Origin of the sequence: Kribbella sp. NPDC051770 (assembly GCF_040681455.1) — a bacterium.
Classification (GTDB): Bacteria; Actinomycetota; Actinomycetes; order Propionibacteriales; family Kribbellaceae; genus Kribbella.
Genome location: NZ_JBFAYT010000010.1, coordinates 1 through 199,774, shown reverse-complemented (window position 1 = coordinate 199,774; position 199,774 = coordinate 1). Strand labels below are relative to the sequence as shown.

The window sequence follows — 199,774 nt, the reverse complement described above, 5'->3', positions numbered from 1 at the left end:
GGAGCTGCCCGCGCTCAGCCGACACCGGGTTGCCTCCAGCGAGGCCATCGCCGCAGTACCCCGCTCAGGTGCCAGCCGGAGACAACCGCCTCGCGCGGGCGAGGCATCGCAGGCCCGGCCTGCACCCCGACAACAAACTCCTCTCACACTTGCTGCGGGGGTGTGCTGGAGCTGCCCGCGCTCAGCCGACACCGGGTTGCCTCCAGCGAGGCCATCGCCGCAGTACCCCGCTCAGGTGCCAGCCGGAGACAACCGCCTCGCGCGGACGAGGCATCGCAGGCCCCGCCTGCACCCCGACTACCAACTCCGCACGCACTTGCCCCGTCGCGTGCCGAAGCCGCCCGCGAATGATCCCGGCTGCACACCCGCCTGCGTTCGCCGACGGCACCGGCAGGCGCCGGGCCGCCTGCGCGGCCAATCCACCGCGGTGAGCTGAGCCGACAGCGTCGGCGCGCCTCGGCGCCGAGCGGCGAACGACTCCGGTCGACGAGACCCCGCCTAGCTCGCCGTCGGCGTACGGCAGCCGCCGCGTCAGGTCCGCGACGTGCAGATCGGCATTCGGCGCCTCACCACGCCACGTGAACGACCTCGACGCCAGGGAGTTGTTGCGCGGCTGATCAGCCGCGCACGGTGTGGCACCGCGCGGGCGCGCCTACCGTTCGAACGTTGGCCGGCAGGGCGGGTTCGCCGTACCGGGCGCCGCCGCGCAATCACGTCCCCTGCCACCGGCAGCCGGCTCGGCGGAGCGATGCGGCTCTCTTGGGGCGCCAGTACGGCGGGGAGCGCTCGCCTCCTCGCGCGAGCCGCCCAGCGCGGGCCGTCTGGAGTGAGCCGCTCAGCGCGGACCGTCTGGAGCGGGCCGCTCAGCGCGGGCTGCCTGGGGCGAGCCGCTCCCGCTGGTCCCGGGGTAGCCGCGCGGTTAAGCACACCTGTTGAGCCAGACGGAAAGGTCGACGTGCACCACCGACCAAACAGCGGAATCCGCCGCGACACGCCGCGACACGCCGTTGAAAGCGACGGTTTGCGGAGGTTGGTCAGTGGTGGGCGTCGGCCTCGTCGAGAGCCGAGCGCGGATGGCACTGCCGCTCGAGCGAGGTGACCGCCGGCCGGGCGGGTGGAGGCCGCTGCTTGAACGCGGGCTGGTGGGTGGGGAGACCGCTGCGTGCTGCGTGCTGCGTGCTGGCGGGTGTGCAGGAGCGATGCCGCTCCCGCTTCGGGCCTGCATCGGGGGCTCTCGCCTGCTTGCGCGAAGCAGTTCGGCGTACGCCTGTCGGAGCCAGCCGCTAAGCGCGAGCTGCCTGGAGCGAGCCGCTCAGCGCTGGCTGGCTGGAGCGGGCCGCTCCTGCTGGTCCCTGGGGTAGCCGCGGGGTTGGGCATACCTGGCGAGCTGGGATGGAAAGGTCGACGTGCACCACCGACCAAGCAGCGGGATTCGCCGCGACACGCCGCGACAACGCCGTTGGAAGCGACGGTTTGCGGAGGTTGGTCAGTGGTGGGCGTCGGCCTCGTCGGGAGCCAAGCGCGGACGGCGCTGCCGGTCGAGCGAGGTGACCGCGCCGGACCGGGCGGGTGGAGGCCGCTGGTTGAACGCTGGCTGGAGACTGCCGCCTGCCGCCTGCCGCCTGCCGCCTGCCGCGTGCTCACCGAGAGCAGGCGCGGCACGCTCGCCGTCCGTTCTGGCGGTTCCGTCGGTGGGCGGCGCCAGCTCCAGCTGGCTGTATACGTGCAGCGCGGCCGCGAAGCCGATCCGCAGCCGGTCAGGCCGCTGGAGACGCAGTCGGTCAGGCCGGTGGAGGGAATCTCCGGACCGACGGAGAGCGCGACCGGGTGCCGTGGGGCTTGTTCCTGCTGGCGAACGGCGAGCTGCAGCTAGCGGATGATCAGCGATGTCGCGTCGGGCCAGGTCATTCTCAGGCACTTGGGGGAGTCGGTGAGGCGGGTGGGGTCGCCGCCTGGGGGTGGGACGGGGGCTGTGCCGGAGGGGGTGGCGCCGCGGGCTTTGTAGAAGTGTTGGGCTGGGGTGTTTTGTTCGAGGACCCAGAGGTAGAGGGCGGGGCTCGCCGCCTGGTGCAGGACTGATTGGGCGGCGTGGGAGAGGAGCTGGGTGCCGATGCCGGAGCGGTGTTGGGTGGTGCGGACGTGGAGGTTGTCGACGAGGCTGCCCCAGTGGGGGTCGGTGTTGAACTGGACGTGGACGAAGCCGAGCAGGTGGTCGTCCTGTACGGCGAGAGTAGTGGCGCTGACCGGCCACGCGGCTTCGGCAGTCAGGCGGGTGGTCCAGACTGCTTCGCGCTCGGGGAGGATGTTGCCGTCGAGGTAGGTGTCGGCGTAGGCGCCTCGGTAGTGGGTGCGCCAGCTGTCGGCGTGGAGCTGGGCGACCTGGAGAGCGTCGCCGGGGTGGGCAGGGCGGAAGTGCAGCGGGCTCATCAGGTCGCCTTGGGGTGGACGGTGTGGTGCGGGGACTCGTCGACGTGCAGGGTGAAGATGTCGGGGCGCGCGTAGTGGCCGGCGGCGTCGAAGTCGAAGTGGGCGCGGTCGAGGTCGGACAGGTCGAGCTCGGCGAGGAGGACGCCTTCGGTGCCGCGCAGGGGGCCGGCGAGAACGTCGCCGAGAGGGGAGACGATCACGCTGCCGCCGTCGATCAGGACGGTCGAAGGGCTGTCGCCCTGGACGGGGTGCACGTCCTCGGGGAGATCCGCGCGGGTCAGGTACTGGTTGGCGCTGATCACGAAGCAGCGGCCTTCGAGGGCGACGTGGCGCATCGTCGCCTGCCACTGGTCGCGGTCGTCGACGGTGGGCGCGCACCAGATCTCGACGCCCTTGGAGTACATGGTCTGCCGGAGCAGCGGCATGTAGTTCTCCCAGCAGATCGCCGCACCGAGTACGCCGTACGGCGTACTGACGGCAGGCAGCGTCGAGCCGTCGCCCTGGCCCCACAGGAAGCGTTCGGCCGCGGTCGGCATCAGCTTGCGGTGCTTCGCGACCAGTCCGGCGAGCGGGTCGAAGAACAGCGCCGTGCAGTACAGCGTCCCGCCGTCGCGCTCGATGACGCCGGCGACCATGTGGATGCCGAGCTCGGCCGACAGGTCAGCGAGCCGCGCGGTCTCCGGTCCAGGGACGTCGACGGCCGCCTCGCGGTAGCGGCGAAACACGTCCCGGCCGGCGGGTGAACGCGATCCGACGGTGACCCCGAAGTCGAGCCCCTTCGGGTAACCACCGAGGAACGCCTCCGGCAGTACGACGAGCCGCGCGCCCGCCGACGCCGCCTCGCGCACGTACCGCTCCGCCTTGACCAGAGTCGCGGGTGTGTCGAACAGCGTGGAGCCGGCCTGAACCGCGGCGACCACAACGGATGTCATGCCCGAAAGCCTAGGTGAGCCCACCCGCGCCGCGGCCGGGTTTACGCTGCGGTGAGACCACCGACAGCAGGGGAGCGCGCGATGGCGAGACTCGGCCCGGACGAGGTGCTCGAGCACTGCCTGGGCAAGCCCGGCGCCTGGCAGGACGAGCCGTGGGAGGGCGACGTGGTCGCCAAGGTGAGCGAGAAGATCTTCGCGTTCCTCGGCGCGGACACGGTCGGGATGAAGTGCGGTGCGAACCGCGACGAGGCCGACGAGCTGATCGGGACCTACCCCGACGACGTCACCGTGATGCCCTACATCGGGCGCTCGGGCTGGAACACGGTCCGCCTCGGCGGCGCCGTACCGGACGACGAGATCCTCGAGCTGGTCGACACGTCGTACGCGATCGTGGTCAGCAAGCTGCCGAAGAGCAGACGTCCACCCGCACAAACCTGATCACGCAGGGAAGTTGTTCCCCCGGCACAGCGTGATCATCTCGACATCCGGGTACCGGGACGCCGATTTGGAAACTCGGACATCGACCCGCCAGAATGGGGGCAGTTGAAGGGGAGTATTCCTTCGCGGCGGTATCGTCATCACGGTCAGGGAGTTCGTCTCCACGCCCGGTACCGCCGGCCAGGCCCGAGGATTCGAGCCAGGCGGAAGAGACCTTCGGAGTCCACTTTCGCTTGCGCTCCGGAGGTTGCCTGTGCACGTCCACGATTACGTCTGGTACATCACGGTCGGGGTCCTGCTCGCCCTGCTGGCGTTCGACGTCTTCATCATCGGCCGGCGGCCGCACGAACCCACGACCAAGGAGTCCGCGACCGCGATCGCGTTCTACGTGGGTCTGGCGATCGTGTTCGGGCTCGGGGTCTGGGCCTTCTCCGGCGGTCAGTACGCCGGGGAGTTCTTCGCCGGGTGGCTGACGGAGTACAGCCTCAGCGTCGACAACCTCTTCATCTTCCTGATCATCATGTCCAGGTTCCAGGTGCCCAGGAAGTACCAGCAGACCGCGCTGCTGATCGGCATCATCCTGGCGCTGTTCTTCCGCGGCATCTTCATCGCCGTCGGCGCGGCCGCGATCAACCAGTTCTCCTGGGTCTTCTACCTGTTCGGCGCGTTCCTGGTCTACACCGCGGTGCACCTGGCGATGCAGGGCGAGAACGATGACGACGACTACAAGGAGAACGCGGTCATCCGGTTCGCCCGCAAGCGGCTGAACGCGACCGACGAGTACAACGGCGTCAAGCTGACCGTGGTCAAGAACGGCAAGCGGCTGGTCACCCCGATGGCGATCGTCATCGTCGCCCTCGGTACGACGGACCTGCTGTTCGCGCTGGACTCGATCCCCGCGATCTACGGCCTGACCCAGGAGCCGTTCCTGGTCTTCACCGCGAACGTGTTCGCGCTGATGGGCCTGCGGCAGCTGTACTTCCTGCTCGGTGACCTGCTCAAGCGCCTGATCTACCTGTCGATCGGCCTGTCGGTGGTGCTCGCGTTCATCGGTGTGAAGCTGGTCTTCCACGCGATGCACGAGAACGAGCTGCCGTTCATCAACGGTGGCGAGCACATCAAGTGGGCGCCGGAGATCCCGATCTCGGTGTCGCTGGGCTTCATCATCGTGACGCTGGGCATCACCACGGTCCTGAGCCTGTGGAAGTCGCGCAAGATCGCGGCCGCGGAGGCTGTGAACGGCGAGGCTGCGCCTGCCGGTGAGACCGCTGGTGGCGAGCTGGACGAGTCGACCGCGCGGCCGCAGGACGAGGTCGACCCGCAGACCAAGGCGGAGATCGACGGGCTGGCGGAGCCGGAGCCGCACGAGACGGACTCGAAGAAGCCGTGAGCTGACAAGAGGCCCTCACCATTTGGTGAGGGCCTCTTTTGCGTTCTAGAGCCGGGCGGCGGAGACGAGAGTTGCTCGGCGTTCGGGCAGGAGGGGTTCGTTCTCCAGGCGCTTGCCGGTCTCGGAGGCGTGCAGCATGCCTTCGGGGGAGACGAAGCCGACGTGGTGGACCTGCTTGCCAGGGCGGGCGAAGAAGTACAGGTCGCCGGGCTGGGCCTCGTCGATCGGGACCGACTCGAGGGCGTCGGCCTGGTCGTGGGCGTCGCGGGGGATGCGCTGGCCGAGGACGCGGCTGACGGCGTGGATGAGGCCGGAGCAGTCCAGCCCGTACGCCGAGGTGCCGCCCCAGAGGTACTCGAGCCCGAGGAAGAGCGCGCCGAGGCGGAGGCGGTCCTCGGGGGTGGCGGGGGTGTCGACCGCGCGGAGGGCGTCGTCGGCGAGCCACCCGGAGGAGCCGTCGGCGAGTGCTACGCGGGTGAAACCGTCGGTGTGGTCGATGGAGGAGAGGACGGTACCGAAGGAGAGCTCCGCCAGGGGGCCGCTGCCGGCCGAGCCAGCGCCGGCCGAGCCGGGCTCGGCGGTCAGCAGCGTGACCGGGACGGTCACCGCGACCGGTGCCGTGGCCGATTCGGGGAGTTCGCCCAAGTGCGCCGACGGCACCCAACCCGGGTAGCCCAGATCGTCCTGCGACGAAGGCTGCCACGGCGCCACGATTTCCGACCAGCCGTCGCGTTCCGAGCGGACGATCACCGGTTCGCCGTACAGCAGCTGGGTGAGCGTGCGCCCGTGCAGACCCAGGCGGGTCTCGGTGTCCATCGACTTCGCCCACGCGGCGACGTCCGGCGCGGCGGCGATCGCCGGAGCGTCGATCGCACGCGGTGCTTCGGGGGAGGTCCAGACGGTGCTGACCGGGACCTTGGCGGCTACTACCTTCATACGATCAAGCCTGTCACGCCGAGCCCAGGATTCGAGGGCAGGTGGATGGTGGACCCTTCGTAGCTGATCCCGCCGCCGACCGGTGACTGCTCGAGCCACCAGGCCGCGTCGAGGTCGTTGACGGCCGTCGTCGGGTACGCCGCGACGAGCGCCGCGGCCGCGCCGACGCCGACGTGGCTCTCCATCATCGAGCCGACGATCGCGCCGAGCCCGTGCTCACGGGCCAGTTCGAGCAGCGTGCGGGCCGGCCCGAGACCGCCGCACTTCGCCAGCTTCACGTTGACCAGGTCGGCGGCGCCGTGCCGGATCACGTTCACCAGGTCCCGTACGCCGTACACGCTCTCGTCGGCCAGGATCGGGGTGCTGACCCGGTCGGTGATCCAGGCCATCCCCTCCAGGTCGGCCGCGGCGACCGGCTGCTCGACCAGCTCGATCGCGCAGCCCGCGTCCTCCAGCGCGCGGATCGCGGTGACGGCGTCGCGGCGGTTCCAGCCCTGGTTCGCGTCGAGCCGGATCTGCGGCCCGTCGCCGACAGTCTCGCGGACCCGGCGGACCCGCTCGAAGTCGGCGGCCGCGTCACCGGTCCCGACCTTCACCTTCAGTACGTCGAACCCGTCGCGCACGCGGTCGGTCGCGGCCCGCACGAGCGCCTCGGGATCGCCCGCGGAGAGCGTCACGTCGGTCCGTACGGTCGTCGCCGTCGAGCCGAGGAAGCCCTGCAGCGTCCGGCCGACCCGCCGCGCCGCGAGGTCGTGCAGCGCGATGTCGACCGCGGCCTTCGCGCCGAAGTTCGCCTGGGCGGCGCCCTGAAGGCGGCGCAGCGCCTCGGTGAGGTCGTCGGGGCCGAGGCCGTCGAGCGCGGTGCTGATCGGGCCCTCGACGCAGGCCTGCGCGCCGGCCAGCGACTCGCCGGTCACCTTCCAGACCTGCGGGGCCTCGCCCCAGCCGGTGTGCTCGCCGTCGCTGATCGAGACGAGCAGGGACTCGGCGTGGGTCGCGGTCCGGAGCGCGGTGACGAACGGCGTGTGGAGCTTCGCCGAGACGAGGTGGGTGGAGATCTTCATCAGCCGACCTCCTCCAGGTTGTGCCGGTGTTCCCAGGCGACCGCCGCGATCGACGCGATCAGCTGCTGCGCGTCGCGGTCGGGGAGTTCGGACGTCGTACAGACGACGAGGACGAAGGGGGCCGCGTCGGATGGCCGGACGATGCCGCCGTCGTGGCGGATGCGCTGGTCCCAGCCGTTCTTGTGCTCGACGCGAGTGCCGGCGGGGACGCCTGCGGGGATCTCGCCGTTCCACTCGTTGGCTGCCAGGAGGTCGCGCAGGTACTGCCCGGAGACACTCGAATCATTGCCAGCAGCAACCAGTACGCCGGCCAGCCCGGCAGGGCTCATCAAGTTGCTGATTCCTGCGGCCTGCGCTCCGGAGTCGTCGATCCCACGCTTGATGACACTGTCACCGGCGCCGTACTCAGCCAGTACAGCCTGCGCTGCATCAACACCCACCAGCTCCAGCACCAAGTCCGTCGCCAGGTTGCTGGACCGCGTGATCATCTCCCGCGCCAACCACCCCAGCGACACCTCCGACCCGAGCTTCTCCCACGTCGCCGGCGCCTCGTCCTCCGCGCGGTTCACCCCGAACCGCCCCCCGGCCGCCGACGCGAAGTCGTTGTGCACGAGTACCGGCTGATCCAGCGACAGCTCTCCGGCGTCGACCCGGCGCAGCATCGCCATCGCGACCGGCAGCTTCATCGTGCTCGCGGAGTAGTGCGTCCGCTCCGCCGCGTGCGCGAGCACGGGCGTGCCGTCCGTCCGGCCGAGCCAGACACCGAACGCGCCGTCGCCCTCCACCCCGCGCAGCAGGTCAGCAATTCCCATGGTGGTTACTTTTCCACATCTCGAACAGATCTGATGTAGCGGGCTTGCGACGGCGGGCCGCCTGGCAGACTGCATTCCGTGTCCAGAGCACTCGGCCTGATCCTCGGCTTCGCCGCCGACCGCTTCCTCGGCGACCCGCGCCGCTTCCACCCGGTCGCCGGCTTCGGCCGAGCAGCCTCCCGGCTCGAGGGCGCGACGTACGCCGATTCCCGAGCAGCCGGTACGGCGTACGCGACGCTGCTGGTCGGCTCGGTGACCGCCGCGGGCGTGGCCGCCGAGCGGCTGACGAAGAACCGGCCGGTCGCGCGGACGCTGGTGACCGCGGCCGCGACCTGGGCGGTGCTCGGCGGGCGCAGCTTGGAGCGCGAGGCGTCGGTGATGTCGGGGCTGTTGGAGGCGAAGAACCTGCAGGCGGCGCGCGATCGGCTGAGCCATCTGTGCAGTCGCGACGCGACCGACCTGGACGCCGACGAGCTGGCGCGCGCGACCGTCGAGTCGATCGCCGAGAACACGAGTGACGCGACGGTTGCGCCGCTGGTGTGGGGCGGGCTGCTCGGGGTGCCCGGTCTGGTCGGCTATCGCGCGGCGAACACGCTCGACGCGATGGTCGGTTACCGGTCGGCTCGCTACCGGAACTTCGGTTGGGCCTCGGCGCGCTTCGACGATCTGGTCAACCTGCTGCCCGCGCGGGTCTGCGCGGCCTTGACCGCGCTGGCCTCCGGCCGGCCGCGCGAGGTGTGGCGGATCTGGCGGCGCGATGCGGGGAAGCATCCGAGCCCGAACGCCGGCCCGGTGGAGGCGTCGTTCGCCGGCGCGCTCGACCTGCGGCTCGGCGGGAGCAACACGTACGGGAATGAGGTCGAGGACCGCGGCACACTAGGCGACGGGCTGCGCCCGGGCGTCGACGACGTACGCCGGACGGCCGTGCTCGCACGCCGGGTCTCGTACGGCGCGACCGCGGTCGCCGCGCTCGTGGCGGTCGCCGCGCACCAGATCGAGCGCAGCCGAGGAGCCGACCAGGGCGGGCCCAGGCGGCGAGCCAAGCAGGTCGAGCCCAGTCGCGCCGGCGGCCGGCGTACGGGACGGAGCGCATGATGCACCTCAGCCAGCGTCCCCTGCGGATCGCGCTGATCCGGCACGGCGAGTCCGTCGCGAACCTGGACAAGTCGATCTACGAGACCCTCCCCGACCACTCCGTCCCGCTCACGCCGCACGGGCACGAGCAGGCGGCCGAGGCGGGCAAGCAGTTGCGCACGCTGTTCGAGGGCGAGCCGGTCCGCGTCTACGTCTCGCCGTACCTGCGGGCCCTGCAGACCCTCGACTCGCTCGGTCTGGACGACCTGATCGGGATCGCCCGCGAGGAGCCGCGGCTGCGCGAGCAGGACTGGGCGAACTTCCAGGACACCGAGGACATCGAGCGGCAGGAGAAGCTGCGCGACTCCTACGGGCACTTCTTCTACCGGTTCACCCACGGTGAATCGGGCTCGGACGTGTACGACCGGGTGTCGAGCTTCCTGGAGACCATGCACCGCGACTTCGAGCAGCCGGACGCGCCGCGCAACGTGCTGCTGGTGTCGCACGGGCTGACGATGCGGCTGTTCTGCATGCGCTGGTTCCACTGGTCGGTGAAGTTCTTCGAGACGCTGCGCAACCCGGGCAACGCCGAGACGCGCGTCCTGCTGCGGCAGCCGAACTTCCGGTACAAGCTGGATCGGCCGTTCGAGCAGTGGACGCACTACGAACCTAAGGATGGGGAGCGTTCCGCATGGTTGTAGAGCAGACCCGCAAGACCGCTGTCGAGCTGCTGGCGCTGCTGACGCCCGAGCAGCGGACCAAGGCGACGGCGCCGTTCGACACACCTGACCATCGCGACTGGACGTACCTGCCGGGGGATCGGCCTGGTCTGCAGCTGACCGAGCTCACGGCCGCGCAGGAGGAGTACGTACACCAGCTGCTCGCTCTTGCGTGCAGTGAGCGCGGTGTGGGTGACGCACTGGCGACCATGGCCGCGGAGATCATCCTGCGCGAGCTCCCGGACGTCGGAGCGACAGGTGGATGGCAGGGCACGGTAGTGGGGGAGCGCTACTTCCTCCGCATCCTCGGCGACCCGTCCGGCACGGAGCCGTGGGGCTGGCGCCTCAATGGCCACCACCTCGCGCTGCACGTGACACTGGTCGGCGACCAGGTCTCCTTCGTCCCCAACTTCATCGGCTCCAACCCGGCCGAGGTCCGCCAAGGCCCGTACGCCGGCCGCCGCTTCCTGGCCGCCGAGCACGACCTGGGCTTCCAGCTCCTCCACGCGCTCGACGCTGGCCAGCAGGGGGTAGCAGTCGTCTCCACCGAGGCCCCGGACGACATCCTCACCCGGCACGACCCAGTAGCCGACCCGTCCCTCCTGCATCGAGGCCTGGCGTACGGCGACCTCAGCGACTCCCAGCAGGAGCTTTTCAACCGCCTGCTCGACCAGTACGTCGGCCGAGCCGCTCAGCCCGTCGCCGAGCAGGCCTGGGCCAACCTCCGCTCCCAGGGCCTCGACCACCTCACCTTCGCCTGGGCCGGCGCGCTCCAACCGGGCAGCGGTCACTACTACTCCATCGCAGGCCCCACCTTCCTCGCGGAGTACGACAACACCCAGTCGGACGCCAACCACATCCACTCGGTCTGGCGAGACACCAACAACGACTGGGGCCAGGACCTCCTGGCTGCGCACTACCAGGAGCACTGACTGGCAGGTACAGGTCGCCGAAGGTAGCCGGAGCGGCAAGTCGGGAACGCTTCCTCCATGGGGAACCGGCCGCTCGTCATCGCAGTAGCCGCCATTGCCGTCGTGCTACTTGTGTGGCTCGTCGTGCGAGCAGCGCGCAGGCGGGAGGACTTCCTGAACTCCGGCGCACCGGAGCTGGTCAGGGGAGCCGAGCGCTGGGCGCGGCTGCGCGGCTATCGGATCACCTACCGGTCCGCAGGTCGCAGTGCGACCTGGGGAACGTTCTGACTCCGGCCGGGTCGGCTAGAGTCTCGGTGTCATCGACGGTCGTCAGCAGGAACCCGGTGCGAGTCCGGGGCGGTCCCGCCACTGTGACCACGTTCGCGTGGGAGTCAGGAACTGCAGCCGTCGAACTGCCCACCCGGGGCGTGGACACCCCGAGGAAGGACCGGACGCGCATGCCCGCGAACCTGTTGCTGCTCTCCACCGCCGACACCGACCTGCTGGCCGCATCGCAGGCCCAGGCGGGCTGGAAGGTGGCGAACCCGGCGCGTGTCGAGGTCGCCGAACTGTCCACCCTGCTCGACGGCGTCGAGGTCGTCGTGGTCCGCCTGCTCGGCGGTCGCCGCGCCTGGGAGGAGGGTCTCGACGCCGTCATCGCCTCCGGGCTGCCGGTGGTGGTGCTCAGTGGTGAGGCAGCGCCCGACGCCGAGCTGATGTCGCTGTCGACGGTCCCGGCCGGCGCGGTCACCGAGGCGCTGGCCTACCTGCGCGAGGGCGGCTCGGAGAACCTGCTCAACCTGGCAGGCTTCCTCCGCGACACCATCCTGCTCACCGGCGACGCGTTCGACCCGCCGAAGAGCCTCCCGGCGTACGGCGTACGAGCTGGTCGTTCCACTGAGCTGGACGGGCGCCCGGTGGTCGGCATCGTCTACTACCGCGCCCACGAGATCTCCGGCAACACCGCCTTCGTCGACGCGCTCGCTGACGCCGTCGACGCGGCCGGTGCGCAGCCGCTGCCGGTCTACTGCGGCACGCTGCGCGGCCTGGACCCGGTCAGCACCGACAACGCGGAGCTGTTCGACCTGCTTCGCAGCTGCGACGTCCTGGTCACCACACTGCTTGCTGCCGGTGGCACCGTCGCGGCGAACGCCAGCGCCGGCGGCTCCGACGACGCGTGGGACGCGGGCGCGCTGGCGTCGCTGGACATCCCGCTGATCCAGGGCCTCGCGCTGACCTCGACCCGCGAGCAGTGGCTGGAGTCCGACGCCGCGATCAGCCCGCTGGACGCCGCGACGCAGGTCGCGATCCCGGAGTTCGACGGGCGCATCATCACGATCCCCTTCTCGTTCAAGGCGTACGACGCCGAGGGCATCGCCAGCTACCGGCCCGACCCGGAGCGCTGCGAGCGGCTGGCCGGCATCGCCGTCGCGCACGCCCGGCTGCGGCACGTCCCGCCGGCGGAGAAGAAGCTCGCGCTGGTGCTGTCGTCGTACCCGACCAAGCACGCCCGGATCGGCAACGCGGTCGGCCTGGACACGCCTGCGTCCGCTGTGGTTCTGCTCGGCCAGCTGAAGGAGGCGGGCTACGACCTGGGTCCGGACCTCGACCTGGACGAGCTGCAGGGTGCGGAGGGCGCTGACGGGCTGATCCACCGGCTGATCGCCGCCGGTGGGCACGACGTGGACTGGCTGACCGACGAGCAGCTCTCCGGTGCTGTCGCCAAGATCCCGCTGACGACGTACCAGCAGTGGTTCGGCCGGGTGCCGGAGACCCTGCGGGGCGCGATGACCGAGGCCTGGGGCGAGGCGCCCGGCTCCCTGTACGTCGACACGACCGGCGACGAGCCGGCGATCGCGCTGGCCGCGCTGCGCTTCGGCAACGTCGTACTGATGATCCAGCCGCCCCGTGGCTTCGGTGAGAACCCGGTGGCGATCTACCACGACCCGGACATGGCTCCGTCGCACCACTACCTGGCGGCGTACCGCTGGCTGGAGGCGCCGGTCGCCGAGGGTGGCTTCGGCGCGCACGCGGTCGTCCACCTGGGCAAGCACGGCACGCTGGAGTGGCTGCCGGGCAAGGGGATCGGCATGGCGGCCGACTGCGCTCCGGACGCCGTACTGGGCAACCTGCCGCTGGTCTACCCGTTCATCGTCAACGACCCGGGTGAGGGCACGCAGGCCAAGCGCCGCGGGCACGCGGTCGTCGTGGACCACCTGGTGCCGCCGATGGCCCGTGCTGAGACCTACGGCGACATGGCCAAGCTGGAGTACCTGCTGGACGAGTACGCCACCGTGCAGGCACTCGACCCGGAGAAGGTGCCGACGCTGCGCGCTCAGATCTGGACGCTGATCCAGGCGGCGCAGCTGCACCACGACCTGCACACCAGCGAGAAGCCGGAGGACGAGGAGTTCGACGAGTTCGTCCTGCACCTCGACGGCTACCTGTGCGAGATCAAGGACGTCCAGATCCGCGACGGGCTGCACGTGCTCGGTGGTGGGCCGGTCGGCGAGGCTCGGGTCAACCTGGTGCTGGCTGTACTGCGGGCCTCGCAGATGTGGGGCGGTGCTGCCGGCGCCGTACCGGGGCTGCGTGCTGCGCTCGGTACGACGTACGGCGTGGATGAGGCGGCTCTGCTCGCCGACCCGGGCCGGGCGGTGCCTGCTGAGCTTGCAGCGCTGTCGGAGCTTGCTGACCTGCCGGCGGTGAGTGCTGCCGACGGTGTGGACCTGCTGGAGGCTGTGGCGCGCAAGCTGGTGCTGGGGCTGGAGACGCTCAGCTGGGACGCCGGCAAGGTGCCGGTGGTCGTCGGAGAGGTGCTCGGCCGGCAGTCGGCTGCAGTAGAGGCTTCGCTGACGTTTGCGTGCCAGGAGGTCGTGCCGCGGCTGGCACGGACCGGCGACGAGCTGACGAACGTACTGCGCGCGCTGGACGGCCGCTTCGTCGAGGCCGGGCCGTCGGGCTCGCCGACGCGCGGTCTGGTCAACGTGCTGCCGACCGGCCGCAACTTCTACGCCGTCGACCCGAAGGCGATCCCGAGCCGCAACGCGTGGGACGTCGGCGTCGCGCTGGCCGACTCGCTGCTGGCCCGGCACAAGGCCGAGACGGGGGAGTGGCCGCGCTCGGTCGGTCTGACCGTGTGGGGTACGTCGGCGATGCGCACCCAGGGCGACGACCTGGCCGAGGTGCTCTGGCTGCTCGGCTGCCGGCCGGTCTGGGACGAGGCGTCGCGACGGGTCTCGGGCTTCGAGGTCGTCCCGATCGCCGAGCTCGGGCGGCCGCGGGTCGACGTGACGATCCGGATCTCCGGGTTCTTCCGGGACGCGTTCCCGCACGTCGTCGCCTGGCTGGACGAGGCGGTCCGGACCGTCGCGGCGCTGGACGAGGATGCCGCCGACAACTACCTGCGCGCGCACGTGCTGGATGATGTTGCTGCGGGCAACGACATGCGGTCGTCGACCGCGCGCGTCTTCGGCTCCAAGCCCGGCTCGTACGGCGCCGGCCTGCTGCCGCTGGTCGACGCGCGCAACTGGCGCACCGACGCGGAGCTGGCCGAGGTGTACGCGGTCTGGGGCGGATACGCCTACGGCAAGGACCTCGACGGCGCCGAGGCGCGCCCGTCGATGGAGCGCGCGTACGCGCGGATCCAGGTCGCGGCCAAGAACGCCGACACCCGCGAGCACGACATCATGGACTCCGACGACTACTTCCAGTACCACGGCGGCATGGTCGCGATGGTGCGCCACCTGACCGGCGCCAACCCGAAGGCCTACATCGGCGACTCCGCCGTACCGGCCCAGGTGAAGACCCGGACGCTGGAGGAGGAGACCAAGCGCGTCTTCCGCGCCCGCGTCGTCAACCCGCGCTGGATGGCCGCGATGCAGCGGCACGGCTACAAGGGCGCCTTCGAGATGGCCGCGACGGTCGACTACCTCTTCGGGTACGACGCCACCGCCGGCGTCGTCGACGACTGGATGTACGAGACGCTGACCACCGAGTACGTCGCCAACCCCGAGGTCGCGGAGTTCTTCCGCAAGTCCAACCCGTGGGCGCGGCACGGCATCGCGGAGCGGTTGCTGGAGGCTGCGCAGCGCGGGCTGTGGGCCGAGCCGTCGGCGGAGGCGCTGGAGACGCTGCGCACCGCCGTACTGGAGACCGAGGGAGACATCGAGGACCGCGACTGACGGCCGGGTGTGATTGGGTGGAGGCATGTCCTTGCGAGTCCTGATCACCAATGACGACGGTTACCAGGCTCGGGGGATCCGCGCCCTGGGCTCGGCGCTGGCGAGCGCCGGGTACGACGTACTGGCTGTTGCTCCGCTGGACGACCAGAGCGGCGTCGGCTCGGCGCGGGCGGGGATGGTCGACCGGTCGGTCCGGACGGCGTCGGAGTCCTTCGACGGTGTCACGTACATCGGTGTGGACGGGACGCCTGCGCTCGCGGTGACGCTTGCGATGGTCGGGGCGTTCGGGGCGGCGCCGGACGTCGTGGTGTCGGGCATCAACCACGGGCACAACATCGGCGTACCGATCCTGCACTCGGGCACCGTCGCGGCGGCGCTGACGGCGGCCGGCCAAGGCCGATCCGCGATCGCGATCAGCATCGACTCCGAGGATCCGAAGCACCTCGACGTGGCCGGCACGGTCGCCGTACGGGCTCTCGGCTGGCTGGCCTCGGAGCCGGTGGGCAGCGTGATCACCGTCAACGTGCCCGACCGTCCGCTGGACGAGCTCGAGGGGGTACGCCGGGCGCGCCTGGCGCCGATTGAGCGGTCTCGGATCGTTGGTGGGACGGCCGCGACGGGGGAGCCGATGATCACGCTGGCCGCGCCTGCGGCTGGTGCTGCTCCCGACACCGACGAAGCCCTCCTTGCCGCGGGCTTCGTCACTGTCACCCCGATCGTCGGCATCCGCGAGGTCGACTCCTCGGCTGCGGCGGACTACCTGTCGGAGCGTCTCGCCTGATCGCCTGACTGCTGATCAGGCGATCAGCAGCAGCGCTCCGATCACCACCATCACGGCGGCGGTCGCCGCGTGTACGCCGTACGCCGTGGCCCGCGGTCCCTTGCTGCGCAGCACGACCACCGCGTCCCCGACCGGGATCAGCGCCGCGACGAGCATCGCGCCACCGAGCAGCTGAGCTGTCCCGCTGATCAGCACCACGATCAGCAGCGCGCCGAGCGCCATGTCGCGCACGGACTTCACCGACAACCAGGCGCGGAACGCCGGATCCGCCGTCGGTGTCCGCGGAATCCCGAACCCGGTCGCGCGCTGAGGCGCTGCCAGCCCGCTCGCTCCCATCAGGACGACGGCCACTCCGACGAGTCCGGCAAGCACGGTGGCGGTGGTGCTGAGCATGGTTCTTCTCCTTGACTAGCGGTGCTAGATGTTGTGTCAACGATAGATGGGTCATCGACAGAATGTCTAGCGCTGCTAGAATTCCTGCCATGTCTGCTTTGAAGGACCGCCGCGACCGGGAGCGCGCCGAGCGCCACCAGCTCATCGTCACCACCGCCCGCGACCTCGCCGAGGCGGAGGGTTGGAGCGCGGTGACCACGCGCCGGCTGGCCGAGAAGGTCGAGTACAGCCAGCCCGTTCTCTACAGCCACTTCGCCGGCAAGGAGGCCATCCAGCAGGCCGTCGCACTGGAGGGCTTCACCGAGCTCGCCGACCAACTCTCCGCGGCGGCGCGCGATGCTGCAGCTCCCAAGCGCCGAGACGCCACCAGTCCGGCCGCCGCTTCACGCTCGGCACTCCGCGCGATCTGCGAGACGTATCTCGACTTCGCCGCGCAACACCCCGCGCTGTACCAGGCGATGTTCATCCTCCCGACCCAACTGACGTTCGCAAGCCCAGCCACACCGCCCGCGCTGCGCGCGGGTTTCGACGCCTTCGTCAACGCTCTCCCCGGGGGGACGGAGCAGCCGGAGGTCGTGGCGGAGATCCTGTGGAGCGCTCTCCACGGGATCGTCGCGCTGTCCGCGGGGGGACGGCTGCGGGTGGAGGACCAGCGGGTGCGACTCGATGTACTTCTCGCGTACTTCGCACCAGAGAAGTAGTCGCTGGAGGTGAGCGCGGTGTCGGCGTACGCGCGCACCTGCACCCGCGGGCACCGCGCACCGCGCACCCGCGTGGCGAGCACCCGCCCACCCGCGCATCGCGCACCTCGCGCCTCCGCGCACCGCGCCGCGCGCACCTCAAGCCTCCGCGCACCCGCACCCGCGTGCCGTGCACCCGCATCGCCCACCCGAGCACCGCGCGCAGCGTGCCCCGCGCACTCACACCGCATCGCCCACCCGCGCACCTCCCGCGAGGTGGTGATCGCCTCCGCCTCAGGTGAGGTTTCTCTCCGGCCTGCAGGACCTCGGCAGGGATGTGGAATGATCGCCAGGACGGCAGGGGAGGAACACCGGTGCCGGCCAGCTGGCCGAAGTCCGGGGCGGTCCCGCCACTGTGACCGGATGCGATCCGGAAGCCAGGACATCTCCCGCCGTCCGCCAGGGAGCGCTCTCCGCGTTTCCGGGCGACCGTTGCCAGCGCGGGCGTGGACACCCGCAGGACGAAGGGATCACCGCCGATGCGGCCTGCTCCGACCCCGACCGGCTTTCCGTTCACCGCGGTGGTCGGGATGGACGACCTCCAGCTCGCCCTGATCCTGGCCGCGGTCTCCCCGGCCATCGGCGGCGTCCTGATCCGCGGCGAGAAAGGCACCGCCAAGTCGACCGCGGTCCGAGCGCTGACCGAGATCCTCCCCGCCGTCGACGTCGTCCCCGGCTGCCGCTTCTCCTGCGACCCGGCCACCCCGGACCCGACCTGCCCGGACGGCCCGCACCCGCCCGCCTTCGACGGCACCAGCAAGCCTGCCGGTACGGAGCCTCGCAGCCTGTCCGCCCGTGCGGACGCCAGCACCCTCCCCACCGATGCGGACGCCCGCAGTCTCCCCGCCGACGCGGACGCGCGAAGCATCTCCGCCGATTCAGGCCGGCGAAGCCTGTCCGCCCGCGCGGACCTGCGAGCCGAGTCCGCGGGGGGCTCCCCGCTCGGCCACCTCCCCGGATCCTCAGGCGTCCCCGCCCCGACCACCTCATCCTCCCGCCCCGCCCGCCTCGTCGAGCTCCCCGTCGGCGCGACCGAGGACCGCGTGCTCGGCTCGCTCCACCTCGAGAAGGCGCTCGCCGAAGGCGTCACGGCGTACGAGCCGGGTCTGCTCGCGGCCGCGCACCGCGGACTCCTGTACGTCGACGAGGTCAACCTCCTGCACGACCACCTCGTCGACGTCCTTCTCGACGCCGCCGCGATGGGTCGCGCAACCGTCGAGCGCGACGGCGTCTCGATCACCCACCCCGCGCGCTTCGTCCTCGTCGGCACCATGAACCCGGAGGAAGGCGAGCTCCGACCGCAGCTCCTCGACCGCTTCGGCCTGACCGTCGATGTCGTCGCCAGCCGCGACCCCGCGGTGCGGGTCGAGGTGATGCGCGCGCGCCTCTCGTACGAGGCCGACCCGATCGCCTTCGTCACCCGGTACGACGGCCCGCAGCGCGAGCTCGCCGAGCGGATCGTGAAGGCGCAGAGCCTGCTCCCGGACGTGATCCTGACCGACTCGGCGCTGCGCCAGATCGCGGAGATCTGCGCCGCGTTCGACGTCGACGGGATGCGCGCCGACCTGGTCACTGCCCGGACGGCGGTCGCGCACGCGGCCTGGTCGGGCCGGAGTGTCGTCGAGGTCGAGGACGTCCGCGCCGCGGCGAAGCTCGCTCTCCCGCACCGGACGCGGCGCAACCCGTTCGACGCGCCCGGGCTGGACGAGGACCGCCTCGACCAGGTGATCAACGACAGCACCCCGCCGGAGGACCCGGACGACGACCCGAACGGCGGGCCGGACAGCCCCGACGACGGCCCCGACCGCGGCCCAGACGACTCCGACAACGCTCCGGATCCCACCCCGTCCACCGCCGACGACTCCTCCGGCCCCCACGACCCGTCGGCCCAGGCCGACCCGTCGCAGCGCCCGGAAGACGCCGACCGCCCCGGCCCGGACAACCAGGACGCCGCGGCCACCCCGGGAAACGCAGAGAGCGCGATCTCGAATGATCCCGGCGGCCACGTCGAGGCCAGTTCCACGCCGTACAAGGCCCGGCTTCTCACCGTCCAGTCCGCCGGCGCGGGCGTGGCCGGCCGTCGCTCCCGCGCGATCACCGAGGTCGGCCGCGTCGTCGGCGATCGCGCCCGCCTCGGACGCGAGTCCGGCCGCCCTCACCTCCTCGCGACGATCCGCTCCGCGGCCCCGCACCAGCATGCCCGCGGTCGCTCCGGCCCCGGTCTCGCCGTCCGAGCCTCCGACGTACGCCTCGGCGTCCGTGAAGGGCGCGAGGGCAACCTGGTGATGTTCTGCGTCGACGCCTCCGGCTCGATGGGCACCAAGCGCCGCATGGGCGAGGTCAAGACCGCGATCGTCTCGCTCCTGCTCGATGCCTACCAGCGCCGCGACAAGGTCGGCCTGGTCACGTTCGCCCGCGCGACGGCGACCGTCGCGCTCCCACCGACCGGCAGCGTCGAGACCGCCGTACGCCGCCTGGAGTCGCTGCCCACCGGCGGTCGTACGCCGCTGGCCGAGGGGCTGCTGCAGACCGCCGAGGTGCTGCGGATCGCCGCGATCCGTGACCCGCGGCGGCGTCCGCTGCTGGTGCTCGTCACCGACGGGCGGGCGACGTACGGAGAGAGCGCTTTCTCGCGCGCTCAGCAGGCCGCCGAGTGGATCGGTGCCCAGGGCATCTCCACCGTCGTGGTCGACTGCGAGCCGCGCCGCGGCGTTCGGCTCGGGCTCGCCGCGGAGCTGGCGACCAGTCTGCGGGCGGAGTACCTGGATCTGGGAGAGGTTGCCGCAGGCAACTTGGTAAGTGCGGTGAACGAGCGGAGCGCGGCGTGAGCGGCCGCGGCAAGCGCCGCCCGGAGAGCGCTCCCCGGCGTACGGGCGCTGAGATGAGCCGGCGTACGGGTGCCGAGTCGAAGGGGACGAACTGATGCCGCAGGGACAGCCGACCGTCGTACCGAAGGACGGCCTGACCACCCGGCAGCGCCGCAACCGGCCGCTGCTGATGGTGCACACCGGCGAGATGAAGGGGAAGTCGACGGCGGCGTTCGGGATGGCGCTGCGCGGCTGGAACCAGGGCTGGAACATCGGCGTCTTCCAGTTCGTCAAGAGCGCGAAGTGGAGGGTCGGCGAGGAGAGCGCGTTCCGTGCTCTCGGGAAGTTGCACGAGGCAACGGGTGAGGGTGGCCCGGTCGAGTGGCACAAGATGGGTGAGGGCTGGAGCTGGTCGCGCAAGGCCGGCACCGAGGAGGACCACGCCGCGGACGCGCTCGAGGGCTGGCGCGAGATCCAGCGCCGGATCGCCGCCGAGACCCACGATCTCTACGTGCTCGACGAGTTCACCTACCCGATGAAGTGGGGCTGGATCGACGTCGGCGAGGTGGTCGACACACTGACCAACCGGCCCGGCAACCAGTACGTCGTCATCACCGGCCGGAACGCCGACCAGCGGCTGCTCGACGCCGCCGACCTGGTCACCGAGATGACGAAGGTGAAGCACCCGATGGACGCCGGCCAGAAGGGCCAGAAGGGGATCGAGTGGTGATCCCGCGGATCGTCGTCGCCGCGCCCGCGTCGGGCGCCGGCAAGACGACGGTCGCCGTCGGCCTGATGGCGGCGCTGCGCCGGGCCGGGCACACGGTCGCCGGCTTCAAGGTCGGCCCGGACTACATCGACCCCGGCTTCCACGCGGTCGCGACCGGCCGCCCGGGGCGCAACCTGGACGCGATGCTGTCCGGCGAGGAACGGGTCGCACCGCTCTTCGCGCACGGCGCGGCCGGTGCCGACATCGCCGTCGTCGAGGGCGTGATGGGCCTGTACGACGGCGCGCTCGGCACCGAGGGCTTCTCGTCGACGGCGCACGTCGCGAAGTTGCTGCAGGCACCGGTCGTGCTGGTGGTCGACGCGTCCGCCGCCGGCCGCAGCGTCGGCGCGGTGGTGCAGGGGTTCGTTGCCTACGACACCGGGGTGCGGATCGTCGGGGTGATCCTGAACAAGGTCGGTACGGATCGGCACGAGGCCGAGGCGCGAGCGGGGGTTGCTCCGACCGGCGTACCGGTGCTGGGGGTGCTGCGGCGCGATACCCGGCTGACGGTGCCGAGTCGGCACCTGGGGCTGGTGCCTGCTGACGAGCAGCGCGAGCAGGCGGTGGCGGCTGTCGATGCGGCGGCTGAGCTGGTGCGGGCTGGTGTCGACCTGGAGGCGTTCGTCGCGGCGGCTCGTGCTGCTGCTCCGCTGGAGACTGCGGTGTGGGACCCGGCTGCCGAGGTGACTCCTGCTGCTGAGGGCCGACCCGTGGTGGCTGTCGCCGGGGGACCGGTGTTCTCCTTCCGCTACACGGAGACCGCTGAGCTGCTCACTGCGGCCGGTGCTGACGTGGCGACCTTCGACCCGCTGCATGACTCGTTGCCGGACGGTACTGCGGCGCTCTACCTGGGCGGTGGCTTCCCGGAGATGCATGCCGAGGCGCTGTCCAGCAACGAGTTGCTGCGAACGCAGGTGGCGTCAGCTGTCGCTGCTGGGCTGCCGGTGATCGCTGAGTGCGCCGGGCTGCTCTACCTGTGCCGTGAGCTGGATGGCCACGCCATGACCGGCGTACTGCCTGCTGCTGCGCACATGACTGGCAAGCTGACGCTGGGCTATCGCACGGCGATCGCTGCCAGTACGACGGCGTTCTTCGACGAGGGGCGACGCGTCCGGGGGCACGAGTTCCACCGGACTGCGGTGACTTTGGATGCTGATGGGGACCCGGCCTGGTACCTGCCCGATGGGGTGGAGGGGGTCACACGGCCGTCGGTGCATGCGTCCTACCTGCACCTGCACTGGACGGCGACTCCAGACGTCCCTGCTCGGCTCGTAGCGGCTGCACGGGTGCATGTGGGGATGGAGAAGTGAGCCTCGTCCTGGGCATCGGGCTGCGCACCGGTACGTCGTACAGAGAGCTGCGGGACCTGGTATATCGTGCGCTGACCGGTGTGGTGGGTGCGGTCGAGTCGGTGGTGACTGTCGAAGGCCGTGAGGACGAGCCGGGGCTGCAGCGGCTCGTGGCCTCGCTGGGGGCGCAGCTGTTCACCGCCTCCTCGGTAGACCTTGCCGCGCAGGTAGTGCCAACGCCGAGCGAGCAGGTGGGGGAGCTGGCCGGTACGGCGAGTGTGGCTGAGGCAGCTGTCGTGCTGAGCGGTGCGGCGCTCGTCGTACCGAAGCAGAAGTCTGCTGGCGCGACTGTGGCTGTCGGAGTGGTGGAGGCTGCTGCACCGGGGTACTCGCACGCTGATCGCGAGGTGGTGCACCGGGTGATCGCGGAGCGGCGCGACGTACGGCGTGGGTTTCTGGACAAGCCGGTCGATGACGAGCTGCTGACCAGGGTGCTGGAGGCCGCGCACCGAGCCCCAAGTGTGGGACTCAGTCAACCTTGGGACTTCCTGCTCATCCGTGATGTCGCTACTCGGCAGCGGGTGCACGACCTGGCTGTTGCGCAGCGCGACGCCTTCGCGGCGTCGCTGCCGGCGGACCGGCGGGCGGCGTTCGACGGGTTGAAGATCGAGGCGATCCTCGACACTCCGCTGAACATCGCGGTCACCTGTGACCCGGCACGGGGTGGGCGACACGTGCTGGGGCGGCATGCTGATCCGCGCACGGTGTGGTTCTCGGCGGCGATCGCTGTGCAGAACCTGTGGCTGGCTGCGCGTGCTGAAGGGCTGGGCGTCGGCTGGGTGTCGTTCTTCGACCCTGCTGAGGTGGGGGAGGTGCTGGGGCTGCCTGCTCATGTGGAGCTGCTCGGGTACCTGTGCGTGGGGCATGTGGAGGAGTTCGCGGCTGCGCCGGAGCTGGTGCGGTCCGGTTGGGCTTCTCGGCGTCCGCTGGCTTGGGCTGTGCATCAGGAGCAGTGGGGGTTGCGGGGGTTGCCGGGCGAGGTGGCCAGCGCTACTGCCGCCGTACGGGATGCTGTTGCTTCTGGGGGCTTCGAGCAGGTTGGGTCGCAGGTTGTGCGGGTGCTGGTGGTGGACGGGGGATCGGCAGCGTCCTATCTGAGCGCTGCGGACGTGCTCGTCGTACAGGTGGGAGCTGAGAAGCCTGCTGCCGACTTCGGCGTGCTCTGGCGTCCGGCACGGACTGCTGACGAGGCGGTCGAGCTCGGTGTCGAGGTGGCGCGCGACCTGGTGCTGCAGGGTGCTGGGGAGCTCCTGGTGTCCTGCGTCGGGCAGTCGGAAGTAGCCGAAAGTCTTACCCAGGGGCTCCGATGGGGTGGACTTGCCTGCGGAGCGGTCGTCAGACGTGCCGATGAGCCCACGGCGGTGACAGACTCCACCGCATGACGGTCCCACCCCACGGCTCAGCGCCGATGCACGTGCCCGCCTTCTCGATGAAGCAGCGGATCACGATGATGGCGAACAAGTACGAACTGATCGCGACCAACCCCGACGGCACCGACGGACCGTTGCTCGCCTTCGCGCAGCAGAAGCGGATGGCGTTCAAGGAGGAGGTCACCTTCTACACCGACGACTCCAAGTCGCAGGCGGTGTTCTCGTTCAAGGCCCGCAAGCGGCTCGACCTCGGGTCGGGGTACGACGTGTTCGACCCGAACGGCCAGCCGATCGGCTGGTTCAAGAAGGAGTTCGGCAAGAGCCTGCTGCGCTCCAGCTGGCAGCTCACCGGGCCCGGCTTCGAGTCCGACGGCACCGAGCGCAACCCGACCATCGCGATCGTTCGGCGGGTCTGGGAGTTCGTTCCGTTCGTCGGCGAGATCCCGCTGCCGTTCATCTTCCACTTCGATTTCACCGATCGCGCGAGCGGGCAGCCGATTCTGTCGGTCGAGCGGAAGATCTCGATCCGCGACCGCTACCGGGTGACCGTGCACGACTCGCGGGTGGACTTCCGCGTGGCCGCGGCGATGACGGTCGCGCTGGACGCGCTGCAGAGCCGCTGAGGTACGCCGGGTCGGCCGGGATATGTCCCGGCCGGCCCTCAGCCTCATCTTGTCTCCACGTTTCCAGTTCCTCACTCTTTTGGGTGAACTGACCCTGAGACCCCTTGGTTCCGGCCGGTGCCGGTGCGAGTCTTGACGACATGGCAGCAACGAGGCGCGGTCGACGGTGGTTGGTTCCGGTCACGGCAGTCGCAGTGGTGGCGGGCGTGGGTGCGCTCGGACCAGTGGTCGCTGACGCCTCTCCAGACCTCCCCGGCATCACGGCCCAGGACCTGCTCGCCAAGGTGCAGACCGCCAAGGTCGACGGCCTCAGCGGCACCGTCCGCTCGGCGACCGACCTCGGCCTCCCCGCACTCCCCGGCGTCGACGGCCAGAGCCAGCTCCCCGACCTGCTCACCGGGGAACACACCGCCCGAGTAGCTTTCGCCGGCCCCGACAAGGCCCGCGTCTCCGTCCTCGACGACATGGCCGAACGCGTCTGGACCACCGACGGCAAATCGGCCTGGGCCTACGACTCCGCGAAGCGCGAAGCGGTGAAGCTCACCCTCCCGGCCCGCCCGGCGAAGCCGGAAGTCGCCCCCGAGAAGCAGGCGTACGACCCGCAGGCGATGGCCAAGAAGTTCCTCACCGCCATCGACCCCAGCACCGCCGTCGACGTCACCGGCACCGAGTCGGTCGCCGGCCGCGACGCCTACAAGCTCCGCCTCACCCCGAAGACCGACAAGACCACCGTCGGCTCGGTCACCCTGGCGATCGACGCGAAGACCTGGGTCCCGCTCGAGGTCACCGTCCTGCCCCGCACCGGCAAGGACCCGGCGATCCAGCTCGGCTTCTCCGCGGTCTCGTTCGACGTCCCCGCGGCCGGCACCTTCGCCTTCACCCCGCCGGCAGGCGTCAAGGTCACCGAGAAGACCCTCCCGGCGCTCGACAGGCCCAAGGCACCCAAGCCCCTCCCCAAGGCCACCCCGAACAAGCCCGCCGAACACCCGACAGTGATCGGCACCGGCTGGGAGTCCATCGCCGTCATCCGAGGCGCCAAACTCCCCACCAACAACCAAGCCCTGACCCAGCTCCTGGCCAACGCCCGCACGGTCCAGGGCTCCTGGGGCTCCGGCAAGATCCTCACCAGCAAGATGGTCAGCGCCCTGATCACCGACGACGGCCGAGTCCTCGTAGGCCTGGTCACCGCCGACACCCTCGCTGCCGCCGCCCCCACAGCCCCCCGCTGACCGTGCCCACCACCCCCGAGTCCCTCGACGGCTGCCCCTCCGCCGACGCCGACCCAGCCACGTACGCCGAGGCGTCGGCCGCCGAACCTGCCGCAGCCGACACCCCAGAAGCCGACGCCACCACCGACGACCCCGCAAGACCCACCGGCGACCTCGCAAGACCCACCGACCCCACGCTGACCGCCACCTCCGCACCGTCCGGCGTACCTGCACCCACCTCGCCAACGTTCGCCGCGGCTGTGCCCGCTTCGGCGACAGCCGCCGCGGATGCGGCTGCAGTTGCCTCACCGACGTCGGTTGCGGGCGCAGTCGCTGAGGCCGGTCGCCCGGAAACTGACGCCGTCGCTGACCCAGCGGCGTACCCGCACGAGCACACCGATGACCTGAGGCCACCGATCGTCACCCGGGGGCTGACCAAGCGGTTTCGGAGTGGGCAGGTCGCCGTGGCGGGGATTGATCTGGAGGTGCCTGCCGGGAGCATCTTCGGGTTTCTCGGGCCGAACGGGTCGGGGAAGACCACCACGATTCGGATGTTGCTCGGGTTGATCGCGCCGACGTCAGGGAGCGTGGAGCTGCTCGGGCAGGAGATGCCCAAGGCGCAGCTGTCGGTGTTGCCGCGGGTGGGGGCGCTGGTTGAAGGGCCGGCGTTCTACCCGTTCTGGACCGGACAGGCGAATCTACTGCGGTTTGATGCGGCTGACCGGACTGCCGATCCCCGGACCCGGAAGCTGCGGGCGGGTGAGGCGCTGGAGCGCGTCGGGCTCTCCAACGCGGCGAAGAAGAAGGTCCGCGCGTACTCACTGGGCATGCGGCAGCGGCTGGCGATCGCGGTCGCGTTGATGCAGCGCCGCGAGCTCCTGGTGCTCGACGAGCCGACCAACGGCCTCGACCCGCAAGGCACGCGGGAGGTGCGTTCACTGATCCGCGAACTGGCAGCCGACGGTACGACGATCTTCACCTCCACTCACCTGCTGGCCGAGGTGGAGCAGCTCTGCACGCACGCCGCGGTGATGAGCCGCGGCCGGCTCCTGCGCCAGTCGACGATGGCCGAACTCCGGTCCGAGCTCCGCCCGCGCCTCGTGGTGCGAACACCGGACGTCGACCGAGCCGAGCAGACCCTTGCCGCCCTCGGAGTACGCGATCTCCGTCGGCCGAGCGGACACCCGGCCGACGACCGGGACGGCGTACCAGCCGTCGAAGGCGATCCAGGAGACCTCCCGATCGACAAACTCGCCGCGGCGCTCGTGACGGCCGACGTACGCCTGCACGGCTTCGGCCTGGAACGCCCAAGCCTCGAGGAGTCCTTCGTGGCCCTGACCGGGGAGGGCTTCGATGTCGCTGGGTGAACCGCAGACCGTCGGCCACGCAACCGCCCACGGCGCCACAGCGAGCCAGATGCTCGAATCCTCTCAACGTCCAGGGGCCGGCCGGCACACGCTCGCACTGTTCCGCACCGAACTGCACCTGGTCTTCGGCCGCGCCCGCACCTGGGTCCTGCTGGCAGTACTGGGCTTGGTCCCCGTCCTGGTCGGAGTGGCGATTCGGTTGTCGGGATCCTCGGGGGACGCTGAAGGGTTCATCGGGCAGGTCGCCGGCAACGGGTTCTTCCTGATCGTCGCGAGCCTCGCCCTCTCGCTGCCGTTCTTCCTTCCGACCGCGGTCACGGTGATCTCGGGGGAGTCGCTGGCAGGTGAGTCGAGCCTCGGGACCTTGCGGAACCTGCTGACTGCGCCGGCCGGTCGGTCTCGGCTGCTCGCGGCGAAGATGGTTGCTCTTGCGGTGTTCTGCCTCGCGGCGACGTTGACCGTGTGGTTGGGCGGTTTGATCGCGGGCTTCGTCTTGTTTCCGGTGGGCGATGTCGTGCTGCTGTCGGGATCCACCGTTTCGCTGGCCGACGGGCTGGTTCGGGCGCTGGGGATCGCGGTGCTGATCGCTGCCTCGTTGCTCGGGCTGGCCGGGATCGGGCTGTTCGTGAGTTCGCTGACCTCGACTCCGCTGGCGGCGATGGCGGCTACGTTCGGGGCGTTCATCGTGTTCGGGATCCTGGGGGCGATTCCGCAGATCGACGAGATCCATCCGTGGTTACTGATGTACGGGTGGACGTCGTTCGCCGATCTGCTGCGGGATCCGCCGTACTGGGATGCGATCGTGCGGAACCTGCTGATGCAGGGCGCGTATCTCGCGGTGTTCTACGCGGCGGCCTGGGCTCGCTTGACCAGCCGGGACGTCAACGGCTGAGGGCGCGGCGGGTCCTCGCGGGAACGCGGGGGAGAATGGCGCGGTGCATGCTGATCTGGTGGCGGTGTTGCGGTGCCCGGTGTGTGGTGACGGGCTGGAGCTGAGAGACCGTACGGCGCGGTGCGGGGCGGGGCATGCTTTCGATCTGGCGAAGCAGGGGTACCTGAATCTGTTGCCGTCGGCATCGAGTGGGATCGACGGGGACAGTGCGGAGATGGTGGACGCCCGGGCCGAGTTCCTGGGCCGGGGGTGGTACGCGCCGATCCGTGAGGCGCTGGTGGAGAGCCTGCCCCGGTACGGCGAGCCTCTGGGCGGCGGCACCGGGCAGCGGGTCGGTGAGCTCGGCGGGGGTCGCTCGGAGCAGGGCGGCGGGTTGCTGTGGGGCGGCGCGGTTGGCGACGGGGATTCGCGGCTCGACGGCGTGGATGAGGACTCCGCCTCGTGGCAGGGTGAAGCGTTGGTTGTTGAGGTGGGGGCTGGTACGGCGTACTACCTGGCGGGGGTGCTCGAGGCCGGGGGGCGGGGGATTGCGGTGGATGTTTCGCGGTATGCGGCTCGGCGGGCGGCGAAGGTGGATCCGGGGATCGGGTCTGTGGTCGCGGATGCCTGGCGGGAGTTGCCGGTGCGGGACGGGGTGGCTGATGTGGTGCTGGATGTGTTCGCGCCGCGGAATGCTGCGGAGATGGCTCGGGTGTTGAAGCCGGGTGGGACGTTGCTGGTGGTGACGCCCAATCAGGGGCATCTGGGGGAACTGATCGACGTGCTCGGGATGGTGAGCGTCGACGGGGAGAAGGAGCGGCGGCTGGTGGAGTCGCTGCAGGGGTTCGAGCGGGTGGGGCAGCGGGTGGTCGAGAGCACCATGCTGCTTGATCATGCGGCGATCGGGCAGTTGGTGGGGATGACGCCCAGTGCGCGGCACTCGGATGCTGCGGTGCGGGCGGAGCGGATCGCGGGGTTGGCGGATCCGATGGGGGTGACCTTGTCGGTCACGGTGTCGTCCTGGCGGGTGGTCGCGGGCTGACCGCCCCGGGTGCCGGCTCGAGCTCGGCACTCGGGGAGAAGAGTCAGACGGAGCAGGCAACCCGCCGGAGGGCAGGCGGACCTGACAAGTGTCGGTCGGCTGAAGGTCAGGCGGCGTTGGTGGTGAGGGCGCGCGCCGCCTCAGTCGCGTGTTCGCCGGCGGTGGTGTGGGCGTCCTGTTCCGAGGTCTTGGAGAGGTCGATCAGTTCTTCCATGCCGGGGGTGACCGGAGCCAGCGTCAGCTCCGCGGCCGCCGTACGGATGTGCATGTTGAAGACCTCGCCGAAGATGCGGTTCAGGTACGGCGTCGCGTGGTCCCAGCCTTCCTTCGGGGTGCCGGGGCCGTAGCCGCCGCCGCGGGCCAGGGTGAAGATGATCGGGCGGCCGGCGACCGCCGTACCGGAGATCAGTTCCTGGTCGGTGAGCAGCACGTCCATGTACGTCTTCACGTGCTGGGCGATGCCGTAGTTGTACAGCGGTACGGCGAGCAGCACCGCGTCGGCCGCCTTGAACTCGGCGATCAGGTCGGCGGCGAGGGTCTGGGCCTCGGCCGGGTCGACGAAGTCGGCGCCGGACGGGATCTCCCAGCCGAACCGGTCGGCGATCAGCGCCGGCCAGACGCCGGCCGGGATCGGGTGCAGTCCGAGGTCGCGCCGGACCACGACGCCGTTCGGGTGCTCGGACTTCCAGGCCGCCTCGGCGCTGTCGGCGAGCGCGCGGCTGACGGAGCCGTCGAGCCGGAGGCTGGCGTCGATGCGAAGCAGGGTGGTCATGTCGTTCCTTCCAGAGGGGCAGGCTCGGTTGAGCTGTTCCGAAGATAGTCTGTCTAGCAGAACATATTCAAGTCAGATCGTATTCCGAGTGGCGTACACCCCGTACGATGGATCTCGTGACCAGTTCATCGCCCGAGACGAGCACGACCCAGGGGGTCCGCGGCACGTCCGTCGAGGCCGATCTCGGGTGGGCGCTCGGCGTGGTGTTCCGGCGGTACGCGAAGCAGAGCGCGCTCGCGCTCGAGGGTGTCCCGGGTGGTCCGCGCGGCTACCAGGTGCTCGCGACGGCGTACGCCGAAGGTCCCAAGCGCCAGCTCGACCTGGCCGCGCAGCTGGAGATCGACCGGACCGTGATGACGTACCTGCTCGACGACCTGGAGAAGGCCGGCCTGGTGCAGCGGCAGCCGGATCCGGCGGATCGCCGCGCGCGGCTGATCGTCGCGACGCCGAAGGGTGTCGAGCAGCTCTGTGATCTCGAACGGCGCCTGCGGGCGGCTGAGGACGAGGTGATGGGCGGGCTGGACGACGGCGAGCGGATGGTGTTCCGGCTGCTGCTGCAGCGGGTGGCGCGGCAGGCCGACGCGGTCGACCCGGTGGCGAACGCCTGCACGCTGGCCGAGCATGGCGAGCTCGACGGCTGACAGCGGTCTGAAAGCGGTTCCTCCCAGGATGAGTGCGAACTCGACCTGAGGAGGAACTTGATGCGTCGGACGATTGCTCTCGCGGTGCTGGGTGTCGGCGGGATTCCGCTGGGGCTGACCGCGGTTGATTCGGGCGGTACGCCGGTGGCTGCTGCGGAGGTCAGGCCTGTGGTGCAGGCGTGCAACCCGCATTTCAGTTGGTGCCCGAGCGCGGGGTACGAGACGCCGCACGCGTGTGTGGTCGCGAAGAACCAGATGGAGAAGCTGTACTGGGTGCAGCCGGACTGGGACGGGTGCCTGCAGGCGCAGGACGACTTCTACTTCCGGTACTCCGGGCCGCGCTGAGCCGAGCGCCGGCGGAGTCCGGAGCGCGACGAGTCAGGTCCGCGGCGGTGTGGCGTGGGCGATCGGAGCCTGCGCGTCCGTCGCGGGTCAGCGGAGCGGGACGAAGCCTGACTCGTAGGCCAGGATGACGGCCTGGGTGCGGTCGCGGGCGCCGAGCTTGTTGAGCAGGTTGGCGACGTGGGTCTTGATGGTCTGCACGCCGAGGACGAGCTCGCCGGCGATCTCGGCGTTCGACAGGCCCTTCGCCATCAGGCGGAGGACCTCCTGCTCGCGGTCGGTGAGGTCGTACTGATCGAGGCCGAGGCGTGGGTGGTCGTCGGCGTGAGCGAGAGCGAGGGTGCGGATCGCCTCCGGGAAGAGGAGCGACTCGCTGCCGGCGACCGTGCGGATCGCGGCGATGATGTCGTCGGGGGGAGTGCGCTTGAGGAGGAAGCCGGAGGCGCCGGCGCGGAGGGCGTCGTACACGTAGTCGTCGTTCTCGAAGGTGGTGACGACGAGGACGCGCGGGGCCGGGTCGAGGGCGTCGAGGAGCAGGCGGGTGGCCTGGATGCCGTCGAGGGCGGGCATCCGGACGTCCATCAGGACCACGTCGGCGCCGGTACGGCGGACCAGCGGGAGGACTTCGGCACCGTCGCCGGCCTCGCCGACGACGGTGAGGTCGGGTTCGGCGTCGATGATCGCGCGCAGGCCGCTGCGGATCAGGGGTTCGTCGTCGACCACGGCCACGGAGATGTTCACGCTCGTCCTTTCGTCGTCACCGCGACCGGGAGGGTCACGGCCAGGCGCCAGTGGTCGCCGAGCAGACCGGCCTCGACCGTGCCGCGGAGTACGGCGACCCTTTCACGGATACCGGCCAGACCGCGGCCGCCGCCGAGGGTGGGTTCGGGGGGAGAGAAGGTGCCGGGGGCAAGCGATGCGCCGGGGGTAGGCGAGGCGCCTGGGGCAAGCGGCGTGCTGGGAGTGCCCGGGGTGGGCGACGTGCCTGCGGTGACCGGCGTGCCTGGGGCAAGCCGTGTGCCCGGCGCTCCGGGCTGGGCGGAGGTGGGGTCGGCGGGCTGGGGGCGCGGTTGGCCGACTGGGTTGGTCAGCTCGAGCAGCAGGCCCGATGGGCCCAGCGCGATCGACAGGCTCACCTCGACCTCGTCCGCTGGGCGCCCCGCGTGCCGGATGGCGTTGGTCAGGCCTTCCTGAATGATGCGATACGCCTCGCGGGAGACCGCGGCGGGAAGTGTCGAGAGGTCGCCGGAGCTGTGGATCTCCACGGTGATGCCGCCGGCTCGGGTCGCCTCGACCAGGCGGGTGATGTCGGCGAGGGTTGCCTGGGGGGTGGTGGGGGAGCGGCGGTCGTCGCGGAGCAGGCCCAGGACGTGGTCCAGATCGGCCAGGGCGGCGCGGGCCGAGGTCTCCATCGCGGCGAGGGCGGTCTCGGCGAAGGCCGGGTCGGTGGCGAGGACTCGCCGGGCGGCGGCGGCCTGGATGGTGACGAGGCTGAGGGCGTGGCCGACGGAGTCGTGCAGTTCGCGGGCGAGGCGGTTGCGTTCGGCAAGGGTCGCCGTACGGCGTTCGAGGAGCTCGATGCGCTCGGCGGGGGTCGGGCCGAGGACGCGCGGCGCGGAGTAGGCCAGGAGGGCGCCGATGAGGGCTGAGAGCAACATCAGGGCGACCAGGCCGGCGAGAGCCGCCAGGGGCATCCAGAGGTCGGTCCAGCGGCCGGCGACGTGGTAGTCGATGCCGGGGGCCAGCTCGTGGTCGCCGGGGCTGCGGAAAGGGGCTGCGAGCAACACGGCGCCGAAGCCCACGACGGCGGTGCTGAGGATACCGATGAAGCCGCCGGTGACCAGGTGCAGGCAGAACCAGAGCGTCGTACGGCGTCGCTGGCCCCAGTTGCGCGAGGGGCCGAGCGGGCGCTCGTCGAAGCGGACGCCGAGCAGGGACTCCACCGCGATGCCCTCGACCTCGCGCACGGCAGGGAGGACGCCGAGCAGGACGGGTGGGCCGACGACCAGGATCGCGTCGATGATCACCGTCGGGACGCGGGGCAGGCCGAGGCTGTCCACGAGGGAGACGAGCGCGGTGTCGACCAGGATGAACGCCAGCACCAGGGCAGCACCCAGCAGCAGGTAGACCCAGCGCAGGTACGTCGACCCGCGGAACAGCACGTTCGCCACCCACTCATCCTGTCAAGAAGAGGGTGCGCAGCCCTCCCTCCGGAGAGGGAACGACCTCCCCCGAGGGGGTGAACCCACCGGGCAACGCACCCCGCCGAGACCGGCCGAAAAGGTCTTGGGGCCTCCCGGTCTGGACTGAGGAGAGAGGGAGCGAAGCGACCGAACGACGAGGGAAGACCGGGAGATCAAGCCCCAAGACCCGCGGCGCCGGAGGCGACGCCAAGAGCACAGGAGAGCGTTTGCATGACTTGGGTCACAGTACGTAGCGGGTTTACGTAAATTTGTCGCGGAAGGCACACATTCGTCCCGATCGGACGTCGCGATCTGGTGCTCGGGCGGGTACGGTCTGTGGTCGGGGCGGGATGCCCGTCCGGACCGGACAGGCATGGGGAAACGGCTCCAGGACGGGCGGCACAAGGGTTCTGTGGGGACCCGCACGGTGGACGTAAAGACACTGTGAAGTCCCCGGGGGCCGATTGACCGCTCTTCCATATTTGATGTTTGATCAAATATCGGAGAGGAGAAATCCAGTATGAGGTTCAGACGTTCGGCCGTCGCTGGGGTGGCGGTCCTAGCACTCGCCCTCGTGAGCGGGTGCAACGACACCAAGACAGGCCAGGACGGGGACACATCCCTGGAGAAGGTCAATTACCTGACCTCTTTCAACACCTTCGGTCGCGAGGCCTACGCCTACGTCGCCCTGGAGAAGGGCTACTTCAAGGACGCCGGCTTCGACGTCACGATCACTCCGGGCAGCGGCACGGTCGACGTGCTCAAGCTGGTCGCCGGCGGTCAGGCGGACTACGGTATCGGTGACTTCACCGCCACCGTGATCACGCTGGGGAACCAGAAGCTGCCCGTCACCACGGTGGGGATGATCCACCAGAAGTCGCTGGCCGCGATCGTGTCGCTCGAGGGCGGCAAGATCAACCGGCCGGAGGACCTGCCGGGCAAGCGGATCGGCGACCAGCCGGGCTCCACCAACCAGGTGATGTTCCCGGTCTACGCCAAGGCGGCCAAGATCAACCCGGCCGACACCAAGTTCGTGGCCAACCCGCCGCCCGCGCTGCCGCAGCTGCTGGCCGCCGGCAAGGTCGACGGCATCGGCCAGTTCGTGGTCGGCGTGCCGCTGGTCGAGAAGGCCGACCCGGACAAGCGCAAGGCCGTCGTACTGCCGTACGGCAACCTGCTGCCGGACCTGTACGGCAACGCGATCATCACCCGCGACGACCTGGCCAAGGACCACCCGGACCAGGTCAAGAAGTTCACCACCGCGCTGCTCAAGGGTCTGCAGGACACCATCGACGACCCGGCCGGCGCGGCCAAGACGCTGAAGAAGTACGTGCCGAACACCGACCTCGACGTGGCCACCGCCGAGCTCGAGCTGATGAAGCCGTACGTGAAGCCGGACAACTTCAGCGGTGCGCTGGGTGAGGTCGACCCGAACCGGGTGCAGAAGATCATCACCCTGCTCGAGGAGGCCGACGCGGTGAAGCCGGCCGGGTCGATGAAGCCGGCCGACGTGGTCAACGACGCGCTGGCACCGAAGGGCTGAGCATGATCGAGCTGGACGGAGTGGGTCAGGTCTTCGAGGGGCGCGGGGGCCAGGTCCAGGCGCTCGACGCGATCGACCTGCACGTCCGGCAGAACGAGTTCGTCACGCTGATCGGCCGGTCGGGGTGTGGCAAGTCCACCCTCCTCCGGCTGATCGCGGGGCTGCTCCCGCCGACGTACGGCGCGGTGTCGGTGGCGGGTGAGCCCGTCGCCGGGCCGCGGCGGGACGTGTCGTTCATGTTCCAGCGGCCGGCGCTGCTGCCGTGGCGCTCGGTGCTGTCGAACGTGATGCTCCCGGTGGAGATCTCCGGGGACGACACCGGCCGCAAGGAGTACAAGGACCGGGCCCACGAGCTGCTCGAGCTGGTCGGCCTGTCCGGGTTCGAGAAGCGGCTGCCGCACGAGCTGTCCGGCGGCATGCAGCAGCGGGTCTCGCTGTGCCGGTCGCTGATCCGCCGGCCGCAGGTGATGCTGATGGACGAGCCGTTCTCGGCGCTCGACGCGCTGACCCGGACCGAGCTGTCGGACGAGCTGCAGCGGATCCAGATGGAGCTGGCCACCACGATCGTGTTCGTCACGCACTCGATCGAGGAGGCCGTGCTGCTGGCCGACCGGGTCGTCGTCCTGACGCCCCGCCCGGGCCGGCTGCGTGAGGTGGTCGAGATCGACATCCCGCGGCCGCGCAGCCTGGGCACCAACGCGCACCTGACCGAGGTGGCCGAGATCAGCGGGCGCCTGCACGGCCTGCTGGCCGAGAAGACGCACCCGGTCGACGCGACGGCCCCCGAGGCGACCCGATGAACGGTCGCCGCTCGTGGCTCACCACGTCCCGGACCAGCGCGATCCTGCTGCCGGTTGTCGGTGTGGTGATCACGATCGCGCTCTGGTGGCTGGTGATCCTTGCCTTCGACATCAAGCAGTTCCTGCTGCCGACGCCGTACGACGTACTGCAGAAGTTCCTCGAGCAGCCCGGCTACCTGCTCCAGCAGACCTGGGTCTCGCTGGTCGAGTCGCTGACCGGCTTCGGGCTGGCCATCGTGGTCGGCATCCCGATCGCGCTGCTGATCGTCCGCTCGGCGATCCTGGAGCGCCTGGTCTACCCGCTGCTGCTGGCGGTGAACGCGATCCCGAAGATCGCGATCGCGCCGCTGCTGGTGGTGTGGATGGGCTTCGGGCAGCTGCCGAAGACCGCGATGGCGCTGCTGGTCTGCTTCTTCCCGATCGTGATCTCGACCGCGCAGGGGATGAAGTCGACGCCGGCCGAGCTGGTCGAGCTGCTCCGGTCGCTGAACGCGAGCCGGACCCAGGAGTTCTTCAAGCTGCGCCTGACCTACGCGTTGCCGCAGATCTTCACCGGCCTCAAGGTCGCGATCTCGCTGGCCGTGATCGGCGCGGTGATCGGTGAGTTCGCCGGGTCCACCGAGGGCCTGGGCTACGTGATCTGGAACTCCGGTGCCTCCGCCGACACCCCGCTGGCGTTCGCCGCGATCGGGCTGCTGTCGATCATGAGCATCGTCTTGTTCTACCTGCTGGTCCTGCTGGAGCACCTGCTGCTGCCGTGGGCCGAGGAGACCCGGTGACGACCCAGGCGTCGGATGCCGACCGCCGCGTGCTGGTCCGTCCGGCCTGGCTGGAGGCGACCGTCTCCGCGGTCTTCACCGCGCTCGGGTTCGAGCCGGCCGACGCGGCCCAGATCGCGCACTCGCTGGTCGAGGCCGATCTGCGCGGGGTCAGCTCGCACGGGATCATGCTGGTCCCGATGTACGTCGAACGCCTGAACGCCGGGGGAGTGACCCGGGAACGCGAGCTCGACGTCCTGCACGATGCGGGGGCCGCGATCGTGGCCGACGCGCGCGGCGGGATGGGTCAGCTGTCCAGCCCGCAGGCGATGGGGCTGGCGATCGACCGGGCCGGCCGGTACGGGATCGGCCTGGTCTCGGTCCGCAACGCGCACCACTTCGGCGCGGCCAGCCGCTGGGCGGTCCAGGCCGCCGAGGCGGGCTGCCTGGGGATCGCGATGTCGAACACGACGCCGCTGATGCCCGCGCCCGGTGGCGCGGAGCGGATCGTCGGCAACAACCCGCTGGCGATCGCCGTACCGACGCAGGCCGGGGCCGAGATCGTGCTCGACATGGCGCTGTCGGCCGTTGCCCTGGGCAAGATCCGGCTGGCCGCCTCGGCCGGGCGGTCGATCCCGGACAGCTGGGCGACCGATCCGAACGGCGTACCGACCACCGATCCCGAGGCGGCCGTGCTCGGGATGCTGCTGCCGGCCGCCGGCCACAAGGGCTTCGGGCTGGCGCTGATGATCGACGTGCTGACCGGCGTACTGAGTGGTGGGGGGTGGGGGGACCAGGTCCGCCCGCTGTACCGCGAGCCGGACCGGCCGAACGACTGCGCGCACCTGTTCCTCGCGATCGACCCGCAGTTGCTGGGCGGGACCGAGGGGTTCCGGGAGCGGTCGTCGGCGCTGGCCGAGCGGGTCCGCGGCAGTGCGACCGCGCCCGGCGTCGAGAGGTTGTACCTGCCCGGTGAGATCGAGGCCGATCGCGCCCGGCAGCAGCGGCGGGCCGGGGTCCTGATCGAGCGGTCGGGGCTGGACGGTCTGCTGGCGGCGGCCCGCGCGGTGGGCGCCGTGGTTCCGACCGGAGGGGTGCAGAACTGATGCCGAAGACCCAACTGACCAGCGCCGAGCTGCGCAGCCCGAACGGGGTGTTCTCGCAGGCGACCACGATCGAGGCGACCGGGCGGCTGGTGTTCGTCTCCGGGATGACCGCCCGCCGGCCCGACGGCAGCATCGCCGGCGTCGGTGACGTCAGCGAGCAGACCCGGCAGGTGTGCGAGAACGTCGCCGCCGCGGTCCGCGAGGCCGGCGGCACGCTGGACGACGTCTGCCGGGTGGACGTGTACGTGCGCAACATGGAGGACTTCGCCAAGATCCACGAGGTCCGGGCACGCTACTTCCACGAGCCGCTGCCGGCTTCGACGATGGTCGAGGTGAGCAAGCTGGCGCACCCGGACTACCTGATCGAGATCTCGGCGATCGCCGTGATCGCTTGACCGGACCGGAGGAGGTGATTCGGATGCGTGGAGTGGAGTGGGTGTGAGATGCGGTTCGTGACAGTGGTGCACGCCGGTGCCGAGCGGCCCGGCGTGATGGACGGGGACGACGTCGTCCTGCTCCCGTACGACGACCTGGTGGCCGTGATCGAGGCCGGTACCGGCGCGGTGCTGACCGGTGAGCGGATCCCCTTCCGGGAGCAGGACCTGCGGGCGCCGCTGCGGCGCTTCCGCCGCGACATCCTCTGCACCGGCTGGAACTACTGGGACCACTTCGAGGAGAGCCGCGGCAAGCGCGAGGGCCAGGACGTCGACCGGCCCGAGCACCCGACCTTCTTCACCAAGGGCCCGGACGTGGTGGTCGGCCCGTACGACGCGATCGCCTACGACCCGGCGCTGTCGGCCAAGTGGGACTACGAGGCCGAGCTGGCGCTGGTGATCGGCAAGACCGGCCGCAGCATCGCGGTCGAGGACGCGCTGGACCACGTGTGGGGCTACACGCTGGCCAACGACGTGTCCCAGCGGGACCTGCAGCGGGCCCATGGCGGCCAGTGGCTCAAGGGCAAGAGCATCGACGCGACCATGCCGCTCGGACCGTGGATCGTCACGCCGGACGAGCTCGGCGACCCGCAGGACGTGCAGCTGACCTGTCTGCTCAACGGTGAGGTCATGCAGGACGCCTCCACCAAGCAGATGGCCTACGACATCGCCACGCTGATCAGCGAGCTCTCCTACGGGATGACCCTGCGGCCTGGCGACCTCCTGCTCACCGGTACGCCGTCCGGCATCGGCAACGCCCGGGAGCCGCAGGTGTTCCTCAAGGAGGGCGACGAGGTCGTCACCCGGGCCGACAAGATCGGCGAGCTGCGCAACACGCTGGTCTACCAGGAGCTGACGTGACCAGCCGGCTGGAGCTGCTGCCCGGTGGCGGTCGCGGCGGCCGTCGTACGCTCGCTGAGACCGCGGCTGCCGAGCTGCACCAGCTCATCCTGTCCGGTGAGCTTCCCAGCGGTACGCCGTTGCGGCTGGTCGAGCTGGCCAACCGGCTGGAGATGAGCCAGATGCCGGTCCGCGAGGGGCTGCGCCGGTTGGAGGCGCTCGGCCTGGTCGACATCATCCCGCACCGGGGTGCCTGGGTCCGGGAGCTGTCGCTGGCCGACCTGCAGGACACGCACGAGACCAGACTGGCGCTGGAGAGTCTCGCCGTACGGGCTGCTGCCGAGCACTTCGCGCCGGCCGACGAGCAGCAGGCCATCGCGGCGCTGGAGGAGCATCTGCGGATGTCCCGGGCCGACGACTCGATCGGCGCCCGGCAGGCGCACGCGGACTTCCACTTCGCCCTCTACCGGGCCGGTGGCTCGCAGTGGCTGGCCCGGGCGATCGAGCCGGTCTGGCAGAACAGCGAGCGCTATCGGTTCGGCAGCCGGCAGACGGCGTTCCAGATCGAGCAGAACCGGCAGGAGCACCAGGCGATCCTCGACGCGTGCGTCGCACGGGACCCGGACGCGGCCGAGCAGGCGCTGCGCAACCACCTGGCTGGCGCCGTGCAGCGGATCACCGAGACGATGACCTCGAAGCAGAAGGGGGCGTCGACATGAAGGTGAGCTTCGATGCGACCGGCGAGGTCGTTGTCGTCACAGGTGGTGCGAGCGGCATCGGAGCCGCGCTGGCCTCGGCTGTCGTGGCCAGGGGCGGTACGGCGGTGGTGCTGGACATCAGCGCGCCCGCTGACCAGCGGGTCGAGTACGTCGAGGTCGACGTGTCGGACCGGTCCGCGGTGTTCGAGGCGGTCGCCGGTGTGGTCGAGCGGCACGGCCGGATCGACGGGCTCGTCGCCGGTGCCGCTGTGCAGCCGCGCTGCGCCGTACTGGAGACGGACCCGGCCGAGTGGACCAGGACCCTGCAGGTGAACCTGGACGGCGTGGTGTGGGTCTGCCAGGCCGTCGTACCGCACATGGTGAAGCGGACCGCCGGCTCGGTCGTCGTGTTCACCTCCGGGCTGGCCGCCACCGGCTTCCCGCACGCGGCGGCGTACGCCGCGAGCAAGGCGGCGCTGACTGCCTTCGCCCGGACGCTGGCCGCGGAGGTGGCCGAGCACCGGGTGCGGGTGAACATCGTCGCGCCCGGCGTGATCGACACCGACCAGTTCCGGGCTGCCAACGCCGGAGCCGACCTGGACCACTGGCGGGAGGCCACCGGGATCGGTGAGCCTGCCGACGTGGTCGGCCCGTTGCTGTTCCTGCTGTCCGACGCGGCCGCGATGACCGGGTCGCAGCTGACCCGGGAGCGCGCCTTCGCCCGGTTGACCGACCTCACGGAGTGACGAGTGCCAGAGACTGACCAGCAACTGCCCGTCGCCGTGGTCGGCGCCGGACCGATCGGCCTGACCACAGCACTCGGTCTGGCGCACTACGGCGTGCCGTACGTGCTGCTGGAGGAGGACCCGACGCTGTCGTCGGACACCAAGGCCGGTACGACGCTGAGCCGCACCCTGGAGATCTGGAACCGGTACGGCGCGGTGGAGGGCATCCTGGCCGCCGCGGTCCGGATCGACGAGATCGGTGACATCGACCGGGCCACCAACACGCCCCGCGCCTCGGTGCAGCTGGCCGAGCTGGTCAACGACACCCAGTTCCCGTTCGTGATCAACCTGCCGCAGCAGAAGATGGAGCCGATCCTGGCCGAGTCGCTGCCGGAGCCGGTGCTCACCCGGCACAAGCTGACCTCGTTCGAGGTCCGCGACGACCGGGTCGTGCTGCAGCTGGAGACCCCGAACGGGCCGCAGGAGCTGGAGGCGGCGTACCTGCTGGCCTGCGACGGTGGCCGGAGCAAGATCCGCGACGCGCTCGGGGTGAAGGTGGTCGGCGAGACGCTGGCCGAGCGCTACATGCTGATCGACGTGGTGGTCGACCTGGACGTCGACAACGCCCGCGACTACCCCTACCTGGCCTACTTCGCCGACAAGTCCGAGTGGATGGTGCTGATCCGGCAGCCGGACAACTGGCGCTTCCTGTTCCCGCTGGGGCCGGGTGCCGAGCCGCCGGGCACCGAGGACATGCTGGTGAAGGTGAAGCAGTTCATCGGCGAGGTGGACCGGATCGAGCTGCGCGGCTCGGTCGTCTACAACGTGCACCACCGGGTCGCCGAGCAGTGGACCAAGGACCGCAAGGTGTTCCTGATGGGCGACGCGGCCCACCTGATCACCCCGATGTGGGCGCTGGGTCTGAACACCGGTGCCCTGGATGCGTCCAACCTGCCGTGGCGGCTGGCTTGGGTGCTGCGGGGCTGGGCCGAGCCATCGTTGCTGGACGGGTATGAGCAGGAGCAGCGGCCGGTCGCCATCGAAGGCTCTGGGGAGATGGCCGAGGCGGCGCGCAAGTACATGGCGCAGCAGCGCGGTGCGGTCACCGAGGACACCGGCGCGTGGGCGACGGCGTACAACCGGACGCTGCTGAGCGTGCGGCTGGATGTGGAGGGTGTCGGCGACTGGTCGATGGTGGCGACCAGTGCGGCGCCCCCGGCGGTGCGTGCGGGCGACCGGGCGCCGGACCTGGCGCTGCAGAGCATCAGCGGCCGCGTCACGATCCACGAGCTGTGCCGCGACTCGTTCGTCGCGCTCTACTTCACCGACGTACGCCGCCGGCCGGAGATCCCGCTCAACGACTCGCCGGCCCTGCGGCACTACGCGGTGTCGCGCTGGGACGCGCCGCACGACTCCGGGCTGCGGGACCGCTCGCTGTTCGACCCGGGCAGCATCGCGACCAACCGGTACGGCGTACCGGCGGACAGCGTCGTACTGATCCGGCCCGACGGCCACATCGCGGCAGTTGGCCCGGCGGCGCCGGGTGCTGCCGAGGAGCTCTACACGCGAGTGACCGGTCGGCCTGTTCCCCGGGAGGCGTCATGACGTTCGACGAACCGCTGCGCGAGATCCTGCTGCAGACCGACGACCTGGAGTGGGTGGACAAGTCGCTGGCCGGGCTGTCGCACAAGATGCTCTGGCGGGACCCGGAGACCGAGGCGTCGATCGCGCTGGTGAAGTTCGAGCAGGGCTCGGGCATCCCCTCGGCGCACAAGCACGCGTCGAACCAGTTCATGTTCTGCCTGTCCGGCCGGTACGTGTACCTGCCGACCGGCACCACGCTGACCAAGGGCAGCTTCTACTGGAACCCGAAGGGTGTCGTCCACGGCCCGACCCGGGCAGAGGAGACCTCTGTGCTGCTGGAGGTGTACGACGGCCCGCACTACCCGGAGCGGCCGTCCTTCTACGACAACGACGAGGACGCACGCTGATATGGCCGGCTGGGACGTCCACACGCATCTGATACCGCCAACAGTGCTGGCTGCTGCCCGCAGCGGCTCGTACGGGTTGGCCATCGAGGGCAACTCGCTGGTGGTCGACGGCGAGCACCGGCTGCCGCTCGGCAAGCTCGCTGACCCGGATGCGCTGCTGCAGTGGGTCAGCGATCAGGACCTGGACGGCGCTGTCGTCTCGGTGCCGCCTGCGCTGTTCCGCTACGACCAGGGCGTGGAGTGGACAGCCCTGCTCAACCAGGGGCTGCGCGAGCTGGCCGGGCCGCAGCTGCGGGTGCTGGCCCACATCCCGCTCCTGCACGCGACCGCACCGGCTGTCGCGGCGGCGCTGGGGGAGGAGGGTGTGTTCGGCGGCTTCGCTCTCGGTACGCCGGGGTTCGCCGGGCTGGACGCGGTCTGGAAGGTGCTGGACGACCTCAACGCGTTCACGCTGATCCACCCGGGCCACAGCACGGACCGGCGGCTGGACGCGTTCTACCTGTCGAACCTGCTCGGAAACCCTTACGAGACAGGGCTTGCGGCCGCGGAGCTGGTCTTCACCGACGTACCGGCGCGGTTCCCGGGGATCAGGTTCTGCCTGTGCCACGGCGGCGGCGTGACGGCCGCGCTGGCCGGGCGCTGGCAGCGCGGGATCGACACCGACCGGCCGGGGATCGAGGCGCCGTCGCTGGCGGTCGCCGAGGCGCTGCAGCGGTTCGTGGCCGACGACCTGGTGCACGACTCCGCCGTACTGCCGCTGCTGGAGTCGACGTTCGGGGACGTGCTGGCCGGGAGCGACTGGCCGTTCCCGATGGGCAGCGACCGGGTGGACCCGCGCCGTTCGGCGGCCGCCGGCGAGCTCACCCGTCCGCTCGGCCGAGGGGGCCGGGCGACGTGAACAGGGCTGTTGCTGAGCAACGAGATGTGATCAGATATCAAATGCAGGTGGGGGCTATGGGCACGAGTGGGGTGGGTGGATGAGCGCGCGACAGGGCATCGTGCTGCGCTGCTACGGGCCTGGGGAGCAGCTGAAGGCCGAGGAGGTCGAGCTGGTCGCCGGACCGGGCGAGACGCTGGTCGAGATGGATGTCGCCTCGGTGACCCAGCTCGACCGCACCGTGCTGGCCGGCAAGCTGGCCCAGCAGCTGCAACCGCCGTTCGTACCGGGCTCAGAAGGCGCCGGTGTGGTGGTCGACTCGGCGGTGTACCCGTCGGGGACGCGAGTGGTGATCCGCGGCGGAGGAGTCGGCGTGGCCCGGCCTGGTACGTGGGGCTCGATGGCTGTCGTGCCGGACTTGTCCGTGCACCCGCTGCCGGTCGGGCTCGACACCGCCGAGGCGCTGGCGCTGCTGGCTCCCGCGCTGACCGCCCACACCGCCGTACGGCGTGTGGCGGGCGTCGTACCGGGGGAGACGGTTGTGATCACCGGTGCGACCGGTCTGGTCGCTCGGCTCTGTGCTGCCGTCGCCAGAGCGGCCGGTGCCGGCAAGGTGATCGGTCTGGTGCGTTCCAACGAGTCGGTGGACCACCTGACCCGGCTGGTCGACCAGGTGGTCCGCGTGGACGAGCTGGGACAGGTCGGCCGGGAGCTGCCGTGGTGCGACGCCGTTATCGACACAGTGGGTGGCCCGGTGACCAGTGGGGTGATGAGCCACATCACCCCGGGCGGGCGGATCGCGATCCTCGGCTACACGGCAGGGGAGTTCGCCACGCTCGATCTGCACCAGCTGATCGGCCGGGACCTGCGGGTGCTGCCGGTGAACATGCAGCGGACGACGATCGAGGCCGGTACGGTCGCGCAGGTACTGGCCGACATCGCGCCCGCTCCGATCACACCGGACCTCGACATGGTCGCGGCAGCACGCGTCGACGACGCACTGGACCGCCTGAGCGGCGGTACGGCGGAGCGGCGTGTACTGCTCGACCTCACCCGGCTGCGCTGAGTAGTGGACGGGCGGCCACTCCGGTGAAAGGCTGGGTGGCCGTCGCGGTGCGAGGATGTCCGGCGGGGGCGCGACGGACATTCGCTCGTCGGAACCCGCGTGAAGCCCGTGGCACCGCTACGGTTACCTCCCAGACGTGCGTGCAGTGGACGAGAGAGGCAGCCCACACCCAATGACCCGACGACTCGAGCTCACGCCCGGGGGGCCCAGCGGCCGACGCACACTCGCCGAGGAAGCTGCTGCCGAGCTGCACGAGCTCATCCTGTCCGGCGAGCTGCCGAGCGGCACCGCGCTGCGGCTGGAGGAGCTGGCCAAGCGGCTGGACATGAGCCAGATGCCGATCCGGGAGGGGCTGCGCCGGATGCAGGCGCTCGGCCTGGTCGAGATCGTCCCGCACAAGGGCGCCTGGGTCCGCGAGCTGTCGATGGAGGACCTGCGCGACACCCACGAGACCCGGCTGGCGCTGGAGACGCTCGCGGTCCGCGCCGCCGCGAAGGGGTTCGCCGAGTCCGACGGCGTGCTCGCCAAGGCGGCGCTGGCCGAGCACGTCCGGCTGTCCAAGGTCGGTGACATCATCGCCTCCCGGCAGGCGCACACCGAGTTCCACTTCGCGATCTACCGGGCCGGCGGTTCGCGCTGGCTGCCGCGCGCGATCGAACCGGTCTGGCAGAACAGCGAGCGGTACCGGTTCGGCTCCCGGCAGACCAAGGCGCGGATCGAGCAGACCCGCCGCGAGCACCAGGCGATCCTGGACGCCTGCCTGGCCCACGACGAGCAGGGCGCGGGTGAGGCGCTGCGCGAGCACCTCGAGGGTGCCTTCCAGCGGATCAGCGAGACGATGGCCCGGCGGTACACGAAGGACTGAGTTCCGCGTCACCGGTCTAAGGGGTTACTATGAGCGCCTCAGCGTCGGGAGGTGGTTCAGTTGGAGCTGCGGTTCGAGCTGCTCGGTCCGGTTCGGGCCTGGCGCGGTGACACCGAGATCGACCTCGGAGCGCCGCAGCAGCGCGCGCTCCTGGGACTGCTGCTGCTCCGGGACGGCGCGCTGGCGACGTCCGACCAGCTGCTGACGGCGCTCTGGGCCGACCAGACCCCGCGGGCCGCCGCCGGGATGATCCGGTCGTACGTGTCGCGGCTGCGGCGCGCGCTGTCGGAGTCGACGATCCAGTCGGTCGGCGGCGGGTACGTGCTGCCGGTCGCGCCGGGTGCGCTGGACCTGAACGAGTTCCTGCGGCTGATCGACGAGGCGCGGACCGCCCGGAAGGACGGGCGTCCGGAGGCCTGGGCCGACGGGCTGCGAGCCGCTCTCAAGCTGTGGAAGGGTACGCCGCTCGCCGGTGTCCGCGGCGACTTCGCCGGCTGGGAGCGCGAGCGGCTCCGCCAGCACCGGCTCGCCGCGGTCGAGGACCTCGCGGCGGCCGACCTGGAGCTCGGCCGGCCGGAGGAGGCCGCGCAGGTGCTCGCGCCGATCGTGATCGAGCACCCGATGCGGGAGCGGCCGCGGGAACTGCTGATGCTCGCGCTGTACCGGTCCGGCCGGCAGGCCGACGCGCTGCGGCTGTACCAGGAGACCCAGCACCTGCTGGCCGACGAGCTGGGCGTCGACCCGGGGCCGGAGCTGCGCGAGATGCACCGGCGGATCCTGGCGTCCGACCCGACGCTGCTGGGCGTCGTACAGGCTCCTGTTGTGGTGGCTCCGGTGCTGGAGGCGCCTGAGCAGCTTCCGCCCGACCTGCCGGAGTTCACTGGTCGTGGCGAGGATCTGGTCCGGCTGTCGATGCTGCTGCGCGCATCTGGCGACCACCTGCCGGTGCTGGGACTGACGGGCGCTCCTGGGATCGGGAAGACGTCGCTGGCGGTTCATCTGGGTCGTCGGCTGGCCAGTCGGTTCCCCGCTGGCCAGTACTACGTGCACATGTCGTCCGCTGGTGACCCGCTGTCGTCGCTGCTGCGTGCAGCTGGTGTGGCGACGCTGCCGGAGTCGCCGTCGGAGCGCGGGGCTTTGTGGCGCACGCTGACGGCTGGGCGCCGAGTGCTGGTGGTGCTGGACAACGCCAAGAGTGCTGGCGATGTGCTGCCGTTGCTGCCAGGGACTGGTGGTGCCGCTGTCGTGCTGACCGCGTCGCGGCGGCTGTTCGGGTTGCCGTACGCGGACTGGGTCAAGGTCGAGCCGCTGTCGCCGGAGAAGTCGATGGAGCTGCTGGAGCGACTGGTCGGCGTACGGCGGGTGCAGGCGGAGCCTGCGGACGCGCGGCGGTTGCTGGCGCTCAGCTCCGGGGTGCCGCAGGCCATCCAGGCCACGGCGTCACGGCTGCAGTCGCGGCCGGGGTGGAGCCTCGCTACGGCGTACGAGCGGATGCGGCTGCGCGGGGCTCTGGAGCCGCGGCACAGCGAGTGCGATCCGGTCGACTCGGCGTACGACGTGGCGGTGGGGGAGCTGTCGCCTGAGCAGGCGCAGGCGTTTCGGTTGCTGGCGTTGCTGGAAGGGGACTTCACGCTGCCGGCGGCGTCCGTCGTACTGGAGTTGGCGGAGCCGGAGACCGAGGCGGTGGTCGAGTCGCTGGTCGACGCGCACCTGCTGGAGTCGCGGGGAGCTGACCGGTACTACTACCTGCACCCGCTGCAGGAGTTCGCGCGGATGCGTGCTTGGCGGGTGGAGGGTGAGGGGACGTGCCAGGCGGTGCTGAGCCGAGTGGCCGACTACCGGGCTCAGCAGCCCGTCCTGGCTTCGGTGTCCGGTTCCGGGCTGGTCAGTCGGCCAGTCGGGCCGGGAAGCCGCCGGTCGCGATCGGGGACCACCGGACCGGCGTGACCCGGATCAGGCACTTGCCCTGCGTCCGCATCGCCTCGCGGTACTCGTCCCAGTCCGGGTGCTCGCCGGAGATCGAGCGGTAGTAGTCGACCAGCGGCTCGACGGCGTCCGGCAGCTCGATCACCTCACCGGTGCCGTCCACTTGCACCCAGGCGCCGTTCCAGTCGTCGGACATCACCATGACGCTGGTCTGCGGGTTGCGCTGCACGTTGGTGCTCTTGGCGCGCTCGGGGTAGGAGGAGATGACGATCCGGCCCTCCGCGTCCACCCCGCCGGACACCGGCGAGGCCTGCGGCGTCCCGTCGCCGCGGGTGGTGATCAGCAGCATGTGGTGCCGGGGACGGACGAACTCCAGCAGCCCGTCGAGGTCGACCTTCGTGTTGGTGGCAATGGTTCGTGGCATGTCGCTCAGCCTAGGGCCGTCTCGTGAACGCTCAACCAGCGCACGCCGTACCGGGCGGACTCGTCAGGCGTCAGTACGGCGGTGACGCGGCGGGATTGCCCGATCGAGTGGCGCTCCAGGAACCGGCAGATCGTCAGCTCGTCGGTCTGGGCTACCTGGGTGAACTCCTCGATCGCGATCGTGAGACCAGGCGCTGCGTTGCCTGCTAGGGCCAGTGCTGTGACGAGTGCGCCCAGGTCGAGCTGCGTGCCGTCGATGGTGACCAGGGTGAAGTCGGGCCGATGCATCTGCCGGAAGGCCTCGAGCAGCTGTCCGTCGGCCTCGGTGCCGAGCCAGTGGGCGAGGTCCAGGTGGTGCTGCACGACCTCTGCCTCGATCTTCATGGGGTCCTTTCCGCGGTGGATCGTCCGTGCGGGAGTCTAGGTGGCCGGGTCCGGACACTCCGATTGACATGAGTCGAACAGGTGTTCGAACATAGAGGGGTGACGGGGACATCGACAGCAGCCGATCAGGCGCGGGACCTGCTGGCCCGGGCGCAGGCGCAGAAGGCGGCGCAGGCCGCTGACTCCGCGCTGTCCACGCTTCCGGCGCGGACCGTGCCGGCGCCGCGGACCACGGAGACGCGGGTCCAGCAGGCGCTCGACACCGCCACCACCGAGCGGACGCTGCCGACGCTGCCCGCGATCTCCGAGCTGCTGTCCGGCGCCTTGCGCGGTGGTGCGGTGTACTCCGTGCGCGGCTCCAGCGCGCTGGTGATGGCGATGATGGCCGGGCCGTCCGCCGAGGGCGCCTGGTGCGGCGTGGTCGGGATGCCGTCGTTCGGTGCCGAGGCGGCGCGCGGTCTCGGGGTCGACCTCGAGCGGCTGGTGCTCGTCCCCGACCCACGGCACGACTGGCTGAGCGTGGTCGCCGCGCTGGTCGACGCGCTGACCGTGGTGGTGGTCCGGCCGCCGGGCGAGGTCACGCCGGGGGAGGCCTCGCGGTTGTCCGCGCGGCTGCGGACGCGTGGGGCGATGCTGATCGCTGTCGGGTCCTGGCCGGGGAGCGAGGCGCGGCTGGAGGTCCAGGCCAGCACGTGGAGCGGGCTGGGAGCCGGCGAGGGGCAGCTGACGGCGCGGCAGGCGACCGTGGCGGTCACCGGGCGCGGGGCCGCGGTGCGTCCTCAGCAGCATCAGCTCTGGCTGCCGGCGATGGACGGAACCATCCGGACGGTGGAGGAGACTGCTCGCCCGGCCGACAAACCCGCGAGCTGGTTGCAGGAGGCGGTCAGCTGATGGCGGTGTGGACGCCGGTCGGCGTGATCGCGTTCTCGCCGCTGGCCCAGCGCCTCGGCGGGGGACACCGGCTCACCCGGTGCGTGCCACACCTCGATGGCCCGCGGGCCGGTTTGGTGGAGGCGGCGGCTCGTTCTGCTCGCATGCGGGTGCGCCGGCTGCGGGAGGCGGTCGGCTGATGGCGGTGGTGGTGTGGGCGCCGGGTTCGGAGGAGGCGACGGTTCGTCCTGCCTGCAAGTGGGCGCCCCAGCTGTGGGAGGCGGTCGGCTGATGGGTGTGCGGACGATGGTGGTGTGGGTGCCGGACTGGCCGGTGCTGGCGGCGGCTTCTGGGGAAGGGGTTTCGGCGGAGGAGCCCGTGGCGGTGCTGTCGAAGGGCCGGGTGCTGGCCAGCTCGGCTTCCGCCCGGGCCCAGGGCGTACGGCGTGGGTTGCGCGCGCGGGACGCCCAGTCGCGGTGCCCGGAGCTGCTGGTGCTCAAGTACGACCCGGTGATCGACGCGCGGGCGTTCGACCCGGTGATCAGCTGCCTGGAGGCGCTCACCCCCGGCACCCAGGTGATCCGGCCCGGCATGTGCGCGCTGAAGGCCCGCGGCCCGAGCCGGTTCTACGGCAGCGAGCCGGCCGCCGCGGAGAAGCTGCTCGACCGGCTCGAGACGTACGACGTACCGGGTGGACGGGTCGGGATCGCCGACGGCCCGTTCGCCGCGGAACAGGCCGCGCGCGCCGCGTCGGCGCAGACCCGGGTACGGGTGATCCCGCCCGGCGGGTCGGCCGAGTTCCTGGCGCCGCTCACCGTCGACACGCTGGAACGCCCCGAGCTCACCGACCTGCTGCGCCGGCTCGGCCTGCGATCGCTCGGCGCCTTCGCCCAGCTCCCACCGACCGAGGTGCTCACCCGCTTCGGCCCCGACGGCGCCTTCGCGCACCGCCTGGCCCGCGGCGACGACGACCGCGCGGTGGTCGCCCGCGAGGTCCCGCCCGAGCTGATCCGCACCCTCGACTTCGAACCACCCGTCGACCGCGTCGACCAGGTCGCGTTCGCGGTCCGTACAGTCGCCGACGAGTTGGTCGCCCGCCTGACCGCGCTCGGCCTGGTCTGCACCACCCTCCGCCTGGAGGTCGGCACGGACTCCGGCCGCGTCCACGAACGCGAGTGGTTGCACCCCCGCTGGTTCGCCCCCACCGACATCGTCGACCGCGTCCGCTGGCAACTCCAAGGCAGCGGCACCGCCGACCTCACCTCACCCGTGACCCGCCTCCGCCTCATCCCCGAACGCGTGGACCCGGTCGGCGCCCACGCCGACACCCTCTGGGGCACCGGCCCCGACGAACGCATCCACCGAGCCCTCTCCCGAGTCCAAAGCATGCTCGGCCACGGCGCAGTCGTCACCCCCGTCATCACCGGCGGCCGAAGCTACAAAGACCGCCAATCCCACATCCCCTGGGGCGACCCCCTCATCCCAGTCCGCGACCCGACGTCGCCGTGGCCAGGCGCCCTACCCGGCCAACCCAACCTCCCCACCCCCGAGCCAGAGCCCAGCCCCACCCGTTCCACCATCACCCTCCTCCGCCCGCCCACCGTGCACCTGGTACCTCCACCCGAAGACACCACACCACTCCCGCAGCCTGCCCCCACCCCCGCCGCGCTCACCTCCGTGCCACCCACAAACGCCGCACCCGCCCGGCCTGCCTCAGTCACACTCACCACCGCTTTACCCGCGGCCACCACACCGGCGCGGCCTGCATCCGCTACAACCACACTCGCTTCCGTCGTACCCGCAGACACCGCGCTCACTTCCGTGGCACCTGCGAGTGCTGGACCAGTGCAGCTTGTGCCAGCACTGGCCGTGCTCGCCTCGGACGAGCCCGCGCCGGCTGCATCCAACGAAGCCGCGCCCGTGCAGCTCGTACCTGCGCGGGGTGCGCTTGGTGTGGCCACAGGTGGTGCGCCTGCGGTTGCTCCGGCGGAGATTTCTTCTGCTCCTGCGGATGCTGTGTTCGGTTCAGCTGCAGAGGGTTGGTCGGGAGAGGCTGCGGAGGTTGTGTCTGGGAAGGTGGGGCTTGGTTCTGCTGGGGATGTGGACGGTGGGGCCAGCTGGTACGACGAGGAGGAGCTTTTTCGGCGGCCTCCGCCTACGTGGACTCCGTTGGCTTTGGGGGGTACTTCGGGGTGGCCGGTGCCGGTGCCGGCGTTGGTTTATCCGGTTCCGCATGCTGTTGAGGTGTTGGCGGGGGACGGGCGGCCGGTGACGGTCAGCGCTCGGGGGGCCTTGTCGGGGGTGCCTTCGGTGTTTCGGTGGGTGGCGGGGGCTCAGGTTGCTGATAGCAACAAGTTGTACCCGGTGACGGCGTGGGCGGGGCCGTGGCCGGTGGACGAGCGGTGGTGGGACGCGGAGGCGGAGAATCGGCTGGCGCGGTTTCAGTTGGTGACCGCGGACGGGCGGGCCTGGCTGGCTGCGGTTCGGAACACGCAGTGGTGGATCGAAGCGAGTTATGACTGATCTGGTCGAGGACCAGCTCGTGTGTGCTCGGCGGCATCTGCTGGCTGCGCACCGGCAGCGGCATCGGTTGGCGGCTCATCGGCATCTGCGGTTCGCGCGGCGGCACTTGCTGGCCGTTCAGCGGCGGCACATCGCCTGTCCGGCGAGGCATTCGCTGGCGAGGGCCCGGCAGCTTCGGGTACGGCGGTTGTCGACGCGACGTCGGCTGCAGCGGGCGCATCGCCAGCTGCAGAAGGCGCGTGAGGGCGTGTCGCCAGCTGCAGAAGGCGCGTAAATCAGTTGGCGCAGTCGCCCGGGCAGTGTTGGCTGAGCTGATGATCGAGCCGGGGACGATGGCCTGGGTGGAGCGGCAGTTGCCGGGCGGGGAGCGGGTGACCGGCGTCGAGGTGCTGCACGGTGGGTTGACCGCCGCGATGCGGCGGTTGCACGTCGAGCCGGGGCGTGACCTGGTGCTCCGGACCTACGTCGGTGCGGACTACGCGGTAGAGGATCTGGAACGCGAGAGCACCGCGCTGAGGCTGCTGGTCGGAGGCGGCGTGACGGCGCCCGAGCTGATTGCGGTTGATGCCAAGGAGCACATGTCGCTGCTGATGACACACCTGCCCGGCCGACCCGTGTACGTCGACGCCGGGCTGGAGGCTCGACTTCTCCTGCTGGCCGAGCAGTTGGTGTGGATCCATCGAACGCAGCTCGCCGAGCGGTTGCCGGAGTTCAAGACGTGGACGACCGCGGAGACGGTGGTGGTCCCCGACGACGGCGACGCAGACGTCTGGCGGCGGGCGATCGACGTGATCCGCGCACCCAAACCCGAGTACGACGGGTGCTTCCTGCACCGAGACTTTCACCCCGGGAACGTGCTCTTCGACGACGACGCGGAGATCAGCGGCGTCGTCGACTGGGCCGGCGCCTGCTGGGGCCCGGCGGATCTCGACGTCGCGCACTGCTGCACGAATCTCGCGCTGCTCCACGGTCCGGAGTGGGCGCCGCGTTTCGTGGCGGCGTACGAGAAGGCCGGGGGCGTGCTGGCGGATGAAGACGACCACACGTACTGGCTGATCCGCGACGCGCTGTCGTTCTCGGAGGATCTCGGGCCGGTGGCGCAGGTCTGGCGCCAGATGGGCCGCCCGGAGCTGACGACGCAGCTCGCGGCGGAGCGGCTCGACACCTACCTCACGATGCTCCTGAGCTGACTACGATCACCAGGTATGCACAAGAGTCGCGTCTCCACCTTGCTGATCGACGTTCCGGCCGACCAGGCGCCGCGGGCCGCTGAGTTCTGGAGTGCCGCGCTCGGCGTCACCACGAGCAGCCCGCCCGGCGAGCCGCAGTACATCAGCCTCCACAAGGCCGTGCCGAACCTCGTGACCGCCGTCCAAGTGCTCGAAGAGGGCGAGTCCCGCTACCACCTCGACATCGAGACCGACGACGTCGCCGCCGAGACGGCGCGGCTCACCGAGCTCGGCGCGCAGCAGGTCGGGAGCTGGCAGGGCTGCAACACGATGCAGGTCCCCGGCGGTCAGCTGCTGTGCGTCATCCCGGTGCACTCCGACCCCGAGGAGTTCGCGGCCAACGCGACACCCTGGCCCTGACAGAGGGTCGGCTCGGGGTTTCTCCCCGATGCGCGGGCACCCCCCGCGTCCCTAGGGTCGAAGTGCGGCCTGGGGGCTCGAGGTGGGGGTTTGGATGAAAGCCATTGTTCAGGACCGGTACGGCGCACCCGACGTGCTCGCGGTCCGCGAGATCGACCAGCCGGTACCAGGCGCGAGCGACGTCCTGGTCAAGGTCCGGGCTGCCGCCGTCAACGCGCGCGACTGGCACCTGATGCGCGGCGACCCGTACGTCGCCCGCCTGATGGACAAGAAGACCTTCGGCCGCCACGGCCCCAACCAGCCGGTTCGCGGTACCGACTTCGCCGGCGTCGTCGAGGCGGTCGGCCGGGGCGTCACGACGTTCAAGCCCGGCGACGCCGTCTTCGGCGAGGCGCAGGCCGCGTTCGCGGAGTACGTGTGCGCGCCGCAGACCGTCGTCGCGCACCTGCCGTCCGCGCTCAGCTTCGAGCAGGCAGCCGCGTTCCCGCTCGCGGCCAACACCGCGCTGATGGGGCTGCGTGACCTGGAGGCCGGTCAGCACCTGCTCGTGAACGGAGCGTCCGGCGGCGTCGGGACCTTCGCCGTACAGATTGCGAAGGCGTACGGCGTGGAGGTGACGGCGGTCTGCAGCACGCGCAACGTCGCGCTGCTCCGCGAGCTCGGCGCCGATCACGTCATCGACTACACGACCGACGACTTCACTCGCGGCCAGACCCGGTACGACGTACTGCTGGATCTCGTCGGCAACCGCAAGCTGCGCGAGCTGCGGCGGGCGTTGAAACCGGGAGGCCGGCTCGTGCTCTCCGGCGGCGGAGTCTCGAAGGGCGGGAGCCTGATCGGTCCGGTGGGCCTGATCGTCCGGGGCAAGTTCGCCGAGAGGTTCGTGAAGCGCCACAGCATCTCGGTGCTCGACGCCGTCCCGCGTGCGGACAACCTGCGCACGCTGGCCGACCTGGCCGAGACCGGCAAGGTGGTGGCGGCGATCGACCGCGAGTACCCGTTCGACCAGGCGGCCGAGGCGATCCGCTACCTTGAGGTCGAGCACGCCCGGGCGAAAGTCGTCCTCCTGCTCTGACCTCACTCAGCGAGACGGTCCGTGATGCTCTGACCTCAAGCAGCGAGATACCCGGTGCCGGCCCGCTGCCGCGCGCATAGAGTGGCCCGGGTGAACGAGCTGCCCGATCCCGACGGCGTCACGGACCTCGACCAGTTGGTCGAGCAGCTGCGGGCGCTGAAGGTCTGGGGCGGCAACCCGTCGTACGACGTGATCGCGCGCCGGATCGCCGAGCGGAGCGGGCAGCCCGCGCGGAAGTCGACGGTGGCCGACTGTTTCCGGCTCGGCCGGCGGCGGATCGACACCGAGCTGCTGCTGGAGATCGTGCAGGCGCTGCACCCGGACTCCGGGTACGTGGCGCGCTGGCAGCACGCGCTGCGCGTGGTGGCCGGGGAGACCGCGGCGTCGGCGCACGTGAGTGTCGACCAGGTGCTGCCGGAGGACCTGGTCGGCTTCACCGGGCGCGCTGCCGAGCTGGACCGGCTGCGCGCCCTACTGGTCGCCAGCCAGGCCGACGGCAACGCAGTGGTCATTTCTGCGATCGAGGGGATGGCAGGAGTCGGCAAGACCCGGTTCGTAGTCCACGCCGGGCACCTGCTGGCGGAGGACGAGCCGTTCGAGCGCGTGCTGTTCGTGAACCTGCGCGGCTTCTTCCTGGATCCCCAGCAGCCTCCGGCCGACCCAGCTGCCGTACTGGACGGTTTCCTGCGCCGGCTAGGCGTGCCAGCCGGCAAGATCCCGCACGGCCTGGCAGCTCGTACGGCGCTCTACCGGGAACGCCTCACCGGCACCCGCACTCTCGTCGTCCTCGACAACGCGGCGACCGAGGAGCAGGTCCGCCCGCTGCTGCCGCAGACTCCCGGCTGCCTGACCATGATCACCAGCCGCCGCAGTCTCAGCACGCTGCCCGGGACGACCCGTTTCGAGATCGACGTGTTCAGCCGCGACGAAGCGGTCGGCTACCTGACCCGCCACCTCCCCGCCATGCCCGTCGGCGAGGACCCGACAGCCGCCGAGCGCATCGCCCACCGCTGCGGCTTCCTGCCGCTGGCACTCAGCCTGGTCACCGCCCACATCGGTACGACGACCGGCTGGACCCTGACCGACCACGCCGACCGCCTCGACGAGCGGCACCGCAGCCACCGCATCGACGACGCGGTAGAGGTCGCGCTGGACCTGTCGTACGAGCACCTCCCGGCCGAGCACCGCCGGATGCTCAGACTGCTCGCACTGCACCCCGGCCAGGGTTTCGACGCGTACGCCGCCGCGGCACTGACCGACAGCGACCTGCTGACGGCCGAGCAGGTGCTGGACGACCTGCAGCGCGACAACCTCCTGATCCGGACCGCCTCCGATCGCTACGCGTTCCACGACCTGGTCCGCGTGTACGGCGCTGCGAAGGCTGCTGACGAGGAACGCCGGACCGATCGCCAGGCGGCGCTGACCCGCCTGTTCGACCTGTACCTCGGCACCGCCGCGCGGTCCATGGATGTCCTGCACCCGTCGCAGGCAGCGCACCGGCCGAAGGTGCCCACTCCGTCCAGCCCGACACCGGTCCTGGCCGCGTCCGAGCAGGCCCTGGCCTGGCTGGAGACCGAGCACTCGAACCTGGTGGCCACCGCCGTACACGCGGCCGAGCACGACTGGCCGGACTACACCTCGCTGCTCGCCAGGACGCTGAGCCGGTACCTGGTCACCAACCTGGGGACCGGTGCCGGGACGATCCTGCAGCACGCCTACCGGGCCGCCCGCGTCAGGAACGACGCGGAGAGCGAGGCCTACGCGGCGCTGAACCTGGGCACCTTCCACTCGCAGCTGACCAAGTCCCACGAGGTGCTGGAGTGGCTGGAGCTGGCGCTGCGCTCCTTCGCGGCGATCGACGACCCGGTCGGTACGGCGTCCGCACTGAACCACCTGGGCAACTACTACACCCAGACCAACGACTGGGAGCGCAGCGCCGACCACTTCCGGCGAGGGCTGGCCGCATTCGAGCAGATCGGCGACCTGGACGGCCAGGCGCTGATCCTGTCCAACCTCGCCAACGTCCACAAACGCACCGCGCACTACCCCGAGGCGCTCGAGACCCTGCACGCCGCGCTCGCCCTGTACGAGCAGCTCGGCAATCTCGACGGCCAGGCGGCGGTGCTGACCAATCTCGCGGTCGTCTACGAGTTCGTCGGTGACCTGGAGCGGTCCGCCCAGTACGCCGGTCGCGCCCCGGACCTGTTCCGGCAGATCGGTCACCGGCTGGGCGAGGCCCGCGCCGAGCTCGCCGTCGGCGTGGTCACGATGCGGCTCGGCGACCACGACGCCGCCCGGGCGCAGTTCAAGGCCGGTCTGCTGCTCTACCGCGAGCTCGGCAGCCAGGGTGGTGAGGGTGGCGCGCTGGACGCCCTCGGCGAGCTCGAGATCTGGGCGGGCCGCCCGGAGCGCGCGATCGAGTACTTCGAGCAATCGCTGCCGATCTTCCGGCGGATCGGAGCGCGCGACGCCGAAGCGGCGTCGCTGAGCGGTCTGGGCGAGGCCGCGCACGAGCAAGGCCGGTACGCCGACGCGATCACGCTCTTCACCGACGCGCTCGCGGTCGCCGGTGCGGTCTCGTCGGGCGGCCAGCAGGCGCGGGCGCTGGTCGGCCTCGGGCATGCCCACCGGGCGCTGGGCGATCCCGACGGCCGCGCGGCCAAGTACAGCGAGCAGGCCGCGGCCATCTACCAGGAGCTGGCTATGGCGCCGATCCCTTCACCAGCTGAGCGGCCTGCGCGCTGAGGTACTGCTGCTCCGGGAGCGACTGGGTCTGCCGGGCCGCCTCCTCGTACGCCGTCCGCGCGGCGTCGAGGTCGCCGGCCAGTTCGAGCAGGTGCGCCCGTACGGCGGTCGTCCGGTAGTGGCTCGCCAGCGCCGGGTCCTCGGTCGCACGATCGAGGCGGTCGAGGCCGGTTCGTGGGCCGTGCACCATCGCGACGGCGACGATGCGGTTCAGCGTGACGATCGGGCCGGGGGAGAGCGTCTCGAGCAGCTCGTAGAGGACGAGGATCTGGCGCCAGTCGGTGGTGGCGGCGTCCAGGGTCTCGGCGTGCACGGCGGCGATCGCGGCCTGCAGCTGGTACGGGCCGACGGGCGCGGTGCGGAGCGTCGTACTGATCAGGTCGGTGCCTTCGGCAATGAAATCGTGGTGCCAGCGGGTGCGGTCCTGGTCGGGGAGCGGGATCAGGGCGCCGGTCTCCGAGGTGCGGGCGGGACGGCGCGCGTCGGTGAGCAGCATCAGCGCGAGCAGGCCGCTGACCTCGCCCTCGGCCGGGAGCTGCGCGTGCAGCTGGCGGGTCAGGCGGATCGCCTCGGTGCTCAGCTCGACGCGGTGCAGGGTCTCGCCGGAGCTGGCGGTGTAGCCCTCGTTGAAGATCAGGTAGAGCACGTGCAGTACGGCGGCCAGGCGCTCGCCGAGCTCCTCGGCGGCCGGCATCCGGAAGGTGGCGCCGCCGGACTTGATGGTCGCCTTGGCCCGGCTGATCCGCTGGCCGATGGTTGCCTCGGGCACCAGGAAGGCGCGGGCGATCTCGGCCGTGGTGAGGCCGCCGACGGCGCGCAGGGTGAGCGCGATCTGCGACGGGGGAGTGAGCGCGGGGTGGCAGCAGAGGAAGAGCAGCGTGAGCGAGTCGTCGGTCTCGGGGGCCGAGACCTCGGGCACATCCGCGGCGGCGACCGCGTCCTCGCGTTGCCGGCGGGCGTTCTCACTGCGCAGCAGCTCGATCCGGCGCCGGGACGCGACGGTGATCAGCCAGTTCAGCGGCTGATCGGGTACGCCGTCGCGCGGCCACTGCTGAGCAGCAGCCAGCAACGCCTCCTGGGCGGCGTCCTCGCACAGGTCGAACCCGCCGTACCGCCGGACGAGCGGCCCGACGATCCGCGGGGCCAACTCCCGGAGCAGGCCCTCGAGATCCGGCGTACCAGCACTCACTGCAGTGCGCTCAGATCCCGGACCGGGCGGATCTCGACGATGCTGTGCTCGGCCTCGGGAATCCGGGCGACGATCTCGGTGGCCCGCTCGAGCGACGCGCAGTCGACCAGGTAGAAGCCCGCCAGCTGCTCCTTGATCTCCGCGAACGGCCCGTCGGTGGTGACCGCCCGCCCCTCCCGCACCCGCACCTGCTTGGTCAGGCCCGGATCGTCGAGCGACTCGCTGGCCAGCAGCTCACCGCGAGCGGTCAGCGCCTCCTCGAGCTCGCCGTACCCAGCCATCGACTCCCGCCGCTGCTCCTCCGACAGCTGGTTCCACAGTTCACGGCCTTCGGGGTTTCCGTAGATCAGGATCAGGAACTTCATCACCACAGAGTAGGAGCCGAAGCAGTCACCCTCCGGTCTCGATCAGGTCACCGGTCGGTGACGCGCGTAGCCGAACCGGTTCGGGCGCGTTCCACAGTCAGGGGCATCTCAGGGCTTCCCCGGTGTGGCCCGAGCGAAACCTGGTCGCCTGCCCCAGTAGAGTTACCGGCGGAAGTGGTGGGCTGACAGGACAAAGGGGGAGGGTCGCGTGCCGGACGTGGAGGTCTCCGACCGGGTACTGACGATCCCGAACGCACTGAGCTTCGTGCGGTTGCTCGGGGTGCCGTTGTTCCTGTGGCTGATCCTCGGGCCGGAGGAGGACGGCTGGGCGCTGCTGGTGCTCGCCATCTCCGGCTTCACCGACTGGGCCGACGGCCAGATCGCCCGCCGGATGAACCAGACCACCCGGCTCGGCCAGATGCTCGACCCGGTCGCCGACCGGCTCTACATCTTCGCCACCGTGCTCGGCCTGGCGCTGCGCGACATCATCCCGTGGTGGCTGGCGATCGCGCTGCCGCTGCGCGACCTGCTGCTGACCTTCACGCTGCCGGCCCTGCACCGTCGCGGCTTCAACGCGCTGCCGGTGCACTTCCTGGGCAAGTCGGCGACCTTCTGCCTGCTCTACGCCTTCCCGCTGCTGCTGCTCGGTGACGGCGACAGCACGCTCAACCTGCTGGCCCGCGTCTTCGGCTGGGCGTTCGCGATCTGGGGCACGGCGCTGTACTACTGGGCCGGGGCCCTGTACTTCGTCCAGCTGCGGCACCTGGTCCAGACCGTCAAACCGATCAGCGGGCAGCCGGGGAGATCGTGACTCAGCAAGCTCCGCCCGGGCAGCGGCGCGTGGACGCGTCCATGTCGCTGCTGAACAACCTGATGGCGCACCCGCTCGACGAGGGGTACGCGATCAGCGCACGGGCGCGCCCGCTGTCCGGCGGGCCGAAGAAGGCCCGGCACCGGATCATGCTCGTGGTCGCGTTCGTCGTCCTGGGTTTCCTGCTGGCGATCGCCGCGTCGCAGAACTACCGCAGCGCCCCGGCCGCCGAGAAGCAGCGCAACGAGCTGGTCGAGCGCGTCGAGCAGGCCGACACCCGGCTGAACGACCTGCGCAACCGGCAGACCGCGCTGGCCGGTGAGGTGCGCGGGCTGCAGGCCGGCGCGCTGAGCGAGGCCGACGCGGCGCTGCAGAAGAAGGTCGACGACCTGGAGCTGCAGGTCGGCTCGATCGCGGTCACCGGGCCCGGCCTCAAGGTGGTCGTCGACGACGCCAAGAATGCCGACGACAAGGAGGGCCGGCTGCTCGACGTCGACCTCCAGCAGCTGGTCAACGGGCTGTGGACCGCAGGCGCCGAGGCGATCGCGGTGAACGGCCACCGGCTGACCAGCCTGACCGCGATCCGCGGCGCCGGCAGCGCGATCACCGTCGACTACAGCTCGCTCAACCCGCCGTACACGGTGCTCGCGATCGGCGACACCAACACGCTGCCGGCCCGGTTCGCGCAGAGCTCCGGCGGCCAGTGGGTGCAGTACCTGGTGAGCAACTTCGATGTCCGGATGACGACCACGACGGAGGACTCCTTGCTGGTGCCAGCCGATGCCACCATCGCGCTGCGGTACGCGAAGGTGGGACCGAAATGATCGCCGTGCTCGGCCTGGTGATCGGCGTCGTGATCGGCCTGCTGGTCGCCCCCGACGTGCCCGACTGGGCCCAGCCGTACCTGCCGATCGCCGTCGTCGCCGCGCTGGACGCGGTCTTCGGCGCGCTGCGCGCGTTCCTGGACGGCATCTTCGACGACAAGGTGTTCGTCGTCTCGTTCGTGTCCAACGTGCTGATCGCGGCCCTGATCGTGTACCTCGGTGACCAGCTCGGCGTCGGCTCGCAGCTGTCCACCGGCGTCGTGGTCGTGCTCGGCATCCGGATCTTCACCAACATGGCCGCGATCCGCCGGCACGTCTTCCGGGCCTGACGATGAGCGACGACCAGCGACCGCCCGAGGAGCCGAAGCGCCCGCCGCAGCACCGCGGCGAGGCCCACCACCGCGCCTCGGCTCCGGAGCCCGGGGAAGCAGCCAGGGACACCGGCGGTACGCCGGCCGAGCCGGCGCACCCGGTCGCCCCGACGCCGATGCCGCAGCCCCGGGCCAAGGGCCCGAACCTGGCGCTGCGCCGGCTGAAGGCCGGCTTCAAGCCGTCCCGCGGCCAGGCGATCGTGGCCGTCGTACTGGCGCTGGTGGCCTGCACGGCGGTCGTCCAGGTCCGCGTGAACCGCGCCGACGACGGCTACCAGAACGCCCGCCGCGAGGACCTGATCGCGATCCTCGACGGCCTGAACCAGAACAACCGCCGGCTGGAGAGCGAGATCACCGAGCTGGAGGAGCGCAAGAACACGCTGTCCTCCAGCGCCGACAAGGCCCAGACCGCGCGCGAGCAGGCCGAGCAGCAGGTCCGCACGCTCAGCATCCTGGCCGGGACGCTGCCCGCGCAGGGACCGGGCGTCCGGATCACGCTGAACGACCCCGACGGCAAGATGACGTCCGGCAACCTGCTGGACGCGATCGAGGAGCTGCGCGACGCCGGCGCCGAGGCGATCCAGATCAACGGCCAGGTCCGGGTGGTGGCCAGCACCGACCTGACCGACGACGCGCCCGGTGTCCGGGTGGACGGCGAGAAGCTGGTTTCGCCGTACGTGATCGAGGCGATCGGCGAGTCGCACAACCTGGCCGAGGCGGCCAACTTCCCCGGCGGCCTGGTCAGCGAGGTGACCGGTCCGCAGATCGGTGGCACCGCCGAGGTGACCGAGCTGCGGCAGCTGACCGTCAGCGCCTTGCACGCGCCGGAGGAGCATCGCTACGCTCGCCCGGCCCCCAGCCCGACCAAGTAGATCCTGAGCGAAAGAGGACCCGAGGTGTACCCCGAAGACCTGAAGTACACGGCCGAGCACGAGTGGGTGAAGGCCGGCGAGGAAGGCCCGGTGCGGGTCGGTATCACCGACTTCGCCCAGGACGCGCTCGGTGACATCGTCTACGTCCAGCTGCCCGAGGTCGGGGCCGTCGTACGGGCCGGTGACGCCTGCGGCGAGCTGGAGTCGACCAAGTCGGTCAGCGACCTGTTCGCCCCGGTCAACGGCACCGTCACCGCCGTCAACGAGGCGCTGGCCGACCAGCCCGACCTGGTCAACACCGACCCGTACGGCGAGGGCTGGCTGCTCGACATCCGCGTCGACGACGACGAGGAGGTGGCGGCCCTGATGGACGCCGACACCTACAAGGGCCAGCTCGACCCGAGCTAGGCGCTACGGACTGATAGGTTTGCGGCCTCAACCGCCGGTCGAGGGTTGAGGGCGCAGTCCACACTTGCACCACGACAGTCATCACGGGGATCTACGACAACGTCGCCGGACCGCCGGCGATCGGGAGGATCACAGCATGCCGTTCTGCAACCAGTGCGGGCACGAGAACTCCGAGGGCAGCAGGTTCTGCTCGCAGTGCGGAACGATGCTCCCTGGCGCGGACCGTCCGGTGCCCGCCCCCGGCGTCACCGACACCGCGATGCTGACCCCGATCAGCGCCGAGCCCGACACCGAGCGGATCGAGCTGGCCGGTGAGGGACTGACCGCCGAGGACGAGGCCGCCGTCGGCGCGCTGCCGGCCGGGTCGGCGCTGCTGATCGTCCAGCGCGGCCCGAACGCGGGCAGCCGGTTCCTGCTCGACGTCGACGTGGTCACCGCCGGCCGGCACCCCGACAGCGACATCTTCCTCGACGACGTCACCGTCTCGCGCCGGCACGCGGAGTTCCGCCGCGACCCGGCCGGGGTCAAGGTCCGCGACGTCGGCAGCCTGAACGGCACCTACGTGAACCGCGACCGGATCGACGAGGTCGCGCTGAACAACGGTGACGAGGTCCAGATCGGCAAGTACCGGCTCGTCTACTACGCCAGTGGCCAGGCCTGAGGCTGACGCCGGAGGAAGCAGCATCGGAGCGGTGCTGCAGGTCCTGCAGGCCGAGTTCGCCGACGTCACCATCTCCAAGCTCCGCTTCCTCGAGGCCGAGGGACTGGTGACGCCGGCCCGGACCGCGTCCGGGTACCGCAAGTTCAGCGCGGCCGACATCGAGCGGCTGCGCTACGTCCTGACCGCGCAGCGCGACCAGTACCTGCCGCTGAAGGTGATCAAGGAACACCTCGGCGCGATGGACCGCGGGTTGCGGCCGACACCCGGTGGGCGCCCGGCGGCGCCGGCGGCGGTCGAGCCGGCCGGGTTGCCGGTGGCGGAGGACTTCGGTGCCGACCGCACCGAGTTGAAGCTGACGCGCGAGGAGCTGCGGGTGGCCGCGGGGATCTCGGTTGAGTTGCTGGAGCAGCTGGAGAGCCATCAGCTGGTGGTGGCTCGCGGCAACCACTACGACGGCGACGCGATCCTGGTCGCGAAGGCCGCCGCCGAGTTCGGCCGGTACGGCGTGGAGCCGCGGCACCTGCGCCCGTTCCGGACGGCGGCCGACCGCGAGGTCGGGCTGATCGAACAGGTCGCCGGGCCTCGCCGCGATGACAAGACCCAGGAGCTGGCAGCCCTCGCCGTACGACTGCACGCCGCACTCGTCAGGTCGCGGCTCAGCCGTTGACCGTACGTCGGCCAGCTTGTGTCGGCGTCGCGGAGTAGGCTGAGGGTGTGCGCGAAGTCGACGTAATCGGAGTCCGGGTCGAGATGCCCTCGAGTCAGCCGATCGTGCTGCTCCGGGAGGTCGGCGGTGAGCGGTACCTGCCGATCTGGATCGGTGCGGCCGAGGCCAGCGCGATCGCGTTCGCGCAGCAGGGGATGGAGCCGCCGCGGCCGCTCACCCACGACATCTTCGCCGAGGTGATCCGTGTCCTGGGTCACACCCTGACCCAGGTCCGGATCGTGAACCTGACCGACGGGGTGTTCGAGGCGATCCTGGTCTTCGACGACAAGACCGAGATCTCGGCCCGCCCGTCGGACTCGATCGCGCTCGCGCTGCGCACCGGGACGCCGGTGTTCTGCAGCGAGGAGATCCTCGCCGAGGCCGGCGTACCGGTTCCGGAGAGTGAGAACGACGAGGCCGACGAGGTGGAGGAGGAAGAGGAAGTGGAGCGCTTCCGCGAGTTCCTCGACCAGGTCTCCCCGGAGGACTTCGACAAGTCCTGAGGCGGCTCCCGAGGCCGCACGGGACCCGCAAATTTGGTGTCTCTGGTACAAGGCCGGGTTGGTAACAATTCGGCCCGGAGTCGCGACACGCTTTCGGCTCGGAGCGGTTGTCGTTGACCGGGTCAAGTCGGCGGCTTACCTTGAAGGAGTTGTGAGGAGTTGTAACTCCACGGATGTAGTCCGTTCCAGTCGGTACCCAGGGAGGCTCAGGCGTGACACGCACCGGCGACACTGATCTGACGGCGCAGCAGGCGTCCGAAGCACGCGCCGACGCGGCCGCCGCAGCGGGGGTTCAGGGCCTGCTCTTCGACGACGACCTGCGCCCGATGCCGGAGGATGTCGGCTTCCGTGGCCCGACCGCCTGCGCCGCCGCGGGGATCACGTACCGTCAGCTCGACTACTGGGCCCGTACCGGCCTGGTCTCGCCGTCGGTCCGCCCGGCCACCGGCTCCGGCACCCAGCGGCTGTACGGTTTCCGCGACGTGCTGCTGCTCAAGGTGATCAAGCGCCTGCTCGACGCCGGCATCTCGCTGCAGCAGATCCGGACCGCGATCGCCCACCTGAGCAAGCGCGGGATCGACGACCTGACCCAGATCACGCTGATGAGCGACGGCGCCTCGGTCTACATGTGCACCTCGCCGGACGAGGTGATCGACCTGCTGGCCGGCGGCCAGGGGGTCTTCGGGATCGCGCTCGGTGGCGTCTGGCGGGAGGTCGAGGGCTCGCTGTCGGAGCTGCCGACCGAGCGTGCCGACGGCCACGACGAGGAGTCCGGCCCGCACGCGAACGACGAGCTCGCTGCCCGTCGCCGCGCCCGGATGACCGGCTGAGGTACGCTGCTCTCTAGCTGTTCACCGCACTCGGGAGAGACCCGTACGACGGGCGCCGAAGGGGCAATTCCTCCCCGGAACCTCTCAGGCCCATGGACCGGGTGCGTCAGGCGACTCTGAAGCGTGCTGCCGTGCGTGACAGAGGGGGAGGCCACCGGAAGCGACAGCCAGCAACGGAGCCTCTTGATGACTGAAATCTCAGCAACCTTCGCCGACCGCCACATCGGTCCGCGGGCCGACGAGGTGGCCCGGATGGTGCAGACCCTCGGGTACGCCGACGTCGACGCGCTGGTCGACGCCGCGGTCCCGGCCTCGATCCGCTCGGCCGAGCCGCTCCGGCTGCCCGAGCCGGCCTCGGAGGTCGACGCGCTGACCGAGCTCCGGCGGCTGGCCGGCCGCAACAACGTCGCCACCTCGATGATCGGCCAGGGCTACTACGGCACCTTCACCCCGTCGGTGATCGTCCGCCGCCTGGTCGAGAACCCGGCCTGGTACACGGCGTACACGCCGTACCAGCCGGAGATCTCGCAGGGCCGGCTGGAGGCGCTGCTGAACTTCCAGACCGTCGTGTCGGACCTGACCGGCCTGCCGACCGCGAACGCGTCGCTGCTCGACGAGGGCACCGCGGCCGCCGAGGCGATGACGCTGGCGCACCGGTCGAACCGCAAGTCCAAGAGCAACCGCTTCCTGGTCGACGCCGACTGCTTCGCGCAGACGATCGCGGTCGTCGAGACCCGCGCCGAGGCGCTCGGGATCGAGGTCGTCGTCGCCGACACCACCGACGGTCTGCCCGAGGGCGACTTCTTCGGCTTCCTGGTCCAGTACCCGGGCTCCGGCGGCGTCGTCCGCGACCTGAAGCCGTTGGTCACCGCGGCCCACGAGCGCGAGACGCTCGTTGCCGTCGCCTCCGACCTGCTCGCGCTGACGTTGCTGGAGGCACCGGGTGAGGCCGGTGCCGACATCGTCGTCGGGTCCTCGCAGCGCTTCGGAGTTCCCTTGTTCTACGGCGGTCCGCACGCCGGCTTCATGTCGGTCCGGGCCGGTCTCGAGCGGTCGTTGCCCGGTCGCCTCGTCGGCGTCTCCGTCGACGCGGATGGCGCACCGGCGTACCGGCTGGCTCTGCAGACCCGTGAGCAGCACATCCGTCGCGAGAAGGCGACGTCCAACATCTGTACGGCGCAGGTCCTGCTCGCCGTCGTCGCGTCCATGTACGCCGTCTACCACGGCCCGGACGGCCTGAAGGCGATCGCCGAGCGCGTCCACGCGAACGCCGACAGCCTGGCTGCGTCGCTGCGCGCCGGTGGCGTCGAGGTCGTGCACGACCAGTTCTTCGACACCGTCCTGGCCCGCGTCCCCGGTCGCGCCGCCGACGTCGTCGACACCGCCCGGCAGAACGGGATCTGGCTGCGCCTGGTCGACGCCGACCACGTCGGGATCTCCTGCGACGAGAAGACCGACGCCGCCGCGCTCGGGCGGGTCTGCCGTTCGTTCGGCGTCCGGTACGACGCGACGCTCGGTGGCGGGAACCTGTCCGAGGCCGTGGCCCGGACGTCGGACTACCTGACCCACCCGGTCTTCAACACGCACCGGTCCGAGACCGCGATGCTGCGCTACCTGCGCAAGCTGTCGGACTACGACTACGCGCTCGACCGCGGCATGATCCCGCTCGGCTCCTGCACGATGAAGCTGAACGCGACCACCGAGATGGAAGCGGTCACCTGGCCCGAGTTCGCCGACCTGCACCCGTTCGCGCCGATCGAGGACGCCGCCGGGTACGTGACGCTGATCGGTCAGCTCGAGCGCTGGCTGGCCGAGGTCACCGGGTACGCGAAGGTCTCGATCCAGCCGAACGCCGGGTCGCAGGGCGAGCTGGCCGGCCTGCTGGCGATCCGCGGCTACCACCGGGCCCAGGGCAACGAGGACCGCAACGTCTGCCTCATCCCGTCCAGCGCGCACGGCACCAACGCGGCCTCCGCGGTGATGGCCGGGATGAAGGTCGTGGTTGTCAAGGGCAACGACGACGGCACCATCGACCTGGAAGACCTGCGCAGCAAGGCTTCTGAGCACGCCGACAAGCTGGCCGCGATCATGATCACCTACCCGTCCACGCACGGCGTGTACGAGGAGAGCGTCACCGAGGTCTGCCGGATCGTCCACGACAACGGCGGCCAGGTGTACGTCGACGGCGCGAACCTGAACGCCCTGCTCGGCCTGGCCAAGCCCGGCGAGTTCGGCGGCGACGTCTCGCACCTGAACCTGCACAAGACCTTCTGCATCCCGCACGGCGGTGGCGGCCCGGGCGTCGGTCCGGTCGCGGTCGCGGCGCACCTGGCGCCGTACCTGCCGAACCACCCGCTGCTCGACCAGGCCGGTCCGGAGTCCGGTGTCGGCCCGATCTCGGCGGCGCCGTTCGGCTCGGCCGGCGTGCTGGCGATCTCCTGGGCCTACATCCGGATGATGGGCGCCGAGGGCCTGACGTCGGCGACCAAGGCCGCGGTGCTCACCGCGAACTACGTCGCCAAGCGCCTCGAGAACGCGTTCCCGGTGCTCTACACCGGCGAGAACGGCCTGGTCGCGCACGAGTGCATCCTGGACCTGCGGCCGATGACCAAGGAGACCGGTGTCACCGTCGACGACGTCGCGAAGCGGCTGATCGACTACGGCTTCCACGCGCCGACGATGTCGTTCCCGGTGCCGGGCACGCTGATGGTCGAGCCGACCGAGTCCGAGGACCTGGGCGAGCTGGACCGCTTCATCGACGCGATGATCGCGATCAAGCACGAGGTCGACCGGGTCGCGGCGGGGGAGTGGCCGGCCGACGACAACCCGCTGGTCAACGCGCCGCACACGGCGTCCGCGGTGATCAACGACAAGTGGGAGCACGCCTACACCCGCGAGGAGGCCGCCTTCCCGCAGTCGGTCGACCGGACCACGAAGTACTGGCCGCCGGTGCGCCGCATCGACGGCGCGTACGGCGACCGCAACCTGATCTGCTCGTGCCCTTCCCCGGAGGCCTTTGAGTGACCGTTCGCCCTGAGACCGCCGCCGCCCTGTACGCCGAGGTGGCGGCGGCCCAGAGTGAGTGGAAGCTGCCGTCGATCACCGCGGGCGTGGTGCGCGACGGGGCGCTGGTGTGGACCGGGTCGCGCGGGCAGTTCGCCGGGGCCGGCGGTGAACTGCCCGGTCCGGAGCGGCAGTACCGGATCGGCTCGATCACCAAGACGCTGACCGCGATCCTGGTGCTGCAGTGCCGCGACGACGGGCTGCTCGCGCTGAACGATGCCGTGGGCAAGCATCTGCCGGGGATCGCGTTCGGCGACCGAACGCTGCGGCACCTGCTGTCGCACTCCGGCGGTATGAACGCCGAGCCTGAGGGGCCGTGGTGGGAGCGCAATCCGGGCGTCTCGTTCGAGGCGCTGGCCGCGGCGATGGACGAGTCGCAGGCGGCCGGTGCGCCGGACCAGCGCTACCACTACTCCAACCTCGGCTACGGGCTGCTCGGCGAGATCGTCGCGCGGCTGCGCGGCGAGTCCTGGTTCGACCTAGTACGCGAGCGGATCCTGCTGCCGCTGGGGATGCGCCGGACGACGTACTTCCCGGAAGCTCCGGCGGCTGAAGGCTTCTCGGTGCACCCGTTCAGCGGGCGGCTGGCGCCGGAGCCGGCGTACGACGCGGGCGCGATGGCGCCGGCCGGGCAGCTGTGGAGCACGATCGAGGACCTGGCGGCGTACGCGAACTTCTGGATCGACCCGGTGCCCGAGGTGCTGCGGCGGGAGAGCGTCGAGGAGATGGCGACGCCGGCGTCGGCCGATCCGCGCGAGGCGCTGAACGCGGCGTACGGGTTGGGGCTGCGGTTGCAGGCCGACGATCCGTTCTTGTTCGTCGGCCACACCGGGTCGATGCCGGGGTTCGTCGCAGGGCTGTTCGTCGATCGTGCGCGGCGGATGGGCGCGGTCGCGCTCGCGAACGCGACGTACGGGAAGTGCTCGTCGGTGCCGCTCGACCTGATGCGCACGCTGGTGACGCACGAGCCGTGGCTGCCGCCGGAGTGGGTGCCGGAGCCGGAGCTGCCGCAGGGCGAGGAGCTGCTCGGCCACTGGTACTGGGGCAACACACCGGTGACGATGTCGGTGAGCGGGTGCATCCTCCAACTGACGGGGGCTCTCACCTGCCGGTTCTCGCCGCTCGGTGCCGATCTGTACCAGGGACGCGACGGCTACTTCGCGGGCGAGAAACTGCGGGTCGTGCGCGGCGCTGACGGTGGCGTCGACGAGCTCAACATCGCTACCTTCGTCCTGACCCGCGCGCCGTACGGGCGGTGAATTGACATCACCTGCAGGAGAAGTAGGTTAGGGCTACCTAAGTAAGGGTTGCCTTACTCAACAACTTTTCCTGGAGTCGCTGGATGTTGCAGCAAGTGGGCCTCGCGCCGTCGCCGGTCGAGCTGCCCGTGTCGAAGTGGCCGTTGGCTTCCACGGTAGTGGATCGGGACCGCGGGCCGTTGCCGGCCGGTCGGCCGGCGGACGTGTTACGGCGGACCGGCGCGGTCCTCGGTGAGCCGCGGGTGCCGTCGACCGGTGTCGGTGAGTCGGCGGCGCTGGACCTGATCGCCGGTCTGCTCGACCGCGACGGCATCGACCTCAGCCATCCGCACGCCGCGGCGCACCTGCAGCCGCCGGTGCTGCAGGTCGCGGTCGACGCCGACCGGCTCGCGTCGGCGAGCAACGCCTCGATGGACACCTACGACTCCGGTCCGGCGACGCTGGCGATCGAGCAGTGGGTGGTGCGGGCGCTGGCGGCGATGGCCGGTTTCGGTCCGGCGGCTGACGGCGTACTGACGCCGGGCGGGTCGATCTCCAACCTGCTCGCGATGCTGATCGCGCGCGACAACGCGGCCGCGGCAGCAGGTCTCGACGTACGGCGGGACGGCGTGTACGGGATGCGGCGGCCGGTCGTGCTGTGCTCCGAGCTGGCGCACTTCTCGATCCAGCGGGCCTGCGCCGCGCTCGGGCTGGGGGAGGACGCGGTGATCGCGATCCCGACCGACGGTGACTTCCGCTTGCGCCTCGACGTACTGGCTGACGAGCTGGCCGTGCCCGGTCGGACTCCGATCGCCGTTGTCGCCACGGCCGGTACGACGGACTACGGCACGATCGACCCGATCGAGGGGATCGCTGAGCTGGCCCGCCCGTACGGCGCCTGGGTGCACGCGGACGCGGCGTACGGGTTCGGGGCGTTGTTCTCGGACCGGCTGGCGCCGCTGCTCGCGGAGCTGCCGGCGGCGGACTCGGTGACGCTCGACCTGCACAAGATCGGCTGGCAGCCCGCGGCGACGAGCATGCTGCTGGTCGCGGACCGGGATCGCTTCTCCGCGCTCGGCCGCTCGGTCGACTACCTCAACCCGGCCGACGACATCGACTCCGGGCTGGACGGCCTGCTCGGGCGAAGTTTACAGACCACGCGCCGCCCCGACGCTGTGAAAGTCGCCACGACTTTGACCGCTTACGGCCGGGCCGGACTGGGCAAGATGCTCGACACCTGCCACGAGCTCGCGCACGCCGCCGCGGCCAGGGTCGTTGCCGACAGCAACCTCGAGCTGCTGGCGCCGGTGACCCTGACCACGGTGTTGTTCCGGGTCGCCGGGCGGGGGCTGGACGCGGCCGGCGTGGACGCGCTCCAGGGTGAGGTCCGGCGCCGGTTGCTGACGTCGGGACGGGTGCTGATCGGCCGGACCAGGATCCCCGGCGGTGGCGACCGCCCGGCGGCGGTCGCGTTGAAGTTGACGCTGCTGAACCCGAACGCCACCGCGTCGGACATCGAGGAACTGCTCGACCTGGTCGTGGCCACCGGCCACGAAGTCCGGTCGGCCGGCGGCGAAGGAGCAGCGTGACCCCCACGACGCAAGCGGCAGTGGACGCCCATCTGAACGCGATCCTGCGGTGCTACACGCGGGAGGCTGGGGTAGAGGTTGCTCCTGGCCCGCTCAGCTTCCCGGTTGGTGATGCCGAGGTCACCGCGCAGGTGCTGCACGCCTCTCCGACTGGACTTCATCTGTTCGCGGATGTGGCGGTCAATGGAGAGGCGCCGTTGCCGGAGCAGTTGGTGCGGCTGCTGGCTGTTGATGCTGACCCCTCCGAGGTGGACGACTTGGCGGCGCGTACAGCCGAGTCCGTCCGCAACGTCGCAACCTTCTTCGCCGGGCCCGCGGCGCCCGATCCCGGCCGCTTCCTCGCCCACGAGCAGGCCCTGCTCGTGGGCCACCAGCTGCACCCCGCTCCCAAGAGCCGCGACGGACTGAGCGGCGCCGACCTGGCGGCGTACTCGCCTGAGCTCGGCGGCCGCTTCGCTGTGCACTGGTTCGAGGTCGACCAGGAGCTGGTCTCCTCGGACCAGGTGGCCGGTGCGCCGTCGCTCCAGGGACTGGATGCCCTGCAGCTGATGGCAGCACTGGCCGGTACGACGCCGGCCGCAGGTAGCGCGCTGGTGCCGGCGCACCCGTGGCAGGCAGCTTCTGTCGCGCAGCGCCCGCGCGTAGCCGAGCTGATCCGCGCCGGCCGAGTCCGGCCGCTCGGACCGCTCGGTGCGCAGTGGTACCCGACCTCCAGCCTCCGCACGGTCTACCACCCCGACCTGCCGGTGATGCTGAAGCTGTCGCTCGGGCTGCGGATCACCAACTCCCGCCGCGAGTCGACGCCGACAGAGCTGCGCCGCGGCCTGGAGATCAACCGCCTGCTCGACGCGGCGTACAACGCCGGTACGGCGACGCAGCACCCCGGCTTCTCGATCGTGCGCGACCCAGCGTGGGTGGCACTCGACGAGGGCAGGCCGACGCTCACCGGGCTCGACGTAGCGGTCCGCGAGGTACCTGCTGACGTCGACAGCTACGCCTGTCTCGCCGGGCTCGTCGCGCCGCGCTTGGGTGGCGGTAGCCGGCTCGGCGCGCTCCCCGGCGTAGTGGAGGACCCGGGCGCGTGGGTGGCGTCGTACGTCGACCAGGTGCTCGTCCCGATGCTCTGCCTGTACGCCGAGACCGGTATCGGCCTGGAGGCGCACCAGCAGAACACACTGGTCCGGCTGGACGACGCCGGCCGGGTCATCGGTGGCGCGTACCGCGACAACCAGGGGTACTACCTGGCGTCGTCGTACCTGGAGGGACTGCTCGCGGTGACCGGTGAGAGCGACTCCACGCTGGCTGTGGTCGAGGACGCGATCGTGGACGACCGGCTGACCTACTACCTGCTGCACAACCAGGCGCTCGCCGTAGTGGGCGCACTGGGCGTTGACGGAGTAGCGGACGAGCGGGCGCTGCTGGACGTCGTACGGGATCGGCTGTCGGAGGCGCTGCCGTCGCTGAAGGCTGCAGGGCCTGACGGCGACCGGCTGGCCCAGCGCTGGCTCAGCGCCGACCAGCTGCCCTGCAAGGCGAACATGCTGACCCGGTTGAAGGGCATCGACGAGGTGGTCGCGCCGCTCGACAACCAGTCGGTCTACCTGGAGATCCCGAACCCCCTGCGGCTGGGCGCGGCTCGATGAGGTGCGAGGTCGCGCCGGTGCTGCACCTCGACGACGGCTTCGACCTCCGCCCCGCTGCGGCGTCCGACGCGGCCCTCATTGCCTTGTGGATGGCGCAGCCGCACATCTTGCCGTGGTGGGAGTCGGACTGGTCCGTGGAGCGCTGGGCCCAGGTGCTGGACGAGCAGGCGGCGGGGGAGCACTCGGTGCCCTGCCTGGTCGCGCTTCAGGGTGCTGCGTTCGCGTACGTCGAGCTGTACCGCGTCCGGCACGACCGGCTCGCCGAGTACTACGCCTGGCGCGAGCACGACTGGGGGCTGCACGTCGCCATCGGCGACGTCGCCCAGGTCGGCCGGGGGATCGGGCGGCGCCTGCTGCGTGCGCTCGCCGACGCGGTGCTGCGGGCCGATCCCCGCTGCTCGCGGGTCGTGGCTGAGCCGGATGTCCGCAACACCCCCTCGCTGCGGGCGTTCGCCGCAGCCGGGTTCGAGCCGTCCGGGGAGCTACAGCTGCCCGAGAAGACCGCACTACTGATGGTCCGCACCAGGACTGTGGAGGAATAGATGAGCTACGACGTGATCGCGATCGGCGCCGGGCCGTTCAACTTAGGCCTGGCCGCGCTGGCCGACGGGCTCGACCTGCGGGTCGCCGTACTGGACAGCCGGCCGGAGTTCACCTGGCACCGCGGGCTGATGTTCGACGACGCGATGCTGCAGGTCTCGTTCCTGGCCGACCTGGTCAGCCTGGTCGAGCCGGCGCACCGGCTGTCGTTCCTGTCGTACCTGGGGGACAACGATCGGCTGTACCAGTTCTACGTGCGGGAGCAGTTCCACCCGACCCGGCGGGAGTACGAGTCCTACCTGCGCTGGTGCGCGGCGCAGCTGGACTCGCTGCACTTCGGGCGCGAGGTGACGTCGGTGGAGTGGGACGGGTCGAACTTCACTGTTGTTGCCGGTGATGAGGTCATGGTGGCTCGGCACCTGGTGCTGGGCGTTGGTACTGAGCCGTCTGTGCCGGCTGCCTTGGCTGACCTGCCTGCCACGCGGCTGCTGCACTCCGGCGACTACCTGTACCGGCGGGAGCAGTTGCTGGGCGCTGGACGGGTAGCTGTCGTGGGGTCGGGGCAGTCGGGTGCTGAGTGCACGCTGGACTTGCTGCGCTCTGCCGGACCGGCCGTGAGCTGGCTGACCCGTACGGCGTCGTTCGCGCCGCTGGACTACTCGAAACTGGTGCTGGAGATGACCACGCCGTCGTACGTGGACTACTTCCACTCGCTCGACGAGCCAGTGCGGGACCGGCTGGTGAAGGAGCAGTGGCGGCACTACAAGGGAATCTCGTCGGAGACGCTGGACCAGATCCACGACCTCCTGTACTCGCAGGACGTCGCTGCTGAGCTGCAGTGCGGTGTGGCGGTCACTGCTGCTGTGGACGGGCCGGACGGGGTTGTGCTGACACTGGAGCACGCTGACAGCGGCCGGACCTTCCAACACACGTGTGACGTGGTTGTCGCCGCTACTGGGTATCGCAATCGAGCGCTGGAGTTCCTGCAGCCGTCTGTCGAGTCCCTGGTCCAGCGGGACGCTGCTGGTCGGTGGGCGATCAACCGGGACCACAGCGTCCGCGGCCTGGAGAGGATGTTCGTGTCCAACGCCGATCTGCACAGCCATGGCGTCGCAGCGCCTGACCTCGGGATCGGGGCCGTGCGCAATGCGACGATCCTGAACACGGTCGCCGGGCACGAGGTCTTCCGGCTGCAGAAGTCCACCGCCTTCACCAGCTTCGCCCAGCCCGCATGAGCTGGACGCGCTGCTCGTCGGAGCTCCTGGCGAAGCTGATCTCCCAGTTCTGCAGCGAGGCTCTGCTGACGCCTGTCGACCGGCGGCTGGAGCTTGGTGGTGTCGCCTACACGTTCGCGTACGAGGAGGGGCCGTTCGCGACGTACCGGGTGACGCCTGGCTCGGTGCAGCGGACCACAGCCGGCATCCTCGGCAACGACGAGAGCGAACCGGCCAGCGACCCGCTGCAGTTCCTGCTGGATGCTGCCGGCGTACTGGGGTTGGACGGGCCGACGCTGGCGGGCTACACGGCTGAGCTGTCGAGCACGCTCGCTGCCGACGTACGGATGGCTTCTACTGCTGTGGAATCGGCTGAGCTCGTGGAGCTTCACCACACGCACCTGGAAGGCCACCTGACCGGGCACCCGATCTTGGTCGCCAACAAGGGCCGCCAGGGCTTCTCAGCCTCCGACAGCGATCGCTACACCCCAGAAGCCCGTACGCCGCTCCGCCTGGTCTGGCTGGCGGTACGGCGAGGCCTGGCGGAGTTCAGGGGGACTCCTGACCTCTCGGAGCACGCAGTGGTCGGCCGCGAGCTCGGACCGGAGGCGCTGGAGGCGTTCCGGAATCAGCTGGTCGACCCGGACTCGTACGTCTGGCTCCCGGTCCACCCCTGGCAGCTGGACCACGTCGTCCGCACCCAGTGGTCCCGTGAACTGGCCACCGGCGAGATCGTCGTCCTGGGGGAGGGACCGGACGACTACCTGCCGACGCAGTCGATCCGCACGATGGTCAACCTCTCGTCTCCGCTGCGCTACCAGGTCAAGCTGCCCTTGAAGATCCTCAACACCTCGGTCTACCGGGGCATCCCCGTCCACTGCACGCTCGCCGCTCCCATGGTGACCCAGTGGCTCCGCGGCCTCTGGTACCGCGACGAAACCCTGCAGGTGCTGGGCGCTGAGCTCCTCGGCGAGGTCGCCTCGGTCACCGTCCGGCACCCGCAACTCAATGCCGCACCCGGCATCCCGTACCAGTGGACCGAAACCCTCGGCTGCATCTGGCGCGACCCCCTGGATCCCCGCCTTCGTTCGGATGAAACAGCCTGGCCCCTCGCCGCCGTCCTTCACATCGACTCCGCCGGCGAACCGCTGGTCGCGTCGTACATCCAACGCTCCGGCGCCACCCCCGAGGTCTGGATCAGCCACCTCCTCTCCACGATCCTCCGGCCGCTGCTCCACCTCCTCCACCACTACGGCATCACCGTCAACCCCCACGGCGAGAACCTCGCCATCATCTGCGACCCCTCCGGCCTCCCGTCCCGCCTGGTCGTCAAGGACCTCGTCGATGACGTCAACCTCTCCACCGACCCCATCCCCGCGCGCGGCGCGGAACCGGACTCCCACGATCGAGTCCTGCCCCGAAAGCCCTGGAACGTCCTGCGCCAATATCTGGTCGACGCCCTCTTCCTCGGCGTCCTCAACCCGCTCTCGCGCCTCGTCCCGACTGTCGACCTCTGGGGCCTGGTCCGCGGCGAACTCGACCGCTACGCCAACGAAAACCCCCACCTCGCCGACCGGATCACCGCCACGGCGCTCACGGGCGAAACCTTCACCCGCTACCCGCTGAACGGCTACCGCCTGACCCTCGGCTACGCTGACTTGGACACCCGGCCTCCGATTCCTAAGACAGGAACCCTTAAGAATCCGCTCCACGACGCGACGCCGATTTCACCGGTGAGGCAGTGACGTTTCGGGTGACTTATCGTTACTATTCCTGTGGCTTGCGTGACCGAACGCAGGCTGCCGGAAGAGGGCGACAATCGCCCGATTCACAGGCAAGATGTCCTTGTAATCGTCCGGCGCCGATCGCATGCCGGACGCAGGGGGCGTTCTTGCTGGGGGCAGTCCGAGAACCGGGCTGGCCGCTGTCGCGATTGCGCAGAGAACGACGTGCCAGCCACTTGCTCACAAAGGACGTCCAGTGCCGCACCCCGGGGTCGATCGAGCCCTTGCTCTTCTGCAGCCGTTCCGGCAGCTGCCCAGCTGGGCCGATGATCTCGGCAAGTATCGCAAGCGTTTGCTCAAGGCATGGAACGCGGACACGATGTACAGCGGCCCGCTGGACGCTCCGGCGGAGGACGCGCGGCCGTCGCGCGGGCAGTGCGGGGTCACCTCCGCGTGGCTGATCGAACAGTTGCTTGAGCGCGTCGACGGGTCGCAGCTTTCCTACTGCTACGGCACCGTGACGCATGAATCGGAGCAGGTGCTGACCTCGCACTGCTGGGTCGAGGTCGTGGACGGTCCGTTCGAGCAGCGCTGGGTCATCGACTTCACCGGCGACCAGGTCGAGACGCTGCGGAACTACGAAGTGCTCTGCTGGCCGCACGACGAGCTGCTCGAACGTCTCGGCGTCTTCTACAACGCCCACATCTCGCGGCTCGACCCGATCGAGCTGAGCAGCGACCTGGTCCAGAAGCGGCTCGACCTCCTGAAGGCCGAGCTCAGCAAGACCGCGGCCGGCTGAACTCACCCTCGGTACGAGGGAACCGAACGACGATCCCCCCGGTCCTAGTCGCAGGGCCGGGCGCAGCTCGCCACGATTCCGGGCGGGCTGCCCCAGGTACCATCCTTCTCAGCGTGCCCTCGGGCACCGTGCACGACAGGAGGCGGCCGGATGAGCGCCCTTGCCATCGGGGCAGAAGTTCCTGCCCTCCGGGAATCGGCCCGGGTCCCACTCACGCTCGAGCTGTGCCGGGTGGGTGACGAGCACTTCGCCGGCCTGGTCGCCGCCGCGGCCGCGCGGCACGGCGTCGAGGCGCGGGCGCTCGGCGTACGGACGCTGCTGCAGCTGCCCCGCGTGGCGGCGTACAGCGGGCGGATCCGGCGGCGCGATCTCGAGGCGGAGCTGCGGAACGCGGCGGTCGGGCTGCGGGCCGACCAGGCCAGGATTCCCGAGCTGGTGCCGACCGAGGCGTACCCGCTGAGCGTGCTGCGGTTCGTCGAGTGCGCGACCGAGGACGCCGACGCGATCTTCGGGTCGCTGCACTACCTGCGCAGCGCGCGGCCGGGGTCGCGGAACTTCGCGCTGGTCGATCCGATCCACCGGCGGCCGGTGTCGTTGTGCAGTGTGTCGCCGATGGACTGGGCGGTGGTCGGCAAGCAGTTGAGCCGGCAGTTCGGCGTACCGGCGGAGCGGATGTGGGACGTGTCCCGGGTCTACTCGTTCGACGTCGCGCCGAAGAATGCCATTTCGACACTGCTGGCCGGAGTACGCAAGGAATTGTCGCGCATGGAATCCACGGCGGACCTGCTCACCACGGTGGTCGACCGGAATCTCGGATTCACCGGGTCGAGTTATCGCGCGGCGAACTGGCAGCACTGGTTGTCGGTGCGGCCGCGACCTTATCTGTACGTCGACGGCGTCGCGATCAGCCCGCGCCAATTGCGGCTGCGGTACGGGACGCAGAGCCTGGCCGAGGTGCGCGCCCGGTACGGCGTACCGGTCGAGCAGAGCCGGGCCAAGCTCGCCGACTCGATGATCTGGTGCTGCCGGGTCCGTGGCGGCACCGAGGCGGTCGATCCGAACGAGCGCCGGCTGGTCCGCCGGCGCTCGTAAGGCCTTGCTGGTCAGGGAAAGCGGGGCATTCAGCATCGTCGGTGAAGGCCTCGCTCGCGGCGATCGTGATGCGGTCGGTCAGTTGGTCATCGCGACGGCGAAGCTGTACACGCCGTAGCCGAAGCCGATCACGATCGAGATCACCAGGATCCCGATGATCTGCTTCCAGAACCTGTACAGAGCGACAGCGATGGTCAGCATCACGATGAGTACGAGGGCGCTGTTCTCGGTCATCTCGGCCCCTCACTTTCGATCTCCGGACTTGCAAACTTCGCGGTGTGCGCTAGATTGGGTCCCTTCACCGCTTCGATTGATTGCTATCAGTGAAGCGCATGGCAAATGGGTGTCAATGCACTTTCTTTGGCATCGGCCACAGGTCCGGACATAGCCAAATCGGCGACCGGAGACCTCTTTTCTGGCAACCCGGGGGCGTTCGCGTTGCCAAAACGGCGCGCCGGTTGCCAAAAGGCAGCGGCGGCGTCCCCAGGCAGCCGCGCGGCGGCGTGCGCCCGTCTTACGCTCAGAAGTTCTGGGCCTCGCGGAGCTTGCGGTTGATGCGGTCGCGGTCGGGCATCGTGGTGGCCAGGGAGAAGTCCTCGGCGGCGCAGGCCATCGCGGCGGTGACCCAGCGGGCGATGGCGGCGGTGAGGGTGGGGCCGTCGTCGATGAGTTTGGCGGCCAGGGCGGCGCAGAAGGCGTCGCGGGTGATCGAGACCTCTTTGAAGGGGGAGCGGGAGACCGTCGGGAGGCGGTCGATCGTCGGGGCGGTGCGGGAGTAGATCAGGCCGCCGCCGTTGCCGAGCAGGCAGAGGGTGCCGACGCCGGCGTCCAGGAAGTGCTCGCCGAGGCGGTCGGCGTCGAAGCGGTCCTGGTCGGTCGGGCGGTAGCGCTCCAGCTCCCAGGCGTGCGCGACCAGGTAGTCGATCTGGGCGAGCGCCGGGCGGGAGATGCGGCCGTCGGTGTGCGGCTGGCCGGGGGTGACGATGATGATCGGGTGCGCTTCGTTCGAGTGCGCCAGGCTCAGGGTGCGCTGGACCGTTTCGCGCGGGACCTCGAAGGTGAGCAGCAGCGCGTCGCACTCCGCGATCTGCCGGCCGAGCAGGTCGACGTCGCGGACGGTCAGGCTGATCTCCTTCTCGTTGCGCCACACCGCCGCGATGCTGTCGCCGAGCGAGAGCTCGAAGACGCCGGTCATCGGCGTACGGGCTCCACGGACGATCTTCAGCAGCGACGTGTCCACGTTCTCCGCGCGCAGGTGCTGGACGATCTCGTGGCCGAACGGGTCGTCGGCGACCGCGGCGACGAGCGACACCTTCAGGCCGAGGCGCGCTGCGGCGATCGCCTGGGTGACGCCCTTGCCGCCGGGGGTGAGGGTGAAGTCGTGCGCGGGGACGGAGGTCTCGTGCTGCGGGATCATCCGGGTGCGGAAGATCGCGTCCATCACCGCGCCGCCGACCACGAGAACACGGCCCGCGGGAGCGGTCGGAGGTGGATCGGGGTCGCTCGCACTGGACAGCGGGCCGGCGGTAGGGGAGACCGGGCCGGGCTGGATCAGGCGGCGGGCGAGCTGACGGAGGACCTCGGGTTCGGTGCTGCCGCGCAACGTTCGGTCGCTCGGCGGCTCGATGGACGGCTCGCCCATCGCGTCGTGGAGACGGCGCCAGTTGGCGAGCAGGGTCGCGCGGCGACGGCCGACGGCGCCCGCACGCAGCGACTGGATCACCTTGTCGTCGAGGCCGTGCTGGGCGTAGACGTCGGCGAGCACACCGAGACCCAGTACGGCGTCCGCGACGATCCGGTGGGTCGCGTTCGTGGTGTCGCGCACGGCCTGGGCAATGATCTGGAGCGCCGCGTCGGGCCGGCCGATCTCCTGGCGCTCCGCGTGGGCGCGGACGACGGGGAGGTTGAGGAGGGAGGCGACGTCCTCGTTCTTGGTGTCCTCGAGCCTGGCCAGAACCACGCCGGCCCGCATTCGGAGCGCCCTCAGCGCATGCGTCAGTACGACGGCGTCGGATGAGTCCGGATCATCGCGGTTGGCCATTCGCCCCCCGGCTTCATCGTGGTTCACCTCCAGTATGGGAAGGGCGCGGCGGGGGCGCGCGGCGTACCGGAGTGTTCGTTTCGGCGTGGTGGGGCAGCGGCTCACTCGCTGAGGCCGTCTGTGTGGCGCGGTGAGGACTCAGTTGGATACCAACCGGCTCACAGGTCTGATGACGGCGCGTAGCGGGACCGGTTGGTATGTCCGGACCTGGTGGCGCGTTCCGCTGTGCTGGTGGGCGGGCGGTGGCTGGTGCTTGCTAATGGCAACAAAATTTCGGTGGAGTCGTTGCAGTCGGCAAGGACGGCCGCGGGGAGACGGGCCGGGAGATGTCGCGTAGGCTGCAGCGGTCTGCTGGTCCTCCCGACCGGCACGGCGAACACGGGGAGCAACATGAAGACTGAGCAGGAGCTCGCGAGGGCTCAGCAGGACAGGTGGCAGCGCGCGTACGACGACAAGCCGCGCCTGCACGGGCCGGAGCCGTCGGCGCTGGCCCGGTGGACGGTGCGACTCTTCGGTGCCGCGGGCATCGACGACGTCCTCGAACTCGGCGCCGGCCACGGCCGCGACGCGCTGTACCTGGCCCGCCAGGGTTTCAGCGTGCACGCGACCGACTTCAGCGAGTCAGCCCTCCACCAGCTCCGGCTGGACGCACAGCGTGACGGCCTCGACGACCGAGTGACCGCGGCGCTGCACGACGTACGGGACCCCTTGCCGCCCGCGGATGCGACGGTCAACGCCGTCTACGCGAACCTGCTCCTCAACATGGCCTTCACCCGCACCGAGCTCCGCTCCCTGCTCAACGAAATCCGCCGCGTGCTGCGCCCCGGCGGCCTGTTCGTCTACTCGGTCTGGTCCACCGAAGACCCCTGCTACGCCAAGTCCCCCGAGGTAGGCGACGGCCTGTACTCCAAGGACGGCTTCGCCGCCCGCTTCTTCGACCCGACCCTGATCAACGACCTCGCCGACCAGTGGGAACTCGGCGGCGCGGACCTGTACGACGAGGGCCGCCGCAAGCTGTGGAGAGTAACCCAGGCCAAGCCAGCCTGAGTTTTCTGACGGGCGCCCGGCGAGCGCTCCGTGTACGTCCTCAACTCCAGCCAGTTCCTCACTCGGCGCACCGGCCCCTTGGCCGGTGCGCCTCTTGCTCGTGTTGGGGTCAGTTCGCCTGGCTGGGGGTGGACATGTTGAAGTCGGGGATGAGGAGGGGTGGGGTGGCGGTGCGGGAGAAGTCGTCGCCCCATTCTCGGGAGAAGGAGGGGACGGTGGCGCCGGCTTGGGTGAAGCGGGTGAGGAGGTCGATGGGGCTTTCGTTGAAGCGGAAGTTGTTGACGGCGGCGGTGACTTCGCCGTTCTCGACCTGGTAGACGCCGTCGCGGGTGAGGCCGGTGACGAGGAGGGTTTGGGGGTCTACGACTCGGATGTACCAGAGGCAGGTGAGGAGGAGGCCGTTGTCCATGCCGGCGACGAGGTCGTCGACCGAGCCGGTGGCGCCGTCTACGGAGAGGATGTAGTTGTCGATGGCGGGGGTGGCCGCCGACGTTCCTGCCAAGGACGCGGTGAAGCGGCTTTGCATGAGGTTTTCGAGTTTGCCGGAGCGGATCCAGTCCGTCGCGGTGAGAGTTAGGCCGTTGTCGAAGACGCTTGAGGCGCCGCCGGAGGAGCGGGCTACGGCGAAGGGGAACGTCTCCAGGCCTGGGAGGTGCGGGTCGGAGCGGAGGTTCACCGGGTGCGGTGACAGGGTCTCGCCGACTCGGGAACCGCCGCCAGGCTTGGAGAATGGGCTGTTGCCGTCGGCGGCGTCTCGGCCGTCCAGCGTCCAGAACAGGTACGTCGTGAGGTCGGCCACCGCGGCGGGCGGGAGGATCGTGGGGTGGCGGCCGGCGTCGACCGAGACGGTGCGCTGGGCCCAGCCGAGGCGGCGGGTCAGTTCGGCGTCGAGGGAGAGCGGGTCGATGTCGGTGAAGTCGCGGGTCGCGGCGCCGGCCCAGGCGGACTGGGACAGGTCGCCGGACTTGCCGGTGGCGCTGACGAAACCGCGGGGGAGCGAGTGCCGCAGGCGCAGGCCGGCGGACGAACCGGCGTACAGGGTGACGACCTCGTGGTCGGCGAAGCCGTAGAGCCAGCGGCCTTCGCGGCCGGCGCGGGCCAGGACCTCGCCGAGTGCGGGCGCGAACTTCTCGTACACGCCGACCGACGTCTCGTCGGCCTCGTCGTCCCAGCCGGGGCCGACGGTGCCGTCGACGAGTGGGCGGGCGTCCTCGGCCGGTTCGGCCTCGCGGGCGGTCGCGACCGCGGCCTCGACGATCTCGCGCAGCGACTCCGACGTCACCGACGAGCGGCTGACGATGCCGACCGCAGTCCCTTCGCCCGCGCCGACGGTCGCGATCACTGTGACGCTGCTGCCGCGCATCGCGCCGTTCGTGGTCAGGGTGTTGTTCGCCCAGCGCAGGTTCGCGCTCGAGGTCTCGGCGACGAGGACGACACAGCCCTCGGCTCCCGCGGCGGCCGCCAGGTCGAGGGCCTGCTCGACGGTGTCCTGCGGGGTGAGCTGAATGGCGGTCGTCACCGGCCGGCCTCCTGCGTGGTGTTGAGGATGTTGACGTCGCGGAACAGGGCGGACGGGCAGCCGTGGGTCACCGCGCCGGACTGGGACGGCTGCGCCTTGCCGCAGTTCAGCGCGCCGCCGAGCAGGTACGTCTGTGGGCCACCGACCGCCTCCATCGAACCCCAGAACTCGGTGGTGGTCGCCTGGTACGCGACGTCGCGGAGCTGGCCGTCGAGCTTGCCGTCGGTGATCTTGAAGAACCGCTGCCCGGTGAACTGGAAGTTGTAGCGCTGCATGTCGATCGACCAGGACTTGTCGCCGACGATGTAGATCCCGTTCTGCACCCGGCTGATCAGCTCCTCGGTCGAGGGGCCGTCGGGCGCGGGCTGCAGCGAGACGTTCGCCATCCGCTGGATCGGGATGTGCCCGGAGGAGTCGGCGTACGCACAGCCGTTGGAGCGTGGTGTGCCGAGCACGTCCTCGTTGACCTTCGCCATCCGGCGGTCGACCTGGTACCCGACGAGGATGCCGTCCTTGACCAGGTCCCACTGCTGACCGGCGACGCCCTCGTCGTCGTACCCGACGGTCGACAGGCCGTGCTCGGCGGTGCGGTCGCCGGTGACGTGCATGACCGGCGAGCCGTACTTCAGCGTGCCGAGCTGGTCGAGGGTCGCGAAGCTGGTGCCTGCGTAGTTCGCCTCGTAGCCGAGCGCGCGGTCGAGCTCGGTGGCGTGGCCGATCGACTCGTGGATGGTCAGCCAGAGGTTCGTCGGGTCGACGACCACGTCGTACCGGCCCGGTTCGACGCTCGGGGCAACCATCTTGTCGGCCAGCCAGCCGGGCATCCGGGCGAGCTCGCCGTCCCAGTCCCAGCCGGTGCCGGTCATGTACTCCCAGCCGCGACCGGCCGGGGGTGCGCAGGTCGTCATCGTGTCGAAGCGGCCCGACTCGGGGTCGACCGAGACGGCCTGGATCGAGGGACCGATCCGGACGCGTTGCTGCGTGTACGACGTACCTTCGGAGTTCGCGTAGAACTTGCACTCGTGCACGGACGCGACGTGCGCGGTGACGTGCGTGACGCCGTCGGCCTCGAGCAGCCGGCGGCTGTAGTCGGCGAGCAGCGCGACCTTCTCCGCCCGCGGCACGCTGAACGGGTCGATCTCGTACGACGACACCCAGGTGACGTCGTCGTACACCGGCTCCTCGGCCAGCTCGATCGGCTCGGTGTTGATCGGCCGCGAGACCTGCGCCAGGTTCACCGCCTGCTCGGCGACGGCGACCGCGCTGTCGGTGGTCAGCGCGACGGCGGCGGCGAACCCCCACGTCCCGTCGTGGATGACGCGCACGGCCAGCCCGAGGTCCTCGTCGTCGCGCGCGTTCTCCAGCGCGCCGTCGCGCAGCGAGATCGACTCCGACCGGATCCGCTCCAGCCGGAACTCCGCGAAACTCGCGCCGAGATCCTTGGCACGTTGCAGGGCGGCACCGGCCAGCTCGTGGCGCGGCAGGGCAAGGAACGACTCGTCGAGATCAGGCACGACCACGACCTTAGTACGTCGTACGGACCGTTTTCGCGTGGATCGAATTCCTTGTGGACAACGGCGCTGGTCAGCAGCCGATCCGTCGGTCCTCCCAGTCGAGGAAGGCGATCTCGCCGTCGTACGACGTGCGCATGTTGCGCGCCGAGGCGTCGCCGTGAACGAGGGTGGGTGGTCCGGCGGACGCGGCACGTTGTTCGGCGGCGGGGACCTGACCCACGAGGTCGTCGCCCAGGGCGCGGACGGCCGGCGTCAGGTCGGGCCTGTTGCGCGCGGTGGTCCAGGTTTCGGTGAAGAGGGTGTCGACAAGGTCGGAGACGTCGTCCTGAGCCAGCCACGGCCATTCGGTGAAGGCACGGCCTTCCCAGCGCCTGTGCAGGCCGGCGAGCAGCCGCGCCGCTTCAACGGGGTCGGCGCCGAGGCGCCAGTCGGAGAGGTCTTCGAGCTCGAGGTGAGTCGCGCCGTGGTGCTCCTCGGCGAGGAAGCAGGCCGGGACGCGGACGCCGACGGCTGAGCCGAGCTCGCGGTAGAAGCGGACCTCGCGGGTGAACATCTGCAGGCGGTCGGGGATCGAGCCCGGCGCGGCCGGCTCACGACGCTTGGTGAAGGTCTTCGGCACCGTGGCATCGTCGCAGAGCTGCGCGATGGCGCAACGGGGTTACCGGGTGCCGCGGACGGCTCGGATCACCAGGTCGGGGCGGTCGACGTGGATGTAGTGCCCGGCGTCGGGGACGACGGTGTGGTGGGCGTTGGCCGCGGCGGCCAAAGCTTCTTGAACCACGAGGACTGGTTCGACGAAGGCTTGTGGGCGGCCCTTCATGGCGGTGAAGAGGGTGATGGGGATGTCGGGCCAGGTTGCGGAGGCGCGGTGGTGGGCGATGGCGGGGAGGTGGTCGAGGATCATCGGGATCTCGTCGAGGATGGTGAAGAGCTGGGCGTCGGTCTCGACGTACGAGAGGTAGGCGTCGCGCAGGAGGGGCTCGTTGGCGGTCTCGGCGGTTTGGGTGGCCAGGTCCTGGGCGGCGGGGAGGATGGCGGCGGCGCGGGGGTCTGAGGGGGTGGGGTGGCGGGAGGCCTCGGCGAATTCCTCGGGAGTGAGGGAGTCGGACCACAGGGCCTCGTGGGACGGGTCGAGGAGGACCAGGCCCTTCAGCAGGTCGGGGCGTTGCCAGGTGACGAGCTGGGAGAGCAGGCCGCCCCAGCTGTGGCCGACGAGGACTACCAGGATCCGAACTACGCCATGCTCATGCAGGGGATCGGGACCTCGTTCAAGGACCATCCGGGCTGGAAGGCCGAGGGGCACGGGCCGGTGGTGCGGGCGACCTGGTTGATCCACGACATGTCGGTCTGGCGGCTCGATCTGATCTACACTGGCGCGGAGGGCGGCCCGTGGGTGGCGACGTTCGAGAGCCGGAACGGCGGGACGTTGCCGGACAAGCCGGTCTGGCATCCAGCGGCTGACAGCGGGGCGTTGCTGTCGGCGCTGGCTCAGCTGGGGATGACCTCGGAGAAGGCGACCGACGGTGCGACGCCCGAGGTCGCTGTCGCGGAGGATGTGGCGGCTGCTGCCACCACATCCACCAACGCGTTCACCGGGTGGCGCTGGGCGCTGCCGGGAGTACTGGTCGGCGCAGTGCTTGCGGTGCTCGCGGTCAAGTTCTGGCCGCGGCGGCGCTGGGAGCTGATCGACCAGGACTAGAGGTCGGCCACCTGGATCAGAACCTTGCCCACGGCACCTGATTCGACGGCACGGTGGGCGTCGCCGGTCTGATCCAGGGAGTACGAGAGCAGCGGCAGTCCGGCGTCCTCGCCCACGGGGAGGGCGCCGGCGCCGATCGCCGCGGTGACGTCCTGGGCCGCGGTGGTCAGCTTGTCCCAGCCGGCCGAGTAGAGCAGGACGAACTGGTAGCGCGCGTTGAGGTTCATGTTCTGCCGGATGTCCAGCGCGAACGGCTGCCCGCCGTCGTTGGCGTAGATCGCGATCGTGCCGCGCGGCCGCAGTACGGCGAGATCGAGGTCGCTGTTGCTGCCTGCGGCGACCTCGACGATCACGTCGACGCCGTCGGGAGCGATCGCGCGGATTTGGTCCGCGGCATCGGCGTCGCGGTAGTTGACCGTGTGGTGCGCACCGGCGGCCGTCGCGTACGCCGCCTTGGCGTCGCCGCTCACCGTCGCGATGACGGTCGCGCCGGCCCAGCGGGCGAGCTGCACGGCCGCGTGGCCGACCGCGCCCGCGCCTCCGGCGACCAGCACGGTCCGGCCGTCGAGCGCGCCGGGCGCCAGGCGGGACGGGCCGTCCTCGGCGACGGTGAGCGCGCGGTGCGCGGTGATCGCGGGGACACCGACGCTCGCGCCGATGTCGAAGGACGCACCATCAGGCAGCGGGAACACACGCGAGGCGGGAACGACGGTGTACTCCTGAGCGGTTCCGCTCGCAGGTCGCTGGTACGCCGCCAGAGTCACCCAGACCCGGTCACCCACAGCCGGCCCAGACACGTCCGAGCCAACCGCGTCGATCACCCCGGCGCCGTCCTGGTTCGGCACCGACAGCGGGATCTCCGTGTCGCCGTACGCCCCGCTGCGCGACTTCCAGTCGGTTGGGTTCACCCCCGAGACCGCGATCCGCACCCGCACCTCCCCGGGCCCCGGCGCGGGCACCTCGAGATCGGTCACTCGCAGTACGTCGGCGTTCCCCAACTCGCTGTGCACAACGGCTCGCATCGCTGCTCCCGGGTCCATGGTCGTTGCCAACCACAACCCCGCCACCGGCGCCGATCTTCCCGGCGACGCAAAAATCCACTAGATGGATAGACATTCTCACTATTCAAGACAGGAGCAGGATGGTGGAAGACTCTGGCCTACCGTCATCCGGCTGGGTTTCCAGTCCATCGTTGTCAGGAGTGCTCGTGAGTACCTCGGTCGCCACGGCCGTCTCACCGACCCGGCAGGCCCTGCGCCGTGTCCGCCGGGACCGCAGTGCCCGGCTCGGCGCCGTCCTGGTCGTCGTACTGATCATCATCGCGGCGGCCGCGCCGCTGCTGGTCAAGCTCGAGGGGCAGGACGCCTACACGTACAACATCGGTCTGCTCGACCCCCTGCGCGGCAACGCCCCGCGCGGCGCGGTCGGTGGGCTGAGCGGCGACCACTGGTTCGGCGTCGAGCCGCTGACCGGCCGCGACCTGTTCGCGATCACCGTGCTCGGCCTGCGTACGTCGCTGTTCATCGCCGTCGTCGCGACCGCGATCACCACCGTGCTCGGCACGCTGGTCGGCATCAGCGCGGCGTACTTCGGCGGCTGGTACGACGCGGTCGTGTCGCGGCTGCTCGACTTCCTGTTCGGCTTCCCGCAGCTCGTCTTCATGATTGCCCTGGGCATCATTGTCCCGTCCGGCTTCCCGCGCTGGCTGCTGCTGATCCTGGTGCTCAGCGTGTTCGGCTGGGCCGGTCTGGCCCGGCTGATCCGCAACCAGGCGCGCTCGCTGGTCACCCGCGAGTTCGTCGAGGCGGCCCGCTCGGCCGGTTCCGGCGGCTGGCACGTGGTCACCCGCGAGCTGCTGCCGAACCTGCTCGGCCCGGTGCTCGTGATCGCGACGATGGCCGTGCCGGGCGTGATCGGGACCGAGGCCGCGCTGTCGTTCCTCGGCGTCGGCGTGACGCCGCCGACCCCGAGCCTGGGCCGGTCGATCTCCGACTCGATCGCCTGGGTCTACACCGGCTCCGACCCGTGGTTCCTGGTCTTCCCCGGCGCGATGCTGTTCCTCGCCGTACTGGGGTTCACGCTGCTCGGGGATGGCGTCCGGGACGCGTTCGACGTGCGGCTGCGGAGGGCGAACTGATGCCCGACCTGGTGTGGTTCGTGATCCGCCGGCTGCTGGCGACCGTCCTGGTGATGCTCGCACTGAGCCTGGCCGTCTACCTGATCTTCTACGCGCTGCCCGCCGACCCGGCGCGGCTCGGCTGCGGCAAACCCTGTACGCCGGACCGCCTGGAGCAGGCGCGGCACTTCATGCAGCTCGACCAGAGCGTCGTCCAGCAGTACCTGAACTTCCTCAAGGGCATCGTCGCGGGTCGCAGCTTCGGCGAGGGCGCGGCGACGGTGCAGTGCAACGCACCCTGCTTCGGGTACTCGTTCCCGCTGGCTCGCCCGGTCACCACGCTGATCATCAGCCGGCTGCCCGTCACCTTGTCGATCGCGCTCGGCGCAGCCGTGCTGTGGCTGATCGTCGGCGTCTCGCTCGGCGTCGGTGCGGCGCTCAAGCGCGGCAAGCTGCTCGACCGCGCGGCCGTCGGGTTCGCGCTGGTCGGGGTGGCGTCGCCGTCGTTCCTGGTCGGGCTGCTGGCGATCCTGATCTTCGGTTTCTGGCTGAACATGGTCCCGGTCAACGGCTACGTGCCGCTGACCGAGAGCCCGGTCGACTGGGCCTGGCACCTGATCACGCCGTGGCTGGTGCTGGCGGCGCTGAACGCCGCGTCGTACATCAGATTGACCAGGGCGCAGATGCTCGAGGAGCTCAACCTCGACCACATCACCACCGCCCGGGCCAAGGGCGCGGGCGAGGGCCGGGTCGTCGTGGTGCACGGCCTGCGCGGTGTGCTGGTCCCGATCGTGACGATCTTCGGGCTCGACCTCGGTGGTCTGCTCGGCGGCGCGATCCTGACCGAGAAGGTGTTCAGCATGCAGGGGCTCGGCGAGCTGCTGATCAGCGGCGTCGGGCAGCTCGACGTCGCGGTCGTGGTCGGGGTGACGCTGTTCGCGGCGTTCCTGGTGATCGTCGCCAACCTGGTGGTGGACGTGCTGCACGGAGTTCTCGACCCGAGGGTTGGCCATGCCTGATCTCACGCCTGATCTCAAGCCCGTACTCGAAGTGCACGACCTGCACGTCACCTTCACGACCGAGGGCGGGCCGGTGCCGGCCGTGGCCGGGATCGACTTCGCGGTCGCGCCCGGCCAGACGCTGGCCATCGTCGGCGAGTCCGGCTCCGGCAAGAGCGTCAGCTCGGCCGCGGTGATGGGCCTGCTGCCGTCGAACGCCGCGGTCGAGGGCGAGGTGCTGCTCGGCGGCCGCGAGCTGGTCGGGCTGTCGAACGAGGAGCTGCGCAAGATCCGCGGCAACGACATCGCCTTGGTCTTCCAGGACGCGCTGTCCGCGCTCAACCCGTACTACTCGGTCGGCTGGCAGATCGCCGAGGCGTACCGGCTGCACCACGACGCGTCGAAGAAGGAAGCCTGGAAGCGGGCGGTCCGGATGCTCGACCTGGTCGGTATCCCGGCGGCCGAGCAGCGGGCCCGGTCGTACCCGCACGAGTTCTCCGGGGGAATGCGGCAGCGGGTCGTGATCGCTATGGCTTTGGTGAACGACCCCAAGGTGCTGATCGCGGACGAGCCGACGACCGCGCTCGACGTGACGGTCCAGGCGCAGATCCTGCGGCTGCTCGAGGACGTCCAGCGCGAGTTCGACACCGCGCTGGTGCTGATCTCGCACGACCTCGGGGTGGTCGCCGAGGTCGCCGACGACATCCTGGTGATGTACGCCGGGCGCGCGGCCGAGCGCGGCACGGTTCGCGACCTGTTCTTCCGGGCGGCGCACCCGTACAGCCTCGGGCTGCTCGGCGCGATGCCGCGGGTGGACGTCCCGCCGCGGCACCGGTTGGCAACGATTCCCGGGAGCCCGCCGTCGCCGGGGTCGGTGAAGACCGGGTGCCCGTTCCAGCCGCGGTGCGCGTACGCCGTACAGGTGGGGGAGCGGTGCGTGACCGAACGGCCCGAGCTGACGCCGCGGCCGGGTGAGGGCGACCACGAGGCTGCTTGTCACCTCGGGCGCCGGCCGGAGGTGAAGGCATGACCGAGGAACTGTTGCGGCTGGACGGCGTGAAGAAGTACTTCGGTGTCCGCGGTGTGCCGTTCCGCAAGGCGGGCGCTGTCCGGGCCGTCGACGGGATCGACTTCGTCGTCCGGAAAGGCGAGACCGTCGGTCTGGTCGGCGAGTCCGGCTCCGGGAAGTCGACGCTCGCGCGCCTCGCCATGCGGCTGCTCGACCCGACCGCCGGGACGGTCAGCATCGCCGGCCAGGACGTCACCAAACTGCGCGGCCGTCGGCTCCGGCCGGTTCGCCGCAAGATCCAGATGGTCTTCCAGGACCCGCAGGCCTCGCTCAACCCGCGGCAGTCGGTCGGCACGATCCTGTCGACGCCGTTCCGGGCGCAGGGGATCAAGCCGAGCCGCGCCCAGCTGATCGAGCTGCTGCAGCAGGTCGGGCTGTCCGAGGAGCACCTCGAGCGGTACCCGCACGAGTTCTCCGGCGGGCAGCGCCAGCGGATCGGCATCGCCCGGGCGCTCGCGGTGAAGCCCGAGCTGCTGGTCTGCGACGAACCGGTCTCCGCGCTCGACGTGTCGGTCCAGGCCCAGGTGCTCAACCTGCTCGCCGATCTGCGCGACGAGCTCGGCCTGTCGTACGTGCTGGTCGCGCACGACCTGGCCGTCGTACGGCAGGTGGCTGATCGGCTGGCCGTCATGTACCTCGGCACGATCGTCGAGGAGGGCCCGGCCGCCGACGTGTACGCCAACCCGGCGCACCCGTACACGCGGGCGCTGCTGTCCGCCGTACCGGTTCCTGAACCAGGCGCCGTGCGGGAGCGGATCGTGCTGACCGGTGACGTGCCGACGCCGATCGACCCGCCGTCCGGCTGTCCGTTCCGGACCCGGTGCTACAAGGCCCAGGACGTCTGCGCGACGGTCCGGCCGGCCCTCGAAGAAGTCAGCGGCGAGCACCGGGTCGCCTGCTACTTCCCCGAAACTTCCGAACCCCCACTGTCTGAGAGGACCTCATGAAGAGCATCACCCGGGCGGTCGCTGTCGCAGGGGCGCTGGCCCTCGCGCTGGCCGCCTGCAACGCCAACGACAAGTCCACGCCCGGCGCGGGTGGCGACGCCACCGCGGAGAAGGGCGGCACGCTGCACTACCTGAGCACCAGCAAGGAGATCAGCTACGACCCGGCCAAGAGCCAGAACCTCGGGATCAGCGGCATCCACCTGGTGCTGCGCGGCCTGACCTCGTGGAAGACCACCGAGGGCAAGGGCGCCGAGCTGGTGCCGGACCTGGCCACCGACACCGGGCAGGGCTCCGACGGCGGCAAGACCTGGACGTACAAGCTCAAGCCGGGCCTCAAGTACGCCGACGGGTCGCCGATCGTTGCCGCCGACATCAAGTACGGCGTCGAGCGGTCGTTCGCGCCGGAGCTGTCCGGTGGTCTGGGCTACCACAAGGCGCTGCTGGCCGGAGCCGAGAAGTACACCGGCCCGTACAAGGGCCAGGAGCTGGCGTCGGTCGAGGCGCCGGACGAGACCACGATCGTGTTCAAGCTGAACAAGCCGTACGGCGACTGGCCGTGGATCGTCAGCATGCCGGCCTTCTCGCCGGTGCCGAAGAAGGCCGACACCGACCCCGCGCACTACGGCGAGGACCCGGTGGCCAGCGGCCCCTACCAGGTCAAGCAGTACGTGCCCGGCTCGAAGCTCGAGCTGGAGCGCAACCCGAACTGGGACCAGGCGACCGACCCGGCGCGGACCGCGCTGCCGGACTCGATCGTCACCGACATGGGTCTGCAGCCGGACGTGGTGAACCAGCGGCTGATCGCCGACGCCGGTGACGACAAGTTCTCCGCCGCGACCGGTGTCTCGGTGCCGGCCGCGCTGATCCCGACCGTGACCGGCAACCCGGCGGTGAAGGCCCGCGTCGCGACCTCGCCGTCGGGGGCGCTGCAGTACCTGGCGATGAACAACAAGCGCCCGGCGCTGGCCAACCCCGAGGTCCGCAAGGCGATCCAGTACGCCGTCGACAAGCAGGCCGTCCAGGTCGCCGTCGGCGGTCCGGAGTTCGGTGGCGAGCTCGCGACGACGCTGATCACGCCGGGCATCGAGGGCTACAGCAAGTTCGACCTGTACCCGGCACCGCCGCAGGGCGACCCGGAGAAGGCCAAGACGATGCTGGCCGCGGCCGGCGCCACGAACCTCAACCTGGTGCTGGCCGCCGACAACCTGAAGCTCGGCGTCGCGCAGGCGATCCAGCAGGGCCTGAAGCGGGCCGGGATCACGGTCACCATCAAGCCGTACGAGGCCGAGGCGCTGGAAGAGGTGCAGACCAACGCCAAGGGCGACTACGACCTGACCGTCGGCAGCTGGCTGCCGGACTTCCCGAGCGCGATCGGCAACATCCAGCCGCTGTTCGCCTCGTCGGAGATCGGCAACGGCGGGTACAACCTGTCCCGGTACTCCAACCCGGCCGTGGACACGGCGATCGCCGCCGCGACCGGTGAGCCGGACCGGGCCAAGGCCGCGACCCAGTGGGCGGCGCTGGACAAGCAGATCCTCGGTGACTCGCCGATGGTTCCGCTGCTCTACGCCCGCAACGCGTTCCTGCACGGGTCGAAGGTGCAGAACTTCTACCTGAGCGCCTACCCGCCGTACGCGAACACGCTGATCGTCGGGCTGAGCAAGTAGCGATGAGGATCCTGCGAGCCGCCGACCAGCAACGGGTGGCCTGGCGCAACGGCGCCGGGTTGACCACCGAGCTGGCCGGCGGCGGTGCGGCGAGCGACTTCGCCTGGCGGGTCAGCCTGGCCGACGTCGTGGAGGACTGCGAGTTCTCCGTGTTTCCGGACGTCGACCGGACGATCGTGCTGGTCGAGGGCGACGGAATGGTTCTGGAGCTGGACGGGGTCGAGCACGAGCTGACTCGCTTCGTGCCGTTCGGCTTCGACGGCGGAGCCGCGGTGCGGTGCCGGGTGGCCGGTCCGACGCGGGACCTCAACCTGATGACGCGGCGAGGCCGAGCGAGTGGCACCGTGGCGGTCGAGTCGGCGCCGTTGACGGTCGAGGCGGGGGATCACCTGGTGGTCGTCTGCCTCGAGGGATCGGTCGGCGTCGAGGTCGAGGCTCTGGCCGAGACTCTGGCGGCCGGTGACGTGATGGAGCTCGACGGTTCCGCGCGGATCACCGGCGCCGGGCGGGTCGCGGTGATCCGGGTCCGGACCTAGGTCCGGCCCTCCTTCTCCTGCGCGTCGAAGAGGGTCGGCTGGGTCTCGGCATCGAGTCCCCAGTCGGCCCGCAGGACGGCGTACCCTGCCTTCTCGGCGGCCGCGCACACCTTCACGTCGTCGTCGACGAGGATCGCGACCGGGCGGTCGGCCTTGAGCTGGTCGAGCCGGTAGAGCTTAATCGTGGCCGACGGCCGCCGGTCGTTGTTGCGCCGCATGAACAGCTGCCCGTCGGGGAAGCCGTTGTCCTTCAGCCATTTCACCGTCGACCGCCGCAGCCGCTCCGGCCGCCCGGTCAGGTAGACGATCTCGTGCCCCTCGGCGAGCTGCGTCGCGACCGCGAGCCCCTCGTCGAGCACCGCGTCGTCCTTGGCGCCGGCGAAGAACGAGTCCCAGTCCTTCGGCCTGCGCTCCAGGAAGTGCACCCGCTGGCTGGTGTCGGACAGCGTCGCGTCGATGTCCAGTACGGCGTACGGCGGTTTGTCGTCAGGCACGGACTCCAGCTAACCAGGTCGCCCGGTCGACGGCGTACTCGACCTCGCCGTGCTCGGTCCCCGGCAGCGGGTCCTCGAAGACCACGTGGAAGACCCGGACGAACCGCAGCCCGGACTTCACCATCACCCGGCGGGACTTGGTGTTCACGGCCATCGTGTCCGCCACCACCCGCTCGGCCCCGTCCGCGAACGCCTTCGCGATCAGCGCCCGCGTCCCCTCGGTCGCGTACCCGCGCCCCCAGACCTCGCGCCGCAGCCGGTACCCGACGTCGACCGTCCCCACGGCCGCGGTCGGCTGCAGCCCGAACCAGCCCACGAACTCCCCGCTCGCCTTCTCGTGCGCCGCGAACGTCCCGAGCCCCGGGTGCCGCGCGTACACGTCGAGCATCCCCGGCAGCACCTTCTGCTCGATCTCGTCCCGCGGCGTCGCCTGTCCGGTCAGGAACCGCATCACCTCGAGATCGGAGTCCAGCTCGACCAGCAGCTCCACGTCCCCGGTCGTGAACCGCCGCAGCACCAGCCGCTCGGTCTCGAGCACCGTCTCCATGCGCCGAATCCTTCCGGGCCGCGGGGTGGCCCGGCAACCGGATATCAGAAGTCCACGTGCAGGCGGTCGGAGTCGGCCTGGGACTGGGAGCGGTGGGTGGTGTACCAGCGGCGGGAGCCCTGGGGGAAGGAGAGCAGGTAGACGACGGCGATGCCGGCTGCGGCGAAGGCGAGGCCGACGGGGAGCGAGATCAGACCGTACGGGAAGGTGAGTCCGCCGACGAGCAGGGCGCACTTGTGGCCGACGGTGTGGCCTCGGGGGAGGGTGACTGCGCTGTACGCCGCACCGAGCGCCGCGACCAGGAAGACGAAGCCGAGGGTGCCGCCACGGGTGAAGGTGAGGGCCGACTTCACGCCGTACCCGACGGTGAGAGCGGCCAGCAGACCGGTGCCGGCGGTGATCGACCAAGGGCGCGTCATGGTAGAAGACTAGACCGGAAAAGTCCGAATGGGTGTTCGGATGCCGGGCGGTCACGGGTTGTGGGTGTGTTGGGTTGGGCGGTAGTCGCCGGGTCGGGTTAGCGTTCTCGCGCGATGGACGAATCGATCACGTTTCTGCACAGTTCGGACTGGCAGCTGGGGATGATGCGCCGGTTCCTGGGGCCGGACGGTCAGGCCCGGTGGGGTCAGGCGCGGCTGGATGCTGTCGCGCGGATCGGTGAGGTCGCGGAGCGGGTCGGGGCGCGGTTCCTGGTGGTCACCGGGGACGTGTTCGAGCACAACCAGGTCGAGCGGCAGACGATCCTGCGGGCCTGCGAGGCGCTGAAGCGGATTCCGGTGCCGGTGGTGCTGCTGCCGGGGAACCACGACGCGCTGGAGCCGGGGTCGTTGTGGACGTCGGCGCAGTGGGCGGCGCACAAGCCGGAGCACGTCACGGTGATCACCGACGAGACGCCGCTGGAGATCGTGCCGGGGGTGGAGATCGTCGGGGCGCCGTGGCGGTCGCGGCGGCCGGTGTCGGATCCGGCGGCGCCGGGCTACGCCGGGCTCGCGCAGTCCGGCGTACGACGGATCCTGCTCGCGCACGGGCAGCTCACCAGCCTCAGTGGCGGCATGTCCGACGTACCGACCATCGACCAGGCGGCGCTCGAGGCCGCGGTCGCGGACGGGCGGCTGCAGTACGTCGGGCTCGGCGACCGGCACTCGACGACCGAGGTGACCGAGCGGATCTGGTTCTCCGGGACGCAGGAGGTCACCGCGCCGGAGGAGACCCACCCGGGCAACGTGCTGGCCGTGACGCTGGCCGGTGACTCGATCACCGTCGAGCCGCAGCGGGTCGGTGCATGGCACATGGTCGAGCACCATGTCGAGCTGGACGGCGAGGAGTCGCTGAAGGCCCTCGAGGACTGGTTCGCCGAGCTGCCGGACAAGGAGCGGACGTACGTGCGGCTGGCCGCTGACGGGTCGTTGCCGCTGCCGCTGATGAGCCGGCTGGACGCGACGATCGACGCGCTCGGCGAGGTGTTCGCCAGCGTGGAGAAGTGGCCGAAGTTCTGGACCGTCCGGCCCGCGCCGGAGGCCGCCGACCTGGACGCGCTGCAGCTGAGCGGGCCGGCCCGGGCGGCGATGGAGGAGCTGCGCCAGGCGCTTGCCGGTGGCGACGAGTCGGCCGGTGCCGCGCTGACCCTGATGCACCGCTTGGCCAGGGACGCCGGATGAGACTGCACAGCCTGACGCTGCGGAACTTCCGCGGCGTCGCGGACCGGACCGTCCAGCTGCCCGCGATCGGTACGACGGTCGTCGTCGGCGACAACGAGGTCGGCAAGTCCAGCCTGGTCGAGGCGTTCGCGCTGGTCTTCCAGCTGCCCGACGACTCCAAGTCCAAGCGGATCACCGACGTGCAGCCGGTCGGCCACGACGTCGCCCCGGAGGTGACCGTCGAGCTGACGCTGGGCGGCCGCGAGCTGACCTACACCAAGCGCTGGCTGAAGAACCGGTCCACCGAGCTGTCGGTCGTCGCGCCGGACGGCAGCCGCGAGTCGTTCACCGGCCGCGAGGCCCACAACGAGGCCGACCGGCTCTTCACCGAGAACGTCGACCCGGTGCTCTGGCAGACGCTGATGGTCAGCCAGGGTCAGTCGCTGGTCCTGCCGACCCCGGCGGACGCCGAGCCGCTGATCACCGCCGTCACCGCCGAGTCCGGTACGCCGGTCGACGGCGCGTCGATGCCGTTGGTCTCGGCCGTCGAGCACGAGTTCCTGCGCTACTGGACGCCGCGCGGCCGCCCGACCGGCGACTTCGCCAAGTCGGCCCAGGCGGTGACAGCCGCCGAGCTGCGATCCGCCCAGGCGGCCAAGGCGATGGAGGAGGTCGTCGCCGACATCCGCCGGGCCGAGCGGCTCGCGCTCGATCTGGAGGACCTCAGCAGCCGCCTTGCCGAGCACCTGAAGTCCGTCGAGGCGCTGCGGGTCCGCAAGAAGGAGACCGACGAGATCCTCCTCCGGCGGGACTCGGTGCGCGCCAGGGCCGAGACGGCGCGGGCCCGGCTGGAGAACCACACCCGCACGCGGCTGGAGCGCGAGCGGCTGCTGGCGGAGGTCGAGCGGTTCACCGCCGCGGCCGGTGAGCTCACCGAGCTGCGGGCCGAGGCGGAGAAGGTCGCCAAGGCCTCCACCGACACGCTGCACGCCGCCGAGGCCGCGCTGGCCGAGGTGGTCGAGCTGAAGGACGACCGGCGCGGCGATGTGCAGCACGCCGAGCAGCGGGTGTCGGAGCTGATGGACCGCGCCGAGCTGGACCGGCTGACCGGCCAGCAGGCCGAGCTGGCCGATGTACGGACCAGGATCGCGGCCGCTTCGCGGGTGCTCGACGGGATCAAGGTGACCGACGCGCTGGTCGCTGAGCTGGAGGACGCGCGCGCCCGGGTCGTCGAGGCGCGTGCGGCGCTGGCGGCCGGCGTACCGGAGGTGTCGGTACGACGGGTTGGTGCGGAGCAGGTCTCGCTGGAGGGGACCGGGCTGGACGCTGGTGGCGCCGAGGTGCCGGCGGAGCTGGCTGAGGGCGCTGAGGTGTCTCTGCTGGTCTCTGGTGCGCTGCACGTGGGTGTGCCGGGACAGGTGGAGGTGACGGTCCGGGCCGGTGGTGACGCGGCGTCGCTGCGGTCGCTGGTCGACGAGGCCGTACGGCGTGAGGCGGACCTGCTGAAGCGGGCCAAGGTCCGGGACCTGCCTGCTGCGCGGGAGTCGCTGCGGAAGAGTGACACGGCGTCGGCGGAGCTGCAGGAGGCCCGGCGTACGGAGAAGTCGCTGACCGCCGGTGGGGACCCGGGGGAGCGGATCGCCTTGCTGTGCGCGCGGTTGGGCGTCGGCGAGGAGCCGGCCGAGGAAGAGGAAGAGGCGCCGAAGGGCAAGCAGCAGCCCGCGGTGGAGAACGTGCCGGGGCAGATGTCGCTGTTCGAGGAGTTCGCCGAGGAAACCTTCGACTTCGAGGACCTGGTGATGCCCGAGCCGCTGGCGCCTGATGACCTGTCCGGTGCGCAGCGGGCGCTGGAAGAGGCGCGGGCCGAGCTGGCGACGGCGGAGCGGTTGCTGACCGACGCGGAGTTCGCTGCGGCGCAGGCGCGGAAGGCTGCGGACGAGGACCGGTCCGAGGCGCAGCAGGCGCGGGCCCGGGCGGAGCTGGCTGCTGAGCGGGTTGCTGCGGCGACTGCCTCGCTGGAGGCGGCCCGGGCGGTGCTGGCTGACGAGGACGTCGATGCGGCCGAGGAGCAGGCCACCGGTGAGGTGGAGGCGGTGATGGAGGAGCTGACCGCCGTACAGGAGCAGGTGGACGCCGCTGGTGCGGACCACGTCGAGGGCGAGCTTGCTGACGCGTTGGCGGTCGCTGCGCGGCTGCAGGGCGAGCGGGACACGCTGCGCGACTCCCTGCGTACGACGGAGGGCCGGCTGGAGCAGTCGGGTCGCGACGGGCTGGCGACCCGGCAGGACACCGCCGAGCTCGAGCTGGCCGGCGTACGGGCTGAGCACGAGAACTTGCAGCGCCGGGCCGAGGCCGCGCGGCGGGTGCACGAGACGCTGGGCCGGCACCGGGCCGCGGCGCAGACGAAGTACTCGGAGCCGTTGCAGACCAGGATCGAGGCGCTCGGGCGCAGTGTGTACGGCCCGACGTTCCGGGTCTGGCTGGACGACGACCTGGCCGTCGCCGAGCGCGAGCTGGAGGGCAACCGGCTGCGGGTCGAGTCGCTGTCCACCGGTGCGCAGGAGCAGTTGGCGATCATCACCCGGCTGGCGATCAGCCACCTGGTCAGCACCACCGAGAACAGCGTCCCGGTGATCTTCGACGACGCCCTCGGCTGGTCCGACAAGGCCCGCCTGCGCGACATGGGCACCCTGCTCGGCCGGGCCGGCGACCACGGCCAGGTGATCATCCTGACCTGCATGCCGGACCGCTACGAGTACGTGCCCAGGGCAACGTTCATCAAGCTGCAGTAGCTCGGCGAAGGTTGCCCTGGGGAGCCCTAGGCCATTTGCACCATGGCGATGATCGGCTCGGTCGGGGTGATCGCGCCGGGGGAGTTCTCGACGGTGATGCCGAGGGCGGTCTTGTCCTTGACGCCGCCGGTGATCAGTCGCGTCGCCTCGGGCGTGGCGAGGCCGGCCGAGTGCGGGGTGAGGGACTTGTCCATCAGCCACAGCTGGTAGGTCTTGCCGTCCGGGAGCTTCGGGAGGCCGCGCAGGAGGACGATGGCTCGGTCCTGGTTGGCTGACATCACCACTGCCGCGCTGCCACCGCCGGTGACGGCTGCGCGAGCGGTGCGGGCGTCCGGCTGGGCGAGCAGGCCGGCCAGGTCCTGGTTCTGCTGCTCCACACGCTGGCTGTCGCGGTACTGGTCGATGGCAACGCCGCCGACACCGGCGATCGCCAGGAAGGCAGCGGCCAGCGCGAGCATCGAGCGGCGGGAGCGGCGCTGAGCGGGTGCGCGGTGCAGCGCGTCGGCGGTGACCGGGGCCTGGCGCGCGGGCTGCGGGTCGTCGTCGGTCTGCCGCACGATGGGCGGCAGCTGCCGGGTCACCGCGATCTCCGACAGCACCCGGGACTTCAGCGCGGCCGGTGGCGGCGTGGCAACCGCCGTACCGAGCTTGTTCGCCGCCTCCCGCAGCTCTGCCACCTCGGAGCTGCACGACGGGCAGTCGGCGAGGTGCGCCTCGAACCCGATCCGCTCGTCCTCGGGCAGTGCGTTCAGTACGTAGGGACCGGTCAGCATGTGCACGTCCGGTGTCGTCATGGCCCTCACCTCCCCGTCACACCCAGGCAGTCGCGCAGCCGGATCAGGCCGTCGCGCATGCGTGCTTTGATCGTCGCCAGCTTGGCGTCCAGCAGTTCGGCCACCTCACGGTAGGAGTAGCCGCCGTAGTAGGCCAGCGTCACCGACTCCCGCTGCAGCTCGGTCAGCGCGGACAGGCAGTGCCTGACCTGCTCGACCTCCAGGTTCGTGGTGACCGCTTCCGAGACCTCGTCGTACGCCGTGCTGCTGCTGGCCGCCGCGACGGCCTGCTCCCGGTCGGTGGCCGACTGCTCCGAGCGGACCCGGTCGATCGCGCGCCGGTGCGCCATCGTCAGGATCCAGGACGTCGGGGAGCCGCGGTCGGCGTCGTACCGGGTGGCGGTCCGCCAGACCTCGACCATCACCTCCTGGGTGACCTCCTCGGACTGGGCCGGGTTGCGCAGCACCCGGCGGATCAGGCCGAACACCCGCGGCGCCATCTGGTCGTACAGGAGCGCGAACGCGTCGGCGTCACCGCGGGCCACCCGGGCCATCAGCTCGGCCGGCGTCGTACCTCCGGTGCCGGTGACCACCGGCCACGGGAGGGCTGTCGACTCTCCGCTCACGGGCATCCTCTTCGCTCGTCACAACTGGTCGGAAGAGCTTCGGAGCCGCGTCCGGGGCGGATGGGTGAGTGGCCTGAGTCTCCCGACGCAGGTCAGCGCAGGACGCGCTCGGGTGCGCTGTAGATCACACAGCGCTCGCCGCGGGTGAAGCCGACGAGCGTGATGCCGAACTTACGGGCCAGGTCGACGGCCAGGCTCGACGGCGCGCCGACCGCGACGATCATGCCGATCCCGGCCGCCACCGACTTCTGGACCAGCTCGTAGCCCGCGCGGCCGCTCAGCGTCAGGATCAGGCCCTTGCGGCTGCGCTGGTTGAGCACGGTCCAGCCGACCACCTTGTCGACCGCGTTGTGGCGGCCGACGTCCTCCTTGACGATCACCTTGCGGCCGTCGTTGGTGAACAGGCCGGCGGCGTGCAGGCCACCGGTCCGGCCGAACGTCGGCTGCGCGTCGCGGAGCAGGTCGGGCAGCCGCAGCACCAGGTCGAGCGGCGCTTCGACCGGGTCGACCGGCTCGTACTCGCGCTCGGCCAGCTCGTCGAGGCTCTGCTGACCGCAGACACCGCACGCGGCGGAGGTCACGCCGTACCGCTGCGGGGGCTCGCGGTCGGGCGGGCCGTCGAAGGTGACCGTGACGGTGTTGAACTGCTGCTCGCGGGTCAGCACGACGTCGGTGCAGTAGGCGACCGTACGGATCGCGTCCTGGCGGACGGCGAACCCCTCCGCCAGGCAGAACCCGGCGGCGAGCTCGAAGTCGGAGCCCGGCGTGCGCATCGTGACGACCAGCGCTTCGGGCGGCCGGCCCGGCCACTCCAGGCGGAGCTCGAGCGGTTCCTCGGTCACCACCACGTCCTCGCGCCGCGACGTCTTCTCGCCGTCCTGAACCTCGACTTTGTAGCGCGTCACCGGACCCTTGGTCATGTATACGATCTTAGTGTGTCTTCGGTGAGCACTCTGAAAAACCGCGTCGAGGCGCTGGTCGAGCTGTACCGCGACGACGTCGCGCCGATCGTCGCCCTGGGTGACCCGGTACTGCGGCAGCAGGCCGAGCCGTACGACGGGCAGCTCGGCGACGAGCTGCTCGGTGAGTTCGTCGAGCTGCTGCAGCGGACGATGCGGGCCGCGCCGGGTGTCGGCGTGGCCGCGCCGCAGGTCGGGATCTCGTTGCGGATGGCCGTGATGGAGGACCCGGCGCCAGTGCCGGACGAGGTCGCGGAGGCGCGCGAGCGGTACCCGCTGGAGTTCTTCACCGCGATCAACCCGTCGTACGAGGCGGTCGGGCGGACTCTGCGCGGCTTCTACGAGGGCTGCTTGAGCATGCCGGGGTACACCGCGGTGGTGAACCGGCCGCTGAAGGTCGACGCGGTCTACACGGACGTCGCCGGTGAGCGGGTGAAGCGGGAGTTGTCCGGCTGGCAGGCGCGGATCTTCCAGCACGAGACGGATCACCTGAGCGGGGTCGTGTACGTCGACAAGCTGGAGCCGCGCTCGCTGGCGACCGCGGCGAACTACGCGAACAGGTGGGCCGACCCGGTGCCGACGAAGGCGGCGCGGGAGCTGGGCTTCCACCTGGACTAGGCGGACCAGCCTCTTCTGAGCGCCAGCCAGTCGAGGAAGGTCCAGGCGTACAGGCGCTGGTGCCTGCGCAGCTCCGGGGTGCAGCCGAGCGGGGGAGTCGTGTCCAGGTCGTCGAGCATGTACGCCGCGACGAGCGCCGCGCCGCAGTCGAGGTGGTCGGGCGGGACGTCGGCGGTCAGCGGGGACTTGCTGATCGCTGCTTGGGTGTCGATGCCTTCGTACTGCGCGATCGGGAGCAGGCAGGACCAGTCGAACCAGTTGGGGCCGAGGGAGAGCCAGTTCCAGTCGACGGTCCAGCAGGCGCCGTACTGGTCGATGAGGAGGTTGTCGGGGCGGAGGTCGCTGTGCATGGCGGTGTCGCCGGCGAGGGCCTCGGGGTAGAGCGCGATGAGGTCGCCGAGCTCGCGGAGTACGGCGGGTAGCCACGGTTGGAAGCCGGTGGGGAGCGGGCGGTTGCCGGAGAGGATCTGCGCGGGCAGGTCGATCGGCCAGCCGCCGGAGGCGATGTCGTCGACGAGTACGTCGAGCCCGGGGAGGGGAGTGGGGGTGAGGGCGTCGGCCATGGTCTCGCAGGCGCTGGTGACCGCGGAGAAGTCAGCGGCGCTCCAGGGGCTGCCTGGCATGCGTCCGGAGACCCGCTCGGAGACAACTGCAAACCAAGAGTCAGTCAACGCAGTGGTGATGATGCGGGGGACTCGCAGCGCTTCGGGTAGTTGAGGGACTACTTCTGCCTCGCGTTGGTAGGCGCGGTACGCGTGCAGCGTGTCCGGTGCTGCCTTGACGAAGACCTGCCGGCCGTCGGCCAGGTCCACCGGCGCTGCGAAGCCGCCCGTGAAGCCTGAGGTGACCGAAGGCCCGACGTGGGCGATCTCGGTGCCTAGGGCAACGGCCAGGGACTGCTGGAGACTACTCGGCAGCGCGTCCCAGCCTGGGCGGGCGGACGTGGCGCGGTAGTCGACGGCGGGGGGACCGGGCATGGCGCCGACCTTAACCCTCGCGAGCCTCAGCGTGCCTCTCAATTGCCGCAGCCTGTGGACGGTTAGCGTGCGCAGCATGGACGGGTCGGTGGTGCTGCAGGTGCTGGATCTGGTGGGGATCTTCGTGTTCGGGATCACCGGGGCGCTGGTCGGCGTACGGAAGAAGCTGGACGTGTTCGGGATCCAGGTGCTGGCGATGGTGACCGGGCTCGGCGGCGGTTTCCTCCGGGACGTGCTGATCGGGGCCACGCCCCCGGCAGCGCTTCAGGACTGGCGCTACCTGGTGGTGCCGGTGGTCGCGGGCCTGCTGACGTTCTTCCTGCACCCGCGGATCGGGCGGGTCGAGCGGATGGTGAACATCTTCGACGCGGCCGGCCTCGCGCTGTTCTGCGTGACCGGCGCGGTGAAGGCCAGCAGCTTCGGGCTCTCTCCGCTGCCGGCCGCGCTGCTCGGCACGATCTCCGGGATCGGTGGCGGCGTCGTCCGCGACGTGCTGTCGGGCCGCGTGCCGGTGGTGCTGCGGTCGGAGATCTACGCGACCCCGGCCTTCCTCGGTGCGGCGATCGTCGTGGTCGCGATCGAGCTCGACTACCACCAGCTCTGGGTTCCGATCATGGCCGCGGTCATCTGCTTCCTGATCCGCCTGGTCGCCATCCGCCGCGGCTGGAACGCCCCACTGCCCCGCTAGTTGTGCGCGAACACCGTCTTCGGCCGGGCGAACGCGATCGAGACCCCGGCCACCCCAGCGCACAGCACCCCGATCGACACCGGCACCCAGTACGCCGAAGAAGCGCCCCACAGGTCGACCGCGTGACCAGCCGCCGCGTTGCCCGGGGCAACTCCCAGCAGGATCCCGGTGACCGTCCACGTGATCGCCTCGGTCAGCCGCTGCGGTGGGACCCACTCCTCGACGCATGCGGTGACCGCGACCATCGTCGGCGCGATCGTCAGCCCGGCGCAGAACAGCACCCCACCCAGTACGACGGTGTTGCCGACCCACGGCAGCGGCGCCAGCGAGATCGCCAGCAGGATCGTTCCGATCAGCAGCCGCCGCTCCACTGGTGCCCGCCAGTGCACCGAGCCGTACCAGAGCCCGGCCAGCAGCGACCCGAACGCCCACACCGCCAGTACGACGCCGGACATCCCCGGCTGCCCCTGCTCGGCCGTGAACGCCACCGTGACGACCTCAGCGCTACCCAGCGTCGCCCCCAGCCCCAGACCGATCAGCGACAGCAGCATCAGCGACAGCCACGGCAGCGGCGCCTGCTCGACCCCGTCCGCCTTGCCACGACCAGGGGGATCAGAACGCCGCAGCAGCGCCAGCCAGACACCGCCGCCCAGTCCGAGCACACCAGCCGTCGCCAGAGCGACGTACGGGCTCACCTGGGTTGCCAGGGCCGTGACCAGCACCGGCCCGATGATGAAGACCACCTCGTCGCCGACGGCCTCCAGCGCGAAGGCGGTCTGCAGCGCTCGGCCGCGGCCGAGCAGGTGCGTCCAGCGAGCCCGGACGAACGAGCCGACCTGTGGACGAGTAGCACCGGCCAGGAAGGACAGCAGGTAGAGCACCGCGGTCGGAGCGTCGGCCCGGACCGCCAGCAGCAGCCCGGCCAGCCCGACCGTGCAGAGCACGCTGCCGATGAGCAGCAGGCTGCGCTGCCCGAAGCGGTCGACCAGGCGACCCTGGATCGGCCCGGTGATCGCACCGGCGACCACAGCGACGCCGGAGACCGCTCCGGCCAGTCCGTACGAGCCGCTCTCCTGGGCGATCAGGATCACGATGCCGAGCCCGATCATCGAGATCGGCATACGCCCGAGGATCCCGGCGGCGCAGAACGCGGCGGCACCGGGACGGCGCATGAGATGGACGTAGGGCTTCAGCATGGGGGACCGTGCACACCGTATCCGGACGGCCTGAGAAACTCGTTACATGCCCCACCCCGTGTCGCCTGATCCTTCCCCGTACGACGCCGTGCTGCTGCTGTCCTTCGGTGGTCCCGAGAAACCCGAGGACGTGCTCCCGTTCCTCCAGAACGTCACCCGCGGCCGGGGTATCCCCGACGAGCGGCTCAAGGAGGTCGGCGAGCACTACTACGGCTTCGGCGGCAAGAGCCCGATCAACGACCAGAACCGCGCGCTGCTGGCCGCGCTGCGGGAGTCGTTCGCCGAGGCCGGGCTGGACCTGCCGATCTACTGGGGCAACCGCAACTGGGCGCCGTACCTGACCGACACGCTGCGCGAGATGGCGGCCGACGGGATCCGCCGCGCGGTGGTCATCGTGACCAGCGCCTACCCGTCGTACTCGGGCTGCCGGCAGTACCGGGAGAACCTGGCCGACGCGACGGCGGCGGTCGAGAACGCGCCGGTGATCGACAAGCTGCGGCACTACGCGAACCACCCGGGCTTCGTAGGTTCCTTCGTCGAGTCGACCGCTGCGGCGCTGAGCGAGCTGCCGGAGGGCGCCGCGATCGCCTACGTGACGCACTCGATCCCGACCGCGATGAACGCGACCAGCGGCCCGGACGGCGACGCCTACGTCAGCTGGCACCTGGATGTCGCGGCGGAGATCACCGCCGAGCTGGAGCGGCGTACGGGGGTGACCCGGCGGACCGACCTGGTCTACTGCTCGCGCTCCGGCCCGCCGCAGGTCCCGTGGCTCGAGCCGGACGTCAACGACCACCTGGAGGAGCTGGCCGCGGCCGGTGTGCCCGGGGTGGCCGTGGTGCCGATCGGGTTCGTCAGCGACCACATGGAGGTCATCTACGACCTCGACACCGAGGCGGCGGCGACCGCTGACAAGCTGGGCTTGCCGATGGCCCGGGCGGCGACGCCCGGCACCGATCCGCGGTTCGTGACGATGCTGCGCGACCTGGTGGTCGAGCGGGCCGAGGCCGAGCGTGGCGGGCAGCCGGAGCGGCCCTGCGTGGGCAAGCTGGGTCCCGGCTGGGACAACTGCCGCCCCGACTGCTGCCCGGCCCTGCGCCGCCCCACCTCCTCCCAGACCTCCCTCGCGAAGGAAACCGCATGAGCACCCCGCAGGAACTGCTGAAGCTGGCCGTCACGGTCGCCACCGAGGCGGCCGAGCTGATCGTCGAGCGGCGCCGCGGCACGATCACCGTCGCCGACACCAAGAGCACCGCGACCGACATCGTCACCGCGGTCGACCGCGAGTCCGAGGAGCTGATCCGGGCCCGGGTGCTCGAGGCCCGCCCGGACGACTCGTTCCTCGGCGAGGAGGGCGACGACATCGACGGGACCAGCGGGGTCCGCTGGGTCGTCGACCCGATCGACGGCACGGTGAACTACCTGTACGACCTCCCGACGTACGCCGTCTCGATCGCGGTCGAGCAGGACGGCGTGACGGTCGCCGGCGTGGTCGTCGACGCGCCCAAGGGGGAGGTGTTCACCGCGACGCTCGGCGGCGGCGCGTTCCTGGACGGCAAGCCGATCCGGGTCTCGGACTGCACGTCGCTCGACCGGGCCCTGGTCGGGACCGGCTTCGGCTACGACCCGGGCCGGCGGCTGGTGCAGGCCGAGGTGGTCCAGCAGCTGATCGCGAAGGTCCGCGACATCCGGCGGATCGGGGTCGGCGCGATCGACCTCTGCTACGTCGGCTGCGGCCGGCTGGACGCGGTCTACGAGCGTGGGCTGAACCCCTGGGACTACGGCGCCGGGGCGCTGGTCGCGTCGGAGGCGGGCGCCCGGGTCGGTGGCCTGAACGGCGCCCCGGTCTCGCCCGAGATGTCGATCGCGGCCACGCCCGCGGTGTTCGATGCGTTACACGACGCGCTCGCGGCGGCGAACCCGCTGCGCGCATAGCGTCTGCTCGTTCGTGCACGCGCAGTGCTTGTACGGGGCGGTAACGCGCAACCTTCTGTTCGGTCCTGACAATTTCTTCGACACGCGGGTCAGAAGGTGGACCCCGACGCGCGCGATGGCCGGGTTATAGGGCACAATCCCTGCCTCGGGAGCGGAAGCGAGTCCGGTCCCAGCCTGTCTGTCAAGGGTTTCGGGGGACCAGAGGATTCCGGGCGGAATTTCTCGGGCGCGTTATCCGTTCCAGGGCTCAGCAGGCAACACCACGGGTACGAAGAGGGCAGGGAAACACCATGGCGACTGACTACGACGCCCCGCGCAAGACGGACGAGGACTCCAGCGAGGAGTCGATCGAAGAGCTGAAGACTCGCCGTCACGACAAGAACTCCGGCAAGGTCGACGAGGACGAGGCCGAGGCGGCCGAGAGCTTCGAGCTGCCCGGCGCCGACCTGAGCCACGAGGAGCTGGCGGTACGGGTTCTCCCGCGCCAGGCCGACGAGTTCACCTGTTCGAGCTGCTTCCTGGTCCACCACCGCAGCCAGCTCGCGAACAGCAAGAACGGCCAGCTGATCTGCCGCGACTGCGCTGCCTGACAACAGCAGCACCGTCGCCCTGCTCGGCTGAGTCGTACCAAATCGGGACCGTCCCCCTTCCGGGGGCCGGTCCCTTGGTGCGTCTCAGGCCTTCACGACGTCCTTCGCGGCGCCCTGCACGGCTTCCTTCTCGAAACCGGGCGGCAGGCTCCCGGTCGACCGCAGCCAGTACGCCGCCGCCCGCTGCTCGGCGAACCGCTTGGCCACCGCCGCGGCCGCGCCGCTGGCCACCGCCCAGCTGACCACCTCGACGTACCCGGCCTCGTTGCCCTTCGGCGGCTTCCCGCCGGACCCGATCTTCCAGGCCGTGGTGACCGCCTTGTTGGCGACCAGCCCGACCACCATCGTGAAGACCGCCAGCACCAGCTTCCAGCCGATCTTGGCTCCGATCACCACTGCCTCCTTAGCTGATCCCGCCTGTCCTTCAGGATCTTGCCACGCTGTTCTGCGTCAGGGCGGCAGCCAGTTGCTCCGGGTGCCGCGTGGCGATCAGCCAGTACGGCGCCGGGTCGTGCGGGTCGGTGATCTCCACCCGTACGGCGCCCCGCACGTAGCTGCGCAGCACGAGGTACGCCGCCGGGTCGCAGTCGCGGCCGAACGCGTTCCGGACCGCCTCACCGGTCAGCGCCTCGACCTTGCCGAGGTACTCGCGCTCGATCGACGCCTTTGCCGCGCGGAGCCGCTCGGCGTCCACCTCGACCAGCGCACCGCCGTACCGGACGAACACGACGGTCAGCACGACCGCGACCAGCCCACCGGCGACCAGGCCGGCCGGCTGGCCCGCGGGGACCGCGACGATCAGCCAGATGGTCAGGGCGAGCAGGGCGGCGATGATCCACCAGCGCACCGGCACGCTCAGCCGCTCCCGATAGTTCGTCACAGCACCAGCCTGGCATGTGGCGCAACAGACGCCGTAGGTAGGGTCGCCTCTCGTGATCGAGCCCCCGACCCGCTCTGCGACCCCGCAGCGTGAGCTGGAGCCGCCGGAGCGTCACCCGGAAGCTCCTGCTCCGGGCACGGGGCTGCCGTCGCACTACGAGCGCTGTGTGGCCTGCGGCCCGTCGCACCCGACCGGGCTGCGGCTGGTGTCGACCGCCGGGGCCGACGTGAGCATCACCGGTGAGTTCACCGTGACCGCTGACCACCAGGGTGCTCCGGGGCTCGCGCACGGCGGCGTACTGGCGCTGGCGCTCGACGAGACGCTCGGTGGGCTCTCCTGGCTGCTGCGGCGCCCGATGGTGACCGGGCGGCTCGAGACCGACTACATCCGCCCGGTGCCGGTCGGTACGACGCTCCACCTGTCGGCGACCTGCCTGGGGTTCGCCGGACGCCGGATGTACGCGAAGGCGATCGGCCGGCTGAACAGTCCGGACGGCAACATCGCGCTCCGCGCCAACGCTGTTTTCGTCGTGGTCCCGCCCGAACACTTCGTCAAACACGGAACTGATCTGACGGCCGAAACCGTTCACGACTACGAGGTGAACCCATGACCGAGGTACTGATCCAGCGGCTCGACCCCGAGCTGCCGCTGCCGGCGTACGCGCACCCGGGGGACGCCGGCGCGGACCTGGTCGCGTCGCACGACGTGACGCTGAAGCCGGGGGAGCGGCAGCTGGTCGGGACCGGGATCGCGATCGCGCTGCAGGACGGGTACGCCGCGTTCGTGCACCCGCGGTCCGGACTGGCCGCCAAGCACGGGGTGTCGATCGTGAACGCTCCGGGAACAATGGATGCGGGGTACCGCGGCGAGATCAAGGTCTGTCTAGTCAACCACGACCCGCACGCCGAGGTCACCCTGCGCCGCGGCGACCGGATCGCGCAGCTGATCGTGCAGCAGGTCGAGAAGGCCCGCTTCGTCGAGGTGACCACCCTGCCGGGCTCCGCGCGCGGCACCGGGGGACACGGCTCGACCGGTGGTTTCGGTGATGTGACACGCTGATCAGGTGCAGCCCGCTGACCTGCGGGTACGGGAGACTACGGCGGGGTTCGTGCCGCCCCCAGAAGACTGACGATCGAGGAAGTAGGCAAGAGCAGTGATCTTCCGCCGCAAGGCCAAGAACGAGGACACCCCGGAGACCGTGGACGCCGTCGAGGAGACGACCGCGGACGAGACCGGGGAGAGCGCCGCCGACGACGGTGGTGCCGAGGAGTCCACGACCACGGCGTCCGTCCAGGACACCACCGGCGGTCCGTTCGACATCACCGAGGTGGACCCGGCGACGCTGGAGGCCGAGGACCGGATCGACCTCGGGGCCCTGGTGATCACCGGCCTGCCGGGCATGGAGCTGCGGCTGCAGGTCGACGAGCAGAGCGGTGACGTGCAGGCGATCCTGCTGGTCCTGGAGGACTCGGCGCTGGAGCTGCGCGCGTTCGCCGCGCCGCGGACGGCCGGCATCTGGGACGAGGTCCGCCAGGAGATCGCCGGCGAGGCCACCAAGATGGGCGGTACGGCGTCGGAGACCGACGGCCCGTTCGGCACCGAGCTCGTGCTCGTCGTACCGGTTCAGGACCCCGAGGGCCAGATCTTCAGCCAGACCTCGCGGGTGATCGGCATCGACGGCCCGCGCTGGCTGCTGCGCGGCACCGTGCTGGGTCGCGCCGCGGTCGAGCCGGAGGCGGCGCCGCCGATGGAGCAGGCGTTCCGCAACGTCGTCGTGGTCCGTGGCTCGGAGCCGATGGCGCCGCGTGAGTCGCTCGCGCTGAAGCTGCCCGCGGGTGCGCAGCCGGCCGCCGAGGAAGAGGCCTGATCCTCCGTGCACAAGTACTGCGCCGGCGCGCTCGCGCGCGGATTACACTGATTCGCATGGGGAGCGACAAACCCGCCGGACTGTGGCGACGGGCGTTCCGCGGCCTGGCCGGAGACCAGGACGAGCAGGACGCCGAGGTACTCAAGGACTTCGCCCACGACTGTGGCGCGCGGTCCATCACCGGTTGTCACGACCGGGAGATGGTGACGCTGTACGGGACGCTTCGGACCATCACCTTCAGCCCGCGCGGCGGTGTCCCGGCCCTGGAGGGCGAGTTGTACGACGGCACCGGCACGGTGAAGCTGGTCTGGCTGGGCCGGCGCAAGATCGCCGGCATCCACCCTGGCTCGGAGCTGATCGCCTCCGGGCGGATCGGGGTGGTGGACGGCGACCGGGTGATGTTCAACCCGCGCTACGAGCTGCGCCCGACGGCCGCGCATGGCTGAGCCGCGCGCCGGTCAGGACTCCGACCGGGACCTGGACGGGCACGTCGCACCGGACCTGGGCGGGCACCAGCCGCCGAAGCACCCGACCGACGAGGAGCTCGCCGACATCCTCCGGCCGGAGCTCGAGGCGGCCGAGGCGGAGCTGACCGGCGAGCCGAAGGACGAGCGCCCGAAGAGCACCGACAAGGACTTCTTCCAGGCACTGGGTGGCTGGGGCGCGCTGCTCGACATCGGGTTGCCGTGGATCGCGTTCCTGATCGTCTACGGCGTCACCGACCACGACCTGAAGCTCGCGCTGATCGTCGCGATCGCCTGCGGTGCGGCGGTCGCCGTGCTGCGGCTGATCCGCCGGCAGCCGCTGCGGAACGTGCTCGGCGGTTTCGTCGGCGTCCTGATCTCGGCCTGGGTGGCGAACCGCAGCGGCAACGCCGAGGACGTCTACCTGCCCGGCCTGCTCACCAACGTCGGGTACGGCCTGCTCTACCTGATCACCGTGCTGATCCGCTGGCCGCTGTTCGGCGTGCTCTACGGCCTGATCACCCAGACCGGTACGGCGTGGCGCCGCGACCCCGCGATGTTGCGCGGGTTCAGCCGGGCCACCTGGGTGTTCGTCGCGCTGTTCGCGATCCGCCTGATCGTTCAGGTGCCGCTGTACCTGGCCGGCAGCCTGAACGCGCTCGGGATCGCAAAGGTCGGCCTCGGCCTGCCGTTCTACGCGCTCGCGCTCTGGCTCGCGTACGCCGTACTGCGTGGCTCGCTGCCCGCGGACAAGTGGGACGAGGCGCGCGACCACATCACCCATCTGCTGGGTGGTGGCAAGAAGAAGTAGGGGTTTGCTGAGCGCTGTCGCGTAGCGGACGTGTCCTCTATGCGCCAGCGCTTTCCCACGTTCACCAGCGGTTGCGCTGCCTAGGATTTCGCGACTTCGTCCGTAGAAACCCTGTGAGGCACTCGTGACTCCACGCCCCGGTCGCGCCCGGGCGGTGACCGCCGTACTCGCGGCGGCGCTGACCGTCGCCGCGACCCTGACCGGTGGTTCCGCCACCGCGTCACCCGCCCCCACGGCAGCTGTGCTGCCGGCAGCATTCGCTCCTCGTACCGTCACCCTGATCACCGGTGACACGGTCGAGATCACCGTCGGCCCCGACGGCAAGCAGAACTACCGCGTCACCGGTCCGGACGGCCGCCTGGCCGACCATGACGTCCACGTGGACGGCAAGGACACCTACGTCTACCCGCGCTCGGCTGCTCACCTCCTGGCCGCCAAGCGGCTCGACACCGACCTGTTCAACGTCACCCGGCTGCTGGCCGACGGGTACGGCGACGAGCTCCCGCTGATCGTCACCTACACCGACGCGGCCACCAGGTCGCGCAGCCAGCAGGTGCCGTCGGGCGCGCGCAAGCAGCAGACGCTCAGCAGCATCCAGGGCGCTGCGCTCACTACTGACGAGCCGGCGGCGTTCTGGCGGTCGCTGACGGCCGGAGCGCGCAGCACCTTGGCCGGCGGCATCGACAAGGTGTGGCTCGACGGCAAGTTCAAGGTCGACCTGGCCGACAGCGTCGCGCAGGTGGGCGCTCCGGAGGTCTGGCGCGGTGGCAACACCGGCGAGGGCGTCGACGTCGCCGTACTGGACACCGGTGTCGACCTGCAGCACCCGGACCTCGACGACCGCGTGGTGGACTCCACCAGCTTCGTACCGGAGCTGGATGTCACCGACCGGCACGGCCACGGCACGCACGTCGCATCGACCATCGCTGGTACCGGTGAGGCCTCCGGTGGCACTGAGCGCGGTGTCGCGCCGGGCGCCCGCCTGCACATCGGCAAGGTGCTCGACAACGAGGGCAGCGGCCAGGAGTCCTGGATCATCGCCGGGATGGAGTGGGCCGCGCGCGACCAGCACGCCAAGGTCGTCAGCATGAGCCTCGGCGGCGGCCCGACCGACGGCAGTGACCCGATCAGCCAGTCGCTGAACGAGCTGTCCGCCGAGACCGGCGCGCTGTTCACCGTCGCCGCCGGCAACGCCGGACCGGGCTACTACACCGCCTCCGCGCCGGGCATCGCCGACGCGGCGCTGACCGTCGGCGCGGTCGACGGCACCGACAAGCTCGCGGAGTTCTCCAGCTGGGGACCGCGGGTCGGCGACGGCGGCCTCAAGCCCGACATCACCGCGCCAGGCGTGGACATCCTCGCCGCCCGTTCGCAGTACGCCGCCGAGGGCACCGGCTACTACCAGCTGATGAGCGGTACGTCGATGGCGACGCCGCACGTCGCCGGAGCCGTGGCGCTGCTCGCAGCACAGCACCCGGACTGGACCGGCCAGCAGCTGAAGGACGCGATCGTCAGCACGGCAAAGCCGACGCCGGACTACATCCCGTACCAGGGTGGCAATGGCCGGCTGGATGTTGCAGCGGCCAGCAAGTCCGCCGTACGGGCTACTGCGTCGGTCTACTCGGGCTTCCACCCTTGGCCGGTGGCGCCGGACGAGTCGGTCGAGCGGACTGTCACCTACACCAACGACGGCGACCAGGCGGTCGAGCTGAACCTGTCGACGCAGGTGAAGGACGCGCCGGCCGGGCTGTTCGCGCTGTCGACTCCCTCGGTGACAGTGCCCGCGCACGGCACCGCACAGGTCAAGGTGACCGTGGCTGTGAAGGCTGCACCGGTCGACAAGCAGCTGTCGGGTTGGTTGGTTGCGACCAGCTCGACCGGGTTGCGGCTGAGCACGGTGATCGGGATCGGGCGCGAGGGGGAGCGGTACACGCTGCACCTGGACGCCAAGGACCGCAGCGGCCGGCCGATGGCGGGCGACGCGATTCTGATCGGCCGCGGTTCGTACGGGCAGTTCGTGATCGGCGAGGAAGGCGTCGACGTCGAGCTGCCGCCGGGTGACTACACAACCTGGCTGACCGGTGATGTCCAGGGCGCCCACGGGCCGAGCAGCCGGGGCATGGCCGTTCTCACCCTCGTCGACATCCACCTCGACAAGGACAAGACCGCCACGTACGACGCGCGCAAGGCGCGGCAGCTGACCGCCTCCGCGCCGCAACCGACGGCGATGAGCGAGGTCCGGGCGAACGTCTACCGCGACTTCGGGCGCGACTTCTCGGTCGGCTCGTCGCGGTGGACCAACCCGTCGTACGACAGCGTCTGGGTGCTGCCGACAGCGTCGGTGAAGGACGGCGACTTCGTTGCTGGTGCTCGCTGGCGGTTGGAGCAGCCTGCACTGACCGTCGACTCGTACGGCGACCTGCTGGTCCGCCAGGGCGCGCAGCCGTTGCCGAGGGGGCGGCAGCACCTGGAGGCGGTGCTGGGCGACCGGGCCGGGAGCCAGCGGGGTAAGGCGGTCGTCGTACGGAACAACGGGTCGATCGAGCAACAGGCTGCAGCGGCTGCTGCTGCCGGGGCGAAGCTGCTGGTGGTGGTCAACGACGGGCCGGGCCGGCTGACGCCGTGGAGCGACTCCATCTACCTGCCCAGCCCGCCGCCGCTCACCGTAGCGACGCTGACGCACGAGGAGGGCGAGCAGCTGATCGCTCAGCTCACCAGGGGGCGGCGGACGCTGACGGTGACGTCCAACCCGACGCTGGACTACCTGTACGACCTGTCGCGCTTCTGGGACCACGTGCCCGGCGTACCGGCGTACCGGCCGTCCGGGCACGACCTGGCCCGGATCGACGTTGCCTTCCGCAACTTCCGCGCCGGGCGCGGGCTGGAGAACCGGTACGACGTGTGGAACACGGACTGGGAGTCCGCGATGAACACCACCGGGATGGCGGTGCAGGGCGATCGCGTCGACTGGGTCACGGCCGGGGTGCCGTACCAGGCGAAGGCGGAGATCTCCCGGGAGGTGCAGCAGACCGAGACTGGGTGGCGGAGCTATCGCGGTGGGAGCCGCTCTGAGCTGAGCTGGTTCGGGCCCGTGCAGCGGCCGCGGCTGGCCAAGGGGCTGTCGCCGGTGCGTGCTGAGGGGTCGCTGGCCGCTGTGTCGCCCGGCTGGGGTGACGGCGGCGACCACATCGGTACGGCGTTCGGCAACTGGGACATCACTCAGCAGCTGAGCCTGTACCAGGGCTCGACACTGGTCGCGCAGGAGGCGCGGGACCAGCTCACCGCGACCGGGCTGAAGCCTGAGCGGCTGCCGTACAAGCTGGTCGCGGAGAACACGCGCGGGACCTACCCGAACCCGTACTCGACGGCCACTCGGACTGAGTGGGGCTTCACGTCAGCGAGTACTGACACGGTCCTGTCGCTGATCCAGCTCGACTACACGGTCTCTCGTCACGAGCTGACCGTCACCCCGCGCTGGTCGGAGACGAACTCCACCGCCGGCATCCGCAAGCCGACGCTGGAGATCTCGTACGACGGCAAGACCTGGCGCGCGGCTTCGCTGCGTCAGGATCACTCCGGCTGGACCACGCACCTCAACGCCCCCAAGGGCGCGAAGTCCGTGAGCCTCCGGACGAAGGCCGAGAGCGGTCAGTTCACCATCGACCAGAGGATCGACAACGCCTTCGGTCTGAAGTAGTCGCCGGGTGGGGGAGGCGTCAGCCTTCCCCACCTACTTTCTGTGGTGCGGCGACAGCATGTCCTCGAGCTGTTCCTCGGTCTCGTCCGCGGCGACGAACAGCAGTTCGTCGTTCAGCTCCAGCGTGCCCTCGGGGTCCGGTCGCAGCACCCGGCCCTCGCGGATGATCGTCACCAGCGCGGTGTCGGTCGGCCAGTCGATGTCGCCGACCCGCAGGCCGATCATCGGGGAGTCCTCCGGCAGCGTCAGCTCGACCAGGTTCGCGTCGCCCTGGCGGAACGTGAACAGCCGGACCAGGTCACCGACCGAGACCGCTTCCTCGACCAGCGCCGACATGATCCGCGGCGTCGACACCGACACGTCCACGCCCCAGGCCTCGTTGAACATCCACTCGTTGCGCGGGTGGTTGACCCGGGCAACAGTCCGCGGTACGCCGAACTCCGTCTTGGCCAGCAGCGACACGACCAGGTTCACCTTGTCGTCACCGGTGCTCGCGATCGCGACCTGGCAGCGCTGCAGCGCCGCCTCCTCCAGCGAGGACAGCTCGCACGCGTCGGCCAGCAGCCACTCGGCGCGCGGCACCGACTCGGCCTTGATCGCCCGCGGGTCCTTGTCGATCAGCAGCACCTCGTGGCCGTTCTCCAGGAGCTCGCCGGCGATCGAGCGCCCGACGTTCCCGGCCCCGGCGATGGCTACCCGCATCACAGCTCCTCAGGCTTGGCGCCGAGCTGGGCCTCGATCGCCGCCGCGTTGGTCTCCAGCATCACGACGTGCACCAGGTCACCCTCCTGGATGACCGTGTCCGCCTTGGGTAGCAGGCCCTCGCCGAGCCGGGTCAGGAACGCGACCCGGGCCCCGGTGGCCTTCTCGATGTCGAAGGCGGCCCGCCCGACCCAGCCCGAGTGCACGTGCACCTCGGCCAGCCGGATCGTCGCCGACGGGTCGCGCCACTCCGGCTCCGACCCGCTCGGCAGCAGGCGGCGGACCATCTGGTCCACCGTCCACTTCACCGTGCCGACGGTCGGGATGCCGAGCCGCTGGTAGACCTCGGCGCGGCCCGGGTCGTAGATCCGGGCCACCACGTTCTCGATCCCGAAGTTCTCCCGCGCGACGCGCGCGGCCAGGATGTTGGAGTTGTCGCCGTTGGAGACCGCCGCGAACGCCTCGGCGTCCTCGATCCCGGCCTCGATCAGCACCTCACGGTCGAAGCCCATCCCGGTGATCGTGCGGCCGGAGAAGTTCGGGCTCAGCCGCCGGAACGAGTCCGCCGACTGGTCGATGATCGCCACCGTGTGGCTGCGCTTCTCCAGGGTCCGGGCGAGCGTCGACCCGACGCGTCCGCAGCCCATGATGACGACGTGCACTTCGTGATCACTCCCTGCCCCGCGGGGGGCCGCTGGCATCCATTCGGCGGTGTAGACGCTACACCGAACCTGGGGGCCCTCTAACATCCTCGGTGTGACCCCCGCTCTCGGCGACATCGGCAAGCGACTGCTGATCGGCCGCAAACTGCGCAGCACCCAGCTCGGTGAGACGTTGCTGCCGAAGCGGATCGCGCTGCCCGTGTTCGCCAGTGACGCTCTGTCGTCGGTCGCCTACGCGCCGGACGAGATCCTGCTGACGCTGTCGCTGGCCGGCCTGACCGCGCTGACCTTCTCCTGGAAGGTCGCCATCGTGGTGGCCTTCGTGATGCTCGTCGTGGTCGCGTCGTACCGGCAGAACGTGCACGCCTACCCCTCCGGCGGCGGTGACTACGAGGTCGCCAACGTGAACCTCGGCCCGACCGCCGGGCTGACCGTGGCCAGCGCGCTGATGGTCGACTACGTGCTGACCGTCGCGGTGTCGATCTCGTCCGCCGCCCAGTACGCCGCCTCGGCGATCCCGGCGCTGGAAGGTCATCAGGCGACGGCGGCGGTGGTCGCCGTCCTGTTCCTGGCCACGATGAACCTACGCGGCGTCCGCGAGTCCGGTACGGCGTTCGCCGTACCGACGTACGTGTTCATGTTCACCATCCTCGGGATGGCCGCCTGGGGCTTCGGCCGGATGCTGTTCGGGCACCTGCCGGACGCGGCCACCGCGTCGTTCGACATCGCGCCCGAGGGCCAGTTCGCGACCGGCGCCGGGGGACTGGCGATGGGCTTCCTGGTGCTGCGCGCATTCTCCTCGGGCTGCGCCGCGCTGACCGGTGTCGAAGCCATCAGCAACGGCGTACCGGCGTTCAAGAAGCCGAAGAGCAAGAACGCGGCGACCACGCTGCTGCTGCTCGGCAGCATCTCGATCGTGATGGTGATCAGCGTCGTCACGCTGGCCAACGTGATGAAGGTGCGGTTCGCCGAGGACCCGGCCACCCAGCTGCTGAACAACGGCGTACCGCTCGGGCCCGGCTACCACCAGGACCCGGTGATCGGGCAGCTCGCGAAGGGCATCTTCGACCACTTCAGCCCCGGCTTCTACCTGGTCGCCGCCGCCACCGGCGTGATCCTGGTACTGGCCGCGAACACCGCGTTCAACGGCTTCCCGGTGCTCGGCTCGATCCTGGCCCGGGACAGCTACCTGCCCAAGCAGCTGCACACCCGCGGCGACCGGCTCGCGTTCAGCAACGGCATCATCATCCTGGCCGCGTTCGCGATCTTCCTGATCATCGCGTTCGACGCCGAGGTGACCCGGCTGATCCAGCTCTACATCGTCGGCGTGTTCGTCTCGTTCACGATCAGCCAGACCGGCATGGTCCGGCACTGGACCCGGCTGCTGCGCACCGAGACCGACCCGGCCAAGCGGGCCCAGATGATGCGCTCCCGGGTGATCAACACGATCGGCCTGACCCTGACCGGGATCGTGCTGGTGATCGTGCTGCTGACCAAGTTCACCCACGGCGCCTACATCGCGATCATCGCGATGGCGGTGCTGTTCCTGCTGATGAAGGGCATCCGCCGGCACTACGACACGGTCGGCCACGAGATGGCGATCGAGGGCGATGACCAGCTGATGCTGCCGTCGCGGGTGCACGCGATCGTGCTGGTCTCCAAGCTGCACAAGCCGACGCTGCGGGCGCTGGCCTTCGCGAAGGCGGCCCGGCCGTACATGCTGGAGGCCGTCACCGTCGACGTCGACCGCGAGGAGTCCGAGGCGCTGCAGGCCGAGTGGGAGCGGCACGACATCCCGGTGCCGCTGAAGCGGCTGGCGTCGCCGTACCGGGAGATCACGCGGCCGATCCTGCAGTACGTCCGCGACATCCGGCGGCAGTCGCCACGCGACGTGGTGATGGTCTACATCCCGGAGTACGTCGTCGGGCACTGGTGGGAGCAGTTCCTGCACAACCAGAGCGCGCTGCGGCTCAAGGGGCGGCTCTTGTTCACACCTGGTGTGATGGTGACGTCGGTTCCGTACCAGCTGATCTCCTCCGAGGCTGCCCAGGAACGGCAGGACCGGGTGGAGCGGGTGGCCGGGCAGGTACGCCGGGGCAGCCGCAAGACGTCAGGAGATCGGTGACGGACGAGGACATCGTCGGAGCGGTGCTGGAGCTGGAGATCGGCCCGGTGGCGCACGGCGGGCACTGTGTCGCGCGCTACGAGGGCCAGGTGGTCTTCGTTCGGCACGGGCTCCCGGGGGAGCTGGTGCACGCGCGGGTGACCGAGCGGACCAACAAGTACCTGCGGGCGGACGTCGTACAGGTGCTCACCCCCTCTCCGCACCGGATAGAGCCACCCTGTCCGTACGCCGGACCGGGCCGCTGCGGCGGTTGCGACTTCCAGCACGCCAACATCGTCGAGCAGCGCCGGCTGAAGGCGACAGTGGTCTCCGACACGCTGCGCCGGATCGGTGGCATCGAGCGGACCGTGGTGATGGAGTCGCCGGGCGACGACGGGCTCGGCTGGCGGACCAGGATGCGGTACGCCGTCGGTCCCGACGGCCGCCCCGGCATGCGCGTGCACAGGTCGCACGAGCTGGTGCTGGTCGACCAGTGCCTGATCGCACACCCCGGTACGCCGCCAGTGCTGGACCAGCGGTGGGCCGACACGACGTCGGTGCAGGCGGTGGTGTCGTCGGAGGGCAAGCAGGCGGTGCTGACCGACGTAGCGAGCGGTGGTCGACTCGTCGAGGTAGTGCGCGACCGCAGGTTCCGGGTGGAGGCCGGTGGGTTCTGGCAGGTCCACCCGGCGGCCGCCACGACGTTGGTGGACTCCGTACTGGCTGGGCTGGAGCCTGCTGCCGGTGAGACCGCGCTGGACCTCTACTCCGGGGTCGGGCTGTTCGCTGCGTTCCTGGCGGAGGCCGGCTGCGCGGTGCTGGCGATCGAGGGGGACAAGGACGCGGTCAAGAACGCCCGGCGCAACCTGCATGACCTGACCGGTGTGACGCTGGAGCAGGGGGACGTGGACCGGGTGCTGACCGGTGCTGTCCGGCAGGGGCTGTCGCAGGTCGACCTGGTTGTGCTGGACCCGCCGCGGACCGGCGCCGGCAAGCACGTCGTACGCCGGATCGCGGGGCTGTCGCCCCGGAAGATCGCGTACGTCGCCTGTGACCCGGCGGCACTGGCCCGCGATCTGAAGACGTTCGCGGGCCTCGGGTACGGCGTCAGCTCGCTGCGGGCGTTCGACCTGTTCGGGATGACCCATCACATAGAGTGCGTCGCCGTGCTCGAACCTGTGACTGGTTAGTTGCCGTAGGGCTCGGGTACCGTTCAGCGCTGGTGCCCTGAATGCTCGCTGGAGACCTGATACCCGATGCCGCTCGTCGACCTGGATGACCCGGAGGAGCTGCGCGCCCGCTGGAGCGCCCTCGCCGCGGTCGCCCACGCCACCGGCTTCGACCGCCGCTGGTACGCCGACGGCGGCGGCTGGTACCACCAGGACGAGACCGGCTCCGACCTGCGCATGGTCCGCCTGGACGGCGGCCGCTCGGTCCTCTTCGGCTACCACACCCAGCACAGCCGCACCGCCGGGACGGACCTGCTCGCGGGCGCCCCCGACTGGATCGGGCAGCCCGAGGTCAAGCAGCGGATCGCGGCGGGGGAGCTGGGCTTCGTCTACGGCTCCTTCAACGGCACGTGGGCGCGCGCGTCGTACGAGGGTGATCCCTGGCAGCCGGTCGACGACGGCTTCCTCCCGATCGGCGAGTGGGTCACCTCGGACGAGGGCTCGGCGCGTGAACTCGTCGAGTGGGCCGCGGAGTGGGCCGACTACCTCGGCGGGCTGGACGAGCTGGTGCCGCTCGCTGTCGGGCTGATCCGCTCCGCTGGGGCCTCGACCTTGTCGGCGGACGAGCTCGACCACTTCTTCGGGCGCCTGGGGATCGGGCCGCGCTCGCCTCAGCAGCCTGACCTCCATGCCGCTCTGGTTGCCGCTGCTCAGTTCAATTCTGGCGCTGCTGCTCCTGTCTTCGCGCCTGCTCCGGTCGTGGTTGAGGAGCCGGAGGAGGAAGAGCTCTTCATTGTGCCGCCGGGGGTCAGCCCGTTCACGGGGCAGCCGATCGCGGATGACGCCGATCCGGTGATCGGGGGCGCTGGTGAGCCGGCGTACGAGCCGTCCCCGGCGTACGAGCCGCCGCCGCGCGAGCCGCAGCCGCCGCGCGACGCCCCTGACGACGGCTACGGCGTCGTCAGCAAGAAGCCCCGCCTCTTCGGCCGCAAGAAGAAGCCCCGCGAGGACGACAACGCCTCGCTCGCCGGCCTGGGCCTGGCCGCCCCCGAGCCGCCGGTTGCCGACTCGGCGCCGTACACCTACGACCGCCCCCTCCCATCCTCCGAACCCCCACGCGTAGGCGCCCCCGTCGAGGACGGCGAAGACTTCTACGCCAGCCTCTTCGCCGACGCCCCCGCCGCGGCGAGGTACACGCCCGACACCCCCACGTCCGCGAACGAGGCCACCAACGAGCTGGCCGCGGTCACCGACGACACGGCCCCCTTCACACCGTTCCCGGAGCCGCCACACCCGAACTCGCCGTTCGCCCCGACGCACGAGGCGCGGGACTCGGCGTCGCCGTTCGCGCCACCCGCTGGTGACCGGCAGGCGCCTGCTGCCGACTCCGCTCCCGCTTCGCCCTTCGGCCCCCAGACATCCGATCCCCGCGAGCCCGATCCCGGGCAGCCCGCCGCCTCACCCTTCGCGCCCCCGGCCTACGGCCCCGAGGCCCACACCGCTCAGCCCGGCGCCCAGCCACAGGCTCCTCATCCGGGTGCTCCTGCCGGATTCACGCAGCCGCACCAGCCCGCCCAAGCACCCGTCCCACCCTTCGCGGAACCACCTCCGGAACCCGGCTCCCCGTTCGCGCCCGCCGCCTTCGCCCCCGGCTCGTCCCCGGCCGACGACACCGGCGTCATCACCCCCGTCGACGCCGACCATCCGCAAGCAACCGCCGACGACGACACCGGCGTACTGACCCCCGTCGACGACGCATCCACCCCGGACGACAAAACCGGAGTGATCGCCCCGGTAGCCGACCCCGGCACTCTCGACGCCTTCACCGCCGGCGACGACACGGGCGTCATCCCGCCGGTCGCCGAAGCCATCGCCGCAGACCCCGACGACGACACCGGCGTCTTCCCACCCGTCGCAGCCCCCGAAGCCCAGCCGCCGTACGACGAGCACGAGGCCGAACCGCAGACCTCCGAGGACGCATCCCGCCCGCCGACTGCGGACTCAACGGCGCCCCAGCCGTACGACCAGACGCCCTCAACAAGTGAGCCCCAGGCTGTCCAACCCCCGTCCTCCCCCCTGGACACCCACCTCCCGCCGTCCACGTCCCCCCTCGACGACCACCTCACCCCTCCGTCCCCCATGGAACGCGAGTGGGTAGGCGGCGCCTGGATCAACGGCGAGTGGATCGAAGACGCGGCGGCGTACCTGGCAGCCAACCCCCACCTGGCACACCCGCCGCGCCCCGCACGCCGCCAACGCAGAACGTCTCCGGCGGACCTCCCCACCGAGTCCATCGAGGCCCTCCCCACCGACGAGGACACCCCGCCGGACGCAGCTGACGTACGCCGTACCAGCCACCAGGCAGACGCCGCCGGCTACCCCGCACCCGGTGACGTCGCCCCCGACGCGCCCGACGACCATGCGCTCGACGCACACGCCGGCCGCGACGACGCCCACCTCGCGCCTGCCACGGACGTCGACGCCGACCATGCACGCGAGGTCGACCGACCCGCTCCCGACGCCCGATCCGACGACCGCCGACCGTACGACGTACCAGCCGACACCGAGCACGCCGGCGACACCCAGCATCCAGTCGACGAGTCCACCCCCAGCGACGGACGAACCCACCGCGGCCACCGCCCGGCAGACGACCACGCAACCGACGGCGAAGACGACCGCTACGCCCCCGGCCAGCGCTGGACGGTCCACCCGGAGTCCACCGACGACCCGATCTTCGAAGACCAGCTGATCGGCGAGCCCAACGCTGAACCCGAGGATTCCCCGCCGCAACCAGCCGCCCACTGGACCAGCGCCCCTGCGGAGCCGGACCCGCACCACCCCGCTCAGATCATCCACGTCGGACAACAGCACCCCGCCGACCCGACCGACCTCGCCGCAGGCAACCCCGCGCCAGCCGACCAGTCCGAGCCCCACGCCGAGAACGAGTCATTGCGCTCCGACGACGCCGGACGCCACCCGCAGGCTCACGCGTTCGAGCAGGATGCCGCGCACCACCCGTCCGACCACGATGCAGCGCGTCACCCCCAGGCGTCCGACCACGGCGCAGCGCGTCACCCCCACGCGGCCGACCACGGCGCAGCGCATCACCCCCACGCGCCCGAGACCGACGCCGAGCCCCATCCCCGCCCGTCCGAGGATGCCGCACACCAACCCCGCGCCTTCGAGGACGAGGCCCCGACCGCCGAGATCGCCGCGATCGTCGACGAGCCGACCCGCGAGGACATCGCCCGCATCGACTCCGGCAAGCACCCCACCGCCGGCGAAGGCCCCCGCACGTACCCGCCCCTGAGCGACCAGTACGGCGGCTCCGGCGACGAGCTCGACGAGTTCACCTCCGAGGTCTTCCACGACGAGACCCTCGGCAACGCCGACTGGACCGCAGACCAGCTCGGCGAGATCACCGCGCAACCACCTGAACCTCAACAAGACGTCGAGGCTGTGCCGCAGTCCGACGGTGCGGCAGACTCGGCTGCAGCCGAGGCCGAGCAGCTCGAACGCCGGGCCGCCGCCGGAGAATCACCCGAAGATGTCGTCGGCGAGGCGGCCGAGGATGCAGCGCCCGAGCGGACGCCCGCAGCCGAGCAGACAACCGGCGCAGACACCGAGGCGCAGTACGCGGAACAGGCAAGCGCCGCCGGGACGGCGCAGCAGTCAACCGGCGCAGACGCCGAGCCGCAGTACGCGCAACGGGCAGGCGCCGCCGACACGGCGCAGCAGGCAACCGCCGCGGAGGCCGAGGCTCAGTACGCGGAACGGGCAAGCGCCGCCGGGACGGCGCAGCAGGTAACCGGCGCAGATGCTGAGCCGCAGTACGTGGAACGGGTAAGCGCCGCCGACACGGCGCAGCAGCCGTCCGAGCAAGCAGATGCTGCGGAGTACGAACCCCAGCAGGCGCAGCAGGTAGGCGCTGCCGATGCGCAGCGACAGCTGGCCGAGTCGGCGAGTGCTGACGGGTACCAGCCGGGGTCCGCGGAGCAGGCAAGCGTTGCTGACGCGCAGCAGCCGACCGAGGATGCAGGTGCTGCGGAGTACGAGCCGCAGCAAGCGGATGAGCTAGCCGCCGCCGACGCGCGGCAGCTGGCTGAGTCGGCCAGCGCCGACGCACAGCAGGCGGCAGGGCCTGCAAGTGCCGGTGAGTATGAGCCGCAGCAAGCAGGCGTCGCTGACATGGCGTCGCAGTCCGCGGACCAGGCAGGTGATGCCGGCGAGCGGCACCCGGCCGAGCAGGGGAGCACTGGGGAGTACCAGCCGCAGTACGCGGAGCAGGCGAGCGCCGCTGACGCGCAGCAGCCGGCAGGTGCCGCCGAGCACGAGCCGGAGCACGCGGGCGTGGCCGATGCAGCGCCGCAGTCCGCGCTGCAGGCGGGCGCCGCCGGTCCACCGGAGTTGGCTGAGCAGACGAGTGCTGAAGAGCGCGAGCTTCAGCAAGCGCAGCAGGCAGGTGCCGCCGACACGTTGGCGCCGGCCGAGCGGGCAGGTGGTGCGGAGTACCAGGGTCAGCAAGCGCAGCAGGTAGGCGCCGTCGAGACCGAGCAGGCGGGCAACGCGTCGACCGCCGAGCAGCCGACCGGTGTCGAGGATGCGCCGAGTGCCCGTCAGGCGCCGGCCGCGGAGGACGCACCGAGCGCCGGTCAGGTGCCGACCGCGGAGAATGCGCAGCTCGCCGATGAGCAAACCGCAGGTGACCAGCAGACTGTCGACGGGGCTGAAGGCGCGGACGACGGTGAGCGGACTGAGGAGGTTGCCGCTCTCGGAGACGCCTACGACAACCAGCCGGCTGCCAGCTACACCGACTCGTACGTCGGCGAGAAGACCGAGGAAGTCGCCGCGCTCAGCGACGGGTATGAGGACGACACCGCTGAGGTGGTCGGGCTCGCGGAGGCCGTGGAGGCGTACGAGCGGGAGCAGGCGGCCGACGTACGCACGGACGAGCAGGGCGGCGAGGGGGAGCTGGCGGCTGGAGCGGCCGGGATCGCGGCGGCTGGTGCGCAGGTCGGCGGGCTGAACGGGCATCACCCGGAGCAGACCAACGGGCAGTCGGTCGACCACACGAACGGGCGCGCCGACGAGCAACTTAACGGGCACGCCGGGGAGCACGCCGACGAGCGTCTGGACGCGCACAGCGCCGACCCGACCGATGGGCAGCTGAACGGGCGCGCCGACGAACACCTCAACGGCCACACCGCCGAGCACCCCCAGCAGCACCCCGACGACCCCGCCGCCATGCTCATCCCCGAGCTCTCCGGTGCCGGCACCCCGATCGCCCTCCCGCTCGGCGTCGAGCAGGCCATGCGCGCCGAGCCCGAGCGCCCCCGCGCCAAGCCCATCGAAGCCTCGGCATTCGAAGCCCTCAGGACCTGGTGCCGGATCAGGACCGACGTCGTCCCCTCCGGCTTCACCATCCAGGTGCAGGTCCTCGACCCCAACCGCCCGTCCTACCGCTTCGATCTCGAGCCCGCGCAGGTCGAGCACGACGAGTGGCCCGACGACCGCCTCAGCGAGCTGCTCGGCGACCTCTGGATCGAGGAAGCGAAGACCGATCACGGCGGCTGGCTCTTCGCGCGGATCGACGCCGCCGGCCGCACGCTGCGGATCGATCGCTGGTACGACCAGGTCCCCGAGTGGTGGGACACCCAGCTCCCGGGTGAGATCGACGTCGAGGGGCTCGTTCGCCGTCTCTATCGCCGCGGCCCGGACTTCCAGCCGTCCTACCTGGAGCAGCTGTACATCACCGCGGGATAGCGTTGTCCCCATGTTGCTCAGGATCTTCACCGAACCCCAGCAAGGCGCCTCGTACGACGACCTGCTGACCGTCGCCCAGAAGACCGAGGAGTGCGGGTTCGACGCGTTCTTCCGGTCCGACCACTACCTCGCGATGGAGGGCAGCGACGGGCTGCCGGGGCCGACCGACGCCTGGATCACCCTCGCCGGGCTCGCGCGCGAGACCAGCCGGATCAAGCTCGGCACGCTGGTCAGTTCCGCGACGTTCCGCAACCCCGGTGTCCTCGCGATCACCGTCGCAGGCGTCGACCAGATGAGCGGCGGGCGCGTTGAGCTCGGGCTCGGCGCGGGCTGGTACGAGGCCGAGCACGCGGCGTACGGGCTGGACTTCCCGGACACGCCGGGGCGGTTCGACCTGCTGACCGAGCAGCTCGAGCTGATCACCGGGCTGTGGGACACGCCGGTAGGGGAGAAGTACGAGTTCGCCGGGAAGCACTACCAGCTGAAGGACTCGCCCGCGCTTCCGAAGCCGGTGCAGCAGCCGCACCCGCCGATCATCGTCGGCGGCGCCGGCAAGAAGCGCACCCCGGCGCTCGCCGCGCAGTACGCGAACGAGTTCAACGCCGGCTTCAAGACCGTCGAGGACACGAAGGTCCTCTTCGAGCGCGTCCAGGCCGCCTGTACGGCGATCGACCGCGACCCGAAGACCCTGCACCTGTCCGCCGCCCACCGCGTTGCCGTCGGCAAGGACAAGGCCGAGGTCGAGCGCCGCGCCGCCGCCTTCGGCTGGTCGATGGACCAGCTGAACCAGCACGGCCTCGGCGGCACCCCGGCCGAGATGGTCGACCACCTCGGCCGCTTCGCGGAGCTCGGCGCCGACCGGTTCTACCTGCAGATCCTCGACCTCACCGACCTCGACCACCTGGAGTTGATCGCCTCCGAGGTCCTCCCGCAGCTGTCCTAGACCGTACGGCGAGGGCGCCGCATGATCGCCGCGGTCACGGCGAAGAGTGCGGCGCCGCCCGCGAGGGCGGCCGGCAGCCCGGCCACGTGCGCGACGAGCGTGATCAGCAGTCCGCAGACGACCTCGCCGAGGTACTCGGCCTGTGCGAGGAACGAGTGCGTCGTCGCCCGTACGCCGGACGTGGTGCGCGCGTTGACCCAGATCGTCGAGATCACCCGGGTGAGCGGTACGGCGATCCCCGACACCAGGATCAGCGCCGCGGCACCGGTCGCCGCGTTGGGCGCGACGGCCAGCCCGAGGGCTCCGGCGGTCCCGACCACCGCGGCGACGCCGTACGAGTGCCGCGCGTGCTCACCGTCGAGGCGCCGGCCCGCGATCCGCAGGGTCAGCGCACCGAGGACGAGGGCGAGGAAGCCCAGCCCGGTGAACCAGACGATCGGGTCGAGCCGGATCGGCAGCCCCAGGTCGAGCAGCTGCTTCGGCGCGAGCCGGCCGGCCGCGTCGGTCGCGCCGTTGACCAGGAACGTCGCCAGAAAGATCCGGAGCAGATCCGGGCTGCCGCGGACCAGGGCGACTCCCTGGCGGAAGATCGTCCAGGATGCCGCCCATCGCGCACCGGTCGCGGGGACAAAGCGGTGCTCGCTGAAGCGGGTGACGACGTACAGGCTCAGCAGCAGCATCGCGGTCCCGGCCCCGACGATGGCCACCTCGCGCCGGGTGGCCCAGGCCAGAGCGCCGATCAGCACCAGCCCGGTCGCCGCTCCGGACAGCTGGGCGCGGGCGGTGCGAGCCAGTACGCCGGAGACCTGGCCGGGGTCGTCCAGTTCGTCGGTGATCCAGGCGACGTCGGAGCCGCTCGCGAAGGTCCACGCCAGCCCCCACAGCACCTGGGTCGCCAGCAGCAGCGCGAACGAGGTGACCAGCCCGGTCGCCACCATCGCCGTTCCCATCAGGACCTGCGACACGACGAGCGACCACTTCCGGCTGACCGTGTCGGCCAGGACGCCGGCCGGTACCTCGCAACACAGCGCGAAGATCCCCTGCACGGCTCCGATCGCCACGATCTGGGCGGCGCTCAGTCCGGCGTCGACGACCAGGTAGACCGAGGTGACCAGCCACCAGCCGTTGTGCAGTACGGCGCGGGCCCAGTTCCAGCGGACGAACGCGCGGATCAGCGCGTCCGGCGGCGAAGTGTGCACGCGGCAGTCGATCAGCCGGTGGGCGCGCACGGCAACGGAGTTTCGGCTTAGAGTGGTGGCTCGACATCGTGTATCTTGATGTCGAGAGAGTTTGTGGGGACAGGTTAGGGCAGCCTGACCTGCGGGGCCGGTCGGTGGCTCGGCAGGATGGGTACCAGCGGACCAGGACGGACAGAGGAGCAGGTTGATGGCCAGCGTCGACAGCTTCGGTGCCAAGGGTGCACTCGAGGTCAACGGACAGTCGTACGAGATCTTCAGGTTGGCGGGTATCGAGGGCGCGCAGACGCTGCCGTACTCGCTCAAGGTGCTGCTCGAGAACCTGCTGCGCACCGAGGACGGCGCGAACATCACCGCCGACCACATCACCAAGCTGGGGAACTGGGACGCGAACGCCGCGCCGGACACCGAGATCCAGTTCACGCCGGCCCGGGTGATCATGCAGGACTTCACCGGTGTGCCGTGCGTCGTCGACCTGGCCACCATGCGCGAGGCCGTCGCCGAGCTCGGCGGCGACCCCACCAAGATCAACCCGCTGGCCCCGGCCGAGCTGGTCATCGACCACTCCGTCATCATCGACGTCTTCGGCCGCCAGGACGCCTTCGAGCGCAACGTCGAGCTCGAGTACGAGCGCAACCGCGAGCGGTACCAGTTCCTGCGCTGGGGCCAGACCGCGTTCGACGAGTTCAAGGTCGTCCCGCCGGGCACCGGCATCGTCCACCAGGTCAACATCGAGCACCTGGCCCGGACCGTCATGGTCCGCAACGGCCAGGCCTACCCGGACACCTGCGTCGGCACCGACAGCCACACCACGATGGTCAACGGCCTCGGCGTCCTGGGCTGGGGCGTCGGCGGGATCGAGGCCGAGGCCGCGATGCTCGGCCAGCCGGTCAGCATGCTGATCCCGAAGGTCGTCGGCTTCAAGCTGACCGGGTCCGTCCCGGCCGGCGCCACCGCGACCGACGTCGTACTGACCATCACCCAGATGCTGCGCAAGCACGGCGTGGTCGGCAAGTTCGTCGAGTTCTACGGCGACGGCGTCGCGGCCGTCCCGCTGGCCAACCGCGCCACCATCGGCAACATGAGCCCGGAGTTCGGCTCCACCTGCGCGATCTTCCCGATCGACGACGTCACGCTGGACTACCTGCGGCTGACCGGCCGCGGCGACGACGAGGTCGCGCTCGTCGAGGCGTACGCCAAGGAGCAGGGCCTGTGGCACAACGCCGAGGTCGAGCCGCGCTTCTCGGAGTACCTCGAGCTGGACCTGTCGACGGTCGTCCCGTCGATCGCCGGCCCGAAGCGCCCGCAGGACCGGATCGAGCTCAGCGAGGCCAAGGAAGGCTTCCGTGGCGCCCTGGTCGACTACGCGACCGAGGAGCTGGACGTCGACCCGTCGGAGCTGGGCAGCTTCCCGGCCAGCGACGCCCCGAACGGGCACGGCCACACCAACGACGAGCCGCACACCCCGCACGGTGCGGGGGCCCAGGGCCGGCCGTCGAAGAAGACCAAGATCAGCCTCAACGGCCAGGAGGTCGAGCTCGACCACGGCCACGTGGTGATCGCCTCGATCACCTCCTGCACCAACACGTCGAACCCGTCGGTGATGCTCGCGGCCGCGCTGCTGGCCAAGAACGCCGTCGACAAGGGCCTGGCCACCAAGCCGTGGGTCAAGACATCGCTCGCCCCGGGCTCGAAGGTCGTCACCGACTACTACGAGAAGGCCGGCGTCACGCCGTACCTCGAAAAGCTCGGCTTCCACCTGGTCGGCTACGGCTGCACCACCTGCATCGGCAACTCGGGCCCGCTGCCCGAGGAGGTCTCGGCCGGGGTCCAGGAGGCTGACCTGGCGGTCGTGTCGGTGCTGTCCGGCAACCGCAACTTCGAGGGCCGGATCAACCCGGACGTGAAGATGAACTACCTGGCGTCGCCGCCGCTGGTGATCGCCTACGCGCTGGCCGGCACGATGGACTTCGACTTCGAGACCGACGCGCTGGGCCAGGACACCGACGGCAACGACGTGTTCCTGAAGGACATCTGGCCGAGCGCCGACGAGGTCGAGGCCGTGATCGCGACCTCGATCAACAAGGAGATGTTCGCCAAGGACTACGCCGACGTCTTCGCCGGTGACGAGCGCTGGCAGTCGCTGCCGACGCCCGAGGGCAAGACCTTCGACTGGGACGGCGAGTCGACGTACGTGCGCAAGCCCCCGTACTTCGAGGGGATGGCCAAGGAGCCGTCGCCGGTCACCGACATCAGCGGCGCCCGGGTGCTGGCGAAGCTCGGCGACTCGGTCACCACCGACCACATCTCGCCGGCCGGTTCGATCAAGGCCGACAGCCCGGCCGGCAAGTACCTCGCCGACCACGGTGTCGACCGCAAGGACTTCAACTCGTACGGCTCGCGCCGCGGCAACCACGAGGTGATGATCCGGGGCACCTTCGCCAACATCCGGCTGCGCAACCAGATCGCGCCGGGCACCGAGGGCGGCTTCACCCGCGACTTCACCAAGGACGACGCCCCGGTGACCAGCATCTACGAGGCCTCCGAGGCGTACGCCGAGGCCGGTACGCCGCTGGTGATCCTGGCCGGCAAGGAGTACGGCTCGGGCTCGTCGCGCGACTGGGCCGCCAAGGGCACGGCGCTGCTCGGCGCGAAGGCCGTCATCACCGAGTCGTTCGAGCGGATCCACCGCTCGAACCTGATCGGCATGGGCGTGCTGCCGCTGCAGTTCCCCGAGGGCGAGAACGCGGAGTCGCTCGGGCTGAGCGGCGAGGAGACCTTCGACATCAGCGGCGTCACCGCGCTGAACGACGGGGAGATCCCGCGGACCGTCAAGGTCACCGTCACCGGGACCGACGGGTCGACGAAGGAGTTCGACGCGGTGGTCCGGATCGACACTCCGGGTGAGGCCGACTACTACCGCAACGGCGGGATCCTGCAGTACGTGCTGCGGTCGCTGATCGCGAACTGATCGACGGCTGAACGAAGGCCGGTCCCCGCAGCGGGGGCCGGCCTTCGTCGTCCGCCGGTCCTTGTTGTTCACCGCGCGGGCGCCCGCTGGTCACACGCGCCTGGTTGGCTGTCGGTCGCAAACCGGGGGCGAGACCGAAGTACGGGGTGGACTGTGCGGGCAGGCGTTGTGGTCGCGGCGGCGTTGATCGGAGTACTGGCAGGCTGCGCGGCGAGTGAGCCGACGGCGTACGGGCCGACCGTGGCCGGGCCGACGAAGACCTCCAGCAAGCAGGACGCGCCGGCGCTGCCCGAGCCGACCATCGACGAGGGCGAGCCGCCGATCGTCCGCGTCTCCGGCAGCCGCCTGTGCCAGCTGTTCACCTCGGCGGAGATCAGCGAGCGCCTCGGCCTGAAGGTCGGCAAGGTCGTCGCCAGTACGCCGGGCCGCTACTCGCGCTGCGTCTGGAAGTCGGCGAAGGGCGACGGCATCGTCAGCATCACCCGCGGCAGCGGCGCCGACTACGAAGCGCTGAAGCAGCAGTACATCGCCGAGGCGACCAAGGAGAAGGCCCGCGGCCGCAAGGAGCTCGGCGTCGGCCAGATCGGCTTCGCGATCGGCGCCTCGGTCAGCGGCGTCCCGAACTGGCGCGCCGCGTCGGTCGAGTCCGGCCTGCTCACCGGCGTCCAGATGTCCGGCGCCGGCAGCCTCGCCAGCGCCGCCACGATCAAGATCTTCATGATCGAGGTCCTGGCCCGCGGCTGAGCCCGGCAGCGCGAAACCCCACGCTGCCGGGTCCCGGTGCTCAGCGCTCGGCGCACCCCAGCGTGGACCACCCGTTCGCGGGGCTACCGCCGCGGCCGACCGTGTCACCGGTCTGCCAGAGCACGTCCGACCAGCCGCCGTCGGCCTGCATGTCCTGCAGCACCTTCCAGCTACGGCTCCCGGCGAGCGCCGCCGTCGCTTCCTTCAGCTTCACGGTGTCGCCGGACTGTTTCGCCGCGATCCACTGCCCGATCCAGCCGCAGGCGACCTCGCCGGTGACCATCACGCCGAAGTGGTACCGCGCCAGCACCAGCACCTTCAGCAGCCGCTCCCGGTCGAAACCGCCGGGCACCGGTACGCCGGTCAGCATCTCGTCGACCACCCGCGGCGCGTCCGACTGCTTGACGATCGTGTCCGGCATCGCGTCCAGCCACGCGTCGGTGTCGACGGTCTTCAGCTTCGCCACCAGACTCCGGTACGCCGCCTCCGAGCCGAGGTCGGCACGGATCGTCAGGAAGTACCGGCCCTTCGGTGGAAGCACGATCGTGAAGTCGCTCGGCTCGCCGGACAGGTACAGCTTGCCGGTCTGCCCGAGCAGCTCGACGGGGGAGCCCTGACGGCTCTTGTCCTCCCAGCTCGGGTACCGCTCGACCGGCCGCCAGTCGGCCTCCAGCTCCTGCTCGCCGCTGACGAACTCGATCTGGCCCTCATCCGGCCCGAACGCCGGCACGTCGCCGATCTTCCAGCCCGGGTCGTCGAGCACCAGCCGCGGCGTCGCGTCGGTGGCCGCCCGAAGTTCAGCGCCGTACGCCGAAACCGGTGCGGCCGGGTTGCCGCCCTTCGGGAAGAACACCCCGGTCAGCGCGACGGCGACGGTCGCCGCGGCGGCGACCAGGACGACCACGCGCCGCCGTACGGGCGGTCGGGACGTGCGCAGCGGGGTGACTTCCGGGGTGGGTGTCTGGGTGCTGATGACGGCCTCCAGGAGATCGGACTCGGCCTTGCCGGTCGGCAACCGCCGCACGGTGTCGTCCGAGTACGGGTTGGCCCGGGCGATCAGCCGGTCGAGCTCGTCGTCGTTCATCGCTCCTCCTGTGCCGGTCGCTGGGGTTGGTCTTCCCGTACATGTCCGCCTTCGCCGAAGGCGTCTCCGAGGCTCTTGCGCAGCCGGCTTCTGGCCCGGTGCAGCCGCGTCCGGACCGTCCGTGCCGGTACGCCGAGCACGATCGCGGCCTCGCGCGGTTCGAGACCGTCCCAGGCGGTGAGCATCAGCAGCTCACGGTCGTCGTCGTTCAGCCCGGCCATCGCCTGCCGGATCACCGCCGCGGAGCCGGTGAGCTCGGCGTGGTCGGGCAGCGCTTCGACCAGGTGCTGCCGCAGCCGTCCGGCGAGCCGGTCGCGGCGGAGCTCGCCCCGGCGATGGTTGGCGACGACGCGGCGGGCGACGCCGTACAGCCAGAGCCGGGCGGTGCCGTCGACGGGCACCTCGTCGATCCGCCGCCAGGCCACCAGCATCGATTCGGCCACGACGTCGGCGGCGTCGTCGGGCGAACCGACCCGGCGCAACGCGTACCCGAGCAGCGGGCGGAACTCGTTGTCGAACAGCTCCCGGAACCGGCGGTCGTGGTCCGGCAGCGCGCCGACGTCAGCCGGCGGGGGCGGGCTCGAAGTGCTCCTCATGCTCCACCCATGTCCGGGAGTATGACCATCGTTACAGGTCAGTTCCGTCGGGTGTGTACGGTCCTGGGGCGGGTAGGACGGTCCTGGCAGCTCGTACGGCGGGCTGGTGCGGCGGTGAGAGAGGCTGGGCGACGTGGAGCTGGGGATCTTGTTGCTGGGCGGTCTGGCGATCGCCGTGGCGGCCGTCGTCCAGGGGACGCTCGGGCTCGGGTTGATGCTGGTCGGGGCGCCGGTGGTGGCGCTGCTCGATCCTTCGCTGATGCCGGGCGGGATGCTCGTGCTCGGGATGCTGCTGCCGATCCTCACGCTGGTGCGGGAGTGGGACCAGATCGACTGGCGGCAGGCCGGCTGGCTGACCGGGGCGCGGGTGGTGACGACGCCGCTCGGGGTGCTGGTGCTCGGCTGGCTGTCGGCGCGGGCGATCGGGGCGGTGGTCGGCTTCGTCGTCCTGGGTGCGGTGGTGCTCACGTTCTGGCGGCTCGAGGTGCGGGCGACGCGGCAGAACCTGGTGATCGCCGGCGCGGTCGCGGGGATCTCCGGTACGGCGGCGTCGATCGGCGGGCCGCCGGCGGCCGTCGTACTGCAGCACGAGCAGGGGCCGCGGCTGCGGGCGACGCTCGCGGCGTTCTTCCTCATCGGGTCGGCGGTGTCGCTCGCCGGGGTGGCGATCGGCGGGCAGCTGACGCGGCACCAGTTGCTCTACGGGCTGTCCTGGATCCCGGCGCTCGGGATCGGGTTCGCGGTCGCCGTACCGCTGCAGAAGCGGTTCCACGGGCCGCGGCTGCGGCAGACGATCCTGGTGCTGGCCGGCCTGTCGTCGATCGTGGTGATCCTCAAGTCGCTGCTCTGATCGTCGGGTTTACTTGAGCGGGTGACCCATCCCCGAGCGGTCGTGCAGGCCGCCTGCGCCCGGTACGGCGAACAGACGGTCATCGACTGGTGCGTCGCGCTGCTCACCGAGGAGATCTCAGGCGCTGACGCGTTCGGGCCCGACCTGCCGAAGCTGGTCGCGCTGACCGGGCAGGAGAACCCTGGTGGGTGGAGCCGGCCGGTCGATCCGGTCAACTACTACTGGGTGCGGGTGTGGGCGGCGCGGGTGCTGATGTACGCGTGGAGCGACGAGGCGGTCGAGGCGCTGCGGATGGTCGCGGACGACCCGGCCTGGCGCGTGCGGGAGCACGTCGCGCGGATCACGGCGCAGCGCGAGCTGGGCGAGCTGGTGGGATTGCTGCTGCCGATGCTGGAGCACGAGCTGCCGCGGGTCCGGGTGGCCGCTGTGCGGGCGGTGGGCGCGGGGGGGGAGTACGAGCACGCTGAGGCGATCGAGGGGCTGCGGGACGACCCGGACCAGAGCGTGCGGGCAGCGGTCGAGCGAGCGCTGGAGAACCTGCAGACACGACTGGACCGCACGCTCGACTGATCACGCCCCCGGCGCTAGGTAAGTGCTGAGGTGACCGAGGGGAGCGCTGAGCCGTAGAGGGCAGCCAGACCGGCCGGGCGGCCCGTGGCGGTGAGGATGAGGTCGGCGAGCGAGCCACGGAGCTCCAGAGCACCGGAGCCCCCTGACCACGGGTAGTCCGTGGCAACCAGGCGGGTGTTCCGCAAGCGCTTCTGTGCGCCGTAGAACTTGCTCTTCAGCACATGCTCCAGCGCGATCACCGCAGCCTCGGCAGGCATCTCGCGGACCCGGCCCAGCGGCCGCGCGACGTCCTGGCCGTGGACGAGCGCGTCGAGCAGCGGATCGACGATCCCCGCGCCAAGCGTGCGGTGAGCCGATGCGGCGGTCCCTCGGAGCTGGGTGACCAGCTCAGCGGGGGAGTACCGCGCCGCCCGCTCGGTCGCGAACGTCAGCTCCATCCGGTCGAAGCTCCCCCGGGCACGGATCGCACCGCGGACCACCATTCCCAAGGTCGTCCGCGTCGACAGCGTCAGGTGCGCGGCGACGTCGTGGACTGTCCACCCCGCGCACAGCGAGTCAGCCCGCCACTCGGCGGCGCTCAGGCTCTCGAAGAAGTCGGCGAGGCTGAGCCGCTCGGCAGTGGTCAGGGCAAGTACAGCGCGGTCGTCCATGGCGGTCCCTCTCGTCGGTCTTTCCACCACCACGAACGACACCCCGGCGAATGGACACCTGCCGGCGATCTTCTCCCGGCAGACTCGGACACCCACCACTCACCAAGTCCGCCGGATCGGCCGGTCACGCGGCGTGTCGCGGCGTGTCGTGGCGCGAGACGGCGGTTGATCAGTGGTGGGTGTCCGGCAGGCGCTGGGTCAGCGCGCACCGCGCAGCGCGGACAGCCGCCTCTCGACATGCTCGCGCTCCGGATCCGTCCCCGCCGTCTCCAGCGCTAACCCGTACGCCGCCAGAGCCTCTTCCCGGCGCCCGAGCTGCTCGAGCAGATCCGCCCGCGCCAAGTGATACGGGTGATACGAACGCAGCAACAGCTCCCCAGCGAGCTCGTCGACCAGCCGCAAGCCCGCCTCCGGTCCGTCTCGCAGCGCGATCGCCGCCGCGCGGTTGAGGGCGACGACCGGCGACGGCACGAGCGCCAGCAGTACGTCGTACAACGCAACGATCTGCGGCCAGTCCGTCGTCGCCACGGTGGCGGCCTCGTCGTGCAGGGACGCGATCGCGGCCTGTACGCCGTACGGCCCGGGCGGCCCGGTGATCGCGCCGACGACCAGCGCGCGCCCCTCCTCGATCATCGTCCGGTCCCAGAGTCCGCGGTCCTGCTCGTCGAGCAGCACCAGCTCACCATTGGGCCCGGTCCGCGCCTCGCGTCGCGCGTGGATCAGCAGCATCAGCGCGAGCAACCCCGCGACCTCTCGATCGCCCGGCATCAGCCGGTGCAGGATCCGCGCGAGCCGGATCGCCTCCTCGGCCAGGTCGACGCGTTGCAGGTCGGCGCCGGAGCTGGCGGCGTACCCCTCGGTGAAGACCGAGTACGTCACCTGCAGCACCCCGGGCAACCGCTCCGGCAACTCGTCGGCCGCGGGCACGCGGAACGGGATCCGGGCCTCGCGGATCTTCTTCTTCGCCCGGACGATCCGCTTGGCCATCGTTGCCGTCGGCACCAGAAACGCCCGCGCGACCTCGGGCGTGGTCAGCCCCGCGAGGCAGCGCAGCGTCAGAGCCACGCGATCCTCGGCCGGCAGCGCCGGATGAGCACAGGTGAAGAACAGCTGCAGCCGCTCGTCAGGGAACTCGCCGTCCTCGGCATCGGCGGCAGGCGCGGTCCGCTCGGCCTCGACCTGGAGGACGGCGAGCCGCGCGGCGTACGTCTTGTCGCGGCGCAGCCGGTCGACCGCCTTGCGGCGCGCGGTGGTCATCAGCCACGCGCCGGGCTTCGGCGGTACGCCGTCCACCGGCCACTTCTCGAGCGCGACCTCGATCGCGTCGGAGGTGACCTCCTCGGCCAGATCGAGATCTCCGAAGCGGCGCGACAGGGCCGCGAGCAGCCGCCCACGCTCCTCGCGAAAGACCTGCTCGACCATCTCCACCGAGGCGGAGATGGTCGAGCGCTCGTCGTACATCAGCCGAAGTCGGCGACCGGGCGGACCACGATGTTGCCGTCGCCCCGCGACCCCGGGCAGCGTGCCGCCCAGTCGAGGGCGACGTCGAGGTCCGGGACGTCGATCACGTAGAACCCGCCGAGCACCTCGCGGGTCTCGGCGAACGGCCCGTCGGTGACCGTGCGGTGGCCGGCCGCGTCGACCTTGACGGTGGTGGCGGTGACCAGGTCGGCCAGCGACTCCCCGGAGACCAGGATGCCCGCGTCGCGGACCTCCTTGTCGTAGGCCATCCAGTCGGACGGCGTACAGCCCTCGGCCTGGCCGTCGGCGGTCGGGCTCGCGTTGATCAGCAGCAGGTACTTCACGGTGGATCTCCTCGGTTCGTCGGTCGGTACGGCACTACCACGAACGACCGGGCCCCGGATGGACAGCGCCTAGGAAGAAAGTGCGTCGCGGAGTTGCCGAGCGTACGACGCCGCCTCGTCCTCGTCGGCGTACTTGGTCCGTGGCCAGAAGAACCCGCGCAGCCCGTCGCCCTTGGTCCGGGGTACGACGTGCACGTGCAGGTGCGGCACCGACTGCGACACCACGTTGTTCACCGCCACGAACGACCCCTGCGCGCCGTACGCCGTACGGACCGCGGCGGCGACCGACCGCGCCGCCCCGAACAGCGGCACGGTCAGCTCGTCCGGCAGCTCGACCAGGGTGTCGACGTGCTCGCGCGGCACGATCAGCGTGTGCCCCTTGAACACCGGCCGGATGTCCAGGAACCCGACCACCTCGGGCGTCTCCAGCACGAGGTGGGCGGGTGTCGACCCGGCGACGATCGAGCAGAACAGGCAGTCGGCCATCACCCGAGGGTTTCGTCGACGAAGCACCAGCGCCAGTTCTCGCCGGGCTCGAACGACCGCATCACCGGGTGCTCGGTCTGGGCGAAGTGCTTGCTGGCGTGCTTCATCTGCGACGAGTCGCAGCAGCCGACGTGCCCGCAACCCAGGCACAGCCGCAGGTGCACCCAGGTGCCCCCGTCGGCCAGGCACTCCTCGCAGCCCTCCGGCGTGTTCGGCGTGGTCACCACCGGCGCCGTGGCCAGGTGGTCGCACGGGCCGCCCGGAGGCGCCGGTACACGGAGGTCGTCGGACTGTCCGCCGACGTCGTCGGCTTCTGCGCGATCCAAGATGGACTCCTCGATGTCGAGTGCGATCTGTGCCCGTTGCAGCACCTCGTCGGCGACGAGGCCCTCGTCCCGGACCTTGAGGATGTGCGCACGCTCGGCCTGCAGCATGACCATCCGAAGTCGACGATATGCCTCACTCGGCGTTTCGTACTCCGTTTCGGGCCGGCCGAGTCGCTCCCAGGCGGCCAGCGCCCGGGCCTCGCCGCGCTGGCGGAGCAGCTCGACGACCCGCGGCGGGTCCTCGGCGGTGAGGACCTTGTCGAGCTCCTCCTCGCCGGCCTTGTGCGCGGCCTGCAGTACGGCGGCCTCCTGCAGCGCGTCCTCGGCCGGGTCGGGACCGGGCAGGTTCATCCGGCGTACGAGCCAGGGGAGCGTCGAGCCCTGGAGCAGCAGCGTGCCGGCGGTGACGGCCAGGGCGATGAACACGAGCAGCTCGCGGTGCGGCGTGTTCTCGGGCAGCACGAACACCGCGGCCAGGGTCACCACGCCGCGCATCCCGGCCCACGACAGCACGGTCAGCGCCTGCCAGGAGACCGGGCCGGACCGCGACCGGCCGAGGATGTTGCGGGACAGGATCGTCACCGGGAACATCCAGATCGGCCGCAGCAGCACGACCGTGAGGAAGACACCGATCGTGGTCAGCGCGATCGTGCGCGCCGACAGTGGGCTCTCCGACAGGTCGTCCAGGATCCACCGGGTCTGCAGACCGATCAGCAGGAACACTGCGTTCTCGAGCAGGAACTGGATCGTGCGCCAGTTGGTCCGCTCCGAGATCCGCGACGCCGCGGACTGGATGATCGGCGCCTTGTGCCCGAGCAGCAGACCGGTCACCACCACCGCCAGTACGCCGGACGCGTGGATGTAGTGGTTCTCCGCGGCGACGTACGCGATGAAGGGCGCGGTGAGGCTGAGCGTCGTGTCCAGCACCGGGTCGGTGAAGCGGCGCCGGATCTTGGCCAGCACGATCGCGACCACCAGCCCGACCACGATCCCGCCGCCGGCGGCGCGCAGGAAGTCGAGGCTGACGTCGAGGAACATCGGCGTCACCACGGCGGCGCCGATCGCCGTCCGCAGGCACACCAGCGCGGTCGCGTCGTTCAGCAGGCTCTCGCCCTCGAGGATCGTGACCACCCTCCGGGGCAGGCCGACCTTCCGAGCGATCGCGGTCGCCGCGACGGCGTCCGGCGGCGCGACCACCGCGCCGAGCGCGAACGCGGCCCACAGCGGCAGCGGCTTCTGCCCGTCGGCCTCGGCGAGCGCGCCGAGCAACCAGTACGCGACGAACCCGACACCGACAGCGGTGAACGCGACCAGGCCGACCGAGAGGGTGCTGATCGAGCGCCGGTGCTGGGAGAAGTCGACCAGACTGGTCTTGATCGCTGCCGAGTAGAGCAGCGGCGGCAGGAAGCCGACCAGCACCACCTCGTGCGACAGCTCGACCCGCGGGACGAACGGCAGGTACGACGCCACGACGCCGACCACGACCAGCAGCAGGGGCGCCGACATCCCGATCCGGTTGGCCAGCGCAGCGCCCGTCGCCACCAGCGCGACCAGGGCGACGATCTCGATCGCGATTTCCACGCGCACAGTGTCGCAGGCAGCCGCCGGAAACGTGCTGCGAGCGTCCGGTTTCGCCGATTCCGCGGAAAGATCCTTCGACTCGGGCGCAAAAGCTTGTCAGGGACCAACCTGTCGGCGATCCTGGGATCGCTGCCGGGCCGACCGGCTGGGACGGGGCGGTTCCAGCCAGGAGCGGCCCGGCCGCCTTGTCCCTAGCGGACCTGGTCGAGGTAGGTCTTGTACGCCGTACGGAACGGCTCCTCGGCCAGCACCGCACCCGACAGCCAGTCCGCGGAGGCCTGCGCGGCCCGGATCACGTCGGCCGGGTAGTCGTACTTCACCTGGTGCTCGGCGAACTCGTCCTCGTCGTCGACGTAGAAGCTGCCGTCGCGCCGCTTCACCACGTCCAGGTCGAGGTCCACCATCGTGAACTCCTCCTTGCCGAACGTCACCGGCGTCGTCACGTCGCAGTAGATCTCGGTCTTGGCCGGGACGTCGTTGAAGCTCGCGGTGAACCACTTGTCGCGCGGGAACAGCTGCACGCAGGCCGCGTCCATGGTGATCGCCGGCTCCTCGCCGCGCTGCGCGGTCGCGCCGGCCGGCGCACCCAACCAGACGCCGTACTGGTCTTCTCCGAGGTAGGTCATCCACTGGTGCCAGTGGAGCTTGCCGTCGTACTTGCGATAGACAACCCGGACTCGGCGCATGGCGTCACCGTACCGGCGCCGCCGGTCACCTCCGGGATCGCTATCCTGTGCCGCATGCGACGGATGCTCATCACCGGCGGCGCCGGCTTCATCGGCTCGAACTTCGTGCACGACACGGTACGGCGGTACCCCGACGTCGAGGTCACCGTGCTCGACGCGCTCACGTACGCCGGGAGCCGGAGCAACCTCGACCCGGTCGCCGAGCAGGTCACCTTCGTGCACGGCGACATCTGCGACGCCGAGCTGGTCGGCAAGCTGGTCGCCGAGACCGACGTGCTGGTGCACTTCGCCGCCGAGTCGCACGTCGACAACTCGCTGAACGACCCGTCGCCGTTCATCCAGTCGAACATCATCGGCACCTTCACGCTGCTGGAGGCGGTCCGCAAGCACGACAAGCGGATGCACCACATCTCCACCGACGAGGTCTTCGGCGACCTCCCGCTGGACTCGGTCGACCAGTTCACCGAGACCACGGCGTACGACCCGTCCTCGCCGTACTCGGCCTCGAAGGCGAGCTCGGACATGCTGGTCCGCGCCTGGGCCCGCTCGTACGGCGTCGCCGCGACCCTGTCGAACTGCGCGAACAACTACGGCCCGTACCAGCACGTCGAGAAGCTGATCCCGCGCCAGATCACCAACGTCCTGATCGGCGACAAGCCGAAGCTGTACGGCGCCGGCGAGAACGTCCGCGAGTGGACCCACGTCGAGGACCACAACGACGCCGTGCACCGCATCATCACCGACGGCCGCCTCGGCGAGACCTACCTGATCGGCTCCGGCGACGAGCGCAGCAACAAGCAGATCATCGAGAAGATCCTCACCCTGATGGGCGAGCCCGAAGACGCCTTCGTCCACGTCAACGACCGCCCCGGCCACGACCTGCGCTACTCCAACGACTCCACCAAGATCCGCACCGAACTCGGCTGGCAACCCCGCTACGCCGACTTCGACGCGGGCCTGTCGGCCACGATCGACTGGTACAAGGCCAACACCCCGTGGTGGGAGCCCCAGAAGGGCTCGGCGGAAGCGAAGTACAAGGTCCTGGGCCGCTGATCGATCGCCGGCCGGGGGCAGGCGGCTCCGGGATCTGTGCTCAGTACGGCGTCACGCCGCTGCAACCCCGCCCGGACCAGTTGCTCGGCATCGCCGAGAACGTGAAGAACCGAGCGCTCCAGCCAGTCAACGGCCTGCGGCATCGGCCGGCGGGAGATGCCTCGGGGTGGTACATCTGGGCGGGGGAGGTGCTGTCGGACGCCCCAGGGTTCTTCGTGCCGCTACACGCCGAGCATCTCGCCGAGTGGCGCCCGGAGGTCCTGCCGTACTTGGCTCTACCCCCGGGCTGGCGGTTTCTGATCGCGCCCGGCTACGAGGACGTTTGGTTCGACGAGACACTGCTGGCGATCTGACCTCGGCGTCGTGGACTCAGTCAGCGAGCTCGCGGACGCGGTCCAGGTACGTCTTGTAGACCGTCAGGAACGGCTCTGTGGTGGTGATGTTGGACACCACCCACTCGCACGTCGCCTGGGCGGTGGCGATCACCTGGGGTGGGTAGCCGTAGTGGATCTGGTGCATGGCGAACTCGTCTTCGTCCATGACTCGAACGGTGCCGTCGCGGAGGCGGCGGATGTCGAGGTCGAGGTCTACCGCGGTGACCATGGAGACGCCGAACTCCGGTGGCATGGTGATGTCGCAGTAGATCTCGGTGGGGTGGGGCGCGGCGTTGAACAGGGCGCTCCACCACTGGCCGCGGGGGAACAGGCGGACGCGGACGTGGTCGACGCTGATCCAGGTGCCGTCGGCGCGCTGGGCGCGGTCGCCGGGGCGGGAGCCGACCCAGAGGCCGTGGTCGTCCTCGCCGAGGTGGACCGACTCCATCAGGCGGTGCGGGCGGCCGTCGTACTTGCGGAACAGGGTCCGCACCATCTCCATGACGGTTACTCTAGGTGAGATGGACGCGACCGGTGAACAACCCGTACGCCGCGAGCGTCCCGTACTGTGAGATTGCTCCGGGAGGGGTTGCCGCGTTCGGCTTCGGCGACCGGGGTGCATAGACTCGACCATTCGAGGACAACCTGCGGAGGAGCTCGATGCGCTTGCTGGACACGGTCGGAGGGCCGGCGGACCTCAAGGACCTGACCGATCAGCAGCTGACGGACCTCGCCGCGGAGATCCGCGACGTGCTCGTCGAAACGGTCTCGCGGACCGGCGGTCACCTCGGCCCGAACCTCGGCATGGTGGAGATCACCCTGGCGATGCACCGGGTCTTCGACTCGCCGCGCGACCGCCTGGTCTACGACACCGGCCACCAGACCTACGTGCACAAGCTGCTCACCGGCCGGGCGCCCAAGTTCGACACCCTGCGCCAGCAGGGTGGCCTGTCGGGGTACCCGAGCCAGGCCGAGTCCGAGCACGACCTGGTCGAGAACAGCCACGCCTCGACCGCGCTCTCGTACGCCGACGGCCTGGCCAAGGCGTACCGGCTGCGCAAGGAGGACCGGCACGTGGTCGCCCTGATCGGCGACGGCGGCCTGACCGGCGGCATGGCCTGGGAGGCGCTGAACAACATCGCGGCCGGCGAGGACCTGAAGCTGGTCGTGATCGTGAACGACAACGGGCGTTCCTACAGCCCGACCGTCGGCGGTCTGGCGACGCACCTGACCAGCCTGCGCACCAACCCGCGGTACGAGAAGATCCTCGACCTGGTCAAGACGAACCTGGGCCGGACGCCGCACGTCGGCCCGCCGATGTACGAGGTGCTGCACGGCGTCAAGAAGGGCCTCAAGGACATGCTGGCCCCGCAGGGCATGTTCGAGGACCTCGGCCTGAAGTACGTCGGCCCGGTCGACGGCCACGACCGGGAGGCGATGGAGGACGCGCTGGCCCGGGCGAAGGCGTTCGGCGGTCCGGTGCTGGTGCACGCGGTCACCCAGAAGGGCTTCGGGTACGACGCGGCGGTGCAGGACGAGGAGGACAACTTCCACCAGATCCGCCCGCTGCACAAGCCGCGCGGCTGGACCGACGTGTTCGCCGAGGAACTGGTCGAGATCGGCCATCGGCGGCCGGACGTGGTCGCGATCACCGCGGCGATGCTGCACCCGACCGGCCTCGCGGCGTTCGGGCAGGAGTTCCCGGACCGGATCTTCGACGTCGGTATCGCCGAGCAGCATGCGGTGACGAGCGCGGCGGGGCTCGCGATGGGCGGGCTGCACCCGGTCGTCGGGCTGTACGCGACGTTCCTGAACCGGGCCTTCGACCAGCTGCTGATGGATGTCGCGCTGCACAAGTGCGGCGTGACCTTCGTGCTCGACCGCGCCGGTGTCACGGGTGACGATGGCGCGAGCCACAACGGCATGTGGGACATGTCGCTGCTGCAGGTCGTGCCGGGGCTCCGGCTGGCCGCACCGCGGGACGGCAAGCGCGTCGCGGAGCTGCTGAACGAGGCGATCGAGGTGGACGACGCCCCGACCGTGCTGCGGTACGCCAAGGGCGAGGTGTTCCCCGACATCGAGGCGATCGACCGCGTCGGTACGACGGACGTCCTGGTCCGCACCGGCACCGACGTGCTGCTGGTCGGCATCGGGTCGATGGCGGCGACCGCCGTCGACGTCGCCGAGCGGCTCGGCGCGCAGGGCTTCGGGGTGACCGTGGTCGATCCGCGCTGGGTGAAGCCGGTCGCGCCGGAGCTGGTCGAGCTGGCCGCGAAGCACAAGTTCGTCGTGACGATCGAGGACAACGGCCGCGTCGGCGGGTGCGGTGCGGCGATCGCGCAGGCGATCCGCGACGCCGGCGTCGCCACGCCGGTCCGGGACTTCGGGATCCCGCAGCGCTTCCTCGACCACGCGAAGCGGCCGGCGATCCTGCAGGAGATCGGCCTGACCGGTCAGGAGCTGGCCCGCGACGTGATCGAGATGATCACCCGCCACCAGGGGGACGCGATCACCAGTGAGCCCGACACCGCCCGCGGCCGGCCCACCGGCGCCTGATCCCGAGCCTGCTCCCTGGTTCCCCCAGGAGCAGACTCAGGACCCAGCCGAAGCAGAAACCGGCGAACTCCCGCCGGTCGACGCTTGGTTCCCCGAGGAGCCGAGCCAGCCTTTGGCTGCTGCTGGGAGTCAGTCGGGTTGGAGGCCCGCGGAGACCTCGGGGCCCGACCGGGCTGCTGACGCAGGCCCGGCCGCCGGCTCGGCGCCGGTCGGCGACCGGGAGCCCGTTCGCGGTCGGCACGCGGCCGCCACTCGTCGGCGGGGGATCGGGCCTGTCCTCATCGCCCTCGTGCTGGTCGCCGCCGCGGTCGCCGGCGGGCTTGCGCTCCACGAGTCCGGCTCCCGCACGGCCAACCCACCCGCGGAGGCCGCCCCCAAGACCCCCGTCGTCGACCGCGCCGCCCGCGCCTCCGGCGTCGACGCCGTACTGACCGCCCGCGCCGAAGCGGTGAAGCTCAACAAGCCCGAGCAGTTCCTCGCGGCAGTCGACCCCGCGAACAAAACCCTGCGCGCTCGCCAGCGCATGCTCTTCGACAACCTCCGCCGCTTCGGTTTCGCCAGCCTCAAGTACGAGCGCCTCCAGGAGCAGTACGACCAGGCGATCACCGACAAGTACGGCCCGAGCACCTTCGTCGTCGCGATCGCGATGACCTACCAGATCCGCGACATCGACCCCGTCCCCGCGCGCACGATGCTCGGCTACACCTTCGTCCAGCGCCCCAACAAGCAGTGGACGCTGGTCTCCGACACCGATCTCGACCGAAGGCTCCCGCGCGGCTCGCACCAGGAAGCCTGGGACACCGGCGAGGTCCTCGTCCGCCGCGCGCCAAGAGTCCTCGTCGTCGTCGAACGCGGCCAGGGCAAGCTCGCGAACAGCCTGCTCACCAAGGCCGGCAGCGCGGTCAAGGCGGTCAGCAAGAGCTGGCCCGGCGGCTGGACCGGCTCCGGCGTCGTCATCGCGCTCGACGACAAGATCGTCCGCGGCGCGGACTACACGCTCCCGAAGAACGCCGAGGACGCGCTGGCGATGGCGACCTGGGTCTACCGTTCGCTGCCCGGCGAGGTCAGCGGTGTGGGGGAGCGCACCGACTCGTACGTCGTGATCAACCCGCGCAACCGCGCCAAGGTCGACGCCCGGACGCTCGCGCACGAGTTCACCCACGTCGCGACCGCGCCGTACGGGACGTTCGCACCGCGCTGGCTGGTCGAGGGTGCGGCGACCTGGATCGAGTTCCTGCCGATGGACGGCGCGAAACCGCTCGCGCTCGGGACGTACCGGCAGACCGTCCGCACCAAGTACCTCGCCAAGGCGAAGGCGCTGCCGGCCGATGCGACGTTCTTCCGCGACTCGCTGTCGTCGTACCCGCTGTCCTGGCTCGCCGTCGACCTGCTCTTCGAGCGGTACGGCGGGACGGAGCTGGTGACGCTGTACCAGGAGATGGCCGCGCTCGGCCAGACCCAGGCCGAGCGGGACCGGATCATGCTCGAGCACCTCGGCATTACCGAGGCCGGACTCTTCCAGGCCCTGAAAGCTGCCGCGGCAGCCTGATCGCTCCACCAGGCGGAACCGGTTACGGGAATCGCTTGCCGGACACCCGGGGTTTCCCGGGGATTCCCGGGGCAAGTTGTATACCCGGCGTGTCGGTGGTGGATTCAGCAGGACCGAGTAGGGTAGCCGGGCTGTCGCTGGACGGGCGGACCGGAGGAATCGACCCGACGTGAGTGTGTCACCCCCTGACGCTGCCCGGCCGGGCGCTCAGGCACCGCCCCCGAGACCCCGCCGCTGGCTGGGTCTGCTGGTGGTGGTCGCGGTGACCTGCGGCGGTGTCGTTTACGCCGTCGAGCAGCGCGAGGACGACGCCCGGAACCGGCCCAAGGTCAGCGTCGGCCCGACCGCCCCGCCGAACCAGAGCAACAAGCCGCCGTCGAAGACCGCGGCCGCGGTCGCCGCCCGCCGGCTCGCCGTCGACACCGTGCTGCTGCGCCGCGCCCGCGCGGTCCGGACCGGCAACGAGAAGCTGTTCCTGTCCGACCTCGACCCGGCCGACACCAAGCTGCGCCAGGAGCAGCGGACGCTGTTCGCGAACCTGGTCGAGATCGGGTTCACCGAGGTCGGGTTCAGCCAGGCCGAGGAGCGGTTCGACCAGGAGGTGGTCCGCGAGCACGGCGCCTCGACGTACCTGGTCCGGGTCCTGATGCGGTACCAGATCCCCAAGGTCGACCACGACCCGGTGACCACCGAGCTCGGCTACACGTTCGTCAGCCGCGGCGGCCGCTGGGTGATCACCGACGACGACGACCTGGACGACGAGCTCGGCCCGACCGCGCACCGCGAGCCGTGGGACCTCGGCCGGATCGAGGTCCGGCGCGGGCCGCGGGTGCTGGTGATCGTGGAGAAGGGCGACACCGAGCGAGCCAAGGCGATCGTTGCCGAGGCCAACGAAGCGCTCGGCCAGGTGTCGGCGTACTGGCCACGTCGCTGGCGTGGCTCGGTGCTGATCGCGGCGCTCGACGACACCGAGGTCCGCGACGCCCGGTTCGCCGACGAGGACATCGAGTCCGCGGCCAGCGCCGGTTCGACGTTCACCTCGCTGCCCGGTCAGGACACCGCCGACGGTACGGTCGGCGGTGCGTACATCGTGGTGAACCCCAAGGAGCGCGACCGGATCGACGAGATCCTGCTGTCGCACGAGATCACCCACGTCGCCACCGCGGACCTCGGCGGGTACGAGCCGCTCTGGCTGGCCGAGGGCGTCGCGGAGTACGTGTCCTGGCGCGGGATCGAGGCGGTCAGCGGTCCGGGCGAGGTCGCGAAGTGGGAGCAGGAGGTCGTCGACCAGGCGCTGCCCGGCCTGAACGCGCTGCCGACCGATCTCGGGTTCTACCAGAGCAACGCCGACGTGTACGGCGTGAGCTGGCTGGCCGTGCGCTTCCTGGTCCGCGAGATCGGTGTGAAGGCGGTCGAGGAGCTGTACGAGGACCTGGCCCGGCACGGCACCGACCAGGCCAACCGCGACCGCATACTCCTGACCCGCACTGGGTACACCGAGGCGACGCTGTGGATGTCGCTGAAAGACTACCGGCCTCAACGGTGAGTAACATCTGAAGAAAATCTGGACCAAGGAGGCGTCGTGAGTCTGTTGCGGACCAAGACGATCGAGCAGTCGATCGCGGACACCGACGAGCCGGAGTACCAGCTCAAGAAACGCCTCACCGCCCTGGACCTGACCGTGTTCGGCATCGGCGTCATCATCGGCGCCGGCATCTTCACGCTCACCGGCCGGGCGGCCCAGGCGTACGCCGGACCGAGCATCGCGCTGTCGTTCGTGCTGGCGGCGATCTGCTGCGGGCTCGCGGCGTTGTGCTACGCGGAGTTCTCCTCGACCGTTCCGGTCTCGGGCTCGGCGTACACGTTCTCGTACTTCTCGCTCGGTGAGATCTTCGCCTGGATCATCGGCTGGGACCTGCTGCTCGAGCTGATGCTCGGGGCAAGTGTCGTGGCGCAGGGCTGGTCGACGTACGCCGCACTGTTCCTGGAGCAGATCGGCCTGGGCTGGCCGGACTCGATCGGCCCGGACTCCAGCGTGAACGTGCTGGCGATGCTGCTGATCATCGTGCTGACGATCCTGGCCACGGTCGGCATCAAGGAGTCGCTGCGGGTCAACCTGGCGCTGGTCGCGGTGAAGCTGTTCGTGGTGCTGTTCGTGATCATCGCGGGCCTGTTCTACATCAAGGGCTCGAACCTGACCCCGTTCATCCCCGACAGCGTCCCGGCCGAGAACGGCGACGTCACCATCACCACCCCGTTGTTCCAGGCGCTGTTCGGGTTCACGCCGTCGACGTTCGGCGTGATGGGCCTGGTCTCGGGCGCGTCGCTGGTGTTCTTCGCGTTCATCGGGTTCGACGTGGTCGCGACCACCGCCGAGGAGGCGAAGAACCCGCAGCGCGACCTGCCGCGCGGCATCATCGGCTCGCTGGCGATCTGCACGGTGCTCTACGTGCTGGTCTGCATCGTGATCACCGGGATGGTCAACTACAAGGACATCAACGGCGAGGCCGCGCTGGCCGAGGCGTTCCGGTCGGTCGGCCGGCCCGGGTTCGCGACGCTGATCTCTGCCGGTGCGGTCGCGGGTCTGACCACCGTGGTGCTGACGCTGATGATCGGCGCGGCCCGGGTGGTGTTCGCGATGAGCCGTGACCACCTGGTGCCGGCCAAGCTCGGCAAGACGCACCCGAAGTTCGGTACGCCGTACCGGTTGACGATCGGGATCGGTGTCGTGGTCGCGATCGTCGCGGGCGTGACCCCGATCGGCAAGCTCGAGGAGATGGTGAACATCGGCACCCTGGCCGCGTTCACCCTGGTCTCGATCGCGGTCCCGCTGCTGCGCAAGCGCCGCCCGGACATCGAGCGCTCGTTCCGCGTCCCGGGCAACCCGGTGATCCCGATCCTGGCCGCGCTGATCTGCATCTACCTGATGCTGAACCTGTCGCTGGAGACCTGGCTGCGGTTCGCGATCTGGATGGCGCTCGGCTTCATCGTGTACTTCCTGTACGGCTACCGGCGCAGCCGCGTCGGTCGCGAGGAGGCGACCGGCGAGGTCACCAAGGCCTAGTCGCGCGCGGTCGCCGTCGCTGTGGCGAACGCGGCGAAGGCGACCGTCCGCTGCACCTCGCCGGAGTCGGCCGTGTCCTCGGGATCCCACCCGAGGGCGCGGCCGTCCAGCGCCCGGCGGCACAGCCCGGACCACTCGGGGTCGAGGGTGTCGATCGCCCAGAGCAGCGCCGCGCGCTTCGAGCTGATCCGGCCATCGGCGAGCGTGTGCAGCATCCGGCACAGCGTCGTCACGGCGTACCGCTGCCCCCAGGCCAGCTCGATCGAGATCCAGGTGGCGAGGCCGGGCAGCAGCTGCGGGATGTCGGCCCGCATCCGCGCCCGCAGGACCTCCGCCGGTACGACGTCGACGAGCGACTTCGGATCTGGCCCGGCCAGCGTCACGCCGTACTCGCGCAGGGTCCAGCGGACCACCTCGGTGTTGCAGTGCGCCGACCACTGCATCTCCCGCCAGCCGTTGTCGATGTAGAGCCAGTCGCGGCCGAGCCCGTCGAGCGTGCGCAGCTCGGACAGCAGCGGGTACGAGCCTTCGAGGCGGCGGTTCCAGTACCCCTCGCGGGTGGGGATCTCGTCGTGCAGCACCCGCAGCGCTGCCTCCTGCGTCGGCGTGATCGGGCGGTGGACCGGGATCAGGAAGTCGCAGTCGCTCTCCCGGTCGGCGTCGCCGAGCGCGAACGAGCCCTGCAGGTACGCGCCGACGAAGTTGTCGCCGAGGATGCGGTGGGCGGTCGTGCTGAGCTCCCGGAGGATCTCGTCCAGCTCGGCGTAGACGGTCATGACGATAGGATCGCGCAGTTGGACCGATCGAGGGCGGGATTTTCATGAAGCACCCGAGGCGCTGGGTCGCGGCCGCTGCCGCGCTCGTGCTGGCGGGGACCGCCGGGGTCGTGGCCGTGCGGCAGAGCGGGGACGGCGGACCGCCGGCCGGGAGTACGGCGGCAGCGCTCGGCAACCCGTCGGCCCACGAGCTGACCGACGCCGAGCAGAAGAGCCGGCAGCGCGAGGTCGACCTGCTGCTCGGCAAGCGGGCGGCCGCCGTACTGAAGAACGATCCGGCCGGGTTCCTCGCCGCGGTCGACCCGAAGCAGCCGAAGCTGGTCGCCCGGCAGCGGCTGCTGTTCACGAACCTGCGCAAGTTCGGCTTCGGCAGCCTGACGTTCTTCACCGCCGACAGCTGGCCGACGCCGAAGCTGACTGAGAAGTACGGGCCGACGACGTTCAGCACCCGGGTGATGATGCGGTACCAGATCGCCGGGCTCGACCCGAAGCCCGTGCAGACCGATCTCGGCTACACCTTCGTCCGCCGCGACAACCTGTGGGTGCTGGTCGAGGACGGCGCGACCGACGAGATGCTGAGCCGCGACGGGCACCGGCAGCCGTGGGACTTCCAGGAGGTCGCGCTGGTCCGCCGCGGCAAGGTCGTCGTGGTGGTCGGGCAGCGTGAGCTCGCGCTCGGCCAGAAGATCGCGCAGGTCTCCGAGGACGCCGTCGCCGCCGTCCGCCGGCACTGGCCGCGCGGCTGGAACGGCTCGGTGCTGGTGGTCGCGATGCCGGAGCCGCAGGTGATGGCGACGGTGTGGACGTCGGGCGACGGCCGCGGCTGGACGATCGCCGCCAAGGCGGTCACCTTGTACGAGGGGGAGCAGCTCGGCAAACCGTCCGGTCCGCCGATCGGCAGCCGGATCGTCATCAACCCCGCGCTGCGCAAGGACCTCGACGAGGACCTGCTGGTGCACGAGATGACCCACGTCGCGACCGTCCCGATCGGCCCGATGGTCCCGTTGTGGCTGAGCGAGGGCCTGGCTGAGTACGTGCGCTGCCGCTCGGTCGAGGACGACCCCGAGTGGACCGTCGACCCGTACCGGCGGACGGTGAGGACCAAGTACCTGCCGGGCCTGAACGAACTCCCGGACCGCAAGGCGTTCGACGCGAACGGCGACCGCGCGTACGGCCAGAGCTGGTGGGCCGTCCAGTACCTGGTCGACGACCTCGGGATGAAGAAGGTCGCCGCCCTGTACGCCGACCTCGCGGTCCACGGCACCACCGAGGCGGCGTACAGCACGATCCTGAAGCGGCACACCGGCAAGACCCCGGCGGAGCTGACGCTGGCGGTCAGGCGCTTCCGGGGCTGACGAAACGGACTGCTGGGGCCGGAGCGGGCTTCCGGGCGCCGCACCGACCCCAGCAGGTTCGGGGGATCAGGCCAGCGAAGCGACACCCTTGGGGAGGAAGCGCTGCCCGTTGACCTTCTCGGCGATGCCCGAGCGGTCCAGGTACGGCGTGATGCCGCCGAGGTGGAACGGCCAGCCGGCACCGAGCAGCAGGCACAGGTCGATGTCCTGGGCCTCGGCGACGACACCCTCGTCGAGCATGATCCGGATCTCCTCGGCGAGCGCGGTCAGCACCCGGGTGCGCAGCTCGTCGGCGCCCGACGGCTTGTCGCCCACGGTCACCAGCGCCTCCACCTCCGGATCGACCGACGGCTTGCCCTCGGCGCTCCAGACGTAGAACGAGCTCTTGCCCGCGGCAACGACCTTGGCGAGGTTCTCGGACACCGCGAACCGGTCCGGGTAGGCCCGGTTCATCGTCTCGGCGACGTGCAGCGCGACCGGCAGACCGACCAGCTGCAGCAGCACGAACGGCGGCATCGGCAGGCCGAGCGCCGACAACGCCTTGTCTGCTTCAGGAATCGGCGTACCTTCGTCGACCGCCGCGCTGACCTCGCCGAGGAAGCGGGTCAGCAGTCGGTTCACCACGAAGGCCGGCGCGTCCTTGACCAGCACGCAGGACTTCTTCAGCTTCTTGCCGACCGCGAACGCCGTGGCCAGCGAGGCGTCGTCGGTCTGGTCGGCGCGGATGATCTCCAGCAGCGGCAGCACCGCGACCGGGTTGAAGAAGTGGAACCCGACGACCCGCTCCGGGTGCTCCAGCCCGGCGGCCATCTCGGTGATCGGCAGCGACGAGGTGTTCGTCGCCAGGATCGCCTCCGGCGCGACGATCTTCTCCAGGTCGGCGAAGATCGTCTTCTTCAGCTGCAGCTCCTCGAAGACCGCCTCGATCACGAAGTCGGCGTCGGCGAAGACCGCGCGGTCCACCGAGCCGGTGACCAGCGCCTTCAGCTGGTTGGCCTTGTCCGGGCGGATCCGGCCCTTGCCGAGCAGCTTGTCGATCTCGCCGTGCACGTAGCCGACACCGCGGTCGACCCGCTCCTGGTCGAGGTCGGTCAGCACCACCGGCACCTCGAGGCGGCGTACGAAGAGCAGGGCGAGCTGGCCGGCCATCAGACCGGCGCCCACGACGCCGACCTTGTTGACCGGACGGGCCAGCGACTTGTCCGGCGCACCAGCCGGGCGCTTGGCGCGCTTGTTGACCAGGTCGAACGCGTAGAGGCCGCTGCGCAGCTCCTCGCTCATGATCAGGTCGGCCAGCGCCTCGTCCTCGGCCGCGAAACCGCGGTCGCGGTCGTTGTCCTTGGCCGCCGCGATCAGGTCCAGCGCCCGGTACGGCGCGGGCGCCGCGCCGCTCACCTTGAGGTCGGCGAACGCCTTGCCGCGGGCGACCGCCGCGTCCCACGCGTCGCCGCGGTCGATCTCCGGCCGCTCGACGGTGATCTCGCCGGTCAGCACCTTGCTCGCCCAGATGAACGACTGCTCGAGGAAGTCGGCCGAGTCCAGCAGCACGTCGCCGATCCCGAACTTCACCGCCTCCGGGCCGGACAGCATCTTGTTCTGGTTCAGCGCGTTCTCGACCACGACCTTGACGGCCTTGTCGGCGCCGATCAGGTTCGGCAGCAGGAAGTTGCCGCCCCAGCCCGGGAGCAGGCCGAGGAAGACCTCCGGGGTCGAGATCATCCCGGCGGCGACGGACACGGTCCGGTACGACGCGTGCAGCGCGACCTCGAGGCCGCCGCCGAGCGCGACCCCGTTGACGAACGCGAAGCTCGGCTTGCCGCCCTCGGCCAGCTTGCGCATCACGCCGTGGCCGATCCGGCCCAGGTTCAGCGCCTGCTCCCGGTCGACCAGCTTCGGTACGCCGCTGAGGTCGGCGCCGGCGGCCAGGATGAACGGCTTGCCGGTGACACCGATCGCGACGACGTCCTCGCGGGCCAGCGCCGCGTCGATCGCCTGGTTCAGCTCGGCCAGACCCTTGGGGCCGAAGGTGTTCGGCTTGGTGTGGTCCTGGCCGTTGTCGAGCGTGATCAGCGCCATCGTGCCGGCCTGGTTCGGCAGCACGACGTCCCGGCTGGGGGCGAGCGTGACCAGCTCGTCGTTCTCGATCGCGGTCGCCTCGGCGATCAGCGTGTTGAGGTCGTTCATGCGGCGTTGCCTTCCCAGTTCGGGTTCTCCCAGATGACGGTTCCGCCCATGCCGAGGCCGACGCACATGGTGGTGAGGCCGTAGCGGACCTCGGGGCGCTGCTCGAACTGCTTGGCCAGCTGGTTCATCAGCCGGACGCCGGACGAGGCCAGCGGGTGACCGAAGGCGATCGCACCGCCGTACGGGTTGACCCGCGGGTCGTCGTCGGCGATCCCGTAGTGCTCCAGGAAGGCCAGCACCTGGACGGCGAACGCCTCGTTCACCTCGAAGGCCTGGATGTCGTCGATGGTCAGGCCGGCCTGCTTCAGCGCCTTCTCGGTCGCCGGGACCGGGCCGAAGCCCATCACCTCGGGCTCGACCCCGACGAAACCGTACGAGACCAGCTTCATCTTCGGCTTCAGGCCGAGCTCCTCGGCCGCCTCGGCCGAGGCGAGCAGCGCGGCGGTCGCGCCGTCGTTGATCCCCGCCGAGTTGCCGGCGGTGACCCGGCCGTGCGGGCGGAACGGGGTCTTCAGCTTCGCCAGGTCCTCCAGCGTCGTACCGGGCCGCATCGGCTCGTCGGTGGTCGCCAGGCCCCAGCCCTGCTCGGCGGAGCGGATCGCGATCGGGACCAGGTCCGGCTGGATCAGGTCGTTGGCGTAGGCCTTGGCGGCGCGCTCCTGCGACAGTACGGCGTACGCGTCGGTGCGGGCCTTGGTGATCGTCGGGTAGCGGTCGTGCAGGTTCTCGGCGGTGGAGCCCATCACCAGCGCGGAGGTGTCGACCAGCTTCTCGGAGATGATCCGCGGGTTCGGGTCGACGCCCTCGCCCATCGGGTGCCGGCCCATGTGCTCGACACCGCCGGCGATCACCACGTCCTGGGCGCCGAAGGCGATCCCGGACGCGACCGTGGTGACCGCGGTCATCGCGCCGGCGCACATCCGGTCGATCGCGTAGCCCGGGGTGGTGTTCGGCAGACCGGCCAGCAGCGCGGCGGTCCGGCCGATGGTCAGGCCCTGGTCGCCGATCTGGGTGGTGGCCGCGATCGCGACCTCCTCCACCCGCTCAGGCGGCAACGACGGGTTGCGGCGCAGCAGCTCACGGATGCACTTGATCACCAGGTCGTCGGCGCGCGTCTCGGCGTACTGACCCTTGGCCTTGCCGAACGGGGTGCGAACGCCGTCGACGAACACGACATCGCGGATCTCACGGGGCACGAGGCCCTCCTTAACGTAGGGTGGCACCCCCGATGCTACCCGCCGGTAACGAATCGCCCCAAGCAGCCATGCCTGTGCGGCTGCTCACAACCGGTGCGGCCCGGCCGCGCGTTGGACGTGGCGCCCGGCTGCGAACAGGCGCATGCTGGATCAAGGCACGCTTCGGGAGTCGCTCAGATGAACAACTTCGATCTCTCCGTCCCGGTCCTGAGCCGGGGCAAGCACCGCAGTCCGCGCAAGGGCGCCTGCTTCATGGAGTTCGCGTCCTACCTGGCCGGGGAACCCTGGTCGGACCACCCGGCCTGCACCCACCCGCTGCTCGCGGGCGTCGCACGCGACGTCAACGACTGTACGACGGACGCCGGCCGCTCCCGGCTGGCGCCGCTGATCCCGTCGGTGATCGGCCTGACACCGGACGACCCGCACGTCGTACCGCGGGTGACAGCCGTCTGCATCCAGCAGGCGCTACCGGTGGTCTCGCAGGAGCGCCAGTACATCCTCGCCGTCGCGCTGATCGTGGGGGAGCGCCAGCTCGCCCAGCTCGACGGCCGCCCGCTGGACAGCGTCGACCCGGCGTCACAGGAGGCCCTCGACTCGGTCCCCGCGGCGACCAAGTGGGCGCGGGCGTTCACCGCGAAGGCGCACCGGGGGACCGCCGACTACGCCCGCCGTACGGCCCCTCGTGCGGTGTCGTGCGCGGTCGAAGGCATCTCCCAGGCCTGCGTCAACGACCCGGACGACCGGCTGTACCGGCTGCTCAACTCGGCCATCGAGGAGTGCAAACGCTGGGTCCCGGCCAAGCCCGTACGCCGCCTGGCCAACGAGTCGGTCGACGTCCAAGGCTGACCGGAAAGGTTTTGGGGCCGCCCGCTCTGGACTGAGGAGAGAGGGAGCGAAGCGACCGAACGACGAGGGAAGAGCGGGCGACAAAGCCCCAAAACCCGCGGCGACGAAGTCGACGCCAAAAGCACAGCCAGTAGGCTCGCTCACGTGACCTTGGAAATCGACACCGGCTCCGGCCTGATGCCAGTGCACGTCTGGGAAGGGCAGGGGCCGGGGCTCCTGCTGCTGCAGGAGATCTTCGGGGTCTCCGACTACATCAAGGAGCGCGGCGCGCAGCTCGCCGCGCTCGGCTACCACGTGGTCGCGCCGGAGATCTTCTGGCGTCTCGACGACGTCGATCTCGACCCGGACGCACCTGACCTGCTCGACCGGGCGCTCGCCGTACTGGGTCGGCTCGACTGGGGCCTGGCCGTGTCCGACTCGGTGGCCGCGCTGGAGTACCTGCGCGGGCGCGACACCGCGGTCGGCGTGATCGGCTTCTGCTTCGGCGGAGGGCTCGGCTTCAACGTCGCCGCGGTCGCCGACCCGGACGTCTTGGTCAGCTACTACGGCTCCGCCCTGCCCAACCTGCTGCCGCTCGCGCCGGAGGTGACGGCGACCAGCCTGCACCACTTCGGCGACGCCGACGACTACCTGCCGCCGGCCACGGTCGACAGCATCGTCGCCGCGCTCGGCGACGCCGAGATCCACCGCTACGCCGGCGCCGGGCACGCGTTCGACAACCCGATGCCCGCGTTCCACCACGCCGAGGCCGCCGCGCAGGCCTGGCAGCGCACCACCGACTTCCTGTCCCGCCAACTGCCCCTTGAAGGAAACAGATGAGCCTGTACGACATCCCCCTGCGGTCCCTGTCCGGCACCGAGACCTCCCTCGGTGACTACCAGGGCAAGACCGTGCTGGTCGTCAACGTCGCCTCCAAGTGCGGCGCCACCCCGCAGTACACCGAGCTGGAGAACCTGCAGCGCAAGTACGCCGACCGCGGCTTCACCGTGCTCGGCGTCCCGTGCAACCAGTTCGGCGGCCAGGAGCCCGGTACGACCGAGGAGATCCAGGAGTTCTGCTCGACGACGTACGGCGTGACGTTCCCGATGCTCGACAAGGCCGAGGTGAACGGCGAGGGCCGCCACCCGCTCTTCGCGGAGCTCACCCTGACCCCGGACGCCGAGGGCAACGCCGGCGACGTCCAGTGGAACTTCGAGAAGTTCCTGGTCACCCCCGCGGGCACGGTCGCGGCCCGCTTCCGCACCCGGACCACCCCGGAGTCCGCCGAGGTCGTCGAGGCCATCGAGCGCCAGCTCCAGGCCTGACCACCGACCAGCTGGTCAAGAGCTGCAGGCCTCAGCGCCGACCGGTTGACCATCAGCTCCAGGCCTGACCACCGACCAAGTAGTTCCCCCAATCCCCGTGACCAACTGGTCCGGGGCTTGGGGCGACAACCTAGTCGAGCGACTTGGCGGGCGCCGTCACCGTCAGCGCGTCCGTCAGCACCTCGGCGGTCAGCCCGATCTGCCACTCGCGCGCCGCGTGCTCGCGCAGGAACGTCTTCACCGACTCCAGATCCGGCGTCGCCGGGGGAGTCCAGGCCAGCCGGCGAATCGTGTCCGGCGACAACAAGTTCTCCGTCGGCAACCGATGCGCCTCAGCGATCTCCCCAACGGTCGCCCGCGCGGCCGACAGCCGCGCCGCAGCATCCGGATCGCGATCAGCCCAGGCCCGCGCCGGCGGCGGCCCGTCGTACCGGGGACCCTGCTTCGGCAGCTCACTGTCCGGCAGCCGACGGGCGTGATCGATCGCCTCCCACCAGGTCCGCATGTGCCGGTGCGCGCCGCGCCCCTTGAACGCGGTCAGCTTCTGCAGCGTGTCCCGGTCGACCGGCATCGCGGCCGCCGCCTCGACGATCGCCGCATCCGGCAAGATCCGCCCCGGCGAGATGTCAGCGGCCTCGGCGATCTGATCCCGCGCCTCCCACAACGCCCGTACGACGGCCAGGCTGCGCCGGTTCCGCACCCGGTGCATCCCCGACGTCCGCCGCCACGGATCCGGCTTCGGCTCGCGCGGCGGCGCGGACAGGATCGCGGCGAACTCCTGCTCGGCCCACTCCCACTTGCCCTCGCGGCGCAGCTCCTGCTCGATCGCGTTCCGCAGCTCGATCAGCATCTCGACGTCCAGCGCGGCGTACACCAGCCAGGGGCTCGGCAGCGGCCGGGTCGACCAGTCGGCGGCCGAGTGCTCCTTGCGCATCCGGTACCCGAGCACCTCGCTGACCAGCGACGCCAGCCCGACCTTCGGGTACCCGAGCAGCCGCCCGGCGAGCTCGGTGTCGAAAACGGTCCGCGGCACCATCCCGACCTCAGCCAGGCAGGCCAGGTCCTGGTTGGCGGCGTGGATGATCCATTCCGCGTCGACGATCGCGTCACCGAGCGCGGACAGGTCACCGAAGGGGATCGGGTCGACCAGCGCCGACCCGGAACCCTCCCGGCGCAGCTGGACCAGGTACGCGCGGTGCGAGTACCGGTAGCCCGAGGCGCGCTCGGCGTCGACCGCGACCGGCCCGCTGCCCGCACGGAACGCGTCCACGACCTCCTGCAGCGCAGGGTCGGTGTCGACGACCTCGGACAGCCCGTCACGCAGCTCGAGCAGCGGAAGGGATTCGGTCGGGTCCTCGGGGGACTGCTGGGTCTCGGCCGGGCTCATTGGCCCCGCTGACCGCGGCGGGTAGGCATCGCGACCACACCGGGCGGCACCGGCGGCAACCCTGCCGCGGTGCACAGCACCTCGCCCCACGCCTCCGCGTGCCGCGTCACGTCCACCCCGCCGTCCGGGCCCGGGACCGGGCTCCAGGAGGCGCGGATCTCGATCTCCGCGGTCGCGTCGTCGTCGGCCATCCCACCGAAACTCTCCGACACCACCCTGGTGACGGTACCGCTCGGCGCCCCGAACTCCGCACCCCGGTCGGCCAGCGCCTCCATCAACCAGGTCCAGCCCACGCCACCGAGCAGCGCGTCGGTCACCATCTCCGGTTCGACGGCCGCACGCACGTACGCGACACAGCGGAAGGTCGACTGCCAGGCGTCGTTCCCGTCCGGGTCGTAGAGGACGACCAGACGACCGGTGGCGACGTCGTCACCATCAACCGTCACGTCGGCGCTGACCGCGGCCGCGTGCGGAGCGATCCGCTGCGGCGCAGGCATCTCCTCGACGAAGACCTCGGGCCGGAACCGGGCCTCACGCAACTGAGTGAGAGCCTCGGCGAACTCCGCGGGTGGCGCGTCGACCTGCTTGCGGGCACCCATGGTCGCAGCCTACGACTGATTACTCACCGACGCGGATTTCGACGCGCCGGTGGGGGATGGTTGGTTGCACGGTGGGCAGGGGTGATCACCGGTTGTGGTGGGGCTGTCGGCGGGCTCACCGGGGGTGGCGCGGCTGTCGGAGTGCGTTCGTCAGCTGTGTTTGTTGGCCTCGCCTTCGGCTCGGCGGGTTTTGGGGCTTTCTCGCCCGGTCTTCCCTCGTCGTTCGGTCGCTTCGCTCCCTCTCTCCTCAGTCCAGACCGGGCGGCCCCAAAACCTTGGGGAGCTGTGGTGAGGAGCTGTGAAGGGTGGTGATCAGGTGTTGGGGGAGGTGGGTGACCAGCTGTCGGTGGCGCGCTGACCGCGTGGGATCATCGGTGGGTGCCTTCCACATCGTCTGCGCTCGAGCGTTCTCCTTTCCTGCTGGCTGCTCGGGGGGAGCTGTCGACGCACACCCCGGTGTGGTTCATGCGCCAGGCGGGGCGGGCGCTTCCGGAGTACCGGAAGGTCCGTGAGGGCATCACGATGCTGGAGTCCTGCACGCGGCCCGACCTCGTTGTGGAGATAACGCTGCAGCCCGTACGCCGTTACGGCGTCGACGCGGCGATCTTCTACTCCGACATCGTCCTCCCGCTGAAGGCGGTCGGCGTCGACCTGGACATCAAGCCCGGCGTCGGCCCGGTCGTCGCGTCGCCGGTCGCGTCCTTCGCGGACCTGGACGCCGTACGCCCGGTCCGCCCGACGGACGTCGCCTACGTCACCGAGTCGGTCCAGCAGCTCGTCTCCGAGCTCGGCGGCACCCCACTGATCGGCTTCGCCGGCGCCCCCTTCACCGTCGCGTCGTACCTGGTCGAAGGCGGCCCCAGCAAGGACCACGCCAAGACCAAGTCCCTCATGCACGGCAACCCGAAGCTCTGGCACGCCCTCGCCGACCGCCTCGCCGACGTGGCCATCTCCTACCTCTCGATCCAGATCGAAGCCGGCGCCTCCGCCATCCAGCTCTTCGACTCCTGGGCCGGCGCCCTCTCCCCGCGCGACTACGCCGAGTTCGTCCAGCCCCACTCCGCCAAGGTCTTCGCCGCCCTCGAGCAGTACGGCGTCCCCCGCCTCCACTTCGGCGTCAACACCGGCGAGCTCCTGGGCCTGATGAGCGAAGCCGGCGCCGACGTCATCGGCGTCGACTGGCGAGTCCCACTGGACGAGGCCGTCCGCCGAATCACCGCCGCCAGCGGCCACCCCAAACCCGTCCAGGGCAACCTAGACCCCGCCCTCCTCACGGCAGGCTGGCCCGCCATCGAGCCCCAGATCGACCGAATCCTCACCGAGGCCAAGTCCGCCCCCGCCCACATCTTCAACCTCGGCCACGGCGTACCCCCAACAGCCGACCCCGACGTCCTCCACCGCATCGTCAAGGCCGTCCACGAGAAGTCCGCCCGCTGAACTCCCAGCTCTCTTCTTAACGCCACGCCGCCCCTCGCCGCACAACCATCCGACCCAGCAGCCCCCGGACGTCCACCACTCACCAACACCCTCACCGACGCGACGTCCCCGCGCAGACCGCCTGGCTGCTGCCCCGAACCACCAAGTTGCTGAGTGATGCAGGTCCGGCCCCAGCACCGCGGGCCACACACCGCGGGGTCGGACTCAACGGATGAACTCACCCGCCCGGCGACACCCGAACCTCAAGCGGCAACCGTCCAACACGCCAGCCCCGACGCCGACGCCCACCACCCACCAACAGCGCCGCCACCCCCTTGGCTCCCGCACTGCAGGCTGCGAAGTAGGCCGGACCAGCGGGTTGGTGGGTGCTGCACGTCGGCCTCGTCGCGGCGGTCCGCCCCCGCGGTCCCGCACCCGCATTGCAATCGCCCGCGCGGCGCCCGGTCGCACGGCGCCGGCCCCGGCGCGGCACCCGTCCGCATGGCGCTGGCCCCCGCGCGGCACCCGTCCGCGCGGGCGCCGCAGCTGCGCGCGGCACGAGCGTCCAGCGGGCGCGCGCTCCGCTCGGCACCGCGGTGCAATAGCTTGCAGGCCGGACGTGCACCACTCACCAACGCCGACCGCCCAGCCATCCCGCCGCGTACACCGACTGGCTGGTGGCCCGGATCACCGAGTTGGTGAGTGATGCAGGTCCGGCCTCGCCACCTCGCGCGGCCCCCGCGGAACACCGCCTCGGCGACGCCCGCAAGCGGCAGCCGTCCAACACAACAGCCCGGCGCCGGCGTCCACCACCCACCAACGCCACCTATGGCCCTCCTTCCCCGCCTAGGCCGCCCGCCAGATGGCCCGAACCACAGGGTTGGTGGGTGGTGCGCGTCGGCCCGCCCGCACGGCGCCGGCCCCCGCACGGCATTCCCCCCACGGCGTCGGCCCCCGCATGGCATTCGCCCGCACGGCGCTGGCCCTCGCACGGGGCCGCGCACACGGCGCCCGCCCACGCGGCGCCCGCCCTCGCGGCGCCCGCCCTCGCGGCGCCGCGGCTGCGCACGGTAGGCGCGTCCAGCGGGCGCGCGCTTCGCTCGGCACCCCGTGCGGCTCGGCGCATCAGCTCGCAGGGCGGACGTCCACCACTCACCAACGCCGACCGCCCAGCCATCTCCCCGCGTACACCGACTGCCTGGTGGCCCGCATCACCGAGTTGGTGAGTGATGCAGGTCCGGCCTCGCCACCTCGCGCGGCCCCGCGGAACACCGCCTCGGCGATGCCCGCGAGCGGCAGCCGTCCAACTGAACAGCCGGGCGCCGACGTGCACCACCCACCAACGCCACGTCTGGCGCGTGTTCCCCGCGTAGGCCGTCCGCCAGATGGCCCGAAGCACGGGCTTGGTGGGTGGTGCACGTCGGCTCCCCGGAAGCCGGAAGGTCCGGGGGACCGAGCGGGTGCTCACTGGGCGAGCGACCTGCACCACTGACCAACGCCGGTGTGAGCGCCTCATCGCCGCGGGGATGAGCCGACAGACGTCCCCGTACGCCGGGTTGATCAGCGGTGCAGATCGCCCCGCGGCTGAACGGAACCGCCCCGAAGCCCGCGCGCTGGGGCACTAGGTGAAGGATGGACGCGTGGATGCTCCCGTGGTGGTGGTTGTCGGTGGTGGGGTCAGTGGGTTGGCTGCGGCGCACGCGTTGGTGGGTGGGCCCAACCCGCCGCAGGTGGTCGTGCTGGAAGGCGCGCCTCGGCTGGGAGGGAAGTTGGCGGGGGACGTGCTGGCGGGGGTGCCGGTGGATCTCGGGGCTGAGTCGGTGTTGGCTCGGCGGCCGGAAGGGGTGGCGCTGATCGAGGCGGTCGGGCTAGGCGATGACCTGGTGCATCCGGCGACGACCTCGGCGGGGCTCTGGGTGGGGGACCGGATCCGGGCGATTCCGCCGACGGTGATGGGGGTGCCGGTGGATGCGGCGGCGACTGTGGACGTGCTGGGGGAGGAGGGCGCCGCGCGGGTTGCGGCTGAGGCTGAGTTGCCGGCGCAGGTGCTGACCGAGGACGTCGCGATCGGGCGGTACGTCGCCGACCGGATGGGCCCGGCGGTGACGAACAAGTTGATCGATCCGCTGCTGGGTGGGGTGTACGCCGGGCGCGCCGAGGAGATCTCCCTCGCGGCCGCCGTGCCGGAGCTGTACGCGAAGCTCCGGACCACGCCGGGCCTGCTCGCCGCGACACAAGAGATGCGCGCCAGCAGCCAGCGGCGGGCGGCCGACGGCAAGCCGGTGTTCGCGGGCCTGCGCGGCGGGATCAACCGCCTGATCCACGCGCTGGAGGCCGACCTCACAGCGCGAGGCGTCGAGATCCACCGCTCCACGCCGGTCCGCAAGATCACTCGGGTCGCTGACAACGAGGCCACGAAGTACGAGCTGGAGGCCGGCCCGGTCCCCGCGCCGACCTACTTCCGCGCGGACGCCGTGATCGTCGCCGCCCCCGCGTCTCCGGCGGCGCGCATGCTGACCGACGTCGTTCCCACGGCCGCGACCGAGCTGGCAGCGATCGACTACGCCAGCATGGCGATCGTCACCCTCGCCGTCCCCAAGAAGCACTGGCCGACCACAGCCACGGGATCGGGCTTCCTCGTCCCCTCCGACGAGGGCCGCACGATCAAAGCCGCGACCTTCTCGCACGCCAAGTGGGAGTGGTCCGCCGAGGCCGGCGGCGACCTCGCCGTACTGCGTACCTCCGTCGGCCGCCTCGGCGAGGAGTACGTCCTGCAGCGCTCCGACGAGGAGCTCGTCAAGCTCGCGGCCGCGGATCTCCGCAAGGCGATCGGCCTCGACGCGGAGCTCGTCGGCTCGCTCGTCACCCGCTGGGGCGGCGGCCTCCCGCAGTACGCCGTGGGCCATCTCGACCGCGTCGACCGCGTCGAGGCGGCCGTAGCCGACCACCCCGGCCTCGCGGTCTGCGGCGCGGCGTACCGAGGCGTCGGGATCGCCGCCTGTGTCGCCTCCGGAGGCGCGGCGGCAACCCGGGTGCGGGAGCATCTGACCGCATTGGCGACAATGGGGTCGTGACCGACGCGAACCAGCCCGAGAGCAGCACGCCCGCGAAGCCGAAGGCGCGCGAGCTGAACAACGTGATCCGCTACACGATGTGGTCGGTGTTCAAGGTCGAGACGCCGCTCGGCGACACCGACCGCGACGAGCTGACCGCGGAGCTGACCGAGCTGGTCGGCAAGCTGGCGGCCGACGACGTGGTGATCCGCGGCTGGTACGACGTGGAGGGGTTCCGCGCCGACGCCGACTTCATGGTCTGGTGGCACGCGCCGACCTCCGACGCGCTGCAGAAGGCGTACCACGCGCTGCGCCGGTCGCGCCTCGGGCGGCACCTGCAGCCGATCTGGTCGCAGTACGCGCTGCACCGGCCGGCGGAGTTCAACAAGAGCCACATCCCGGCGTTCCTGGCCGACGAGGAGGCGCGCGGGTACATCTGCGTGTACCCGTTCGTCCGCTCGTACGAGTGGTACCTGCTGCCCGACGAGGAGCGCCGGCACATGCTCGCCGAGCACGGGAAGATGGCCCGCGGCTACCCCGACGTCCGGGCCAACACGGTCGCCTCGTTCGCGCTCGGCGACTACGAGTGGATGCTCGCGTTCGAGGCCGACGAGCTGCACCGGATGGTCGACCTGATGCGCGACCTGCGCGCGTCGACGGCGCGCCGGCACGTGCGCGAGGAAGTCCCGTTCTACACCGGCAAGCGGACCGAGCTCGGCGAGCTGGTCGCCAACTTCGCCTGACATGGACCGCAAGGCGTTCCCTGTCCTGTACGTCGGCAACGTCCGGCGCTCGATCGACTTCTACGCGCTGCTCGGCTACGAGCTGACGTACCAGTTCCCGCTGGAGGGCGACCCGCACTACGTCGGCCTCGAACGCGGCGAGTCGTCGCTGGGCCTGGCCGACACCGGCTGGCCCGAGGCGCAGCTCGGCATCACCGTCGGCACGGCACCGCGTTTCGAGCTCTTCGTGTACGTCGACAACGTCGAGTCCCAGGTCGAAACCCTCCGCGCGGCGGGCTACACCATCGTCCAGGAGCCGGCCAACATGCCCTGGGGCGAACGCCAGGCCTACGCCTTCGACCCGGACGGCAACCCGGTGGCCCTCGCCACTCCCATCTAGAAGAAAACCCGGCACTCCGAGCGGAGTGCCGGGTTTCTCAACGCTGTGATCAGGCCGGCGCGAGCGTCAGGCTGATCGAGTTGATGCAGTACCGCAGATCCGTCGGCGTTCCGTAGCCCTCGCCCTCGAACACGTGGCCCAGGTGCGAGCCGCAGTTCGCGCAGCGGACCTCGACGCGCTTCATGCCCATCGTGGTGTCGGTGATGTACTCCACCCGCTCCTCGGCCAGCGGCGCGAAGAACGACGGCCAGCCGCAGTGCGAGTCGAACTTGGTCTCGCTGCGGAACAGCTCCGCGTCGCACGCCCGGCACTTGTAGACGCCGACCGTCTTGGTGTCGGTGTACTCACCGGTGAACGCCCGCTCGGTGCCGGCCTTGCGCAGCACCTGGAACTCGGCCGGCGACAGCTCCGCCCGCCACTGCTCGTCGGTCTTGCTCACCGCGTACTGCTTGGTGCCATCCGTCACGTGCCCGTACCTCCTCAGTCGAAAAGGAGCCGGTTCCCCGGGGAAACCGGCTCCTTTTCATTATCGGCGGTGGGACAAGCGAAACCCCGTCCGGGGGTCCGCCGTCAGCGGCCCGTAATCACCGGTACCACGACGGCAGCGGGATCACCCGGACCACCTGTGGGTCGTGGTCGCTGATCTGGTCGGGGAACTCGGCGTTCATGTGCACCACGTCGTACGACGACCCGGGCTGCAGGTTCCGCGACATCAGGATCTGGTCGAGGATCTGGCTGTTGCCCTCGAACACGTAGCTGTACCGCTCCTTGGCCGGCAGCGTCTGCGGCAGGTTGATCAGCGACGTGCGGCCGGAGCCCATCAGGATCTGAGCGGTCTGGCTGAAGTCGAAGTCGTTCAGGTCCCCGAGCACGATCACGTTGGCGCCGCGGTCCTTGGCCAGGATCTGGTCGACGAACGTCCGCACCGACTGCGCCTGCTGGTGCCGCTTCGGCGCCGAGCTCTGGACCGGCGGCTGGACGCGGCCCCAGAGCGGGTCGTCGCCGCCCTTGGAGCTGAAGTGGTTGACCACCACGAACAGCGGCTGCCCGAGCCAGGTGAACTCGCCCGCGAGCGGCACGCGGGTCGCCTCCCAGGCCGGGTTCGACGGGTCCACACGACCGGGCGAAGAGCTCAGGTGCGGCCGCCCGAACCGGTCGGCGACGATCGTCGTCGCCACGGTCGAGCCGCCGCCCGCACGGTCGACGAACTTCACCGGCCGGTCGGTGCGGTACATGAACGCGACCCGGATGTTCCCGCCCGGCTCGCCACCTTCGTCACCGTCGACGGGGTCGATCTGCCGCCACGCGTACTTCGGGCCGCCGGCCTTCTGGATCGCCGCGGCCAGCGTGTTCAGCGTGACGTCCGCAGCCGTCGTACCGGAGTTCGTCGCGCCGTCGTTGTCCTGGACCTCCTCCAGCCCGAGGATGTCGGGCGAGGCGAGGTTGTGGACGACCGCCTGGGCCAGCCCGTCGAACTTGGCGGCGCCGTCGGACGGGTCGAGGTTCTCGACGTTGAACGTCGCGACCGAGACCTGGACCAGCGACGACGGCGTGGTCTTCTCGCGCTTCAGCCCGCCGTCGACGACGGTCGGCGTCTGCGTGACCAGGAACTTGAAGTTGCCGAACCCGTAGTCCAGGACCCCGGTGACGGTCCCGGCGAGCGTGTCACCGGTCTTCGCGTCCGGGACCGGAGCCAGTACGTCGTCCAGCAGCACCCGCTCGGGGTTGCTGTCGGTCTTCTGCAGCAGGATGCCGCCGCGCGCCGTCCGCAGGCCGGACCCGGCCGGTACGACGGACAGCTCGCGGAACGAGCTCGTCGGCCCGGTCACCTGCGGCTTGTCGATGCCCAGCCACATACCTTCGAGCGACTCCCAGAAGTCGAGCCCGTCGGTGGCCGGCTGGAAGGTGCCGGTGGTCTCGACGTCACCGTTCGAGTCGTCGTCGATCACCGTCGACGGCGGCACCCGGCCGCCGGGCCCGACGATGGTCGGCGCGGGAAGGGAAGCACCGGACGAGACCACCGTGACGGTCGGGTTGGTCAGCTCGGTCGTGGTCAGGTTGTCGCTCCCACCCGAACCACCCGGCCGGAACTCGGCGACCGTGCCCTGAACGGACACAGCGTCGCCGACGGCAACGGTCGGCGCCGAGCTCGTGAAGACGAACAGCCCCTCACTGGTCGCCGGGTCGCTGTCCGGCGCGGTGTCCTGGAACCAGAACCCGTTGCCGCTCTTGGCGGTGACCACACCAGTGACATCGCCGACCAGCTTGCCGTTCAGCGGCGACAGGTGCGCCGCGCCCTGGATCTCGTGGATCTTGGCCGGAACGGGGTCCTCCGCGGGCGGCGCGGTGGTCAGCGTCTTCGGCGACGGGTTCACGGCCTCGAACTCACCCGCGTTGTTGTCCGCGTCGGCCGTGGGCGTCTTCCGGGTCGCCGACGTGGTGTTCGACAGGCCCGGCGCCGCCGCGGTCTCGAAGTCGTTCGCCGCGCCGTACCCGACGAAGTCGACGACACCGGCCGCGGTCGCACAGCCCGTCGCACAGGTCAGCGACTCCGTGGAGGTGACCAGCGCGACCTTCCCGGACGCAGCAGACATGTTCACGCTGCCGGTCGCGTCGGGCGTCGGCAGCGGCTGGCCGTTGGTGCCGCCGCTCGCGCCCTGCGCGAGGTAGACGCCGCCGGGCGCGATCGAGCCGGACAGGGTGATCTTGTTCGTCCAGGAGGTCCCGGCCGACGACGCGTACTGGATCGACCAGCCGGTCAGGTCGACCGCGGCGCCGCTGTTGTTGGTCAGCTCGACGAAGTCGTGCGTGTACGGCGCCCCGGAGTTGCCGCCGCCGCCGTACACCTCGGTGATCACCACGGTGCTGGAGGCGGCCTGCGCCGGGGCGGCCGCGATGGCGGCCACTCCGGTCAGGACGAGTGTCGATGTGACCACGAGGGCGCCCAGGCGGCGCCGTGATCGGTTCTGGGCAGACATGAGCCGGATTCTCACACCCCCACCGGGGCGCGCCAAGGCCCAACGCGCCAACAGCCGGTACGGCGCTCAAGACGAGGGTGATCATGCGTCAGAGCGCGATCAGCCGGTGCACCTCCAGCGGTTCGGCCTTGCCCTTGAGGCTGATCGGCCCGAGCGACTCGGTCACCGCGCCGGGCAGCAGCGCCTTGGTGGCCGGCCCGATCGCGACGCCGCCGCCGGGCGCCTTGCCCTCGATCCGGCTGGCCACGTTGACGGTGTCGCCGATCACCGTGTGGGTGCGGCCGCCCTCGGTGCCGAGCAGGCTGACGGTCGCGATCCCGGTGTTGATCCCGACCCGGAACCGCGGCCAGCCGGGGTGGTCGGCGCAGACCCGCTCGGCCGCTTCCTGCAGCGCCAGCCCGGCGGCCGCGGCCAGCCGGGCGTGGTCGGGCTGGTCGCCGCGTTTGTTGAAGGTGACCATCAGCGCGTCGCCGATGATCCGGTCCACCTCGCCGCCGTGCCGGCCGACCACGGGCGGGACGACGACCTCGAAGTACGTGTTCAGCATCGCGGTCACCTCGCCGGGCTCGTGCTGCTCGGAGAACGTGGTGAACCCCGCCAGATCCGCGAACAGCACCGACAGTTCGCGCCGTCCGGCGACCGTTCCGGCGACGTACAGGTCGGAGAAGCGTTCCTCGTACCACTGGATCCGCACCCCGGCGACGACCAGCACGAACGCGGCGAGCAGCAGCAGGTGCCACTCCCACCACGACAGCGCCCAGTTCCGCGCGAAGACCAGCGCGACCATCGCCTCGGCGAGCAGCACGAACGCCGACACCAGCGACAGCAGCATCAGCGATGGCCGCGCGTTCCACATCCGCAGGTAGCGGGCGGCGGCGACGCCGTACAGCAGGACGGTCGGGACGGCCAGTACGGTGAGGATGCCGTCGGCAACCTCCGGTACGGCGGTGTCGTGCAGCGGCGGCAACTGCGTGACCGAGGCAACGGCCCACAACGCCATCAGCACCAGCAGCCCGAACCGGATCCGCCGCCCGCGGCGCATCCAGACCACTGACCGCTCGCCCTCGAAGCGCAGGCTCGAGAGCACCGCGCAGACCGAGCCGATCGCGACCCCGATCGGCGTCGCGAGCACGAAGCCGGCGTTCGGCGTACTGAGCAGCACGCCCGGGGTCGCCAGCGCGTGCAACGCGAGGAACCCGGCCGCGGACAGGAACGCCAGCGACACCAGCAGCACCCGCGGATCACCACGACGTAGCGCGGCCGCGCCGGTCGCGTGCGCCAGTACGGCGCTCAGCGCCGCGGTCAGCAGCACCAGCCAGAAGTGCGACGGGTGGTGCTCCCAGTGCACGTCGAGCCCGGGATCGCGCAGCAGCAGGACCAGGGCGGCGAGCGGGATCAGCAGCACCACGGCGGTCAGCGCGACCATCCCCGCGGAGTACATGAAGCGGGGTGGGGTCGGGGGAGCGTCAACCATCGGCGGTGGCCTGCTCCGCGATCCGCAGCGTCTTCAGGTGCTCGTGGACCTGTGAAACGACGACCGACCCCTCGCCGACCGCCGACGCGACGCGCTTCACGGACCCGCACCGGACGTCGCCGACCGCGAAGAGCCCCGCGACCGTCGACTCGTACGGCTGCGGCGGTCGCTCCGAGCCCCACAGCGCCGACCCGGCCGCGTCGGCCCCGGCCTGCACGAAGCCGTGGCTGTCCCGTCCGACCTCCGCGGGCAGCCACGCCGTCCGCGGCTCGGCGCCGATCATCACGAACAGCCCGTCGGCCGCGAGCACCTCTTCGGCGCCGCTCGACCGGTCGCGCAGGGTGATGTGCTCCAGCCGCCCCTCACCGCCACCGTCGACGACCTCGCTGGAGGCCCGGACGGCGATGTTCGGCGCCGCGTCGATGACGTCGATCAGGTACTGCGACATCGTCGCCGACAGGTCCAGCCCGCGGACCACCAGCGTCACCTGGCGGCAGTACCGCGCGAGGTGGATCACGGCCTGGCCGGCGGAGTTGCCCCCGCCGACCACGCACGCGTCGAGCCCGGTCAGCCCGTGCGCCTCGGAAACGCTGGCGCCGTAGTACACCCCGGCTCCGGTCAGCGCTTCGAGGGCCGGTACGCCGAGCCGCCGGTACGAGACCCCGGTCGCCAGGACGACGGCCTTGGCCGTCACCGCGCCGACCCCGCCGATCTCGGCGGCGAACCCGTTGCCCAGGGCATCGAGTCGGACGACCTCGCGCATCAGTGCGAAGTGCGCTCCGAACACCCACGCCTGCTGGTACCCGCGCTGGGCCAGCTCCGACCCGCTGATCCCGCGGGAGAACCCGAGGTAGTTGCGGATCAGCGAGCTGGTTCCGGCCTGACCGCCGATCGCCTCGCGCTCGACGACCAGCGTGCGCAGCCCCTCCGACGACGCGTAGACCGCGGTCGCCAGCCCGGCCGGCCCACCGCCGATCACCAGCACGTCGAAGTCGCGCTGCTCGTCGTCCAAGGTCGTCGAGACACCCCACGCCTCGGCGATCTCCACATCGGTCGGGTCGTGCAGCACGGTCCCGCCGATCGCCGGCATCCACACCACGACGCCGTCGCCGGGGTCGGGCTCGCCGATCTCGGCCAGCACCAGGTCGGCGTTCGCCGACCCGGTCGCGCGGAAGGCGCTCGGGATCCCGTTCCGCCCGAGCAGCGCGTGGATCGCGTGGCCACGGGCCGACCGCTCGTCGGCGACCACCACGACCTCGCGCAGGTTCGCGACCTCGTTGCGCGACCACTCCTGCACGAACTCCGCGACCGTCCGGTGGAACAGCTCGTCGTGCCCGATCCACGGCTTCAGCACGTAGTAGTTGATGTCACCCTTCGACATCGCGGCCAGGATCGCCGCCGCGGTCGCCCGCTCGGCCCACGCACCCCACGGGATCGTCAACGCCCGCCGCGCGTCCGGATGCGCCTCCCGCGCCTTGGCCAGTACGGCGGCCCGTTCGTCGTCCGGCAGCTCGTGATCGACCAGTACGACGGCCACCCGCTGCTCCAGCTCGTGCGCGAGGTCCAGGCAGTGCAGCGCGGCGGCCGCCGTCAGCTCGCCGCGCACCCGGAAGTCGACGCCGAAGCTCCGCTCCAACTCGTTCTCGATCCGGTCCAGCCGCAACGGATCCCGTTCGACCACCAGCAACAGCGGCCGCGCTTCGCGCAAGTCCCCACCCATGTCCTGAAGGTAAATCCGCCGTTGGAGGTGGGCAATGGACAAAACGTTTGATCTCGCAAGGCTCCTGAGGTGCGCGCGCTCACACCCACACCCGTCACGCGGGGGACCATCTGTCCCGTCTTCCCCGGCGACAGTTGCCGAGCACACAGGAGTTCTTCCATGCACCACGCACCGAAGGTCCGCAGGCTGGCGATCGGCCTGGCAGTCGCGGCGATCGCGGGCCTTGCACCAGCCACCGTTCAACACACCACACAAGCGGTTGCAGTGACCGAGCAACGACACTCTGTTGCCGGACAGCTCGTCTCGACCCGACGCATCACCGATCTCGACCCGGCCCTGGCCGCCGTCGCCGCGCGCGCCGATCGGATCACCTACCGTTCCCGCGCGCTGACCGGCGACGACATCGTCGTGAGCGGCGCTCTCTTCACCCCGAAGGGCCGCCCACCCAAGCACGGCTGGCCGATCGTCTCCTAGGCACAGCTCCAGCGGCATCATCGACCGCTGCGCCCCCTCCACCGCCCGCAACGCCAACGGCAAGATCGACCTCTTCGGCTACGCCGGCTTCGTCGCGCGCCTGCTCTCCGCCGGGTACGCCGTCACCGCGACCGACTACGAGGGCCTCGGCTCCGACGGCGAGCACCCGTACATCGTCGCCGGCAGCGAAGCCCGCGGTGTGATCGACGCCGTGCGGGCCGCGGTACGGGCCGAGCCGTCGGTGTCGACGGAGTACTTCGCGGTCGGGCACTCGCAGGGCGGGCACGCGGCGATCGCCGCGGGGGAACTGGCGGCGAGCTACGGCAAGGGCCTCGACTTCCGCGGGACGGTCGGGGTGAGCCCGGTGACCGACGTCGGGCAGGCCTACTCGTACGCGTCGCCCGGGCCGGTGGATCGCGGGTTCTTCCTGCTGGCGCTGAACGGGCTCAGGACCGTGCACCCGGAGCTGCGCTTCGAGGACTATCTGGGCAAGCAGGCGCTCGGGCTGCTGCCGAAGGTGCGGCAGGAGTGCACCGACCAGATCTGGGCCGACTTCACGGTGAACTTCGGGGCCAAGCTGCCCGACTACCAGTTCACCCCGCAGAACCCGGCGGCCGCGCTGCGCATCCAGGACTGGCTCGACGAGCAGACCGTGCCCCGCGCCCGGGCGTCCGCGCCGATGCTGCTCCTGCAGGGCGACGCGGACCCGTCGATCAAGAAGGCCGTCACCCGGCAGGCCGTCCGCAACGCCGGACCGAAGGCCGACTTCAAGCTGTACCCGGGCCAGGACCACTACTCGGTCCTGGGTCCGCGCAGTACGGGAGGTGCTGCTGACGATGTGATCAGCTGGCTGAACGCTCACCGCTGAACAAGCTCAGCTTTTCCGGGTTCGACATCCATTGGATGCCGGTGATCAGCCCGCCCGCCGTCTCGAACGAGCAGACCTGCCACTCACCGCCGAGCCGGACGAGCAGCGCGTCCTGACCGTTCACGTCGGCGATCCGCAGCGCGACATCGGCGTACTTACCGAGGGTCCCGAGCACCAGCCGGCTCGCCCGCTCGGCCCCGACGACCGGCCGCAGTGCCGCGCTGCGCTTCCCGCCCCCGTCGATCCACACCGTCACCTCCTGCGCGAGCAATCGCTGCAGCCCGGCACGATCTCCCGTCCGGGCCGCCTGCAGGAAGCGGGCCACCAGCTCCCGGTGCCGGTGCGGGTCGGCGGGAAAGCGCTCCCGATCCGCGCTCAGCCGTGCAGTCGCGCGCCGGTAGAGCTGCCGCGCGTGTGCTTCCTCCAGGTCGAGCGCCCGCCCGATCTCCTCGTACGGCAACTCGAAGCCCTCCCGCAGTACGAATACCGCTCGCTCCGGCGCGCTGAGCTGGTTCATCAACCGCATCGTCGCCAGCGAGACCGTGTCCCGCTGCTCGGCGGTCTCGGCCGGGCCGAGCTTCCCGGTCGGCACCGGCTCCGGCAGCCACGGGCCGGGGTAGACCTCGTGCCTGCGGTGCGCCCGCCGGAGCCGGTCGATCGCCAGCCGGGTCACCACCGTGATCAGGAACCGCCGCGGACTCTCCACCGCCGCCTGATCGGTCGTTGCCCACCGCAACCAGGCCTCCTGCGCGACGTCCTCGGCGTCGGCGTGGCTGCCGAGCACTCGGTAGCCGATGGCAACCAGCAGCGGCTGGTGCTCCAGGAACAGCGTCGATTCGTCGGGCATGCACCCCAGACCGCGCAGCGCCCCGGAACGTGACAGCACCGGTCCAGTCCGCCGGTGCCGAAGTGGACCAGGCGTCCGCCGTACGCCGTGCTTAGCCTCGGTCTCATGATCGACAACCTGCCTCCCACCAACACGGTCCTCTCGATGCTCGACTCGCAGACGCCGGCGATCCCGGCCGGTGCGCACGTGATGACCGCGACCATCGAAATCCCGCCCGGCGATCCGGGCACCCAGCCGCACCGGCACTCCGGCCCGGTCTTCGGCTACATGCTCGAGGGCGAGATGATCTTCGAGCTCGAAGGCGAGCCCGCACGGGTGATCACCGCGGGCGAGGCGTTCTGGGAGCCCGGCGGTGACGTGATCCACTACCGGGCCGCGAACAACCTGCCGGACGGGTGGAGCCGCTTCGTGGTGGTGATGCTGTGCGCGCCCGGGGTGGAGATGATGACCTTCCCGGACGCCGAGGAGCTGGCCGCGCGGGCGGACCGCCGAGTCAGTTGAGAAGCGTAGCCAGAGAGTCGAGTGCGGCTCGCCACGCGTGCTGCGGCGGGGTCGCGTACCCGATGACGAGCCCGGCGCGGTCATCGTCGGGGGAGTGCCAGTAGCCCGCGGTGTGCAGCCCCATCAGATGCAGCCCGTTCGCCAACCCCGCGTCGATGAGCCGCTTCTCGTGCTCTACCGACTCCAGCGGATGAAGCGCATGCAGACCAGCCGGTACGCCGTCCAACCGCACTCGCGCGGCCAGCTCCTGCCGCCGCCGCTGGTAGACCTGCCGCGCCCGGCGTACCTGCCGGTCGTAGTCGCCGTGCTCCAGCAGTTGCGCGAGGGTGAGCTGGTCAGGCGCGCTCACCATCGCGCCGGTAGCAACGACCGCATCCAGTACGGCGATGCGCAGCCGCTCCGGCACCACCAGCCAGCCGATCCGCAGCCCGGGCGCCAGCGACTTGCTGGTACTTCCGGCAAAGACGACCCGATCCGGAGCCTGCGCCTGCAGCGCTCCGACCGGCTGCTTGTCGTACCGGAACTCCCCGTCGTAGTCGTCCTCGATCACGTACCCGTCGCGCCGCTCGGCCCAGTCGAGGAACCCCGCGCGCTGCTCGGCGCCCAGCACGACGCCGCGCGGATGCTGGTGCGCCGGCGTCAGCAGCACGGCACCCAGGTCTGACTCGCTCGGCTCAGCCCCGCACGGTCCGACACTCAGCGGCGAGGTCGCGAGCCCGTTGCGATGAATCATCTCGCGGTGGTGAACGAGCCCGGGATCCTCGGTCCCGATCGTCCGCACGCCCTGCGCCCGCAGCGCGCGCGAGAGCACTGCTAACCCGTGACTGAACCCACCGACGATCACCACCGCACCGGCCTCGGCCTGCACTCCGCGCGTCCGGCCGACGTACGCCGCCACCGCCTCCCGCAGCACCGGCAACCCCGCTGGATCGCCGTAGTCCAGGCTCGAATGCTCGGCCCCCATCAGCGCCCGCCGGAGGCCGGCCACCCAGGTCGCCCGCGGGAACAGACTGAGATCGGGGCGCCCAGGCCGCAGATCGACAACAGACTTCTTCGGAACGGGTGCGGCAGACCGACCTGACGGAGACGTCTGGGCAACCCACGTCCCCGCACCCGTTGTACTGACCAGCCATCCCTCAGCTGTCAGCTGCGCGTACGCCTCGACCACTGTCCCGCGGGCCAGCCCCAGGTCCGCCGCGAGCGTGCGAGTCCCAGGCAGCCGAGTCCCAGCAGCAAGCCGCCCCGACACGACAGCCTCCCGCAGCGCCGCCTCGATCGAGCGGCCCCGCGGCGCCGCGTCCAGGTGCAGGTCGAGGCCGAGCGCTCGACCCGTCACGTCCCTCCCCATGCCGACCGTTGTACACCGGTCCTGTCCGCCCCAGTGGGACAGGGCCGGTGTACAAGTTCAACGATCAGCCGACCATAGCGAGGTCGCGGATCAGTTGCTGTCGGCGATCAGTTGACGCTCACCGCGGACCAGGCCGCGGCGACGGCGGTGCGCTCGGCGCTCGCCGCGCCGTACAGGTCGGTGGCCGCGTTCAGCGTCGCGGTCCGGGCCTGCGCGTACGTCGTCCCGGTGGTCATGTACGTCGTCAGCGCCCGGTACCAGATCTTGCCGAGCTTGTCCTTGCCGATGCCCTGCAGCGTGGTGCCGTTGCAGGTGGTGGAGTCGTGCGGCAGGCCGCCGAACGTCTTCGGGCCGGTGCCCTCGGCGAGCAGGTACGCGAAGTGGTTGGCGACGCCCGAGGAGTAGTGCACGTCGATGTTGCCGATGCCGGAGTACCAGCAGTCCTTGGACTGGCCGTCCTTGCTCGGCTTGTCCATGAACCGCAGCGCCGGGCGGTCCTTCATGATCTCCTCGCCGATGTAGTAGTCGCCGGGGTCGGAGGCGTTGTTGGCGTAGAACTCGACCAGCGTTCCGAAGATGTCGCTGGTGGCCTCGTTCAGGCCGCCGGACTCACCGGAGTAGGTCAGGTTCGCGGTCGCGGTGGTGACGCCGTGGGACATCTCGTGCCCGGCCACGTCGATCGAGACCAGCGGGCCGGCCACCACCCCGTCGCCGTCGCCGTAGGTCATCTTCTTGCCGTCCCAGAAGGCGTTCACGTAGTTCGTGCCGTAGTGGACCCGGCTCGGGACGCCCTTGCCGTCGTTGAAGATGCCGTTGCGGGCGTGGGTCAGCTTGAAGTAGTCGAACGTCTTCGCCGCCCCGTAGTGCGCGTCGACCGCGGCCGAGGCGCGGTCGGTGTTGACGCCGGTGCCCCAGTGGTTGTCCGCGTCGTTGAAGCGGGTCGGGGTCGGGCAGCCCAGACCGAACAGCTGGCACAGGATCGAGTCGGTCTTGTTGTTGGCGTCGGCGGTGTAGCCGTTGCCGCGGGCCGGGTCGGTCAGCGTGAAGCCGCCGGTGGCCGGGGTGGTGTCGATCGTGACCGTGCCGGAGTACAGGCTCTTGCCGTCGCCGCTCGCGGTGTGGATGTGCTGCTCGCTGACCAGCTTGGCGCCGGTCAATGCGTCCACGGTGGTGGTGATGTGGCTCGGCGTGCCGTCGGCCTGGGTGCCGCCGGTGGTGACCAGGTACGCCAGGCGGGGCGCGCCCTTGCGGGCCTCGATCACCAGGGAGGGCTTGCCTTCGGCCTTCATTCCATTGGACAGCATGCCGCCGGTCAGCGCCTTGGCGGTGGCGCCGGCGACCGAGATCTTCGGCGTACGGTCGACGTTGGCCGGCTTGGTCAGCGTCAGGCTGGCGTCCTTCCAGGCGCCGTCCTTGGCCTGGTGGACGACGACGTCGCCGCCGAGCACCTTCAGGCCACCGATGCTGCGGTCCATCCGGACGTGGCTGGTGCCGTCGGCGTCGACGATCACGTCCCGGACCGTGAAGGCATCGGCGCCGGTCGCCTTCAGGGTGCCGAGGTTCTGGCCGATCGCGGCCTTGACCCGGGCGGCCGCGGTGGCGGGGGACGGGCCCGGTTCGGCCTGCGGGGCGCCGGTGGCGGTGCCGGTCCCGAGGCCGAGGGCGGTGGCGGTCGCGACTGCGGTGGCAGCGGCGAGCAGGGCGGATCTGTTCATCCTCGTGCTCCTTCAAGAGTGTCCCGGGGGCCTCACGCCCCAGGAACGAGGTGCAGGAACGTTACCGCTCGGTCACCTAGGGTGGCCAGAGGTTGGGAAAAGATCGCTTTTCCTGGGAGTGACGACCGGTTTTGGTCGGTCGCGGGCGGTAGCGTCACGGCCATGGCGGCGACCAAGGCAATCGAGCTCGAGGTGGCGGGGCGCACGGTCCGGGTCAGCAACCCGGACAAGCCGTACTTCGCGGACCGCGGGCTGACCAAGCTCGATATCGTGAACTACTTCGTCGCGGTCGGCGACGGCATCCTCGGCGCGCTCCGGGACCGGCCGACCACGCTCGAGCGCTGGCCCGGCGGCTGGTTCGAGGGCGCGAAGCTGTCCACCCGAATGGACAACAAGGGTGACGCGTTCTACCAGAAGCGGGTCGCGAAGGGCGCGCCCGAATGGGTCGAGACGGCGACGATCAAGTTCCCGAGCGGGCGGCCGGCCGACGAGGTCTGCCCGACCGAGCTCGCGGTGGTCGCCTGGGCGGCGAACCTGGGGACGCTGACGTTCCACCCCTGGCCGGTACGCCGCCCGGAGCTGGACTCGCCGGACCAGCTGCGGATCGACCTCGACCCGCAGCCCGGGACGGACTTCAAGAGCGCGGTCGCCGTCGCTCCGGCGCTGCGCGAGCTGCTCGCCGAGCACGGGCTGGAGGGCTTCCCGAAGACCTCCGGCGGGCGCGGGCTGCACGTGTACGTGCCGATCGAGCCGCGCTGGGACTTCATCCAGGCGCGCCGCGCGGTGATCGCGCTCGGCCGCGAGCTGTCGCGCCGGCTGCCCGACCAGGTCACGGTGAACTGGTGGAAGGAGGAGCGCGGCGAGCGGATCTTCATCGACTACAACCAGATGGCCCGCGACCGGACCATCGCCTCGGCGTACTCGGTGCGTCCGAACGCGCGCGCCCGGGTGTCGGCGCCGCTGCGCTGGGAGGAGCTGGAGGACGTCGTACCGGACGACTTCGACGTGCTCACGATGCCGGCCCGCTTCGCCGAGGTCGGCGACCTGCACGCGGCCGTCGGCGAGCAGGCCTTCTCGCTGGAGTCACTGCTGGAGCTGTCGGCGAAGCACGAGAAGGACCACGGCGAAGGAGACCTGCCGTACCCGCCGGAGTACCCGAAGATGCCCGGCGAGCCCAAGCGCGTCCAGCCGTCCAAGGACAAGGACCGGCCGAAGGACTAGATGGTTCGGAGCGCTCCGCCGTCGACCGGGATCATCACGCCGGTCAGGTACGACGCGGCGGGGGACAGGACGAAGGCTGCCACTCGCCCGAACTCCTCGGGGAGGCCGTAGCGGCGCAGCGGGATGGTCTTCTCGGCCGAGCGGCGGGTGGCTTCGGGGTCGCCGCCCTTGGAGTCGAGCTCGCGGACGCGATCGGTGGCGATCTTGCCGGGCAGCAGGCCGTTCACCCGGACGCCGTTCGGGCCGAGCTCGTCGGCCAGCGTCTTGGCGACCATCGCGAGCCCGGGGCGCAGCCCGTTCGAGATCGCCAGGCCGGGGATCGGCGACTTCACCGACGACGACAGGACGAACGCCAGCGACGTCCCCTCCGCGCCGGCCCGCGCGACCGAGCGGGCGATCCGCAGCCCGCCCAGGAACACGCTGTCGAAGGCCGAGCGCCAGTCGTCCTCGTCGGTGTCCAGCGCCGTACCGGCGCGCGGCCCGCCGACGCTGATCAGCGCGCCGTGCAGCGCGCCCCACTTGGCGATCGCCGTCGCGGCCAGCCGCTCGGCGCTCTCCGGGTCGGCGTTGTCGACCGGGATGCCGACCACGTTCTCGCCGAGCTCGGCGGCGGCCCGCGCGATCGACTCCTCGTTGCGGCTGGAGATCACCAGGTTGGCGCCTTCGGCGGCCAGGGCCCGCGCGGTGGCGAAGCCGAGCCCACCGCTGGCGCCGGTGACGATGTACGTGCGATCGCGAAGTCCGAGGTCCACGCCCACCATCCTGCCGCAGAACGCCGCGAGCCGCTGAAGTGCGCGCCGCGCGCGGCCCGCATCGTCTCAAATGATGAAACGATGTCTCACCGACGGGCAGGCGGAGTACGCGCTACTCCTTCGGTGCCGGCCCGGAACTGTCCGACACGCCGACAACCGCTTCCGAACGGTTGCGATCGGCAACCTCGGCGGCCTCGCCCGGAGCACCGTCCTCAGGCTCCTTGTCCTTCTCCAGGTCCTGCCGCGAGAAGTAGACCAGCCCGCCGATCGCCATCAGTGCGAAGAAGAACCACTGCAGCGCGTAGAAGAAGTGCGGCCCGTCGTCGATCTCCGGCCCGGGGAACTTGCCGAACGCCGGATCGGCCGCGGGCTGCTGCTGATCGGTCGCCAGGTACCCGTCGTACAGCTTCAGCCCGAGCGTCGACGCGTAGTCCGGCCCGTTGATCAGCCGCGCGGTCCCATCGACCGGCGTACCGCCGCTGGTGTGGCCGCCGTGCTCGCTGCGCCGCAGCCTGCCGGTCACGGTCACCTCGCCGCTGGGCACCGGCGGGATCGTCGACGGTGCCAGCTCGGCGCCCTGGCGGGCGAGGAAGCCGCGGTCGACCAGCAGGGCCGTCCCGTCGGTGAGGATCAGCGGCGTCACGATCTCGAACCCGGGCCTGTCGTTCACGTTCCGGTAGCGGACGACGATCTGCTTGCTCGCGTCGTACCGGCCGGTGACGACCGCGGTCCGCCAGTCGTGCTGCGGTCCGACGACGTGGTCGGCACCGACGATCTCGCCGATCGGCGCCGGGGCGGCGGCCAGGTTGCTGGTGGTGACGTGGTTGCGTTCCTTGCGCTCGTCGAGCCGGTGCAACTGCCAGCGGCCGAGCTGGACGCAGGCCCCGGCCAGGACCAGGATCACCAGCGCGGAGCCGATCCACCGCCTTGTCATCAAACGACGCACCCCACGAACTTAGGCCATGACCCGAAACACCTCGCCGTCGCCCGCCCGGTGGCACGTACGCTGGGGGTGTGTATACCAAGACGCAGAACGGCCTGGCCGACAACTACGGCCGGGTGGCGACGGACCTCAGGGTCTCCCTGACCGACCGCTGCAACCTGCGCTGCACGTACTGCATGCCCGAGGAGGGCCTCGACTGGCTGGCCAAGCCCGAGCTGCTCACCGACGACGAGATCGTGCGGCTGGTCTCCATCGCGGTCACCCAGCTCGGCGTCGACGAGATCCGCTTCACCGGCGGTGAGCCGCTGCTGCGCCGCGGCCTGGTCGGCATCGTCGACCGTACGACGAACCTCACGCCGCGCCCGCAGGTCTCGCTGACCACCAACGGCATCGGCCTGGCCCGCCAGGCCGAGGCGCTGGCCGCGGCCGGCCTGGACCGGGTGAACGTGAGCCTCGACACGGTCCGCCAGGACACCTTCCAGCAGCTCACCCGCCGGGACCGGCTGAAGGACGTGCTGGCCGGCCTCGCGGCGGCGCACGCGGCCGGTCTGGCCCCGGTGAAGGTGAACGCGGTGCTGATGCGCGGGGTGAACGACGACCAGGCGCCGGAGCTGCTGCAGTTCTGCCTGGACCACGACTACGAGCTGCGGTTCATCGAGCAGATGCCGCTGGACGCGCAGCACGGCTGGGACCGGTCGACGATGATCACCGCCGACGAGATCCTGGAGAAGCTCGGTGAGCGGTTCGGCCTGCAGCCGACCGACGCGGCGACCCGGGGGAGCGCCCCGGCGGAGTCGTTCACCGTGCAGGGTGGCCCGCAGACCGTCGGGATCATCGCGAGCGTGACGCGCCCGTTCTGCGGCGACTGCGACCGGGTCCGCCTGACCGCCGACGGCCAGGTCCGCGACTGCCTGTTCGCGCGCACCGAGTCCGACCTGCGCACGGCGCTGCGCGCGGGCGCTTCCGACGAGGACCTGGCCGACCGCTGGCGTACCGCGATGCGCGGCAAACTCCCCGGCCACGGCATCGCCGACCCGACGTTCCTCCAGCCCGTTCGCCCGATGTCCGCCATCGGCGGCTAGTTACCACTCCAGCGGAATCTGAACCGGAAATTTACTTTTTCACCCGTAACACCGGCCGGAGTTGTTCAGCCGGTGAAAGGTTCGACCTCTCGCAGGAATGAGCGAGCGCCGAGGAAGTCGCTCAAGGACTGCTTGTGGTCGTCGCAGGCCAGCCACGTCTTACGCCGGTCGGGGGTGTGGATCTTGGGGTTGTTCCACTGCAGCGCCCAGCGGGCGGGGGCGCCACATCCCTTTGCAGAGCAGACGGACGCCGGTGCTTGTTCACTCATGAGGAATTGTTCCTGATCACTCAATAATCAAAAGCCTGGGGAAAATGAAGCGACGTCGGACAGCCACGGGGGGAGCCGTCCGACGCCGCATCAAGTCCCTGAATTTCACTGGTGAACTTCAGAGCACGCGGGAGATTCTGACACGGATCCGGCCGCAGAATCCAGTCCCGGCCGAGATCACTTTTCGGTGTCGTCACCGGACTGCTGATCGGACACGTATTCGCCCTGGATCACCGGCCCCGGCTGCCGCTCCAGCTGCACCCGCGGCGGGGCCTCGTAGCTGTCGGCGCCGGCCAGTTTGCGGTTCTGGTGGGCGTTGGCGAAGACCACCGCGACCGAGGGCAGGAAGACCGCCCCGACCAGCAGGATCCAGCGCCACGGCGACGGTGTCAGCACCGCCGCCACGAAGCACACCACGCGCAGCGACATCATCCACGCGTACCGCGCGATCCGGCTCTCCAGGTCCTCGGAACGGCCGGGCTGCGCAGTGGTCACGGAGACGACCGGATGGCTGTCGGTCTCACGTCGTCGGGGCATCTATTCTCCTCACCTATAGACAACGGTACGCCGCTCGTTCAGGGCAGCCGCAGGCAGCTGGGAAGGGAGAGCACGATGACAGATCGCACCTACCGGGTGACCGAGCTCGTCGGCACGTCCAAGGACGGCGTCGACGCGGCGATCCAGAACGCGATCGGCCGGGCCGGGGAGACGCTGCGGCACCTGGACTGGTTCGAGGTGACCCAGATCCGCGGCCACATCGTCGACAACCAGATCGACCACTACCAGGTCGGGCTGAAGGTCGGTTTCCGCCTCGAGGACGCCTGACCGGTACGCCGTCCGCCGCCCCGGTGTCCGCCCGGTTCACGGCGGCACCGGGGCCGGGCGATAGCGTTCGTCCGGCAGCACGTCCATCGAGTGAGGAGAAGTGTTCGTGGCCAGATCGGTACTCGTCACCGGGGGCAACCGGGGCATCGGGCTCGCCATCGCGACGGCGTTCAAGGACGCCGGCGACAACGTGGCGATCACGTACAACAGCACCGAGCCGCCGGAGGGCTTCTTCGCGGTGAAGTGTGACGTCACCGACACCGAGCAGGTCGACGCCGCCTTCGAGGCGATCCAGGCCGAGCAGGGTCCGGTCGAGGTCCTGGTCGCGAACGCCGGCATCACCAAGGACACGCTGCTGCTCCGGATGTCCGACGACGACTGGGACGCGGTCATCCAGACCAACCTGACCGGATCGTTCAAGGTCGCCAAGCGCGCCGCCAAGGGCATGCTGCGGCTGCGCAAGGGCCGCATCGTCTTCATCTCCTCGGTGGTCGGCCTGCTCGGCTCGCCGGGCCAGGTGAACTACGCCGCCAGCAAGTCCGGCATGATCGGGATGGCCCGCTCGATGGCCCGTGAGCTGGGCAGCCGCGGCATCACCACGAACGTCGTCGCGCCGGGCTTCGTCGAGACCGACATGACCGCCGTACTCCCGGAGGAGACCCAGAAGCAGTACCTGGGCCAGATCCCGCTCGGCCGGTTCGGCCTGACCACCGAGATCGCGAACGCCGTGCGCTGGATTGCGTCCGAGGAAGCCGGGTACATCACCGGAGCGGTGATCCCGGTCGACGGCGGCATCGGCATGGGCAACTAGTCACACTCACCCCTCAGTTCATCCAGGAAAGGGACGCCGGTGGGCATCCTCGACGGCAAGCGGATCCTGGTCGCCGGAGTCACCCTCGACTCCTCGATCGGTTTCGCCACGGCCAAGGTGGCGCAGGAACAAGGCGCCACCGTGCTGATCTCGAACTTCGGCCGCGCGCTGAGCATCACCAGACGGATCGCCAAACGGTTACCCGTCGAGCCGCCGGTGCTCGAGCTGGACGTGACCGACGATGAGCACCTGGCTGCGCTGCCGGACAAGATCCGTGAGCACGTCGACGGCCTGGACGGCGTCGTGCACTCGATCGCCTACGGCAACCCGGAGACGATCCTCGGCGGCAAGTTCCTGGACGGCCCGTGGGACGACGTCTCGCGCGCCGTGCACGTGTCGGCGTACAGCCTGAAGGCGCTGGCGGTGACCTGTGCGCCGCTGATGGGCCGTGGCGGCAGCGTCGTCGGGCTGACCTTCGATGCGACCGTCGCCTGGCCGGGGTACGACTGGATGGGTGTGGCCAAGGCCGCGCTGGAGTCCACCTCGCGGTACCTGGCCCGCGATCTCGGTGCCCAGGGCATCCGCTGCAACCTGGTCTCGGCCGGACCGCTGAAGACGCTGGCCGCGAAGGCGATCCCGGGCTTCGAGAAGTTCGAGGAGCCCTGGCTGGACCGGGCCCCGCTCGGCTGGGACCCGTCCGACCTGGAGCCGACCGGCAAGACCATCGTCGGCCTGCTCAGCGACTTCTTCCCCTCCACCACCGGCGAGATCGTCCACGTCGACGGCGGCTACCACGCGATGGGTGCCTAGCTGTGTCAACCTCCAAGGTAGAGCTCCGCGTCCTGGACGGAGCCAACCTCTACTTCAGCCGCGCCGCGGTGAAGCTGACCCTCGACCTGTCCGCGCTGATCGACGCCCCGGCGCCGGCCGCCAAGGCGTACGCCTCCGCGCTCGGGCTGGGCGCGACCCGGCCGGGCCGGATCGGCTCGGGGTTCCGGCAGCGGTTCGCGATCCGCGTGGTCGGGCACATCGTCCGCCGGATCGCCCGCGAGGCCGGGATCGGGCGGATCGGCGTCCGGGTGCGTCCGGAGGCCGACGTACGGCGGCTGGTCGTGGCCTTCCCCTGGGCCCACGAGCAGCGCGCCCGGGCGCTCGGTGAGGCGATCGTCGAGGTCGTCGACGCGTTCGGCACCGAGGAGACCGAGCTGGCCGCCCTCGTCACGGCCGTCGGGGACCGGGTCCGCAACGAGCCGCCGGGCAACCCGCCGCCGACGCTGCGCCCGAAGGTGCCGGTCGTCGCGGTGACCGGGACGAACGGCAAGACCACCACCTCGCGGATGATCGCGCACATCGGCCGCGCGGCCGGGCTGCACGTCGGCTGGTCGAGCACCGACGGTGTGTACTTCGACGGCGAACTGGTCGAGTACGGCGACTTCTCCGGCCCGAGCGGCGCCGGCCGGGTGCTGTCCCAGCCCGGCATCCAGCTCGCGGTCACCGAGACCGCCCGCGGTGGCATCCTGCGCCGCGGGATCGGTGTCGCGTCCAACGACGTGTCAGTGGTGACCAACGTGACCGCCGACCACCTCGGGCTCGGCGGCATCGACACCGTCGACCAGCTCGCCGAGGTGAAGGCCGTGATCACCAAGATCACCCGCCCGCGCGGCTGGTGCGTGGTCAACGGCGACGACCCGCGGACGTTCGCGATGCGGCTGGACTCGCCGGCCAAGTGCTGGGTGTTCTCCCGCGACCCCGACTCGCCGTCGATCCGGACCGTGCTCGAGGAGGGCGGCCGGGCGACCACCGTCCTGGACGGGTTCGTCACCGTGCTGGACAACTCCAGCGACGCCGAGCCGCTGCTCAAGGTCACCGACATCCCGATGACGCTGTCCGGGCTGTCGCACTACAACGTCGAGAACGCGCTCGCCGCGACCTCGGCGGCGCTCGGGCTGAACCTGCCGAAGGCCGCGGTCGTCGAGGGGCTGTCCAGCTTCTCGCCGAACGAGAACAACCCGGGCCGGATGAACATGTACTCGGTCCGCGACTTCACCGTGGTGATCGACCTGGCCCACAACGAGGCCGGCCTCGAGGCGCTGCTGGAGATCATGAACGGCGTTCGGCCCGAGGGCGGCCGGCTGCTGCTCGCGCTCGGCTCCCCGGGCGACCGGGCCGACGAGATGGTCACCGCGATGGGTGCGATCGGTGCCCGCGGCGCCGACCGGGTCGTGATCGGGCACAAGGACAGCTACCTGCGCGGCCGGCCGCCGGCCGAGCTGGACGAGGTGTTCCGGGAGGGCACCCGGTCGGTCGGCGTCGACGACGTCCCGTCGTTCCCGACCGAGCTGGACGCGGCCAAGGCGCTGGTCGCCGAGGCCCGGGCCGGTGACGTGGTCGCGGTGATGTCCCTGCAGGATCGGGCGAGTCTTGACGCCTGGTTGCGGTCCGAGGGAGCTACCGTCGATACCCCGGAGATCTTGAAGAGCAAGGTCGAGCGAGCCCAGCACTGACCTGGCCCGGGACCACGGCCGGGTGCGCTGGGCTGCCGACACCGTCGGTTCCCCCGGCCCCCGGGGGTGGATCGAGGTCCAGATGCGCTACCTGTGGGCTGTCCCAGCGGCCGTGATCGGCTGGTTCGTGGCGGGGTTCGCCCCGACCTACCTGGCCGGCCTGCCCGATGACTCGACGCTGTTCGTCCCGGCCGGCAGCGGCCGGGTCGACCTGCTCGTGCTCGGCGGGTTCGCCGGGGGAGTGGCGGCCGGGTTCCTGCTCGGCCGCGTCCGGTACGCCGTACCGCTGGTGCTCGTCGTTGCCGCAGGCACCTGGTGGCTCAGCGGGCACTCGTTCTCGGCGCGCGACCTGCTGATCACGTTGCTCGCGGCAAGTGCCCTCGGCGCCTTCTTCGGTGCCCTGGGCACCTGGTCCTCGGTGGTCGCGGCGTTCGCGCTGGCGCTGCCCCTGGCCTGGTACGCCGCCCGCCCAGCCGCACACGTCGACGGTGTGCACTGGCTCTGGCAGCTGAACGGGCTGCTGGTCGCGGTCGGGCTCGCGATCGTGCTGTACGTCTGCTGCTGGCGGCGCGGCTGGCGCTCGGCGTACTTCTGGCCGGTGCTGGCCGGCTGGTACCTGGTCAGCTTCGCAGTGGTCAACGCCGTGAAGGCTGATGGAATCGACGCTGCGACCAGGAGCTTCTTCGAGACGTTCGAGCCGCTCGTGCGCGACTACTGGCCGTGGATGGTGCTCGCGGTACTGCTGGCGGTCCCGATGACCGCGCTGAAGCTCCGCGCACTGCCGCCGCCCCCACCGCCGCTCGACCCGTACGCCGACCGCAGCAACGACGCGGTCCTGTCCGACGACCTGGACTGGATCGATCAGCGCGAGCCGCAGCGTCGCCTGCTGGCTCGTTATAACCGCGCCACGCCGGACGAGGCGGCTTCGGTGAAAGTTCAACCATAGGGTTGGGAGCACCATCCCGCCCTGTGGAGGAACTGTGAGAATTCGTCCCGCCCTGACCCTCACCGCGCTCGCCGTCGCCGCGACCGGCCTCACCGTCACCCCGGCGTCCGCGGCGCAGACCGCCTTCGAGTGCACCGAGGGCCAGGCCTGCTTCTTCGAGACCACCAGCTTCACCGGCAAGGCCGTCGCTTACAACGACGTCCCCGGAGCCTGCACCGTGCTGCCGTTCGCCCCCGGCGCCCTGTTCAACTGGTCCACCGAGGACGTGCTGCTCTACCGCACGGCCGACTGCACCGGCCCGGCCAACCTCGAGCCGGCCAACAACTTCCACAGTTACCCGAGCAGCAAGTTCCTGAGCTTCCGGGCCGGCTGAGGATTCCTGGGCTGGGCCGGTTGTCCCGGCCGGCTCAGCTCAGCAGCTCGCGCGCCAGCCAGCCGTCCTCGTGCCATCCCGGTGGGATCGCGAAGACGGCTGAGCCGATCGTCGTCGTCCACTCGTTCAGCGCGTCGGCGGCGTCCAGCCGCGCCAGCAGCGGCAGGAACTGCCCGGAAACATCGGCCTGGTAGCTGAGAAACACCAGCCCGCTCTCCCGCGCGGCGCCGGTGTCGTGCACGTAGTTGAGCCCCTTGCGGAAGATCCGCCGCCCGTCGTTCGTGCTGTGGTGCGACAGCCGCGCGTGCGCGTTCTCCGCGATCACCAGCCGCCCGTCCGCGTCCCGCGCCAACAGGTCGAGCTCGTCGTGCTCGGCCGAACCGGTCACCGGCGCACCCGTCGACACCTTCCGCCCGACCGCCCGCTCCTGCTCCGAGCGGGTCAGCTCGTCCCAGGTGTCCAGGTTCATCCGGATCCGCCGTACGACGAGCGTCGTACCGCCGCGGAACCAGTCCGGCCCGTCGGCCCACACCGTCGCGTCGAACTCCGGCGTCCCGACCGCCGGGTTCCCGGTCCCGTCCACCTGACCGAACAGGTTCCGCCCGGTCACCGGCTGGCCGTCCGGCCCGGTCCCGTTCCAGAACCCGCTCTGCCGCCACGCCGGCTTCGCGAACGGCGCCGCGTCCGCCACCAGCCGCCGTACGGCGTGCACGACGCTCACCGGATCATCGGCACCGACCAGGATCACCAGATCGCCGCCCGACCAGGCCGGGAGCAGCCGGTCGTGCCGCATCACCGGCAGGTCGTCGAGCCCGCGCGGCTTGTACGCCGTGAGCCCGGGCCGGGTGAACACCCGCGGCCCGAACCCGACCGTCACGGTCAGCGCGGCGTTCGGGACGGCCAGCTCGGGCGCCGTGTCGCCGGGCGTCGGACGTCCCGCGGTGAGCGCGACGATGTCGGTGCTCCACAGGCGCATCAGGCGGCCGAGCGCAGCCTTGTCGGTGCCACTGAGCAGGTTGAGCGCGACGAGCTCGGCGTGCTTCGGGGTGGGCGCCGCGATCGCGGGCTGGTGGTCGCCGTACGGGCTGAGGTCGCGCGACGGAACGACCGCCGCCGCGGGTTCGGTGTCGTTGCTGAGGGCAACGGCGCCGCCGGTGACAGCGGCCCCCGCGGCGGCGGCTCCGGCGTACGAGAGGAGCTGCCGGCGCGAGGGCCGGGGATGCGTGGAGGTCAAGAGGCCGGTGTCGGGGTCTCGGAGGGGTGGTAGTGCTCCTCCTCCTCGGTGAAGTTCTTCACCGGGACGGTCAGGTCGTGCGTGCTGCCGTCGGAGAACTTCAGCGTCAGCGGCAGCTCGTCACCGGGCTTCAGCGGCTGCTTGAGATCCATCAGCATCACGTGGTCACCGCTCGGCGCCAGGTGCGCGTGCGAGCCGGCCGGTACGGCGATCCCGCCGGCCTTCTCCTGCATCACCATCTTGCCGTCCTTCGTCGTCATCTCGTGCAGCTGCACCACACCGGCCACCGGGGAGGTTGCCGAGACCAACTTGATCTCGGTGTCGCCCGGGTTGGTCAGCGACATGAACGCCGCCGTCATCGTGGTGTCCTTCGCTCCGGCGGTGGCCCGGACCCAGGCGTCCTCGACCAGCACGCTCGGCGTACTGACCGACGGTTCGGGGTCCGCCGCGGCCGCGCCGGATCCGCAGGACACCAGGAGGGGGAGGGCAACGGCGATACATGCCAGCAGCAACTTCGTCTTCACGGACAAGCCAACGACGCTGCCCCCACCCGAGTTCCCCTCACTCGTCGTCGGCTTGCTCACTCTCCTCGTCCGGGCGGACGAAGTCGGGGTCGCCGCCCTCGTCGCCGGAGCGAGCACCCGCCTGCGCCAGGTGCGAGACCGACTCCAGCTCGGCCAGGACCGACTGGTGCTGGTCGACGCACAGCACGACCAGGTCGCCGGGGTTGGACCGGCCGAGCGCGTGCCGGACAGCGTCGAGCTCCTCCAGCACCAGGTCGACCGAGCGGCACCGGGCACCGTCGGCCATCGCGGCCCGGACGCCCTCGATGATCAGCTCGGCCGACTCGCCGCGCTTGCGGCCGCGCAGTCGGTTGTCCTCGCGGACCACCACGACGTCGAAGTGCTGCGCCGCGACCTCACCGAGCTCGCGCATGTCGTCGTCGCGCCGGTCGCCCGCGGTCGCGATCACACCGATCCGCGACGGCCGCCCGAGCTCCGACGACGCGCCGAGGCTCTCGCCGATCCGGTCCACGAAGTCGCCGAGCATCCGCATCGCCGGCGCGTTGTGGCAGTAGTCGACGATCACGTGCCGGCCGTCGACCTCGATCTCGTTCAGCCGGCCCGGGGACAGGTAGTACGACGTACTGAAGGTGCGCAGGCCCTGCCGGATGTCGTGCAGCGGCGCCCCGGCGGCGAACGCGGCGGCCGCGGCGGCCATCACGTTCTGAACGTTCATCATCGCGCGGCCGCCGAACGTTGCCGGGAGCAAGTGGGTCCAGGCCAGCTGCATCGAGCGCCGGCCGTGCTTCATGATGATCATGTCGCCGAGCTCGGACCGCTCCAGCACCACCGCGCGGCCACCGCGGCGGCAGTGCCCCTCGATGTACTCGCGGACCTCGCTGCCGGCCTCGGCCATGCTGAACCAGACGACCTGGCCCGAGCACTTGCGGCGCATCTTCCGCACCAGCGGGTCGTCGGCGTTCAGGACGGCGAACCCGGTCCGCGGTACGGCTTCGACCAGTACGGCCTTGACGTCGGCCAGCTGCTCCAGCGTGTCGACCCCGCGCAGCCCGAGGTGGTCGGGCTGGATGTTCAGCACCACGGCGACGTCGTTGCGCTCGTACCCGAGCCCCTCGCGCAGGATCCCGCCGCGGGCGACCTCGAAGACCGCGAAGTCGACGCGCGGGTTCTGCAGCACCATCCGGGCCGACTTCGGGCCGGACGCGTCGGACCGGATCACCAGCCGCTCGTCGATCACGATGCCGTCGGTCGACGTCATCCCGACCTTGCGGCCCATCCCCTTGAAGACGTGGCTGATCATCCGGCTGGTGGTCGTCTTGCCGTTCGTGCCGGTGACCGCGACGATCGGGATCCGGCTGGTCGCCCCCGGCGGGAACAGCATGTCGACGACCGGTTTGGCGATGTACTGCGGCTCGCCGATCGTCGGGTTGGTGTGCATCCGGAAACCCGGGGCCGCGTTCACCTCGCAGATCGCGCCACCGGTCTCGCGGACCGGCTGGGTGATGTCGGGGCAGATGAAGTCGATCCCGGCGATGTCGAGCCCGATCATCCGGGCCGCCTCCTCGGCGATCTCGACGTTCTCCGGGTGCGCCTCGTAGGTGCGGTCGATCGAGATCCCACCGGTGGACATGTTGCCGGTCAGCGTCAGCTTCACGGTGACGTCCTCCGGCGGTACGTCGTCCAGCTCGAAGCCCTGGCTGCGGACCAGTTCCCGGGCGGCGGCGTTGACCGTGATCCGGGTCAGGATCTTCTCGTGCCCGACGCCGCGGCGCGGGTCGGCGTTGGTGATCTCGACCAGCTCGGCGACCGTGTGCACGCCGTCGCCGACCACGTGCGCGGGGACGCGCTCGGCGATCGCCTCCATCCGGCCGTTGATGATCAGGCAGCGGTAGTCGCGGCCGGTGACGAAGTTCTCCACGATCACCCAGCCGCGCCGGGACTGCTCGGCCGCGATCGGGAACGCCTCGCGGACCGCGTCCGCGTCGGCCAGGTTCAGGCAGACGCCGCGGCCGTGGTTGCCGTCGAGCGGCTTGCAGACGACCGGGTAGCCGATCTTGTTCGCGACGCTGACCGCGTCCTCGACCGTACGGACCGAGTCCGAGCGGGGGACCGGCAGGCCGGCCGAGGCCAGCAGCCGCGTGGTCAGGTCCTTGTCGCTGGCGACGTCGACCGCGATCGACCCGGTCTCCGACGTCATCGTGGCCCGGATCCGCTTCGCGTGCACGCCTTGGCCGAGCTGCACCAGGCTCGCCTTGTTCAGCCGGATCCACGGGATGTCGCGCGAGGTCGCCTCGTCCACGATCGCCTGCGTCGACGGGCCGAACGCGGTCCGCTCGGCCTGCTTGATGAACCGCTCGAGCTCGGTGGTGAACTCGAAGTCGGGGTCCGGCTGGACCAGGTGGTTGACGAACCGGACGGCGAGCTCGCCGGCCGCCAGGCCGACCGCCTCGTCGGCGTACGCGTAGACGATGTTGTACCGGCCGGGGATGCCCTTGACCTGGCGGGTCTTGCCGCGCCGCATGTCGTGGCCGGCCTCCTGCTGCAGCTGCAGGGCGACGTGCTCGGCGATGTGCCCGAGCCAGGTGCCCTCCTGGAGGCGCTCGATGAAACCGCCGCGGCGGCCGCGCGAGCAGTGGTGCTGGTCGAGGCGGGGGAGGTCGGCGAGCAGGCGCTCGGTGAAACCGTCGATGGTGTCCGACGGCCACTGCTCCAGCGAGCCGAGGTCGACGACCAGGTGGATCGCCGGGTCGTAGCTCCAGACGTTCGGGCCGCGGTAGACCCGGGTCTCGATGATCTTCAGGTCCGGGCTCGGCGTGCCCTGCGGGTCGGCGGGCTTGCGGCGCTGCGGCTGGGGGGCGGTCTCGGTCATTGCGTCCCACTGTCTGGTTGCGGATCGGTGTCTGGTCGGCTGAGTTCGGCGCCCGCGCTCAGAGGCTCGGTCGCCTCCGGTCTGGACTCCGTCGCCGACGACACCCGCCGGGCTGTGCGCTTACCCGCGCGCCGCTTCTGCTCGGCGTAGTACCGCGGGGAGACGCCCTCGGCCGCGATGTCGCGCGCCAGCTTCCGCAGGTCCGCCTCGGCCTGCTCGATCTCGGCCAGCTCCTCGGCCGGCGGCTGCGGCCCGTACGAGAGCAGCGCGCGGGCCCGCAGGTCGAACGTCGAGGTCGCGGGCAGCACGTGCAGGACGACGCCCGAGGCGAGGATCGCCTCGGACCGCTTCGCGTAGTGCGCGTTGGAGGTGATCCGACTCCCGTCGAAGATCGTCACCGCACCGCGGCCGACAACCTCCAGGTGCGACCCCCGTACGACGGCCGCGGTGTCCTCGTCGACGCCGATCCCTAGCAGCCCCGGCGACTGCGCCACCAGCGACAACAGGCGCCCGTACCGATTCCGCTGCGCGAAATGCTGGTCGACGATCGCGCCCTGCACCAGTCCGAGCCCGCCGGCCAACTGACTCATCCGCTGCCGCGGCGTCGCCCCGGACCGCCCGAACGCGATCATGTGCTCAGCCAGGATGCTGGCGCCCGCCGACGTACCACCGACAGCGGCACCGCGCCCGTGCGCAGCCGTGATCGCCCGCCCGAACGCCGTACCGGTCACCACGCCGCTCAGCTTCAACTGGTTTCCACCGGTCATGAAGATGCCAGTAGCCTCGTTGAGGGGTTCGATAAACGCCGGGTCGTCCGCGTCCTCGCGGTTCTCCGGCCGGACCCCCACCACACTCGCCGCCCCCAGCGCGGAGAACAACGCGGAGTACACATCGGTCACGTTCGGCCCGAGCGCGGACGCCGTGGGCACCACCACGATCCGCGCCTTCGACCCACCGGCCGCCTCGACGAACTCCTGCAGCACCATCCGCTTCTTCAGCTTGTCCTCGGCCCCGCCGATCGCGAAGAGAGCACCCGGCCCGCTGCTCACCACCTGTTGAGACATAGCCGAAGAATAGGTCACGGCGTGCGACGGCCCGCGCCGCGACGGACCTGTGGCATCCTCCGCGGGTGAAGAAACTGATGGTTGGGTTCGTGCTGGTCGGGGTGCTGCTGGGGGCGGCTGGGTGTGGGGGCTCGGACGAGCCCGCCGCGTCGGCGGGGCCGGCGTTGTCGAAGGACGAGTTCTCGGGGAAGGTCCAGGCGGCGCTGCAGGGGAAGAAGACGTTTCACCTGGAGACGGTGACCACCGATTCCGACGGGCCGGGGACGTTCGTGACGGACGTGCGGCTGGACGGGAAGGGGGCCGACGTGAGTGGGTCGGCGATGGGGACCTCGGTGGTGCGGATCGGTGGGACGTTGTACGGCAAGGGTGCGCAGCTGAGCAACAACCCGGCCAAGCCGTGGGTGAAGCACGACCCAGCGGCGAAAGGTGCCGGCAAGGACACGTCGGCGTTGATGGCCGGCGCGATGCTGCAGTTGCTGTCCCCGCAGCTGGACCAGTACCTGGTGGTGGCCGGGGCGCCGTACGCGACCGAGTTCTCCAGCGCGCCGGGGGACACGATCGACGGAGCCGCGACGACGAAGTACAAGATGACCGTGGACGTCGTGAAAGCGACCGGTGCGAAGGCTTTCGGGACTTACCTGACGCCGGAGACCGCCGGTCAGTCGCAGCTGACGACGCTGCCGATCGAGATCTCCGTCGACGCGGACGCGCTGCCGCGCAGCTTCAGCTACGAGGCCGAGGGCGCGAAGATCGAAGGGAAGTTCAGCAAGTTCGGCGACCCGTTGACGATCACGGCACCCGCCGCCGACCAGATCGCCTGACCGTCGGGGCCTCGAACAAGAAGCCGGCGCCTGGGACAAGGTATTTCCTGTCCGAGGCGCCGGCGTGGTGTTCGACGGGCTCAGTGCCCGAACGTGAACCAGTTGACGTTCACGAAGTCCGCCGGCTGGCCGCTCGTGAAGGTCAGGTACACGTCGTGTACGCCGGTGACCGCCGCGATGTTGGCCGGCACGGTCCGCCAGCTCTGCCAGCCGCCGGTGTTGCCGATCGCGAAGCTGCCGATCGGGGCGTTCGACCGGCTGTCGAGCCGGACCTCGACCAGCCCGCTGACCCCGCCGCCGGCACCTGACGCGACCCGGGCGACGAACTGCCTGGCCGGCGTACTGCCGAAGTCGATGGCGCTGTAGCGAGCCCAGTCGCCGTTGCCGAGCTGGCTGAGGTTCTGGCCGCCGCCGGTGTCACTGGTCGTCTCGGTCGCCACACCTCCTTGCTGGCCGAACGCCTCGGCCTGCAACGTCCCGTACGCGCCGCTACCACCAGGAGGCGGCGTGGTCGGGGGAGTGGTGCCGCCACCCTTGGTGGAGACCGCTACGTAGTCGACGACCATCGGGTGTCCCGGCACCGTCTCGGCGCGCGGCGTCGGTCCGTTCAACGCGTCGGGGAACGCCCCGCCCATCGCTACGTTCAGCAGGATGAAGTAGCCCGCGTGCGACGTCATGCTGGCCCAGGTGTCGGCCGGAAGCTGAGCCTGGGTGACCGAGTGGAACTGCTGCCCGTCGACGTACCAGCGGAACGCGTTCGGCGTCGTACTGGTGTCCCACTCGAACCTGTACGTGTGGAACGCCGACTGGCAGCTGGAGCCCGGGCAGGCGCGGCTGGCGCCGAGGCCGGTCGTCTCGTTGCACGGGCCGCCCGGGTTCACGCCGCAGTGCAGCACGGCCCAGACCGAGTTGATCCCGTTGACGTTCTCCATGATGTCGAACTCGCCGATGCCCGGCCAGTTCCAGTAGTTGCCCCGGTACGGCGAACCGAGCGCCCAGAACGCCGGCCAGTAGCCGAGCGCCGCGTTGCCGGTGACGTTCGGCATCTGGATGCGCCCTTCGATCGCCAGGACGCCACCCGCGGGCGGTTTGAAGTTCGCGCGCTGGGTCTCGATCCGGGCCGACGTCCAGTTGCCGGCACCGTCGCGGCGCGGGGTGATCCGCAGGTTGCCGGCGCCGTCGAGGGACAGGTTGTCGGGGGAGCTGGTGTAGTTCTGGATCTCGCCGGTACCCCAGTTGCCGGGGCCGCCGGGGTAGCCGTGGCCGGTGTCGACGATCCAGTTCGTGCTCGACGGCAGGCTGCCGCTCGGGCCGTCGAAGTCGTCGGACCAGACCGTGGTCCAGCCGTTCGCGGGCGGCGGGACGCTGGCCTGGGCGGCGATCGTCAGCGGTACGGCGACCAGCACCGGGACGACGAGCGCGCTGAGCAGGGTCCGGAGGCGAGGGCGGGACGGGACGTTCGGGCGGGAACGCATGGTGACCTCCCTGGGTGGGTTACGCCTATGGGAGCGCTCTCATCGCCGCGAGTCAACACCTCGTCACGATCTGGTGCGGGTCAGACCCGGCCGCGCAGCACCGTCGTACTGCGCCGCACGGTCATCCCGAGCCGCTCGTACATCGCCAGCGCGCCGGTGCCGGAGTGCGTCCACAGGGTCAGCTTCGTGCGCCCCCGGCCGTGCATCGCCTCGGCGGCGGTGGCCAGCAGCGCCTTCGCGACGCCGCGGCCGCGCTGGTCCTTCCGGACCGCGACCTGCTCGACGTACCCGTCACTGCCGGACTCCGGCGGGTCGAGGCTGAGCACCGCGCCGACCAGCTCGTCACCGGCGACGGCGACGGGGGACAGCGCCGGCGCGAAGCTCGACCGCTCGATACTCATCCGCGCCCACTCGTCGTACTCCTTGCGCCGCGGCTGCCAGTCGTCGAACGCGTCCTCGATCAGCTGGTACGCCGCGTGCTCGTCGCCGGTCCGGAACGGGCGGATCGTGACACCGTCCGGGATCTTCACGTCGAGGCCGGTCGTCGGCATCTCGAGCATCCAGTTCGTCGCGAGCACCTCGTAGCCGCGCGATCGCAGCAGCGCGGTGCCGGCCAGGTCCTGGTCATCGACGGTCTGCGCGACCCAGTCCGTGCCGACCTCGGCGGCCCGCGCTTCCACCCAGTCGAGCAGCGCACTCCCGATCCCCAGCCCCTGGTACGCCGGTGCGACGTCGATGTGCGCGTGCCGGCCGCGATTGATCCACGCCCACGCGGCGACGCGTCCGTCGGCCGCGTGCACGATCAGGCTGTCGGCGGTCGCGTCCAGACCCGGCCGGGTCAGCGTCGCCTCGATCCGGTCCGCGCCAGTCTCGGCGCCACCGCTCGTCGCGCGCTCGACCGTGCCCACCAGCTCGTGCAGCGCCGCGACGTCGGCCGTCGTCGCGGGGCGGGCGCTGAAGGGGCCGGGGAGATCGACGCGGGGAGACATGCGCGCGATCCTGCCTGCCGTCGTACGGCGTTCGCAAACGGATTGGCAGGTTGTGCTAGGTCACACAGTGTTCCCGGGGACCGCGGGATCTGTCACGATGTGACCCGAACCGGGTCGGGCTGAACACGCGATCCCCGCAACGAGGAGAATCGCAGTGCGCATCGCGAGAGCCGGTCTCGGAGCCGTCGCCGCAGCCTTGGTCGCCACGCTGGCCGTGGTCGCTTGCGGCGCGACGTCGACGGCGGGGTCGGCGGTGACCGAGAGCCCGTCGTCGGCCGACACCACGTCCGGCCGTTCGTCCGGTACGCCGACGCCGAAGGCGCCGGGGGACGACCAGCTCTCGCCCGCGAACCTTTCCTCGGAGCTGCTGACCCGGCTGGCCGAGAAGAACACCTTCCGGGTCGTCAGCCGCACGACGACACCCGGCAAGGCCGACGCCGTCGTCACCGCCGACCTGCGGATCAAGGGCGACCACGCCGGCCTGATCGCGACCGGCGGCGGCCGCAAGGTCGTGAAGCTCGGCAGCACCCTGTACCTGAAGGACGCCGAGCTCACCGGCGACAGGTCCCGCCCGTGGTCCGAGTTGGCGCCTGGCGGCGAGTCGTCCCGCTCCGCCGACCGGCTCGCCCGCGCCGCCCAGGTGCACGCCCTGATCGGCGGCGCCGCCCACGCGACGACCTTCCAGCGCGCCGACCGGATCACCGTCAACGGCGCCCCGGCCCAGGAGTACGTCGTCACCATCGACCTGGCCCGCGCGACCGCCGCCGACGCCCTCGGCGACTACCTGACCACCGCCGACCTCCCGTCGTTGCCCGAAGCAATGACCCTGCGGATCGCCGTCGACGCCCACTGCCTCCCGGTCCAGCTCCGCTTCACCCAGGGCCGCTCCCAGGTCCTCGCGACCTTCAGCCGCTTCGGCCAGAAGCTCACCCTCACCCCACCGTCACCGTCCCGCATCGCCACCCCACCGACCACCTGACCGGTTGCAGCTTGTTGCAACCACCGGAGTAGGTCCCCGGATGGTTGTCGTGTCACCATCTCCTGTGCACCGCCGAACTCACCGGCGGCCGCGGAGATCGGAGCCCTGAAGTGAACCGCCTGCTGTCCCGCGCGCTCGTGCTCGCGCTGCTCGTCGTACCGGTCGGTTGTGCGGCGGAGAAGGAGACGCCCGCGGCCGCGCCGGTCGCGGCGACGCCGACGCCCACGCCGACGCCTGTGGTGGCCGAGCTGACCAAGGAGACGTTCGCGCCGAAGGTGCTGGCGGCGTTGAAGAAGGCGGGCACGTTCCGTATGTCGGCGGTCCTGAACGGTGGCCCGGAGGGCACGGTCTGGACGGCGACAGCCGACGTGCGGCTCGTCGGGTCGGCGACCGACGCGGCGGTGACCGTGGAGGACGGGCTGCCGGTGCGGCGGATCGGCAAGGTGCTCTACATGGAGAACGACGAGCTGACCGGCAACCCGACGAAGCCGTGGGTGAAGCTCGATCTGACCAAGAAGGACCCCGAGGTGCTGGCCGCGGCGCTGATCGTCGTGCAGGACTTGAATGACGCCATGTTCCATCAGTTGATCGGCGGTACGGCGTACGCGACGTCGTTCAAGCCCGGGCCGGTGCAGCCGGTGGGTGGGTCGCCGGCGCGCGAGTACCAGCTCGTCATCGACGTGAAGAAGGCCGCAGCGGCCGGTGCGTTCGGCGTGTACGTCGACCGGACGGACGCCAAGACGCTCCCGGCGCAGCTGAGTCTGTCGATCCTCGTCGACGAGCTGAACCGGCCGCGGCAGATGAACTACGTGCTGGCCGACACCAAGGACGGCAACACCGCCGTGCAGGCGACGTTCACGCACTTCGGCGGGAAGCTCCCGATCGTCGCGCCGCCCGCGGCGAAGACCGGGAAGCTCGACCTCAGCTGAGGTTGTCGGCGGCTTCGACTTCCTCGCGGGAGATGCCGAGCAGGTAGAGGATCGTGTCGAGGTACGGCACGCTCAGGTGTGTGTCGGCGGCCGCGCGGACGACCGGCTTGGCGTTGAACGCGACGCCGAGGCCGGCGGCCGCGAGCATGTCGAGGTCGTTGGCGCCGTCGCCGATCGCGACGGTCTGCGACAGCGGCGTCCGCGACGACTCCGCGAACCGGCGCAGTGCGACGGCCTTGCCCGGCCGGTCGACGACCTGGCCGATCACCTTGCCGGTGAGCTTGCCGTCGACGATCTCCAGCTCGTTGGCCGCCGAGTAGTCGATGCCGAGGTCGGCCGCGATCTTGTCGGTGATCTGGCTGAACCCGCCGCTCACGATCGCGAACTGGTACCCGAGCCGCTTCAGCGTCCGGACCAGCGTCCGCGCGCCCGGCGCGAGCTGGATGGCGGCGTACACGTCGTCCAGCGTCGAGGCCGGCAGCCCCTCGAGCGCCGCGACCCGGTGGTGCAGCGACTCGGCGAACTCCAGCTCGCCGCGCATCGCCCGCTCGGTGACCTCGGCGACCTCCGCCTCGCGCCCGGCGTGCGCGGCGAGCATCTCGATCACCTCGCCCTGGATCAGGGTCGAGTCGACGTCCATCACGATCAGCCGCTTCGCCCGCCGGTACAGCCCACCGGCCTGGACGGCGACGTCGAGGCCCTGCCGGACACCTTCCAGCGCGAGCACAGTGCGCAGCGCGTCGGTGTTGGCACCGGAGACCGCGATCTCGACGGCGGTCACCGGGTACCGCGCCATCCGGCTGATCCGGTCGATGTTCGCGCCGGTGTCGGCGATCCGGCCGGCGATCGCCGCGAAGCCCTGCGAGGTCAGCGGCGCCCCGATCACGGTCACCTGGGTCCGCCCCTTGCGGCGCGGTTCGTTGTCGCCGACACCCTTCTTGACGTCGATCTCGACGTCGAGCTGCTCGGCGAGCTCCTTGAGCTCCTTCTTCAGCTGCTTGTGGTCGCGCGGCGCCGACAGCAGTACGCCGAGCACCAGCCGCCCGCGCAGCACGACCTGCTCGGCGTCGATCACCTCGAGCCCGCGGGTCGCGATCGTCGACAGCACCGCCGACGTCAGCCCGGGACGGTCGGCACCGGTCAGCGTGACCAGCAGGGTCGGTCGGTCCAGCGGGGGCGTCTCGTGCTCAGGCTGTGCTGTCATCGCAACAGAAACCTATCCGAGCCGCGCCACCACGTGGACGCCCGGTCCACATTCCGGTGCCGCCGCGGTCGGCCGGTCCGGCGGTACTGTCGGCGGGCCGACCCGCACGACCGGAGGTGCTGTGACGATGCCAGAACGACCGCTGCCCACGCAGGACGACGTCCTCGGGTACTTCGACACGTTGTCGAACTGGGGACGCTGGGGTGACGACGACGAGCGCGGCACGCTGAACCTGATCACCGACGACGTCCGGCTGGCGGCGGCTCGGGCGGTGCGGTACGGGCGGAGCGTGTCGTGCGGGTGGGAGGTCGCCGTACCGGCGGAGCTGGAGCGGGCGACGACGTCGTGCCCGTGCGCGGCCGAGATGCCGGGCGCCGAGAACATGCCGGCCCTGTTCCACAACGACCGGCGCTGGGGCTTCTCCAACGAGCGCCTCGGGATCTTCTTCCACGGCAACACGATCACGCACATCGACTCGCCGTGCCATCTGTTCTGGGACGGGCGGATGTACAACGGCCGGTCGCACGAGTTGGTCAGCGCCGAGAGCGGGTCGGCGTGGTCCGCGGTGACGGCCGCGGCCGACGGGATCGTCACGCGGGGCGTTCTGCTGGATGTCGCGAAGGTCCGCGACGTGCCGTGGCTGGAGCCGGGGGAGGGCGTGTTCCCGGAGGATCTCGAGGAGGCCGAGCGTCGTCAGGGCGTTCAGGTGCAACCCGGCGACGCTGTCCTTCTGCGGACCGGGTACGGCCGTGCGCGGCACGAGGCCGGGCCCGTGCCGAGCATCGTCCAGGCCGGCTGGCACGCGTCGTGCCTGCCGTGGCTGCACGAGCGCGGCGTCGCGCTGATCGGCGCCGACACCCCGCAGGACGTTCAGCCGTCCGGGTACGACAACATCCTGATGCCGGTGCATGCGGTCAGCCTGGTCGCGATGGGCCTGTGGCTGCTCGACAACTGCGACCTCGAAGCCTGCGCGGAGACGGCGGCCGAGCTCGGCCAGTGGGACTTCCAGCTCGCCGTCGCACCGGTCCGCTTCGCCGGTACGTCGGGCAGCCCGGTCAACCCGATCGCGACGTTCTGACTGCTGCCGCGCGGGCGGTCTACTGCTCGGCGAACGGTCCGCAGGCGGCGACCAGCGCACGTCGTGCGGAAGCAGCCAGCTCGGTGAGTGCGCGACGCCGCGCGTCTGCTTCAGCTCCGGTGACTGCGGCTCCGTCGTCCTCCAAAGCGGCGTCGGCGATCGCCAGGCAGCGCCGGGCGGTCGCGGCCGCCTTCACCGCACGGGCGTCGTACCCGGGAGCGAGGTCGTCGCCCTTGCCCTGGCCGATCTTGCGGATGTCGATCAGCGCGTCCGCGATCTCCGGCTTCCAGCGCGCGATGTCGAGCGCGGCCAGCGACTCGGCAGCCTCGATCAGCGCCGCGCGCAGCCCGCGGTCGGCCTCGCCGAGATCGGCCGGCGGGGGAGCCTGCGCGGGCAGCACCGACCACTGCACCGCGGGCCCGACGTACGCCGGGACCAGGCCGATCCCCGCACCGGAGAGCACGACGGCCTCGCCGGCTTCCAGCGCGGTCTCGTTGAACGCCGGCGGCCCGGCGAGCCCGATCGGATCGCCGGGAACGGGCAGCGCGAGGTAGGCCTCGCGCGCTCCCGCGGCGCGGAGCAGATTGAGCGCCACCGGCAACGTCGCGGGCTCCGGATGCGCTGCGAGTCCGGCGACGTGGTGCCCGACGTCGGCGCCGAGGATCCGGTGCGCGGCGGTGTCGGGGTCGCAGGTTCCGGCGAGCATCGCGTTCGTCCACACGGTGAAACGCACCGAGGCGGCAGTGGTCAGCACGCCCAGAAGTCTCCCACCGCCACCCACCCACCCGACACTTCACCCCCACCCAGCACCAGACAGCAGGGTCCTCGCCGACCCCGACCGGGCACCCCGTAGGTTTTGCCTCATGACTGCAGTGGTGGAGCTGGCGGGGATCTCGGTGGTGCGGGGCGAGTCGCGGTTGCTGGACGGCGTCGACTGGACCGTGGACGAGGCCGACCGCTGGGTGGTGATCGGGCCGAACGGCGCCGGAAAGACCACGCTGCTGCAGGTGCTGGCCGCGCAGATGCATCCGTCGTCCGGCATCGTCGGGCTGCTCGGCGAGGTCGTCGGGACAGTCGACGTGTTCGAGCTGCGGCCCCGGATCGGACTGACCAGCGCGGCGCTCGCCGACAAGCTGCCGCGGGCCGAGCGGGTGTCGGACGTCGTCGTCTCCGCGTCGTACGCCGTGGTCGGGCGATGGCGCGAGGAGTACGACGAGGTCGACCACCAGCGGGCCAAGGAACTGCTGACCGAGCTGGGGATCGGGCACCTGTCCGACCGCACCTTCGGGACGCTGTCCGAGGGAGAGCGCAAGCGGGTGCAGATCGCCCGCGCGCTGATGACGGACCCGGAGCTGATGCTGCTCGACGAGCCGGCGGCGGGGCTCGACCTCACGGGTCGCGAACAGCTGGTCCGGTCGCTGAGCTCGATCGCGACGGCCGAGGGGGCGCCCGCGATGGTGCTGGTGACGCACCACGTCGAGGAGATCCCGCCGGGGTTCACGCACGCGCTGCTGCTGAAGGAGGGCCGGGTCGTGAGCGCCGGCCCGATCGAGCAGGCACTGACCGCCGAGACCCTCAGCGAGACCTTCGACCTGGCCCTGACCCTGCAGCACATCGACGGCCGGTACACCGCGCGCGCCTTCTGAGGCAGCACCCCCACGCGCGTTCGACCCGGCCTGTCCGCGGCGCGCGGTACTGTCGGAGTACGAGCACGGTACTCAGGAATCCTGAGGGCTTCGGGGTGCGTCCGACGGTTGGTGGACCTGCCGAAGGTCCCGTTCGCGGATAGGGTTGGCAGATGATGGATTGGCTGCAGGAACACCTCTGGGCCGTCTGGCTCGGGATCGCCGCCGTGCTCGGTCTGGCGGAGCTGGCCACACTCGACTTCACCCTGCTGATGCTGGCCGGCGGCGCGCTCGTGGCGGCCGGTGGCGCGGCGCTGTTCCCGGGCCTGCTCTGGCTGCAGATCGTCCTCGGCCTGATCGCGGCCGGCGCGATGCTCGGCGCCATCCGCCCGTTGCTGGTGCGCAAGATCCATCACGGCGTGGAGATGAAGACCGGCTCCCAGCACGTCATCGGCAAGACCGGCGTGGTGGTCAAGGAGATCCACCCGGACAGCCTGGGCTCGATCAAGCTCGGCGGTGAGCTGTGGACCGCGCGGCCGTTCGACGACCTGACCACGATCGCGCCGGGCACGCGCGTCGAGGTGATGCAGATCGACGGCGCGACCGCGGTCGTCTACCCGGTCGGTCTGCCGCTCGGCCATCACGAGCACGGGCACGAGCAGATCGAGCCCGACGCGCAGGCGACCGACGGCAAGCCGGACTCCGACCCGCCGCGCTGACCGAGCGCGACGAGAGTTGGCCCGAGCGACTCCGGATCGTGAGGGAACCGGGCTGGGCAGTGGCCCGTCTGTACGAAAGACTGTCGATCCTGTTTCGTTGGAGTGGAGGGTCACGTGGAAGCGTTCCTCATCGTGCTGGCGCTGGTAGCCCTACTGGTGGTCGTCACGCTGATCAAGTCCGTCCGGGTCGTGCAGCAGCAGACCGTGGGCATCGTGGAACGGTTCGGGAAGTTCAAGGTGGGCCTGCAGCCCGGCCTGAACCTGCTGACCCCGTTCGTCGACAAGGTCCGGTACACGATCGACATGCGCGAGCAGGTCGTCGCGTTCCCGCCGCAGGGCGTCATCACCGAGGACAACCTGATGGTGTCGATCGACTCCGTCATCTACTTCCAGGTCAACGACCCGGTGCGGGCGACGTACGAGATCTCGAACTACATCCAGGCGATCGAGCAGCTGACCATGACCACGCTGCGGAACATCATCGGTGGCATGGACCTGGAGCAGACGCTGACCAGCCGCGAGGAGATCAACGAGAAGCTCCGGTACGTGCTGGACGAGGCGACCGGCAAGTGGGGCATCCGGGTGAACCGGGTCGAGCTCCGCTCGATCGATCCGCCGCCGTCGATCCAGGACTCGATGGAGAAGCAGATGCGCGCCGACCGGGACAAGCGCGCGGCGATCCTGACCGCCGAGGGTATGCGGCAGTCGGCCGTTCTCTCGGCCGAGGGCCAGAAGCAGTCGGCGATCCTCACCGCGCAGGGTGACCGGGAGTCCCGGATCCTGCGTGCGCAGGCCGAGCGGGAGGCGCGGATCCTGAAGGCGCAGGGTGAGGCGCAGGCCATCACCACGGTCTTCAACGCGATCCACGCCGGCAAGCCCGACCAGGGTCTGCTCGCCTACCAGTACCTGCAGATGCTGCCGTCGATCGCCCAGGGCGACTCGAACAAGCTGTGGATCATCCCCAGCGAGATCGGCAAGGCGATGGAGGGTCTGGGCAGCGCGGTCGGCCAGATCGCGGGCATCCCGCAGAAGGCCGAAGGCCCGTTCCCGGAGCCGCACGAGGTCGAGCAGACCGCTCCGGCCCAGGAGCTGACCAGTACGCCGGACGCCGCGGTCGCCGAGGCCGACAACGCGGTGCAGGAGGCGATCGCCGCCGCCCAGAACGCGGCCGTCAGCTCGCGGTCCCAGCAGACGCCGCCTGCGGTCAGCGGCCCGCAGGACACGGTCCCGCCGGCCCAGCCGCCGGCCACGCCGCCTCCCGCGGCGCAGTAGTTTCCCTTCCAGACAAGGCATCCCGGCCCGGCGCCCCACCAAACGGGGGGTGGGGGGGGGGGGGGTGTTGGACGAAAAATAAAAAATAAA

At 70.6% G+C, this 199,774-nt stretch carries 186 protein-coding genes, 1 pseudogene and 3 riboswitches; of the genes and pseudogenes, 121 read left to right on the top strand and 66 right to left on the bottom strand.

The features are described from left to right. Positions 1–1,869 precede the first annotated feature (1,869 nt). A complete protein-coding gene (locus tag AB0M01_RS29915) occupies positions 1,870–2,427 on the bottom strand; it encodes a GNAT family N-acetyltransferase (protein WP_363675358.1) in 558 nt (185 codons plus the stop codon). After that, on the bottom strand, positions 2,427–3,359 hold the full coding sequence (locus tag AB0M01_RS29910) for a carbon-nitrogen hydrolase family protein (protein ID WP_363675356.1): 933 nt from the start codon (positions 3,357–3,359) through the stop codon (positions 2,427–2,429). Before AB0M01_RS29910 ends, AB0M01_RS29915 begins: the two co-directional genes overlap by 1 nt. 81 nt (positions 3,360–3,440) lie before the next feature. On the opposite strand from AB0M01_RS29910, the gene AB0M01_RS29905 reads away from it, so the two are divergent. Together AB0M01_RS29905 and AB0M01_RS29900 are read left to right on the top strand one after the other, a co-directional pair. Beyond that, a complete protein-coding gene (locus AB0M01_RS29905; RefSeq protein ID WP_363675354.1) occupies positions 3,441–3,797 on the top strand; it encodes an MmcQ/YjbR family DNA-binding protein in 357 nt (118 codons plus the stop codon). Positions 3,798–4,050: 253 nt separating this feature from the next. After that, complete coding sequence (locus AB0M01_RS29900) at positions 4,051–5,187, top strand: TerC family protein (protein ID WP_363675352.1); 1,137 nt, start codon at positions 4,051–4,053, stop codon at positions 5,185–5,187. Between the two features lie 45 nt (positions 5,188–5,232). Here the strand turns inward: AB0M01_RS29900 and AB0M01_RS29895 are convergent, their stop codons facing one another. The 3 genes from AB0M01_RS29895 to AB0M01_RS29885 are packed head-to-tail and all read right to left on the bottom strand — an operon-like array spanning position 5,233 to position 7,999. After that, entirely contained in the window at positions 5,233–6,123 is an 891-nt protein-coding gene (locus AB0M01_RS29895; RefSeq protein WP_363675350.1) for a C40 family peptidase, read from the bottom strand. Continuing rightward, positions 6,120–7,187: a dipeptide epimerase gene (locus AB0M01_RS29890; protein ID WP_363675348.1), complete on the bottom strand. Its 1,068-nt coding sequence runs from the start codon at positions 7,185–7,187 to the stop codon at positions 6,120–6,122. The genes AB0M01_RS29895 and AB0M01_RS29890 overlap by 4 nt, the downstream gene beginning before the upstream one ends. Beyond that, positions 7,187–7,999: a serine hydrolase gene (locus AB0M01_RS29885; RefSeq protein ID WP_363675346.1), complete on the bottom strand. Its 813-nt coding sequence runs from the start codon at positions 7,997–7,999 to the stop codon at positions 7,187–7,189. Before AB0M01_RS29885 ends, AB0M01_RS29890 begins: the two co-directional genes overlap by 1 nt. 78 nt (positions 8,000–8,077) lie before the next feature. On the opposite strand from AB0M01_RS29885, the gene AB0M01_RS29880 reads away from it, so the two are divergent. The 6 genes from AB0M01_RS29880 to AB0M01_RS29855 all read left to right on the top strand — a co-directional run bounded on the left by AB0M01_RS29880 (position 8,078) and on the right by AB0M01_RS29855 (position 15,668). Next, positions 8,078–9,094 carry a cobalamin biosynthesis protein gene (locus AB0M01_RS29880; protein WP_363675344.1) on the top strand — a complete coding sequence of 339 codons (1,017 nt, stop codon included), beginning with the start codon at positions 8,078–8,080 and terminating at the stop codon, positions 9,092–9,094. Then, positions 9,091–9,774, top strand: a complete 684-nt coding sequence (locus AB0M01_RS29875) for a phosphoglycerate mutase family protein (protein ID WP_363675342.1) — start codon at positions 9,091–9,093, stop codon at positions 9,772–9,774. Before AB0M01_RS29880 ends, AB0M01_RS29875 begins: the two co-directional genes overlap by 4 nt. Next, the gene (locus AB0M01_RS29870; protein WP_363675340.1) at positions 9,765–10,724 is read left to right on the top strand and encodes a DUF3500 domain-containing protein; all 960 of its coding nucleotides are present in this window, start codon (positions 9,765–9,767) and stop codon (positions 10,722–10,724) included. The genes AB0M01_RS29875 and AB0M01_RS29870 overlap by 10 nt, the downstream gene beginning before the upstream one ends. A 57-nt stretch (positions 10,725–10,781) precedes the next feature. Beyond that, positions 10,782–10,991, top strand: a complete 210-nt coding sequence (locus AB0M01_RS29865; RefSeq protein ID WP_363675338.1) for a hypothetical protein — start codon at positions 10,782–10,784, stop codon at positions 10,989–10,991. Positions 10,992–11,035: 44 nt separating this feature from the next. Next, a riboswitch (cobalamin riboswitch) is annotated at positions 11,036–11,105 on the top strand. Positions 11,106–11,161: 56 nt separating this feature from the next. After that, positions 11,162–14,887 carry a cobaltochelatase subunit CobN gene (gene cobN / locus AB0M01_RS29860; RefSeq protein ID WP_363675336.1) on the top strand — a complete coding sequence of 1,242 codons (3,726 nt, stop codon included), beginning with the start codon at positions 11,162–11,164 and terminating at the stop codon, positions 14,885–14,887. Positions 14,888–14,912: 25 nt separating this feature from the next. Further along, positions 14,913–15,668: a 5'/3'-nucleotidase SurE gene (locus AB0M01_RS29855; RefSeq protein ID WP_363675334.1), complete on the top strand. Its 756-nt coding sequence runs from the start codon at positions 14,913–14,915 to the stop codon at positions 15,666–15,668. Positions 15,669–15,683: 15 nt separating this feature from the next. On the opposite strand, the gene AB0M01_RS29850 is transcribed toward AB0M01_RS29855, so the two are convergent. Continuing rightward, a complete protein-coding gene (locus tag AB0M01_RS29850) occupies positions 15,684–16,061 on the bottom strand; it encodes a DUF4267 domain-containing protein (RefSeq protein WP_363675332.1) in 378 nt (125 codons plus the stop codon). An 89-nt stretch (positions 16,062–16,150) separates the two neighbouring features. Between AB0M01_RS29850 and AB0M01_RS29845 the strand changes: the two genes are divergently transcribed. From AB0M01_RS29845 to AB0M01_RS29795, 11 genes and pseudogenes are all read left to right on the top strand, one after another. Further along, positions 16,151–16,762: a TetR/AcrR family transcriptional regulator gene (locus AB0M01_RS29845; protein ID WP_363675330.1), complete on the top strand. Its 612-nt coding sequence runs from the start codon at positions 16,151–16,153 to the stop codon at positions 16,760–16,762. Between the two features lie 345 nt (positions 16,763–17,107). Next, positions 17,108–17,186, top strand: a riboswitch (cobalamin riboswitch). Positions 17,187–17,280: 94 nt separating this feature from the next. Further along, positions 17,281–17,457, top strand: a pseudogene (locus AB0M01_RS29840) (magnesium chelatase ATPase subunit I); the annotation flags it as partial. Next, entirely contained in the window at positions 17,440–19,629 is a 2,190-nt protein-coding gene (locus tag AB0M01_RS29835) for a VWA domain-containing protein (RefSeq protein WP_363675508.1), read from the top strand. The pseudogene AB0M01_RS29840 and the gene AB0M01_RS29835, both read left to right, overlap by 18 nt. 94 nt (positions 19,630–19,723) lie before the next feature. Continuing rightward, positions 19,724–20,338: a cob(I)yrinic acid a,c-diamide adenosyltransferase gene (gene cobO, locus AB0M01_RS29830; RefSeq protein WP_363675328.1), complete on the top strand. Its 615-nt coding sequence runs from the start codon at positions 19,724–19,726 to the stop codon at positions 20,336–20,338. Further along, the gene (locus AB0M01_RS29825; protein WP_363675326.1) at positions 20,332–21,687 is read left to right on the top strand and encodes a cobyrinate a,c-diamide synthase; all 1,356 of its coding nucleotides are present in this window, start codon (positions 20,332–20,334) and stop codon (positions 21,685–21,687) included. The genes cobO and AB0M01_RS29825 overlap by 7 nt, the downstream gene beginning before the upstream one ends. After that, positions 21,684–23,108: a 5,6-dimethylbenzimidazole synthase gene (gene bluB / locus AB0M01_RS29820; RefSeq protein ID WP_363675324.1), complete on the top strand. Its 1,425-nt coding sequence runs from the start codon at positions 21,684–21,686 to the stop codon at positions 23,106–23,108. The genes AB0M01_RS29825 and bluB overlap by 4 nt, the downstream gene beginning before the upstream one ends. Further along, a complete protein-coding gene (locus tag AB0M01_RS29815; RefSeq protein ID WP_363675322.1) occupies positions 23,105–23,719 on the top strand; it encodes a hypothetical protein in 615 nt (204 codons plus the stop codon). Before bluB ends, AB0M01_RS29815 begins: the two co-directional genes overlap by 4 nt. Positions 23,720–23,925: 206 nt before the next feature. Beyond that, entirely contained in the window at positions 23,926–24,948 is a 1,023-nt protein-coding gene (locus AB0M01_RS29810; protein ID WP_363675320.1) for a hypothetical protein, read from the top strand. A gap of 2 nt (positions 24,949–24,950) precedes the next feature. Continuing rightward, on the top strand, positions 24,951–26,294 hold the full coding sequence (locus tag AB0M01_RS29805; RefSeq protein WP_363675318.1) for an ABC transporter ATP-binding protein: 1,344 nt from the start codon (positions 24,951–24,953) through the stop codon (positions 26,292–26,294). Continuing rightward, positions 26,281–27,186, top strand: coding sequence for an ABC transporter permease subunit (locus tag AB0M01_RS29800; protein ID WP_363675316.1), 906 nt, complete (start codon positions 26,281–26,283; stop codon positions 27,184–27,186). Before AB0M01_RS29805 ends, AB0M01_RS29800 begins: the two co-directional genes overlap by 14 nt. 43 nt (positions 27,187–27,229) lie before the next feature. Continuing rightward, a complete protein-coding gene (locus AB0M01_RS29795; protein WP_363675314.1) occupies positions 27,230–28,207 on the top strand; it encodes a putative RNA methyltransferase in 978 nt (325 codons plus the stop codon). A gap of 106 nt (positions 28,208–28,313) precedes the next feature. On the opposite strand, the gene AB0M01_RS29790 is transcribed toward AB0M01_RS29795, so the two are convergent. After that, complete coding sequence (locus tag AB0M01_RS29790) at positions 28,314–28,979, bottom strand: NAD(P)H-dependent oxidoreductase (protein ID WP_363675312.1); 666 nt, start codon at positions 28,977–28,979, stop codon at positions 28,314–28,316. Positions 28,980–29,086: 107 nt separating this feature from the next. On the opposite strand from AB0M01_RS29790, the gene AB0M01_RS29785 reads away from it, so the two are divergent. Both AB0M01_RS29785 and AB0M01_RS29780 read left to right on the top strand, forming a co-directional pair. After that, the gene (locus AB0M01_RS29785) at positions 29,087–29,620 is read left to right on the top strand and encodes a MarR family transcriptional regulator (RefSeq protein ID WP_363675310.1); all 534 of its coding nucleotides are present in this window, start codon (positions 29,087–29,089) and stop codon (positions 29,618–29,620) included. A gap of 60 nt (positions 29,621–29,680) precedes the next feature. Further along, positions 29,681–29,965: a hypothetical protein gene (locus AB0M01_RS29780; protein ID WP_363675308.1), complete on the top strand. Its 285-nt coding sequence runs from the start codon at positions 29,681–29,683 to the stop codon at positions 29,963–29,965. Between the two features lie 87 nt (positions 29,966–30,052). Here the strand turns inward: AB0M01_RS29780 and AB0M01_RS29775 are convergent, their stop codons facing one another. Continuing rightward, positions 30,053–30,703, bottom strand: a complete 651-nt coding sequence (locus AB0M01_RS29775; RefSeq protein WP_363675306.1) for a response regulator transcription factor — start codon at positions 30,701–30,703, stop codon at positions 30,053–30,055. Next, a complete protein-coding gene (locus tag AB0M01_RS29770) occupies positions 30,700–32,133 on the bottom strand; it encodes a histidine kinase (RefSeq protein ID WP_363675304.1) in 1,434 nt (477 codons plus the stop codon). The genes AB0M01_RS29775 and AB0M01_RS29770 overlap by 4 nt, the downstream gene beginning before the upstream one ends. A gap of 532 nt (positions 32,134–32,665) precedes the next feature. Here AB0M01_RS29770 and AB0M01_RS29765 point away from each other — a divergent pair. From AB0M01_RS29765 to AB0M01_RS29700, 14 genes are all read left to right on the top strand, one after another. Continuing rightward, entirely contained in the window at positions 32,666–33,688 is a 1,023-nt protein-coding gene (locus tag AB0M01_RS29765) for an ABC transporter substrate-binding protein (RefSeq protein ID WP_363675302.1), read from the top strand. 2 nt (positions 33,689–33,690) lie between these two features. Further along, entirely contained in the window at positions 33,691–34,488 is a 798-nt protein-coding gene (locus AB0M01_RS29760) for an ABC transporter ATP-binding protein (RefSeq protein WP_363675300.1), read from the top strand. Further along, the gene (locus tag AB0M01_RS29755) at positions 34,485–35,267 is read left to right on the top strand and encodes an ABC transporter permease (protein WP_363675298.1); all 783 of its coding nucleotides are present in this window, start codon (positions 34,485–34,487) and stop codon (positions 35,265–35,267) included. Before AB0M01_RS29760 ends, AB0M01_RS29755 begins: the two co-directional genes overlap by 4 nt. After that, positions 35,264–36,352: an Ldh family oxidoreductase gene (locus AB0M01_RS29750; protein WP_363675295.1), complete on the top strand. Its 1,089-nt coding sequence runs from the start codon at positions 35,264–35,266 to the stop codon at positions 36,350–36,352. The genes AB0M01_RS29755 and AB0M01_RS29750 overlap by 4 nt, the downstream gene beginning before the upstream one ends. Continuing rightward, a complete protein-coding gene (locus AB0M01_RS29745) occupies positions 36,352–36,747 on the top strand; it encodes a RidA family protein (RefSeq protein ID WP_363675293.1) in 396 nt (131 codons plus the stop codon). The genes AB0M01_RS29750 and AB0M01_RS29745 overlap by 1 nt, the downstream gene beginning before the upstream one ends. 48 nt (positions 36,748–36,795) lie before the next feature. Continuing rightward, entirely contained in the window at positions 36,796–37,647 is an 852-nt protein-coding gene (locus AB0M01_RS29740; protein WP_363675291.1) for a fumarylacetoacetate hydrolase family protein, read from the top strand. After that, entirely contained in the window at positions 37,644–38,345 is a 702-nt protein-coding gene (locus AB0M01_RS29735; protein ID WP_363675289.1) for a GntR family transcriptional regulator, read from the top strand. Before AB0M01_RS29740 ends, AB0M01_RS29735 begins: the two co-directional genes overlap by 4 nt. Then, on the top strand, positions 38,342–39,070 hold the full coding sequence (locus tag AB0M01_RS29730; protein WP_363675287.1) for an SDR family oxidoreductase: 729 nt from the start codon (positions 38,342–38,344) through the stop codon (positions 39,068–39,070). Before AB0M01_RS29735 ends, AB0M01_RS29730 begins: the two co-directional genes overlap by 4 nt. A 3-nt stretch (positions 39,071–39,073) precedes the next feature. After that, entirely contained in the window at positions 39,074–40,654 is a 1,581-nt protein-coding gene (locus AB0M01_RS29725; protein WP_363675285.1) for an FAD-dependent monooxygenase, read from the top strand. After that, on the top strand, positions 40,651–41,040 hold the full coding sequence (locus tag AB0M01_RS29720; protein ID WP_363675283.1) for a cupin domain-containing protein: 390 nt from the start codon (positions 40,651–40,653) through the stop codon (positions 41,038–41,040). Before AB0M01_RS29725 ends, AB0M01_RS29720 begins: the two co-directional genes overlap by 4 nt. A gap of 43 nt (positions 41,041–41,083) precedes the next feature. Beyond that, positions 41,084–41,938: a hypothetical protein gene (locus AB0M01_RS29715; RefSeq protein ID WP_363675281.1), complete on the top strand. Its 855-nt coding sequence runs from the start codon at positions 41,084–41,086 to the stop codon at positions 41,936–41,938. Between the two features lie 79 nt (positions 41,939–42,017). Next, the gene (locus AB0M01_RS29710) at positions 42,018–42,983 is read left to right on the top strand and encodes a zinc-binding alcohol dehydrogenase family protein (RefSeq protein ID WP_363675279.1); all 966 of its coding nucleotides are present in this window, start codon (positions 42,018–42,020) and stop codon (positions 42,981–42,983) included. 172 nt (positions 42,984–43,155) lie between these two features. After that, positions 43,156–43,848 (top strand): GntR family transcriptional regulator, encoded by a 693-nt coding sequence (locus AB0M01_RS29705; RefSeq protein WP_363675277.1) that lies wholly within the window; start codon positions 43,156–43,158, stop codon positions 43,846–43,848. Positions 43,849–43,899: 51 nt separating this feature from the next. Then, a complete protein-coding gene (locus AB0M01_RS29700) occupies positions 43,900–45,795 on the top strand; it encodes a BTAD domain-containing putative transcriptional regulator (RefSeq protein ID WP_363675275.1) in 1,896 nt (631 codons plus the stop codon). Here AB0M01_RS29700 and AB0M01_RS29695 read toward each other — a convergent pair. Further along, on the bottom strand, positions 45,734–46,198 hold the full coding sequence (locus AB0M01_RS29695) for a PPOX class F420-dependent oxidoreductase (protein ID WP_363675273.1): 465 nt from the start codon (positions 46,196–46,198) through the stop codon (positions 45,734–45,736). The two genes, AB0M01_RS29700 and AB0M01_RS29695, sit on opposite strands and share 62 nt — an antisense overlap. 5 nt (positions 46,199–46,203) lie before the next feature. After that, positions 46,204–46,581 (bottom strand): hypothetical protein, encoded by a 378-nt coding sequence (locus tag AB0M01_RS29690; RefSeq protein WP_363675271.1) that lies wholly within the window; start codon positions 46,579–46,581, stop codon positions 46,204–46,206. 99 nt (positions 46,582–46,680) lie between these two features. On the opposite strand from AB0M01_RS29690, the gene AB0M01_RS29685 reads away from it, so the two are divergent. The 7 genes from AB0M01_RS29685 (at position 46,681) to AB0M01_RS29655 (ending at position 55,383) form a co-directional block, all read left to right on the top strand. After that, entirely contained in the window at positions 46,681–47,472 is a 792-nt protein-coding gene (locus AB0M01_RS29685; protein WP_363675269.1) for a hypothetical protein, read from the top strand. Further along, a complete protein-coding gene (locus AB0M01_RS29680) occupies positions 47,472–47,651 on the top strand; it encodes a hypothetical protein (protein WP_363675267.1) in 180 nt (59 codons plus the stop codon). The genes AB0M01_RS29685 and AB0M01_RS29680 overlap by 1 nt, the downstream gene beginning before the upstream one ends. 91 nt (positions 47,652–47,742) lie before the next feature. Then, positions 47,743–49,974: a hypothetical protein gene (locus tag AB0M01_RS29675; protein ID WP_363675265.1), complete on the top strand. Its 2,232-nt coding sequence runs from the start codon at positions 47,743–47,745 to the stop codon at positions 49,972–49,974. Between the two features lie 314 nt (positions 49,975–50,288). After that, complete coding sequence (locus AB0M01_RS29670) at positions 50,289–51,164, top strand: aminoglycoside phosphotransferase family protein (protein WP_363675263.1); 876 nt, start codon at positions 50,289–50,291, stop codon at positions 51,162–51,164. A gap of 15 nt (positions 51,165–51,179) precedes the next feature. Continuing rightward, positions 51,180–51,563: a VOC family protein gene (locus AB0M01_RS29665; RefSeq protein ID WP_363675261.1), complete on the top strand. Its 384-nt coding sequence runs from the start codon at positions 51,180–51,182 to the stop codon at positions 51,561–51,563. A gap of 94 nt (positions 51,564–51,657) precedes the next feature. Further along, positions 51,658–52,638, top strand: a complete 981-nt coding sequence (locus tag AB0M01_RS29660) for an NAD(P)-dependent alcohol dehydrogenase (protein WP_363675259.1) — start codon at positions 51,658–51,660, stop codon at positions 52,636–52,638. A 90-nt stretch (positions 52,639–52,728) separates the two neighbouring features. After that, positions 52,729–55,383, top strand: coding sequence for a tetratricopeptide repeat protein (locus AB0M01_RS29655; RefSeq protein WP_363675257.1), 2,655 nt, complete (start codon positions 52,729–52,731; stop codon positions 55,381–55,383). Here the strand turns inward: AB0M01_RS29655 and AB0M01_RS29650 are convergent. Further along, positions 55,340–56,572: a DUF6596 domain-containing protein gene (locus tag AB0M01_RS29650; RefSeq protein ID WP_363675255.1), complete on the bottom strand. Its 1,233-nt coding sequence runs from the start codon at positions 56,570–56,572 to the stop codon at positions 55,340–55,342. The genes AB0M01_RS29655 and AB0M01_RS29650 overlap by 44 nt on opposite strands. After that, entirely contained in the window at positions 56,569–56,937 is a 369-nt protein-coding gene (locus AB0M01_RS29645; RefSeq protein WP_363675253.1) for a YciI family protein, read from the bottom strand. The genes AB0M01_RS29650 and AB0M01_RS29645 overlap by 4 nt, the downstream gene beginning before the upstream one ends. A gap of 208 nt (positions 56,938–57,145) precedes the next feature. On the opposite strand from AB0M01_RS29645, the gene AB0M01_RS29640 reads away from it, so the two are divergent. From AB0M01_RS29640 to AB0M01_RS29555, 18 genes are all read left to right on the top strand, one after another. Then, positions 57,146–57,748: a CDP-alcohol phosphatidyltransferase family protein gene (locus AB0M01_RS29640; RefSeq protein ID WP_363675251.1), complete on the top strand. Its 603-nt coding sequence runs from the start codon at positions 57,146–57,148 to the stop codon at positions 57,746–57,748. Positions 57,749–57,789: 41 nt separating this feature from the next. After that, positions 57,790–58,572 (top strand): DUF881 domain-containing protein, encoded by a 783-nt coding sequence (locus AB0M01_RS29635; protein ID WP_363675249.1) that lies wholly within the window; start codon positions 57,790–57,792, stop codon positions 58,570–58,572. Beyond that, positions 58,569–58,901 carry a small basic family protein gene (locus tag AB0M01_RS29630; protein ID WP_077016542.1) on the top strand — a complete coding sequence of 111 codons (333 nt, stop codon included), beginning with the start codon at positions 58,569–58,571 and terminating at the stop codon, positions 58,899–58,901. Before AB0M01_RS29635 ends, AB0M01_RS29630 begins: the two co-directional genes overlap by 4 nt. 2 nt (positions 58,902–58,903) lie before the next feature. Next, a complete protein-coding gene (locus AB0M01_RS29625; RefSeq protein WP_363675247.1) occupies positions 58,904–59,815 on the top strand; it encodes a DUF881 domain-containing protein in 912 nt (303 codons plus the stop codon). Between the two features lie 24 nt (positions 59,816–59,839). After that, positions 59,840–60,223, top strand: coding sequence for a glycine cleavage system protein GcvH (gene gcvH, locus AB0M01_RS29620; protein ID WP_363675245.1), 384 nt, complete (start codon positions 59,840–59,842; stop codon positions 60,221–60,223). Between the two features lie 136 nt (positions 60,224–60,359). Continuing rightward, a complete protein-coding gene (locus AB0M01_RS29615; RefSeq protein ID WP_363675243.1) occupies positions 60,360–60,884 on the top strand; it encodes an FHA domain-containing protein in 525 nt (174 codons plus the stop codon). A 31-nt stretch (positions 60,885–60,915) separates the two neighbouring features. Next, the gene (locus AB0M01_RS29610; RefSeq protein WP_363675241.1) at positions 60,916–61,551 is read left to right on the top strand and encodes a MerR family transcriptional regulator; all 636 of its coding nucleotides are present in this window, start codon (positions 60,916–60,918) and stop codon (positions 61,549–61,551) included. 47 nt (positions 61,552–61,598) lie between these two features. After that, positions 61,599–62,093, top strand: coding sequence for a bifunctional nuclease family protein (locus AB0M01_RS29605; RefSeq protein WP_363675239.1), 495 nt, complete (start codon positions 61,599–61,601; stop codon positions 62,091–62,093). A 326-nt stretch (positions 62,094–62,419) separates the two neighbouring features. Next, positions 62,420–62,923 carry a MerR family transcriptional regulator gene (locus AB0M01_RS29600; RefSeq protein WP_363675506.1) on the top strand — a complete coding sequence of 168 codons (504 nt, stop codon included), beginning with the start codon at positions 62,420–62,422 and terminating at the stop codon, positions 62,921–62,923. Between the two features lie 21 nt (positions 62,924–62,944). Beyond that, a riboswitch (glycine riboswitch) is annotated at positions 62,945–63,033 on the top strand. Positions 63,034–63,109: 76 nt separating this feature from the next. Continuing rightward, positions 63,110–65,947, top strand: a complete 2,838-nt coding sequence (gene gcvP, locus AB0M01_RS29595; RefSeq protein ID WP_363675237.1) for an aminomethyl-transferring glycine dehydrogenase — start codon at positions 63,110–63,112, stop codon at positions 65,945–65,947. Further along, positions 65,944–67,245, top strand: coding sequence for a serine hydrolase domain-containing protein (locus AB0M01_RS29590; RefSeq protein WP_363675236.1), 1,302 nt, complete (start codon positions 65,944–65,946; stop codon positions 67,243–67,245). The genes gcvP and AB0M01_RS29590 overlap by 4 nt, the downstream gene beginning before the upstream one ends. An 83-nt stretch (positions 67,246–67,328) precedes the next feature. Then, complete coding sequence (locus tag AB0M01_RS29585; RefSeq protein ID WP_363675235.1) at positions 67,329–68,813, top strand: pyridoxal-dependent decarboxylase; 1,485 nt, start codon at positions 67,329–67,331, stop codon at positions 68,811–68,813. Continuing rightward, a complete protein-coding gene (locus AB0M01_RS29580) occupies positions 68,810–70,456 on the top strand; it encodes an IucA/IucC family protein (protein ID WP_363675233.1) in 1,647 nt (548 codons plus the stop codon). Before AB0M01_RS29585 ends, AB0M01_RS29580 begins: the two co-directional genes overlap by 4 nt. Beyond that, positions 70,453–70,998 (top strand): GNAT family N-acetyltransferase, encoded by a 546-nt coding sequence (locus AB0M01_RS29575; RefSeq protein WP_363675231.1) that lies wholly within the window; start codon positions 70,453–70,455, stop codon positions 70,996–70,998. Before AB0M01_RS29580 ends, AB0M01_RS29575 begins: the two co-directional genes overlap by 4 nt. Beyond that, entirely contained in the window at positions 70,999–72,231 is a 1,233-nt protein-coding gene (locus AB0M01_RS29570) for a SidA/IucD/PvdA family monooxygenase (protein ID WP_363675229.1), read from the top strand. It abuts the gene before it with no gap. Continuing rightward, complete coding sequence (locus AB0M01_RS29565) at positions 72,228–73,955, top strand: IucA/IucC family protein (protein WP_363675227.1); 1,728 nt, start codon at positions 72,228–72,230, stop codon at positions 73,953–73,955. Before AB0M01_RS29570 ends, AB0M01_RS29565 begins: the two co-directional genes overlap by 4 nt. A gap of 235 nt (positions 73,956–74,190) precedes the next feature. Next, on the top strand, positions 74,191–74,733 hold the full coding sequence (locus AB0M01_RS29560; RefSeq protein WP_363675225.1) for a hypothetical protein: 543 nt from the start codon (positions 74,191–74,193) through the stop codon (positions 74,731–74,733). A 150-nt stretch (positions 74,734–74,883) separates the two neighbouring features. Further along, positions 74,884–75,825 (top strand): hypothetical protein, encoded by a 942-nt coding sequence (locus tag AB0M01_RS29555; protein ID WP_363675223.1) that lies wholly within the window; start codon positions 74,884–74,886, stop codon positions 75,823–75,825. Positions 75,826–75,903: 78 nt separating this feature from the next. On the opposite strand, the gene AB0M01_RS29550 is transcribed toward AB0M01_RS29555, so the two are convergent. Both AB0M01_RS29550 and AB0M01_RS29545 read right to left on the bottom strand, forming a co-directional pair. After that, a complete protein-coding gene (locus tag AB0M01_RS29550; RefSeq protein WP_363675221.1) occupies positions 75,904–76,059 on the bottom strand; it encodes a hypothetical protein in 156 nt (51 codons plus the stop codon). A gap of 286 nt (positions 76,060–76,345) precedes the next feature. After that, the gene (locus tag AB0M01_RS29545) at positions 76,346–77,866 is read right to left on the bottom strand and encodes a PfkB family carbohydrate kinase (protein ID WP_363675219.1); all 1,521 of its coding nucleotides are present in this window, start codon (positions 77,864–77,866) and stop codon (positions 76,346–76,348) included. A gap of 390 nt (positions 77,867–78,256) precedes the next feature. Here AB0M01_RS29545 and AB0M01_RS29540 point away from each other — a divergent pair, with 390 nt between their 5' ends. After that, entirely contained in the window at positions 78,257–78,913 is a 657-nt protein-coding gene (locus AB0M01_RS29540; protein WP_363675217.1) for a class I SAM-dependent methyltransferase, read from the top strand. 109 nt (positions 78,914–79,022) lie between these two features. Here the strand turns inward: AB0M01_RS29540 and AB0M01_RS29535 are convergent, their stop codons facing one another. The 4 genes from AB0M01_RS29535 to AB0M01_RS29520 form a co-directional block, all read right to left on the bottom strand. After that, the gene (locus tag AB0M01_RS29535; protein WP_363675215.1) at positions 79,023–80,432 is read right to left on the bottom strand and encodes a metallopeptidase TldD-related protein; all 1,410 of its coding nucleotides are present in this window, start codon (positions 80,430–80,432) and stop codon (positions 79,023–79,025) included. Beyond that, on the bottom strand, positions 80,429–81,946 hold the full coding sequence (locus tag AB0M01_RS29530; protein WP_363675213.1) for a TldD/PmbA family protein: 1,518 nt from the start codon (positions 81,944–81,946) through the stop codon (positions 80,429–80,431). Before AB0M01_RS29530 ends, AB0M01_RS29535 begins: the two co-directional genes overlap by 4 nt. Before the next feature lie 70 nt (positions 81,947–82,016). Continuing rightward, positions 82,017–82,565 (bottom strand): phosphotransferase, encoded by a 549-nt coding sequence (locus AB0M01_RS29525; RefSeq protein WP_363675211.1) that lies wholly within the window; start codon positions 82,563–82,565, stop codon positions 82,017–82,019. Between the two features lie 39 nt (positions 82,566–82,604). Then, positions 82,605–83,249, bottom strand: coding sequence for an alpha/beta hydrolase (locus AB0M01_RS29520; RefSeq protein ID WP_363675208.1), 645 nt, complete (start codon positions 83,247–83,249; stop codon positions 82,605–82,607). Between AB0M01_RS29520 and AB0M01_RS29515 the strand changes: the two genes are divergently transcribed. Continuing rightward, the gene (locus tag AB0M01_RS29515; protein ID WP_363675206.1) at positions 83,193–83,645 is read left to right on the top strand and encodes a hypothetical protein; all 453 of its coding nucleotides are present in this window, start codon (positions 83,193–83,195) and stop codon (positions 83,643–83,645) included. The genes AB0M01_RS29520 and AB0M01_RS29515 overlap by 57 nt on opposite strands. Here AB0M01_RS29515 and AB0M01_RS29510 read toward each other — a convergent pair. Next, positions 83,642–84,667: an NADPH:quinone reductase gene (locus AB0M01_RS29510; protein WP_363675204.1), complete on the bottom strand. Its 1,026-nt coding sequence runs from the start codon at positions 84,665–84,667 to the stop codon at positions 83,642–83,644. The genes AB0M01_RS29515 and AB0M01_RS29510 overlap by 4 nt on opposite strands. Positions 84,668–84,852: 185 nt before the next feature. Here AB0M01_RS29510 and AB0M01_RS29505 point away from each other — a divergent pair, with 185 nt between their 5' ends. From AB0M01_RS29505 to AB0M01_RS29480, 6 genes are read left to right on the top strand one after another with little or no spacing between them, the layout of a single operon-like run. Further along, positions 84,853–85,782 carry an ABC transporter permease gene (locus AB0M01_RS29505; protein ID WP_363675202.1) on the top strand — a complete coding sequence of 310 codons (930 nt, stop codon included), beginning with the start codon at positions 84,853–84,855 and terminating at the stop codon, positions 85,780–85,782. Further along, positions 85,782–86,780, top strand: coding sequence for an ABC transporter permease (locus AB0M01_RS29500; RefSeq protein ID WP_363675200.1), 999 nt, complete (start codon positions 85,782–85,784; stop codon positions 86,778–86,780). The genes AB0M01_RS29505 and AB0M01_RS29500 overlap by 1 nt, the downstream gene beginning before the upstream one ends. Continuing rightward, complete coding sequence (locus AB0M01_RS29495) at positions 86,773–87,789, top strand: ABC transporter ATP-binding protein (RefSeq protein WP_363675198.1); 1,017 nt, start codon at positions 86,773–86,775, stop codon at positions 87,787–87,789. Before AB0M01_RS29500 ends, AB0M01_RS29495 begins: the two co-directional genes overlap by 8 nt. Next, on the top strand, positions 87,786–88,775 hold the full coding sequence (locus tag AB0M01_RS29490) for an ABC transporter ATP-binding protein (RefSeq protein ID WP_363675196.1): 990 nt from the start codon (positions 87,786–87,788) through the stop codon (positions 88,773–88,775). Before AB0M01_RS29495 ends, AB0M01_RS29490 begins: the two co-directional genes overlap by 4 nt. Then, positions 88,772–90,442 (top strand): ABC transporter substrate-binding protein, encoded by a 1,671-nt coding sequence (locus tag AB0M01_RS29485; protein ID WP_363675194.1) that lies wholly within the window; start codon positions 88,772–88,774, stop codon positions 90,440–90,442. Before AB0M01_RS29490 ends, AB0M01_RS29485 begins: the two co-directional genes overlap by 4 nt. Before the next feature lie 2 nt (positions 90,443–90,444). Next, positions 90,445–90,978: a HutD family protein gene (locus tag AB0M01_RS29480; protein WP_363675192.1), complete on the top strand. Its 534-nt coding sequence runs from the start codon at positions 90,445–90,447 to the stop codon at positions 90,976–90,978. Here the strand turns inward: AB0M01_RS29480 and AB0M01_RS29475 are convergent. Genes AB0M01_RS29475 through AB0M01_RS29465 form a run of 3 tightly spaced genes read right to left on the bottom strand, consistent with a single transcriptional unit; the run spans position 90,975 to position 92,438 of the window. Then, a complete protein-coding gene (locus AB0M01_RS29475) occupies positions 90,975–91,472 on the bottom strand; it encodes an HAD family acid phosphatase (protein ID WP_363675190.1) in 498 nt (165 codons plus the stop codon). The genes AB0M01_RS29480 and AB0M01_RS29475 overlap by 4 nt on opposite strands. Continuing rightward, entirely contained in the window at positions 91,465–92,019 is a 555-nt protein-coding gene (locus AB0M01_RS29470) for a GNAT family N-acetyltransferase (protein ID WP_363675188.1), read from the bottom strand. The genes AB0M01_RS29475 and AB0M01_RS29470 overlap by 8 nt, the downstream gene beginning before the upstream one ends. A gap of 44 nt (positions 92,020–92,063) precedes the next feature. Continuing rightward, entirely contained in the window at positions 92,064–92,438 is a 375-nt protein-coding gene (locus AB0M01_RS29465; protein ID WP_363675186.1) for a hypothetical protein, read from the bottom strand. A 114-nt stretch (positions 92,439–92,552) separates the two neighbouring features. Between AB0M01_RS29465 and AB0M01_RS29460 the strand changes: the two genes are divergently transcribed. Then, positions 92,553–93,677 carry a metallophosphoesterase gene (locus AB0M01_RS29460; RefSeq protein WP_363675184.1) on the top strand — a complete coding sequence of 375 codons (1,125 nt, stop codon included), beginning with the start codon at positions 92,553–92,555 and terminating at the stop codon, positions 93,675–93,677. Next, positions 93,674–96,448: an AAA family ATPase gene (locus AB0M01_RS29455; protein WP_363675181.1), complete on the top strand. Its 2,775-nt coding sequence runs from the start codon at positions 93,674–93,676 to the stop codon at positions 96,446–96,448. The genes AB0M01_RS29460 and AB0M01_RS29455 overlap by 4 nt, the downstream gene beginning before the upstream one ends. Before the next feature lie 26 nt (positions 96,449–96,474). Here the strand turns inward: AB0M01_RS29455 and AB0M01_RS29450 are convergent, their stop codons facing one another. The 3 genes from AB0M01_RS29450 to fdhD all read right to left on the bottom strand — a co-directional run bounded on the left by AB0M01_RS29450 (position 96,475) and on the right by fdhD (position 98,767). Beyond that, on the bottom strand, positions 96,475–97,242 hold the full coding sequence (locus AB0M01_RS29450) for an anti-sigma factor (protein ID WP_363675180.1): 768 nt from the start codon (positions 97,240–97,242) through the stop codon (positions 96,475–96,477). Positions 97,243–97,247: 5 nt separating this feature from the next. Then, positions 97,248–97,853 (bottom strand): sigma-70 family RNA polymerase sigma factor, encoded by a 606-nt coding sequence (locus tag AB0M01_RS29445; RefSeq protein ID WP_363675178.1) that lies wholly within the window; start codon positions 97,851–97,853, stop codon positions 97,248–97,250. 86 nt (positions 97,854–97,939) lie between these two features. Further along, entirely contained in the window at positions 97,940–98,767 is an 828-nt protein-coding gene (fdhD, locus tag AB0M01_RS29440) for a formate dehydrogenase accessory sulfurtransferase FdhD (protein ID WP_363675176.1), read from the bottom strand. 24 nt (positions 98,768–98,791) lie between these two features. Here fdhD and AB0M01_RS29435 point away from each other — a divergent pair, with 24 nt between their 5' ends. Further along, positions 98,792–99,424 carry a peptide deformylase gene (locus AB0M01_RS29435; protein WP_363675174.1) on the top strand — a complete coding sequence of 211 codons (633 nt, stop codon included), beginning with the start codon at positions 98,792–98,794 and terminating at the stop codon, positions 99,422–99,424. On the opposite strand, the gene AB0M01_RS29430 is transcribed toward AB0M01_RS29435, so the two are convergent. Continuing rightward, entirely contained in the window at positions 99,421–100,401 is a 981-nt protein-coding gene (locus AB0M01_RS29430; protein WP_363675171.1) for a phosphotransferase, read from the bottom strand. The two genes, AB0M01_RS29435 and AB0M01_RS29430, sit on opposite strands and share 4 nt — an antisense overlap. Before the next feature lie 76 nt (positions 100,402–100,477). Here AB0M01_RS29430 and AB0M01_RS29425 point away from each other — a divergent pair, with 76 nt between their 5' ends. Next, a complete protein-coding gene (locus AB0M01_RS29425; RefSeq protein ID WP_363675169.1) occupies positions 100,478–101,089 on the top strand; it encodes a trimeric intracellular cation channel family protein in 612 nt (203 codons plus the stop codon). Here the strand turns inward: AB0M01_RS29425 and AB0M01_RS29420 are convergent. After that, positions 101,086–102,261, bottom strand: coding sequence for an MFS transporter (locus AB0M01_RS29420; protein WP_363675167.1), 1,176 nt, complete (start codon positions 102,259–102,261; stop codon positions 101,086–101,088). The two genes, AB0M01_RS29425 and AB0M01_RS29420, sit on opposite strands and share 4 nt — an antisense overlap. A gap of 70 nt (positions 102,262–102,331) precedes the next feature. Between AB0M01_RS29420 and AB0M01_RS29415 the strand changes: the two genes are divergently transcribed. The 3 genes from AB0M01_RS29415 (at position 102,332) to AB0M01_RS29405 (ending at position 104,810) form a co-directional block, all read left to right on the top strand. Next, on the top strand, positions 102,332–103,429 hold the full coding sequence (locus tag AB0M01_RS29415) for a ferrochelatase (protein ID WP_363675165.1): 1,098 nt from the start codon (positions 102,332–102,334) through the stop codon (positions 103,427–103,429). Then, the gene (locus tag AB0M01_RS29410; RefSeq protein WP_363675163.1) at positions 103,426–104,220 is read left to right on the top strand and encodes an inositol monophosphatase family protein; all 795 of its coding nucleotides are present in this window, start codon (positions 103,426–103,428) and stop codon (positions 104,218–104,220) included. The genes AB0M01_RS29415 and AB0M01_RS29410 overlap by 4 nt, the downstream gene beginning before the upstream one ends. Positions 104,221–104,510: 290 nt before the next feature. Next, the gene (locus tag AB0M01_RS29405; RefSeq protein WP_012921380.1) at positions 104,511–104,810 is read left to right on the top strand and encodes a DUF4193 domain-containing protein; all 300 of its coding nucleotides are present in this window, start codon (positions 104,511–104,513) and stop codon (positions 104,808–104,810) included. Positions 104,811–104,894: 84 nt separating this feature from the next. Here AB0M01_RS29405 and AB0M01_RS29400 read toward each other — a convergent pair whose 3' ends face one another. Both AB0M01_RS29400 and AB0M01_RS29395 read right to left on the bottom strand, forming a co-directional pair. Then, positions 104,895–105,203: a DUF4235 domain-containing protein gene (locus tag AB0M01_RS29400; protein WP_363675160.1), complete on the bottom strand. Its 309-nt coding sequence runs from the start codon at positions 105,201–105,203 to the stop codon at positions 104,895–104,897. A gap of 31 nt (positions 105,204–105,234) precedes the next feature. Continuing rightward, on the bottom strand, positions 105,235–105,690 hold the full coding sequence (locus AB0M01_RS29395; RefSeq protein ID WP_363675158.1) for a DUF3093 domain-containing protein: 456 nt from the start codon (positions 105,688–105,690) through the stop codon (positions 105,235–105,237). 52 nt (positions 105,691–105,742) lie between these two features. Here AB0M01_RS29395 and AB0M01_RS29390 point away from each other — a divergent pair, with 52 nt between their 5' ends. The 6 genes from AB0M01_RS29390 (at position 105,743) to AB0M01_RS29365 (ending at position 112,529) form a co-directional block, all read left to right on the top strand. After that, positions 105,743–106,300, top strand: a complete 558-nt coding sequence (locus AB0M01_RS29390) for a PaaI family thioesterase (RefSeq protein ID WP_363675156.1) — start codon at positions 105,743–105,745, stop codon at positions 106,298–106,300. Beyond that, positions 106,297–106,749 carry a dUTP diphosphatase gene (gene dut, locus AB0M01_RS29385; protein WP_363675154.1) on the top strand — a complete coding sequence of 151 codons (453 nt, stop codon included), beginning with the start codon at positions 106,297–106,299 and terminating at the stop codon, positions 106,747–106,749. Before AB0M01_RS29390 ends, dut begins: the two co-directional genes overlap by 4 nt. A gap of 94 nt (positions 106,750–106,843) precedes the next feature. Then, complete coding sequence (locus AB0M01_RS29380) at positions 106,844–107,557, top strand: DUF3710 domain-containing protein (protein WP_363675152.1); 714 nt, start codon at positions 106,844–106,846, stop codon at positions 107,555–107,557. A gap of 56 nt (positions 107,558–107,613) precedes the next feature. Further along, a complete protein-coding gene (locus AB0M01_RS29375) occupies positions 107,614–108,003 on the top strand; it encodes an OB-fold nucleic acid binding domain-containing protein (RefSeq protein ID WP_184794433.1) in 390 nt (129 codons plus the stop codon). After that, complete coding sequence (locus AB0M01_RS29370) at positions 107,996–108,832, top strand: DUF3159 domain-containing protein (RefSeq protein ID WP_363675149.1); 837 nt, start codon at positions 107,996–107,998, stop codon at positions 108,830–108,832. The genes AB0M01_RS29375 and AB0M01_RS29370 overlap by 8 nt, the downstream gene beginning before the upstream one ends. Before the next feature lie 124 nt (positions 108,833–108,956). Further along, positions 108,957–112,529 (top strand): S8 family serine peptidase, encoded by a 3,573-nt coding sequence (locus tag AB0M01_RS29365; protein ID WP_363675147.1) that lies wholly within the window; start codon positions 108,957–108,959, stop codon positions 112,527–112,529. Positions 112,530–112,562: 33 nt separating this feature from the next. On the opposite strand, the gene AB0M01_RS29360 is transcribed toward AB0M01_RS29365, so the two are convergent. Then, the gene (locus tag AB0M01_RS29360; protein ID WP_077016494.1) at positions 112,563–113,231 is read right to left on the bottom strand and encodes a TrkA family potassium uptake protein; all 669 of its coding nucleotides are present in this window, start codon (positions 113,229–113,231) and stop codon (positions 112,563–112,565) included. Continuing rightward, positions 113,231–113,893: a TrkA family potassium uptake protein gene (locus tag AB0M01_RS29355; protein ID WP_363675144.1), complete on the bottom strand. Its 663-nt coding sequence runs from the start codon at positions 113,891–113,893 to the stop codon at positions 113,231–113,233. The genes AB0M01_RS29360 and AB0M01_RS29355 overlap by 1 nt, the downstream gene beginning before the upstream one ends. A 94-nt stretch (positions 113,894–113,987) precedes the next feature. On the opposite strand from AB0M01_RS29355, the gene AB0M01_RS29350 reads away from it, so the two are divergent. From AB0M01_RS29350 to AB0M01_RS29335, 4 genes are all read left to right on the top strand, one after another. Then, positions 113,988–116,018 (top strand): APC family permease, encoded by a 2,031-nt coding sequence (locus AB0M01_RS29350; RefSeq protein WP_363675142.1) that lies wholly within the window; start codon positions 113,988–113,990, stop codon positions 116,016–116,018. Further along, on the top strand, positions 116,015–117,187 hold the full coding sequence (locus AB0M01_RS29345) for a class I SAM-dependent RNA methyltransferase (RefSeq protein ID WP_363675140.1): 1,173 nt from the start codon (positions 116,015–116,017) through the stop codon (positions 117,185–117,187). Before AB0M01_RS29350 ends, AB0M01_RS29345 begins: the two co-directional genes overlap by 4 nt. 66 nt (positions 117,188–117,253) lie before the next feature. After that, the gene (locus tag AB0M01_RS29340) at positions 117,254–122,929 is read left to right on the top strand and encodes a hypothetical protein (RefSeq protein WP_363675138.1); all 5,676 of its coding nucleotides are present in this window, start codon (positions 117,254–117,256) and stop codon (positions 122,927–122,929) included. Positions 122,930–122,939: 10 nt separating this feature from the next. Further along, positions 122,940–123,872 (top strand): LLM class F420-dependent oxidoreductase, encoded by a 933-nt coding sequence (locus AB0M01_RS29335; protein ID WP_363675136.1) that lies wholly within the window; start codon positions 122,940–122,942, stop codon positions 123,870–123,872. Here AB0M01_RS29335 and AB0M01_RS29330 read toward each other — a convergent pair. Further along, positions 123,869–125,101, bottom strand: a complete 1,233-nt coding sequence (locus AB0M01_RS29330; RefSeq protein WP_363675133.1) for an MFS transporter — start codon at positions 125,099–125,101, stop codon at positions 123,869–123,871. The two genes, AB0M01_RS29335 and AB0M01_RS29330, sit on opposite strands and share 4 nt — an antisense overlap. Before the next feature lie 157 nt (positions 125,102–125,258). Here AB0M01_RS29330 and acnA point away from each other — a divergent pair, with 157 nt between their 5' ends. Together acnA and AB0M01_RS29320 are read left to right on the top strand one after the other, a co-directional pair. Continuing rightward, on the top strand, positions 125,259–128,039 hold the full coding sequence (gene acnA, locus AB0M01_RS29325) for an aconitate hydratase AcnA (protein ID WP_363675131.1): 2,781 nt from the start codon (positions 125,259–125,261) through the stop codon (positions 128,037–128,039). 153 nt (positions 128,040–128,192) lie between these two features. Next, entirely contained in the window at positions 128,193–128,783 is a 591-nt protein-coding gene (locus AB0M01_RS29320; protein ID WP_363675129.1) for a hypothetical protein, read from the top strand. A 40-nt stretch (positions 128,784–128,823) separates the two neighbouring features. On the opposite strand, the gene AB0M01_RS29315 is transcribed toward AB0M01_RS29320, so the two are convergent. Then, entirely contained in the window at positions 128,824–129,867 is a 1,044-nt protein-coding gene (locus AB0M01_RS29315) for a hypothetical protein (protein WP_363675127.1), read from the bottom strand. Then, on the bottom strand, positions 129,864–130,463 hold the full coding sequence (locus AB0M01_RS29310; protein ID WP_363675125.1) for an RNA polymerase sigma factor: 600 nt from the start codon (positions 130,461–130,463) through the stop codon (positions 129,864–129,866). Before AB0M01_RS29310 ends, AB0M01_RS29315 begins: the two co-directional genes overlap by 4 nt. Before the next feature lie 133 nt (positions 130,464–130,596). On the opposite strand from AB0M01_RS29310, the gene AB0M01_RS29305 reads away from it, so the two are divergent. Together AB0M01_RS29305 and AB0M01_RS29300 are read left to right on the top strand one after the other, a co-directional pair. After that, complete coding sequence (locus AB0M01_RS29305) at positions 130,597–131,313, top strand: sulfite exporter TauE/SafE family protein (protein WP_363675123.1); 717 nt, start codon at positions 130,597–130,599, stop codon at positions 131,311–131,313. A 21-nt stretch (positions 131,314–131,334) separates the two neighbouring features. Continuing rightward, entirely contained in the window at positions 131,335–131,883 is a 549-nt protein-coding gene (locus AB0M01_RS29300) for a HEAT repeat domain-containing protein (RefSeq protein WP_363675121.1), read from the top strand. Between the two features lie 14 nt (positions 131,884–131,897). Here the strand turns inward: AB0M01_RS29300 and AB0M01_RS29295 are convergent, their stop codons facing one another. The 6 genes from AB0M01_RS29295 to AB0M01_RS29270 form a co-directional block, all read right to left on the bottom strand. Next, positions 131,898–132,533, bottom strand: a complete 636-nt coding sequence (locus tag AB0M01_RS29295) for a maleylpyruvate isomerase family mycothiol-dependent enzyme (protein WP_363675119.1) — start codon at positions 132,531–132,533, stop codon at positions 131,898–131,900. 198 nt (positions 132,534–132,731) lie between these two features. Beyond that, a complete protein-coding gene (locus tag AB0M01_RS29290) occupies positions 132,732–133,994 on the bottom strand; it encodes an RNA polymerase sigma factor (protein WP_363675117.1) in 1,263 nt (420 codons plus the stop codon). Beyond that, complete coding sequence (locus tag AB0M01_RS29285; protein WP_363675115.1) at positions 133,994–134,338, bottom strand: YciI family protein; 345 nt, start codon at positions 134,336–134,338, stop codon at positions 133,994–133,996. The genes AB0M01_RS29290 and AB0M01_RS29285 overlap by 1 nt, the downstream gene beginning before the upstream one ends. A gap of 69 nt (positions 134,339–134,407) precedes the next feature. Continuing rightward, positions 134,408–134,824 carry an HIT family protein gene (locus AB0M01_RS29280; RefSeq protein WP_363675113.1) on the bottom strand — a complete coding sequence of 139 codons (417 nt, stop codon included), beginning with the start codon at positions 134,822–134,824 and terminating at the stop codon, positions 134,408–134,410. Beyond that, a complete protein-coding gene (locus AB0M01_RS29275; RefSeq protein WP_363675110.1) occupies positions 134,824–136,731 on the bottom strand; it encodes a Na+/H+ antiporter in 1,908 nt (635 codons plus the stop codon). The genes AB0M01_RS29280 and AB0M01_RS29275 overlap by 1 nt, the downstream gene beginning before the upstream one ends. Positions 136,732–136,922: 191 nt before the next feature. Further along, positions 136,923–137,417 (bottom strand): DUF402 domain-containing protein, encoded by a 495-nt coding sequence (locus AB0M01_RS29270; RefSeq protein ID WP_363675108.1) that lies wholly within the window; start codon positions 137,415–137,417, stop codon positions 136,923–136,925. Between the two features lie 54 nt (positions 137,418–137,471). Between AB0M01_RS29270 and rfbB the strand changes: the two genes are divergently transcribed. Next, entirely contained in the window at positions 137,472–138,470 is a 999-nt protein-coding gene (rfbB, locus tag AB0M01_RS29265; protein ID WP_363675106.1) for a dTDP-glucose 4,6-dehydratase, read from the top strand. A 215-nt stretch (positions 138,471–138,685) separates the two neighbouring features. Continuing rightward, the gene (locus AB0M01_RS29260) at positions 138,686–138,823 is read left to right on the top strand and encodes a hypothetical protein (RefSeq protein WP_363675104.1); all 138 of its coding nucleotides are present in this window, start codon (positions 138,686–138,688) and stop codon (positions 138,821–138,823) included. A gap of 16 nt (positions 138,824–138,839) precedes the next feature. Here the strand turns inward: AB0M01_RS29260 and AB0M01_RS29255 are convergent, their stop codons facing one another. Next, on the bottom strand, positions 138,840–139,346 hold the full coding sequence (locus AB0M01_RS29255; protein WP_363675102.1) for a DUF402 domain-containing protein: 507 nt from the start codon (positions 139,344–139,346) through the stop codon (positions 138,840–138,842). A 158-nt stretch (positions 139,347–139,504) separates the two neighbouring features. Here AB0M01_RS29255 and dxs point away from each other — a divergent pair, with 158 nt between their 5' ends. The 4 genes from dxs to AB0M01_RS29235 all read left to right on the top strand — a co-directional run bounded on the left by dxs (position 139,505) and on the right by AB0M01_RS29235 (position 146,013). Then, positions 139,505–141,400 (top strand): 1-deoxy-D-xylulose-5-phosphate synthase, encoded by a 1,896-nt coding sequence (dxs, locus tag AB0M01_RS29250; protein WP_363675100.1) that lies wholly within the window; start codon positions 139,505–139,507, stop codon positions 141,398–141,400. Positions 141,401–141,689: 289 nt separating this feature from the next. Then, positions 141,690–142,949, top strand: coding sequence for a hypothetical protein (locus AB0M01_RS29245; protein WP_363675098.1), 1,260 nt, complete (start codon positions 141,690–141,692; stop codon positions 142,947–142,949). Positions 142,950–143,118: 169 nt separating this feature from the next. Next, positions 143,119–144,495 carry a hypothetical protein gene (locus AB0M01_RS29240; RefSeq protein WP_363675096.1) on the top strand — a complete coding sequence of 459 codons (1,377 nt, stop codon included), beginning with the start codon at positions 143,119–143,121 and terminating at the stop codon, positions 144,493–144,495. A gap of 36 nt (positions 144,496–144,531) precedes the next feature. Next, positions 144,532–146,013 carry an amino acid permease gene (locus tag AB0M01_RS29235; RefSeq protein WP_363675094.1) on the top strand — a complete coding sequence of 494 codons (1,482 nt, stop codon included), beginning with the start codon at positions 144,532–144,534 and terminating at the stop codon, positions 146,011–146,013. Here AB0M01_RS29235 and AB0M01_RS29230 read toward each other — a convergent pair. Then, positions 146,010–146,789 carry an aminoglycoside adenylyltransferase domain-containing protein gene (locus AB0M01_RS29230; RefSeq protein ID WP_363675092.1) on the bottom strand — a complete coding sequence of 260 codons (780 nt, stop codon included), beginning with the start codon at positions 146,787–146,789 and terminating at the stop codon, positions 146,010–146,012. The two genes, AB0M01_RS29235 and AB0M01_RS29230, sit on opposite strands and share 4 nt — an antisense overlap. A 44-nt stretch (positions 146,790–146,833) precedes the next feature. Here AB0M01_RS29230 and AB0M01_RS29225 point away from each other — a divergent pair, with 44 nt between their 5' ends. Next, positions 146,834–148,144, top strand: a complete 1,311-nt coding sequence (locus tag AB0M01_RS29225; RefSeq protein ID WP_363675089.1) for a hypothetical protein — start codon at positions 146,834–146,836, stop codon at positions 148,142–148,144. 66 nt (positions 148,145–148,210) lie between these two features. On the opposite strand, the gene AB0M01_RS29220 is transcribed toward AB0M01_RS29225, so the two are convergent. Both AB0M01_RS29220 and AB0M01_RS29215 read right to left on the bottom strand, forming a co-directional pair. Further along, a complete protein-coding gene (locus tag AB0M01_RS29220; RefSeq protein ID WP_363675087.1) occupies positions 148,211–150,328 on the bottom strand; it encodes a 3-hydroxyacyl-CoA dehydrogenase NAD-binding domain-containing protein in 2,118 nt (705 codons plus the stop codon). Then, positions 150,325–151,524 carry an acetyl-CoA C-acyltransferase gene (locus tag AB0M01_RS29215; protein ID WP_363675085.1) on the bottom strand — a complete coding sequence of 400 codons (1,200 nt, stop codon included), beginning with the start codon at positions 151,522–151,524 and terminating at the stop codon, positions 150,325–150,327. Before AB0M01_RS29215 ends, AB0M01_RS29220 begins: the two co-directional genes overlap by 4 nt. A 177-nt stretch (positions 151,525–151,701) precedes the next feature. Between AB0M01_RS29215 and AB0M01_RS29210 the strand changes: the two genes are divergently transcribed. The 3 genes from AB0M01_RS29210 (at position 151,702) to AB0M01_RS29200 (ending at position 153,674) form a co-directional block, all read left to right on the top strand. Next, entirely contained in the window at positions 151,702–152,370 is a 669-nt protein-coding gene (locus AB0M01_RS29210; protein WP_363675083.1) for a hypothetical protein, read from the top strand. Between the two features lie 144 nt (positions 152,371–152,514). Beyond that, positions 152,515–153,189, top strand: a complete 675-nt coding sequence (locus AB0M01_RS29205; RefSeq protein ID WP_363675081.1) for a dienelactone hydrolase family protein — start codon at positions 152,515–152,517, stop codon at positions 153,187–153,189. After that, a complete protein-coding gene (locus AB0M01_RS29200; RefSeq protein WP_363675079.1) occupies positions 153,186–153,674 on the top strand; it encodes a glutathione peroxidase in 489 nt (162 codons plus the stop codon). The genes AB0M01_RS29205 and AB0M01_RS29200 overlap by 4 nt, the downstream gene beginning before the upstream one ends. Positions 153,675–153,804: 130 nt before the next feature. On the opposite strand, the gene AB0M01_RS29195 is transcribed toward AB0M01_RS29200, so the two are convergent. After that, a complete protein-coding gene (locus tag AB0M01_RS29195) occupies positions 153,805–155,061 on the bottom strand; it encodes an HRDC domain-containing protein (RefSeq protein WP_363675077.1) in 1,257 nt (418 codons plus the stop codon). Next, entirely contained in the window at positions 155,058–155,660 is a 603-nt protein-coding gene (locus AB0M01_RS29190) for a DUF3000 domain-containing protein (RefSeq protein WP_363675075.1), read from the bottom strand. Before AB0M01_RS29190 ends, AB0M01_RS29195 begins: the two co-directional genes overlap by 4 nt. Positions 155,661–156,038: 378 nt before the next feature. Here AB0M01_RS29190 and hemE point away from each other — a divergent pair, with 378 nt between their 5' ends. The 4 genes from hemE (at position 156,039) to AB0M01_RS29170 (ending at position 161,251) form a co-directional block, all read left to right on the top strand. Beyond that, positions 156,039–157,097 carry a uroporphyrinogen decarboxylase gene (gene hemE / locus AB0M01_RS29185; protein WP_363675073.1) on the top strand — a complete coding sequence of 353 codons (1,059 nt, stop codon included), beginning with the start codon at positions 156,039–156,041 and terminating at the stop codon, positions 157,095–157,097. Between the two features lie 1,619 nt (positions 157,098–158,716). Continuing rightward, positions 158,717–160,150: a protoporphyrinogen oxidase gene (gene hemG / locus AB0M01_RS29180; protein WP_363675071.1), complete on the top strand. Its 1,434-nt coding sequence runs from the start codon at positions 158,717–158,719 to the stop codon at positions 160,148–160,150. Beyond that, on the top strand, positions 160,147–160,872 hold the full coding sequence (hemQ, locus tag AB0M01_RS29175; protein ID WP_363675069.1) for a hydrogen peroxide-dependent heme synthase: 726 nt from the start codon (positions 160,147–160,149) through the stop codon (positions 160,870–160,872). Before hemG ends, hemQ begins: the two co-directional genes overlap by 4 nt. A 1-nt stretch (position 160,873) precedes the next feature. Further along, positions 160,874–161,251, top strand: a complete 378-nt coding sequence (locus AB0M01_RS29170) for a VOC family protein (protein WP_363675067.1) — start codon at positions 160,874–160,876, stop codon at positions 161,249–161,251. 49 nt (positions 161,252–161,300) lie between these two features. Here AB0M01_RS29170 and msrB read toward each other — a convergent pair whose 3' ends face one another. From msrB to AB0M01_RS29150, 4 genes are all read right to left on the bottom strand, one after another. Continuing rightward, a complete protein-coding gene (gene msrB / locus AB0M01_RS29165; protein ID WP_363675065.1) occupies positions 161,301–161,717 on the bottom strand; it encodes a peptide-methionine (R)-S-oxide reductase MsrB in 417 nt (138 codons plus the stop codon). Between the two features lie 118 nt (positions 161,718–161,835). Further along, a complete protein-coding gene (locus AB0M01_RS29160) occupies positions 161,836–164,229 on the bottom strand; it encodes a lamin tail domain-containing protein (protein ID WP_363675063.1) in 2,394 nt (797 codons plus the stop codon). Positions 164,230–164,317: 88 nt separating this feature from the next. Beyond that, positions 164,318–165,703 carry an adenylate/guanylate cyclase domain-containing protein gene (locus AB0M01_RS29155; protein ID WP_363675061.1) on the bottom strand — a complete coding sequence of 462 codons (1,386 nt, stop codon included), beginning with the start codon at positions 165,701–165,703 and terminating at the stop codon, positions 164,318–164,320. Further along, entirely contained in the window at positions 165,696–167,423 is a 1,728-nt protein-coding gene (locus AB0M01_RS29150) for an FAD-dependent oxidoreductase (protein ID WP_363675059.1), read from the bottom strand. Before AB0M01_RS29150 ends, AB0M01_RS29155 begins: the two co-directional genes overlap by 8 nt. A gap of 159 nt (positions 167,424–167,582) precedes the next feature. Between AB0M01_RS29150 and AB0M01_RS29145 the strand changes: the two genes are divergently transcribed. Together AB0M01_RS29145 and AB0M01_RS29140 are read left to right on the top strand one after the other, a co-directional pair. Further along, positions 167,583–167,897 (top strand): hypothetical protein, encoded by a 315-nt coding sequence (locus AB0M01_RS29145; protein ID WP_363675057.1) that lies wholly within the window; start codon positions 167,583–167,585, stop codon positions 167,895–167,897. A gap of 16 nt (positions 167,898–167,913) precedes the next feature. Beyond that, the gene (locus AB0M01_RS29140; RefSeq protein WP_363675504.1) at positions 167,914–168,765 is read left to right on the top strand and encodes an alpha/beta fold hydrolase; all 852 of its coding nucleotides are present in this window, start codon (positions 167,914–167,916) and stop codon (positions 168,763–168,765) included. Here the strand turns inward: AB0M01_RS29140 and sigJ are convergent. Continuing rightward, complete coding sequence (gene sigJ / locus AB0M01_RS29135) at positions 168,740–169,612, bottom strand: RNA polymerase sigma factor SigJ (RefSeq protein WP_363675055.1); 873 nt, start codon at positions 169,610–169,612, stop codon at positions 168,740–168,742. The genes AB0M01_RS29140 and sigJ overlap by 26 nt on opposite strands. A gap of 105 nt (positions 169,613–169,717) precedes the next feature. Here sigJ and AB0M01_RS29130 point away from each other — a divergent pair, with 105 nt between their 5' ends. Next, positions 169,718–170,113 (top strand): cupin domain-containing protein, encoded by a 396-nt coding sequence (locus tag AB0M01_RS29130; protein ID WP_363675053.1) that lies wholly within the window; start codon positions 169,718–169,720, stop codon positions 170,111–170,113. Here the strand turns inward: AB0M01_RS29130 and AB0M01_RS29125 are convergent. Together AB0M01_RS29125 and AB0M01_RS29120 are read right to left on the bottom strand one after the other, a co-directional pair. After that, a complete protein-coding gene (locus tag AB0M01_RS29125; RefSeq protein WP_363675051.1) occupies positions 170,106–171,449 on the bottom strand; it encodes a PLP-dependent aminotransferase family protein in 1,344 nt (447 codons plus the stop codon). The genes AB0M01_RS29130 and AB0M01_RS29125 overlap by 8 nt on opposite strands. Before the next feature lie 119 nt (positions 171,450–171,568). After that, positions 171,569–173,176 carry a M4 family metallopeptidase gene (locus AB0M01_RS29120; RefSeq protein WP_363675049.1) on the bottom strand — a complete coding sequence of 536 codons (1,608 nt, stop codon included), beginning with the start codon at positions 173,174–173,176 and terminating at the stop codon, positions 171,569–171,571. 162 nt (positions 173,177–173,338) lie between these two features. Between AB0M01_RS29120 and ligD the strand changes: the two genes are divergently transcribed. Continuing rightward, positions 173,339–174,397 (top strand): non-homologous end-joining DNA ligase, encoded by a 1,059-nt coding sequence (ligD, locus tag AB0M01_RS29115; RefSeq protein ID WP_363675047.1) that lies wholly within the window; start codon positions 173,339–173,341, stop codon positions 174,395–174,397. Here ligD and AB0M01_RS29110 read toward each other — a convergent pair. Together AB0M01_RS29110 and AB0M01_RS29105 are read right to left on the bottom strand one after the other, a co-directional pair. Continuing rightward, on the bottom strand, positions 174,394–175,158 hold the full coding sequence (locus AB0M01_RS29110; protein WP_363675045.1) for an SDR family oxidoreductase: 765 nt from the start codon (positions 175,156–175,158) through the stop codon (positions 174,394–174,396). The two genes, ligD and AB0M01_RS29110, sit on opposite strands and share 4 nt — an antisense overlap. Positions 175,159–175,261: 103 nt before the next feature. After that, a complete protein-coding gene (locus AB0M01_RS29105; protein ID WP_363675043.1) occupies positions 175,262–176,083 on the bottom strand; it encodes an SURF1 family protein in 822 nt (273 codons plus the stop codon). An 80-nt stretch (positions 176,084–176,163) separates the two neighbouring features. Here AB0M01_RS29105 and moaA point away from each other — a divergent pair, with 80 nt between their 5' ends. Continuing rightward, positions 176,164–177,174 carry a GTP 3',8-cyclase MoaA gene (moaA, locus tag AB0M01_RS29100; RefSeq protein ID WP_363675041.1) on the top strand — a complete coding sequence of 337 codons (1,011 nt, stop codon included), beginning with the start codon at positions 176,164–176,166 and terminating at the stop codon, positions 177,172–177,174. 65 nt (positions 177,175–177,239) lie between these two features. Here moaA and AB0M01_RS29095 read toward each other — a convergent pair whose 3' ends face one another. Together AB0M01_RS29095 and AB0M01_RS29090 are read right to left on the bottom strand one after the other, a co-directional pair. Further along, positions 177,240–177,443 carry a hypothetical protein gene (locus AB0M01_RS29095; RefSeq protein WP_363675039.1) on the bottom strand — a complete coding sequence of 68 codons (204 nt, stop codon included), beginning with the start codon at positions 177,441–177,443 and terminating at the stop codon, positions 177,240–177,242. 177 nt (positions 177,444–177,620) lie between these two features. Continuing rightward, positions 177,621–177,980 (bottom strand): DUF3099 domain-containing protein, encoded by a 360-nt coding sequence (locus tag AB0M01_RS29090; protein WP_363675037.1) that lies wholly within the window; start codon positions 177,978–177,980, stop codon positions 177,621–177,623. 75 nt (positions 177,981–178,055) lie between these two features. Here AB0M01_RS29090 and AB0M01_RS29085 point away from each other — a divergent pair, with 75 nt between their 5' ends. From AB0M01_RS29085 to AB0M01_RS29060, 6 genes are all read left to right on the top strand, one after another. Beyond that, positions 178,056–178,268 (top strand): dodecin, encoded by a 213-nt coding sequence (locus tag AB0M01_RS29085; RefSeq protein WP_344170733.1) that lies wholly within the window; start codon positions 178,056–178,058, stop codon positions 178,266–178,268. Positions 178,269–178,374: 106 nt separating this feature from the next. Further along, entirely contained in the window at positions 178,375–179,079 is a 705-nt protein-coding gene (fabG, locus tag AB0M01_RS29080; protein WP_363675035.1) for a 3-oxoacyl-[acyl-carrier-protein] reductase, read from the top strand. A 39-nt stretch (positions 179,080–179,118) separates the two neighbouring features. Next, entirely contained in the window at positions 179,119–179,889 is a 771-nt protein-coding gene (gene fabI / locus AB0M01_RS29075) for an enoyl-ACP reductase FabI (RefSeq protein ID WP_363675033.1), read from the top strand. Between the two features lie 2 nt (positions 179,890–179,891). After that, a complete protein-coding gene (locus tag AB0M01_RS29070; RefSeq protein ID WP_363675031.1) occupies positions 179,892–181,583 on the top strand; it encodes a Mur ligase family protein in 1,692 nt (563 codons plus the stop codon). Between the two features lie 82 nt (positions 181,584–181,665). Next, a complete protein-coding gene (locus AB0M01_RS29065) occupies positions 181,666–182,529 on the top strand; it encodes a hypothetical protein (RefSeq protein WP_363675029.1) in 864 nt (287 codons plus the stop codon). Positions 182,530–182,563: 34 nt separating this feature from the next. Continuing rightward, on the top strand, positions 182,564–182,902 hold the full coding sequence (locus tag AB0M01_RS29060; RefSeq protein ID WP_363675027.1) for a hypothetical protein: 339 nt from the start codon (positions 182,564–182,566) through the stop codon (positions 182,900–182,902). Between the two features lie 34 nt (positions 182,903–182,936). Here the strand turns inward: AB0M01_RS29060 and AB0M01_RS29055 are convergent, their stop codons facing one another. The 4 genes from AB0M01_RS29055 to AB0M01_RS29040 are packed head-to-tail and all read right to left on the bottom strand — an operon-like array spanning position 182,937 to position 188,593. Continuing rightward, positions 182,937–184,136 (bottom strand): Dyp-type peroxidase, encoded by a 1,200-nt coding sequence (locus AB0M01_RS29055; RefSeq protein ID WP_363675025.1) that lies wholly within the window; start codon positions 184,134–184,136, stop codon positions 182,937–182,939. Next, positions 184,133–184,660, bottom strand: coding sequence for a copper chaperone PCu(A)C (locus AB0M01_RS29050; RefSeq protein ID WP_363675023.1), 528 nt, complete (start codon positions 184,658–184,660; stop codon positions 184,133–184,135). Before AB0M01_RS29050 ends, AB0M01_RS29055 begins: the two co-directional genes overlap by 4 nt. A gap of 37 nt (positions 184,661–184,697) precedes the next feature. After that, positions 184,698–187,529: a cyanophycin synthetase gene (cphA, locus tag AB0M01_RS29045; RefSeq protein WP_363675021.1), complete on the bottom strand. Its 2,832-nt coding sequence runs from the start codon at positions 187,527–187,529 to the stop codon at positions 184,698–184,700. After that, the gene (locus AB0M01_RS29040) at positions 187,526–188,593 is read right to left on the bottom strand and encodes a cyanophycinase (protein ID WP_363675019.1); all 1,068 of its coding nucleotides are present in this window, start codon (positions 188,591–188,593) and stop codon (positions 187,526–187,528) included. The genes cphA and AB0M01_RS29040 overlap by 4 nt, the downstream gene beginning before the upstream one ends. A gap of 65 nt (positions 188,594–188,658) precedes the next feature. Between AB0M01_RS29040 and AB0M01_RS29035 the strand changes: the two genes are divergently transcribed. Beyond that, entirely contained in the window at positions 188,659–189,414 is a 756-nt protein-coding gene (locus AB0M01_RS29035) for a hypothetical protein (RefSeq protein ID WP_363675017.1), read from the top strand. 80 nt (positions 189,415–189,494) lie between these two features. Here AB0M01_RS29035 and AB0M01_RS29030 read toward each other — a convergent pair whose 3' ends face one another. Further along, complete coding sequence (locus tag AB0M01_RS29030) at positions 189,495–190,889, bottom strand: glycoside hydrolase family 16 protein (RefSeq protein WP_363675015.1); 1,395 nt, start codon at positions 190,887–190,889, stop codon at positions 189,495–189,497. Between the two features lie 80 nt (positions 190,890–190,969). Next, complete coding sequence (locus AB0M01_RS29025) at positions 190,970–191,878, bottom strand: GNAT family N-acetyltransferase (protein ID WP_363675013.1); 909 nt, start codon at positions 191,876–191,878, stop codon at positions 190,970–190,972. Between the two features lie 154 nt (positions 191,879–192,032). On the opposite strand from AB0M01_RS29025, the gene AB0M01_RS29020 reads away from it, so the two are divergent. After that, positions 192,033–192,857 carry a hypothetical protein gene (locus AB0M01_RS29020; RefSeq protein ID WP_363675011.1) on the top strand — a complete coding sequence of 275 codons (825 nt, stop codon included), beginning with the start codon at positions 192,033–192,035 and terminating at the stop codon, positions 192,855–192,857. 110 nt (positions 192,858–192,967) lie between these two features. Next, positions 192,968–193,786 (top strand): hypothetical protein, encoded by an 819-nt coding sequence (locus AB0M01_RS29015; protein WP_363675009.1) that lies wholly within the window; start codon positions 192,968–192,970, stop codon positions 193,784–193,786. On the opposite strand, the gene serB is transcribed toward AB0M01_RS29015, so the two are convergent. Continuing rightward, positions 193,779–194,990 (bottom strand): phosphoserine phosphatase SerB, encoded by a 1,212-nt coding sequence (gene serB / locus AB0M01_RS29010; protein WP_363675007.1) that lies wholly within the window; start codon positions 194,988–194,990, stop codon positions 193,779–193,781. The two genes, AB0M01_RS29015 and serB, sit on opposite strands and share 8 nt — an antisense overlap. 127 nt (positions 194,991–195,117) lie before the next feature. On the opposite strand from serB, the gene AB0M01_RS29005 reads away from it, so the two are divergent. Beyond that, positions 195,118–196,068, top strand: coding sequence for a cyclase family protein (locus tag AB0M01_RS29005; protein ID WP_363675005.1), 951 nt, complete (start codon positions 195,118–195,120; stop codon positions 196,066–196,068). 19 nt (positions 196,069–196,087) lie between these two features. Here the strand turns inward: AB0M01_RS29005 and AB0M01_RS29000 are convergent, their stop codons facing one another. Then, complete coding sequence (locus AB0M01_RS29000) at positions 196,088–196,822, bottom strand: hypothetical protein (RefSeq protein WP_363675003.1); 735 nt, start codon at positions 196,820–196,822, stop codon at positions 196,088–196,090. A 109-nt stretch (positions 196,823–196,931) separates the two neighbouring features. Between AB0M01_RS29000 and AB0M01_RS28995 the strand changes: the two genes are divergently transcribed. The 3 genes from AB0M01_RS28995 (at position 196,932) to AB0M01_RS28985 (ending at position 199,684) form a co-directional block, all read left to right on the top strand. Then, positions 196,932–197,714, top strand: a complete 783-nt coding sequence (locus tag AB0M01_RS28995) for an ABC transporter ATP-binding protein (protein ID WP_363675001.1) — start codon at positions 196,932–196,934, stop codon at positions 197,712–197,714. A 152-nt stretch (positions 197,715–197,866) separates the two neighbouring features. Continuing rightward, the gene (locus AB0M01_RS28990) at positions 197,867–198,412 is read left to right on the top strand and encodes an NfeD family protein (protein WP_363674999.1); all 546 of its coding nucleotides are present in this window, start codon (positions 197,867–197,869) and stop codon (positions 198,410–198,412) included. A gap of 114 nt (positions 198,413–198,526) precedes the next feature. Beyond that, a complete protein-coding gene (locus AB0M01_RS28985) occupies positions 198,527–199,684 on the top strand; it encodes an SPFH domain-containing protein (protein ID WP_363674997.1) in 1,158 nt (385 codons plus the stop codon). The last annotated feature ends 90 nt before the right edge of the window (positions 199,685–199,774 follow it).

Excerpts from the sequence above, each read along its gene's own strand:
- AB0M01_RS29765 (WP_363675302.1), top strand. The coding sequence starts at position 32,666 with ATGAGGTTCAGACGTTCGGCCGTCGCTGGGGTGGCGGTCCTAGCACTC.
- AB0M01_RS29110 (WP_363675045.1), bottom strand. The coding sequence starts at position 175,158 with ATGGTGGGCGTGGACCTCGGACTTCGCGATCGCACGTACATCGTCACC.
- AB0M01_RS29155 (WP_363675061.1), bottom strand. The coding sequence starts at position 165,703 with ATGGTTGACGCTCCCCCGACCCCACCCCGCTTCATGTACTCCGCGGGG.
- AB0M01_RS29515 (WP_363675206.1), top strand. The coding sequence starts at position 83,193 with ATGCAGGGGATCGGGACCTCGTTCAAGGACCATCCGGGCTGGAAGGCC.
- AB0M01_RS29450 (WP_363675180.1), bottom strand. The coding sequence starts at position 97,242 with ATGACGACACCGGACGTGCACATGCTGACCGGTCCCTACGTACTGAAC.
- AB0M01_RS29410 (WP_363675163.1), top strand. The coding sequence starts at position 103,426 with ATGAGCACCCCGCAGGAACTGCTGAAGCTGGCCGTCACGGTCGCCACC.
- AB0M01_RS29690 (WP_363675271.1), bottom strand. The coding sequence starts at position 46,581 with ATGAAGATCGAGGCAGAGGTCGTGCAGCACCACCTGGACCTCGCCCAC.
- AB0M01_RS29340 (WP_363675138.1), top strand. The coding sequence starts at position 117,254 with ATGCCGCTCGTCGACCTGGATGACCCGGAGGAGCTGCGCGCCCGCTGG.
- AB0M01_RS29890 (WP_363675348.1), bottom strand. The coding sequence starts at position 7,187 with ATGAAGATCTCCACCCACCTCGTCTCGGCGAAGCTCCACACGCCGTTC.
- AB0M01_RS29565 (WP_363675227.1), top strand. The coding sequence starts at position 72,228 with ATGAGCTGGACGCGCTGCTCGTCGGAGCTCCTGGCGAAGCTGATCTCC.
- dxs (WP_363675100.1), top strand. The coding sequence starts at position 139,505 with ATGCGCTTGCTGGACACGGTCGGAGGGCCGGCGGACCTCAAGGACCTG.
- AB0M01_RS29875 (WP_363675342.1), top strand. The coding sequence starts at position 9,091 with ATGATGCACCTCAGCCAGCGTCCCCTGCGGATCGCGCTGATCCGGCAC.
- AB0M01_RS29785 (WP_363675310.1), top strand. The coding sequence starts at position 29,087 with ATGGATCTCGTGACCAGTTCATCGCCCGAGACGAGCACGACCCAGGGG.
- AB0M01_RS29555 (WP_363675223.1), top strand. The coding sequence starts at position 74,884 with ATGAGCGCCCTTGCCATCGGGGCAGAAGTTCCTGCCCTCCGGGAATCG.
- AB0M01_RS29420 (WP_363675167.1), bottom strand. The coding sequence starts at position 102,261 with ATGCGCCGTCCCGGTGCCGCCGCGTTCTGCGCCGCCGGGATCCTCGGG.
- AB0M01_RS29195 (WP_363675077.1), bottom strand. The coding sequence starts at position 155,061 with ATGAGCCCGGCCGAGACCCAGCAGTCCCCCGAGGACCCGACCGAATCC.
- gcvP (WP_363675237.1), top strand. The coding sequence starts at position 63,110 with ATGACTGAAATCTCAGCAACCTTCGCCGACCGCCACATCGGTCCGCGG.
- AB0M01_RS29445 (WP_363675178.1), bottom strand. The coding sequence starts at position 97,853 with ATGCCCGTGAGCGGAGAGTCGACAGCCCTCCCGTGGCCGGTGGTCACC.
- AB0M01_RS29790 (WP_363675312.1), bottom strand. The coding sequence starts at position 28,979 with ATGACCACCCTGCTTCGCATCGACGCCAGCCTCCGGCTCGACGGCTCC.
- AB0M01_RS29865 (WP_363675338.1), top strand. The coding sequence starts at position 10,782 with ATGGGGAACCGGCCGCTCGTCATCGCAGTAGCCGCCATTGCCGTCGTG.
- AB0M01_RS29360 (WP_077016494.1), bottom strand. The coding sequence starts at position 113,231 with ATGCGGGTAGCCATCGCCGGGGCCGGGAACGTCGGGCGCTCGATCGCC.
- AB0M01_RS29745 (WP_363675293.1), top strand. The coding sequence starts at position 36,352 with ATGCCGAAGACCCAACTGACCAGCGCCGAGCTGCGCAGCCCGAACGGG.
- AB0M01_RS29905 (WP_363675354.1), top strand. The coding sequence starts at position 3,441 with ATGGCGAGACTCGGCCCGGACGAGGTGCTCGAGCACTGCCTGGGCAAG.
- AB0M01_RS29755 (WP_363675298.1), top strand. The coding sequence starts at position 34,485 with ATGAACGGTCGCCGCTCGTGGCTCACCACGTCCCGGACCAGCGCGATC.
- AB0M01_RS29545 (WP_363675219.1), bottom strand. The coding sequence starts at position 77,866 with ATGGCCAACCGCGATGATCCGGACTCATCCGACGCCGTCGTACTGACG.
- AB0M01_RS29615 (WP_363675243.1), top strand. The coding sequence starts at position 60,360 with ATGCCGTTCTGCAACCAGTGCGGGCACGAGAACTCCGAGGGCAGCAGG.
- AB0M01_RS29500 (WP_363675200.1), top strand. The coding sequence starts at position 85,782 with ATGCCCGACCTGGTGTGGTTCGTGATCCGCCGGCTGCTGGCGACCGTC.
- AB0M01_RS29710 (WP_363675279.1), top strand. The coding sequence starts at position 42,018 with ATGAGCGCGCGACAGGGCATCGTGCTGCGCTGCTACGGGCCTGGGGAG.
- AB0M01_RS29040 (WP_363675019.1), bottom strand. The coding sequence starts at position 188,593 with ATGTCTCAACAGGTGGTGAGCAGCGGGCCGGGTGCTCTCTTCGCGATC.
- AB0M01_RS29485 (WP_363675194.1), top strand. The coding sequence starts at position 88,772 with ATGAAGAGCATCACCCGGGCGGTCGCTGTCGCAGGGGCGCTGGCCCTC.
- AB0M01_RS29005 (WP_363675005.1), top strand. The coding sequence starts at position 195,118 with ATGCCAGAACGACCGCTGCCCACGCAGGACGACGTCCTCGGGTACTTC.
- AB0M01_RS29670 (WP_363675263.1), top strand. The coding sequence starts at position 50,289 with ATGATCGAGCCGGGGACGATGGCCTGGGTGGAGCGGCAGTTGCCGGGC.
- AB0M01_RS29680 (WP_363675267.1), top strand. The coding sequence starts at position 47,472 with ATGGCGGTGTGGACGCCGGTCGGCGTGATCGCGTTCTCGCCGCTGGCC.
- AB0M01_RS29740 (WP_363675291.1), top strand. The coding sequence starts at position 36,796 with ATGCGGTTCGTGACAGTGGTGCACGCCGGTGCCGAGCGGCCCGGCGTG.
- AB0M01_RS29295 (WP_363675119.1), bottom strand. The coding sequence starts at position 132,533 with ATGGACGACCGCGCTGTACTTGCCCTGACCACTGCCGAGCGGCTCAGC.
- AB0M01_RS29090 (WP_363675037.1), bottom strand. The coding sequence starts at position 177,980 with ATGCCCCGACGACGTGAGACCGACAGCCATCCGGTCGTCTCCGTGACC.
- AB0M01_RS29220 (WP_363675087.1), bottom strand. The coding sequence starts at position 150,328 with ATGAACGACCTCAACACGCTGATCGCCGAGGCGACCGCGATCGAGAAC.
- AB0M01_RS29800 (WP_363675316.1), top strand. The coding sequence starts at position 26,281 with ATGTCGCTGGGTGAACCGCAGACCGTCGGCCACGCAACCGCCCACGGC.
- AB0M01_RS29645 (WP_363675253.1), bottom strand. The coding sequence starts at position 56,937 with ATGAAGTTCCTGATCCTGATCTACGGAAACCCCGAAGGCCGTGAACTG.
- ligD (WP_363675047.1), top strand. The coding sequence starts at position 173,339 with ATGGCGGCGACCAAGGCAATCGAGCTCGAGGTGGCGGGGCGCACGGTC.
- AB0M01_RS29845 (WP_363675330.1), top strand. The coding sequence starts at position 16,151 with ATGTCTGCTTTGAAGGACCGCCGCGACCGGGAGCGCGCCGAGCGCCAC.
- rfbB (WP_363675106.1), top strand. The coding sequence starts at position 137,472 with ATGCGACGGATGCTCATCACCGGCGGCGCCGGCTTCATCGGCTCGAAC.
- AB0M01_RS29885 (WP_363675346.1), bottom strand. The coding sequence starts at position 7,999 with ATGGGAATTGCTGACCTGCTGCGCGGGGTGGAGGGCGACGGCGCGTTC.
- AB0M01_RS29230 (WP_363675092.1), bottom strand. The coding sequence starts at position 146,789 with ATGACCGTCTACGCCGAGCTGGACGAGATCCTCCGGGAGCTCAGCACG.
- AB0M01_RS29510 (WP_363675204.1), bottom strand. The coding sequence starts at position 84,667 with ATGCGAGCCGTTGTGCACAGCGAGTTGGGGAACGCCGACGTACTGCGA.
- AB0M01_RS29570 (WP_363675229.1), top strand. The coding sequence starts at position 70,999 with ATGAGCTACGACGTGATCGCGATCGGCGCCGGGCCGTTCAACTTAGGC.
- AB0M01_RS29315 (WP_363675127.1), bottom strand. The coding sequence starts at position 129,867 with ATGAACGACGACGAGCTCGACCGGCTGATCGCCCGGGCCAACCCGTAC.
- AB0M01_RS29720 (WP_363675283.1), top strand. The coding sequence starts at position 40,651 with ATGACGTTCGACGAACCGCTGCGCGAGATCCTGCTGCAGACCGACGAC.
- AB0M01_RS29370 (WP_363675149.1), top strand. The coding sequence starts at position 107,996 with ATGGCTGAGCCGCGCGCCGGTCAGGACTCCGACCGGGACCTGGACGGG.
- AB0M01_RS29065 (WP_363675029.1), top strand. The coding sequence starts at position 181,666 with ATGCGCTACCTGTGGGCTGTCCCAGCGGCCGTGATCGGCTGGTTCGTG.
- AB0M01_RS29490 (WP_363675196.1), top strand. The coding sequence starts at position 87,786 with ATGACCGAGGAACTGTTGCGGCTGGACGGCGTGAAGAAGTACTTCGGT.
- AB0M01_RS29575 (WP_363675231.1), top strand. The coding sequence starts at position 70,453 with ATGAGGTGCGAGGTCGCGCCGGTGCTGCACCTCGACGACGGCTTCGAC.
- AB0M01_RS29600 (WP_363675506.1), top strand. The coding sequence starts at position 62,420 with ATGCCGGAGGATGTCGGCTTCCGTGGCCCGACCGCCTGCGCCGCCGCG.
- AB0M01_RS29465 (WP_363675186.1), bottom strand. The coding sequence starts at position 92,438 with ATGACGCGCCCTTGGTCGATCACCGCCGGCACCGGTCTGCTGGCCGCT.
- AB0M01_RS29160 (WP_363675063.1), bottom strand. The coding sequence starts at position 164,229 with ATGTCTGCCCAGAACCGATCACGGCGCCGCCTGGGCGCCCTCGTGGTC.
- AB0M01_RS29550 (WP_363675221.1), bottom strand. The coding sequence starts at position 76,059 with ATGACCGAGAACAGCGCCCTCGTACTCATCGTGATGCTGACCATCGCT.
- AB0M01_RS29430 (WP_363675171.1), bottom strand. The coding sequence starts at position 100,401 with ATGCCCGGTCCCCCCGCCGTCGACTACCGCGCCACGTCCGCCCGCCCA.
- AB0M01_RS29625 (WP_363675247.1), top strand. The coding sequence starts at position 58,904 with ATGAGCGACGACCAGCGACCGCCCGAGGAGCCGAAGCGCCCGCCGCAG.
- AB0M01_RS29085 (WP_344170733.1), top strand. The coding sequence starts at position 178,056 with ATGACAGATCGCACCTACCGGGTGACCGAGCTCGTCGGCACGTCCAAG.
- AB0M01_RS29145 (WP_363675057.1), top strand. The coding sequence starts at position 167,583 with ATGCACCACGCACCGAAGGTCCGCAGGCTGGCGATCGGCCTGGCAGTC.
- AB0M01_RS29480 (WP_363675192.1), top strand. The coding sequence starts at position 90,445 with ATGAGGATCCTGCGAGCCGCCGACCAGCAACGGGTGGCCTGGCGCAAC.
- AB0M01_RS29025 (WP_363675013.1), bottom strand. The coding sequence starts at position 191,878 with ATGTCTCCCCGCGTCGATCTCCCCGGCCCCTTCAGCGCCCGCCCCGCG.
- AB0M01_RS29280 (WP_363675113.1), bottom strand. The coding sequence starts at position 134,824 with ATGGCCGACTGCCTGTTCTGCTCGATCGTCGCCGGGTCGACACCCGCC.
- AB0M01_RS29255 (WP_363675102.1), bottom strand. The coding sequence starts at position 139,346 with ATGGAGATGGTGCGGACCCTGTTCCGCAAGTACGACGGCCGCCCGCAC.
- AB0M01_RS28995 (WP_363675001.1), top strand. The coding sequence starts at position 196,932 with ATGACTGCAGTGGTGGAGCTGGCGGGGATCTCGGTGGTGCGGGGCGAG.
- sigJ (WP_363675055.1), bottom strand. The coding sequence starts at position 169,612 with ATGCCCGACGAATCGACGCTGTTCCTGGAGCACCAGCCGCTGCTGGTT.
- AB0M01_RS29815 (WP_363675322.1), top strand. The coding sequence starts at position 23,105 with ATGACGGTCCCACCCCACGGCTCAGCGCCGATGCACGTGCCCGCCTTC.
- AB0M01_RS29585 (WP_363675235.1), top strand. The coding sequence starts at position 67,329 with ATGTTGCAGCAAGTGGGCCTCGCGCCGTCGCCGGTCGAGCTGCCCGTG.
- AB0M01_RS29415 (WP_363675165.1), top strand. The coding sequence starts at position 102,332 with ATGCCCCACCCCGTGTCGCCTGATCCTTCCCCGTACGACGCCGTGCTG.
- AB0M01_RS29200 (WP_363675079.1), top strand. The coding sequence starts at position 153,186 with ATGAGCCTGTACGACATCCCCCTGCGGTCCCTGTCCGGCACCGAGACC.
- AB0M01_RS29335 (WP_363675136.1), top strand. The coding sequence starts at position 122,940 with ATGTTGCTCAGGATCTTCACCGAACCCCAGCAAGGCGCCTCGTACGAC.
- AB0M01_RS29455 (WP_363675181.1), top strand. The coding sequence starts at position 93,674 with ATGAGACTGCACAGCCTGACGCTGCGGAACTTCCGCGGCGTCGCGGAC.
- AB0M01_RS29915 (WP_363675358.1), bottom strand. The coding sequence starts at position 2,427 with ATGAGCCCGCTGCACTTCCGCCCTGCCCACCCCGGCGACGCTCTCCAG.
- AB0M01_RS29470 (WP_363675188.1), bottom strand. The coding sequence starts at position 92,019 with ATGGAGACGGTGCTCGAGACCGAGCGGCTGGTGCTGCGGCGGTTCACG.
- fdhD (WP_363675176.1), bottom strand. The coding sequence starts at position 98,767 with ATGACCAAGGGTCCGGTGACGCGCTACAAAGTCGAGGTTCAGGACGGC.
- AB0M01_RS29855 (WP_363675334.1), top strand. The coding sequence starts at position 14,913 with ATGTCCTTGCGAGTCCTGATCACCAATGACGACGGTTACCAGGCTCGG.
- AB0M01_RS29665 (WP_363675261.1), top strand. The coding sequence starts at position 51,180 with ATGCACAAGAGTCGCGTCTCCACCTTGCTGATCGACGTTCCGGCCGAC.
- AB0M01_RS29210 (WP_363675083.1), top strand. The coding sequence starts at position 151,702 with ATGAACAACTTCGATCTCTCCGTCCCGGTCCTGAGCCGGGGCAAGCAC.
- AB0M01_RS29675 (WP_363675265.1), top strand. The coding sequence starts at position 47,743 with ATGGGTGTGCGGACGATGGTGGTGTGGGTGCCGGACTGGCCGGTGCTG.
- AB0M01_RS29375 (WP_184794433.1), top strand. The coding sequence starts at position 107,614 with ATGGGGAGCGACAAACCCGCCGGACTGTGGCGACGGGCGTTCCGCGGC.
- dut (WP_363675154.1), top strand. The coding sequence starts at position 106,297 with ATGACCGAGGTACTGATCCAGCGGCTCGACCCCGAGCTGCCGCTGCCG.
- AB0M01_RS29290 (WP_363675117.1), bottom strand. The coding sequence starts at position 133,994 with ATGTACGACGAGCGCTCGACCATCTCCGCCTCGGTGGAGATGGTCGAG.
- AB0M01_RS29895 (WP_363675350.1), bottom strand. The coding sequence starts at position 6,123 with ATGAAGGTAGTAGCCGCCAAGGTCCCGGTCAGCACCGTCTGGACCTCC.
- AB0M01_RS29190 (WP_363675075.1), bottom strand. The coding sequence starts at position 155,660 with ATGGGTGCCCGCAAGCAGGTCGACGCGCCACCCGCGGAGTTCGCCGAG.
- AB0M01_RS29150 (WP_363675059.1), bottom strand. The coding sequence starts at position 167,423 with ATGGGTGGGGACTTGCGCGAAGCGCGGCCGCTGTTGCTGGTGGTCGAA.
- AB0M01_RS29760 (WP_363675300.1), top strand. The coding sequence starts at position 33,691 with ATGATCGAGCTGGACGGAGTGGGTCAGGTCTTCGAGGGGCGCGGGGGC.
- AB0M01_RS29270 (WP_363675108.1), bottom strand. The coding sequence starts at position 137,417 with ATGCGCCGAGTCCGGGTTGTCTATCGCAAGTACGACGGCAAGCTCCAC.
- AB0M01_RS29105 (WP_363675043.1), bottom strand. The coding sequence starts at position 176,083 with ATGACAAGGCGGTGGATCGGCTCCGCGCTGGTGATCCTGGTCCTGGCC.
- AB0M01_RS29870 (WP_363675340.1), top strand. The coding sequence starts at position 9,765 with ATGGTTGTAGAGCAGACCCGCAAGACCGCTGTCGAGCTGCTGGCGCTG.
- AB0M01_RS29120 (WP_363675049.1), bottom strand. The coding sequence starts at position 173,176 with ATGAACAGATCCGCCCTGCTCGCCGCTGCCACCGCAGTCGCGACCGCC.
- AB0M01_RS29540 (WP_363675217.1), top strand. The coding sequence starts at position 78,257 with ATGAAGACTGAGCAGGAGCTCGCGAGGGCTCAGCAGGACAGGTGGCAG.
- AB0M01_RS29170 (WP_363675067.1), top strand. The coding sequence starts at position 160,874 with ATGGACCGCAAGGCGTTCCCTGTCCTGTACGTCGGCAACGTCCGGCGC.
- cobO (WP_363675328.1), top strand. The coding sequence starts at position 19,724 with ATGCCGCAGGGACAGCCGACCGTCGTACCGAAGGACGGCCTGACCACC.
- AB0M01_RS29225 (WP_363675089.1), top strand. The coding sequence starts at position 146,834 with ATGAAGCACCCGAGGCGCTGGGTCGCGGCCGCTGCCGCGCTCGTGCTG.
- AB0M01_RS29030 (WP_363675015.1), bottom strand. The coding sequence starts at position 190,889 with ATGCGTTCCCGCCCGAACGTCCCGTCCCGCCCTCGCCTCCGGACCCTG.
- AB0M01_RS29780 (WP_363675308.1), top strand. The coding sequence starts at position 29,681 with ATGCGTCGGACGATTGCTCTCGCGGTGCTGGGTGTCGGCGGGATTCCG.
- AB0M01_RS29425 (WP_363675169.1), top strand. The coding sequence starts at position 100,478 with ATGGACGGGTCGGTGGTGCTGCAGGTGCTGGATCTGGTGGGGATCTTC.
- AB0M01_RS29630 (WP_077016542.1), top strand. The coding sequence starts at position 58,569 with ATGATCGCCGTGCTCGGCCTGGTGATCGGCGTCGTGATCGGCCTGCTG.
- AB0M01_RS29460 (WP_363675184.1), top strand. The coding sequence starts at position 92,553 with ATGGACGAATCGATCACGTTTCTGCACAGTTCGGACTGGCAGCTGGGG.
- AB0M01_RS29310 (WP_363675125.1), bottom strand. The coding sequence starts at position 130,463 with ATGAGGAGCACTTCGAGCCCGCCCCCGCCGGCTGACGTCGGCGCGCTG.
- acnA (WP_363675131.1), top strand. The coding sequence starts at position 125,259 with ATGGCCAGCGTCGACAGCTTCGGTGCCAAGGGTGCACTCGAGGTCAAC.
- cobN (WP_363675336.1), top strand. The coding sequence starts at position 11,162 with ATGCCCGCGAACCTGTTGCTGCTCTCCACCGCCGACACCGACCTGCTG.
- AB0M01_RS29095 (WP_363675039.1), bottom strand. The coding sequence starts at position 177,443 with ATGAGTGAACAAGCACCGGCGTCCGTCTGCTCTGCAAAGGGATGTGGC.
- AB0M01_RS29405 (WP_012921380.1), top strand. The coding sequence starts at position 104,511 with ATGGCGACTGACTACGACGCCCCGCGCAAGACGGACGAGGACTCCAGC.
- cphA (WP_363675021.1), bottom strand. The coding sequence starts at position 187,529 with ATGACCGAGACCGCCCCCCAGCCGCAGCGCCGCAAGCCCGCCGACCCG.
- AB0M01_RS29910 (WP_363675356.1), bottom strand. The coding sequence starts at position 3,359 with ATGACATCCGTTGTGGTCGCCGCGGTTCAGGCCGGCTCCACGCTGTTC.
- AB0M01_RS28990 (WP_363674999.1), top strand. The coding sequence starts at position 197,867 with ATGATGGATTGGCTGCAGGAACACCTCTGGGCCGTCTGGCTCGGGATC.
- AB0M01_RS29495 (WP_363675198.1), top strand. The coding sequence starts at position 86,773 with ATGCCTGATCTCACGCCTGATCTCAAGCCCGTACTCGAAGTGCACGAC.
- AB0M01_RS29850 (WP_363675332.1), bottom strand. The coding sequence starts at position 16,061 with ATGCTCAGCACCACCGCCACCGTGCTTGCCGGACTCGTCGGAGTGGCC.
- AB0M01_RS29660 (WP_363675259.1), top strand. The coding sequence starts at position 51,658 with ATGAAAGCCATTGTTCAGGACCGGTACGGCGCACCCGACGTGCTCGCG.
- AB0M01_RS29730 (WP_363675287.1), top strand. The coding sequence starts at position 38,342 with ATGAAGGTGAGCTTCGATGCGACCGGCGAGGTCGTTGTCGTCACAGGT.
- serB (WP_363675007.1), bottom strand. The coding sequence starts at position 194,990 with ATGACAGCACAGCCTGAGCACGAGACGCCCCCGCTGGACCGACCGACC.
- AB0M01_RS29695 (WP_363675273.1), bottom strand. The coding sequence starts at position 46,198 with ATGCCACGAACCATTGCCACCAACACGAAGGTCGACCTCGACGGGCTG.
- AB0M01_RS29130 (WP_363675053.1), top strand. The coding sequence starts at position 169,718 with ATGATCGACAACCTGCCTCCCACCAACACGGTCCTCTCGATGCTCGAC.
- AB0M01_RS29635 (WP_363675249.1), top strand. The coding sequence starts at position 57,790 with ATGTCGCTGCTGAACAACCTGATGGCGCACCCGCTCGACGAGGGGTAC.
- AB0M01_RS29705 (WP_363675277.1), top strand. The coding sequence starts at position 43,156 with ATGACCCGACGACTCGAGCTCACGCCCGGGGGGCCCAGCGGCCGACGC.